The organism is Pseudomonas sp. BNK-7 (genome assembly GCF_048072025.1).
Lineage (GTDB): Bacteria > Pseudomonadota > Gammaproteobacteria > Pseudomonadales > Pseudomonadaceae > Aquipseudomonas > Aquipseudomonas danubii.
This window is the reverse complement of record NZ_CP182252.1, coordinates 4,093,685-4,324,370: the sequence shown is the minus strand read 5'-3', so window position 1 is coordinate 4,324,370 and position 230,686 is coordinate 4,093,685. Positions and strand designations below refer to the sequence as shown.

184 protein-coding genes and 4 pseudogenes (2 of these 188 cut by a window edge) are annotated in these 230,686 nt (G+C 63.6%); 86 read left to right on the top strand and 102 right to left on the bottom strand.

Annotation, left to right across the window (positions count from 1 at the left end; genetic code table 11):
* The 4 genes from ACMGF8_RS20050 to ACMGF8_RS20035 all read left to right on the top strand — a co-directional run.
* Positions 1-1,144, top strand: partial view of a flavin-containing monooxygenase gene (locus ACMGF8_RS20050; RefSeq protein ID WP_102865107.1) — the 3' portion only. It extends 425 nt beyond the left edge of the window; 1,144 of the gene's 1,569 nt are visible here — the last part of the coding sequence; its start codon lies off the left edge, out of view; its stop codon occupies positions 1,142-1,144.
* A complete protein-coding gene (locus tag ACMGF8_RS20045; protein ID WP_102865108.1) occupies positions 1,131-2,030 on the top strand; it encodes an SDR family NAD(P)-dependent oxidoreductase in 900 nt (299 codons plus the stop codon). Before ACMGF8_RS20050 ends, ACMGF8_RS20045 begins: the two co-directional genes overlap by 14 nt.
* 38 nt (positions 2,031-2,068) lie before the next feature.
* Positions 2,069-2,911, top strand: coding sequence for a metal-dependent hydrolase (locus tag ACMGF8_RS20040; protein WP_102865109.1), 843 nt, complete (start codon positions 2,069-2,071; stop codon positions 2,909-2,911).
* A gap of 112 nt (positions 2,912-3,023) precedes the next feature.
* On the top strand, positions 3,024-3,818 hold the full coding sequence (locus ACMGF8_RS20035; protein WP_115579993.1) for a type 1 glutamine amidotransferase domain-containing protein: 795 nt from the start codon (positions 3,024-3,026) through the stop codon (positions 3,816-3,818).
* A gap of 75 nt (positions 3,819-3,893) precedes the next feature.
* Here ACMGF8_RS20035 and ACMGF8_RS20030 read toward each other — a convergent pair whose 3' ends face one another.
* From ACMGF8_RS20030 to ACMGF8_RS20010, 5 genes are read right to left on the bottom strand one after another with little or no spacing between them, the layout of a single operon-like run.
* Positions 3,894-4,658 carry an ABC transporter permease gene (locus ACMGF8_RS20030; protein WP_102865111.1) on the bottom strand — a complete coding sequence of 255 codons (765 nt, stop codon included), beginning with the start codon at positions 4,656-4,658 and terminating at the stop codon, positions 3,894-3,896.
* Positions 4,658-5,857, bottom strand: coding sequence for an ABC transporter substrate-binding protein (locus ACMGF8_RS20025; RefSeq protein ID WP_115579992.1), 1,200 nt, complete (start codon positions 5,855-5,857; stop codon positions 4,658-4,660). The genes ACMGF8_RS20030 and ACMGF8_RS20025 overlap by 1 nt, the downstream gene beginning before the upstream one ends.
* Positions 5,823-6,662, bottom strand: coding sequence for an ABC transporter ATP-binding protein (locus ACMGF8_RS20020; RefSeq protein ID WP_115579991.1), 840 nt, complete (start codon positions 6,660-6,662; stop codon positions 5,823-5,825). Before ACMGF8_RS20020 ends, ACMGF8_RS20025 begins: the two co-directional genes overlap by 35 nt.
* Positions 6,659-7,726, bottom strand: a complete 1,068-nt coding sequence (locus ACMGF8_RS20015; protein WP_115579990.1) for an acyl-CoA dehydrogenase family protein — start codon at positions 7,724-7,726, stop codon at positions 6,659-6,661. The genes ACMGF8_RS20020 and ACMGF8_RS20015 overlap by 4 nt, the downstream gene beginning before the upstream one ends.
* Before the next feature lie 48 nt (positions 7,727-7,774).
* Positions 7,775-8,335, bottom strand: a complete 561-nt coding sequence (locus ACMGF8_RS20010) for a carboxymuconolactone decarboxylase family protein (protein ID WP_416757004.1) — start codon at positions 8,333-8,335, stop codon at positions 7,775-7,777.
* Between the two features lie 104 nt (positions 8,336-8,439).
* Here ACMGF8_RS20010 and ACMGF8_RS20005 point away from each other — a divergent pair, with 104 nt between their 5' ends.
* Positions 8,440-9,351 (top strand): AraC family transcriptional regulator, encoded by a 912-nt coding sequence (locus ACMGF8_RS20005; protein ID WP_102865116.1) that lies wholly within the window; start codon positions 8,440-8,442, stop codon positions 9,349-9,351.
* A gap of 17 nt (positions 9,352-9,368) precedes the next feature.
* On the opposite strand, the gene ACMGF8_RS20000 is transcribed toward ACMGF8_RS20005, so the two are convergent.
* The 5 genes from ACMGF8_RS20000 to ACMGF8_RS19980 are packed head-to-tail and all read right to left on the bottom strand — an operon-like array spanning position 9,369 to position 13,145.
* The gene (locus ACMGF8_RS20000; RefSeq protein ID WP_115579989.1) at positions 9,369-10,040 is read right to left on the bottom strand and encodes a methionine ABC transporter permease; all 672 of its coding nucleotides are present in this window, start codon (positions 10,038-10,040) and stop codon (positions 9,369-9,371) included.
* Positions 10,037-11,014 (bottom strand): methionine ABC transporter ATP-binding protein, encoded by a 978-nt coding sequence (locus ACMGF8_RS19995; protein ID WP_115579988.1) that lies wholly within the window; start codon positions 11,012-11,014, stop codon positions 10,037-10,039. The genes ACMGF8_RS20000 and ACMGF8_RS19995 overlap by 4 nt, the downstream gene beginning before the upstream one ends.
* Entirely contained in the window at positions 11,011-11,820 is an 810-nt protein-coding gene (locus tag ACMGF8_RS19990; protein WP_102865119.1) for a MetQ/NlpA family ABC transporter substrate-binding protein, read from the bottom strand. Before ACMGF8_RS19990 ends, ACMGF8_RS19995 begins: the two co-directional genes overlap by 4 nt.
* A 29-nt stretch (positions 11,821-11,849) precedes the next feature.
* Positions 11,850-12,887, bottom strand: a complete 1,038-nt coding sequence (locus tag ACMGF8_RS19985) for an isopenicillin N synthase family dioxygenase (protein WP_207167866.1) — start codon at positions 12,885-12,887, stop codon at positions 11,850-11,852.
* Between the two features lie 42 nt (positions 12,888-12,929).
* A complete protein-coding gene (locus ACMGF8_RS19980) occupies positions 12,930-13,145 on the bottom strand; it encodes a TOBE domain-containing protein (protein ID WP_102865121.1) in 216 nt (71 codons plus the stop codon).
* 224 nt (positions 13,146-13,369) lie between these two features.
* On the opposite strand from ACMGF8_RS19980, the gene ACMGF8_RS19975 reads away from it, so the two are divergent.
* The 6 genes from ACMGF8_RS19975 (at position 13,370) to ACMGF8_RS19950 (ending at position 22,918) form a co-directional block, all read left to right on the top strand.
* Complete coding sequence (locus ACMGF8_RS19975; RefSeq protein ID WP_102865122.1) at positions 13,370-14,191, top strand: aldo/keto reductase; 822 nt, start codon at positions 13,370-13,372, stop codon at positions 14,189-14,191.
* 204 nt (positions 14,192-14,395) lie between these two features.
* Entirely contained in the window at positions 14,396-17,230 is a 2,835-nt protein-coding gene (locus tag ACMGF8_RS19970; RefSeq protein ID WP_102865250.1) for an ATP-binding protein, read from the top strand.
* Positions 17,217-18,407, top strand: a complete 1,191-nt coding sequence (locus tag ACMGF8_RS19965; RefSeq protein ID WP_102865123.1) for an EAL domain-containing protein — start codon at positions 17,217-17,219, stop codon at positions 18,405-18,407. The genes ACMGF8_RS19970 and ACMGF8_RS19965 overlap by 14 nt, the downstream gene beginning before the upstream one ends.
* Before the next feature lie 109 nt (positions 18,408-18,516).
* Positions 18,517-21,756 (top strand): ATP-binding protein, encoded by a 3,240-nt coding sequence (locus tag ACMGF8_RS19960; RefSeq protein ID WP_416757003.1) that lies wholly within the window; start codon positions 18,517-18,519, stop codon positions 21,754-21,756.
* Positions 21,757-21,830: 74 nt separating this feature from the next.
* Positions 21,831-22,478: a response regulator gene (locus tag ACMGF8_RS19955; protein WP_102865251.1), complete on the top strand. Its 648-nt coding sequence runs from the start codon at positions 21,831-21,833 to the stop codon at positions 22,476-22,478.
* A 26-nt stretch (positions 22,479-22,504) separates the two neighbouring features.
* The gene (locus ACMGF8_RS19950; RefSeq protein WP_102865125.1) at positions 22,505-22,918 is read left to right on the top strand and encodes a TIGR03067 domain-containing protein; all 414 of its coding nucleotides are present in this window, start codon (positions 22,505-22,507) and stop codon (positions 22,916-22,918) included.
* A 53-nt stretch (positions 22,919-22,971) separates the two neighbouring features.
* Here ACMGF8_RS19950 and ACMGF8_RS19945 read toward each other — a convergent pair whose 3' ends face one another.
* Together ACMGF8_RS19945 and ACMGF8_RS19940 are read right to left on the bottom strand one after the other, a co-directional pair.
* Complete coding sequence (locus tag ACMGF8_RS19945) at positions 22,972-25,266, bottom strand: ATP-dependent DNA helicase (protein WP_416757002.1); 2,295 nt, start codon at positions 25,264-25,266, stop codon at positions 22,972-22,974.
* Positions 25,263-26,915: a VRR-NUC domain-containing protein gene (locus ACMGF8_RS19940; RefSeq protein WP_416757001.1), complete on the bottom strand. Its 1,653-nt coding sequence runs from the start codon at positions 26,913-26,915 to the stop codon at positions 25,263-25,265. Before ACMGF8_RS19940 ends, ACMGF8_RS19945 begins: the two co-directional genes overlap by 4 nt.
* A gap of 204 nt (positions 26,916-27,119) precedes the next feature.
* On the opposite strand from ACMGF8_RS19940, the gene ACMGF8_RS19935 reads away from it, so the two are divergent.
* Entirely contained in the window at positions 27,120-27,344 is a 225-nt protein-coding gene (locus tag ACMGF8_RS19935; protein ID WP_102865128.1) for a YgdI/YgdR family lipoprotein, read from the top strand.
* Between the two features lie 14 nt (positions 27,345-27,358).
* On the opposite strand, the gene ACMGF8_RS19930 is transcribed toward ACMGF8_RS19935, so the two are convergent.
* The 11 genes from ACMGF8_RS19930 to ACMGF8_RS19880 form a co-directional block, all read right to left on the bottom strand.
* Positions 27,359-27,739, bottom strand: a complete 381-nt coding sequence (locus ACMGF8_RS19930) for a hypothetical protein (protein ID WP_416757000.1) — start codon at positions 27,737-27,739, stop codon at positions 27,359-27,361.
* 169 nt (positions 27,740-27,908) lie between these two features.
* The gene (locus ACMGF8_RS19925; protein WP_102865130.1) at positions 27,909-29,762 is read right to left on the bottom strand and encodes a polyurethanase; all 1,854 of its coding nucleotides are present in this window, start codon (positions 29,760-29,762) and stop codon (positions 27,909-27,911) included.
* A 110-nt stretch (positions 29,763-29,872) separates the two neighbouring features.
* Positions 29,873-32,881, bottom strand: a complete 3,009-nt coding sequence (locus ACMGF8_RS19920) for an autotransporter domain-containing protein (protein WP_416760339.1) — start codon at positions 32,879-32,881, stop codon at positions 29,873-29,875.
* A 605-nt stretch (positions 32,882-33,486) separates the two neighbouring features.
* Entirely contained in the window at positions 33,487-35,172 is a 1,686-nt protein-coding gene (locus ACMGF8_RS19915) for a polyurethanase (RefSeq protein ID WP_416756999.1), read from the bottom strand.
* 48 nt (positions 35,173-35,220) lie between these two features.
* Positions 35,221-36,570, bottom strand: coding sequence for a TolC family outer membrane protein (locus ACMGF8_RS19910; RefSeq protein ID WP_416756998.1), 1,350 nt, complete (start codon positions 36,568-36,570; stop codon positions 35,221-35,223).
* Between the two features lie 14 nt (positions 36,571-36,584).
* Complete coding sequence (locus ACMGF8_RS19905) at positions 36,585-37,901, bottom strand: HlyD family type I secretion periplasmic adaptor subunit (RefSeq protein ID WP_416760337.1); 1,317 nt, start codon at positions 37,899-37,901, stop codon at positions 36,585-36,587.
* A gap of 14 nt (positions 37,902-37,915) precedes the next feature.
* Positions 37,916-39,709 carry a type I secretion system permease/ATPase gene (locus tag ACMGF8_RS19900; RefSeq protein WP_416756997.1) on the bottom strand — a complete coding sequence of 598 codons (1,794 nt, stop codon included), beginning with the start codon at positions 39,707-39,709 and terminating at the stop codon, positions 37,916-37,918.
* Positions 39,710-39,925: 216 nt separating this feature from the next.
* Positions 39,926-40,309, bottom strand: coding sequence for an AprI/Inh family metalloprotease inhibitor (locus tag ACMGF8_RS19895; protein WP_102865135.1), 384 nt, complete (start codon positions 40,307-40,309; stop codon positions 39,926-39,928).
* Between the two features lie 93 nt (positions 40,310-40,402).
* Complete coding sequence (locus ACMGF8_RS19890) at positions 40,403-41,851, bottom strand: serralysin family metalloprotease (RefSeq protein ID WP_115579979.1); 1,449 nt, start codon at positions 41,849-41,851, stop codon at positions 40,403-40,405.
* Between the two features lie 299 nt (positions 41,852-42,150).
* Positions 42,151-43,251 (bottom strand): P1 family peptidase, encoded by a 1,101-nt coding sequence (locus tag ACMGF8_RS19885; RefSeq protein ID WP_102865137.1) that lies wholly within the window; start codon positions 43,249-43,251, stop codon positions 42,151-42,153.
* Positions 43,252-43,260: 9 nt separating this feature from the next.
* The gene (locus ACMGF8_RS19880; RefSeq protein WP_102865138.1) at positions 43,261-44,625 is read right to left on the bottom strand and encodes an APC family permease; all 1,365 of its coding nucleotides are present in this window, start codon (positions 44,623-44,625) and stop codon (positions 43,261-43,263) included.
* Between the two features lie 205 nt (positions 44,626-44,830).
* Between ACMGF8_RS19880 and ACMGF8_RS19875 the strand changes: the two genes are divergently transcribed.
* Entirely contained in the window at positions 44,831-45,634 is an 804-nt protein-coding gene (locus ACMGF8_RS19875; RefSeq protein ID WP_102865139.1) for a helix-turn-helix transcriptional regulator, read from the top strand.
* Between the two features lie 199 nt (positions 45,635-45,833).
* On the opposite strand, the gene feaR is transcribed toward ACMGF8_RS19875, so the two are convergent.
* The 4 genes and pseudogenes from feaR to ACMGF8_RS19855 form a co-directional block, all read right to left on the bottom strand.
* Positions 45,834-46,772, bottom strand: a complete 939-nt coding sequence (feaR, locus tag ACMGF8_RS19870; protein WP_102865140.1) for a transcriptional regulator FeaR — start codon at positions 46,770-46,772, stop codon at positions 45,834-45,836.
* Positions 46,773-46,921: 149 nt separating this feature from the next.
* Positions 46,922-47,515, bottom strand: a complete 594-nt coding sequence (locus tag ACMGF8_RS19865; protein ID WP_115579976.1) for a DUF3156 family protein — start codon at positions 47,513-47,515, stop codon at positions 46,922-46,924.
* Positions 47,481-49,001 (bottom strand): APC family permease, encoded by a 1,521-nt coding sequence (locus ACMGF8_RS19860; RefSeq protein ID WP_102865142.1) that lies wholly within the window; start codon positions 48,999-49,001, stop codon positions 47,481-47,483. The genes ACMGF8_RS19865 and ACMGF8_RS19860 overlap by 35 nt, the downstream gene beginning before the upstream one ends.
* Positions 49,002-49,241: 240 nt before the next feature.
* A pseudogene (locus ACMGF8_RS19855) lies at positions 49,242-50,730 on the bottom strand (aldehyde dehydrogenase family protein).
* A 274-nt stretch (positions 50,731-51,004) separates the two neighbouring features.
* On the opposite strand from ACMGF8_RS19855, the gene ACMGF8_RS19850 reads away from it, so the two are divergent.
* The 5 genes from ACMGF8_RS19850 to ACMGF8_RS19830 all read left to right on the top strand — a co-directional run bounded on the left by ACMGF8_RS19850 (position 51,005) and on the right by ACMGF8_RS19830 (position 56,290).
* Positions 51,005-52,339: an aspartate aminotransferase family protein gene (locus tag ACMGF8_RS19850; protein ID WP_102865144.1), complete on the top strand. Its 1,335-nt coding sequence runs from the start codon at positions 51,005-51,007 to the stop codon at positions 52,337-52,339.
* Between the two features lie 168 nt (positions 52,340-52,507).
* A complete protein-coding gene (locus tag ACMGF8_RS19845) occupies positions 52,508-53,182 on the top strand; it encodes a helix-turn-helix transcriptional regulator (RefSeq protein WP_102865145.1) in 675 nt (224 codons plus the stop codon).
* A 90-nt stretch (positions 53,183-53,272) separates the two neighbouring features.
* A complete protein-coding gene (locus ACMGF8_RS19840) occupies positions 53,273-54,088 on the top strand; it encodes a molybdenum cofactor biosynthesis F family protein (RefSeq protein WP_102865146.1) in 816 nt (271 codons plus the stop codon).
* 61 nt (positions 54,089-54,149) lie between these two features.
* Entirely contained in the window at positions 54,150-55,532 is a 1,383-nt protein-coding gene (locus ACMGF8_RS19835) for an aspartate aminotransferase family protein (RefSeq protein ID WP_207167851.1), read from the top strand.
* Positions 55,529-56,290: an SDR family oxidoreductase gene (locus tag ACMGF8_RS19830; protein WP_102865148.1), complete on the top strand. Its 762-nt coding sequence runs from the start codon at positions 55,529-55,531 to the stop codon at positions 56,288-56,290. The genes ACMGF8_RS19835 and ACMGF8_RS19830 overlap by 4 nt, the downstream gene beginning before the upstream one ends.
* Before the next feature lie 91 nt (positions 56,291-56,381).
* On the opposite strand, the gene ACMGF8_RS19825 is transcribed toward ACMGF8_RS19830, so the two are convergent.
* From ACMGF8_RS19825 to ACMGF8_RS19795, 7 genes and pseudogenes are all read right to left on the bottom strand, one after another.
* Complete coding sequence (locus tag ACMGF8_RS19825; RefSeq protein WP_102865149.1) at positions 56,382-56,942, bottom strand: flavin reductase family protein; 561 nt, start codon at positions 56,940-56,942, stop codon at positions 56,382-56,384.
* A 24-nt stretch (positions 56,943-56,966) separates the two neighbouring features.
* The gene (locus ACMGF8_RS19820) at positions 56,967-58,202 is read right to left on the bottom strand and encodes a cation:proton antiporter (RefSeq protein WP_102865150.1); all 1,236 of its coding nucleotides are present in this window, start codon (positions 58,200-58,202) and stop codon (positions 56,967-56,969) included.
* A gap of 112 nt (positions 58,203-58,314) precedes the next feature.
* Entirely contained in the window at positions 58,315-59,406 is a 1,092-nt protein-coding gene (locus ACMGF8_RS19815) for a Rieske 2Fe-2S domain-containing protein (protein ID WP_102865152.1), read from the bottom strand.
* Positions 59,407-59,430: 24 nt separating this feature from the next.
* A complete protein-coding gene (locus tag ACMGF8_RS19810; RefSeq protein ID WP_102865153.1) occupies positions 59,431-61,134 on the bottom strand; it encodes an NAD(P)/FAD-dependent oxidoreductase in 1,704 nt (567 codons plus the stop codon).
* Between the two features lie 41 nt (positions 61,135-61,175).
* A complete protein-coding gene (locus ACMGF8_RS19805) occupies positions 61,176-62,261 on the bottom strand; it encodes a monodechloroaminopyrrolnitrin synthase PrnB family protein (RefSeq protein WP_102865154.1) in 1,086 nt (361 codons plus the stop codon).
* The gene (locus ACMGF8_RS19800) at positions 62,261-63,877 is read right to left on the bottom strand and encodes a tryptophan halogenase family protein (RefSeq protein ID WP_305949411.1); all 1,617 of its coding nucleotides are present in this window, start codon (positions 63,875-63,877) and stop codon (positions 62,261-62,263) included. Before ACMGF8_RS19800 ends, ACMGF8_RS19805 begins: the two co-directional genes overlap by 1 nt.
* Before the next feature lie 312 nt (positions 63,878-64,189).
* Positions 64,190-64,276, bottom strand: a pseudogene (locus ACMGF8_RS19795) (cupin); the annotation flags it as partial.
* Between the two features lie 35 nt (positions 64,277-64,311).
* On the opposite strand from ACMGF8_RS19795, the pseudogene ACMGF8_RS19790 reads away from it, so the two are divergent.
* Positions 64,312-64,476: pseudogene (locus ACMGF8_RS19790) on the top strand (SDR family oxidoreductase); the annotation flags it as partial.
* 98 nt (positions 64,477-64,574) lie between these two features.
* Here ACMGF8_RS19790 and ACMGF8_RS19785 read toward each other — a convergent pair.
* Genes ACMGF8_RS19785 through ACMGF8_RS19770 form a run of 4 tightly spaced genes read right to left on the bottom strand, consistent with a single transcriptional unit; the run spans position 64,575 to position 68,389 of the window.
* Positions 64,575-65,669 (bottom strand): polyamine ABC transporter substrate-binding protein, encoded by a 1,095-nt coding sequence (locus tag ACMGF8_RS19785; protein ID WP_416756996.1) that lies wholly within the window; start codon positions 65,667-65,669, stop codon positions 64,575-64,577.
* A 47-nt stretch (positions 65,670-65,716) separates the two neighbouring features.
* A complete protein-coding gene (locus ACMGF8_RS19780; RefSeq protein WP_102865158.1) occupies positions 65,717-66,058 on the bottom strand; it encodes a cupin domain-containing protein in 342 nt (113 codons plus the stop codon).
* 57 nt (positions 66,059-66,115) lie between these two features.
* Complete coding sequence (locus ACMGF8_RS19775) at positions 66,116-67,522, bottom strand: NAD(P)/FAD-dependent oxidoreductase (protein WP_416756995.1); 1,407 nt, start codon at positions 67,520-67,522, stop codon at positions 66,116-66,118.
* 51 nt (positions 67,523-67,573) lie between these two features.
* The gene (locus tag ACMGF8_RS19770; protein WP_416756994.1) at positions 67,574-68,389 is read right to left on the bottom strand and encodes a helix-turn-helix domain-containing protein; all 816 of its coding nucleotides are present in this window, start codon (positions 68,387-68,389) and stop codon (positions 67,574-67,576) included.
* A gap of 278 nt (positions 68,390-68,667) precedes the next feature.
* On the opposite strand from ACMGF8_RS19770, the gene ACMGF8_RS19765 reads away from it, so the two are divergent.
* Positions 68,668-68,937, top strand: coding sequence for a DUF1652 domain-containing protein (locus tag ACMGF8_RS19765; RefSeq protein WP_102865161.1), 270 nt, complete (start codon positions 68,668-68,670; stop codon positions 68,935-68,937).
* Between the two features lie 51 nt (positions 68,938-68,988).
* On the opposite strand, the gene ACMGF8_RS19760 is transcribed toward ACMGF8_RS19765, so the two are convergent.
* Positions 68,989-71,448, bottom strand: coding sequence for a UvrD-helicase domain-containing protein (locus tag ACMGF8_RS19760; RefSeq protein ID WP_416756993.1), 2,460 nt, complete (start codon positions 71,446-71,448; stop codon positions 68,989-68,991).
* Positions 71,449-71,722: 274 nt separating this feature from the next.
* Between ACMGF8_RS19760 and ACMGF8_RS19755 the strand changes: the two genes are divergently transcribed.
* A complete protein-coding gene (locus ACMGF8_RS19755; protein ID WP_102865163.1) occupies positions 71,723-72,418 on the top strand; it encodes a pirin family protein in 696 nt (231 codons plus the stop codon).
* A gap of 180 nt (positions 72,419-72,598) precedes the next feature.
* On the opposite strand, the gene pgm is transcribed toward ACMGF8_RS19755, so the two are convergent.
* On the bottom strand, positions 72,599-74,245 hold the full coding sequence (gene pgm, locus ACMGF8_RS19750) for a phosphoglucomutase (alpha-D-glucose-1,6-bisphosphate-dependent) (protein ID WP_102879466.1): 1,647 nt from the start codon (positions 74,243-74,245) through the stop codon (positions 72,599-72,601).
* Positions 74,246-74,500: 255 nt separating this feature from the next.
* Positions 74,501-75,523, bottom strand: a complete 1,023-nt coding sequence (locus tag ACMGF8_RS19745; protein WP_102865165.1) for a zinc-dependent alcohol dehydrogenase family protein — start codon at positions 75,521-75,523, stop codon at positions 74,501-74,503.
* 269 nt (positions 75,524-75,792) lie between these two features.
* Here ACMGF8_RS19745 and ACMGF8_RS19740 point away from each other — a divergent pair, with 269 nt between their 5' ends.
* Positions 75,793-76,707 carry a LysR family transcriptional regulator gene (locus ACMGF8_RS19740; protein WP_102865166.1) on the top strand — a complete coding sequence of 305 codons (915 nt, stop codon included), beginning with the start codon at positions 75,793-75,795 and terminating at the stop codon, positions 76,705-76,707.
* A 413-nt stretch (positions 76,708-77,120) separates the two neighbouring features.
* Here ACMGF8_RS19740 and ACMGF8_RS19735 read toward each other — a convergent pair whose 3' ends face one another.
* Together ACMGF8_RS19735 and ACMGF8_RS19730 are read right to left on the bottom strand one after the other, a co-directional pair.
* Positions 77,121-77,333, bottom strand: a complete 213-nt coding sequence (locus ACMGF8_RS19735) for a hypothetical protein (RefSeq protein ID WP_416756992.1) — start codon at positions 77,331-77,333, stop codon at positions 77,121-77,123.
* A 121-nt stretch (positions 77,334-77,454) separates the two neighbouring features.
* Positions 77,455-79,581 carry a TonB-dependent siderophore receptor gene (locus ACMGF8_RS19730; RefSeq protein WP_416756991.1) on the bottom strand — a complete coding sequence of 709 codons (2,127 nt, stop codon included), beginning with the start codon at positions 79,579-79,581 and terminating at the stop codon, positions 77,455-77,457.
* Positions 79,582-79,882: 301 nt separating this feature from the next.
* On the opposite strand from ACMGF8_RS19730, the gene ACMGF8_RS19725 reads away from it, so the two are divergent.
* From ACMGF8_RS19725 to ACMGF8_RS19715, 3 genes are all read left to right on the top strand, one after another.
* The gene (locus tag ACMGF8_RS19725; protein ID WP_207815099.1) at positions 79,883-80,773 is read left to right on the top strand and encodes an amidohydrolase family protein; all 891 of its coding nucleotides are present in this window, start codon (positions 79,883-79,885) and stop codon (positions 80,771-80,773) included.
* A gap of 47 nt (positions 80,774-80,820) precedes the next feature.
* The gene (locus ACMGF8_RS19720) at positions 80,821-82,050 is read left to right on the top strand and encodes an MFS transporter (protein WP_047304692.1); all 1,230 of its coding nucleotides are present in this window, start codon (positions 80,821-80,823) and stop codon (positions 82,048-82,050) included.
* Between the two features lie 98 nt (positions 82,051-82,148).
* Positions 82,149-83,759, top strand: coding sequence for an amidohydrolase family protein (locus ACMGF8_RS19715; protein WP_416756990.1), 1,611 nt, complete (start codon positions 82,149-82,151; stop codon positions 83,757-83,759).
* 103 nt (positions 83,760-83,862) lie between these two features.
* On the opposite strand, the gene ACMGF8_RS19710 is transcribed toward ACMGF8_RS19715, so the two are convergent.
* Positions 83,863-86,922, bottom strand: a complete 3,060-nt coding sequence (locus tag ACMGF8_RS19710; protein ID WP_416756989.1) for an FAD-binding and (Fe-S)-binding domain-containing protein — start codon at positions 86,920-86,922, stop codon at positions 83,863-83,865.
* Positions 86,923-87,081: 159 nt separating this feature from the next.
* Between ACMGF8_RS19710 and ACMGF8_RS19705 the strand changes: the two genes are divergently transcribed.
* Positions 87,082-87,975, top strand: a complete 894-nt coding sequence (locus ACMGF8_RS19705) for a LysR substrate-binding domain-containing protein (RefSeq protein WP_102865172.1) — start codon at positions 87,082-87,084, stop codon at positions 87,973-87,975.
* A gap of 203 nt (positions 87,976-88,178) precedes the next feature.
* On the opposite strand, the gene ACMGF8_RS19700 is transcribed toward ACMGF8_RS19705, so the two are convergent.
* The 4 genes from ACMGF8_RS19700 to ACMGF8_RS19685 all read right to left on the bottom strand — a co-directional run bounded on the left by ACMGF8_RS19700 (position 88,179) and on the right by ACMGF8_RS19685 (position 92,645).
* On the bottom strand, positions 88,179-88,550 hold the full coding sequence (locus tag ACMGF8_RS19700; protein ID WP_102865173.1) for a DUF4156 domain-containing protein: 372 nt from the start codon (positions 88,548-88,550) through the stop codon (positions 88,179-88,181).
* Between the two features lie 216 nt (positions 88,551-88,766).
* On the bottom strand, positions 88,767-89,765 hold the full coding sequence (locus tag ACMGF8_RS19695) for a LacI family DNA-binding transcriptional regulator (RefSeq protein WP_115582378.1): 999 nt from the start codon (positions 89,763-89,765) through the stop codon (positions 88,767-88,769).
* 101 nt (positions 89,766-89,866) lie between these two features.
* The gene (locus tag ACMGF8_RS19690) at positions 89,867-91,342 is read right to left on the bottom strand and encodes a glycoside hydrolase family 32 protein (protein WP_102865175.1); all 1,476 of its coding nucleotides are present in this window, start codon (positions 91,340-91,342) and stop codon (positions 89,867-89,869) included.
* A 13-nt stretch (positions 91,343-91,355) separates the two neighbouring features.
* Positions 91,356-92,645: an MFS transporter gene (locus ACMGF8_RS19685; protein ID WP_102865176.1), complete on the bottom strand. Its 1,290-nt coding sequence runs from the start codon at positions 92,643-92,645 to the stop codon at positions 91,356-91,358.
* A gap of 429 nt (positions 92,646-93,074) precedes the next feature.
* Here ACMGF8_RS19685 and mexE point away from each other — a divergent pair, with 429 nt between their 5' ends.
* The 7 genes from mexE (at position 93,075) to ACMGF8_RS19650 (ending at position 105,824) form a co-directional block, all read left to right on the top strand.
* Positions 93,075-94,322: a multidrug efflux RND transporter periplasmic adaptor subunit MexE gene (gene mexE, locus ACMGF8_RS19680; RefSeq protein WP_115582376.1), complete on the top strand. Its 1,248-nt coding sequence runs from the start codon at positions 93,075-93,077 to the stop codon at positions 94,320-94,322.
* A 15-nt stretch (positions 94,323-94,337) separates the two neighbouring features.
* Entirely contained in the window at positions 94,338-97,517 is a 3,180-nt protein-coding gene (locus ACMGF8_RS19675; protein ID WP_207167834.1) for an efflux RND transporter permease subunit, read from the top strand.
* A complete protein-coding gene (locus ACMGF8_RS19670) occupies positions 97,514-98,935 on the top strand; it encodes an efflux transporter outer membrane subunit (protein WP_416756988.1) in 1,422 nt (473 codons plus the stop codon). Before ACMGF8_RS19675 ends, ACMGF8_RS19670 begins: the two co-directional genes overlap by 4 nt.
* A gap of 1,099 nt (positions 98,936-100,034) precedes the next feature.
* Positions 100,035-100,934: a bestrophin family protein gene (locus tag ACMGF8_RS19665; RefSeq protein WP_416756987.1), complete on the top strand. Its 900-nt coding sequence runs from the start codon at positions 100,035-100,037 to the stop codon at positions 100,932-100,934.
* Positions 100,935-101,008: 74 nt separating this feature from the next.
* Complete coding sequence (locus tag ACMGF8_RS19660) at positions 101,009-102,064, top strand: tetratricopeptide repeat protein (protein WP_416756986.1); 1,056 nt, start codon at positions 101,009-101,011, stop codon at positions 102,062-102,064.
* 590 nt (positions 102,065-102,654) lie between these two features.
* Complete coding sequence (locus ACMGF8_RS19655) at positions 102,655-104,157, top strand: ATPase domain-containing protein (protein WP_102879594.1); 1,503 nt, start codon at positions 102,655-102,657, stop codon at positions 104,155-104,157.
* Positions 104,154-105,824 carry a response regulator gene (locus tag ACMGF8_RS19650; protein WP_416756985.1) on the top strand — a complete coding sequence of 557 codons (1,671 nt, stop codon included), beginning with the start codon at positions 104,154-104,156 and terminating at the stop codon, positions 105,822-105,824. Before ACMGF8_RS19655 ends, ACMGF8_RS19650 begins: the two co-directional genes overlap by 4 nt.
* Positions 105,825-105,832: 8 nt before the next feature.
* Here ACMGF8_RS19650 and ACMGF8_RS19645 read toward each other — a convergent pair whose 3' ends face one another.
* The 5 genes from ACMGF8_RS19645 to ACMGF8_RS19625 form a co-directional block, all read right to left on the bottom strand.
* Entirely contained in the window at positions 105,833-106,210 is a 378-nt protein-coding gene (locus ACMGF8_RS19645; RefSeq protein WP_011061530.1) for a response regulator, read from the bottom strand.
* A 78-nt stretch (positions 106,211-106,288) separates the two neighbouring features.
* Positions 106,289-107,485, bottom strand: coding sequence for a hybrid sensor histidine kinase/response regulator (locus ACMGF8_RS19640; protein WP_102865184.1), 1,197 nt, complete (start codon positions 107,483-107,485; stop codon positions 106,289-106,291).
* A complete protein-coding gene (locus ACMGF8_RS19635; RefSeq protein ID WP_416756984.1) occupies positions 107,479-108,084 on the bottom strand; it encodes a chemotaxis protein CheB in 606 nt (201 codons plus the stop codon). The genes ACMGF8_RS19640 and ACMGF8_RS19635 overlap by 7 nt, the downstream gene beginning before the upstream one ends.
* On the bottom strand, positions 108,081-108,896 hold the full coding sequence (locus ACMGF8_RS19630; RefSeq protein ID WP_016964143.1) for a CheR family methyltransferase: 816 nt from the start codon (positions 108,894-108,896) through the stop codon (positions 108,081-108,083). Before ACMGF8_RS19630 ends, ACMGF8_RS19635 begins: the two co-directional genes overlap by 4 nt.
* On the bottom strand, positions 108,896-112,390 hold the full coding sequence (locus ACMGF8_RS19625; protein ID WP_102865253.1) for a response regulator: 3,495 nt from the start codon (positions 112,388-112,390) through the stop codon (positions 108,896-108,898). The genes ACMGF8_RS19630 and ACMGF8_RS19625 overlap by 1 nt, the downstream gene beginning before the upstream one ends.
* A gap of 253 nt (positions 112,391-112,643) precedes the next feature.
* Here ACMGF8_RS19625 and ACMGF8_RS19620 point away from each other — a divergent pair, with 253 nt between their 5' ends.
* From ACMGF8_RS19620 to ACMGF8_RS19585, 8 genes are all read left to right on the top strand, one after another.
* Positions 112,644-113,003, top strand: coding sequence for a response regulator (locus ACMGF8_RS19620; RefSeq protein ID WP_102865187.1), 360 nt, complete (start codon positions 112,644-112,646; stop codon positions 113,001-113,003).
* 85 nt (positions 113,004-113,088) lie between these two features.
* Entirely contained in the window at positions 113,089-114,387 is a 1,299-nt protein-coding gene (locus ACMGF8_RS19615; protein WP_115582372.1) for a glycosyltransferase, read from the top strand.
* 177 nt (positions 114,388-114,564) lie between these two features.
* Positions 114,565-115,470 carry an AraC family transcriptional regulator gene (locus tag ACMGF8_RS19610; protein WP_102865190.1) on the top strand — a complete coding sequence of 302 codons (906 nt, stop codon included), beginning with the start codon at positions 114,565-114,567 and terminating at the stop codon, positions 115,468-115,470.
* A gap of 220 nt (positions 115,471-115,690) precedes the next feature.
* On the top strand, positions 115,691-116,539 hold the full coding sequence (gene efeU, locus ACMGF8_RS19605; RefSeq protein WP_115582371.1) for an iron uptake transporter permease EfeU: 849 nt from the start codon (positions 115,691-115,693) through the stop codon (positions 116,537-116,539).
* A 10-nt stretch (positions 116,540-116,549) separates the two neighbouring features.
* The gene (efeO, locus tag ACMGF8_RS19600; RefSeq protein WP_416756983.1) at positions 116,550-117,749 is read left to right on the top strand and encodes an iron uptake system protein EfeO; all 1,200 of its coding nucleotides are present in this window, start codon (positions 116,550-116,552) and stop codon (positions 117,747-117,749) included.
* Positions 117,750-117,764: 15 nt separating this feature from the next.
* The gene (efeB, locus tag ACMGF8_RS19595) at positions 117,765-119,078 is read left to right on the top strand and encodes an iron uptake transporter deferrochelatase/peroxidase subunit (RefSeq protein ID WP_115582369.1); all 1,314 of its coding nucleotides are present in this window, start codon (positions 117,765-117,767) and stop codon (positions 119,076-119,078) included.
* Positions 119,079-119,113: 35 nt separating this feature from the next.
* A complete protein-coding gene (efeO, locus tag ACMGF8_RS19590) occupies positions 119,114-119,938 on the top strand; it encodes an iron uptake system protein EfeO (protein WP_102865194.1) in 825 nt (274 codons plus the stop codon).
* Between the two features lie 235 nt (positions 119,939-120,173).
* Positions 120,174-121,373, top strand: coding sequence for an MFS transporter (locus ACMGF8_RS19585; RefSeq protein ID WP_102865195.1), 1,200 nt, complete (start codon positions 120,174-120,176; stop codon positions 121,371-121,373).
* Positions 121,374-121,479: 106 nt separating this feature from the next.
* Here the strand turns inward: ACMGF8_RS19585 and pssA are convergent, their stop codons facing one another.
* Positions 121,480-122,823, bottom strand: a complete 1,344-nt coding sequence (gene pssA / locus ACMGF8_RS19580; protein WP_102865196.1) for a CDP-diacylglycerol--serine O-phosphatidyltransferase — start codon at positions 122,821-122,823, stop codon at positions 121,480-121,482.
* A gap of 235 nt (positions 122,824-123,058) precedes the next feature.
* Here pssA and ACMGF8_RS19575 point away from each other — a divergent pair, with 235 nt between their 5' ends.
* Both ACMGF8_RS19575 and ACMGF8_RS19570 read left to right on the top strand, forming a co-directional pair.
* Positions 123,059-123,622: a TetR/AcrR family transcriptional regulator gene (locus ACMGF8_RS19575; protein ID WP_102865197.1), complete on the top strand. Its 564-nt coding sequence runs from the start codon at positions 123,059-123,061 to the stop codon at positions 123,620-123,622.
* A 58-nt stretch (positions 123,623-123,680) separates the two neighbouring features.
* On the top strand, positions 123,681-124,160 hold the full coding sequence (locus ACMGF8_RS19570; protein WP_016965720.1) for a DUF1348 family protein: 480 nt from the start codon (positions 123,681-123,683) through the stop codon (positions 124,158-124,160).
* Between the two features lie 96 nt (positions 124,161-124,256).
* On the opposite strand, the gene sfnG is transcribed toward ACMGF8_RS19570, so the two are convergent.
* Positions 124,257-125,351: a dimethylsulfone monooxygenase SfnG gene (gene sfnG / locus ACMGF8_RS19565; RefSeq protein WP_102865199.1), complete on the bottom strand. Its 1,095-nt coding sequence runs from the start codon at positions 125,349-125,351 to the stop codon at positions 124,257-124,259.
* Between the two features lie 376 nt (positions 125,352-125,727).
* Here sfnG and ACMGF8_RS19560 point away from each other — a divergent pair, with 376 nt between their 5' ends.
* Both ACMGF8_RS19560 and ACMGF8_RS19555 read left to right on the top strand, forming a co-directional pair.
* Positions 125,728-126,963: an acyl-CoA dehydrogenase family protein gene (locus tag ACMGF8_RS19560; RefSeq protein ID WP_102865200.1), complete on the top strand. Its 1,236-nt coding sequence runs from the start codon at positions 125,728-125,730 to the stop codon at positions 126,961-126,963.
* 321 nt (positions 126,964-127,284) lie between these two features.
* Positions 127,285-128,064, top strand: a complete 780-nt coding sequence (locus ACMGF8_RS19555; protein ID WP_011061548.1) for a TSUP family transporter — start codon at positions 127,285-127,287, stop codon at positions 128,062-128,064.
* Here the strand turns inward: ACMGF8_RS19555 and nudC are convergent.
* The 4 genes from nudC to ACMGF8_RS19535 form a co-directional block, all read right to left on the bottom strand.
* Positions 128,032-128,862, bottom strand: a complete 831-nt coding sequence (gene nudC / locus ACMGF8_RS19550; RefSeq protein ID WP_416756982.1) for an NAD(+) diphosphatase — start codon at positions 128,860-128,862, stop codon at positions 128,032-128,034. The genes ACMGF8_RS19555 and nudC overlap by 33 nt on opposite strands.
* Before the next feature lie 6 nt (positions 128,863-128,868).
* Positions 128,869-129,681, bottom strand: a complete 813-nt coding sequence (locus ACMGF8_RS19545) for a crotonase/enoyl-CoA hydratase family protein (RefSeq protein WP_102865202.1) — start codon at positions 129,679-129,681, stop codon at positions 128,869-128,871.
* 273 nt (positions 129,682-129,954) lie between these two features.
* Positions 129,955-131,259, bottom strand: a complete 1,305-nt coding sequence (locus ACMGF8_RS19540; protein ID WP_102865203.1) for an ATP-binding protein — start codon at positions 131,257-131,259, stop codon at positions 129,955-129,957.
* A 4-nt stretch (positions 131,260-131,263) separates the two neighbouring features.
* Positions 131,264-131,965: a response regulator transcription factor gene (locus tag ACMGF8_RS19535; protein ID WP_102865204.1), complete on the bottom strand. Its 702-nt coding sequence runs from the start codon at positions 131,963-131,965 to the stop codon at positions 131,264-131,266.
* A gap of 202 nt (positions 131,966-132,167) precedes the next feature.
* On the opposite strand from ACMGF8_RS19535, the gene ACMGF8_RS19530 reads away from it, so the two are divergent.
* Positions 132,168-133,322: an efflux RND transporter periplasmic adaptor subunit gene (locus tag ACMGF8_RS19530; RefSeq protein WP_250330211.1), complete on the top strand. Its 1,155-nt coding sequence runs from the start codon at positions 132,168-132,170 to the stop codon at positions 133,320-133,322.
* 10 nt (positions 133,323-133,332) lie between these two features.
* Positions 133,333-136,431: an efflux RND transporter permease subunit gene (locus ACMGF8_RS19525; RefSeq protein WP_102865206.1), complete on the top strand. Its 3,099-nt coding sequence runs from the start codon at positions 133,333-133,335 to the stop codon at positions 136,429-136,431.
* Positions 136,432-136,503: 72 nt separating this feature from the next.
* On the opposite strand, the gene ACMGF8_RS19520 is transcribed toward ACMGF8_RS19525, so the two are convergent.
* Together ACMGF8_RS19520 and ACMGF8_RS19515 are read right to left on the bottom strand one after the other, a co-directional pair.
* Positions 136,504-136,629, bottom strand: a complete 126-nt coding sequence (locus ACMGF8_RS19520) for a hypothetical protein (RefSeq protein ID WP_016965043.1) — start codon at positions 136,627-136,629, stop codon at positions 136,504-136,506.
* Between the two features lie 58 nt (positions 136,630-136,687).
* Positions 136,688-137,638, bottom strand: coding sequence for a LysR family transcriptional regulator (locus ACMGF8_RS19515; protein WP_102865207.1), 951 nt, complete (start codon positions 137,636-137,638; stop codon positions 136,688-136,690).
* Here ACMGF8_RS19515 and ACMGF8_RS19510 point away from each other — a divergent pair.
* Genes ACMGF8_RS19510 through ACMGF8_RS19500 form a run of 3 tightly spaced genes read left to right on the top strand, consistent with a single transcriptional unit; the run spans position 137,632 to position 140,093 of the window.
* Positions 137,632-138,834 (top strand): TauD/TfdA family dioxygenase, encoded by a 1,203-nt coding sequence (locus ACMGF8_RS19510; RefSeq protein ID WP_242553930.1) that lies wholly within the window; start codon positions 137,632-137,634, stop codon positions 138,832-138,834. The two genes, ACMGF8_RS19515 and ACMGF8_RS19510, sit on opposite strands and share 7 nt — an antisense overlap.
* Positions 138,835-138,838: 4 nt before the next feature.
* Entirely contained in the window at positions 138,839-139,597 is a 759-nt protein-coding gene (locus tag ACMGF8_RS19505; protein ID WP_102865209.1) for a sulfite exporter TauE/SafE family protein, read from the top strand.
* A 16-nt stretch (positions 139,598-139,613) separates the two neighbouring features.
* Positions 139,614-140,093: a YbaK/prolyl-tRNA synthetase associated domain-containing protein gene (locus tag ACMGF8_RS19500; protein ID WP_080963096.1), complete on the top strand. Its 480-nt coding sequence runs from the start codon at positions 139,614-139,616 to the stop codon at positions 140,091-140,093.
* A 178-nt stretch (positions 140,094-140,271) separates the two neighbouring features.
* On the opposite strand, the gene ACMGF8_RS19495 is transcribed toward ACMGF8_RS19500, so the two are convergent.
* From ACMGF8_RS19495 to ACMGF8_RS19475, 5 genes are all read right to left on the bottom strand, one after another.
* The gene (locus ACMGF8_RS19495) at positions 140,272-140,451 is read right to left on the bottom strand and encodes a hypothetical protein (protein ID WP_102865210.1); all 180 of its coding nucleotides are present in this window, start codon (positions 140,449-140,451) and stop codon (positions 140,272-140,274) included.
* A gap of 155 nt (positions 140,452-140,606) precedes the next feature.
* Positions 140,607-141,782, bottom strand: coding sequence for a lactonase family protein (locus ACMGF8_RS19490; RefSeq protein ID WP_416756981.1), 1,176 nt, complete (start codon positions 141,780-141,782; stop codon positions 140,607-140,609).
* Complete coding sequence (locus ACMGF8_RS19485) at positions 141,769-142,062, bottom strand: DUF5629 family protein (RefSeq protein ID WP_102865212.1); 294 nt, start codon at positions 142,060-142,062, stop codon at positions 141,769-141,771. Before ACMGF8_RS19485 ends, ACMGF8_RS19490 begins: the two co-directional genes overlap by 14 nt.
* Before the next feature lie 216 nt (positions 142,063-142,278).
* Complete coding sequence (locus ACMGF8_RS19480; RefSeq protein WP_207167811.1) at positions 142,279-144,654, bottom strand: efflux RND transporter permease subunit; 2,376 nt, start codon at positions 144,652-144,654, stop codon at positions 142,279-142,281.
* A 32-nt stretch (positions 144,655-144,686) separates the two neighbouring features.
* Positions 144,687-145,736 carry a WD40/YVTN/BNR-like repeat-containing protein gene (locus ACMGF8_RS19475; protein WP_102865214.1) on the bottom strand — a complete coding sequence of 350 codons (1,050 nt, stop codon included), beginning with the start codon at positions 145,734-145,736 and terminating at the stop codon, positions 144,687-144,689.
* Between the two features lie 433 nt (positions 145,737-146,169).
* Here ACMGF8_RS19475 and ACMGF8_RS19470 point away from each other — a divergent pair, with 433 nt between their 5' ends.
* Positions 146,170-147,801 carry a SulP family inorganic anion transporter gene (locus tag ACMGF8_RS19470; RefSeq protein ID WP_416756980.1) on the top strand — a complete coding sequence of 544 codons (1,632 nt, stop codon included), beginning with the start codon at positions 146,170-146,172 and terminating at the stop codon, positions 147,799-147,801.
* 150 nt (positions 147,802-147,951) lie between these two features.
* Here the strand turns inward: ACMGF8_RS19470 and pepN are convergent, their stop codons facing one another.
* The 6 genes from pepN to ACMGF8_RS19440 are packed head-to-tail and all read right to left on the bottom strand — an operon-like array spanning position 147,952 to position 154,452.
* Positions 147,952-150,609: an aminopeptidase N gene (pepN, locus tag ACMGF8_RS19465; protein WP_416756979.1), complete on the bottom strand. Its 2,658-nt coding sequence runs from the start codon at positions 150,607-150,609 to the stop codon at positions 147,952-147,954.
* Positions 150,610-150,621: 12 nt separating this feature from the next.
* Positions 150,622-151,452, bottom strand: a complete 831-nt coding sequence (locus tag ACMGF8_RS19460; RefSeq protein ID WP_102865217.1) for a DUF2797 domain-containing protein — start codon at positions 151,450-151,452, stop codon at positions 150,622-150,624.
* Positions 151,449-151,709 (bottom strand): YeaC family protein, encoded by a 261-nt coding sequence (locus ACMGF8_RS19455; protein ID WP_011061566.1) that lies wholly within the window; start codon positions 151,707-151,709, stop codon positions 151,449-151,451. The genes ACMGF8_RS19460 and ACMGF8_RS19455 overlap by 4 nt, the downstream gene beginning before the upstream one ends.
* A gap of 15 nt (positions 151,710-151,724) precedes the next feature.
* Complete coding sequence (locus ACMGF8_RS19450; RefSeq protein ID WP_102865218.1) at positions 151,725-152,594, bottom strand: rhomboid family intramembrane serine protease; 870 nt, start codon at positions 152,592-152,594, stop codon at positions 151,725-151,727.
* Positions 152,591-153,565, bottom strand: a complete 975-nt coding sequence (locus ACMGF8_RS19445; protein ID WP_416760335.1) for a metallophosphoesterase — start codon at positions 153,563-153,565, stop codon at positions 152,591-152,593. Before ACMGF8_RS19445 ends, ACMGF8_RS19450 begins: the two co-directional genes overlap by 4 nt.
* A complete protein-coding gene (locus ACMGF8_RS19440; RefSeq protein WP_007920913.1) occupies positions 153,562-154,452 on the bottom strand; it encodes an NAD(+) kinase in 891 nt (296 codons plus the stop codon). Before ACMGF8_RS19440 ends, ACMGF8_RS19445 begins: the two co-directional genes overlap by 4 nt.
* A 162-nt stretch (positions 154,453-154,614) precedes the next feature.
* Between ACMGF8_RS19440 and ACMGF8_RS19435 the strand changes: the two genes are divergently transcribed.
* Entirely contained in the window at positions 154,615-155,592 is a 978-nt protein-coding gene (locus tag ACMGF8_RS19435) for a DUF1853 family protein (RefSeq protein WP_180988627.1), read from the top strand.
* An 85-nt stretch (positions 155,593-155,677) separates the two neighbouring features.
* On the opposite strand, the gene ACMGF8_RS19430 is transcribed toward ACMGF8_RS19435, so the two are convergent.
* Together ACMGF8_RS19430 and ACMGF8_RS19425 are read right to left on the bottom strand one after the other, a co-directional pair.
* Entirely contained in the window at positions 155,678-156,964 is a 1,287-nt protein-coding gene (locus tag ACMGF8_RS19430; RefSeq protein WP_102865220.1) for an arsenic transporter, read from the bottom strand.
* 147 nt (positions 156,965-157,111) lie between these two features.
* A complete protein-coding gene (locus tag ACMGF8_RS19425) occupies positions 157,112-157,669 on the bottom strand; it encodes an NADPH-dependent FMN reductase (RefSeq protein WP_102865221.1) in 558 nt (185 codons plus the stop codon).
* Between the two features lie 215 nt (positions 157,670-157,884).
* Between ACMGF8_RS19425 and ACMGF8_RS19420 the strand changes: the two genes are divergently transcribed.
* Together ACMGF8_RS19420 and ACMGF8_RS19415 are read left to right on the top strand one after the other, a co-directional pair.
* Positions 157,885-158,121, top strand: coding sequence for a hypothetical protein (locus ACMGF8_RS19420; RefSeq protein ID WP_102865222.1), 237 nt, complete (start codon positions 157,885-157,887; stop codon positions 158,119-158,121).
* A 74-nt stretch (positions 158,122-158,195) separates the two neighbouring features.
* Positions 158,196-159,089, top strand: a complete 894-nt coding sequence (locus ACMGF8_RS19415) for a LysR family transcriptional regulator (RefSeq protein ID WP_102865223.1) — start codon at positions 158,196-158,198, stop codon at positions 159,087-159,089.
* 5 nt (positions 159,090-159,094) lie between these two features.
* Here the strand turns inward: ACMGF8_RS19415 and ACMGF8_RS19410 are convergent, their stop codons facing one another.
* The 3 genes from ACMGF8_RS19410 to dnaQ form a co-directional block, all read right to left on the bottom strand.
* Complete coding sequence (locus tag ACMGF8_RS19410; RefSeq protein ID WP_102865224.1) at positions 159,095-159,673, bottom strand: GNAT family N-acetyltransferase; 579 nt, start codon at positions 159,671-159,673, stop codon at positions 159,095-159,097.
* A 14-nt stretch (positions 159,674-159,687) separates the two neighbouring features.
* A complete protein-coding gene (locus ACMGF8_RS19405; RefSeq protein WP_102865225.1) occupies positions 159,688-161,943 on the bottom strand; it encodes an Orn/Lys/Arg decarboxylase N-terminal domain-containing protein in 2,256 nt (751 codons plus the stop codon).
* A gap of 442 nt (positions 161,944-162,385) precedes the next feature.
* Positions 162,386-163,135, bottom strand: a complete 750-nt coding sequence (gene dnaQ, locus ACMGF8_RS19400; protein ID WP_102865226.1) for a DNA polymerase III subunit epsilon — start codon at positions 163,133-163,135, stop codon at positions 162,386-162,388.
* A gap of 180 nt (positions 163,136-163,315) precedes the next feature.
* On the opposite strand from dnaQ, the gene ACMGF8_RS19395 reads away from it, so the two are divergent.
* Positions 163,316-163,639 carry a DUF2388 domain-containing protein gene (locus ACMGF8_RS19395; protein ID WP_102865227.1) on the top strand — a complete coding sequence of 108 codons (324 nt, stop codon included), beginning with the start codon at positions 163,316-163,318 and terminating at the stop codon, positions 163,637-163,639.
* Between the two features lie 5 nt (positions 163,640-163,644).
* Here ACMGF8_RS19395 and rnhA read toward each other — a convergent pair whose 3' ends face one another.
* Positions 163,645-164,094: a ribonuclease HI gene (rnhA, locus tag ACMGF8_RS19390; protein WP_102865228.1), complete on the bottom strand. Its 450-nt coding sequence runs from the start codon at positions 164,092-164,094 to the stop codon at positions 163,645-163,647.
* 108 nt (positions 164,095-164,202) lie between these two features.
* The gene (locus ACMGF8_RS19385; protein WP_102865229.1) at positions 164,203-164,961 is read right to left on the bottom strand and encodes a methyltransferase domain-containing protein; all 759 of its coding nucleotides are present in this window, start codon (positions 164,959-164,961) and stop codon (positions 164,203-164,205) included.
* A gap of 65 nt (positions 164,962-165,026) precedes the next feature.
* Here ACMGF8_RS19385 and gloB point away from each other — a divergent pair, with 65 nt between their 5' ends.
* From gloB to ACMGF8_RS19340, 9 genes are all read left to right on the top strand, one after another.
* Positions 165,027-165,794 carry a hydroxyacylglutathione hydrolase gene (gene gloB, locus ACMGF8_RS19380; RefSeq protein ID WP_416756978.1) on the top strand — a complete coding sequence of 256 codons (768 nt, stop codon included), beginning with the start codon at positions 165,027-165,029 and terminating at the stop codon, positions 165,792-165,794.
* A 99-nt stretch (positions 165,795-165,893) separates the two neighbouring features.
* Positions 165,894-167,321 carry a transglycosylase SLT domain-containing protein gene (locus tag ACMGF8_RS19375; protein ID WP_102865231.1) on the top strand — a complete coding sequence of 476 codons (1,428 nt, stop codon included), beginning with the start codon at positions 165,894-165,896 and terminating at the stop codon, positions 167,319-167,321.
* Positions 167,322-167,566: 245 nt separating this feature from the next.
* Positions 167,567-169,396: an extracellular solute-binding protein gene (locus tag ACMGF8_RS19370; RefSeq protein WP_102865232.1), complete on the top strand. Its 1,830-nt coding sequence runs from the start codon at positions 167,567-167,569 to the stop codon at positions 169,394-169,396.
* Positions 169,393-171,243 (top strand): extracellular solute-binding protein, encoded by a 1,851-nt coding sequence (locus ACMGF8_RS19365; RefSeq protein WP_102865233.1) that lies wholly within the window; start codon positions 169,393-169,395, stop codon positions 171,241-171,243. The genes ACMGF8_RS19370 and ACMGF8_RS19365 overlap by 4 nt, the downstream gene beginning before the upstream one ends.
* A 1-nt stretch (position 171,244) precedes the next feature.
* Positions 171,245-172,318, top strand: coding sequence for a microcin C ABC transporter permease YejB (locus tag ACMGF8_RS19360; protein ID WP_016964272.1), 1,074 nt, complete (start codon positions 171,245-171,247; stop codon positions 172,316-172,318).
* 1 nt (position 172,319) lies between these two features.
* Positions 172,320-173,339 carry an ABC transporter permease gene (locus ACMGF8_RS19355; protein ID WP_060843442.1) on the top strand — a complete coding sequence of 340 codons (1,020 nt, stop codon included), beginning with the start codon at positions 172,320-172,322 and terminating at the stop codon, positions 173,337-173,339.
* A 1-nt stretch (position 173,340) separates the two neighbouring features.
* The gene (locus ACMGF8_RS19350; protein WP_102865234.1) at positions 173,341-174,951 is read left to right on the top strand and encodes an ABC transporter ATP-binding protein; all 1,611 of its coding nucleotides are present in this window, start codon (positions 173,341-173,343) and stop codon (positions 174,949-174,951) included.
* A gap of 22 nt (positions 174,952-174,973) precedes the next feature.
* Positions 174,974-175,768: an enoyl-ACP reductase FabI gene (gene fabI / locus ACMGF8_RS19345; protein WP_060839053.1), complete on the top strand. Its 795-nt coding sequence runs from the start codon at positions 174,974-174,976 to the stop codon at positions 175,766-175,768.
* A gap of 113 nt (positions 175,769-175,881) precedes the next feature.
* On the top strand, positions 175,882-176,814 hold the full coding sequence (locus ACMGF8_RS19340) for a hypothetical protein (protein WP_416756977.1): 933 nt from the start codon (positions 175,882-175,884) through the stop codon (positions 176,812-176,814).
* A gap of 70 nt (positions 176,815-176,884) precedes the next feature.
* Here ACMGF8_RS19340 and ACMGF8_RS19335 read toward each other — a convergent pair whose 3' ends face one another.
* Both ACMGF8_RS19335 and ACMGF8_RS19330 read right to left on the bottom strand, forming a co-directional pair.
* Positions 176,885-177,853 carry a diguanylate cyclase gene (locus ACMGF8_RS19335; RefSeq protein WP_416756976.1) on the bottom strand — a complete coding sequence of 323 codons (969 nt, stop codon included), beginning with the start codon at positions 177,851-177,853 and terminating at the stop codon, positions 176,885-176,887.
* A 92-nt stretch (positions 177,854-177,945) separates the two neighbouring features.
* Positions 177,946-179,124: an NnrS family protein gene (locus ACMGF8_RS19330; RefSeq protein ID WP_416756975.1), complete on the bottom strand. Its 1,179-nt coding sequence runs from the start codon at positions 179,122-179,124 to the stop codon at positions 177,946-177,948.
* A gap of 275 nt (positions 179,125-179,399) precedes the next feature.
* Here ACMGF8_RS19330 and ACMGF8_RS19325 point away from each other — a divergent pair, with 275 nt between their 5' ends.
* Positions 179,400-181,847 (top strand): sulfite exporter TauE/SafE family protein, encoded by a 2,448-nt coding sequence (locus tag ACMGF8_RS19325; protein WP_416756974.1) that lies wholly within the window; start codon positions 179,400-179,402, stop codon positions 181,845-181,847.
* A gap of 9 nt (positions 181,848-181,856) precedes the next feature.
* Here the strand turns inward: ACMGF8_RS19325 and ACMGF8_RS19320 are convergent, their stop codons facing one another.
* The gene (locus tag ACMGF8_RS19320) at positions 181,857-183,944 is read right to left on the bottom strand and encodes an EAL domain-containing protein (protein ID WP_102865237.1); all 2,088 of its coding nucleotides are present in this window, start codon (positions 183,942-183,944) and stop codon (positions 181,857-181,859) included.
* A 331-nt stretch (positions 183,945-184,275) separates the two neighbouring features.
* Between ACMGF8_RS19320 and ACMGF8_RS19315 the strand changes: the two genes are divergently transcribed.
* The 5 genes from ACMGF8_RS19315 to ACMGF8_RS19295 all read left to right on the top strand — a co-directional run bounded on the left by ACMGF8_RS19315 (position 184,276) and on the right by ACMGF8_RS19295 (position 190,010).
* Positions 184,276-184,800, top strand: a complete 525-nt coding sequence (locus ACMGF8_RS19315) for a sigma-70 family RNA polymerase sigma factor (RefSeq protein ID WP_115582353.1) — start codon at positions 184,276-184,278, stop codon at positions 184,798-184,800.
* 6 nt (positions 184,801-184,806) lie between these two features.
* Entirely contained in the window at positions 184,807-185,784 is a 978-nt protein-coding gene (locus ACMGF8_RS19310) for a FecR domain-containing protein (RefSeq protein WP_416756973.1), read from the top strand.
* A gap of 115 nt (positions 185,785-185,899) precedes the next feature.
* The gene (locus ACMGF8_RS19305) at positions 185,900-188,380 is read left to right on the top strand and encodes a TonB-dependent siderophore receptor (RefSeq protein ID WP_416756972.1); all 2,481 of its coding nucleotides are present in this window, start codon (positions 185,900-185,902) and stop codon (positions 188,378-188,380) included.
* A gap of 83 nt (positions 188,381-188,463) precedes the next feature.
* Positions 188,464-188,967 (top strand): VOC family protein, encoded by a 504-nt coding sequence (locus ACMGF8_RS19300; RefSeq protein ID WP_060841934.1) that lies wholly within the window; start codon positions 188,464-188,466, stop codon positions 188,965-188,967.
* A gap of 209 nt (positions 188,968-189,176) precedes the next feature.
* On the top strand, positions 189,177-190,010 hold the full coding sequence (locus ACMGF8_RS19295; protein ID WP_102864572.1) for an AraC family transcriptional regulator: 834 nt from the start codon (positions 189,177-189,179) through the stop codon (positions 190,008-190,010).
* On the opposite strand, the gene ACMGF8_RS19290 is transcribed toward ACMGF8_RS19295, so the two are convergent.
* The 5 genes and pseudogenes from ACMGF8_RS19290 to ACMGF8_RS19270 all read right to left on the bottom strand — a co-directional run.
* Complete coding sequence (locus tag ACMGF8_RS19290) at positions 190,007-190,591, bottom strand: LysE family translocator (RefSeq protein ID WP_060839044.1); 585 nt, start codon at positions 190,589-190,591, stop codon at positions 190,007-190,009. The two genes, ACMGF8_RS19295 and ACMGF8_RS19290, sit on opposite strands and share 4 nt — an antisense overlap.
* A 92-nt stretch (positions 190,592-190,683) precedes the next feature.
* Positions 190,684-191,013: a DUF6388 family protein gene (locus tag ACMGF8_RS19285; protein ID WP_060839043.1), complete on the bottom strand. Its 330-nt coding sequence runs from the start codon at positions 191,011-191,013 to the stop codon at positions 190,684-190,686.
* A gap of 61 nt (positions 191,014-191,074) precedes the next feature.
* Positions 191,075-192,007 carry a chemotaxis protein CheV gene (locus ACMGF8_RS19280; RefSeq protein ID WP_115582350.1) on the bottom strand — a complete coding sequence of 311 codons (933 nt, stop codon included), beginning with the start codon at positions 192,005-192,007 and terminating at the stop codon, positions 191,075-191,077.
* Positions 192,008-192,075: 68 nt separating this feature from the next.
* A complete protein-coding gene (locus ACMGF8_RS19275; RefSeq protein WP_416760333.1) occupies positions 192,076-193,245 on the bottom strand; it encodes a methyl-accepting chemotaxis protein in 1,170 nt (389 codons plus the stop codon).
* A gap of 81 nt (positions 193,246-193,326) precedes the next feature.
* Positions 193,327-193,641, bottom strand: a pseudogene (locus tag ACMGF8_RS19270) (PAS domain-containing protein); the annotation flags it as partial.
* A gap of 464 nt (positions 193,642-194,105) precedes the next feature.
* On the opposite strand from ACMGF8_RS19270, the gene ACMGF8_RS19265 reads away from it, so the two are divergent.
* The 6 genes from ACMGF8_RS19265 (at position 194,106) to dapA (ending at position 198,559) form a co-directional block, all read left to right on the top strand.
* On the top strand, positions 194,106-194,579 hold the full coding sequence (locus ACMGF8_RS19265) for a GNAT family N-acetyltransferase (protein WP_115582349.1): 474 nt from the start codon (positions 194,106-194,108) through the stop codon (positions 194,577-194,579).
* A gap of 184 nt (positions 194,580-194,763) precedes the next feature.
* Positions 194,764-195,309, top strand: coding sequence for a GNAT family N-acetyltransferase (locus ACMGF8_RS19260; RefSeq protein WP_207167772.1), 546 nt, complete (start codon positions 194,764-194,766; stop codon positions 195,307-195,309).
* A 113-nt stretch (positions 195,310-195,422) separates the two neighbouring features.
* The gene (locus ACMGF8_RS19255; protein WP_102864566.1) at positions 195,423-195,962 is read left to right on the top strand and encodes a DUF3455 domain-containing protein; all 540 of its coding nucleotides are present in this window, start codon (positions 195,423-195,425) and stop codon (positions 195,960-195,962) included.
* Between the two features lie 107 nt (positions 195,963-196,069).
* Positions 196,070-196,627 carry a sigma-70 family RNA polymerase sigma factor gene (locus ACMGF8_RS19250; protein WP_416756971.1) on the top strand — a complete coding sequence of 186 codons (558 nt, stop codon included), beginning with the start codon at positions 196,070-196,072 and terminating at the stop codon, positions 196,625-196,627.
* Entirely contained in the window at positions 196,624-197,343 is a 720-nt protein-coding gene (locus ACMGF8_RS19245; protein WP_115582347.1) for an anti-sigma factor, read from the top strand. Before ACMGF8_RS19250 ends, ACMGF8_RS19245 begins: the two co-directional genes overlap by 4 nt.
* Before the next feature lie 352 nt (positions 197,344-197,695).
* Entirely contained in the window at positions 197,696-198,559 is an 864-nt protein-coding gene (dapA, locus tag ACMGF8_RS19240; protein ID WP_115582346.1) for a 4-hydroxy-tetrahydrodipicolinate synthase, read from the top strand.
* A gap of 179 nt (positions 198,560-198,738) precedes the next feature.
* On the opposite strand, the gene ACMGF8_RS19235 is transcribed toward dapA, so the two are convergent.
* Together ACMGF8_RS19235 and ACMGF8_RS19230 are read right to left on the bottom strand one after the other, a co-directional pair.
* The gene (locus ACMGF8_RS19235; protein WP_102864562.1) at positions 198,739-199,395 is read right to left on the bottom strand and encodes a ribonuclease T2 family protein; all 657 of its coding nucleotides are present in this window, start codon (positions 199,393-199,395) and stop codon (positions 198,739-198,741) included.
* A gap of 258 nt (positions 199,396-199,653) precedes the next feature.
* Positions 199,654-201,012 (bottom strand): HD domain-containing phosphohydrolase, encoded by a 1,359-nt coding sequence (locus tag ACMGF8_RS19230; protein WP_102864561.1) that lies wholly within the window; start codon positions 201,010-201,012, stop codon positions 199,654-199,656.
* A 184-nt stretch (positions 201,013-201,196) separates the two neighbouring features.
* Here ACMGF8_RS19230 and ACMGF8_RS19225 point away from each other — a divergent pair, with 184 nt between their 5' ends.
* From ACMGF8_RS19225 to ACMGF8_RS19210, 4 genes are read left to right on the top strand one after another with little or no spacing between them, the layout of a single operon-like run.
* The gene (locus ACMGF8_RS19225) at positions 201,197-203,122 is read left to right on the top strand and encodes a putative bifunctional diguanylate cyclase/phosphodiesterase (protein WP_207167765.1); all 1,926 of its coding nucleotides are present in this window, start codon (positions 201,197-201,199) and stop codon (positions 203,120-203,122) included.
* The gene (locus ACMGF8_RS19220) at positions 203,112-204,107 is read left to right on the top strand and encodes a cytochrome-c peroxidase (protein ID WP_180988605.1); all 996 of its coding nucleotides are present in this window, start codon (positions 203,112-203,114) and stop codon (positions 204,105-204,107) included. Before ACMGF8_RS19225 ends, ACMGF8_RS19220 begins: the two co-directional genes overlap by 11 nt.
* Positions 204,104-205,909, top strand: coding sequence for a DAHL domain-containing protein (locus tag ACMGF8_RS19215; RefSeq protein ID WP_207167762.1), 1,806 nt, complete (start codon positions 204,104-204,106; stop codon positions 205,907-205,909). The genes ACMGF8_RS19220 and ACMGF8_RS19215 overlap by 4 nt, the downstream gene beginning before the upstream one ends.
* On the top strand, positions 205,909-207,324 hold the full coding sequence (locus tag ACMGF8_RS19210) for an ATP-binding protein (protein ID WP_207167760.1): 1,416 nt from the start codon (positions 205,909-205,911) through the stop codon (positions 207,322-207,324). The genes ACMGF8_RS19215 and ACMGF8_RS19210 overlap by 1 nt, the downstream gene beginning before the upstream one ends.
* A 76-nt stretch (positions 207,325-207,400) precedes the next feature.
* Here ACMGF8_RS19210 and ACMGF8_RS19205 read toward each other — a convergent pair whose 3' ends face one another.
* The 7 genes from ACMGF8_RS19205 to ACMGF8_RS19175 all read right to left on the bottom strand — a co-directional run bounded on the left by ACMGF8_RS19205 (position 207,401) and on the right by ACMGF8_RS19175 (position 215,979).
* Positions 207,401-209,971: an EAL domain-containing protein gene (locus ACMGF8_RS19205; RefSeq protein WP_207167758.1), complete on the bottom strand. Its 2,571-nt coding sequence runs from the start codon at positions 209,969-209,971 to the stop codon at positions 207,401-207,403.
* Between the two features lie 237 nt (positions 209,972-210,208).
* A complete protein-coding gene (gene nudK / locus ACMGF8_RS19200) occupies positions 210,209-211,180 on the bottom strand; it encodes a GDP-mannose pyrophosphatase NudK (protein WP_207167754.1) in 972 nt (323 codons plus the stop codon).
* Positions 211,177-212,166: an SMI1/KNR4 family protein gene (locus ACMGF8_RS19195; protein ID WP_102864555.1), complete on the bottom strand. Its 990-nt coding sequence runs from the start codon at positions 212,164-212,166 to the stop codon at positions 211,177-211,179. The genes nudK and ACMGF8_RS19195 overlap by 4 nt, the downstream gene beginning before the upstream one ends.
* Positions 212,167-212,234: 68 nt before the next feature.
* Positions 212,235-212,546 (bottom strand): AzlD domain-containing protein, encoded by a 312-nt coding sequence (locus ACMGF8_RS19190; RefSeq protein WP_162884178.1) that lies wholly within the window; start codon positions 212,544-212,546, stop codon positions 212,235-212,237.
* Positions 212,546-213,244: an AzlC family ABC transporter permease gene (locus tag ACMGF8_RS19185; RefSeq protein ID WP_115582340.1), complete on the bottom strand. Its 699-nt coding sequence runs from the start codon at positions 213,242-213,244 to the stop codon at positions 212,546-212,548. Before ACMGF8_RS19185 ends, ACMGF8_RS19190 begins: the two co-directional genes overlap by 1 nt.
* 229 nt (positions 213,245-213,473) lie before the next feature.
* Complete coding sequence (fabV, locus tag ACMGF8_RS19180) at positions 213,474-214,670, bottom strand: enoyl-ACP reductase FabV (RefSeq protein ID WP_102864552.1); 1,197 nt, start codon at positions 214,668-214,670, stop codon at positions 213,474-213,476.
* Between the two features lie 277 nt (positions 214,671-214,947).
* Positions 214,948-215,979, bottom strand: coding sequence for a lysozyme inhibitor LprI family protein (locus ACMGF8_RS19175; RefSeq protein ID WP_115582338.1), 1,032 nt, complete (start codon positions 215,977-215,979; stop codon positions 214,948-214,950).
* A gap of 180 nt (positions 215,980-216,159) precedes the next feature.
* Here ACMGF8_RS19175 and ACMGF8_RS19170 point away from each other — a divergent pair, with 180 nt between their 5' ends.
* The 4 genes from ACMGF8_RS19170 (at position 216,160) to ACMGF8_RS19155 (ending at position 222,012) form a co-directional block, all read left to right on the top strand.
* Positions 216,160-218,682, top strand: a complete 2,523-nt coding sequence (locus ACMGF8_RS19170) for a hypothetical protein (RefSeq protein WP_416756970.1) — start codon at positions 216,160-216,162, stop codon at positions 218,680-218,682.
* On the top strand, positions 218,679-220,262 hold the full coding sequence (locus ACMGF8_RS19165; RefSeq protein ID WP_416756969.1) for a hypothetical protein: 1,584 nt from the start codon (positions 218,679-218,681) through the stop codon (positions 220,260-220,262). Before ACMGF8_RS19170 ends, ACMGF8_RS19165 begins: the two co-directional genes overlap by 4 nt.
* Before the next feature lie 74 nt (positions 220,263-220,336).
* Positions 220,337-221,077 carry a substrate-binding periplasmic protein gene (locus ACMGF8_RS19160; protein ID WP_102864548.1) on the top strand — a complete coding sequence of 247 codons (741 nt, stop codon included), beginning with the start codon at positions 220,337-220,339 and terminating at the stop codon, positions 221,075-221,077.
* A gap of 122 nt (positions 221,078-221,199) precedes the next feature.
* A complete protein-coding gene (locus ACMGF8_RS19155; RefSeq protein ID WP_416756968.1) occupies positions 221,200-222,012 on the top strand; it encodes a DeoR/GlpR family DNA-binding transcription regulator in 813 nt (270 codons plus the stop codon).
* Between the two features lie 354 nt (positions 222,013-222,366).
* Here the strand turns inward: ACMGF8_RS19155 and ACMGF8_RS19150 are convergent, their stop codons facing one another.
* The 6 genes from ACMGF8_RS19150 to ltnD form a co-directional block, all read right to left on the bottom strand.
* On the bottom strand, positions 222,367-223,434 hold the full coding sequence (locus tag ACMGF8_RS19150) for an alpha/beta fold hydrolase (protein ID WP_250330187.1): 1,068 nt from the start codon (positions 223,432-223,434) through the stop codon (positions 222,367-222,369).
* 416 nt (positions 223,435-223,850) lie between these two features.
* Complete coding sequence (otnI, locus tag ACMGF8_RS19145) at positions 223,851-224,648, bottom strand: 2-oxo-tetronate isomerase (RefSeq protein ID WP_416756967.1); 798 nt, start codon at positions 224,646-224,648, stop codon at positions 223,851-223,853.
* A gap of 21 nt (positions 224,649-224,669) precedes the next feature.
* Positions 224,670-226,133: an SLC13 family permease gene (locus ACMGF8_RS19140; protein WP_416756966.1), complete on the bottom strand. Its 1,464-nt coding sequence runs from the start codon at positions 226,131-226,133 to the stop codon at positions 224,670-224,672.
* Positions 226,134-226,310: 177 nt separating this feature from the next.
* A complete protein-coding gene (locus ACMGF8_RS19135; RefSeq protein ID WP_102864543.1) occupies positions 226,311-226,949 on the bottom strand; it encodes an aldolase in 639 nt (212 codons plus the stop codon).
* Positions 226,946-228,238, bottom strand: a complete 1,293-nt coding sequence (gene otnK, locus ACMGF8_RS19130; RefSeq protein WP_416756965.1) for a 3-oxo-tetronate kinase — start codon at positions 228,236-228,238, stop codon at positions 226,946-226,948. Before otnK ends, ACMGF8_RS19135 begins: the two co-directional genes overlap by 4 nt.
* Before the next feature lie 10 nt (positions 228,239-228,248).
* Complete coding sequence (ltnD, locus tag ACMGF8_RS19125; RefSeq protein ID WP_060843417.1) at positions 228,249-229,154, bottom strand: L-threonate dehydrogenase; 906 nt, start codon at positions 229,152-229,154, stop codon at positions 228,249-228,251.
* Positions 229,155-229,713: 559 nt separating this feature from the next.
* Here ltnD and ACMGF8_RS19120 point away from each other — a divergent pair.
* Positions 229,714-230,064 (top strand): hypothetical protein, encoded by a 351-nt coding sequence (locus ACMGF8_RS19120; protein ID WP_102864542.1) that lies wholly within the window; start codon positions 229,714-229,716, stop codon positions 230,062-230,064.
* 403 nt (positions 230,065-230,467) lie between these two features.
* Positions 230,468-230,686, top strand: the 5' portion of a protein-coding gene (locus tag ACMGF8_RS19115) for a hypothetical protein (RefSeq protein ID WP_102864541.1). 72 nt of this gene lie beyond the right edge of the window; 219 of the gene's 291 nt are visible here — the first part of the coding sequence; it begins with the start codon at positions 230,468-230,470; its stop codon lies off the right edge, out of view.

Below are 230,686 nucleotides of genomic sequence, written 5' to 3'. Positions count from 1 at the left end.
CATGGGCGGCCTTTCGCGTCCGGCGATCCCGCAGATTCCCGGCCTGGACACCTTCACCGGCAAGCGCTTTCACTCCCAGCAGTGGGACCATCGCTACTCCCTGCAAGGCAAGCGCGTGGCGGTGATAGGCACGGGTGCCAGTGCCATTCAGTTCGTCCCGAAAATCGCTCCCCGGGTGGCGCAGCTCAAGCTGTTCCAGCGCACCCCGCCGTGGATCATGCCCAAGCCCGACCGCCCGCTCAGCGCGGCGGAACGCTGGGCCTTCAAGCACCTGCCCTTCACCCAGCGGCTGGTGCGCTCGGCGCTGTACTGGGCCCTGGAAAGCCGGGTGATCGCCTTCGCCCGCAGGCCGAAACTGATGAGAGTGGTACAGCGCGTGGCCCTGCGGCACCTGCGCAAGCAAGTCGCCGATCCGCTCCTGCGCCAACGCCTGACGCCCGACTACACCATCGGCTGCAAGCGCATCCTGATTTCCAACGACTACTACCCGGCCCTCTCCCGAGGCAATGTGGGGGTCATCAGCGATGCCATCCAGCGCATCGACAGCGATGCCGTGATCACCGCCGACGGCACCCGCCACCCGGTGGACTGCATCATCTTCGGCACCGGTTTCCAGGCCACCGACCCGATTCCCCAGGGCCTGCTCTTCGGCCGTCGGGGCCAGGACCTGATGGATGCCTGGTCCGGGGGCGCCCATGCCTACCTCGGCACCTGCCTGCCGGGCTTTCCCAACTTGTTCATGATCGTCGGCCCCAACACCGGTCTTGGGCACAACTCGATGATCCTGATGATCGAGGCTCAGGTGGACTACATCCTCAAGGCCCTGGAACGGATGCGCCTGGACGGCATCGCCAGCCTGGAGGTCAAGCCCCAGGTCGAGAGCCAGTACAACCAGCGTCTGCAACAGCGCCTGGCCGGGGCCATCTGGTCCACCGGCGGTTGCCGCAGCTGGTACCTGGACCCCCGCAGCGGCCAGAACACCACCCTCTGGCCCGGCTCTACCTGGAGCTTCAGGAAGACCGTGCAGCACTTCCAGCTCCAGGACTACCTGACCACTCACCTGCTCCACCCCGGGACTGCCGCCACGCCGGCCGCAGCGCGCCCGTTGAACCTGCAAGAGGCCGCCATCGATGAAAAATTTTAACGGTAAAGTCGCGGCCATCACCGGCGCCGCATCCGGCATGGGTCGTGCCCTGGCCATTGCCCTGGCCCGCGAGGGTTGCCACCTGGCCCTGGCCGACAAGAACCCCCAGGGACTGGCCCAGACCGTGACCCAGGCCCGGGCCGCGACCTTGCTGCCATTGCGCATCAGCAGCCAGGAACTGGACGTCGGCGACCGCCAAGCGATGTTCGCCTGGGCCGCCGCCAGCGCCGCCGAACACGGGCAGATCAACCTGATCTTCAACAATGCCGGCGTGGCCCTGTCCAGCACCGTGGAAGGTTCGAGCCTGGCGGACCTGGAGTGGATCGTCGACGTCAATTTCTGGGGCGTGGTCCACGGCACCCAGGCCTTCCTGCCCTACCTCAAGCAATCCGGCGACGGCCACATCATCAACACCTCCAGCGTCTTCGGCCTGTTCTCCCAACCGGGCATGAGCGGCTACAACGCCACCAAGTTCGCCGTACGCGGCTTTACCGAATCCCTGCGCCAGGAGCTGGACCTGCAAGGCAACGGCGTCTCTGCCACTTGCGTGCACCCGGGCGGCATCCGTACCGATATTGCCCGCAGCAGCCGCATCAGCGACAACGTCAAGGGCTTCCTGATCGACAACGAACAGCAGGCCCGGGACGACTTCGAAAAGCTCTTCATCACCGGCGCCGAAACCGCCGCCAAGGTGATCTTGCACGGGGTGCGCAAAAACAAGCGCCGGGTGCTGATCGGGCGCGATGCGCACTTCCTCGATCTGCTGGTGCGTCTGCTGCCCGGCGCCTATCAGGCCCTGGTGGTGTGGATCAGCCGGCGCATGGCGCCCAAGCCGGGCCAGGAACGGCCGGCAGTCTACGAGGCCCAGGACGAGCGCGGCCTGTAGCGCCGCGTACCCATTTCATGTCTAGAGGAGCGCCAGCCATGCTGCCCATCCGCCGCGACATCCAGGTCGAACTGCCTGCCGAACGTGCCTGCGACTGGCACGAACAAGGCAGCCACGTGAGCCACTTCTTCAATGCCCTGTCCCTGCTGTTTCCTGCCGGCGAGCTGTTCTTCATGGACAGCGTGCGCCATTACCGCGAGCAGATTCACGACCCCGAGCTCAAGCGCGAGATCCAGGGGTTCATTGGCCAGGAAGCCATGCACAGCCGCGAGCACGTGCGCTACAACGACTTGCTGCAGGACGCCGGGCTGCCGGCCCATTTGCTGGATCGGCGGCTGCGGATGATCCTCGACTTCCAGAAAAAGCACTTTCCTGCGGCCTTCAACCTGGCCATCACTGTGGCCCTGGAACACTACACGGCGATCCTTGCCGACCTGCTGCTGCGCGACCCCAGCCGCTTCGGCGATTCGGTGGAAGGCTACCGGCAGATGTGGCTGTGGCACGCCCTGGAGGAAACCGAACACAAATCGGTGTCCTACGACGTCTTTAACAGCGTGCTCAAGCCCGGGCCCAAGCGCTACCTGATCCGCACCGGGACCATGCTCTTCACCACCCTGACCTTCTGGCTGGTGGTGTTCGACTTCCATGTGCGGATGCTCATCGCCGACCGCCGTCGCGGTGGCCACTGGCGCGGCCTGTGGCAGGTGATCAAGTACCTCTACGGTCCCAAGGGCGTGTTCCCACGCATCGCCCTGCCCTGGCTGCAATTCTTCAAGCCGGGCTTCCATCCCTGGGACCACGACAACCGCGAGCAGCTGCAACGCATCGACGGCCTGGTGCAAGAGATCGAACGCACCCGCGCCGCCGTGGCGGCCAAGTGACCGGCCAAGTGGGCAGCCGTGACACGCGGCAACAGCGGCGTGCCATGAGCGCCTGCACGCACGCCAGGGGCTGCTAACCTGCAGCGCACCCTTTGTGCTGCGAGCGCGCGCCATGATCCTGATCCTGCTGCCCCACGCCGACTACGACCCCACCGAAAGCAGCCTGCCCTGGCAGGCCGCCAGGGACGCGGGCTTTGACGCGCAATTCGCCACGCCCCTGGGGTTCCCGGCCTACGCCGACTCGCGCCTGGTGAGCCTGGGCTTCGGCCCACTCAATCCGCTGTTGATGACCCCCGCTGCCGACCTTGAGCACTACCACAGCATGACCCGCGACCCGGCGTTTCTCAGCCCCCTGAACTATGCCGACGTCGATCCGCAAGCCTTCGAGGGCCTACTGATTCCGGGCGGGCATGCCCGGGGCATGCGCAGCCTGCTGGAGTCCGCGGATGTGAGGCGAATCATCCTGGCGTTCTTCAAGGCCGACAAACCCGTGGCCGCGGTGTGTCACGGCCCACTCGCGCTGGCCCGCTGCATCGACCCCGACAGCGGGCGCTCGGTGCTCTACGGACGCAAGGTCACCGCCCTGCTCGCAGGCCCCATGGAACTGGCGGCCTGGATCGTCACCGCGCCGTGGCTGGGGCGCTATTACCGCACCTACGACCACAGCGTCGAGCACGAGATCAAGCAGGTACTGGCCAGCCCGGCGGATTTTCTTTCCGGGCCCTGGCTGCCGCGCCGGGATTCAGCGCAGCACCCCGAGCGCGGCTTTGTGGTGCGCGACCGCAACCTGCTGACCGCGCGTTGGCCGGGAGACTGTCACCGCTTTGCCGAGGAGTGGGTGAACCTGCTGCAAGAGGCCCGTCAGGCCCAGGTTCAGCCGGAGCAGAGCAGCGCTGACCCGGCTTGAAGGCGTGGCGACACGCACGACTGTCTCCATGACCTGTTCGCCGACAAGCCGGCGCCTGCGGGAAAGGGAGCCGGATCAGGCATGGGACCAGCGTCGGTGCAGGCCACGGGCCAGGGCGTCGAGGGCAAACCCCAGCACGCCAATCAACAGCACCATGGCCATCAGTTCCGAGTAGGCCAGGCGGTCCCGGGTGTCGAGGATGAAGTAGCCCAGGCCGGCGCTGACACCGAGCATTTCGCAAGGCACCAGGACGATCCAGAGGATGCCGATGGACAGTCGCACCCCGGTCAGGACATGCCCCACCACCCCGGGCAAGATCACCTTGCGCAAGGTTTCCCAGCGGGTGGCGCTGAGGCTGCGGCTCAGTTGCAGCCAGCGCGGGTCCAGTTGACGCACGCCGGCCGCGGTGTTCAGCAGGATCGGCCACAGGGCGGCAAACGCCAGGAGGAAGTAGATCGGTTGGTCCCCTACCCCCATCAGCATCACCACCACGGGCATCCAGGACAGCGGCGAGATCATCCGCAAGAACTGGAACGCCGGGGTGGTCGCCGCCTCCAGGTGCCGGTAGCTGCCCACCAGCAGACCCAGGGGCACACCGATCAGCAAGGCCAGGAGCAGCCCGACCAAGATGCGCTTGAGGCTCACCAGCACATGCTCATACAGCTCGCCGCGCCCCAGCAGTTCCACCAGGCTGGCGAAGGTCGCCTCGGGGGAGAAACGCGCCGCCAGGCCATTGCCGCCTCCCAGCAGGTGCACCCCCAGCCACCAGCCCAGCAGCAGGCTCAGCAGCCCCGCCAGGCCCAGGACCCAATGGCTCAGGGAGGAAGGTTGCTTGCCCATCAAAGACCAAACTCCTCGCTGCGTTCGAAGCTGTCCGCCAGGCCGAACGCCTTGAGCCCGCCCACTGCGGCGATGGCGTTGCGCACAAAGCGATCGTCCACCAGGTCCTGGGCGGTGTGCACCGGGTCGAGGTTGGCGAGAAAGCCCTTGTCGCCCTCGATCAGGGTGTCCTTGAGGCGCTTGACCAGTTCCTCGGTGTAACTGGGAAACGGATACGGCTGGAAGTCGATGCGCGACTCGTCCCAGTGGCTGTGCTGGATCGCACCGCTGGCCAGGTAGGCCTCGCGGTCGCTGGCCGCCGGCGCCAGCACTCGATTGAGGACCTGGGGCGCATGGGGCGTGTAGCGATTGCTGCCGTCCTTGGACAGCAACTGCGCAGCCTCCGCGCGGTTATCCCGGGTCCAGAGCTGAGCCTTGACGATGGCGTTGACCACTTTCTGCGACCACTCGGGGCGCTGGTTCAGGTCGTGCTCATGCATGAACACCACACAGCAGGCGTGATTGCGCCAGACGTCCCCGGTAAAGCGCTGCACCCGCCCCACCTTGAGCTCTTCGGCCAGGGCGTTGAAGGGCTCGGCGACGATGTAGCCGGCAATGCGCTGGCTGGCCAGGGCCGGCGGCATGTCCGATGGCGGCAGCACCAGCAGGTTGACCTCGTTGGCCCCCAGGGCGCTGCCAGCGGCCTTGCTCACCGGCACCAGGCCGTTGTCGCGAAACAGTTGCTGCACCACCACGTTGTGGATCGAGTACCAGAACGGAATCGCCACCGACTTTCCCGCCAATTGCTTGATCTCGGTAATGCCCGGGGCCACGGTCAGGCCGGAGCCGCCGACATGGTTCCAGGCCACCACCTTGGCCGGCACCCGGCTGCCATAGCGGGCCCAGACGGTCATCGGCGACAGCAGGTGAATGACATTGACCTGCCCGGAAATGAACGCCTCGATCACCTGCGCCCAGCTGCGCAGCAGCACCGGGCGTTCGGCCTTGATGCCCTCGGCCTCGAACAGGCCGTTGTTGTGGGCCACCAGCAAGGGCGTGGCGTCGGTGATCGGCAGGTAGCCGATGCGTACCGGCGCATCCGGCTCCTGGGCAGCGCGGGCGTGCAGGCTGTTGAGCAGCGGCAAGGCGCCGCCGGCGGTCAGCAGCGCGCTGAGTTTGAGGAAGTCACGACGCGTGTGAGTGAAGTCGTCCAGGCACATGGTCAATCTCCGACGGTGCAGGCAATGGGGAATTAAGGGGGTTGCGGCTCGCCCGCCGAAGGGTTTTGAGAATCTCGATACGCAAGGCGCCCAGCTCCTCGATCCGTTCGGCACGGGGCGCCGGCAGGTCGATGTGCCACTGGCCGAGGGTGCGCGCCGGGCTGTTACCCAGTAGCAGCACCCGATCGGACAACAGCAGGGCTTCGTCGATGTCGTGGGTGATCAGCAGCGCGGCCGTGCGGTGCTGGCCGATCACCTTGAGCAGCAGTTGCTGCATGTCGGCCCGGGTCACCTCGTCCAGGGCGCCGAAGGGTTCGTCCAACAGCAAGACTTGCGGCTGCCGGGCCAGGCAGCGGGCCAGGGCGGTGCGCTGGGCCATGCCGCCGGAAAGCTGGGCCGGGTACTGTCGACGGGCATGGTCCAGGCCAACGGCGGCGATGGCGTGGTCGATACGGGCCTGACGCTGCGTCTGGCTCAAGTGCGGCTGGCGGGCAAAATCCAGGCCGAAGGCGACGTTGTGCTCCAGGGTCAGCCAGGGCAACAGGCTGGGGTCCTGGAAGGCCACCGCGACCCGAGGATGGGGACCGCTGAGCACTTCTCCCAGCAGGCTGACCTGCCCCTTGTTGGGCTGCTGCAGGCCGGCCAGGACCCGCAACAGGCTGGACTTGCCGACACCGCTGGGGCCGAGGATGGACACCACCTCACCGGCTTGCAGTTGCAGCTCGAAGTCTTCCAGCACCACGTGCCAGCCCTCGGCCCCGGGATAGCCCAGGCTGATGTTCTGCGCATTCAACAACGGGCTCATGCTGCGTTACGCGCCTGGCGCTGCAGTTCGGCACGCAATTGCACCAGGCTTGGCGTGACGATGGGCACAAAGGCCGACTCGCGCCAGCGCCGGGCAAAGCCGCTGCCGAATTCATTCAGGTAGGCCTTGCCCCCACTGGCCTGCAACTCCAGTTGCACGGCGTTGGCAGTGGCCTCGGCCAAGGCGATGCGCACCCGGAACAGCGCTGCGGGCTGGGTCAGGAAACGCCCGTCGAGCAGACCCTCCTTGAGTTCGGCAACGGTCTGTTCCAGGTGCTGGCGCTGCTCATGCAACGGCTCCATGAGAATCGAGCGGGCACCCTGGACATGGCTTTGCACTTCGCTAAGAGCCCGGCGCGCCAGGCCGATGGCCAGGGCACATTGCAGACCGAGAAAGGCCGGGCGCACGGCTGGCAGGAAGACTCGGGCGTCCTCGTGCAGCAGCCAGTCTCGCGGAACCTGCACCTGACTCAAGTCCAGGGCCGCGGTGTTGCTCGATTGCAGGCCCATCAGTTGCAGGTCGTCGGAGCGCTGCAGCCCGGGCAAGGCATCGGGGAGTGCCAGGATAAAGGGCGCACCGCCCTCCTCGTGCTCGATGGCCGCCGCCACCACAAAACCGCTCTTGCGCAGGTTGGTGACCCAGTGCAGGCGGCCGTTGAGGCTCCAGCCCTGGCCCTGGTCCCGCGCCTTGACTTGCAGCGCCTCGATCCCGGACAGGAACTTCATGGCGTTGGACAGCCCGGTGGCCCCGGCCAGCTCGCCACTGAGCAACGAGGGCAGCAAGCGCTCGCGCAGCGCCTGGTTGGGACTGTGCAGCAGGTATTCGATAAAGGCCCGCTGGCCCCAGAACACGAAGGCGGCCGCCAGGGAGTGACTGGCCACCGCGGCCATGACTTCCAGGGCATCGGTCAGGTCGCCGCCGCTGCCTCCCAGTTCCTGGTCGATGCCGACCCGCAGCACGTCGGCCCCGGCCAGTCGAGCGAGTACCTGCTGAGGATCGCAGTGACCCTGGTCCAGCGCCTGGGCCTGGGCATCCAGCCATTCACTCAAGTGCGCACTGAGCATGTGGTTTTCTCCTTGAAGGGGGCGCCGTTGGATAACCGGCGCCTTGAATCATTGACCTTGGGCCGACCAGCGATACTGGGCCAGCTCGGGGTTCAGTTCGGTCCCGGCGAACACATTGGCAAAATTGCACAGGGTCGCCAGGCTGATGCCCAGGATCACTTCCAGGGCGTTGCCTTCGCTGTACCCTGCGGCCTTGAACCGGGCATAGCCCTGGTCGCTGACCTTGCCCCGGGTGGCGATCACTTCCCGGGCGAAGGCCGCCAGGGCTTCCAGACGGGCCTCGGGCAAGTTGCTCTGCTCACGCAGGGCGCTGACCACCGGGTCCGGGAGTTTGGCCTTGTTCAGGGCCACCGCGGTATGACCTGCGACACAGAAATCGCAGCCATGGGTGGTGGCGGCGATCAACTGCACCACCTCCCGCTCCGCCAGGCTCAGATCAGCCTTGGCGTTGAGGCCCGAGACCGTGACGTAGGTCTCCAGGGCGGCCGGGGCGTTGGCCAGGATGCCCAGCAGGTTGGGAATGTAGCCGGAATTTTTCAGGGCATTTTCAAGAAATGGCCGGGCGGCTTCTGGGGCGCTGTGCAAGGTGTGTAGAGTGACGCGGGACATGGAGTGGACTCCTGGTATGTAAGTGTGCGTCAAGTCTGTTGGTTATAAGAATTCCGATCCATATTCTAAAGTAGCGATTACTTGCTCCTGAGTGTTTCCCTTAGATGATTTCATCAAGCCCCTTGGTTGATTGGTTATTAGAAGGCCTGGAACTGGATGCCAGCCTGTTTCATGTCGGGCGTTACTGCGGTGGCTGGCACGCCAGCACTCAGGGGCTGGCCCGGGCCAGTTTTCACCTGATCGTCCAGGGCCATTGCTGGCTGCACATCGATGGCGTGCCCGAGGCGCTGCGCCTGGACGCCGGGGATGCGGTGTTTCTGCTACAGGACCTGGGCTATCGACTGTCCAGCGCCCAGCAGTCCGCAGTGGCGCAACAACTGCCGCGCATGGCCATGACGGCCCTGGATTCCAGCGCCCAGGATGGCGTGGGCCTGGTCTGCGGCTTCTTCCACTTCAAGTCGGGATTGTCTTCGCTGATCATCGACGGCTTGCCGGGCTGGCTGATCCTGCGGGCCGGCGATCCGTCCCTCAGCGCCGCCCGCGCACTGTTCCAACTGATTCTCGACGAGTGCCAGCGCACCCCGGCACCGTCCTCGGCCTTGCTGGAGCGCCTCAGCCACCTGCTGTTCCTCTATGTGCTGCGCCAACAGGTCAGCGACAACCAGGACCTGGGCGGCCTGGTGGCCCTGGCTCGGCACCCGGGATTCGCCCCGCTGCTGGAACAGTTGATCCAGCAGCCCGGCCAGCCCTGGCCCCTGGAAAGCATGGCGGCCCTGACCGGGCTGTCGCGTTCGGCGTTCTTCAAGCGTTTCAATGAACTGGCCGGGCAGTCCCCGGGACAGGTGCTGCTGGCCCTGCGCATGCGCCATGCCTGCCAGTTGCTCAAGGCCAACCAGACCGTGGAACAGGCGGCGGCGAGCGTGGGTTATCAATCCATCGCCGCCTTCACCCGGGCCTTCACCAAGGCCGTGGGCCTGCAGCCCGGGGCCTATCGCAAGCAGCATGAAGGGCGCTGAGTCGCACCGCACAGGGTTTAACGGCGGTGCGCCAGGGAGCGCACCAGCCTGTCGCCGGCGCTCTGTACTCCCTGCACCAGCAACACCAGGACCAGCACCGTGGCCACCATGATCTGGTTGTTGAAACGCTGATAGCCGTAGCGGATCGCCAGGTCGCCCAGGCCTCCGCCGCCGATGACCCCGGCCATGGAGGAGAAGCCGATCAGCATCACCAGGGTCAGGGTCAGCCCCGCCAGCAGTGCCGGCAAGGCCTCCGGCAGCAGCGCCTTGAAGATCACATGGCCGATATGCCCACCCATGGCCAGGATCGCTTCGATCCGTCCCTTGTCCACCTCATCCAGGGCGTTCTCGACGATCCGTGCAAAAAATGGAAAGGCACCGATGGTGATGGGCACCACCGCTGCGGTGCTGCCCAGGGTAGTGCCTACCACCAGCCGGGTCAGGGGAATCAAGGCGATCAGTAGCACCACAAAGGGCAAGGAACGTCCCAGGTTGACCAGGGTGCCCAGCAGGCGATTGATCCGCGGCATGGGGCGCAGGCCGCCCTTGCGGCTGACGAACAGCAGCACGCCCAGAGGCAGGCCGATCAGCACCGTGAACAGCGAGGCCAGGAGCACCATGTACAGGGTTTCGCCAGTGGCGCTTATCAGCAGTTGCGCCAGTTCCTGCCAATCAATAGTGCGGTTCACAGGCGTTCACTCCGGATGCCTCGCTGGGCCAGGGCCGTCAGCAGTTGCTGGAATTTTCCGTGGTCGGCACCGGCGGCAGCGATGCGCAGGCGCCCTACCCGCCGGCCGCCCACCGACTCGACCCCGCCGGCCAGCACCTTGAGTTCCAGCCCCTGCTGGCGACTCAGTTGCGCAAGCAGCGGCGCGGCACGCTGGTTGTCGAAAAATGTCAGCTCGGCCTCGGGCTGGCTGCCGTTGAACGGCAGGTTGTAGCCCGGCAGCAAGGCGCGACCCAGGGCCGATTGCGGGTCCGCAAGCAATTGGGCAATCGCACCGCACTCCAGCAACCGGCCCTGGGCCAGGGAAGCGGCATGGCTGCAGATGGATTTGACCACCTCCAATTCGTGGGTGATCAGCACGATGGTCAGCCCCAGCTCGCGGTTGATTTGCGCCAGCAGTTGCAGGATCGAGGCGGTGGTTTCCGGGTCCAGGGCGCTGGTGGCTTCATCCGAGAGCAGATAACGGGGACCGGCGGCCAGGGCTCGGGCAATGCCTACCCGCTGCTTCTGGCCACCGGACAGTTGGGAAGGAAAGGCCTGGGCCTTATCACTCAGCCCCACCAGATCCAACAGTTCCAGGACCCGGGCTTGTCGCTGCGGTTTGCCCAGGCCGGCGATTTCCAGGGGCACGGCGACGTTGTCCTGCACCGTGCGTGAATGCAGCAGGTTGAAGCCCTGGAAGATCATGCCGATGCCCTGGCGCTGCCTGCGCAGTTGGCCTTCGGATAGCGTGCCGAGGTCCTGGCCATCGATCAGGATGCGCCCGCTGCTGGGGCGCTCCAGCAGGTTCAGGCAACGCAGCAGGGTCGACTTGCCGGCACCGCTGCGGCCGAGAATGCCGTAGACCGCGCCGTCGGGAACCGTCAGTGACACCCGATCCAGGGCCGGCGGCTGGCCTTCGCCATAGACCTTGCTGACCTGCTCCACCTGGATCATGGCTGGCGGCCCGCGACCGGGATCACCGAGCCCTTGTAGGACTCGGTGATGTACTTGGCCACTTCAGGAGAACCCAGGTCCTTGGCCAACTGCCGAATGCGTGGGTCGTCCTGCAGTTGGGGGGTGGTCACCAGGATATTGGCGTAGGGGTTGTGTTCGGCCTGCTCCAGCCCCAAGGCATCCTTGGCTGGCACCAGGCCCGCTTCCAGGGCGTAGTTGCCGTTGATCACCGCCAGGTCGACATCTTCCAGGGCCCGGGGAATCTGCGGTGATTCGATTTCCAGAATCTTCAACTGCCTGGGGTTGTCGGCGATGTCCTTGGGGGTGGCCTGGTCACGGGCCGGATCGCTGAAGCCGGGCTTGAGGCGGATCAGCTGGTAACTCTGCAACAGGTACAGGGCGCGGCTCAGGTTGGTGACATTGTTGGGCACCGCCACTGTGCCGCCCTGTGGTACCTGATCGAAGCTCTTGTGCCGCTGGGAGTAGATGCCCAGGGGTTCGATGTGCACGCTGGCGGCCACCGCGAACGGCTGGCCCAGGGCCTGTTCCTGGGACTTGAGATAAGGCAGGTGCTGGAAGTAGTTGGCGTCCACATCGCCGTGGGCCAACAACTCATTGGAGTTCACGCCGTTGGGAATCTCGATGATCTGCAACGCCAGTTGCGGGTCGAGCTTTTGCACATAAGCGAGGATCTGCGCGTGGGGTACCGGGTCTGCCGCGACCCGCAACGGCTGTGCGGCAACCGCCGGCAGGAGGTGACCCAGGCTGGCCAGCAGCGCCAGGGCAAACAGGTTCTTGTTCAACATGGTTATGTCCTTGGGTCGGCGAATCGGGGTCAGGCACTCAGGGCCTTGGGGACCAGGGCATCGGGGTAGAAGCGCTGGGCGACATCGGGGTGGGAACGCAGGCGGCCCTTGAGGTAGTTCCAGCCCACTTCACGAAACAATGGATTGTCCGGATCGCTGGCCGGGCCCCGGGCTTCCTGCAACAGGGCTGCAGGCAAGGGGTACAGCGGCACGCGGGCGTCCAGTTGGGCGCCGAGGAAAAAGGCAATCGACAAGCGATCGCGGTCCGCCGGTGGCGAGAGCACCCGGTGCACCGTGGCCCGCAGGTAGCCGTGGGTGGCCAGTTCCAGTAGCTCGCCGATGTTTACCACCAGGGTGTTGTCCCTGGGGAGTGCGTCGATCCAGCGGCCCTCTTGCACTTCCACCTGCAGACCGGCCTGCTGGTCCTGCAGCAAAAAGCTGAGGAATCCGGAATCCTTGTGGGCGCCTACGCCCTGGTTGCTTTGTCCCGGGGCGCGTCCGGGATAGCGGATCAGCTTGATATGTTCATTGGGCCGCTCGCCGTACAAGGGATCGAAAGCATGCTCCGGCAATGACAGGGCCTGGGCAAAACCTCGCAGCAGGCGCAGCGACATGCCGGTCATTGCCTGCTGCCACTCCAACAACAGGGGCTTGAAGTGCGGCAACTGTGCCGGCCACTGATTGGGACCTTGCAGGCGGGCCCAGGGTGGACTTTGCGGGTCCAGCGGCAAGGCCTGGCGTTCGGCACCCAGGTCGAACTGCTCGCGCAGGTCCGGCTGGCCTCGGGTGATCTCCGAGGCCGCGCGGTTGTAGCCGCGAAAATGCGGCGAGTGGATCATGCCCACCGCCGCCTTGTCGGCGTCGGGCAAGGCAAAGAAGGCCCGGGCCTGATCCTGCACCCGACGCAGCAGGTCACTGTCGATGCCATGCCCGGTGAGGTAGAAGAACCCGACATCCCGCGCCGCCTGGCGCAGGCTCTGGAGAAAGGCCTGGCGCTGCTCCGGGCGCCCCTCCAACTGGCTCAGGTCGAGCACGGGTAACGCGGTGATATCCAGCGAGTGCGGCATGTTTCACTCCCCTGTGAATTGATGACGTCCGAGGCGCGTGTCTCAGAGCTTGGCGATGGACACTTCAGTGGACTTCACGAAGGCGATCACTTCACTGCCGATCTTCAGTTCCAGGTCGCGCACCGAGCGGGTGGTGATCACCGAGGTGACAATGCCCGAAGCGGTCTGCACGTCGATTTCCGAAACCACCTGGCCCTCGTGGATCTCCTTGATCACGCCTTTGAACTGGTTGCGTACGTTGATCGCTTGAATGGTCATGCTGAAAATTCCTCTGCTGGCACCGGACTCTGGAATTGAGCGGCTGGTGACAAACATGCACCTTTAGCCAAAGCCTTCAAAGGAATAAATAATTAGAATTTTATTCTTTTTAGGAATATATGATTTCCGCCCTCGCCCTGGGCTTGGCAGGCCTTGACCACCGCCCAAGGCTTTGTTTCCCTGTGCCCTCCCCATCCGACTCGCTACAGATCCCAGGAGGCAGCATGCGCACGCTCGAGCTCGCGGACACTCAGGTTCCGGTCATTGGCCAGGGCACTTGGCGCATGGGTGAGGATCGCCGGCAGCGCGATCAGGAAATCGCCGCGCTGCGCAGTGGAATCGAGCTGGGCATGACCCTGATCGACACCGCGGAGATGTACGGCGAAGGCGGCGCCGAGGAGGTGGTCGGCCAGGCCATTGCCGGGCGCCGCGATCAGGTGTTCCTGGTGAGCAAGGTGTATCCCCACAATGCCAGTCGCAAGGGCCTGCCTTTGGCCTGCGAACGCAGCCTGCAACGCCTGGGTACCGAGGTCATCGACCTGTATCTGCTGCACTGGCGCGGACAGTATCCGCTGGCGGAAACCGTCGAGGCCTTCGAACGGCTGCGCGAAGCGGGCAAGATTCGCCGCTGGGGGGTCTCCAACTTCGACGTGGCTGACCTGGAGGAACTGGATGCACCGGCCTGCGCCACCAATCAAGTGCTGTACAACCTGGAGTCGCGGGGTATCGAGTTCGACCTGTTGCCCGCCTGCCAGCAGCGACGGATGCCGCTTATGGCCTATTGCCCGATCGGCCAGGGTGGCGCCTTGCTGGCCGAACCGGTATTGCAGCAGATTGCCCGGAACCACGGGGTTACCTCAGCCCAGGTTGCCCTGGCCTGGTTGCTGCGCCAGGACCAGGTGCTGGTGATTCCCAAGGCAGTGCGCCCGGCGCACCTGCGGCTCAACGCCCAGGCCGGTGAACTGCAACTGGAACCCCAGGACCTGCAAGCCCTGGATCAAGTGTTTACTCCGCCCCGGCGTAAACAGCACCTGGAGATGGTCTGAAACCGCTGTAACGGAATAAGAAACTCTCGATTTCAGGAAAATTTACAAAAGACTAGTTGCAAGAAAATGGCTGAGAGGAAAGTTGCTGTTTCAGACGAACAACTAAGTTCCAGATAAACATAAACACCACAAAGCTACTTTGCACCCAGCTATTTAAGAATTGTCTGATCCCTGGTTGGCATGCCCCACAATTACAGTTGGCGGATGAGATTAAAAAGCTACCTGCATCAGATCAATCCCCTTTTTTCCAGTCCTGAAGCAGCCCGTCGGCTGCTTCGTGTCGTGGCGCTGATTTTTTTGATCGGCCTGCTGGGTGCCGTTTACAACTTCTTGCGTTCAAGTATCAGCAACGAGTTGTCACAACGGCGCAGCTACATGAGCAGCGCCATTGCCGAAGCCCAGACTTTCTTCACCAGCCGTGAAGCCCTGCTGGAAAGCCTGAGCCTGTCCGCCGTACACAAATCCCGGCAGAACGAGGCCTACGAGCCCAGTGCCGACGCGGCGGAGGAAATCCACTTGCATCTGGGTGGGCCACAGGGAAACCAATGGTCGATCTGGCTTACCCAGCGCATGCGCGACTATCTCAAAAGCAAACAGCTGAACCTGCTGTATGTCTCCGGCGGCGAGCCATCCCAAGTGCAACGGCTGTTCAGTACCCAGCCTGAATCGGCGTATCTGCCCGGACCGCTGCTGGCCAAATTGGCCACGCTGAAGTTCTCCGAAGTCCCGCCGGGTGAAGAGTTGTGGCTGATGGATCACTCCTCGGGCACTGCCCAGCTGTACATTTTCACCCGCCTTGACGAGCGCTACGCCAACTCTGGCTGGCTGGGTCTGGAGATGGACGGCAAGAGTGTCTCCGCGGCCCTCAGTGACCAGAGCGCCGGGGATTTCATGATGTTCAATTCCCAGGGCGGGCTGATTTTCAGCAGCACCCCCAGCGCACAACTGAGCGAGGACGTGCAGCAGGTCAAGGGCGGCAGCTTCTTTGGCTTTCTCGGCGGCCGCTGGTGGCCCGACCATCTGGTGATCCGCAAGCAACTGGGGTCATCGGACTGGCAACTGGTGTACTCCTTCGACCTGCACAATCTGCTCAAGAGTCTTTGGCCGCAATTGTTTGTAGCCTTGCTCATCAGCCTGTTCGGCATGGCACTGATCGGCTTCTTGACCCACTGGGTCGAGGTGCGCCTGATCGCTCCAGCGCTGGACCGGATCCAAGCCTTGATCGAAAGCGAAGCTTTCAGTCGCGACGTGATCCAGATCGCTCCGGTAGCCCTGTGCGTGCTGCGCCGCAGCGATGGCCGGGTGGTGCTGGAGAACACCCTGTCTCAGCAATGGCTGGGCAATGGCACCGAGCGCGATCAACTCTGTGCCGGCTGGATCGAACAGGCCTTCGATCCCAGCCGCCCCAATAGTTCGGATTACTTTGAAACCGCCGATGGCCGCCATCTCTATCTCAGCTCGGCACCGACCCGCTATAACGGCGAGGACGTGCTGTTCTGTGCCTTCAGCGATATCAGCGCACGCAAGCAGATCGAAGCGGCCCTGGAAGAAGCCAAACGCCTGGCCGATACCGCCAACGAAGCCAAGACGCTGTTCCTGGCCACCATGAGCCACGAGATCCGCACACCGCTGTACGGCGTGCTCGGCACCCTTGAGCTGCTCTCCCGAACCCACCTGGACAACCAGCAGAGGGATTACCTGCGGGCCATCGAAGGCTCCTCCGGTACTCTGCTGCAACTGATTTGCGACGTGCTGGATGTGTCCAAGATCGAGGCCGGGCAGTTGGCCCTGGAGCTCAGTGAGTTCTCCTCCCTGGATCTGGTGCACGAGATCATCCAGGGCTATGCCGCTGCCGCCCACGCCAAGGGACTGCAGTTCTATGCTTGCGTGGACCCGCAGTTGCCGGAAATTCTTCTTGGTGATGTCACACGGATCCGCCAGATCCTCAGCAACCTGCTGAACAACGCAGTCAAGTTTACCGACTCAGGACGTATCGTCCTGCGAGTCCGAGTGGACAGTCGTGACGGCGAACGCAGCAACATCCTCTGGCAGGTATCTGACACTGGCCGCGGCATCGCCCAGGACGACCAGGCGCTGATCTTCGAACCCTTCTACCAGACCGAAGGCAACACCAATGTCATCGCCGGCACGGGCCTGGGCCTGCCGATCTGCCAGCGCCTGACACAGTTGATGAACGGCAACATCCGCATGGTCAGCGAACTCGGACTGGGCAGCAGCTTTACCCTCACCCTGCCCCTGGAAGCCTGCCCCATGGTGTCCCACACCCCGCTGATCAGCCCGCTTTTGCCGGAGATGATCTATGTGGTGTCCCCGGTCCGCGAGCTGGCGGAATCCGTGGCCGGGTGGTTACGTCGCTGGGGCGCCCGGGCCCAGTTCAGCCTGCCCACTCAGTCGGATCGCAGCCGCGGCAACGTGCTGATCGAGCTGCACCCGGGGATCGTCGAACATCGCCTGGAGCCCGATTGGCAGGGCCCTCTGGTGCTCGCCAGTGGTGACGGCCACAACGAACCGCGGATCCGTGGCGGCAGCTGGCAGGTGAACACCAACAACCTGCGGGCGATCCACCAGGCGGTGAGCCAGGCACAGGGCGTCTGGGTGGCCCAGAGCGAGGAACATACCGACAGCCGCGAACTGAAAAAACTCAGCCTGCATGTGCTGGTGGCCGAAGACAACGTGATCAACCAGTTGATCCTCAAGGACCAGTTGGAGGAACTGGGCTGCAGCGTGGAACTGGCCTCGAACGGAGAAGATGCCTTGTCCATCTGGAGAAACGGGCACTTCGACGTGGTGTTGACTGATGTGAACATGCCGAAGCTCAACGGCTATGAACTGGCCAAGGAGCTTCGACGTCAAGGCTGTTCGATCCCGATCATCGGGGCGACGGCCAATGCAATGCGCGGAGAAGAAGAGCTCTGTCTTGCAGCCGGGATGAACCACTGCCTGGTCAAGCCCTTTGCACTAAGAGCGTTGTTCAACTATCTGGCGCCCTATGAAAGAGCCCCTCATGAAGTCCTGTAGCATTTTGATCGTCGAAGATCAGCCGTTTCAGTACATGTACCTGCAACACTTGTTCAACGAGCTGGGGCCTTACCAGCTGGAGGTCGCGAGCAACGGTTCCGAGGCTCTCGAACGTCTCAAGCAACGGCATTTCGATCTGGTACTGACAGATCTGCTGATGCCTGGCATGGACGGTGTGCAGTTCATCCAGGGTCTGGCCAAGCACCGCGTACGCCCGGCCCTGGCAATCATGAGTGCCTCTTCCCGGCGCATGTTGATGGGCGCCAGCCTGGTGGCTCGAAACCTGGGCCTGCGGGTCATAGGCTTGATTTCCAAACCCGTGAGCCTGGCGGCACTGCGCAACCTCACTGCGCAGCTACCGGAGCTGATCAGCAGCGAGCCGCCGCCAGCGATCTGGGTCGAGTGCAGTACCGAGACCCTGCAACACGCCCTGCGCAATTCGCAGATTCAAGCCTGGTTCCAGCCCAAGAAAGCTCTGAACAACGGCCGCATCGTCGCCGCCGAGGCGCTGGTGCGCTGGATGCACCCGCAACACGGCATGCTGTTGCCCTGCGACTTTCTACCGGAACTCACCGAGGCGGGACTCGAAGAGGAGCTGTTGTGGCTGATCCTCGAACAGGCTCTGGAAGCTCAGGTGCGCTGGCGGGAAGACGGCTATGACATTCCGGTGTCGATCAATCTGCCAACCCACCTGCTCAACAGCGCCGACCTGGCCGATCGACTGCATGACTTCGTGATCCAGCGCCAGGGCATACCCGGCAAGATCTGCTTCGAACTGATGGAGTGCTCCACTCCGGAACACATCAGCAACTTCTACGCCGGTGCCTGCCGCCTGCGCATCAAGGGTTTCGGCCTGTCCCAGGACGATTTCGGCAAGGGCTACAGCTCCTACATGAATCTGGTGTCGACGCCCTTTACCGAGCTGAAGATCGATCGGGCCCTGGTCCAGGGCTGCCACAACAACGAGGAAATCGCCCAGGCCCTGACCAGCATCATTGCGCTGGGCCGCCAACTGGGCCTGACAGTGGTCGCCGAGGGCGTGGAGAGCGCACAGGAACTGGCCCTGCTGCGCAAAATCGACTGCACCCAGGTGCAGGGCTTCCTGATTTCCCACGCGGTGTCCTCGCAACAGTTTCAACAGCTACTGGCCCAAGACGGACCAGCGACCCTGTACTAGCCGATGAGCCCTTTGCTCACCCACGCAACCTTCACTCATCGCTGACGGCCTTGCTTCAGAGAGAGGAATCTCGGAATCGAGGCCCTTATATGCATTTGGGAATTCAGTGATGAAATACCGCGACACCTTCCTGGAGAGTCTCAGTCGAAGCTCGATCCGGTTGAACAAGGGTCTGTTGATTCTCGCGGGCCTGGCGCTGCTGCTGTTCACCCTTCTCTACTGGGCCGCCCAACGCCTGATCAATGAACAGGACAGCACGGTAAAGCTGCATTTCACCGGACTGATGGAAAACATCCAGGAACAAGAGCTGTTCCTCCAGCGCCTGGCCAGCCACCCGTCCATACAGGCATTGCTGGCCGACGAACCCACTGCGCAGTATCTGCAGCAGCCCCTGCCCAGCGAGGAAAAAACCGCTTACGAAGGGCAACAAGCGCCCTATTCGACGCCTTTCAGCCTGAACTTCAATCACCAGCAACTGGCCTCCAGCGAGCTGCCCAAGGTGTTCGCCCTGGGCATGCACCTGTCGACGTTCTACGGTGCCTTCTGGTCCACCTCGCACTATCAAGCACCACGCACCTTCCTCTTCAACACCTTCGGTAACTTCGACATCAGCGTACCCGCAGCGCGGCACACCCGCGGCACTCCCTGGAACAGCGACATGCCCTACAGCAGCGTGGTGGATAGGGTCCTGCAGCACCTGGCGGTGAAGAACAACGACCTTCCGAACAATCAGGTCCACTGGGAGAAATACCATGTGCCGGCCTCGGCGCAGTTTTCCCCCAAGCTGCTGGCCTACATCAGCCTGCATGCAGGGCCGCAACAGTTGCGCACCCAGGGCACGCACGAGTCGATGGTGGTCGCCTCGCTGCTGAACCTGGACGACGTCAATAACATCGAACGCCTCATGAACTGGTCGATTTATGACGACTTCACCCTGATCGAACCTTCCGGCAGCGTCCTCACCGGCTCCCACGTCCGTGCCGACGCCCTGCATGAGGGCCTCAACTTCGGCTGGCAAGGAATGGCCTTCAAGGTGACGAGCCACACCCCGGCACTCTGGACCGGGATCTACAGCATCAGCTACAAGAGCTACTTCGGCTACGCCCTGTGGACCCTGGCCGGCCTGCTGACCCTGGCCCTGGGCGCCTTCTTCAGCGGCTGGGCCGCCAGTCGCTGGTATCGCAACAAGGTAGTGACGCCGGCGCAACTGGCGCACCAGAGCATTGCCGAGAGTGAAGCCTTCAGCCGGGTGGTACTCGACACCGCGCCCACGGGCCTGTGTGTGGTGCGTCGGGAAGACTTCAAAGTGCTGCTGGAAAATCGTCAGGCCGAACAATGGCAAGGCACGACAAAACTGCTGGCCCTGCTGCAGCAGGACCAGCGCTTGATGGACAACGACGAGACCAGCCTCGATGTCGACGGACGCCATTTGCAGATTGGCCTGGTCTCGACCCGCTACCAGGGCCAGGAGGTGCTGCTCTGCACCTTCAACGACGTCACCCAGCATGTCGAGGACGCCCAGGTACTGGAACAGGCCAGGCGTTCGGCGGACGCGGCCAACGAAGCCAAGACCCTGTTCCTCGCCACCATGAGCCACGAGATCCGTACCCCGCTCTATGGCATGCTCGGCACCCTTGAACTGCTGGGCCTGACCCAACTGGATCCGCGCCAGAGCGATTACCTGCAAACCATCCAGCGCTCCTCCAGCACCTTGTTCCAACTGATCAGCGACGTTCTCGACGTCTCCAAGATCGAATCCGGGCAGATGAGCATCGACCCGGAGGCGTTCTGCCCCCTGGACTTGGTGGAAGATGCCTTGCACGCCTACGCCGCCTTTGCCGAACGCCGCGGGCTGCTGTTCTACGCCTGCATCGACCCGAGCCTGCCGGACCTGATGCTGGGGGACGCCAACCGTATCCAGCAGATTCTCAGCAACCTGCTGAGCAATGCGATCAAGTTCACCGATTGCGGCCGGGTGGTACTGCGCGTCCGGGTACTGGAGCAGGACGCCCGCCAGGCCAGCATCGAATGGCAGGTCACCGATACCGGGATTGGCATCTCGCCCTTGCAGCAACCCCAGTTGTTCGACCCCTTCTATCAGGTCCGCGACGCTTCCAGCGAAGCCGGGGCCGGGCTGGGTCTGACGATCTGCCAGCGCCTGAGCGACATGATGGGCGGGCAGATGCAGGTCATCAGCGAGCCAGGGCTGGGCAGCAGCTTTTCCCTGCGCCTGACCCTGCAACGCCTGCCGGGGACCTTGTCGGGAGCCGAGCCACTGCCCGAAGGGCCGCCTGTGTATGTCCGCGCACCGGTGCCGGAACTGATGAAAAGCACATGCGACTGGCTCAACCGCCTGGGGGTCCAGGCCTATCCGCTGCCCACCAGTTGGGATGACAACCCCCAGAGCAGCGTCCTGATCGACATGCTGCCCCGGGACGCCCAGCCCACCTGGCCCGGCCCCTGCGTCAGTGCCAGTTCCAGCGGTCGTTGGCACGGCAGCAGCTTGCAGCCGGCGCACTGGGAGGTCGACGCCCACGACATCCGAGCCATCGCCCAGGCCGCAGCGCTGGCCCGCCTGGGACAGCCGCTGCATCTGGCACAGCGCGAAGCCGACACCTTGCAAGGCCTGAACCTGAACATCCTGGTGGCGGAAGACAACCCCATCAATCAGGCCATCATCAAGGAGCAGCTGGAGGCCTTGGGTTGCCAGGTAACCCTGGCGGCCAATGGTGAGCAAGCCCTGGAACAGTGGCTGCCGCACCGGTTCGACATCGCCTTGACCGACGTCAACATGCCGGTCATGAACGGCTACGACCTGGCCAGAGAGTTGCGTCTGAGGGAGCCGGAACTGCCGATCATCGGCGTCACTGCCAACGCCTTGCGCGAGGAAGGCCGCCGTTGCCTGGCTACCGGAATGAACAGCTGGATCGTCAAGCCCATGAGCCTGCAGACCCTGCGGGGGCAATTGTCGAAACTCTGCCAGGTGCCCGGCAAAAGCGCCCCGCTCGCTGCCAGACCTGGGTTGCGAAGCGAAAACCGGCCCGTGTCACCGCACCCCGTCAGAGACCGAATTCAGGTCTCGGAGCGGATGCGACCGCTGTTTCTCAGCACCATGCACGATGACCTGCAACGGCTGGCCAAAGCCCTGGAAACCGGCTCCGGCAAGGCGGCGGCCGAGCGTCTGCACAGTATTGCCGGGGCCATGGGGGCGGTGCAGGCCGGGGCGCTGGCCAGGGCCTGCGCCGAACTGGAGTGCCAATTACTGGAAAGCACCCTGAGCCCGACACTAGTAGCTCAAGTCAGGCAACTGATGCAGCACTTGTCGGAACTCCTGTTGCCCCTTGAATAATGAGTGGCAGGGTTTAATGTACCGTCAGTCTCATGTTTCTTTACTCATTTGCGTATTACACGGGTGTGTTTGCCATGGAAAAACTGAAAGTAGTCATTGCTGACGATCACCCTATTGTCTTGCTGGGCGTACGCGAGTTGATGGAGCGCGACGAACGTTTTGAAATCGTCGGTGAAGCGGTGTGTTCCAAAGGCCTGATCCAGCAATTGGAAGCCAAACAGGTGGACATCGTGATCACCGACTACAACATGCCTGGAGACTCACCCTACGGTGATGGCCTGAAGCTGGTGGAATACCTCAAGCGTAACTTTCCGCACCTGCAGATCCTGATCCTCACCATGATTTCCAACCAACTGATCCTCACCCGCCTGCACGAGTTGGGCGTGGTCGGGGTCATCCAGAAAAGCCAGCTGCACGAAGAGATCCAGACCGCCCTCAAGGCCATCGCGCAAAAAGGCGTCTACCGCAGTCTGGAGCCGGCTTCCAACTCGGTGATGGAATCCAATGTGGCGATCGATGAGCGCATCTCCACCCTGTCGCCCAAGGAGTTCGAAATCCTCCGCTTGTTCGTGTCCGGCAAAAGTGTCAGCGACATCGCCCGCAGCCAGAACCGCAGCTCCAAGACCATCAGTGCCCAGAAGATCTCCGCCATGCGCAAGCTGGAGGTACAGAGCGACCAGGACCTGCTGACCTACTGCATAGGCCGCAATATCTTCAACTGAACGCCCCCACAAGGAGTTGATCGACAATGGATACTGCATCCTCAGCCAGGAGCAACGACTCGCTGGAACTTCAGCGCCTGCAGGGAGCCTGGGAGCAAATCTCAATGGAGGACAGCGGCGTGCTGAATCCGCCGGACGAACACAGTGCGCCCGGGGCCCTGACCCTGATCGAAGGTGATCAGTTTCGCGTGCTGACGGTGGCGGGAGACGTGCTGCTGGCCGGAAGCTTCACCCTCGACAGCAGCACCACCCCCAAGTCGATCACTTGGATCGACTCCATCGGCGCGGATGCGGGCAAGCCCTTGCCCGCCAGCTATGAGCTGACTGAGGACGACTTCGTGTTCATCGCCGCCGATGAAGGTCAACCCCGGCCAACCCGCTTCAGCACCGGCCCGGGCCAGACCCTGCGGCGCTTCGTCCGGGTCCGCCAGGGCCAGTGACCCTCGCCCCCGGCGCACAAGCGCCGGTGGCAAGCGGCTTCAGCTCCGCGCTATCACCTCGAAATCTCACCAGCCGACGCCGGGTCTTGGGCGTCCACGGCCCACCAGCTCGGCAACAACTGCCGCACCCTGGGCTCGGCAAAGCGATCGTCGATCAACATCAACACGCCCCGATCGGCCTGGCTGCGAATCACCCGCCCTGCCGCCTGCACCACTTTCTGCAGTCCGGGATAGAGGTAGGTGTAGTCGTACCCGGAGCCAAACAGCCGGGCCATGCGTTGTTTCATCTGCTCGTTCAACGGGTTGAGCTGAGGCAGCCCGAGGGTGGCGACAAAGGCGCCGATAAGTTTTGAGCCCGGCAAGTCGATGCCCTCGCCGAAAGCCCCGCCGAGCACGGCGAACCCGATGCCCTGCCCCTCTGCACGAAACTGCTGGAGAAAGCCCAGGCGCGACGCTTCATCCATGCCCCTGGACTGCAACCACAGGGGAATCTGCGGGTGCTCGCGAGCCAACAGCTCGGCCACTTGCTGCAGGTAATCGAAGCTGCTGAAGAACGCCAGGTAGTTGCCCGGCCGCGCAGCGAACTGCTGGGCCAGCAGTTCGACGATGGGCGCCAGGGACGCCTGTCGATGCACATAGCGGGTGGAGATGCGGCTGACGATATGCACGTCCAGCTGCGCGGCGGCAAACGGCGACTCCACGTCCAGCCACACCGTGGTCTGGGGCAATCCCAGCAGGTCGCGGTAGTAATGCTGCGGGTTGAGGGTGGCGGAAAACAGCACGGTGCTGCGAGCCGCCGTCAGTCGCGGCCCGAGTAGCGGCGCCGGCACCACATTGCGCAGGCTCAGCCGCGACAGGCTGCGCCTGGCACTCAGGGAGCGCTTGCTGATATCGAAGATGAACTGCTGTTCATCGAACAACTCCGCCACCCGGGCAAATTGCAGCAGCTCGAAATACAGCCCCTGCAAACCAACGTCAAGGCCCTGAGGCTGCTCGTTGAAGTAGTCCCCCAGGGCAGCGACACACAAGGCCAGCGCCCTGAGCCAGGCCGTCGGGAGTTGGCCATAGGCCTGGTATGGCGCGAGCTGTTCCTTGTGCAAGGCGTTCCATTCGCGGTTGAGCCGTTGCAACGAACTTTTCAGCGCCTGGGGCGCAGTGCTGCGCACGCTGGCCAGCGTTTGTTGATCCAGGCTGGCGCTGTACATGCCACGCCCGCGCTCCACCAGGTTATGGGCCTCGTCCACCAGCACCGCCACTTGCCATTGATTGGCCTGGGCCAGGCCGAACAGCAAGGCGCTGAAATCGAAATAATAGTTGTAGTCGGCCACCACCAGATCGCTCCAGCGGGCCATCTCCTGACTCAGGTAGTAAGGACAGACCTGATGCGCCAGGGCCACCTCGCGCAGCGCCTGGCGATCCAGCATCGGTACCTGGCTGGCCGCCTGACGCGCCGCGGGCAGGCGCTGGTAGAACCCCTTGGCCAGCGGGCAGGACTCGCCGTGGCAAGCCTTGTCCAGGTGTTCGCAGGCCTTGTCCCGGGCCACCAGTTCCAGGACCCGCAACGGCAGCTGGGACTGGCTGGCGAACAACACCCGGGCCGCATCCAGCGCCAACTGCCGCCCCGGGGTCTTGGCGGTGAGAAACAGCAGCTTGTCCAGTTGCTGCGGGGCCATGGCCTTGAGCATGGGAAAGATCGTGCCCAGGGTCTTGCCGATGCCGGTGGGCGCCTGGGCCAGCAGGCAACGGCCGGTGCTGACCGCCTTGTACACCGATTCCGCCAGGTGCCGCTGGCCAGGGCGGAACTCGCCATGGGGAAAGACCAGGGCCCCAGTGGCCTGGTCCCGGGCCTTGCGGTGGCGCATTTCCTGCTGCGCCCACTCCAGGAACACCGCGCACTGTCGATTGAAGAACGCCTGCAATGCCTCGGCACTGTGCTCCTCCACCAGGGCGGTTTCCTGCTCGCTGAGGATGTCGAAATACACCAGCGAGACTCGGATACTCGGCAGCTGCAGGCTCTGGCACAACAGCCAGCCATAGACCTTGGCCTGGGCCCAGTGCAGTTGCCGGTGGTTGTCGGGTATGCGCGCCAGGTCGCCCCGATAGGTCTTGATCTCCTCCAGGAGGTTCTGCGCCGGGTCATAACCGTCCGCCCGGCCCTTGACCAGCAACTCGCCGTATTGACCCTCCAGGGCCACTTCGCTCTGGTAGCCGGGATTGCGCCGGGACGCCACGGTGCGGTGCCCGACTATTCCCTCCAGGGCGGTAGGCGATGGGGTGAAACGCAGATCCAGGTCGCCGCTCTTGGCGCTGAACTCGCACAGGGCCCGCACCGCAATGCGGTAGCTCACGTCGACAGGTCCTGCCATTGCACATAGCACACCGCCACCGGCATCCGGTGCTCCTGGCAGAAGTCCAGCCAGCGCAGCTGGTTGTCCTGCAGGCGGTCCCCCGGGCCCTTGACCTCGATCATCCGGTAGGTCCTGGCCTCGGGCCAGAACTGGATCAGGTCCGGCATACCGGCCCGGTTGGCCTTGATATCCAGCAACAGGCGCTCAAACCAGTGTTTCAGGTGCTCGGCCGGCAGGCAGTCGAGGGCCTGCTCCAGCAACTCCTCGGTCAAGGCCCCCCAGAACACGAAGGGCGACTGCAGGCCCCACTTGTCGACAAACCGCTGGCGGATGCTGTCCCGGTAGCGACCATCGTCCAGCTCCTCCAGGCAGGCCTGGAACAGATCGCTGCGCCGCTGATGAAAGTCCTCGCTCAGCAGATCCACCGGCCCGCGCTGGAACGGGTGGAAGAACGCCCCGGGCAAGGGGGCGAAGATCGCCGGCCAGCACAGCAACCCGAACAGCGAATTGATCAGGCTGTTTTCCACGTAGTGCACCGGCGCCTGGGGCTGCTGCAGATGGGCCTGGACATGCAGCTCCACCGCCAGGCCATCGGCGTCACGGGGCAGGCACAGATCCAGTCGCGCCACCTCGCGGCTGACCGTCCGGGGCGCCGGCGGGCCACCCAGCTTGCGCCGCAGCCGGGGCATGACTCGCAGCAGCTGCTGGGCCTCGGCAGCGCTCTGGGGCGCCGCCGCAGCCTGCTCGGCCAGCGCCAGCGCCGCCTGATACTCGGCACTGAGCTCCAGGACCCGGATCAACCGCAGGCGAGCACCGGGGTAGGCACATTGCTGGTAGATCTCCCGGGCCTGCCGCCAGTCCGTCAACCGCTCGCAATGCTGCCCCAGCTGGAACAACAGCTTGCCGCGGCGTTTCTCCAGCCAGGGGTTGGCGGTGCTGAAAGCCGCGATGCGCGCGAGCACCGCGTCCACCTCCTCCCCGGCCTCGAAGGCTTCCTGACACTGGTGCAGGTAGATGAAGCCGTCCACATCGTCACGGCTGCGCAAGCCACGGGCATCGGCACTGATCTCGACCTTTTCGTAGCTGTAGATCCCCAGGTCCGCCAGCACGAATTCCGACCAGTCCTGGTAGAGATTGCCGAAGAACATCAAGCGCAGGCGATCGCACAACGGCATGACCGTCAGGCTCAGCAGCCGGTCCGCCAGTGCCGGGCACCATTGGCCGAAAGCCCGGGGTTGCGGGTACAGCGCCTGCAGGGTCTCCAGCCACTGGTTCTTCTTGGCCTTGGCCACCAGCCCCTGGTCACTGAAGCACTGCAGGATCTCGGCCTTTTGCAGCAGGCCGAACAACTCGTCCAGGGCCAAGGGCGCCTGCTCATCGATCCAGCCCAACGCCAGCAACGGCTGCAGGGCCCGGGCGCTGTCGCCGATCTCCGGGTAACGCAACTTGCCGAGGCGAAAATGCCGCCCCTTGCGCATCACCATGCGCACCAGCAAGGCCTGGGATGGCTGGGGCAACTGCGCGAAATCGGTGATGAAACACTGCTCTTCATCGCGCAGCACATCGGCATAGCGCAGCTCCAGCCAGTTCAGGACTTGCTGGAAGTTGTGCAGGTAATAAAAGGGGTTCTCGAGGGGATTGGAAGTCACTGAACGAAGGCGCCACGGCTGGACTGATACTGGTTATGCGTACAGATAACAGCCGACGCCCCGGTCTGGCAAACACTATTGGATAAATGGCGGGAAGAAGATTTTTCCAGTGCCCAGGCGAACTTTCGTCGTCTTCACGACACCAAGGGGCCATGCTTATAGTGTCCGGCGCAACACGGATACCCCTACCGATAAGAGGTCTATATGAATGTGAAGAACCTGGGATTGCTCCTGGCCAGTGTCGCCGCCCTGGCCCTGACCGGCTGCGCCTCACCCACCGTGGTGACCTTGCAGAACGGTACCCAGTACCTGACCCGGGACCAGCCCAAGACCAAGACCGCTGATGGCTTCTACGAATTCCAGGACATTTCCGGCAAGACCATCCGGGTCAAGGCGGACGATGTCGCCACCGTTCGCCAGGAACAATGATTCAGCCGTGCACCTCAGTGCGACCAGGGAAAGGGTCCCTGCCCCGGCTCGCAGACAATCCCCAGGGGCTTGCCGCGCTTTGACAGCTCGTCACGCACTTGCTGGCAGCGCTGCCGCTCCCGGGCTTCGGCGTTATCGATACTGATGTTGCCCGTGCTCTCTGGCGCCTTGCCGTCCCCCAGACGGAAATTTGCAATGGGTTGCTCCGGCTGCAGATTGAAGCGACTGGGTGCCGGCTCCTCTTTCTCGGCTGGCGCCGGCTGGCCGGCCGGCAATTGATCCGGGGTGACTCCGTAACGTTTCAGAATCGAGCTCTGAGGCAGCTCTTCGGCCGATGCCATGAGCGCCCACAGGGCCAGCACCAGTCCGCCCGCACACCTCTTGCTATTACTCACTGTCAACACTCTCCTGCCTTTTCCTTGAATCGATTACTGCTCAATACCTTGGGTAACGCATGACCAGGCTTGGGTTTTACAAGTATTTGAGTCGCCAACCGACCGACAGGTCACGATTTTCTTGCCAAGTCAGCGCGGAGCCCGTTGCGAGCCCCACGCTGCAGGTCCATCAGGCGAGGGTGATGCCCGAGCCGTTGAGGTGCGCGAGGCTGACACCCACCAGGGTCACCGAGTCATGGCCGAAGGTCAGCACGGTGTCATTGCCGCTGCTACTGGCGTGGGCCCGATAGTCCTGGTCCGGCAGCACGCCGCTCACCCCCATGAACACCAGCTTGTCGCCACTCTGGTAGCCGAGGATGCGGTCCTGGCCGAAATGACCGGTGAACAGGAAGGTGTTGTTGCCCCCACCCGACTCCATCAGGTCATTGCCGGCGCCACCGACGAAGACATCGTTGCCCTTGCCGCCGATCAGGTGATCGTTGCCATCCAGGCCGAACAGCCAATCGCCGCCGGCATGGGCCTTGAGCAGGTTGTCGCCGCCGTCCCCCTTCACCGAAGACGCGTACTGGGTCAGTTGGCTGCCCACCTTCAACCCCTGGTCGGTGACCTGGTGGACCACATCATCCTTGAACAGGCCCCAGAGAAACCCCGGCTCCTTGCTCTGAATGGCGCCGATGTCGCGGGTCATGCTGATCCCGCCGCTGGCGTCGCGCACGTACAGGGTCCCGGCGCCGTCGCTGGCGAAGCTGTAGTCCTTCACCGAGTGCTGCAGGTCCAGGGTGTTGCTGCCCTTGCCGCCGAGGATGATGTTGTAGCCGCCGTCATCACGGAAGGTGTCGTTGCCGTCGCGGCCTTCCAGGTAGTCGTTGCCGCCCCCACCCTGGATCAGGTCGTTACCGTCGCTGCCGATGATGAAGGTGCTGCCCTTGTGGGTATCGGCGTTGCGGTTCAGATCCTGGACCCAGGTGCTACCCCGGGCCGGGTCCGACAGGTTGGCGACGACAATGGTGGAGTCCTTGCTGGTGAAGTCATAGAACTGCGACTGCAGCACCCGGGTCAGGCCATCGCCGTAGCCGGTGGGCAAGTGAGAAATCCAGGTGGGGATGTTGAGGATCGAGAACGGCAGCACGTTCCACAGGGTCGAGGCGTAATGGTCGTTGAAGTTGACGATGTTGTTGGTGGCCGAGTCCTGCTGGGCATCGTGCACCCCCAGGGACGACAGGTTGAAGTTGTAACCGTCCAGGGCGCGGAACACCGGGTCGTTTTCATAACCGATGTTCAACACCTTGTCGCTGCTGCTCTGGGTCGGTGAGGCATAGGCGATGTAGTTGGCATCCTTGTAGAACCCGGACCAGCGATCGGCACTCAGGTCCGCCAGGCTGTTGACCCCCAGCCCGCCCAGGCTGTGGCCACTGACCAGAATGTCCTTGCCCGACAGGCCATTGGCCTGGGCAAAAGCCGCCACATCGGCGAACAGTTTGCCGAAGGCCTCACCGGCGTAGTTCTTCGCATAGTCCTTGGGTCCCAGGGCGGCCAGCAGGTCACTGATGACGTCACCGATGGTGTCGCCGATCACCGATTCCCGAGGGCCGCTGGTGCCGCGAAAGGCGATGCCGATGGAACTCAGGTGGCCCTGGGCATCGTACTTGCCGAGGATCTCCACCTGGGCCGTGCCGTAGCCGTCCTTCTCGCCGAAGAATGTGCCCCGGGCATCCACCTTGCCGCTGTAGCCCAGTTGCTGGGCACTGAGGGTGGACCACCCGGCCTGGTGCAACGCGTCCTTGGCGGCCTGCTCCGAGTCCGGGTTCCAGGGAATACCGGGGATGACGCCCTGGGAATCGCTGCTGCCGATCAGCGCGGTGATCAGGGTCGCCGGCAGGCCCAGGCCGAAGCCATGGTGCTGGTAACCCACGGCGAAGCCGTTGTCGAGGTTGTGATAGGAATACAGCGTGATCGCCAGCGCATCGGAAAACAGCGCCTTGGAATCGGCTGCGGTGAAGTTCTTGTAGTCAAAGACACCCATGGTATTGCCTCTCTTTTGTTGGAATTGTCAGAGAAAGCTCAGGCCCTCGCAGGCCCCGTTTCCGGGTCTGGAGGACCTGTACAACACCTTGCACATCCGTTGCCTGGGTCTTAGAAAGTCCAGTCCAGGGTCAAGCCGACCCCATGGTTCCGGTCACGGCTGCCCAGCAACCCGTTGTAATCCAGATTGACCCGGGTCTGTCGACCCAGGGCAATGCCCGCCCGTGCACCGACGACCGCCGCATCGCGGTCCAGTGACAGGCTCTGCACCTTGTAGCTTTGTCCACCGTCGGCAAACGCCAGATGCTGGTCGGCGCCGGTGGCGCTCAGATTGTGCTGCCAGCCGAGGGTAGCGGACAGTTCCACAGTCTGCCCGGAAGACAACTGCAACTGCTTGCCGGCGCGCATGCCCAGGGTCGAGAGCCAAGCCTCGCGATTGTCGCTATCGCCCTTGAGTGCCGTGGCGCCGCCGTGTTCCTTGAAACGCTCGCTGTCCACCTGCACATAGGCCAGGCTGGCAAAGGGTTCCAGGGCCATGGGCTGCAGATCCAGGTGCCACGCCGCCTCGCCGAACAGCTGCAGGCTGCGGGCATCACGCTTGCTCTTCTGGCGATCGGCAACCTCGTCGTATTGCAGCTCGCGCCGAGTGGCGATGCGGTGCCAGCTGTAGGAACCGCCCAGGCTCAGGCGCAGTTGCGCAAGCTCGCGTCCGGCGTAGGCGCCCAGGTGGTAGCTGTCGATGCTGGCCGAAGAATGCCGGCCATCGCCCATGCTCAGCGAGCTGTCGCTGTAGCCGGTGAACACGCCCAGGCGGGTGCTCGGGTCCACTTGCCCGTCGACACCGGCCAGCAGGCCGCCGATGGAGCTGGTGTAGCCGGCTCGATCCTGGCCGCCGTCGGCCTTGCCCCAGGCGCCCAGGGTCTTGAGCCACAGCCCCTGCTCGCCGCCCTCGACGGTAGGCACCGCGCCCCCATCCTGCTGGCGTAGCCGCTCACCCATCGCGTCACGCAGGTAGCGGCTGTCATTGAGCAACTGGCTGCCAACGGCCGGATGAATTTCCCCGGACAGTTGCTCGAAGGCCTGTTGTGCACTGGCCGCGCTGGCGGCCAGCAGCAGGCTTTCATACACCGGGTTGCCCGCCCCCAGTTGCTCGGCAGCATCGGCCACCGAACGCTGGTTGGGGCTCAGGCCGATACTGCTGAACGAGGTGGCATTGCGCGCCACCGCCAGCTGTACACCGCCGGCGCTGTAATTGAGGTTGCCCCCCAGAAACAGCGAGTTGGACAGCACCGGGCCAAAGCTGCCCTGCACGCCATTGGCGGCCTGGAGGATATCCAGCTGCCGCCCCACCAGGCTCGGGACCCGCTGTGCATTGAGGGACAATCCCGGGTTTTCCAGCTCCAGAGCCAGGCTGGCCCCGCCGAGGGTTGCCTGACCGTCGCTGACAATCCGGTCGCTGCCGCTGGGGGACACCTCCACCGCGTAGGTCGAACCCGGGAGGAAGTTCACATCGGCGCTGACATGCAAGGTGCCGATGGAGTTGCCCGGAGCCACAATCGCGCCCGCGTTGGCGGTCAGTGCGCCCACGCGGCCCGTGCCACCGAGGATGCCACCAGCGTTCACCGTCACCGCCGACAGCAGCGAGCCGTTGACCGCCAGCCGCCCCTGATTGACCAGGGTCGGCCCGGCGTAGGTGTTGGCGCCGCTGAGCACCAGGGTGCCGACGCCCTGCTTGGTCAGGCCGCCGTGGCCACTGATGTCGTTGCTCCAGATATCCAGTACGCAGCTGATGTCATTGCAGCGCCGCTGGGTCGGCTTGCCGACATCCAGCAGCGCGCCATAGCCCGGCAGGTCAGCGACGAACTGGGTCGAACCGTAGCCGCCCTGGATACGGAACTCCTCAGGGATATCCGCTTCGGTCACCAGCATGCCGGGCCCGCGAATCCCCTTGCCCAGATCGATCATCCCCCAGCCGTACAAGGCATCAATGCCCGGGGCACCCAGGTCGGTGGCCGTGGTGCGCAGGACGCTGGCCACCTGTGCCGCGCTCATGTAGGGGAAACGCTCCATCAGCACCGCCGCGGCACCGGCCGCATGGGGCGCGGCCATGGAGGTGCCGTTCTTGTTGGCGTAGCCCAGGGTCATGTTCGCAAGGCTGGTGCCACCGATCACCGAGCTGTAGATCCGGGTGCCGGGGGCCGACACGCAAAAGCTCGCGGTGTAGCCGCAACGCGAGGAAAAGGTACTGATGACATAGGGATCGGCGCTGCTGGTGTCGGGGTTCTGCTGCAAGGCCGCCACGGTCAGCCAGTTGGGGGCAATCTGCGGCACGAAGTAGGCCAGCCCGGCGATAGCGTCGGGGTTGTTCAGGTTGTAATCGTTGCCGGCGGCAAAAATCGTCAGCACCCCGCTGCGGGCTGCGGCGATCGCCCCGTCGTAGGCGCCGCCCGGCAAGCTGCCCAGCAACGGCTGGATCTGCGCGAACTGCGCCCGGGCATCGTCCAGGGTGAAGTGCGGGAACGCCGGATCACGACCGCCCTTGCTGAAGTGCTCGGTAATGCCGATGCCCCAGCTGTTGTTGATGATCCGCGCGCCACTGGCCACCAGGCCGTCCCAGCCGGCCTTGTACACTGCGCCATCGTTACCGAGGATGATGCCGTCCTCCGGGCCGGGATCGCCGTTGTCGGCGCTGATGATCTGGGCGTCGAAGGCCACCCCGTGCATCGCCCCACCATCGCGGTTACCGGCGGCAATCCCGCCGACATGGGTGCCGTGGGACCCCAGCTTGCCGTCCGAGCCCACCGAAGGTCGGCCGTCATAGACAAAGGCATCGCCGGCCCGCACCGGAATATAGGGATCGGTGTATTGACGAGTGCCGCTGGTGACCAGGGTCAGCACCTTGCCCGGGCTGGCGAACTCCGGATGCTGGGCATACACCGGCTGGTCGAAGATCCCCAGCTTGACACCCTTGCCGCTGTAACCGGCGGCATAGGCACTGTCGGCATGAATCGCCCCCAGGCCCCAATCGGCCTTGAACTCGCTGCTGCGCCAGCTCGCGGCATCACCGCGGCGGCCGTTCTCCACATAGGGCGCCGCCTGGGCTGTGCCCATCAAGGCCATCCAACCCAACAGGGCCGGAGCCAGGGGCAACCACCCACGTTCCTGCCCAAGCACCGCGCCATCCTTGCGTTTGACTTGCTTCACTACGACCTTCCTTAGTTGTGTTGCGAAATGACCCTGACAGGCTCCCTGCCCGCCGCTCGAATGACGTCGTGGAAACGCCATTGCAGATTGACTCCGACACCCTTGTGTCGCTCACCAACACCCCAGGCGCGCCAACGCAGCCGCACAGGCGCACGGGACTGGGCAGCACCTGCTGGGCTTGCTGGTTGTTCAGATAAGGGAAAGGTGCCATGGCTGGCGCCAGAGCGCCGATGGCATGGGGGCGGGAACGCCCCACTGGCCGGTGTGCCGAACGGCGTTGGGCGGCCGTCAACGGCAGGCCTGCGGTAAACGCCAGGCACAGAGTGCCCGCCAGCCTGTTGAACTGATGACATCTGACATCCATGTTGATGACTTCTCGTTTTTTGTTGTTGTTCGATCGTCCATCCAGGACGGATCAGGGTGTTGCCGGCGACTTCAGGGGAGCCACCCCGATGCCCTCTGGGTTCAAGGTCCGCAAAGCCCGGGGGAGCGAATCCTGCGCTCCCCCGGCCGAGGCGGAATCAGGCGAACACGATGCCTGAACCGTTGAGCCCCTCCATACCGATGCCCACCAGGGTCACCGAGTAGTCGCCCACCTTGAGCAAGGTGTCGTTGCCGCTCTGGGACAGGTGCTGGCTGTAGTCGTAATGGGCATCGATGCCGGGCACACCCATGAACACCAGCTTGTCGTTGCTCTGGTAGCCGTGGATCAGGTCGAGGCCGAAGTTGCCGCTGAACAGGAACGTGTTGCTGCCACCTCCGCTGGAGTACATGACGTCGTTGCCGGCACCGCCGACAAAGGTCACGTTGGCCTTATCGCTGCTCAGCAGGTCGTCGCCGCCATGGCCGAACAGCCAATCGCCATTGACGCTGGCCACCAGCGCATTGCCATAGGCATCGCCATTGAGGGAGTGGTTGTAGGCGGTCCACTGGTTGCCGTTCTGCAAGCCGTCGGCGGTCACGCTATAGCTGACGTCCTTGCCGAGCAGTTGCCACCAGCTCCCGGCCTCGTGACTGACCAGGGCGCCGATATCCCGGGTCATGCTGATGCCGCCATAGGCATCGCGGATGTACAAAGTGCCGTCGCCGTCATTGGCAATGGAGAAGTTCTTCAGCGGCTGCTGCAGCTGCAAAACGTTATGACCCGAACCGCCATGGATGATGTTGTAGCCGCCGTCGTCGCGGAAACGGTCATCACCGGCCCCGCCATCGAGGTAATCGTTACCCTTGCCGCCGTGCAGCAGGTCGTTGCTCTGGGTGCCGATGATGAAGGTGCTGCCGCTGTGCTGGTCGGCGTAGAGATTCAGGTCCTTGACCCAGACCTGGTCGCGCTTGTCCTCGGACAGGTTGGAAACCACCACCGTCGAATCACGACGGGTCAGGTCATAGAAGTCCGAATTGATCACGCGGTTGAGCCCCGCGGCGTAGTCGACCGCGCTATGGGCCGACCAGGACCAGGGGTTGAGGATGCTCTGGGGCACCAGCTTGCCGGACAACGACGAATAGTGATCGGTAAAGCTGACGATATTGTTGGTGGCCGACTCCTGTGGCCTGTCATGGGTGCCCAGGGACGAGGCGTTGAAATGGGTGCCGTCCAGCGCGCGGAACACCGGGTCGTTTTCATAACCGATGTTCAGCACCTGCTGGCTGTCGGTGCTCTGGGTCGGCGAGGCAAAGGCCACATAGCTGGCGTCCTTGTAGAACCCGCCCCAATGCTCCGCGCTCATGGTCGCCAGGCTGTTGACCGCCAGGCCGCCGAGGCTGTGCCCGGTGACCAGCACATCATTGCCGCTCAAGCCCTGAGCGTTGGCGAAGGCGGCAACCTTGCCCAGCAGTTGGTCGAAAGCCAAGCGGCTGTAGTTGTCGGCAAAACCTGGAACAAAGGCCGCCTGCAGGTCGTTGATCCCGTCCGCCAGGCTATCAGTGCCACGAAAGCTGATGCCGAAGGACAGCAACTGCCCGGCGGCATCGTACTTGCCCAGGATTTCGACCTGAGCGTCGCCGACCGAAGACTGCTCGCCGGAAATGGTGCCCTGGGCGCTGATGTTGCCCTGGTAGCCCAGTTGCGAGGCGCTGATCGGTCGCCATGAGGTGCCCGGCAGGGCTTCACCGGTGGGCGATGAAGCATACAAGGCCAGCGTGATGGCATCGCTGTACTGGGCTTTGCCGGCACCGCCAAGGGCATTTTTGTAGTCGAAGATGCTCATTCCTTTCTCCTTGTTATTTCAGCGCCGGCAGGTCCGATCCCGGGCCGTCTACGGCGCTGTGCGCTGGCCAAAGGCTTCATCGACCCTGGCCAGATCTTCTTCTCGCAAGGTTCCTGCGTAGTAATGCAACTTGGTCCATGCCATCAGGTAGTCGTAACGAGCCTGGGCCAGGTCACGCCGGGTAGTGTAGAGCTGCTGCTCGGCATTGAGCGCATCGAGGTTGACCCGCTCGCCGCCCAGAATGCTCTGCTGGGTCGAAACCACCAGGGCCTCGGCCGAGGTCAGGGCTTTCTGGTAGGCCCGCAACTTGTTCACCCCCGATAGACAGGCATTGAATTGCCGGCGTAGTTCAATCAGCGTCTCGCGGGTCTTGCCGTCCAGTTCGTACTCGGCCTGCTCCATGGCGCGGCTGGCCTGGCGAGTGGAGGCCGACACCCCGCCACCGGCGTACAGCGGCAGGCTGACTTCGATGCCGATGGTGTTGGTGTCGTAGCGCTGGTTGTAGGTGTTGCCGCTTTCCGATTCGTTCTGCCGCACGCTGGCGTAAGCGCTGAGCTTGGGCAGGTGCCCGGCGCGGTTGCGCTCCACTTCATAACGCGCCACCTCGACCCGTTGCCGCTGGGAGGCCAGCACCGGGTTGTTGCTCAGGGCCATCTCATGCCAGGTGTCGTAATTGGCCGGGCTCAGGGCAAAGGACTGGAAGTTTTCCTGCAAGGGGTCGAGATCGCGCACGTCGAGGTCGGGCACGCCAATCAGCGCCCCCAGTTCACGCAAGGCCGCGTCCTGTTCGTCCCGGGCCTCGATCTCCTCGGCGGTGGCCAGCTCGTAGCGCGACTCGGCCTCGAGGATGTCGGTACGGGTGCCCTCGCCCTGCTCGAACATGTGCCGGTTCTGCTGGAACTGTTGCTCGAAGGCCTTCTTCTTGGCCAGGGCGATCTCGATCTGATCCTGGGCGAACAGGGCCTTGGTGTAGTAACTGAGCACCCGCACCAGCAACTCCTGGCTCTTGCCGCGAAAGTTCTCGTCGGCAAACAGGGCCTGAGCCACACCCTTGCGATAGTTGGCGTAGGCCTCGTAGTCGATCAGCGGCTGCTGCAGGGTCAGGGACGAGCCGTAGCTGTCGTAGTTGCGTTTTTCGCTGACGCTGCCGCGCACCGTGTCCAGGTAGGTGACCTTGGAGTTGTTGTGGCCCTTGTTGTAGCTGTAGCCCACCTTGGGCAGCAGACCGGCGCGGCCGATGGCGCGGTTTTCCAGGCCGGCATCGCGCTCCTTGATGGCGCCGAGGAACACCGGGTCATTGCGCAGCGCCTGTTCGTAGATCTGGAACGGACCCATGGCCTGGGCCCCCTGGCACACCAGCAAGGACAAGGCCGCGGCGAGAATGGAAAGCTTACTCATACGACGCGACATCCTTATTCTTCGGTCAATGCAGAGCTGGCCCGGTCGAGCAGAGGCTTGAACAGGTAATTGAGCAGTGAACGCTCGCCGGTGCGCACGAACATCTCCGCCGGCATCCCGGGCTTGATCACCAGGCCGTTGAGCTTCTCCATGGCCTGGTCGCTGACGCTGCTGCGCAGCACGTAGTACGGCATGCCGGTCTTCTCGTCGACCATCTGGTCGGCGGATATCAGGCTGACTTCCCCCGGCACCCGTGGCGTGCGGCTCTGGTTGAAGGCGGTGAACAGGATGTCCACCGGCAGATGGGGGCCGACCTTGTCCACCAGGTTGACTGGCAACCGCCCTTCCACTTCCAGGTGCGTGCCCTGGGGCACGATTTCCAGCAGGGTTTCACCCTGGCGCACCACGGCGCCTTCGGTGTGTACCCCCAGGTTGACCGCGATGCCGTCGGCAGTGGCGATGATTTCGCTGTGCTGCAAGTCGAAGCCGGCGGAGGTCAGTTGCTGCTCCAGGGTCTGGGTCTTGAGCTGGGCTTCGGCCAATTGGCTGCGGACCTCTTTCTGGTACTCCTCGCTGTGCTGTTGCAGCTTGAGCCGGGACTCGAGAATGCCCTGCTCGATGCGCCCGCTTTCACCGGTGTTCTGCGCCAGCTCCTGTTGCACCTGGGACAACTGGCGCTGGTACTCCAGCAAGCGGTTGCGCGGGATGTAGCCGTTGTCGGCCAAAGGCTGCAGGTTGCTCAGTTGCTGGCGCAGGGACTCGGCCTGGCTGGCCAGGTCGGTGCGCGCCCGGCGCATGCCCGCCAGTTGCGCGGTGGCGCCTTCGATATTGGCGCGGATGCCCGCCTGCTCGCGGGAGAACGCCTCACGGCGGCTGCTGAACAGCTGACGCTGGCCTTCCAGCACCAGGGCCAGGCGTGGGTCGTCGCTGTTGCTCAACTGCAGCGGGAAGTCCACCTGCTTGAGGTTGTCGCGCTCGCTGCGCCAGCGCGCCAGGCTGGCCATGGCCATGCGGTACTGGGCCTGCAGCGACTGCACGTCCGCCGCCACCTGGGTCTGATCCAGGCGAAACAACGGCTGGCCCTGCTTCACGCTTTGGCCTTCGCGCACCAGAATCCGGCTGACCACGCCGCTGCTCATGGACTGCACCGCTTTGCGCTTGCCGGACACCACCACCGTGCCTTGCACGGGAATCCCCTGATCCAGTGGAGCCAGCGCGGCCCAGATGAAAAAACTGCCGGCCCCCACCAGGGCCAGTATCCAGCCCATGCGCGCGAAAAAGCCCGCATCACGCTCAACCCGTTCCGGCGCGTAACCCTCTTCGATCATCATGTTGCTGTCCTTGCTCATGCGCCTTTGTTCCGTGTCGGGGCCTGATACTGGCGGCTCATGCTCAAGCCACCGGGTGCGGCTGCAGCGGCGGGTCTGGCCGGTTCCTGGGGTTGGAGTGACTGGGGCTGCTGGGCACCGGCCAACGCCTTGAGTACTTCCTGGCTGGGGCCAAAGGCCTGCAGGCGGCCTTCATTGAGTACCAGCAGCTTGTCGGCCAGGGCCAGCACCGACGAGCGATGGGTCACCAGAACCACGCTGGTCCCCCGGGCCTTGAGCTGGGCAATCGCCGCCGCCAGGGCGCTCTCGCCCACGGTGTCGAGGTTGGAGTTGGGCTCGTCGAGCACCACCAGGCTGGGATTGCCATACAGTGCCCGGGCCAGGGCCACCCGTTGCTTCTGGCCCCCGGACAGGCCGCTGCCGTCATCGCCAAGCACGGTGTCGTAGCCTTGAGGCAGGCGCAGGATCAACTTGTGCACTCCGGCCAGCTGCGCGGCCTGGACCACCTGCTCCGGGTCGGCCTGGCGAAAGCGTGCGATGTTCTCGGCGATGCTGCCGGTGAAGAGTTCGATGTCCTGGGGCAAATAGCCGATGTAGGGACCCAACTCATCGCGATTCCAGCGATGAATGTCGGCGCCGTCCAGGCGCACCGTGCCGGCCAGGGTCGGCCAGACGCCCACCAGTACCCGAGCCAGGGTCGACTTGCCGGAACCGGAGGCCCCCAGCACCCCGAGCACTTCACCGGCATTGATACTGAAGCTCACCTGCTGCAGGGTCGCCGCCCGACGTCCGGGAGGCCCGGCGCTGACCTGCTCGAAACTCACCTGGCCCTTGGGCGCCGGCAACGACATGGCACTGTCACTGGGTGGGAACTCGCGCAGCAGCGCGTCCAGCCGACCATAGGCCAGCTTGGCCGAACTCCATTGCTTCCACACCGCGATCAACTGGTCGATGGGACTCAGGACCCGGCCCATGAGGATCGACCCGGCGATCATCATCCCCGCGGTCATGTCGCCCTTGATCACCAGCAAGGCGCCCAGGCCCAGCACCAGGGATTGCAGGCACAGACGCAGGGTCTTGCTCAGGGAACTGATCACCGAACCTGTGTCGCTGGCCTCGTTCTGCAGGCCGAGAAAGCGCGAGTGCACGGCAAACCAGCGCTTGCGCAAGGCACCGAGCATGCCCATCGCCTGAATGGTCTCGGCATTGTGCAAATGGCTGGTGGCCAATTGAGTGGAGCGTTGCGAAAAACCGCTGGCCTCGGCCAGGGGTTTCTTGGTCATGGCTTCATTCAGGTACGCCAGGGCGATCAGCAACACCGCGCCCACCGTGGCGAACACGCCGAGCCAGACGTTGAAAGCATAGATAACCAGCAGGTAGATCGGAAACCAGGGGGCATCGAAGAAGGCGAACAACGCCGGCCCGGTGAGGAACTGGCGGATATGGGTCAAATCGCCCAGTGACTGGCCGGCATGGCCTTCGCCACGGGCCAGGTTGCGTTCGAATGCAGCCTGATACACCCGCAGGTTGAAGCGGCGCTCCAACTGGCTGCCGATGCGGATGACGATAAAGCTGCGCACCACTTCCAGCAGCCCGATAAACAGGAAAAAGCCCACCACCATCAGCGACAGCATCACCAGAGTGGTCTCATTCTGCGACGACAGCACCCGGTCGTAGACTTGCAACATATAGATGGAGGGCACCAGCATCAGCACATTAATCAACGCGGTGAAACAGCCGACACTGATCAGGATGCCCTTGTATTCGCCCAATGCCTTGAACAGTGGTGCAGGATGACTATTATTCAGCATCTTCAACATTTCCCTGAGCCGACCCTGCGCGCCGAACGCGAGCACCTCATATACGGCGCAACTAAAGATGTGTGCCCCTTAGTCTCAAAGTCTGCGGACACACCCAAACCAGACAACTGTAGTTAACAGTCATCCGGTTAAAAACCTGTCGATTAAAAGAGTGGAAAAACTAAAACCACAACCACCCAAGATTAAACGAACAGCCTGCTGCCTTAATTAGCCAGCACGCTGTAACACGATCAAACCGTCGCCTTTGAGGCGCGCTTCGTACAGGCCTTCTCTCTGTCGACTGAAAAAGATAATCCTTGAACCTTCCCGCCCCGTGATGGCAATACCGTCGGGCTCCGGAAACCAGCCCACCGCCGCCTCACCGATCCACTTCGACAGGCACTCGGCGCCGTCTCCCAGGGCTGCGTTTTGCAACAGGTCCAGGGCACAGGCGGCGCCAGGTTCGCTCTGTTGCTGCAACTGCCAGTGTCCAACCAGTTCCGAGGGGTCCGCCAAGCGCAGGCTGCTTGCCATGGTTATTGCTCCATAAAAGATCGTCAGCGTCGCCAGCAGCCAGGTGGCCGCCTTGCAACTCAAGGTGTGTGGGGTCATAGGGTGCTCCGTCCGCCCGGTAGACTCGCTCAGCCCCGGGGCCAATGCAAGAACGGAAGGCAGCGCATCGGCGCCGCCTTCCGCCTACTTCACTCAGGCCACGATGTCACTGACGGCTGCCTGGCCAACGGTGCTGACCAGGAAGTCCGCCACGCCCTGTCCGGAGAAGTCCACGGACAGGGTGCTGACGCCCCCGGAGGTAGTGAGGATGGCGTCACCCACCGCGCCGGTGAAGGCGTTGACGAAATGCAAGCCTGCACCCTTGGTGATACCGGTCAGATCGATCTTGTCCAGGCCGCTGACAAAATCCATGATCTGGTCGGCCGCGCCCGGCTTGGAGTCGGAACTGGCGCCGAACACGAAGGTGTCCGAACCCGAACCGCCCCAGAGCTTATCGGCGCCACCGCCACCGTAGATGATGTCGTTGCCGGCACCGCCCTTGAGCACGTTGGCAGCGTTGTTGCCGATCAGCAGATCGTTGCCCGAACCGCCGATGGCGTTCTCCACGGTCACGCCCTGAGCAATGGAGACGTTACCCACCATGCCGCCAACGTCGGAGAACGAGGCCTCATTGAGGTTGATCTTCTGGTTCTGAGTGAATCCGGAGAAGTCCAGGGTATCGTTGCCACCACCGTCCCACACCGAGAACACCAGCTTGTCGGCAGACGAACTGGCGCTGTAGAAGTCGCGCCCGGTGTTGGAGTTGAAGCCATAGGTGGTATCGCCGGCACGGGTGCCGTAGTTGGCCCCGTAGAGTTTCTGGATGGCTGCGATATCGTCCATCAGCGGACCGGACGAATAGGCCACGACCCCGCCCTTGCTGAAGTTCTGGCTGGTGTTGCTTTCACTCCAGTAGCTCATGATGCTGTAGCCACGCGTGTCCTGGCCGTAGCTGGCGTCCTTGTAGCTTGGGTTGCCTTCGCCTGCGTTGTAGTCGCCAGGGTGAGCCAGGCCCAGGGTGTGACCGATCTCATGGGTCAGGGTCTGACGGCCATAGTTGTTCAGGTCGGGATTCTTGTTCTGGGTGTAGCTGCTGTTGATCAGGTACCAGGAGGTACCGTCGTAACCGGCACCGGTGCCCGGCAGGTAGGCGAAGGCCGCCGCGCCGTCCTGGCCACCACTGTAGTTGCCGAAGGTCATGCGAGCGTCACCACCCGAGGCTTTCTCGGTAAACACGACATTGGCCACATCGGCCCAGGATTGCATGGCCAGCACTGCTTGGGCCTTCTGCTGGGCGCTGAACTGGCTGAACCCGGAGATACCGTGCTTGTACATGGTGCTCGAGGAAGCCGAGGTCAGGAAGGTATAGGACAGATCGATTTTGCCGTTACCGTTCAGGTCCTTGAACGCAGCGCCGTCACGCAGCAATTGCGTGGCGGCTTGATCGACTGAGAACGAAGGCTTGCCGTTAACCGTGAGATTGCCGCCACGATCGTATTGGTGGCTAAAGCTATTGATCTGGTTATACGCCGAACTTGCTGCGGCCAATGGCTCGAGTTGCTGTTCGGCAGATGCAATAGCGCTCTTTTTTATTGTCGACATAAACACACTTCCTTGTAATCAATGGAACAGTTTTTGTCAGATAGCGACAATCCCTGGCGAGATCGTCCTATCACTCGCCCTAAGCAGGCGAAAGCAAGCTGACACAGTTTGAAATCAGGCGTCCACTACTTTTTTGACGTCAAATTCCACTGTTCCGACAAACTCCCGCAAACAATGACCGTGCACTTAAAAGATTCTTTTCCAGCCGATTAGCGCTAGACATTGTCCGACAATCTACAATTTAATTATTAAATATCCATATAGAAAATTATGTCGATTGCGTCGCACTTCTTAGTCGGTTATTTCATGTTCCAACCAGTTAGTTCCAATGCTTGCCTCAATACTTGCGGGGTCAGCGCCGGTACTTGCACCCCGTCGGCACTGCTCATCGGCTCGGCTGCCAGCATGGCATTGATGATGGCCTCCTCCACCGCCTCGGCGGCTGCGCTGAACAGCGGCGAGATGTGATCGTTGTTGAGCATCGCCAGAGGCGCAGTGAACGCCAGGTCCTTGCGTCCATAATCCGCAGCGGGCAAGTCCCGGTTTCCCGTGGCAAAGGCCAGGAAGATATCGCCACTGGAATCTTCGGTGCCGCCACCGGTGCGGGCAATGCCGATGGAAGCACGCTGGGCCAGGCGCTGGCACTGATGGGGCAGCAGCGGCGCATCAGTGGCCAGGATCACCACGATCGAGCCCATGCCCGGGGTGCCGCGCTCGGCAAAAGGTGAGGCAATCCCTCCCAGATGACGCCCCACCGGGTAACCGTCCACCCGCAGCTCTTCACGCTTGCCGTGGTTGGCCTGGACCAGAGCGCCGACGGTGTAGCCGCCCTGCTCTGCCGCCAGCCGCCGGGAGGCGGTACCGATCCCGCCCTTGAACTCATGACAGATCATCCCGGTGCCGCCGCCTACCGCGCCTTCGGCCACCGGCCCGGACTCGGCGCTGGCCATGGCCTCGCGCACCTGTTGCGGCCCCACATGCTGCCCCCAGATGTCGTTCAGCAGGCCGTCGTAGGTTTCCATCACCACCGGCATGCACCAGTACACGGCGGTGTCCGCAAGGGCCTCGCGCTCCAGGGCGATCAGGGTGTCGCGCACCACGCCGACGCTGTGGGTATTGGTAATGGCCAGCGGCGTGGTCAGGGTGCCCGCCTCGCGAATCCACTCCAGCCCCGTGGCATCGCCATTGCCGTTGAGCACATGGCAACCGGCGAAACAGGGCTGTTGCCGCGCATGCCCGGCCCGGGGCTGGACCAGAGTGACCCCGGTGCGCACCTGCTTGCCGCCCACGCTGGCTTTCAGAGTGCTGTGCCCCACCCGTACCCCGGGTACGTCGGTGATCGCATTGAACGGACCTGGTGTCCCCAGACCCAGGCTGATGCCCAATTGACGTGCTCGCATAACCACTCCTTACAATTTCTGAAACGCCGGGCTGTACCGGCCATTGGTGCCATAGAGAATCACCGACAGTGCCAGCAGCCCGATAATCACCATGATGTCCCGCAGGGACGCCTCGAGGAACAGATTGATCAGCAGATACCCCGCGCCCATCACCGCCAGCAGCGCCGGTACTGGCCACAGGGGCATGCGATAGGGATGCTCGCGGTCGCGCAGCAGCACCCGGCTCATCAGCGCGCTGAGGGCAACGATCAGGTACACCAGCATGATCAGCAACACACTGAAGGACGTGAGGTCCGCCAGATTCGAGCTGAAACTGAGTACTGCCGAAGGAATCGCCAGGAACAACGTAGCCAGCCATGGCGAGTCCCAGCGTGGATGAATCCGCGTGAACAGGCGGTTGATGGTGGGCGTCCACAGGGCGTCGCGGCCGCTGCTGAACACCACCCGGCCGATCTGGATGACGATCGCGACAATGGCGTTGAACACCGACAGGAAGATCCCGCCACTGACCACCCTGGCGAGGGTTTCATTGCCATGGCTGGTGAGTAGGTAGCCGATGGGATCTGGGCTGGCCAGCATCGCGCTCAAGGACGGCGCGCCGATCAGCAGCGCGGTGAGCGGCACCAGTTCGATGATCACCACCAGCACCAGGGACCAGAGCACCGCCTTGTGCACGCCGCGCCCCTTGCACTTCATGTCTTCGGCCAGCAGTACCGCCGGCCCGTAGCCGTTGTAGGAAAACAGGCCGATGCCCACCGCACCGATCACCAGGGCCCAGGGCGCCATCTGCAATGCACCGTGATCGACGATCTGCGGTTGCAAAAGAATGCTCACCGGTTGCGTGGCGTTGCCAAAGCCCAGCCAGACAATCACCAGCAACGCCGCCACCTCCAGCAACAGGCAAGTGCCGGTGATCCAGGCATTGAGCTTGATGTTGAGGATGCCCAGCAGGTAGCTGCAGACCACTATCACCAGGGCTACGGTCTGGGAGTCGAAGTCGGTACCCAGGGCGTTGTTCAAATAGGTGGCGGCGCCAGTGGCCAGCACCGGAGGGATGAACAGCAGCATCACCAGCACCGTGAGGAAGGTGGCATAGCCGGCCATGCCGCCAAACACGCGCTTGGCATACACGTACTCACCGCCGGCACTGTTATGGGCCCGGCCCAGCTCGGCGTAACAGAAGGCAAACATCAGTGCCAGCAACCCGGCCATGACGAACGCCAGGAACACCCCGCTGCCGGCCTGGTGGATGGCAAAGGGCGCGATCACGAACACGGAACTGGCGGGGGTCACGCCGGAGACCGTGATAGCCACCACATCGAACACACTCAGGGTTGGTTTCAGCGCGCCGTCGGGCGCGGAGGGAGAGCTCATATCGTTATCCTCGTGTTTATTGTTGGTCTGAGGCAGAAACGAAATCCATCGGGCGGGTGCGCTCTGGGACGCACTGGCTGGGAGCTACTCTAGGCAGTCACATGACTGCGACCAATTCCCCTATTGGAGTACTCCCCTTGACGGCAACAGGCAAATCGACGAAACCCTTCTACGGCACTTTCGACGCATCAATGGAGCAAGGTCTTTGAGCAATCTGTTCAGGGAGGTCGGCATGCACGCCGGCCTGGGTCGCACCCTTACGCTGATCGGCAACCCGCGATTCTGGAAACAGCTGATCCTGCTGTTGCACCAGGCGACGCCGTTCGACAATGCCCTGGCGATCTTCTACCCGGTGGATGGCCCGCCCCGGGCCCTTGAGGAATATGACGCGGAGCCCAGCAGCAAACCGGCGTCGATGCTCACCTACCTCAATGGCCTGTACCTGCTGGACCCGTTCTTCCAGGCCTGTCGCGAGGGCTACCCCAGCGGCCTGTACCGCCTGGAAGAAGTGGCCCCGGACCACTTCCGCCAGAGCGAGTACTTTCTCAGCTACTTCCACGACAATGTCCTGGAAGATGAAGTGCAATTCATCCTGCAACTGCCCGATACCGGCACCCTGTCCCTGTCACTGGGCAACCAACGGGTCTTCAATCGCGAGGAAATCGGCCAGCTCACGACCTTCGCGGCCTGGGTGCTGCCACTGATGCAACAGCATTGGCAACACAGCCAGATACGTCCCCAGGCCCCGGTTGCAGAGGAAATGGCCAGCCAGATTCGCGATGCCCTGAGCCATTTCGGCAGCGCGGTGCTGTCGGATCGGGAGCTGGAGATCGCCCGACTGATCCTCCGGGGTTTTTCTTCCAAAGCCATGGCCGAGCGTTTGAAAATCTCGCCGGACACCATCAAGGTGCACCGCCGCCACCTTTACGCCAAGCTGGACATCTCCAGCCAGCCCGAGTTGTTTTCGTTGTTCATCCAATCCCTGGGGCATGATCTGGAAAATCCCTGACGCCCCTGTTCAGGCTGCTGTTCACGGTCTTTTCGCGGCCTTGCGTTCTTGCCTACCTGCTTGCCCGCTTGCCGTAGGAGCTGACTTGCCAGCGAAGGCGTCCTCAAGGACAACGCAAAACTCAAGGGCCTCTTCGCCGGCAAGCCGGCTCCTACGCAGCCAGCGTTGCCGTTTTGAGGGCTATGCGAAACTCCGGCGCCTACGCGTTCAGGGAGCGGGCGCGGAAGTCACGGGGCGACTGTTCGAAGTGCTTCTTGAACGTCCGGCTGAAATGCGCCGAATCGGTAAAGCCCCACTTGAAGGCGATATCGGTGATGGATTCGTTGCGCAGCTGCGGGTTGCTCAGGTCCGCCGCGCTGCGCTTGAGCCGGGAGCGCTGGATGAAGCGACACACGCTGTCGCCCTGCTCCTCAAACAGTCGGTACAGCTGGCGCACCGAAATATTCAACTGCCCGGCCAGGGATACCGGGGTCAGGCCCGGCTCATTGAGGGATTGATTGATCAGTTGCCGAGCCTGATCACGCAGACATTGACCATGCAGGTTGTCGTCAAAGCCATCCAGGGTGCTGGCCGTCTGACGCAGGGTCGGCCCAAGCAAGGCGATCAGGGCCTCTTGCAGGGCCTGACCCTCCTGCTGCGCCGCACACCCCTGCAGATCGCCGGCGCAGATCTGCTCCACCAGCAAACGCATCAGGCGACCACTGGCACAGTTTTGCGACAACTTGCCGAACTTGCGCTGCGGGGTCGGCAGATGCCGGTAAACCTCTTCCCGGCTGAGGTGGAACGAGGCGTGCTCGATCAGGCCGTGGGGCACGATTTCACAGGCACCGGCCGAATCCAGCAACGCCATGTCGCCGGGAGCCAGCTCAATGCTCTCACCATCCTGGCTCAGGCGAGCGTGGCCACTGCGCTGGATGATCAGGAAACAATGACGATCGTCCTCATGGTCGACCTTGGTGCTCTGGCGGGAGATCAGCCCGGCATTGGTGCGGATCTGCGCCACCTCCAGCCCGGCATAATCCTGCAAACCCACTTCACCGATAAACAAGGCGGGATTGCGCGCCGGGCGGGCGTCGAATCGACCGCAGACACCCTGCAGGGCACCTACCCAGGAACTGAAACTATGCGAAGCAAGCACTGTGCACCTCCATAAGCCGGTTCAGACCGCCTTTGTTGTTATGGCGATATCATTAACATGTTATCTATTTGCCAGGCAAGGAGCCTGACAGCATGGATAGTCTGTTATGGCTTAAGCAGGGTGTATGCCAGTACTAACGGTTATGTCGGTCAGAATTCTCGTAGAAGCTTGTACAACTCAGTGAAGCTGCCCAACAGCGCCGCCCGCTGTTGGGGACTCAAGCGGATGTAGCGCCTGAACCCCGGTAAACGATTGACCACCTCGCTGGCGCCAAAGTGCTCAAGGCGCACTTGCCAGCCCTGCTCATCCCGCCACAGCTCAAGGTGCTTGAAGTCCAGCGGCAGCAGCCGCTCCAGCAACGACTGATCACTGCACAGCTTCTGCAGCAAGGGCGCCCATTGCTCTGCCTCCCCCGCAAGCAATCGCGCGGCGACGCCCTGTCGACGAATCGCCCCGGTGTGGCGCAGGCCAATCCGCGCTTGCCCGGGACGCTCGCAGGGCACCTGCAGACGCCACTCACAGACCACGATATGCATCAGGAACTGCGCCTGGGGACGCTCCCGCACTTGGAACTCCAGAGCGCTTTGCGGGCAATGGAAAACCCCCAGCCCAGCAGAGCGAGGGGTGAAATCCAGGCCCGCCAGATCCCGCCGCACCTGACCCAGGGTGACCCCCGGGCGATAGCCCGAAGGTGCCCGGTGCCAGAATTCAAAGAGGTTTTGTCGCCAGCTTGAAAGATTCATCAGACAGGTTCTCCCGAGGGCTTGGGGTTTCATCCGGCGACAGGCTCAGTGCCTGTTCCAGCACCTCCTCCACCGGCACCGGACGAAACGGATTGACCTTCTGTACCAGCAAGGTCCAGACCAGCGCGTAGATAGCGGTCAGGCCCAACATGCTGCCGAAGGGCACATAGATATCCCGTGGATTCATCCCCGGGGGGGTGATGAACCACATGCCCAGGACAATTCCCACCGAGGACAGAATCTGCGGCAACGGAAACCATGGCGATTTATAAGCCCGCGGCAAATCCGGCCGGCGAATGCGCAACATCACCACCGACAAGGTGACCAGCAGGTAGGCGGTGCTCCAGGCACAAACCGCCGCCAGCACCAGGTGCATGATGCTGTCGGTGCTGCCACCCAGCCACCAGGCATGCAGGCAGGGAATCAGGACCGCCACGGCGATGCACAGCAGCGGTGTCTTGAAGCGTGGGTGCAGATAGGTGAAAACCTTGGGTAATGCCCCGTCCAGGGCCATGCCATAGAGAATTCGCGGCAGGCCGGCCATCAACGTGTTGATAGTCGCGGCACCGGCAAACAGCAGGCCGATCCCCAGCCAGATGCGGCCGAACGGCCCCATGATCTGCTCGGCGAAATGCGGGATGGCCATGGGCGTATCCAGCAAATGCACGCTGCCGTCCTCACTCAAGGCAATGTTTTCCACCTGGCGCTTCATGGCCGCGCCGTAGATGAACATGCACACCGCGACGCCTACCAGACCCAGGGCCATGGCCCGGGGAATGGTCCTGGCTGCCTTGCGTACATCCGGTGTCAGGGGGGTGACGAACTCGCAGCCGACGAACATGAACATGGCCATGCCCACCAGAGACAGGATGGTCGTCAGATCGGTCCCCACCCTGGAAGCACCGAACCAGCCATCAAGTTCCACTGCCGGAGCCTTGATGACCCCGAGCACGCCAAAGATGATCAGGGTGGTCCACATGCCGAAGGTCAGGATCACCTCGGCACGGCTGAAGGCGGTAATGCCCACGGCGTTGAGCAGGCCGAAGAACACTACCAACCCGACACCCACCAACCAGGCGCTGCCGCTCTGTTCCAGCAGGGTATTGAGGGATTCGAAATTCACCAGGGCCATGACGCCGCTGAGAATGGTTTCCGCCGTCCCGGCAAACACATGCACGATCAGGTAGGCGGACAAGGTCCCGGTGATAGCGAAGAAACGCCCCAGGCCACAGGCCAGGTAGTCATAGACCGAGCCATTGGTGGGCAACAGGCAGGCCGCTTCGGCGAAGGTGGTGGATTGCGCCAGCATCATCAGCAGGGCGATCACCATCGCCGCGGCGAACGCTCCACCACCGATACCGAATCCGGTGGTAGCCGTCAGGATCACCGGGCTGGCCATGATCAGGCCCACGGCACTGGCCAGCGCGGTGGGAAAGCCGACCACGCCCTGATCCAGGTGGTGCTTGAGTCTGTCGTTGAGCGACATGATGGTAAACCTCGAAAGCATGGGTTGATGATTGTTGTTCTAGGCATTTCAAGGGCACGCCCGGCAAGGGCGCAGAGCTTGGCTGTCTGACGCAGCTGAAATCATGTTCACGCCCTGTAGGCGCTGGCTTGCCAGCGAAGACGTCCATGAGAATGACGCCTGTCCTGGGGGCGTCTTCGCCGGCCAACCGGCTCCTACAGTCAACCGGCTGGCCGGCAAAGGCGTCTGCATGGGGCGTGCTCAATAAGCGATGCACACCGACTTGTTCTCGGTATAGGCCTCGATGGCCGCATGGCCCATCTCGCGGCCCATGCCCGATTGCTTGTAACCGCCGAAGGGCATCGAGGGGTCCAGCATGTTGTGGGTGTTGACCCAAACGGTGCCGGCCTTGATCTGGGGAATCAGTTGCATGACCTGACTCAGATCGTTGGACCAGATGCTCGCCCCCAGCCCGTACTGGTTGTCATTGGCCAGGGCCACCACTTCCTCCAGAGAATCGAAAGGCGTCGCGACCACCACCGGGCCGAAAATCTCCTCGCGCACCAGCGGCAGGTTGGCGTTGACGTTGGCCACCACCGTGGGACGGACATAAAAGCCCTGCTCACCATGGGCAACTCCGCCGCAGAGCACCTTGGCGCCCTCCTCGACCCCGCGCTGGACCATCTGCAGCACGCGCTTCTGCTGTTTGGCAGAAATCAGCGGATTGATCTGTGCCTGCTCGTCCAGCCCCGGGCCAATGCGCAAGGATTCGGCAATGGCCACCAGACGCTCCAGCACCTGGGTGTAGATCCCGCGCTGGACATACAACCGCGAGCCCGCCGTGCAGACCTGTCCCTGATTGAAGAAGATGGCCCCGGCCGCCCCGGCGGCAGCAGTCTGCGGGTCGCAGTCGTCGAGGACGATCACCGGCGACTTGCCACCCAGCTCCAGGGAAAAGCGCGTCATGTTGTCCACCGCCGCGTGGCCGATCAGCTTGCCGACCTGGGTCGAGCCGGTGAACGCCAGCTTGTCGATCCCCGGATGGGCAGCCAGCGCGGCACCGGCCTGGGCGCCACTGCCGGTCACCACGTTGACCACGCCGGGGGCGATCCCCGCTTCCAGGCAAAGCTGGCCAAGGCGCAGCGCGGTGAGCGGAGTCTCGTCGGCGGGCTTGAGTACCACGGTGCAGCCGCAAGCCAGGGCCGGGACGATTTTCCAGATGGCCATCAGCAACGGAAAATTCCACGGCACAATGGCTCCCACCACGCCCACCGGTTCCGGCACCGTATAAGCCCGGTACTGTGCCCCCGGGACCGCGGCGATGGACACATCCAGGCTCTTGCCTTCGATCTTGGTGGCCCAGCCGGCCATGTAGCGGGTGAACTCCGCCGCCGCCCCCACCTCCAGGGCCCGGGCCAGATGGATCGACTGGCCGTTGTTGAGAGTCTCCAACTGCGCCAGCTCCTCGCCATTGGCTTCCAGCAGATCCGCCAGCTTCAACAGCAGGCGCTCGCGATCGGCGGGACGCAACGCCTTCCAGTTGCCTTCGAAGGCCCGGCGCGGCGGCCCCCACCGCCAGATCCACATCGGCCTGGGCGGCGGCGGCAACCTGGGTCAACTGCTCGCCACTGGCGGGGTTGTACACCGGCATCCGTGCTCCGGAAAGCGCGGGCTGGCTGAGACCGTCAATCAGCAGGCCGTGCTGACTGTCTATGAATGCAGCGACACGTGGGTCGATGGCAACGCTCATCTTGATTCCTCGCAGGTGGACCTTGTTCGAGGTGGACTTTGAGCCCAAAGTCGGATGCCGTCTTGATCCTGGCTGCCGCAAAACTTGGCCCTGGCTGCCAACGCCAGCGGCGCCTGGGCTGGCAAGCCAGCCCCTGCCAATGGCCGGCAGCGAGACCCGCCAAGTCGCCACTGGCAGCCTGGGTCAAATGTCCTGGCACACAGAGGCAAGCCAGGAGCCCGCAAATGACGCACTAATAGCTCCACGCTGTCCGTGCGTTTTCAGGAGACTCAACGTGAGCCAAGCAAGCCGTTTCTGGCACCCCATGCTGCACCCCAACGAAATGAAGCAACGCGAACCGATCCGCATCGTCCGTGGCGATGGTTGCTATGTCTATGACGACAAGGGCCACCAGCTGGTGGATGGCGTCGCCGGGCTGTGGAACGTCAACGTCGGCCACAACCGCAAGGAAGTGAAAGCGGCCATCACCGCTCAGCTCGATGAGCTGGAGTATTTCCAGCTGTTCGACGGGGTCAGCCACCCTCGTGCCGAAGAACTGTCCCGGGTGCTGATGAACCTGCTGGAGCCCGAGGACATGTGCCGGGTGTCCTTCAGTTCCGGCGGTTCGGATGCCATCGAAAGCGCCCTGAAGCTGGCCCGCCAGTACTGGAAGCTCGAAGGCCAGGCCGACCGCACCAAGTTCATTTCCCTGCGCCAGGGCTACCACGGCACCCACTTCGGTGGCGCCTCGGTCAACGGCAACACGGTGTTCCGACGCAACTACGAGCCCCTGCTGCCCGGCTGCTACCACATCGATACGCCCTGGCTGTACCGCAACCCCTACAGCCAGGACCCGCAAGAGCTGGGCAAGATCTGCGCCGACCTGCTGGAACGGGAGATCCAGTTCCAGAGCCCGGACACCGTGGCCGCCTTCATTGCCGAGCCGATCCAGGGCGCCGGCGGCGTGATCGTGCCACCGGCCAACTACTGGCCGCTGATCCGCGAAGTCTGCGACAAGTACGGCGTCCTGCTGATCGCCGACGAGGTGGTCACCGGTTTCGGCCGCAGCGGTTCGATGTTCGGCAGCCGTCTGTGGGGCGTCAAACCCGACATCATGTGCCTGGCCAAGGGCATCACCTCGGGCTACATCCCCTTGGGCGCGACAGTGGTCAACCGGCGGATCGAGGCCGCCTTCGAGAAAAACGCCAACTTCACCGGCGCCATCATGCACGGCTACACCTACTCCGGGCACCCGGTGGCCTGCGCTGCTGCCCTGGCCTGCCTGGACATCGTGGTCAAGGAAGACCTGCCGGCCAACGCGGCGAAGATGGGCGACTACATGCTGGGCAAGCTGCGGCCCTTCGTCGAGCGCTTCGACACCGTCGGTGAAGTGCGGGGCCAGGGCTTGATGCTGGCCCTGGATCTGGTGGCGGACAAGAGCACCCGCGAACCCATCGACCCCATGAGCGGCTATGCCAATCAGGTGGCACAGATTGCCCGGGACAATGGCGTCATGGTGCGACCGGTGGGCACCAAGATCATTCTCTCGCCGCCCTTGGTGATCCAGCAGCCACAGGTGGATGCCATAGTCGATGCCCTCGCCGAGGGGTTGAGCAAGGCCCAGCGCTGATCGTTGCAACCGGCTGCGGTCAATCAAACAGCGACCGCAGCCTGTGCTGCATCCCTGCTTGCCAGGCACCCCGCTCGTGGTTTTCGCTCGCCCTGACACGGACCGCGCCACCCGTCGCAGCCCCCAACCACCCGAGCCACTGCCCAGCCGGCAGCCAGGAGCTATCCGATGATTGCGCCCACTTCCTTGCCCGGGGCCCATGAGCTGGGGCAACGCTGCATCGCCGCCTTTACCCGAGTGGTACCCGCCACCCTCTGCGCTTTCTACCGCATCGATCCGAACCTGCAGGCCCGGGACTTCTCGCTGTACCGCATGCCCGAGCAGATGCACCAGGCCTATTTGCAACGCTACCGCCACTACGACCCGTTGCAGCCACGCAACTGTGCCGCCGCCGGGCGCCCGGTGCTGTCGCTGCACATGGGCATGGCCCAGCAGGGCCGTCATGCAACCGAGGTCTACCAGGGATTCCTGCAACGCCACGGGGTACTGGATGTGGTGGAGATTCTCGCCTGTGACGGTGAACGCCCCATCGCCGGCCTGTCGCTGCTGCGGGACAACGCCCTGGGGCATTTCAGCGTCGACGAACTGGGCACCCTGCATGCCTTGCAGGGCCTGCTGGAAATCGCTGCCCTGGCGCCCTATTCCCAGGTCGACGAACGTCTGGCCAACCTCACTCCCAGGGAACGGGAGATCGCCTGGCTGCTGCGCGATGGTGCCGACAACAAGAGCATCGCCAGGCGCCTGGACCTGGGGCTGCCCACGGTCAAGACCCACCTGATCAACCTGTTTCGCAAGGTCGGGGTCGGCAATCGCACGGAGCTGGTGAGCACGCTGTTCTTGTAACGGAGCACCGGCTCAACCATCTGGTTGATGGGCAGCAGCGGCGCCCGGGCAGAACATGGGGTTCTCCTTTCCTGGACAAAGAGCCTTGCCATGAATCAGCAACCTGAGTGGATCACCGTCGGCGCCCTGGCGGACGGTTTTGCAGACGACAATCACATCCTTGCGGGGGTGGATGATCTGTCCGGTCGCACCTTGACCCTGCACTTCGACAACGGCTGGCAGATCGAACACCACTTCGCGCTCGACACGCTGCGCTGGAACAGCCTCGGCCAGAGCCCCAGTGACGACCTGCCCTATCGCGCCACCTCGATACGCCCCGGTATCTACCTGGTGGACTTCCTCAAGCGGGAGCAAGGCCAGCCCCATTCGGTGAGCCTGATTCTCGATCTTGAGCGCCAGTGCTTCACCGCCGTGATCGGCCAGATGCCGAGCCAGGCCGAATGCGGCGTCGACCTGTTCAGCCGGGCGCTGGCCGGCGGCGAGCTGACCTCGGTCAAGGCGCAGTTCCTCCATGGTGCAATCGATGCCTTGCCCACGGCCGAGACTGCGCGACATGCGCCCACCGCCGAACTGATCGGCCTGCGCAACCAGTATGTCTACAGCGCCAGCGAGGCCTACGAGCACATCTACCTGAATGCCAACTTCTATAGCTGGCAGTGCCTCAGGGGTGTCGAGCAAGGCCTGGCGGACACCGACCGCTGTCACTACTACAAGATCGCCGAGCAGCTGTACCTGTTTGTCTGGCGCGAGAAGATCGTCCCGACCCTGGGCCTGGTGCTGATCGACCTCAAGGCCGGGCGTAGCGACGGCAAGATATTCGGCTACCAGGGTGCAGACTTCAGCCATGCCGCCAACTTCCCGGTGGGCGCCCTGGCCCAGGTCCTCAACCGAACCCTGCACCCCTGATTCCACACCGCTGCAGGCTTGTCCGAGCGCCAGCCGGCAGCGCTTTTCACAGGATACTTCCATGACTCTGGGCCTTGATCTGCAACGCGTCGCCAGCTGCTATCAGTCCGAACTGCAGCTGTTTGTCGAGCAACACCCGCGCTCCGGCGCCTTCTATCAGGAAAACCTCAAGCACTGGCTGTACGGCGCGCCGTTGCACTGGATGCAGCAATGGCCCGGCGCCTACCCGATCATGGTGGCGGATGCCCATGGTGCGACCCTCACCGATTGCGACGGCCGCGAGTACGTGGACTTTGCCCTGGGCGACACCGGCGCCATGTTCGGCCATGCCCAGCCGGCGGTAGCCGCAGCCATTGCCGAACAGGCGCTGCATGGCTCGACGCTGATGCTGCCCACCGCCGACAGCCTGTGGGTCGGCAAGGAGCTGAGCCGGCGTTTTGGTCTGCCCTATTGGCAAGTCACCACTTCAGCCACCGATGCCAACCGCTTTGTCCTGCGCCTGTGCCGGATGATCACCGGACGGCAGAAGGTCCTGGTGTTCAACTGCAACTACCACGGCAGCGTCGACGAATCCCAGGTGGAATTCGACGCCCAGGGGCAGATGATTCCCCGAGACGGCGTGCACGCCAACGGCTTGCAGCACGCCTCCACCACCCGACTGGTGGAGTTCAACGACCTGCCGGCCCTGGAGGCGGCGCTGGCCCATGGCGACGTGGCCGCGGTGCTGACCGAACCCTTCATGACCAACGTCGGCATGGTGCCTCCGGCCCCGGGCTTCCATGACGGCTTGCGGCAGTTGACCCAGCGCTATGACGTACCGCTGATCATTGACGAAACCCATACCCTGTCCTGTGGACCGGGGGGCTATTGCGGCGAACAGGGCTTGCAGCCGGACTTCTTCGTCCTGGGAAAATCCATCGCCGGGGGCATTCCCACGGCCGTCTGGGGCTGCAGCCAGGCCATGGCCGAACGGATCTGGCGGGTACTGCCGCATTTCCAGCCGGGCCAGGCGATCAACCACTTCGGCTTCGGTGGAACCCTGGCCGGCAACGCCCTGCAAATGGCCGCCATGCGCGCCACCTTCAGCGAAGTGATGAACGATGAAAACTACGCACGCATGTTCCTGCTCGCGGAGCGCCTGCGAGCGGGCGTCGACAGCATCATCGGCAAGCACGGCTTGCCCTGGCATGTGACCCGCATCGGTGCCCGGGTCGAATACCTGTTCATGCAGCAGGCCCCGCGTAACGGTGGCGAAGCCCACCACGCCCGCCATGCTCTGATCGAGGCGTACCTGCACCTGTACCTGCTCAATCGCGGGGTGCTGTTGACCCCATTCCACAACATGGCCCTGGTGTGTCCGGCCACCCGCGAGGCGCAGGTCGACTTGCACAATCGGCTGCTGGACCAGTGCCTGGCCCAGGTCCTGCCAGGGGCCCAGCCATGAGCCAGGATGACCGCGGGCGCATCGCCCTGATCACCGGCTCGGGCCAGGGTATTGGCCGGGCGATCGCTCAGGTGTTCGCCGCCGGGGGCGCCAAGGTCATGCTGGCCACCCGCAGCGCTGCGTCAGGCGCCGAAACCCAACGCCTGATTCGTCAGGCCGGCGGAACAGCGGAGCTGCTGACCCTGGACCTCGGCACCCGGGCAGCCGCCGAACAGGCGGTAGCGGCGACCCTGGACGCCTTCGGCGGCCTGGACCTGCTGCTGCACAACGCCGGGATCTTTCCGATGCAGAAGCTGGCCGAGCTTGAGGAGCAGACCCTCGACAGCACCTTGGCGGTGAATCTGAAAAGCTGCTTCTGGCTGACCCAGGCAGCCTTGCCGGCGCTACGCCGGGCCCGATCACCGCGGATCGTCGTCACCTCATCGGTGACCGGCCCACGCACGGCAATTCCCGGACTGGCCCACTACGCGGCGTCCAAGGCAGGGGTCAATGGCTTCATTCGCGCTGCGGCACTGGAACTGGCGGAGTATGGAATCACCGTCAACGGCGTCGAGCCGGGGCTTATCGCCACCCAAGCCATGGACAACCTCGGCGACGCCGCGACCCTGTCCAGGGGCATTCCCCTCGGGCGCCTGGGAACGCCTGAGGACATTGCCTACGCCATGCTGTTCCTGGCCTCACCACAGGCCGGCTACATCACCGGCCAGACCCTGATAGTGGACGGCGGCGCCCTGCTCCCGGAAAACAGCCAGTTGTAGGCGCTGGGAAATTGCCCAAGATGAACTGTGGCACTACGCAATCCGGACGCAGATCAGTGCCACCCACCGCCAAAGGATCACACAAACCGGGCTATTCGAGCTTGATTGCACTTTCTGTTTCATTGCTCCCTAAACCCCGGTACTGGCCTGCATGGAAGACCAGCGGTTCTGCGCCGCTGTATCGGTATTGTTCGATCTCGCCAATGAAGATCAGGTGATCACCGCCCTCGTACTGAGTGACGTTACGGCACACCAGCACTGCCACCACATCGTCCAGCACCGGGGATCCCGCCTTGCCATAGGAATGAGCTACACCGGCGAACTTGTCAGCGGCTGCCCGTGCGAACTGCTCCGACAAGTGGTGCTGGTGCGCGCCCAGCACATTGATGGCGAAGTGACTCGCCGAGCAAAAAAACTTCAGGCTCGGTGCGGTGCGTGCCAGGCTCCAGAGCACCAGCGCCGGCGATAGCGAGAGTGAAGAGAACGAGTTGGCTGTCACACCGACGTTGCGGCCCTCAGCGGTGCGCGTGGTGATCACGGTCACACCGGTAGCAAACTGCCCCAGCAAGTTGCGCAGCTCGCGGACATCGTGAACATCGCAGCCCTCGGCATCGAGCAAATCCTGAGCCTTGGTTTCGGTGGCAGCATTCATGGTGATCTCTCCCCTCAAGCTGGCTCAGATGGCCTGTTGGCTCATTGCGCGCGATTGCACGCGCAGCGTGAATCGAATCAGCGGAGCGGTAAGCGCCGTCGTCACCAGCGCGAACACCACGAGGATCGTGTAGACCTTTGGTGGAAGGATCTGCATCTGCAGACCGATCGACAGGACGATTAGCTCCATCAAGCCGCGCGTATTCATCAACGAGCTCACCAGCATCGCATCGTGTGGCACAAGCCCGGTGGCACGCGCGCCCAGATAGCTGCCGCCGAACTTGCCGATGAATCCGCCCGCGAGGAATACACCGAACCACATCCAGGATGCCGCGTCATCGATCGTGCCGACCGAGGCATGCAGCCCCGCATAGGCGAAAAACACCGGCATCAGCACAAGCTTGACGAAGCCTTCGACGTTGTCGCGCCACTCCTTCGCGACGCCGGGCATGCGCCGCACGAACAGCGCCGCCGCAAGTGCGCCAAATGCGCTATGGAATCCGATCAGCGACGTCGCGAGTGCCGACGCTATTACGAAGCAAAGCAAAACGGCCAAGCGGTCGCGCGCCGCATGCGCAGTCAATGCGAGCCGCGCAAGCGCCGGTCGAACCACGAAGCGCACCAGGAGCGCGCACAGCACCAGATACACGAGCAGGCTGACGAGCATGCGCGCAAATGCCCAGCCAGGGCCGCTCGAGAGCGAGGCAATCGTTGCAAGCAGCATCCATCCGAGCGCATCCGTCAGCATCGCGGCAGACATTGCGTGCCGCGCGCCCACCATGGCGCTGAGCGCCAGGTCGTCGATGATGCGCGCCATCACCGGTACCGCTGATACCGCAAGCGCAACACCGCAGAAGAGTATGTAGGGCAGCGCCGGCACGTCGCTGGCAAGCGTATCTTTCGAGACGCTGGCGACGATCATGCCGATCGCGGCCGGCGCGATGAGCCCGCACGCCGCGATCGCGACAGGTATGCGCCAGCGCCTGCCGCGCAGCGTCTCCCTCAACTCCATATGCAGACCGATCTGAAACATCAGCAGTATCAGGCCGACTTCGCCGACTTGCGCCATGGCTGACAGCGTACGTGGGCCGAACAACAGGTCGTAGAAACTCGGTGCGATCACGCCGAACAGCGAAGGTCCCAACAGCAGGCCGGCCGCGATCTCGCCGACGACCGCGCACTGGCCGAGGCGTTCGGCAATGCGGCCGCAGACATTGCAGAGCGCGATCACCAGCACGAGTTGCAACAGCCAGATGGTCATGAGTACCTCGGAAAGAGCGACGCCGACGCGAAGCGGGTGGCCGCGACGCAGCTCGCCAGGTTCGCGAGCGCCTGGCGGAGCGACGCGGCCGATACCGGCTCGGCCTCATGCATCACCGCTCACCCGCGACGCGGTCGACCCAGCCCCGGTAGAACGCACGGTACTTGAGCACGAGCTTGTCGTACTTGCTGTACGCACCGCCGCCGTCCGGCTTCATCCCGTTCCAGATTTTGACGTCGTACCCCGCGGCCTGTCTGGTCTGCAGCCCAAACAGCACGAAGTCGGTCGCACGGCGCAGGGCGCCGCCCACCTTCTTGATCGAGATGAGCATGTGCATGACGTTCTTGCCGTCGCTCACCGGCGTCACACACTGGAGCAGCTTGTATTTGACGTCTCCGTCCAGGGCAACGGTCATGACGCACCCGCCGGGGTAGCCATCGAAGTGCAGGTTCATCTGCGACATGTTCAGGCCGAGCGCGCGCGACAGCATGCCGAGAGGGCCGAAGTAGCGGTTCACGGTGAAGTCGATCCCGGCACCGAACCACGCGCCCGCCCGGGCCAGCGACTCAACCTCCGGCCACCGGCGCCAGTCGTCGAAAAGCTTGAGCTCGAAGGCCGAGATCGGGAGCGCGTGCACGGGGGTCGCGTGCTGCGCATCGTAGAAGTTCTCGACGATCCGCAAGACCGCCGTCGTCGTCTCGAACGCGAAGTGCAAGTGCATAAAGTCGCCGTTGTCGACGTCGGCCGCGGCGATTTCGGGCAGCGGGTGCAGCGGCTGCGGGGAGCCGTACCAGACCCACACGTAGCCGTATCGCTCGGTGGTGACCAACGTCGGCTGGCGCGCCCCGCGCGGCACGGGCTCCAGCCGGCACACCGCCTGGCTGTGGCCGGGGATGTGAACGCACTTGCCCTGCTCGTCGTACCGCCAGTGGTGAAACGGGCATTGGATGCATCCGTCCTTGACCCGCCCGTCAGCCAGGTTCGCGCCCAGGTGCGAACAGTGGCGGTCCATCACCACTGCCCGCCCCGTCGCTCCGCGCCACGCCACGCACGGACGGCCGAAGAGCGTCAACTCCTTCGGCTTGCCCTTGAGGTCGTGCGAGCGCATTGCGACGTACCAGCTCGCGGCCACGCGCGTGGTCGCGTCGTACGCCCCCGGGGAATGCTTCTTGACGCTCGCTTGATCCAGTTGAATGTTGTTCATCGCTTTTGTGTCGTCCTCGGCCGACTACTTCTTCAGAACCAAGCCGATGCGGGTTGTGACGTACGCCTTGAGCAGCGCGAACATCGGGTTGTAGTCGAAGTACTTTTTCACCTCTGCCGGCGCACGGGTCTGCGTCCAGTACATCAGCTTCATCGCCGGCAGCAGGCTGTACTTCGAGTTGTTGAGCTGCGGCTTGTCCCCGGTGATGCAGTACCCGAAGCCGAACATCGGCTTGGCGAAGTCGCGTTCGTCGATGAGGGCGTGAATCCGCACCGCGGCCTCCTCGGCCGACTTGCGCCCGGCGCTAACGGCCTCGACCTCGGCCTTGGCGTCGTTGAACAACTGGTAGTACTGCTCCATGTCCGCGCACAGGTACCCGAGGTACGGGGGGTCGTTGTCGAGGTGATCGAGGTCGCCCTCGTCGCGCGACGCGCGGAACCTCGCGTGGGCTTGCACGAGCCGGAACTGCCCGAGGATTGTGCCGACCGCCCACAGCCTGTGGAACGCGTCCCATAGGCGAAAGTCCGAGAACGCCGTGTAGCAGCAGCTGACGAAGTCGTCGTTGTGGTCCAAAAGCTTTTGCTGCAGGCGCTCGATGTACTCGAAGCGCTCGGGGGAGAAGTCGTCGTCGCGTAGCGCCTTGATGAGACGCGCCGCAAGCGCGTGGATGGTCACCGCGGTGTTCTCGAGCCCCCGGGAGAAAAGCGGATCGATGAACCCGTTCGCGTGCAGCATCAGGCAGTAGCGGTCGCCGACGCAGGCGGTCGACGAGAACTGCAGGCGGTCGGTCTTGACCCAGTCGCGCACCGGCACGGCGTCCCGGAATTGAGCTCCGATACTCGGGAACCGCGCGAGGAACTCATCGAATTCTTGCTGCGCGCTGATGTCCGTTTTCGGGTAGACACGCGGATCGAGCTGCAGGCCGACGCTCACCAGGTTGTTGGTCGACCGCGGGTGGTTGTTGAACGGAATCACCCAGAGCCAGCCGCCTGTGAACATGTGGTGCAAGGTCCCCTCGTGCCAGCGCCAGCGCTGCCCCTTGACCTTGAAGATGTCGTCGAACGGCTTGACCCCGAGCATGTGCGTATAGAGGCTGCGCGAGTGCGTCTTGAAGCGACACGGTTCTTCGCGGAGCTTGAACTTGGTCGCGAGCGGCGCGCGCGGGCCTCCGCAGTCGATCATGTACCGGCCGGTGAACCGTTCGCCCTCGGCGGTGGTCACCGCGACGCCGTCTTTATCGGCGTGGTATTCGGTCACGCTGGTCTTCTGGCGAACCTTGCAGCCGTACTTAATGGCGGCTTGCAACAGGTAGGCGTCGACGTCTTGCCGGTAATAATGGCTCTCCGGCCCCCACGGCAGCTCGGGAATGACGCACTGCGTAAACTCCTTCGGGTCGTGCTCCTGGCCGGGCTTGTGGAACACGAAGCCGAAGTTGCGCTTGATGCCCGTGCTCGACGAGACGTAACGTTGCGTCGAGTAGAACGACGTGATGTGGCCCAGCTCCGGAATGCCGTAGCGATCAGCAATGATGCGGTTCATGAGCGACGTCTCGGGGATCGACGATTCGCCGATCGTAAACCGCGGGTGCGACGACTCCTCGATGATCAGCACGCGAAACTGTTGTTTGGCCAGGATGGCTCCCATCTGGGTTCCGGACATGCCGGAGCCGAGGATGATCACGTCGAAATGGTTGCTATCGCGCCCGTTCGCGGGGCTCTGCTGAGTCATGGGGCAAACTCTCCTTGTCAGATAGGACCTGGCCGTGCGCGTCAGGATTCGTCGAGCGCGGCGCGGATGCGGGACCGCGCGGCACACGTGAGCGTGAGTAGATCGCCGAGCATGCTGGGCGCGTACCCCCCGCTGCCCGTTGCGGGGCCGCTGCGCCCGACTTCGTACGCCCGCTCCGCCAATTTAAGGTGAGGCGCCCGGAAGCGCAGCAGGACCTTGAAGACCCGTTCGAGGGCTGTCAGCCCAGCCCGAACGGACTCGCCTCGTGCATCGACCGCTCGCGCCTCGGCGAGCACGCGATCAATGAGCGCCGGCCCCCCAGCGAACCGAGCGTAGACCGCCCTGTACGCGGGAAGCACGTAGGGCAGGTACGTCTCTTTGAATTCTCGATAAGCTTGGTCTTCCGATTGCGAGCCCCACAGGACGTGTTCCAGCACGAAGAGGGGCATTTCTACGGCTCCAGGGCCCAGGTAACTCTGGCCCCCGACTCGAATCGGTTCGTAGAAGGGGCGCAGCTCATCGTAGAAGACCTGCGGCGAGATGAAGCGGTACGCGTAGACGATCGATTCGACCATTTTCTCCAGATAGGCTGCTAGCTCGTCGCACCCTTGCGCGAACGCGGGCGACTGCAGGGGCACATCGGACAACTCGACGGTCACCGCGATGGCCGCCTCGAGGGCCGCCATCGAGATGCGCACGCTATCGAGCAGGTGCGCTTCGTCGCGGAGCCCTGTGTAGCTCCGCTGCGCATCGGCCGCCGCGGGGTTCCAGACCGTCACATGCAGGAGCGTCTCGCGCGGCGGCAGGTCGGTCGCGCGTGCCAAGTCGAGCAGCACCAGCTCAAGCCCGGGCACCACGTCAGTAGGCTCATGTCCGTGCCGCTTGAGCGACCCCAGGAAGAAACCGATGTCCCGCATCGCGGCGGCGGCTTCGACGAAGCCCCAGCCGGAGGGCACGCCGCGCACCGGAAGGAACTCGCGCAGCAGGCCGACGATGCCCGGCACGTCCTTGTTACGATTCAGGCCCGGCAGCTGCAGAACCAGCGAGCGCGCCTGTAGCGGATCGCAGGCCGCCACGGCGGCGTGCGTGGCCGCGAATGCGGATACCCGGTTCAAGGTGCGTTCCACTACAGGCCTTCCTTCGCCGCGAGTGTCGGCCCGCGCTGGTTGCGCGACTGCCCCGCATCGCCGTTACGCAGCGACCGCAGGTAGTCGTAGTTCGTCGGCAGGCTCGTGCGCAGACGCTCGGCCTCGCGCCGGATGCTGGCGAACATCGCCTCGGCCTTCTCGATCGACTCCGGTCGGTGCTGCAAGAGCGGCAGCGACCGGTCGGGCAGCATGCCTAAGCCGGCAAAGATGCAGTAGTAGTTGCCGTTCAACCAGAAGTTCTTGAATTCGTAGTCGAAGGTCTCGTAGTACGTGGAATCGTCGAACGACGTGGTGGTCAGCGGCAGTCCCGCCTTGTAGCGCTGAACCTTCTCTTTGATGGCATCCGAGAGCCGCAGCTCATGCCGGTTCGCGAGCCAGAACGGCGTGTCTTCGCGCGACGTGGTGAAATAGTGCGCCTGGACGAAGTCTCGACAGTCGTCGAACATGTAGACGATCTCGGCGTTGAATGCGTCGCTCAACCGCGGGTCGAACGAGGTGTCGGGGAAGTGCTTCACGAGTTGGTAAAGCGCGGCGTAGATGAAGTAGATTCCCGTCGATTCCAGGGGCTCCAGAAAACACGACGACAACCCGATCGAGACGCAGTTGTTGACCCACGCCCGCTTGTTGCGCCCGACTCGAAACTTGATCTGGTTGAGCGACTGATTGTCCGAGAGGCCCCAGAGGTTGAGGAAGTCGGCGGTGGCCTGGTCGCGCGAGGTGAACTTGCTCGAGAAGACGTAGCCGCTGCCGAACCGGCCCAGCATCGGAATCTTCCAGGTCCACCCCGAGTTCATGGCGATCGCGGAGGTGTACGGCTCGACCCCCTCGCGCACGTCGTCATTGGGCACGGCGCTGGCGACCGCGCTGTCGCACAGCAGATAGTCGGACATGTCGATGAAGGGCTCCTTCAGGGCCTGATTGATCAGGAGCCCCCGCATGCCGGAGCAGTCGATGAACAGGTCTCCCTCCAGCGTCCGACCTTCCTTGGTTAACAGGGTGGAGATGTAGCCGCGGTCGTTCAGGCGAACCTCCACGACTTCGTCGACCACACGGTTCACACCGCGTTCGACGGCCCAGCGCTTCAAGAAGTCGGCCACCAGGTGCGCGTCGAAGTGCCACGCGTGGGACATCTGGCGGGTGCCGTCGAGCAGGCACGGTGCCAGCTTGCCGTCAAGCGCCCCGGGCTGCGGATAGCACGCGTACTCCATCGGCTGCTGGAAGCCCTGTTCGCGCTTGCGCAGCCAGTAGTGGGTAAGCGGTACGCCGTCGCAGTTCGGCACGCTGCCGAACAAATGGTAGAAGTAATCGTCGCGCGAGTGGTCGGGAGGCTTTCTCCAATTCACGAACTTGATCGCGGCCTTGAACGCGCCGTTCACTTGGGGCATCCACTCCCGCTCCGGTATCCCGAGGAAGTCGAAGAACACCTTCTGCAAACTCGGGATGGTCGCCTCGCCCACGCCGATCCGGGGGATCGCCGCAGACTCGATGAGCGTGATGTTTACCTGCTGTTGGAGCGCCCGGACGAGGTACGAGGCGGCCATCCAGCCCGCAGTACCACCGCCCACGATGACGATATTCTTGATCGGCTTGTTCATAACACTCCTTGTTTCAAGGCGAACTGCCGACCATGAGGTAGAGGCCGCCAGTCTCCGTGCATCCGTGCAAGAGCCACATCAATGTGCTTGTTCGGGTTGACTCTAGCCGGCCGCAAAAGCGATGCAAATTCTGTTTCCGAATTAGCATTTCTAAAATGCAAAGGCGTTGGCTATAGAGGAAGGTGTTGCGGAGGTCCTTTGCGCCTAATCAGCCCGCCGCCAAGGGTGGTCTGACGTAGCGGTGTATTTTGGGCTGACTTCATCCACCGCCGATTTTGCAAGAGGCGAGCCGATCAAAGGCGTCGCGAGCACCCCGGGGGCGCATTCCCAGATCCCGGTTTCGACCCCGTCGCTGCGTTCGACGGCAGTCATCGATGTCACGGCCACGGGTATTCCCAGGGTACGGCGATCGGCGCCGCCCGCCATGACCTGATGACGCCGCGACCCTGTCCAGGGGCATTCCCCTCGGGCGCCTGGGAACGCCTGAGGACATTGCCTGCGCCATGCTGTTCCTGGCCTCGCCACAGGCCGGCTGCATCACCGGCCAGCCCCTGATAGTGGACGGCGGCGCCCTGCTCCCGGAAAACAGCCAGTTGTAGGCGCTGGCTTGCCAGCGAAGGCGTCCTCAAGGGCGGTGCTTGTCTCTGAGGCCTCTTCGCCGGCAAGTCGGCTCCTACACCGTCTGGGGTGATGGGGATCAGTTGCCGCTGCGGATCTTGTTCCACAAGCGGGTGCGGACCCGGTCGATGTCCAGCGGCATGGCTTCCAGGGCAAACAACTTGTCCATCATGGCCGGGCTCGGGTAAACCTTGGTGTCGTTCTTGATCGCTGGGTCGACCAGAGCATCGGCTTGCAGGTTGCCATTGGCGTAATGCACGTAGTTGCTGATGTTGGCCATTACGTCCGGGCGCAGCAGGTAGTTCATGAAGGCATACCCGGCCTTCTCATCCGGTGCGTCCACGGGCATGGCCACCATGTCGAACCAGATCGGCGAGCCTTCCTTGGGAATCGAATAGCCGATCTCCACCCCGTTCTTCGCTTCCCTGGCCCGGCTCTCCGCTTGCAGGATGTCCCCGGAGAACCCCACCGCTACGCAGATATTGCCGTTGGCCAGGTCGCTGGTGTACTTCGACGAATGGAAGTAGCTGACATAAGGCCGGACCTTCATCAGCAGCGCCTCGGCTTTCTTGTAGTCCGCCGGGTTCTTGCTGTGGTGTGGCAGCCCCAGGTAATTCAAGGCTGTGGGAATCAGTTCGGGGCCGTTGTCGAGAATCGCCACGCCGCACTTCTGCAGCTTCTGCATGTACTCGGGCTTGAAGATCAGGTCCCAGGAGTCCAGCGGTGCGTCATCCCCCAGCACTTCCTTGATCTTGGCCACGTTGTAGCCAATCCCGGTGCTGCCCCACAGGTACGGAAAACCGTGCTGGTTGCCCGGGTCATTGACCTCCAGCGCTTTGAGCAACGCCGGGTTGAGGTTCTTCCAGTTGGGCAACTGGCTCTTGTCGAGCTTCTTCAACGCCCCGCCCTGGATCTGCCGCGCCATGAAATGGTTGGAGGGGAACACCACGTCGTAACCGGATTTACCGGTCATCAGCTTGCCGTCCAGGGTCTCGTTGCTGTCGTAGACGTCATAGGTGAAACCTGTCCCGATTTCCTTCTGGAACTGCTTGGTGGTGTCCGGGGCAATGTAGTCCGACCAGTTGTAGATCTTGACCGTGTCGGCGGCCTGGGCCAGAGAAGCGCCCAGGAACAAGGGGCTGAGTAACAGCAAAGTGCAAGTCTTGTGGATCATGAGTCGATACCTGTGGCTGGTTTTGTTATTGGCAGGCAATCAAGGGATCAGAAAATCAAGACGTAGGTCTTGCGCACCGTTTCCTGGATATCCCAGATGCCGGTGCTGTTGGCCGGCAACATCAGTGCATCGCCGGCTTCTATGTGCAGGGGCTCGCCATGGTCGGGCGTGAAGGTGCAGCGGCCCTGGATGAAATGACAGAACTCCTGGGCGACGATCTGCCGCCGCCAGCGCCCCGGAGTACATTCCCAGATCCCGGTTTCGACCCCGTCGTTGCGTTCGACGGCAGTCACCGATGTCACGGCCACGGGCGTCCCCAGGGGCACGGCGACCGGCGCCGACTCGTCCAGGGTGACCGTGGCGGTGTGCTTGAATTGCGTGATGCTCATGGCTCTACCTTTGGTTGAAAAACCCGAACGGACATCGTTCGGTGCAAGAAACCCGACTCAGTGCATGAAACCTTCCATGAACCCGGCGACCCGGCTGGCCAGACGCCGTCGCCACGCAGGCGAAGCCGGGTTGGCCAGGGTCTGGTCTTCATGGACAAAGCTGCGAATGATCGCGTTGTAACCCAGCCAGCGGCAGGGTTCAGGCTCCCAGACCCGCAGGGCGTCGAGGCTGCTTTGCGCCAACACCCAGGGTTGGCGGACCAGCGGGCTGTCGTGCTGGAGAATCAGGTCGGCCAGGGTCCGGCCACCCAGATTGCTGGCGCCGACGCCCTCGCCGCCGTAGCCACCGGACAGGGCGATGCCCTTGCGCCGGTCACACAGCATATGCGGCATGAAGTGCCGGGACATGCCCAGGTTGCCGCCCCAGGAGTGGGTGATGCGCACATTCTTCAATTGCGGGAACAGCTCGCCGAACAGGTAGCGACGCAGCTCGACCTCGTCCCGACTCAGGTCGAAATCGTGGCGCAGCTTGCTGGCGAATTGATATCCACCCCGGGCACCAAACACCAGGCGGTTATCCATGGAGCGCTGACCGTAAGTGACCTGGCGACTGCTTTCGCTGAAGGCCTGGCCCTGGCTCAGCCCGATTTCGTCCCAGGTCGATTCCGGCAGGGGCTCGGTGGCCACCAGCAGGCTTTGCACCGGCAACTGATAACGACCCAGGGGCGGCAAGGTCACTGAGTACCCCTCCACCGCCGGCACTATCCAACGGCTGCGCACCGCGGCGTGGCGGGTCTGCAGGCTGCCGGCCTGCCAATGGGTCACCGGGCTGTTCTCGTAAATCTTTACCCCCAGGCGCTCCACCGCACGCGCCAGCCCGCGCACCAGCTTGGCCGGCTGGATGGTGGCGCAATGGGGGGCATAGATAGCGCCATAGGCGTTGGCCACCCGCAACTGCTGACCCAGTTGCTCGGGGTTCAGCCAGCGGTAATCGTCCTGGTTCAGGCCCTGGGCGTAGAGCTTGTCCAGGTACTGGCGCAGGCTGGTTTCCTGCTCGGGATAGCGGGCCGCGCAATACAGCACCCCGCCTTTGCGGTAATCGCAGTCGATGCCTTCGCGTTCGATGACGTTGGCCACTTCATCGGGAATGCCATGCAGCAGGTCGAAAGAGGCTCGACGCTGCTCCGGCGCCAGCCCTGCCAGCAGGCGGTCTTCTCCCAGCAGATTGCCCATCAGCCAGCCACCATTGCGGCCTGAGGCACCGAAACCTGCGGTCTGGGCCTCGATCACCGCCACCTTGAGCTGCGGCGCTTGGCGCTTGAGGTAATAGGCCGTCCACAGCCCGGTGTAACCGGCGCCGATGATCGCCACGTCCAGATCCAGGTCTTGCTCAAGGGACGGGCGCGGCAACAGCGGCTCGTCCAACTGGTCCATCCACAAACTGATACTGCGCCACGCTGGCATGCAAGCACTCCGCAATCCGAACTTCGAATGCGGCGATCCTAGTCCCTGTCTTCAGGGGCTGTCTTGCGCGCGTGCACGCAAAGAAATTTGCTTGGCATAAGCCTTGGGCGACTGCCCGGTGTGCTGGCGAAAACAGCTGTAGAACGCCGACAGGGAATTGAACCCGGCCGCAAAGGCCAGTTCGTCGACCCGTAGCGGCGGCGCGGCCTTGTCCAGGGCCGCCAGCACATGCTGCAGGCGCGCCTGGTTCACATAGCGGTAGAAGCTTTGGCCCAGCACCTGATTGAGCAGGTAGGAAATCTGATTGCGGCTGTAGCCGCACTCCCGGGCGACCCGCTGCAGGTCCAGTTGCGGATCGAGGTAAGGCTGCTGGCGGTGGAAGTACTGCTGCAAGTCCTCGGCCATGAAACTCAACTGGCGCGGCGACAGCCCCAGGCGGCTGACCGCCGGGCGCAGGCTGGCTGAAGAGCTGTTCGGCGCCGACTCACGCACCAGGGACGCATATTCATTGACCCGCCAGATCAGACCGTCGCGCACGGTAATCGCTTCACTGGAGCGGAACGACACCAGGCCCTGGCCACCCCGCAGGGTCACCTGATACTGGATAAAGGCCGTGTTGCCATCCAAGCGAATGCGATCACAGTGCTCCAGGGCCTCATCGGGGGCCCGGGGCATGCTCACACGCACGTATTCCCGCAGTTCGGCCAGGCCCAGGGTGCGATTCTGGAAAAAGTCGTTGTACTGGATTTGCGGATGGTAAAGCGCCATCACGCCATCAAGGTCGCGGTGCTTCCAGCACAGGTGATAACGCATCACGGTTTCACCGGTGGCCTGGGTTTGCAGAGGCCCGTCGTCAGGGGCAGTCATAAGGATCTCGAGCAGCCAAAAAACGCAGCTTGCCGAACTTCGGCAGAGGCATCAACGACCGTCCTTCAGCCAAGGACCCGGGTTCTCCAGCCCCATTTGGGCGAATACATGACATGCATCAAAAATCTGCGAGTGAACCGCCGGACGGTGGGCAAAAAAACTGCGAGCGGTCACAAGCCGGTGCTATTTTTAAACCCTTGACTGATCGGGCCATTGACGGCCCGATCGTTCCTACCGCGAGCACAAGGAAGCGCTCAATGAATCAAGGTGGGCCACCGATGAACAGAGTCTGGGCCAGTAAAGTCACCTTTCCCAACGCCTGCCAGCTGATGCGCTGGCATTTTCATCCCCTGGGCTTCGAGGCCAGCATGGATGCGCCAGGCAGCATGATCGCCCGGCTCTTCGACCGTGCCAGCGGCGAAACCATGATCGCCATCGCCGGCATTCCCTGTGCCACGGTGATGAGCGCCGCGGATGTCGAACGAATAATCGAGGCGGTGGAAGATGAACTGGAGGCCTTTGCTCCGTCCCTGACACTCAAGGCCTGACGCCAGGCCCCATCGACCGAAGCCCGCCTGACCGGCGGGCTTTTTTCGTCTTCATTGCCGCAGGTCGCGGAAATAAGGCTTGTCTCGGGGCACCCGATCCGAAGCCTTGGGCGCATTACCCGCCGCCGCCTCCTGGCGATCGACGTACCAGTAGCAGTGCTTGGCCGCCCGAGTGATCCCCACATAAGCCAGGCGCAGGATCTCGTCCTTTTGTGCGCTGTCGTAGGGTTCGGCGTCGCCATCCTTGCCCAGCCCGGCCATGCGATAGACCTGATTCTTGTAGGGCGAGCTGCTCAGGTGCTGGCAATCCCCCAGCAGGAACACCGCGTCCGCCTGCAAGCCCTTGGCACTGTGATAGGTGAGTTGCTTGAGCCGACGAGCCGCGGGCGGCAAGCTAGAATCAACATTAACTATTGGCGAAATATGCTCTTCTATCAATAACTTATCGCTAGCTTTTCGAAACAGAATCAAGATTGAATCACCCTGCCGATAGTGCTCTGCCAGGCGCTGGGCCAGGCCCTGATCGTCACGATCCAGTACCTGCACCGGCCATAGGTCCTTGGACTCGCCACTGGCCTTGGCCTTCTTCCCGGCAATCGCCGGGGCTGCGCGAACAATATGCTCCGCCGCATCGATCACATGCTGGTGACTGCGGTAGTTCTCGCTGAGCATGACTCGATTGGTGCCCGGGGACGGGAACTCCTTGTTGAACTCGATAAAGTACTTCGGCGAACTGCCGCGCCAGCCGTAGATCGATTGCCAGTCATCGCCCACGCACAGCAAGGAAGAATGCTGGGCTCCACGCCCCACGTGCAGGGCCGCGCCACGGCTGCGAATCTCCCTGAGACTGGCCTTGATCCAGGAAACGATCTGCGGCGAAACGTCTTGAAACTCGTCGATCATCAGATGCGACATCGGCCTCAGGCAACTGTCGCTGAGCAGCTTGAAGTTTTCCGGGGAGCGCTCGCTGAACAGGGCGAACATCCGGTTGTAGCTCATGATCGGCGGCGACTGATCCAGCAAGTGGTCTTCAAGGGCTCGCCAGAACAGGCTCAAGGCCTCGAAGAAGAACCGGTCCGGATCATCCTGGGCAAAGCTCATGTTGCCGACCGCATCGCCCACATCCAGTCCCAGGTTCTCGATAAAACCGGCGGCGGCAACAAAACAATCCAGCAACGGCGCCGAAGCCAGCTCGCCCTTGACCTTGTAGTCGAAGCCCGGGCCGGCACTGACCTCGGCAGAAAAGGCGCCCAAAGCTCGCTTGGATGATTCGTAACTATCCAACCAAATCAATGGCTTACGACAGAAAGCTTGAAACAGGGTGCGCTTTACCGCCCACTCCGCCCGCACCGTCAGCTTGGCTCCGGGTCGGCTGATCTGCGGGTTCTCCCGCGGGTCGAAGCCCAGTACCACCCAGGCATCCAGCTCAGCGGCATAGCCATGGCAATGGAAGGTCGAGCCGTTGATTTCAAAGCTCTGGCGCTGAGGCTCGATGCCCTTGATCGGCCAGGCCCCGGCACGAAACCACAGGTCTTCCAGCGTGTCGCAGAGCTCCTCATCACGCTTGGCTGCCAACTCGGTGACCGCCACGCGCTTCTGTACATCGGGGTGATCGCGCTCCAGCTCCTTGAGCTGCAAGGCGTGGCGCAACAAGGGCTTGAGCGCCAGGCGGAAGCGTTCGTCGCTGCGGTACAGCGCCTGGTAGCAGGCATTGAGGTGCTTGCGCTGGGCGTCGTTGATACGCAGGTCGAAGGGGTTGCTGTCCACCTCGTCTTCGGCACCCTGCACCCGCTCACTGAGGTTCTCGAAGGCCTGAAGGCGTTCGAACCCCGGCAGGCTGCGCACCATGGGCAAGATCCGCGAATGGAAGGTGCGCACCAGATCCCGGGCTTCCCGGGGGCTGAGCGCCCGGCCCCACAGGGCAAAGACCTGCACCAGCTTGTTGATGAAATCCTTGCGTGACTCCCGGGTGAAGGTCACTACGGTCATGGAGTCCAGCTCGAATCCCAGGTAGTGATTGAGCAAAAGCAGGCGCAATACCAAAGAAGTCGACTTGCCCGCCCCGGCCCCGGCAATCACTGCAGTGGCAGGCGTGTCGCTGAAAATCATCTTCCATTGGGCAGCGCTGGGCTGGGACTGCGGCGCCAGCAAACGAGCGACATCGGCCTTGAAGCGTTTTTTCAACTCGGCGCTCAGCGGCAGACGCCAGTCGTCGAACAGCCGGTCATCCACCCCTGGCGGCCGGTGCTCGGTGTTGCGACTGTCGCGAATCAGCAGCACCTGACGCCCTTCCTCCAGCCCTTCGAGCCGCCCTTCCTGGTAGCCGTATTCCACTCCTGCCGTGTGCCCGCTGCGAAAGCCGTCGGCCTGACCGTGCAGCCAGGACGCACGATGCTGAGCCCGCAGACGATTCAGGCCATGGCCGAAAAACCGCGCCGCCAAGCGCTTCAACAGGGGCATCTGAGCCAGGGGCAAAAGATCAGGTGGCAGATCGGGGCTGTGTTGCGACACGCGGACTCCAGGGGATGAGACTGAGCGGTAATGGTCGCCGGATTTTTTCACGGTATCCAGCGAATTGCTTGCGGGTCATTAACTTAAGCGATGAACCGAAGGTTTAACACCAGCTCTGCGACAAAAAAACCATCTAATTTTACGATTGGATTACGGCATTTTTTGCGCTTTTTATCGATCAATAGCTGATAGAAGATGCACGCCATCAACCAACGGTTATCGTTTTTTGGCCCGGGTCCAACGAGCCATTACGAGCCCTTTTGAGGAGACGATCATGCTTGAACTCAGACCTTTCAACTCCCTGGGTGGCGCTCACCACGGCTGGCTGGATGCCCATCACCACTTTTCCTTCGCCGAGTACCATGACCCCAAGCGCATGCACTGGGGCAACCTGCGGGTGTGGAACGATGACGTGATCGCTCCCGGCACTGGCTTCCCCCAGCATCCGCACCGGGACATGGAAATCATCACCTACGTTCGCGAAGGCGCCATCAGCCACCAGGACAACCTGGGCAACAAGGGACGCACCGAAGCCGGTGACGTGCAGGTGATGAGTGCGGGGACCGGGATCGCCCACAGCGAATACAACCTGGAAGCCACGCCGACCAAGATCTTCCAGATCTGGATCATTCCCAACCAGGCCGGCTCCGCGCCGTCTTGGGGCGCCAAGCCTTTTCCCAAGGGGTTGCGCGAAGGGTTCGTGACCCTGGCCAGCGGTAAGGAAGGCGATGAGGAAAGCTTGCGTATTCGCGCCGATGCGCGGCTGGTGGCGGCCAACCTGAAGGCTGGGGAAACCGCCGAGTATCACCTGGACGCAGGGCGTCGGGCTTATCTGGTACCAGCGACCGGGGTGATCGAGATCAACGGCTTGCGTGCCGAAGCTCGAGACGGTGTTGCAATCGAAGATGAGCGGGTGCTGCGGGTGAGCGCCGTGCAAGACAGCGAAATCGTGCTGGTAGACCTGGCTTGAAACGCAGCGGCAATTAAAAAGGGGCGACCATGCTGGTCGCCCCTTTTTTTGCCCGCTAGCCGGCTACACAGATCGTGCAATGAACAACGACCGCAGGCGCTGGCTTGCCAGCGAACGCATCCGCAAGACCTGTGTCCGTCTCAAGGACCTTTTCGCCGGAGAGCCGGCTCCTAACGTGAATCAGTTGCCGCTGATGGCGGTGTCCACCAGGGTCTGGGCTTCCTGCACCAGCTGCTTGAGGTGGTCGTCGCCGATGAAGCTTTCAGCGTAGATCTTGTAGATGTCCTCGGTGCCAGACGGGCGTGCGGCGAACCAGCCGTTCTCTGTCATGACTTTCAGGCCGCCAATGGCCTGATCGTTACCCGGGGCCTGGCTGAGGATCTGCTGGATCGGCTCGCCAGCCAACTGGGTCGAGGTCACTTGCTGCGGGGAGAGCTTGCTGAGCAAGGCTTTCTGCTGCGGATTGGCCTTGGCATCGACCCGCACCGAGAAAGGTTCGCCCAGCTCGTCGCACAGCGCGCGGTAAGCCTGGCTTGGATCACGGCCAGTGCGCGCGGTCATTTCAGCGGCCAGCAGCGACGGGATCAGGCCGTCCTTGTCGGTGCACCAGACGCCGCCGTCCTTGCGCAGGAAAGAGGCACCGGCACTTTCTTCACCACCAAAGCCCAGAGAGCCATCGAACAGGCCATCGGCAAACCACTTGAAGCCCACCGGCACTTCGTACAGGCGACGGCCCAGGCGTGCCGTCACCCGATCGATCAAGCCACTGCTGACCACGGTCTTGCCCACGGCGGCATCGGCCCGCCATTGCGGACGGTTCTGGAACAGATAGTCGATGGACACCGCCAGGTAGTTGTTGGGCGCCAGCAGGCCGCCGCTAGGGGTCACGATGCCGTGACGGTCGTGATCGGGGTCGCAGGCGAAGGCCACGTCAAAGCGCTCTTTCAGGCCGATCAGCCCTTGCATGGCGTAGCTGGAGGATGGGTCCATGCGAATCTGTCCGTCCCAGTCCACCGACATGAAACGGAAGGTGGCGTCCACCTGCTTGTTCACCACCTCCAGGTCAAGGCGGTAGTGCTCGGCGATCGCCGACCAGTAGCGCACCCCTGCTCCACCCAGCGGGTCCACGCCCAGGCGCAGCTTGGCGTTGCGGATCGCATCCAGGTCGATGACGTTGATCAGGTCGGCGACATAGGTGTTGAGGTAGTCGTGGCGATGGGTGGTGTCGGCCTTCAGCGCCTGCTCGTAGCTGATGCGCTTGACCCCGGCCAGCTTGGCCGCCAGCAGTTCGTTGGCCTTGGCTTCGATCCACTTGGTGATGTGGGTGTCGGCCGGGCCGCCATTGGTGGGGTTGTACTTGTAGCCACCGCTTTGTGGCGGGTTGTGGGAAGGCGTGATGACGATACCGTCCGCCAGGCCCGAGGTCCGGCCGCGGTTGTAGCAGAGAATGGCATGGGACACCGCCGGGGTCGGGGTGTACTCGTCACCGGCAGCGATCATCACGGTCACGCCGTTGGCCGCCAGGACTTCCAGGGCACTGGCCCCGGCCGGGGTCGACAGTGCGTGGGTATCGATGCCGACAAACAGCGGCCCGGTGATGCCCTGGGCTTCGCGGTACAGGCAGATGGCCTGGCTGATGGCCAGGACATGCCATTCATTGAAACTCAGATCGAACGAGCTGCCGCGGTGCCCGGAGGTGCCGAAAGCCACACGCTGGGTGGGCACCGATGCATCGGGCTGACCGGTGTAATACGCCGTAACCAGTCGCGGGATATCGACCAGCAACTCAACGGGTGCCGGCTTGCCCGCAAAAGGACTGAGAGTCATGCAAAACCTCTGAAAAAGGATGGTTCGGGAATGGAGCGCAGTTTACTGGCAGTTTGACCACCGCGCGACGAAATCTATCCCAGAACAACCCCGCCTTTCTCAGCTGACTGAAGCAGGCCTGGCTTACGCAGGAACTGGCTTGCCGGGGAAGACAGCCTCAAGGCTTGCACGAGGTTCAGGCCCCATTGGCCGACAAGCCGGCGCCGACAAAGATACAGATACAAAAACGCCAGGCTTGGCCTGGCGTTGGGGGAATCAGGCCGGTTCGACCTGCAGTGCGACCCGTTCGCGACATGGACATTCGTCCATGTAACGGTGCGCCTCGACAAACTCGCTGAAGGGGAAGACTCGGGTCTTCAAGGGCACCAGCACTCGATCCGCAGTCAGCTGGTTGATGTCGCGCAGCGCACGCTGCAACGCCACCTGATCCTGAATGATCCCCAGCTCCGGCTTGCCGGTGAAGTTGCCGATGCAGTGGACAAAGAACTGGATGTTCTTCTGGAACGCCGCGCAGGCCGGGAATGGAGTCTGGTTGCCGCCTTGCAGGCCGTACAACACCAGGCTGCCGCGAGGCGCCAGGACATCACCGAGCATCGACATCTGCGGGCCACCCAGACCGTCGAACACCACATCGACCCCGCGATTGTCGGTGAGCTTGTTGATCTGCATCAGCAGGTCCTGCTCTTCGGTAACAATCACCTTCTCGGCGCCGAGGGACAGCAGGTACTCACGCTCTTCAGCGGTCTTGGTAGCGGCAATCACCCGCACACCCAGGGCCTTGCCCAACTGCACAAAAGACGGGCCGGCACAGTGGCTGGCATCGGTGACCAGGGCGAACTGCCCGGGCTTGACCCGCGCAAGGTCAGCGTAGGCGAAATAGGCAATCAACAGCGGCGTGTAATGCACAGCGGCTTCGATAGGGCTAAGCACATCCGGATAACGGGTCAGGGCCGAGCGTGGCAGGACGATCTGCTCGCCATACACCGGGTAGTCATTGGGACTTTGCGCGGGAAAGCTGGCGACCTTGTCACCGACCGCAAGGTCGTCGACGCCCTCGCCTACCGCCGTGACCACACCGGCCATTTCATGCCCGAGGCCAGACGGCAGACGCGCATGGGACGACGCCAAGTTCTGCCGCCAGAGCACGTCGTACCAACTGATACCGATGGCTTCGACTCGTACCTGCACTTCGCCTGGCGCAGGCAACGAGGCCGCATGCTCTTCGCATTTGAGCACCTCGGCCGGTCCAAACTTGTGAAAACGAATCGTGCGGGACATCGCAAACCTCGTCAAATTAACCTCTAATGCCGCGAACTTTATCCGGGCTTTGAAAGCAAGACTATCAGTGCCTATTAATAGTCGACATGTCTGTCATTGATTCCGTGCCCTTGAAAATCGGGGCGGACAGCGTGCCGGGCCGCAGCCTGAGCACAAACAAACAACATTTAGCCGATGCAGAGTACCAGCCTTTACCCGTAAGATTCACGCCGGCCATTGTTCCGATATGGCCGCTCCCGTCAAGTTCGCTGACTCTGCCAGGACTCCAGATGAATCGTAATGACCTGCGTCGTGTCGACCTGAATCTATTGATTGTGTTCGAGACACTGATGCACGAACGCAGTGTGACTCGCGCCGCCGAGAAGCTGTTTCTCGGTCAGCCAGCCATCAGTGCCGCCCTGTCGCGGCTGCGCAACTTGTTCGACGACCCGCTATTTGTACGCACCGGCCGCAGCATGGAGCCGTCGGCCCGGGCCGTGGAAATCTTCGCCCTGCTCTCACCGGCCCTGGACTCGATCTCCACCGCCGTCAGCCGCGCCGCCGAGTTCGACCCGGCCACCAGCACCACAGTGTTCCGCATTGGCCTGTCCGACGACGCGGAGTTTGCCCTCCTGCCGATGCTGCTCAAGCGCCTGCGCGCCGAAGCCCCAGGCATCGTGCTGGTGGTGCGCCGGGCCAACTACCTTTTGATGCCGTCGCTGCTGGCCTCCGGTGAAATCTCCATCGGCGTCAGCTACACCGCCGACCTGCCGGCCAACGCCAAACGCAAAGTCCTGCGCCGCAGCCTGCCCAAACTGCTGCGTGCCGACACCGTTCCGGGCGCCCTCAGCCTGGACGACTTCTGCGCCCGCCCCCACGCCCTGGTGTCGTTCGCCGGGGACCTGAGCGGTTTTATCGATGAAGAACTGGAGAAGCTCGGACGCAAGCGCCATGTGGTACTCGCCGTGCCACAGTTCAACGGCCTGAGCACCCTGCTGGCCGGCACCGACATCCTCGCCACCGTTCCGGACTACACTGCCGAGGCCCTGACCGCCGCCGGCGGCGTACGCGCCGAAGACCCGCCCCTGCCGGTGCGCAGCTTCGAGCTGCACATGGCCTGGCGCGGTTCACAGGACAATGACCCGGGAGAGCGCTGGTTGCGTTCGCGGATTCAGATGTTCTTTGGCGATCCGGATAGCCTTTGAGATCGACCAGTGTCGCCTTCAACATCCACCGATTATTGGATGAGTGCTGCAATCCAAGGTCGTGGTGCCAGGGTTGTAGGCGCTGATGAAGAATTGACCCATCTGCCGAAAAATCGCTGACCCAAGCAGCCTTCAAGGCTACGGCCGTCTGTGCGCGGTATCTACCTATCCATGTTGGGGCAGTCTTGATCTCAGCAGGTGGGGCAATTCCGCATCAATGCCAACACTCGGCCCTCATGCAGAGAAGGCGGCGAGCACATCGCCTCCAGACGCCAGAACGATTCGATCAGTTGCTCGAGACTCATGACCTCGTCTGCGACGCTCAAGAGCAAGCCATTGTCGTGCAGGAAAACGGCACTGACATGACAGTTCATCGATTCGTCGCATTCATCCTTTGACCAGATTCGCTCGAATTAAAGCGTTACTCCTGCGGAATCGGGAGCCAGCAAGTTCTTTTCATGATTTTCCTCAGAGAACTTGACGACTTTCACGGCATTGTTACCGAAGCGCTCAATGGCCACTCCCAACGGCCCAAACCATTCTCTTAAAGAGACGCTGTCGGCAGGCAGTTGTGCCAAACCCTCCTTTTTCAGATGGGCGACAAGGAAATTGTACGGTCGACTCATTTCGAGGCTCTCTCGGTTTTGGCGTTGCTGTGTATCACCGGTACAAGGTCTTATTGCAAACAGGCAGGATTACCATCGTGTCAGCGGAACAAGCTCGGCCCGTACCAGCAAAACACACCCGCTACAAGGTGTAGGCAATGCCGACCTGCAGCGTTCGCGGAGCCCCCGGATAGGCGTAAACGTTGCCGAACGCGCCCTCTTCATAATCACGGTCAAACAGGTTTTTCAGGTCCAGATTCAGCCGCACCTTGTCATTGACCTTGTAGAAACCGAGCAAATCGACAACGGTGTAGCTGCCCATCGAAAACCCGGTATTGGTGGTTTGCCCGGCGCGCTCGTCGACGTACTTGAGTCCGCTCCCCAGGCCCAGGCCCTTGAGCATGCCGTCCTGGAACTCGTACATATTCAGCAGGCTGAAGCTGTTTTTCGGGATGTTCAGCAGCCGCGTGCCAGAGCGCAGCACGTTGTCCTTGGTGACTTCGGCATCGACATAGGCGTAGCCGCCGATCACGCGCCATTCGGGCGTCAGGTTGCCGGCAACGTTGACATCGAAACCACGGCTTCGCACTTCACCGGCGGCCACGCTGAAGGTCGAGTCAACAGGGTCGGTGGTCAAGACGTTGCGCTTTTCGATCTGATAGATCGCCGCGTCGACACTCAACTGCTGATCCAGTGCTTCCCACTTGAGACCCATTTCATAAGACTTGCCCTTCTCCGGCGCAAACCCGCCGCCGAGCCGGCTGGCGCCGGTGTTGGGCTTGAACGAGCGAGCGGTATCGGCGTAGAGCGCCAAGGTCTCGGTCAAGTCGTAGCTCACGCCAATGCGCGGTGTGACCGCGTTGTCACTGGCCTGCCAACTCTTGCCGCCGGGTACATAGGTTTCATAGTCATGTTCGAAGCGTTCGAAACGCGCCCCTGCCAGCACTTTCAGTTTGTCGGTCAGGGCCACTTGATCCTGCACGAACGCGGCATAAGTCTTGAGGTTTTCCTGGTCATGAGTCGGCGTGCGGGTCAGGGCCGGACGCGGCTGGCCGTACAGCGGATCGAAAAGGTCGATGGGGTACGCACCGACAGCACCACTGGAGCGTTGAATGATCGACTGATAGTCGTAGTCTTCGTACTCGATACCGGTGAGCAAAGTGTGCTGCAAACCGGCGGTATCGAAATGGCCGGTCAGGTTGAGCTGGGCATCCCGGTCGGTCCATTCCAGCTTGCGATAGTTGAAATTGCGCCCCAAGGTGCGGCCGTCAGCGGCAATACCGTTGGCCTCGACCGCGTTGCCCTTGAGCGAACCATCGAGCCACTGCACACCACCCCCCAGGGTCCAGTCGTCGTTGAGCAGGTGTTCGAAGCGCAGTTGCGCCATGTTGTTGTCGTTGTGCAGTTTGCCAACGTCTTTTTCACCGAAAAAACTGTCGCGAGAAGCGCTGCCAACCTGCTTCGCGTAACGGGTCATGCCTCGATCCAGAGGCGCGTTGTTACGCATGAAATCGCCTTCGAACATCAGCCTGGTCGCATCGCTGACCTGCCAGGTGAGCACCGGCGCAATGCCGTAGCGCTCGGTGTCGACATGATCGCGGAAGGTGTCGCCGCCCTCGCCCACCACGTTCAGTCGATAGGCCAGGCGCCCGTCTTCGTCGAGCGGCCCGGAAGCGTCCAACGTGCCGCGCCTCATGCCCTGGTCGTTCAGTTGACTGCCCAGGGTGACCGTGCGCTCGGGCAACGGCTGTTTGGAAACCACGTTGAAAGTACCGCCAGGATCACCCCGGCCATAAAGCATGGTTGCCGGGCCGCGCAGCACTTCAAGACGTTCAATGGTGTTGGCATCCGGCATGTTCGGATAGCCGCGATTGATGGGAAAACCGTTGCGGTAAAACTCGCCGGTGGTGAAGCCACGGACGGTAAACGTGGTCAGCCCCTGCCCACCAAAATTGTTCGCCCGCCCCACGCCCCCGGCGTAGTCCAGCGCGTCCTGCAAACGCGTGGCTCCAAGATCCTCCACTGCATCCTTGGCGACCACACTGATCGACTGCGGGGTTTCATGGATCGAGGTATCGGTCCGCGTGGCGCTGGCCGAGCGCGTTGCGCGATAACCCTGCACCGGACCATCTGCCCTTTCGTAAGTCGCGGTGCCGATGACATCGGCCGTGCCCAGCTCAAGGGTTGAGGGCTTTACCTGCGCTTGTTCAGCCCATGAGGTAGACGACAACGCTTGCAGCACGCAAATGGAAAGCAGGGTTCGGCGCATGGAGAGAAAAAACCTTTACGAATAGGCCAATACAAGGGGTGAAACCGCCAAAAAACTCCGGCGCATGCTATACAAAACCATTCGCAATTAATACAAATTCCCATTAGCACCCAAGGCCGCTATTCCCCCGCCGTAGCCATCACCGAAGCGCGTCGCGCGAAATCCCCACTGGCATCCATTGACAAGGCCAGGGCAAAAATTCAACATGCCAGTACTTGTTGGACAACCTACAACCAACAACCAACAAGTACAGCTCTGCAAGCGCCAAGGCGTGCGAAGAGCTGTCGAGGAGATGAAATCCATGCCTCACCCCAAATCCGCCACAGCTTGGCCGCCCTCCTGCGCCGCCCCGAGAGAAACGATCCAAGCCCCGAGCTTCGTGCTGCCGCCAGGTGCATGCGACACCCATGCGCATGTGATCTGCGCTGATTTTGAGCGCTATCCCCTGGTACCCGAGCGCAGTTACACCCCGCCTCCCGCACCTGAGGCGCTGTATCTGGACATGTTGCGGGCCACGGGGATGCAGCGCGGGGTTCTGGTGCAGCCGAGCGTCTACGGCATCGATAACCGCTACATGCTCGAGGTGTTGCAACGTCATCACGATCGACTGAGGGGCGTCGCGGTAGTCGATGAACGAATCAGCGATGACGAACTGGCGCACATGCACGCCTTGGGTGTGCGTGGAGTTCGCATCAACGTGCTGTTTCGCGGCGGCGTGAATCTGGACTTGATGGAGCGTCTTGCCAATCGAGTTGCCGACCTTGGCTGGCATCTGCAGTTTTTGATTGATGTCCGGCTGTTAAGCGAGCTGCAGGCACGGATAGCCAGGCTGCCCTGCCCCGTGGTGATCGATCACTTCGGACACTTCCCGGCCCGCCTGGGCGTCAAGGAGCCAGGGTTCGAGTTGCTGCTGAGAAACGTGGCGGAACACGGTTGGTGGGTCAAGTTGTCGGGCGCTTATCGCCTGAGTGAGCGGCATCCGGACTATGCCGATACGGATGCGTTGGCCCATGCCTTGCTGGGCGCCGCCCCCGAACGAATGGTTTGGGGCAGCGACTGGCCCCACGTAGCGCTCGAAAGCACGCCCGACACCGGTTCATTACTGGATCGCTTGTACTCATGGGCGCCCGATGAACGCCAGCGACAGAGCATCCTGGTCGATAACCCCGCCGTTCTGTACGACTTCAAATAACAAAAACAATAACCCAGCGGCACTAAGGTGCTGCACGGAGAACAATAATGAGCTGGTTTAGCGAACTTAATACCGTTGAAAAACGCACCTTCTACTCCGCATTGGGTGGCTGGGCGCTGGACGCCCTGGACTTCATGGTGTTCACCTTCGTCATCGCCTCCTTGATGACCCTCTGGCACATCGATAAGGGATCAGTAGGACTACTGAGCACCGTGACCTTGCTGTTTTCGTCCATTGGCGGATGGGGAGCGGGGATCCTGGCTGACCGCTACGGTCGGGTGCGGCTGCTGCAGATCAGCATTCTGTGGTTCTCGATCTGCACCGTACTGATCGGCTTCGCGCAAAACTTCGAACAACTGTTTGTCCTTCGTGCGCTGCAGGGCCTCGGGTTCGGCGGCGAATGGGCGGTGGGCTCGGTGCTGATCGGCGAAATGGTCCGAGCGGAACATCGCGGCAAGGCCGTGGGTATCGTGCAGAGCGGATGGGCCATTGGCTGGGGCGCGGCCGCGCTGCTCTACACAGTGGCCTTCAGCTACCTTCCCGAAGACCTTGCCTGGCGCTCGCTGTTCTGGATCGGCATCGCACCTGCACTCCTGGTGCTCTACATTCGTAAATACGTGCCAGAGCCCGAGGTGTTCCTGCAGAGCAAAAAGCACCAGAGCGAAACAGGCAACAGGGTGGCTTTCTGGCACATCTTCTCCCCCTCGCTGCTGCGTACCACCCTGTTGTCCGCGCTGCTGTGCATGGGAGTACAAGGTGGCTACTACGCGATCACCACATGGTTGCCGGCCTATCTGAAGCTGGAGAAGGGCCTGTCAGTCTTCGGCACCGGCAGCTACCTGCTGGTGGTCATCCTGGGGTCATTCTTCGGCTATGTCTGCGGTGCCTACCTGTCTGACCGGCTGGGGCGCCGCGCCAACTTCATCCTCTTCGCCGTCCTGTCGGCCATCAGCGTGATCTGCTACATGCAACTGAACCTGACCAATACCCAGATGCTGATTCTCGGTTTTCCCTTGGGATTCGCCGCATCCGGTATCTACAGCGGCATGGGGGCCTTTCTGACAGAACTTTATCCTTCGGCAGTGAGGGCCAACGGCCAGGCGTTCTCCTATAACTTCGGGCGCGCGGTGGGCGCACTGTTCCCGGGACTCGTCGGTTTCATCAGTGCCCAATACAGCCTGGGCACTGCGATTGCGATGTTCGCCGGAGGTGCCTACTGCCTGGTCCTGGTGGTGACCTGCTTCCTCCCGGAAACCAGGGGCAAGCAATTGCACTGAACCAGACATCATTTGTTAGAGTAACGCCCGCGTATCGTTCCTTACGCGGGCGTTCTATGTTTCAAGCTTTTGAAACCGACATTCGATGACTGAGAAAAATGACTATAAAAGCAATTGGCCGACGTGATCACTTCTCGGTTGAGATCTTTCGTTATCTGGAAAGTGAAATACGTGAAGGTCGACTCCGTCCCGGTGATCGCATCCCCACCGAAAGCCGCTTAGCCGAAGCCTTCGCCGTTAGCCGAAATGTCGTGCGTGAAGCCGTGGCGCGGCTCAATTCGGCTGGCCTCGTCATCAGTCGCCAAGGGCTTGGGGTGTTTGTTGCCACCGAAGCCAACCAGAGCAGCTTCCGCATCACTCAAGAGGAACTGACCGACAGCACCAAGCTGCGCCAGCTCTACGAACTGCGCCTGGACCTCGAAGTCGCCGCAGCCGCCATGGCCGCCCGACGTCGCTCACTCATTCAGTTGAACAAGATCGCGGCGGCGCTGGACACCCTGCGCGACGGCCTGCAAAACCCTCAGGACATGCTGGAGCACAGCCTGCAGTTCAAGCGGGCCATTGCCGACGCCACAGGCAATGACTACTTTCGCAACTTCATCATCTTTCTCTGCAGCCACGTCTACGAAGCGGCCTTGCTGGAGAACCGCCTGGTGCGTTCGAGCGACCTCGGCGAAACCCTGCTGGCCGAACACCAGGCGATCTTTGACGCCATCAAGCTCGGCGACCCCGACCTCGCCAGACGCGCCACCTGGCAACAGATCATCAACTCCGCCGAACGCAATGGGTTGCGGGGATTGCAAGGCTGGGAAATCACTCGCATGAGTTCGCTGGGCGAAACCTACGCCCCGCAATGCGCAGGCCCGGATCCCGAGCCGCGCAAACTGCAACGCACCTTGCCGGACGGGGCATGCGACTGCCACTTCCACGTCTTTGGTGACGAGCATGGGCAACCGTTCTCCCCTCACCGTTCCTACACGCCGCCCCCCGCTCCCCTGGAGGCCTTTGAGCACGTCCAGAAAACCCTGGGGTTGAGTCGCGCAGTCATCGTCCAACCCAGTGTCTACGGGGCGGACAACAGCACCACCCTGGCGGCGCTGAAGCAAGGGGGCAGCGCATTGCGCGGGGTTGTGGTGATCGATACCGACACCGATAGCCAAACCCTGCAGGCGATGCATCGCCTCGGGGTTCGCGGCGTGCGCGTCAACCTGATCTTTAAAAGTGGCGTCGAGGTATCGGATGTTGCGGCCCTGGCGGAAAAAGTCGCGCCCCTTGGCTGGCACCTTCAGTTGCTGATCGATATCACCGAATTCGCCGACTTGTACGAAACCGTGGCCAGCCTGCCCGTGCCAGTCGTCATCGACCACATGGGGCACATGCCCACCAGTTGCGGGCTGAACCACCCGGGATTCACCGACCTGCTGCGCCTGCTGCAAGAAGGCCGGGTGTGGGTCAAGCTTTCCGGCGCCTATCGCTTTACCGCGTCGAAGGACTTTCCTTACGACGACGTAACGCCCTACGCCCGGGCGTTGATCGAAGCCAATCCGAACCGGCTGCTGTGGGCAAGCGATTGGCCACATCCGTGCATACCGGTGCCGATGCCCAACGACGCCAGCCTGCTGGAGATGCTGTTCGACTGGGTAGAAAACGATGACGCGCTGATCAAGCAGATCCTGGTGGACAACCCGGCCCAGCTCTACGGCTTCTGAAGACGCCCAGCGAGCTGGTCGCACCAGTGCTCAACGAAAACATAAGCACCAGTCCACGCCGATACCCAGCCGCGGCGGTCAAACCGCACCATGCCCGCGCCGCTCAAGCGCCTGAGGTCTGGTCGGCGCCGCGCAGCAACTTCAGCAAGGCCTGGAGCGGGTGCTGGACGGTCTGTCCGTCCTTGCGCTTGACCTGGCTGCGGCACGAGTAGCCGTCCGCCAGCAGGCGCCCGGCCCCATTGAGACGGGCCACCAAGGGGCCCCAGGACTGACGGTAAATAACCTCCGAGGTCCCGGCGTTCTGGGTTTCGTGACCATAGGTTCCGGACATCCCACAGCAGCCGCTGGCTTGCACCTGCAACTTCAGGCCGACTCGGGCGAAGATCGTCTGCCACAGCGCCACGCTGCCAGGCTCGTTGGTTTTCTCGGTGCAGTGCGGCACAAAGTGGTAAGTCTCCTGGTCCGCGCCCAGCGCTGACGGCGCCAGTACCTGCGCCAGCCATTCCTGCGGCAGCAGCACGCTCGGAGCCTGATCCTGCCCCAGGGTCTTGGCGTACTCCTGCCGATAAACCAGGGTCATCGCCGGATCAAGACCCACCAATGGAATCTGATAGCGGTGCAGCTGGCGCAGCGTTCGGCCGTTGTAATGCGCAGCCTTTTCGAAGGCTTTCAAAAAGCCCTGGACCTGCAGCGGCTTGCCATTGGCCGCGAACGGCGCGATGTACACCTCAAACCCCAGCCTGGAAATCAGTTCGATCCAATCGGCCAGCAGCGGTGTTTCGAAGTAACGGGTAAAGGCGTCCTGCACGAGAATCACGCTGCGAGCCCGTTGCGCCTCGTCCATCCCCTCAAGCAGCGCAGGCGACGCCACGCGCACGTTCCACCGCCGGCAAACCTCATCAAAATCCAGCAGGCTCAGCAGCGGGCTGTCGATCATTCCGGCCACCCGCCGCAGAAACGCCCCCACCATCCGCGAGCCGATGATGCCGTTGTACAAACGCGGCACGCGGGCGAAGTGGGGAATGGTGTACTCAAGGGAACCGATGAGGTAATCCTTCAACGGGCGCAGATAGCGACTGTGATACAGCTGCAAAAACCGCGAGCGAAAGTCCGGCACATTGACTTTCACCGGGCACTGCCCCGCACAGGACTTGCAGGCGAGGCACCCGGCCATCGCCTCGTAGACCTCATGGGAAAAGTCTTTCTGGCCCAGCTTCCGTGCAAGCGTATTGACCGCACGCCTGGGCAGGCCGAGCAGCTCGGACCTGGACGAGAGAGCCACTTCCAGCACATCGACACCTTGCTGGCCCTGCAAGCGCAGCCACTCACGCACCAGCGACGCGCGCCCCTTGGGCGAGTGCAGTCTATTGCGGGTGCCTTTCCAGGACGGACACATGGCGTCATCGGGGTCGAAGTTGTAGCAGGCGCCGTTGCCATTGCAATGCACCGCGGCGTCGTAGTGCGACCAGACCCGCTCATCGATGGTGCGATCAAGCTCGCCCCGCAACCGGACCTCGTCCACCCGGGTCAACCGGGCGCCGGGCAGCGTCTTGGGCGTGGCGATCTTGCCCGGGTTGAGTTGGTTGTTCGGGTCAAAAGCCGCCTTGAGCTCCTGCAGGGCCGGATAGAGTTCGCCGAAGTAGTCGGGCACATATTGCGACCGCAACCCTTTACCGTGCTCGCCCCAGAGCAAGCCGCCGTGCTTTTGCGTGAGTTCGGCGACGGCGTCGGAAATGGGCCGGATCAGGGCCGCCTGAGCGGGGTCTTTCATGTCCAGGATCGGCCGCACATGCAGGACCCCGGCGTCCACGTGACCGAACATGCCATATTCCAGGCCATGGCCATCAAGCAACTCGCGGAACTGCGCAATGAAATCAGCCAGGTGCTCGGGAGGAACGGCGGTATCTTCCACGAACGGCTGGGGCCGGGCGGAGCCTTTGACGTTGCCCAGCAACCCCACGGCCCGCTTGCGCATCGCGTAGACCCGCTGCACTGCCTGGGCGCCGACGGCCAGGGTGTGCCCCAATCGCACCACGCGGGTGTCACGCTGCAGGTGCAGGACAAATTCATCCACGCGTTGCAGCAAGACCGCCTCGTCGTCGCCGCTGAATTCAACCAGGTTGATGCCCAGGGTCGCCACATCGGGGTCTTGGGGAAAGTATTCGGCGACGCCGTGCCAGACGATGTCGTTCATCGCCAGCCCGAGGACCTTGGAGTCCACCGTCTCGATGGACAGCGGCTTGAGCTGCATCAACGCCTTGGCGTCGCGCAGTGCGTCCATGAAGCCGGCATACCGCACATTGACCAGGATCGAATACTGGGGAATGGGCAGCACATTCAGCGTGGCTTCCACGATGAAACCCAGCGAGCCTTCGGAGCCGCACAGGACACTGTTCAGATTGAGTCGCTCGTTGGGCTCCTGCAGATGCGCCAGGTCGTACCCCGTCAGGCAACGGTTCAGCTTGGGAAAGGTGTGTTCGATCAGCTCGGCATATTGCTCCACGATCTGCGATGCACAGCGATGGATCGCGCCAACCTTGTCTTCGCGACGGGCCTGTGCCTGCCACTGGTCAGGGTCCAGAGGCACACTGTCGAGCCGCTCGCCACCAATGAGAATGGTCGACAGCGCCAGGACATGATCACGGGTCTTGCCATAGGTGCAGCTTCCCTGGCCACTTGCATCGGTGTTGATCATGCCGCCGATGGTGGCCCGGTTTGACGTCGACAGCTCGGGCGCAAAAAACAGTCCATGGGGTTTCAACGCCGCGTTGAGCTGGTCTTTGACCACGCCGCTTTGCACCCGCACCCAGCGCTCCTCGACGTTGATCTCAAGGATGCCGTTCATGTGGCGCGACAAGTCGACCACGATCCCGCTGGTCAACGATTGGCCATTGGTGCCGGTTCCTCCGCCCCGCGGCGTGAGTACCACCGAGCTGAATGGCGCCAGCGCCACGAGGCGGGCCAACAGCTGAACATCTTGCACATTGCGCGGAAACACCGCGGCTTGCGGCAGGCGCTGATAGATCGAGTTGTCGGTCGCCAGCACGGTCCTGAGCCCATGATCGCGAGCGATTTCTCCCTGGAAACCCTCCTGTTCCAGGCGAGCCAGGAACAACTCACAGGCTGGGTTTTTGACTTCATGGGGAGACAACCGGGCAATCATGCTGGAATTCCTACTGGCGATACCGCTAATCTGAGCATTCTCGTTATGTATGCTTACCCCCCGACAGCTGCTGCATGGCAAGGGGCGCACCCACGATTTTGTGGGGCCAAGACGTTTCACACAAACGTAAAACCTGCAGCTTTTGCATGAGCTTTATGAATGAACCCACGCCGACTGACCCCTTCAATGTCCCTGCTGGTCGCTTTCGAGGCCGCCGCCCGCCATTGCAGCTTCACCAAAGCTGCGGACGAACTGGCCCTGACCCAAAGCGCGGTCAGCCGGCAAGTGCAGGCCCTGGAATCGCAGCTGGAGATCTCGCTGTTCAAGCGCGAGGGCAGAAAAATCGAACTCACCGCCGCCGGCGCTCTGTACCAGCATGAACTCAGCGCCGCATTGGGGCGCATTCGCAGCGCCACCCTGCAGACCATTGCCTTCAAGGAAGAAGATGGTCCGTTGAACCTGGCGGTGCTTCCGACGTTCGGCTCAAAATGGCTGCTGCCGAAAATGCATGAGTTCTATGCCCGTCATCCCAGGAACCTGGTGCATATCCATTCAAGGATCATTCACGCCGACAACCCCTCCAGCGTGGGCGACATGCAGGCCATCATCTGTGCGGGAAAAGGGGACTGGCCGGGCTACGTGTCGCACCTGCTGCTGCAAGAAAAACTGATCGTCATCGCCAGCCCCAAGGCCCTGGCAGGCAACCCCGAGCTATCGCTGGACGAGCTCCCCCATCATTTGCTGCTGAACGTGGTGTCTCGCCCCAACGGCTGGTCTGATTGGTTCGACTTCAACAACCTGGATCACCAGAAAATGCGCACGGGCCCCAGCTTCGAGCTCACCGCCCACCTGATCCAGGCGGTGGCCGCAGGCATAGGTATCGGGCTGGTTCCCGATATCCTGGTGCAGGAGGAAATCGAGTCTGGAGCCGTGGTCAAGCTGTTCGGCCCCATGGACAGCGGTCGCAACTATTACCTGACCTGCGCCGCGCGCTACCAGCACTTTCCGGCGTTCAAGACATTCAGCGCCTGGTTGCTGTCCCTCCCCTCCTGAAGCGCCCGCTGCAAGCATCATCCTGCTGCGGGCTCGGCAGCAGAAATGGCCTAGCGCTCCGTTCAACACATCACCAGCGCATGACCATCGGCAGCAGCGGACGCAAATCCCGGCGCTGACCGCTCCCGAACCAATGCCGACATTCATAGCGCTGACAGCTCTGCCATTGGCGGGGCAAAGCTGTTCAGCGCTCAGCGGCAGACTCAGGACTCGGGGCAGCGATAGACATTGCCCGAAAGCGTCACGTTGGTTTGCTCCAGGCGATTATCCGAACCGGTCTGCCCTGCGCGTTGAGTGAGCAGGTAAACCCGGTTGCCCCCCAGCGCCGCGGCCTTGTTTTTCAGGTCGTTGCGGGCGCCGGTTTCGAGATTGGCGTTACCCGTGATACTGCCCAATAAAAAGTCGCCCTGACTGCCGGTGACATCACCAAGAAACTGGCATTCACGTCCCGGTTCGTTGTGGGTGATGCGCACATTGTTGGCCCCGGGTCCGGCTATTGAAGTGGGCGCGCAACCTGCCAGGACAAACAACGCGGCACACAGACCGATCCCCGTGAGCCTATGAGAGAGATACATCCGGATGATTCCTTTCGTGCATTTGGAGCGATACCCCGAGCGGAGAATCCTTCGGGGCGGTAGAGCGCGCAGTATCAAACTTTGCTGAAGCCGGAGTTGTATTAATCAGTGAATCTACAGTCAAAAAATGTAAAGACCGGTCGACGATTCGCCAGCTCCAGCGCCAGGATCATGAGCACCCGCCGGGTGTGCGCATGGTCCTGTCAGCCATGCCGTTCAGCAGGATTCGCGTTCTACCAGCGGGCACGCAACCCTGTGAATCGTCGGCTGTTCCCAGCGCTCGATGAGGTATTGCGCAGAACGCCGCCCCATTTCGTAATACGGCAACTGCACGGTACTGAGCGGCGGGTAGAACAGCTCGGCAACACCGATCATGTTGTCGTACCCCAGAACCGCCACGTCCTGCGGAATACGCAGACCGCGACTTAGCAAGTACTGGTAAGCCACCAAAGCGATGCGGTCGTTACCACAGATAAGAAGATCGAACGCTGGCGCTCCTTGCGACGCTTGCAATTGCGCCTCCAGCGCGGCGATCGTTTCCTGATAGGCGTCATCCTGGGACAGGCTGTATTGCGGAACATCGGCCACGGATATTCCAGCCTCAGTGAGGGCTCGACACAATCCAAGCTGGCGCTGCTCCCAGGCCAGGCTGGCTTGTGGCAGGTTGATGCACAACGGACTGCGGTAGCCACGCTTGAGCGCATGCCGCACAGCCTGATACTGGCCGTCGGCATCGTCAGGCACATAACAGGCCACCCCGGACTCCAGGCTCATGCAATTGCTCAGCACCAGCGGCAGGCTGCGCAACGCCGGGGGGATCTCGATGGTCCGCAGCTGCATGGCGCTGAAGATGATTCCGTCAGGCTGGTGGGACAGCATCAGGTCGATGGTCTGCTGGCTCGGCGGCACTTCGAACACGTTGAGGATGAAGACATTCCAGCCGTGTTCCCGGGCGGTGCGCTCCATGGACAGGAGCATTTCCACGGCGAAGGGCGTGGTGGCGGTATCCAGCGCGAAGACGCCAATGGTTTTGCTACGGGAAGCGCCGCCGCGGATCTGTCGGGCAGAAAGACTGGGGACATAACCCAGGGTCTCAACCGCTTGCAGAACCTTCGCCAGGGTTTCCTGATTGACTTTTTCCGGGGTATTGAGCGCCCTGGACACCGTCATCAAGGAAACCCCTGCGAGGTGCGCGACATCTTTAACTGAGGCCATTCGCAGGTGCCAATGCTTGTGTGGCCGGGCATCATGTCATGCTTGGCAAAAGCATGACAACACATCGCCAGACGTCGTGCGCCCATGGCCGATCAGCAGGGTCAGAGGCGCAGATCAGCCAGGTGCCAGACCGACGCATCGCCAAACCCAGCGCTGCCATTGACCGCAAACGCCATGACCGCCTGACTGTCCGGACGAGGATAGATCCGGCTGCTCAAGCTATAAGCGCCGTCATCGACAAACACCTCGATAGACGAACGATCAAGGAAAATCCGCAAGTCTATCCGCGTTTGTCCCTTGGCTATCGGCACGCTGCGCGCACCGCTCACCCCCACTCCCGAGTGTTGCCTGTCCAGCACCAGGCGGCGCGCCATCGCATCGAAATACACCAGGGTCCGCTCTTGCTGATCCTCACTGCAACGCAGCGCCAGCCCAAAGCGCTCAGCAGTGCTGCCAGCCAGGTCCAGGGACAGTTCGAACTCCAGTAACGTCCCTCGCTCATCGAGCAGGCAATTGCCGGATTCGACCACGCCGATTGCCAGTGTCCGTTGCGACTGGCGTAGCGCCTTCAGCTCGCGGGCCGGCCGCATGCGCAGCCGTTCGCCATTACGGCTCAGTTCACGAGGCAGCGACAGCGCACCACACCAGTGCTGCGCCTGACTCGGCATCGGGCTCTCCCACATGTCCATCCAGGCCCACAACAGGCGGCGTCCGTCCGGCGCCAGCAGGGTCTGCGCCGCATAAAAATCGTGACCATGATCCAGTTCACGCGGCTCACCGCACTCGCTGAAGTATCCACGGTCGTCCAGCAGGCCCATCCGATAGCTGTTCTGGAACTTGTTCCAGTTGTCATAACCGCTGGGCTTCAGGCCTTGAGGCGAATAGAGAAACACATCGTTGCCATCGAGTTCGAACAGGTCCGGACACTCCCACATGTAGCCGTCCGACTCGCGTCGCCCCTGCAGCGCGCACCTGAGGTACTTCCAGTGATGCAGATCGTCGGAGCAATAGAGCAGGAGCAGCGGGTCGTCGCCTTGGCGAGCGCCCAAGGCCATCCACCACTGCCCTGCTCGCCACCACACCTTGGGATCGCGAAAATGCATGATGCTCGGCTCAGGCGCCGCATCGATCACCGCCCCGTGCTTGCTGAACGAAACGCCATCGATGCTGCTGGCCAGGCACTGGACCTGACGAATGTGCCGCTCATCACCCGGCGCACCCAGCCAGGTATGCCCGGTGTAGATCAGGTACAGCCTGTCGTCCGCGACCACCGCAGATCCTGAAAAGCAGCCATCGCGGTCATAGGCGTCGCCAGGCGCCAGCGCGATGGGCAGATGCTCCCAGTGCACCAGGTCGCGGCTCTTGGCATGCCCCCAGTGCATCGGCCCCCACTTGGCCGAATAGGGATGATGTTGGTAGAACACATGGTATTCACCGCGAAAAAACACCAGGCCGTTCGGGTCATTCATCCATCCTGCCGGCGGCGCCAGGTGATAGGCCAGGCGATAGTCATCCTCCCGCTCGGGCAATTTTTTTTCGATAGCGCGATGCGCTTGCTCTAACAGTGCAGCGTGCATGGCCGGTTCCTGTCTAGGGTTCATAACGAAGGGCAGATTGAGCGATGGCAGGCAGCTCCGGCGAATCGCCAGGCCGGTCTTGAGCGGCGCCGCGCACGGGGTCCTTGCGCAACAAGGTCCATGACAGCAACAGGCAAACGCCGACCAGGCCTGCCATCAGCACGTAGACGCTGGAGAAACCGAGATGGTCGTAGCCGTAGCCCACCAGCGGGGATAGCAGCATGGCGGTCAATTGCTGGGCGAACTGGAATCCCACCAGGTAGATCGAGGCGGACAGCCGAGAGTCGAAGTTCAGCGATATGTATTTGAATATCGAGACCAGCAGGATGGGCACCTCCAAGGCGTGCAACATCTTGCAGGCAGCGATAGCCCAGGCCTGCGTTGCCATCCCGGAGCCAAGGATGCGCACAAACATGATGCTGCCGGCCAGGATCAGCCCGTATTTGGCGCCTGTGCGGCTGACCACCCAGGGTGCAAACAGCATCAAGACCGCCTCGACCAGCACCTGAGACGAGTTCAGGTAACCATAGGCGCGGGTGCCCTCCTCCGGGGTCGGGAAAAACGAGGAGAAATACACCGGAAACTGTTGCTCGTAGATCATGTAGATCCCGCACACCCCTGTCAGGTACAGGCTGAAAGCCCAGAATCGCGGGAGTGTCAGCAACTTCCAGAGATCGTTCAGGCGCACGGGGTGGGCAACGCTGCCCGCCTGCGCAGCCGGCGGGTTCAAACGGTCAAGGTCCAGGCGGGACAGGATCAGCAGGAACACGACGCCGGCGGCGCTGCTCATGTAAAACGCAATGTCAGGATCAATGTTGAACACCACGCCGACCACGCCGGTCGCGCTGGCCCAGCCCAACGATCCCCACATTCGGGTGGTTCCAAACTCGAACCCCGCATGACGTGACAAACGCTCGGTGTAGGACTCGATTACCCCCACGCCTGCCAGCATCGCCAGCGCCAGAAACGCCGCACCGACCAAGGCGCCGAGCACCACGTTCTGCGCCAACAGGCCGGCGTAGACATAAATGGCAAACGGGGCCGCGGCGCAGAGCAAGATGCCAATCCATACCAACAGTTTTTTGGACAGCCCGAGGCGGTCTTGAAGAGCGCCGTAGAAGGGCTGAACCAGCAACGCCGCAATGGCGTTGGCGGCGAAAATGAACCCGGTTTCCGTGCCATTCAAGCCAATGACTCGATGCAGCCAGATAGAGAACAGCGAATAGCTGGATGACCACGAAAAGAAGAAGAAAAACAATAAACCACTGATAAGCCAGTACTCGCGTTTGGCGGCAAGCTGCATGTGACGACCCTCTTGTTCTTATCTAGGTTAACGTTAACATTGCGACATATTACGCGTCTTCAAACCCTTCGCTGTCAAGTGGAGTCATCTGCAAAAAGCGCTCAACACGCCCCGCATGACCCGCAGAAGGTCCCTGCGCGACAGGCGCCTGCGAGCCGTTCAAACAATCTCTGCAATGCCCGAATACAAAGACAGGAGAGCCTGTTCGCCGACAGCTGCCCCCCTGCCCCGGCGGGCAATGTTGCGTATGCGACAACAATCAATTGCATACCAGGGGATTGATAGCACCCTAACGAAAGGCGCAGGCTAGAGGGCTCGCTTGGGGCTTATATCATTCCGAATGATAGTTACCTTCGCTTCATTCGATTCGTGAGATACCACCCTGCCGAGCATCATCCGCCCATCTCAAATTACCTTGGCGGATGAACCATGGACCAGTCAGTCAAACTCTTGCGTTACCCCTTAGCCGCCCTCGCCGTTCTGGTCATGAGTGCCTGCGGCAAAGCCCCGGAAACCGCCTCCGCCCCGCCCGCTGCCAAGGTCAGTGTGGCCAAGGTGCTGGAGCAGCCGGTCAACGAATGGGATGAGTTCACCGGACGCCTGGAAGCCCCGGAAACCGTGGAAATCCGGCCACGGGTCTCGGGCCAGATCGATCAGGTGGCGTTCACCGAAGGCGCCCTGGTGAAGAAAGGCGACCTGCTGTTCCAGATCGACCCGCGCCCCTTCCAGGCTGAAGTCCGCCGCCTCGAAGCCCAGCTGCAACAAGCCCGGGCCACCGCCACCCGCAGCGCCAACGAAGCCCAGCGCGGCCAGCGCCTGCTGACCAGCAACGCGATTTCCGCCGAGCTGGCCGACACCCGCAGCAGCGCCGCCCAGGAAGCCCGGGCCGGCGTCGATGCGATCCAGGCTCAACTGGACCTGGCCAAGCTCAACCTGAGCTTTACCCGGGTGGTGGCCCCCATCAGCGGTCGCGTCAGCCGCGCACAGATCACCGCCGGCAACCTGGTGACCGCCGATGTCACCGCGCTCACCAGCCTGGTGTCCACCGACAAGGTCTACGCCTACTTCGACGCCGACGAACGCGTGTACCTCAAGTACACCCAACTCGCCCGCCAGGGTCAGCGCGGCCAGACCACCCCGGTGTACCTGGGCCTGTCCAATGAAGAAGGCCACCCGCACCTGGGCCAGATGAACTTCGTCGACAACCAGGTCAACCCCAAGACCGGCACCATCCGCGGCCGCGCCGTGTTCGACAACCGTGACGGCAGCTACACCCCGGGCCTGTATGCGCGCCTGAAACTGGTGGGCAGCGGCACCTACTCGGCGATGCTGATCAACGACGAAGCCGTGGGCACCGACCTGGGCAAGAAGTTCGTGCTGGTGATGGACGCCGACAACAAGCCGGCCTACCGCGCCGTGGAGCTGGGGCCGAAGATCGAGGGCCTGCGCATCGTGCGCAACGGGCTGAGCAAGGACGACACCATCATCGTCAAGGGCTTGCAGCGGGCACGTCCCGGTGCCCCGGTCACGCCTGAAGTGATCCCCATGGCCAGCCAGGAAACCCTCGCCGCCCTGGCCCAACAACGCCAAGCACTGGAAGCCAGCAACCTGCCGCAGGTCACCCCTGCCAAGGCGGCTCCGGCTGTGAAACTCGCCGCTGCGACACCGCGCGGTTAAGGGACGACTCTCAAGATGAATTTTTCCCAGTTCTTCATTTCAAGGCCGATCTTCGCCGCGGTGCTGTCGCTGCTGATCCTGATCGCCGGCGCCATCTCGCTGTTCCAACTGCCCATCAGCGAATACCCGGAAGTGGTGCCACCCACCGTGGTGGTACGCGCCAACTTCCCCGGGGCCAACCCGAAAGTCATCGGTGAAACCGTGGCCGCGCCCCTGGAACAGGCGATCACCGGGGTCGAGAACATGCTCTACATGTCCTCGCAATCCACCGCCGACGGCAAGATCACCCTGACCATCACCTTCGCCCTGGGCACCGACCTGGACAACGCCCAGGTGCAGGTGCAGAACCGCGTGACCCGCACCCAGCCCAAGCTGCCGGAAGAAGTGACGCGCATCGGTATTACCGTGGACAAGGCCTCTCCGGACCTGACCATGGTGGTCCACCTGACCTCGCCGGACCAACGCTACGACATGCTCTACCTGTCCAACTACGCCCTGCTCAACATCAAGGATGAGCTGGCGCGCCTGGGCGGCGTGGGTGATGTACAGCTGTTCGGCATGGGCGACTACTCGCTGCGGGTCTGGCTCGATCCGAACAAGACCGCTTCGCGCAACCTGACCGCCACCGACGTGGTCACCGCGATCCGCGAACAGAACCGCCAGGTCGCCGCCGGTGCCCTGGGCGCTCCGCCTGCGCCCAGCGCCACCAGCTTCCAGCTGTCGGTCAACACCCAGGGCCGACTGGTCACCGAGGAAGAGTTCGAGAACATCATCATTCGCTCAGGCGAAGACGGTGAGATCACTCGCCTGAAAGACATCGCCCGCATCGAACTGGGGTCGAGCCAGTACGCCCTGCGCTCCCTGCTCAACAACCAGCCGGCAGTGGCGATCCCGATCTTCCAGCGCCCGGGCTCCAACGCCATCGAGATCTCCAACGAAGTGCGGGCCAAGATGGCCGAACTCAAGCAGAACTTCCCGCAGGGCATGGACTTCAGCATCGTCTACGACCCGACCATCTTCGTCCGCGGCTCCATCGAGGCGGTGGTGCACACCCTGTTCGAAGCGCTGATCCTGGTGGTGCTGGTGGTGATCCTGTTCCTGCAGACCTGGCGCGCCTCGATCATCCCGCTGGTGGCCGTACCGGTGTCGCTGATCGGCACCTTCGCGGTCATGCACCTGTTCGGCTTCTCCCTCAATGCCCTGTCGCTGTTCGGCCTGGTGCTGGCCATCGGTATCGTGGTGGACGACGCCATCGTGGTGGTGGAGAACGTCGAACGGAACATCGGCCTGGGACTGAACCCGGTGGAGGCCACCCAGCGCGCCATGCGCGAAGTGACCGGCCCGATCATCGCCACCGCCCTGGTGCTGTGCGCGGTGTTCGTACCGGCGGCCTTCATCAGCGGCCTGACCGGGCAGTTCTACAAGCAGTTCGCCCTGACCATCGCGATTTCCACGGTGATCTCGGCCTTCAACTCCCTGACCCTGTCGCCGGCCCTGGCCGCGGTACTGCTCAAGGAACACCATGCGCCCAAGGACCGCTTCTCGAAGATCCTCGACAAGCTGCTGGGGGGCTGGCTGTTCAAGCCGTTCAACCGCTTCTTCGACCGGGCCAGCCATGGCTACGTCGGCACCGTACGCCGGGTCATCCGCGGTAGCGGCATCGCCTTGTTCCTCTATGCCGGCCTGATGGTGCTGACCTGGTTCGGCTTCGCCCACACCCCGACCGGTTTCGTGCCGGCCCAGGACAAGCAATACCTGGTGGCCTTCGCCCAACTGCCGGACGCGGCGAGCCTGGACCGCACCGAAGACGTGATCAAGCGCATGTCCGACATCGCCCTCAAGCAGCCCGGCGTGGAAAGCGCGGTGGCCTTCCCCGGCCTGTCGATCAACGGCTTCACCAACAGCCCGAACAACGGCATCGTCTTCGTCACCTTGAAGCCCTTCGATGAGCGCAAGGACCCGAGCATGTCAGCCGGTGCCATCGCCGGTGCCCTGAACGGCAAATACGCCGATATCCAGGACGCCTACATGGCGATCTTCCCACCGCCGCCGGTACAGGGCCTGGGAACCATTGGCGGCTTCCGCCTGCAAGTGGAAGACCGCAGCGGGCTGGGTTACGACGAGCTGTATAAAGAAGTGCAGAACGTCATCACCAAGAGCCGCAGCGTGCCGGAACTGGCCGGGCTGTTCACCAGCTACCAGGTCAACGTGCCTCAGGTGGACGCGGCCATCGACCGGGAAAAGGCCAAGACCCACGGCGTGGCGATTTCCGACATCTTCGACACCCTGCAGATCTACCTGGGTTCGCTGTATGCCAACGACTTCAACCGCTTTGGCCGCACCTATCAGGTCAACGTCCAGGCCGAGCAGCAGTTCCGTCTCGAGCCCGAACAGATCGGCCAACTGAAAGTGCGCAACAACAAGGGCGAGATGATCCCCCTGGCGACCTTCATCAAGGTCAGCGACACCGCCGGTCCCGACCGCGTGATGCACTACAACGGCTTCGTCACCGCGGAAATCAACGGTGCGGCCGCCCCGGGCTACAGCTCCGGGCAGGCAGAAGCGGCGATCGAGAAACTGCTCAAGGAAGAACTGCCCAACGGCATGACCTACGAATGGACCGAGCTGACCTACCAGCAGATCCTCGCCGGTAACACCGCCCTGTTCGTCTTCCCGCTCTGCGTGCTGCTGGCCTTCCTGGTACTGGCCGCGCAATACGAGAGCTGGAGCCTGCCGCTGGCGGTGATCCTGATCGTGCCGATGACCCTGCTGTCGGCGATTACCGGGGTGATCATCTCCGGTGGCGACAACAACATCTTCACCCAGATCGGCCTGATCGTACTGGTGGGCCTGGCCTGCAAGAACGCGATCCTGATCGTCGAGTTCGCCAAGGACAAACAAGAGGAAGGCCTCGACCCGCTGGCGGCGGTACTGGAAGCCTGCCGCCTGCGTCTGCGGCCGATCCTGATGACCTCCTTCGCCTTCATCATGGGCGTGGTGCCCCTGGTGATCTCCAGCGGCGCCGGTGCGGAAATGCGTCATGCCATGGGCGTCGCCGTGTTCTCCGGGATGCTCGGGGTGACCTTCTTCGGCCTGCTGCTGACCCCAGTGTTCTATGTCCTGATCCGCAATTATGTGGAGCGCAACGAGGCCCGCAAAGCCGCCCGCGCCCTGCAACTGGAGACGCAACAATGAGTGCCAAAGTCTTCCTGCCGAGCCTGCTGGTGCTGGCCCTGAGTGCCTGCGCCGTCGGTCCGGACTACCAAAGCCCAACCACCGAGGCGGCGCACATCAGCGCCGCCACCGATGGCGCTGCGGGCCAGAAGAACTTCGACCGCGCACGCTTCGAAGGCATCTGGTGGCAACAGTTCGATGACCCGACCCTCAACCAGCTGGTGAGCAAATCGCTGCAGGGCAACCGTGAACTGCGGGTGGCCTTCGCCCGCCTGCGGGCCGCCCGGGCAATTCGCGATGACGCCAGCAATGACGCCATGCCCACCATCACCAGCCGCGCCAGCAGCGACCAAGCCAAGGGGCAGATTCCGGGGCAGACCACCAAGCGGGTCAAGAGCGAGCGCTACGACCTGGGCCTGGACATGGCCTGGGAGCTGGACCTGTTCGGCCGCATCCAGCGCAACCTGGAAGCCACCGACGCCGACCAGCAAGCCGCCGAGGCCGACCTGTATCAGTTGCAAGTGACCATGATCGCCGAGCTGGTGGACGCCTACGGCCAGCTGCGCGGCGCGCAACTGCGGGAAAAGATCGCCCTGGCCAACCTGGACAACCAGCAGGCCTCGCGCAAGATCACCGAAAGCCTGCGCGACGCCGGGGTCGGCGACCAGCTCGATGTGGTGCGCGCCGATGCCCGCCTGGCTTCGGTGGAAGCCAGCGTGCCGCAGTTGCAGGCCGAGCAGACCCGTCAGCGCAACCGCATCGCCACCCTGCTGGGTGAGCGTCCGGACCAGCTCAGCGTCGACCTCTCGCCGGCGCAACTACCGGCGATTGCCAAGGCCCTGCCGATTGGCGACCCGGGCGAGCTGCTGCAACGCCGGCCGGACATTCTCAGCGCCGAACGCCAGCTGGCGGCGGCCACCGCACGGATTGGCGTGGCCAAGGCCGACCTGTTTCCACGGGTCAGCCTCAGCGGCTTCCTCGGCTTCACCGCCGGACGCGGTTCACAGATCGGCTCCTCGGCGGCCAGTGCCTGGGCCCTGGGTCCGAGCATCACCTGGGCGGCCTTTGACCTGGGCAGCGTGCGGGCCCGCCTGCGGGGTGCCGACGCCAATGCCGACGGCGCCCTGGCCAGCTACGAGCAGCAAGTACTGCTGGCCCTGGAAGAATCGGAAAACGCCTTCAGCGATTACGGCAAGCGCCAGCAACGGCTGATCTCGCTGATCCGCCAGAGCGAGTCCAGCCGCGCCGCGGCGGACCTGGCCGAGATCCGCTACCGCGAAGGCACCGTGGACTTCCTGGTGCTGCTGGACGCCCAGCGTGAACGCCTGGCGGCCGAAGACGCCCAGGCCCAGGCCGAAGTCGACCTGTACCGCGGCATTGTCGCCATCTACAAGGCCCTGGGCGGTGGCTGGCAGCCAGCGACGGTGGCCAGCCGCTAAGGCATAGCAACGAGCTCCTTTGGTTGGCCGCAACCAACCAATGTTTAGCCCCGTGGATCATTCGGTCGCGGGGCTTTTTTTTGCCACGACATCGCCAAGCAAGGTCCTGCGGACCTTCGCGCAGCCTCGCCGCAGGCTCGACAGCGGCTACACAACTCCCTGTAGCCGCTGCCGCAGGCCGCTCAAGGCTCCGCGGGCAATCGTCAAGCAAGGTCCTGCGGACCTTTTCGCAGCCTCGCCGAGGGCTCGACAGCGGCTACACAGCTCCCTGTAGCCGCTGCCGCAGGCTGCGAACGGCCCGAAGGGACGCCAGGATCGCAAGGCCGCTCAAGACTCCGCGGGCAATCGTCAGGCAAGGTCCTGCGGACCTTTTCGCAGCCTCGCCGCAGGCTCGACAGCGGCTACACAACTCCCTGTAGCCGCTGCCGCAGGCTGCGAACGGCCCGAAGGGACGCCAGGATCGCAAAGCCGCTCAAGACTCCGCGGGCAATCGTCAGACAAGGTCCTGCGGACCTTTTCGCAGCCTCGCCGAGGGCTCGACAGCGGCTACACAGCTCCCTGTAGCCGCTGCCGCAGGCTGCGAACGGCCCGAAGGGACGCCAGGATCGCAAGGCCGCTCAAGACTCCGCGGGCAATCGTCAGGCAAGGTCCTGCGGACCTTTTCGCAGCCTCGCCGCAGGCTCGACAGCGGCTACACAACTCCCTGTAGCCGCTGCCGCAGGCTGCGAACGGCCCGAAGGGACGCCAGGATCGCAAAGCCGCTCAAGACTCCGCGGGCAATCGTCAGACAAGGTCCTGCGGACCTTTTCGCAGCCTCGCCGAGGGCTCGACAGCGGCTACACAGCTCCCTGTAGCCGCTGCCGCAGGCTGCGAACGGCCCGAAGGGACGCCAGGATCGCAAAGCCGCTCAAGACTCCGCGGGCAATCGTCAGGCAAGGTCCTGCGGACCTTTTCGCAGCCTCGCCGAGGGCTCGACAGCGGCTACAGGGTCGTTGGCCGATAGAGGCAATCGATCATTCGGTCGATCATTGCGATTGGACAGCCCTACAGCGCGCTCCTACTCTTCACTCGCCGAGTAATCGCCCTGGCCTCAGCCATCATGATCGTCCGCCCCAAGCCCAACCTGATCAGCATCCTCTTTGCCCTCAAGGGCTCGATCGCCAAGCGCATTGCCTTGCGCTGCGTGCTGATCACCCTGCTGGCGTCGGTCATCGTCCTGGTGGAAACCCTGCAGCCCACCTATTTCTCCAAGGTCAATGCCACGCCCTTCACCCTGCTGGGCCTGTCGCTGTCGATCTTCATGAGTTTTCGCAACAACGCCTGCTACGACCGCTGGTGGGAAGGCCGCAAGCAGTTGGGGCAGTTGATCATCGAGGTCCGTTCGCTGATCCGCGAAAGCCTGATCATCGACGCTCATCCCCAACGCGAGGGCCTGCTGCGCGACCTCTGCGGCTTCGCCCACAGCCTGATTGCCCGCCTGCGCCATGAAGACGAAGCCCGCGCCCTGCAACCCTGGGCCCAGGCCGACATCGACCCGCAGCACCCCAACCTCACCGATGCCCAGTTGCAACGCATCGGCCAGCGCTGCTCGCAGTGGGCGCAGCAGGGGCTGATCAGTGAATGGCGCTACACCCAGATGGAAACCCGCCTGGTCAGCCTGAGCCTGGTCCAGGCCGCCTGCGAACGCATCCAGAACACCCCGCTGCCCTTCCCCTACACCTTGCTGCTGCACCGCACCATCTACCTGTTCTGCATCCTCCTGCCATTTGCCATGGCCGAGCCCCTGGGCTGGCTGACGCCGATCTTCACCGCCATCGTCAGCTACACCTTCCTGGGCCTCGACGAAATCGGCAACGACCTCGAAGACCCCTTTGGCTACGACGACAACGATCTGCCGTGCAACGCTCTATTGCGCGGTTTGGAGCGTGAAGTCCTGGCCGCGCTGGGGCACCGGGACCTGCCGCCGCCACTGCACCCCCAGGAATACGTACTGACCTGATCCCGGGTTTGACTCAGGCCCATTCCTGACCGAAGCTTGCGCCTTCCAAAAGTCGCCAGCTTCCGGATTCCTGCATGCCCCTGCCCCGTCGCTATCTGCTGATCAGCCTGTTGCTCGTTATCGCCCTGGCCCTGGCCTGGACCTTTCTGCGCAGCAGCCCGCCAGCGGTTCCCGAGGCGATCAAGCATGGCTACGGCCCGGCCCTGGAGAAAGCCCGCAACGGCCAGCCGGGCGCAGCACGGGTGCTGTACCAGCAACTGGCGCGCCCCGACCTCAATGACCAGCAGCGCACCCGCCTGCTGGCGGTATTGCCCAACTACCCCAGCCCCCAGGCCCTGAAGCTGGCGGACGCCGACCTCTATCATCCCTCGCCCGAGGTGCGCAAAGCCGCGATCGAGAGCGTGCTGGGCCTGGTTCCCAGTGGCCAGCGCAGCCTGCTGATAGGCCCCTTGCTCGACGATCACGTGCAAAGCGTGCGCTTTGCCGCGGTAGACGCCCTGCTCGGCCTGAGCCCGGATGACCAGGGCCTGTACTTCGGCCCGCTGCAGCAGGTGATCGACGAATACACCCAGGTGCTCAAGACCCGGGGTGATGACGTCGAGGCCCAATACCAACTGGCCCGCCTGTACCTGCACAACGCCAACCTGAGCAAGGCCCAGCAGACCCTGGAACAGGCCCTGCGCCTGGCACCGGACAACCTGCAAGCGGTGGTGCTGCAGATCGAAGTGCTGGACAAGCAAGGCCAGAGCGACGCCGCCCGCCAGTTGCTGGCCAAGCAACTGCAGGCCCAGCAAGACTCCGCCTACCTGCAACATGCCCTGGGGCTCTGGCTGCTGCACCACGGCCAGGGCGAATTTGCCCTGCTGGGCCTGTCACGGGCGGTGGAACTGGAACCCAACAACGCCGCCTACCGCTACGACCTGGCCACCACCCTGCACAGCCAGCAGGAGCTGGAGGCGGCGCAGAAGCAACTGGAGGAAATCGTCCAGCGCCAGCCTTACAACCGCAAGGCGCGGGTGCTGCTGATCAACTATTGGAAAGAGAGCGGCCAGTTGCAGAACGTCCAGGTGTTGCTGGCCCAGCTGGAACAGCAGAACCCCGACGACCCGGCCCTGCAGCAGGGCCTGTAGCCGCTGCCGAGCCCGCGAGGCTGCGAAAAGGCCCGCAGGGCCTTGCCTGGCGATCCCCAGCCAAACCTTTACCGCCCTCAAGATCCTCGCGCCTGCTGCGTCGGAATACCGCCCAAGCCGTTCGCAGCCTGCGGCAGCGGCTACAAGAGCCCGCACAAAACCTGTAGCCGCTGCCGAGCCCGCGAGGCTGCGAAAAGGCCCGCAGGGCCTTGCCTGGCGATCCCCAACCAAACCTTTACCGCCCTCAAGATCCCCGCGTCTGCTGCGTCGGAATGCCGCCCAAGCCGTTCGCAGCCTGCGGCAGCGGCTACAAGAGCCCGCACAAAACCTGTAGCCGCTGCCGAGCCCGCGAGGCTGCGAAAAGGCCCGCAGGGCCTTGCCTGGCGATCCCCAGCCAAACCTTTGCCGCCCTCAAGATCCCCGCGCCTGCTGCGTCGGAATGCCGCCCAAGCCGTTCGCAGCCTGCGGCAGCGGCTACACAACAAAAGGTTGAACCGTGGCAACGGCAGACGGTCAAGTGATTTATCAGCGATATCAAGGCGTTCGTCGCCATCGCCGATCACCTGGACCCATATGTGCGAGGGCATTGTTTGTCGACCTCATCTGCGTTGCTCAGCGAAAAAGCCGCCACTGGCGTCGAAGGCCTGGACGATATTCTCTCTGGAGGATTATCACGCAGCCATGTATTCCTGCTGGAAGGCGAACCCGGCACCGGCAAGACCACCGTGGCCTTGCATTTTCTGCGTGCCGGCGCCCTGGCCGGTGAGCGCTGCCTGTACATCACCCTCTCGGAAACCGAGCGCGAACTGCGCCAGGGCGCCCAGTCCCACGGCTGGCAGCTGGACCACAACATCCACATCTTCGAGCTGACCCCACCGGAAAGCCTGCTCAACGCCGAGCACCAGCAAAGCCTGCTGTATTCCTCGGACCTGGAGCTGGGGGAAGCCACCCGGCAGATCTTCGACGTGGTGGAACGGGTCAAGCCGACGCGGGTGGTGCTCGACAGCCTCTCGGAAATCCGCCTGCTGGCCCAGAGTTCCCTGCGCTACCGGCGACAGATCCTGGCGATCAAGCACTACTTCGTGCGCTATGACGCCACCGTGCTGCTACTGGACGACCTGACCACCGAATCCCTGGACAAGACCGTGCACAGCGTGGCCCACGGGGTGATCCGCCTGGAAGAGCTGACCCCCAGCTACGGCGCCGAGCGCCGGCGCGTCCGGGTGGTGAAATACCGTGGCCAGAAGTACCGCGGCGGCTTCCATGATTTCACCATCATGGGCGACGGGGTCCATGTCTTCCCAAGGCTGGTGGCTGCCGAACACCGCGGCCGCAACGAGCGCCTGACCCTGACAAGCGGCATTGCGGAAATGGACGCGCTCCTGGGAGGCGGCATCGAAAGCGGTTCCAGCACCCTGATCCTCGGCCCCGCCGGTACCGGCAAATCGCTTATTTCGATGATCTTCGCCGCGGCCGCAGTAGCCCGGGGCGAGAAAGCCGCGCTGTTCATCTTCGACGAAGAGCTGGGGCTGCTGTTGGAACGCATGCGCAACATGGGCATCGACCTGGAGGCCCTGCAAGCCACAGGCAACCTGGTGATCGAGCAAGTGGACGCCGCAGAACTGTCCCCGGGGGAACTGTCCTACCGGGTCCGGCGCTGTGTCGACCAGCAACGGATCAAGACCGTGGTGATCGACAGCATCAACGGCTACCAGGCGGCCATGCCCGAGGAAAACGCCCTGGTGCTGCACATGCACGAACTGCTGCTGTACCTCAACCGCCAGGGCGCCGCGACCTTCATGACCGTGGCCCAGCATGGCCTGGTGGGCGACATGCAGGCCCCGGTGGACATCACCTACCTGGCGGACACCGTGGTCCTGCTGCGCTACTTCGAGGCCCTGGGCAAGGTGCGTCGGGCCATCTCCATCATCAAGAAACGCACCGGCAGCCACGAGTCCACCATCCGTGAGTACCGCATCGGCGCTCGCGGCTTGACCATCGGCGAACCCCTGGAAGCCTTCCAGGGCGTACTGCGAGGCGTGCCCACCTACCTGGGCGAAAGCAAACCGCTGCTGCGGGACGAGGGGCGATGACCCAGGACCTGGCATTTTCCGAACGCGCCCTGGTGCTCACACCCCACGGCCGTGACAGCCAGCTGGCGCAGATGATGCTCAACGAGGCGGGATTTCGCAGTCTGATCTGCCCGGACCTGCCGGCCCTGTGCGCAGAGCTGGAGCACGGCGCCGGGCTGGTGATCATCGCCGCCGAGGCTTTGCGCGGGGTCGACCTGGCCCCCCTGCTGCGCCATCTGCAACAACAACCGGCCTGGTCCGACCTGCCCATCGTGCTGCTGACCCAGCACGGCGGTCCGGAGCAGAACCCGGCCTCAGGCTTCAGCGTGCCCCTGGGCAACGTCAGTTTCCTCGAACGGCCCTTCCATCCGGCCACCCTGATCAGCCTGGTCAGCGCCGCCCTGCGCGGACGCCGTCGCCAATACGAAGCCCGGGACCGGCTGATCGACCTGAGCCAGAGCGAACTGCGCCTGCAATGCACCCTGGAAACCCTGGAACAGCAGGTGCAGGAGCGCACCGCGCAACTGCGGCACAACGAGGAAGCCCTGCGCCAGTCGCAAAAGATGGAAGCCGTGGGCCAGCTCACTGGCGGCATCGCCCATGACTTCAACAACATGCTCACCGGCATCATCGGCAGCCTGGAGCTGCTGCGCCGGCGCCTGGCCCGGGGCCGCACCGAAGACCTGGACCGACTGATCGACCTGGGGGTCACCTCGGCCAATCGCGCCGCCGGCCTGACCCATCGCCTGCTGGCCTTCTCCCGGCGCCAGTCGCTGGACTCCAAGCCAGTGGAAATGAATGCCCTGGTGACGTCCATGGGCGAACTGCTGCAACGCAGCCTCAGCGAAAGCATCCAGCTGGACATGCAACTGTGCCCGCAACTGTGGGTCGCCGAGGCCGACCCCAACCAGTTGGAAAGCGCCCTGCTCAATCTGGTCCTCAACGCCCGGGATGCCATGCCCAATGGCGGCCGGCTGCTGGTGGAAACCCTCAATCAGCACCTGGGCCCGGACTTCACCCAGGCCCACGACAACCTCGAACCCGGCGACTACGTGCTACTGAGAGTCAGCGACAACGGCTGCGGCATGCCCGACGCCATCATCCATCGGGTGTTCGACCCCTTCTTCACCACCAAGCCCATCGGCCAGGGCACCGGGCTCGGGCTGTCGATGATCTATGGCTTCAGCAAGCAGTCCCACGGCCACGTGTCCCTCAACAGCACCCTGGGCCGAGGCACCGAGGTCAGCCTGTACCTGCCGCGCTATCGGGGCAGTGCGCAGCTGGATGAACAGCCGCTGGAGCAACAGTCGGGCACCGCGCAGAACGGCGAGACGGTGCTGATCGTCGAGGATGATCCGGCGGTCCGGCTGCTGGTCAGCGCGGTACTCGGCGAGCTGGGCTACGCCTTTGTCGAAGCCGGCGACGCCCGCAGCGCCATGCCGATCCTCGATTCGGGGCAACGCATCGACCTATTGATCAGCGATGTGGGCTTGCCGGGCATGAACGGCCGGCAACTGGCGGAGATCGGGCGGCAGATCCGCCCGCAACTGAAAGTCCTGTTCATCACCGGCTACGCCGAGCACGCCGCCGCCCGGGGCGGCTTCCTCGACCCCGGCATGCAACTGATCACCAAGCCCTTCACCTTCGACCTGCTGACCGCCAAGGTGCAGGAGATGATCCGCGACTGAGGAGCGGCTCAAGCCAGCAGTTGCTGGATCTGCTCCTGCAGGCTGTTGAGGTCGAAGGGCTTGGCCAGGATCGGTGCCTTGCGGGTGATGGGGCTGCCGCATTCGAGGATTTCGTTGGGATAGCCGCTGATGAAAATCACCTTGAGGTCCGGACGCAGCTTCACCGCCGGTTCAGCGATCATTACCCCGGTAATGCCGCCAGGCAGCCGGTAGTCGGTGATCATCACATCCAGGTGCGGCTTGCTGGCCAGGATCTCGAACGCCTGCTCGCCATTTTCCGCTTGGAGTACCCGGTAGCCCAGGCCCGACAGATAGTCGGCCAGCAGCATCAGGATGACGGGTTCATCTTCGACGATCAGTACGACGTCTTGTGCATCTTCACTCATGGAAAACCTTTGCTCGATCAATTGCTGCCCCTTCGACCATTGGGTCACGCAGAGGTTGCGTGAGCATTACGCTTTTAGTCATTCGTCGGTCGCCGACAAGGGCAGGCTCACGCGAAACAGCGCGCCCTCGCCGATCCGGCTTTCAACACTGATGGTGCCGCCATGGGCAGTGACGATCTGCTCGGAAATAAACAGCCCAAGCCCAAGGCCCGCCGCCACGTGGCTGGCACTGACCCGCTCGAACTGCTGGAAAATTCGCTTCTGGTTCTCTTCGCTGATGCCAATCCCATGATCGCGCACCTCGACCCGGGCCTCGCCGTCCTGGGCATAGACCCGGACTTGGATGGGGCTCTTGGCGCCGTAGCGCAAGGCATTGGTCAGCAGATTGGAAATCACCTGTTCGATGCGGAATTCGTCCCAGTGGCCTTGCAACGGCTGCTCGGCTTCCAGGCTCAGGGACGATTGCGCAGCTTCCACCTGGGGCGCGAAGTTCTCCACCAATCCGCGTACCAACTGCGCCAGGTCAAACCGGGACGGGCGGATCGATAGCTTGCCAGTGCGAATCCGCGAGATGTCCAGCATGTCTTCGATCAGGCGGATCAGGCTTTTGATCTGGCGCTCGTCGCGATCCACCATGGCGTGCATCTTGTCCAGGCTGAAGGCGGCAGCGTTCTCCCGGGCCAGGTGCATCTTGCGCAGCTGGGTTTCCAGGATCAGGCCGTTGAGGGGCGTGCGCACTTCATGGGCGACGATGGACATGAAGTCATCGCGCATGCGCACCGCCTGCTCCAGCTCGTTCTGGGTGGCCTGAAGCTTGTTGAGCAACACCTCCTGCTCACGCCGGCTCTGCTCCAGGGCCTCGACCTGCTGCTTCATGGCCTTGCTCTGGCGGTACAGGTCGACGAACACATTGACCTTGCTCTTGACCGCGTGGATGTCCAGGGGCTTGTGCAGGAAGTCCACCGCCCCGCTCTCGTAGCCCTTGAAGGCGTAGTTGAGCTCGCGTCCGGCGGCACTGACGAAAACGATGGGAATGTGCTTGGTCTTCTCGGTGCCGCGCATCAACTCGGCCAGCTCGAAGCCATTCATGCCCGGCATCTGTACATCGAGGATGGCCATGGCGAACTCATGCTGGAGCAGCAGCGACAAGGCCTCGTCGGCCGACAGCGCCTTGTACACCAGGCGGTCCTCGCGCTTGATCAGCGCTTCCAGGGCCAGCAGGTTCTCCGGCAGATCGTCGACGATCAGCAGCTTGGCTTGAATAGTACTTAACATGCGATTCGTTCCAGCTCGGCAAGCAGACGGCTGATGCCGCGCAAAGGGAGAATGTAATCCGGTTGCTGCAGGGCCAGGGCTGCTTCCGGCATGGTGGGAACACTGGCTTCGCCGGGGTCCTGGACGATGGTCAGCCCGCCCTGGCGCTTGACCTCGACCAGGCCCTGGGCGCCGTCCTGATTGGCCCCGGTCAGCAGCACCGCCACGAGGTGCTCCCCGTAGGCATCAGCGGCGGACTCGAACAGGTAATCGATGGCCGGCCGCGAGTGATGCAAGCGCTCCTCCTGGCTCAGGGACAAGGTGCGGTCCTGCTCCACCGACAGGTGATAACCGGGTGCCGCGACGTACAAGGTGCCCGCAATGATCGCTTCCTTGTCGTCGGCCTCCTTCACCCTCAGCGCCAGGCGCCGGTCGAAGACGTCGGCCAATTGGCTGCGACGCTCGTCGGGCAGGTGCAGGACCACGATCACCGGCAGGCTGAAACTGGCGCTGAACTCATCGAACAGGCTCAACAAGGCCTCGACGCCCCCCGCGGAGGCGCCTACTACGACAGCCTCGATCCGAGGCCGGCGATGCGGCGCGACACTTTCCTGGCTCATGTCTTGCGGTAGATCCGTTCTTGTTTGACCAAGGGTTCGAAATGCTTGCCATAGGCGGAAAATTCCAGGGTTTCCTTGCTGCCCAGCACCAGGAAACCACGGTGGCAGAGCGACTCATGGAACAGCCCAAAGGCCCGATCCTGCAGCTTTTTATTGAAGTAAATCAATACGTTACGACACGAAATTAATTGAGTTTCCGAGAATACACTGTCGGTCGCCAGGCTGTGATCGGCAAAGGTCACGTTCTCGCGCAGGGTCTTGTCGAAGATCGCGTAGTCGTAGGCGGCGGTGTAGTAGTCGGCAAAGGAACGCTGGCCACCGGCCTGCTGGTAGTTGTGGGTGTAGGCCCGCACGTTCTCCAGGGAGAAGATGCCCTGCTTGGCCTTCTCCAGGGAGCTGGGGTTGATGTCGGTGGCGTAGATGATGGTGCGTTCCAGCAGCCCCTCTTCGCGCAGCAGGATGGCCATGGAGTAGACCTCTTCCCCGGTGCTGCAACCAGCGATCCAGATCTTGATCGACGGGTAGGTCTTGAGCAGCGGCACCACCTCCTGGCGGATCGCCAGGAAGTGCGACGGGTCGCGAAACATCTCGCTCACCGGAATGGTCAGGAACTGCAGCAATTGCATGAACGCCGTCGGGTCGTGCAACACCCGCTCCTGCAGCGCGGAAATGGTCTTGCACTCGAACTGACGCAGGGCATGGTTGACCCGGCGCTTGATCGAAGCACCGGAGTAGTCGCGGAAGTCGTAGCTGTATTTGAGATAAATAGCTTCGATCAGCAAACGCAGTTCGATCTCGGTATTGCGCTCCACTAAATTCTTTCCATCTTCGGTAGCCACACGCGGATAAGGGAAAACAGCCGGTCAAGGTCGATGGGCTTGGCCAGGTAGTCGTTGGAACCGGCCTGCAGGCAGCGCTCCTGGTCGTCCTTCATGGCCTTGGCGGTCACGGCGATGATCGGCAGCTTGCGCCAGCGCGGGTCCTTGCGGATCTGCACCGTGGCTTCGAAACCGTCCATCTCCGGCATCATCACGTCCATCAGCACCAGGTCGATATCTTCGACTTCATTGAGTCTGGCAATGGCCTCATGGCCGTTACGGCCGATCACCACCACCGCGCCCTTGTGTTCCAGGGCGCTGGTCAAGGCAAAGATGTTGCGCACGTCATCGTCCACCAGGAGGATCTTGCGCCCCTCGAAGACCTTGTCACGGCTGCGGGCGGTCTTGAGCATCTTCTGCCGCTCATGGGACAACTGGGATTCGACTTTGTGCAGAAACAACGTCACTTCATCCAGCAGGCGCTCCGGCGAGCGGGCGCCCTTGATGATGATCGAACGGGAATACTTGCGCAGCTCGGTCTCTTCATCCCGGGTCAGGTTGCGCCCGGTATAGACGATCACCGGCGGGAAGGAGCAGATGTCCTCGGTGGACATGCGCTTGAGCAGGTCGTTGCCAAGCATGTCCGGCAGCTTGAGGTCGATGACCATGCAGTCGTAGACATTCTCGCGCAGCAGGTCCAGGGCATCCTGGGCCAGGCCCACGGCGGTGATCTCGATATCGTCGTCGCCGATCAGCCGGGCAATGCTGTCGCGTTGCAGGTCGTCGTCCTCCACCAGCAGCACGCGCTTGACCTTCTGCGTCAGCTTGGCTTCCAGGCGGGCGAACACGTCCTTGAGTTCCTCGCGGGTGGTGGGTTTCACCGCGTAGCCCACGGCGCCCATGTGCATGGCCGCTTCCACCCGGTCTTCCACCGAGATCACGTGCACCGGGATGTGCCGGGTCTGGGCATGTTCCTTGAGGCGTTGGAGCACAGTCAGGCCGGAATGGTCGGGCAGGCGCATGTCCAGCAGGATGGCGTCCGGGATGTACTGCTCGGCCAGGCTGTAGCCCTCGTCGGCGCCATGGGCCACCAGGCAGTGGTAACCCAGTTCGTGGGCCAGATCGAAGAGGATATGCGCAAAATTCGGCTCATCTTCCACCACCAGGATGCAGCGGCTGCTGAATGGAGCCTTGTCCCGGTCATCGGCAAAGCGCGGGATCTCACTGCCAGGCCCTTCAGCCACCGGCAACGGCGCACTGGGTGCAACAGGCGCCGCCACCGGCATCATTGCAGGCGCTGGCGCCAGCACCGGTTCGGCCGCCTCGCTGTACTGCTCTGGCAGCACCAACGTGAAAATGCTGCCCTGCCCCGGCTCACTGCTGACGCTGATGGAGCCCCCCAGCAAGGTCGCCAGATCCCGGGAGATCGACAGCCCCAGGCCAGTGCCGCCATAACGCCGGTTGGTGGTGCCGTCGGCCTGGCGGAAGGCTTCGAAAATGCTTTCCTGCTGGTCCTGGGCGATGCCGATCCCCGAATCCTGCACGACAAAGGCGATACCGCCCCCCGGCTGAGCACCAACGCTCAGGCTGACCTGGCCCCTTTCGGTGAACTTGACCGCGTTGGACAGCAGGTTCTTGAGTATCTGTTCGACCCGCTGGCGATCCGTGAACAGCCTCTGTGGCGCCCCCGGTTGCAGCTCCACCTTGAAGGCCAGGCCCTTGTCCGCGGTCAACGGCTGGAACAGGCTGCGCAGGCCGTCCACCAGGCGCGGCACGCTGGCATTTTCCGGACGCACTTCGAGCTTGCCCGCCTCGACCTTGGAGATATCCAGGATGTCATTGATCAGGTTCAGCAGGTCGTTGCCGGCGGAATAGATCGACTCGGCGAACTTGACCTGCTCGGCAGTGAGGTTCTCCTGGGGGTTCTCCGCCAGCAACTTGGCCAGGATCAGCGAACTGTTGAGCGGTGTGCGCAGTTCGTGGGACATGTTGGCGAGGAATTCGGACTTGTACTTGCTGGAGCGCTGCAGTTCTTCGGCGCGCTCTTCAAGCTGGGTCTGCGCCTCGTTCAGCTCGCTGTTCTTGCGGTCCATGGCGTCGCGCTGCTCGGCGAGGATCTGCGCCTGCTCGGCCAACTGTTCGTTGGTCTGTTCCAGTTCCACCTGCTGCGTCTCCAGGTGCACCTGGGACTCCTTGAGAATCCGCGACTGCTCCTCCAACTCCTCGTTGGCGGTCTTCAACTCTTCCTGCTGCACCTGCAACTCTTCGTTGAGCTGCTGGGTTTCGGCCAGCACTTCCTGAAGGCGCTGGCGGTAGCGCGCAGCTTCGATGGAGGTGCCGATATTGCCGGCAATCAGCTCCAGCAACTCCACATCGCGATCGCTCAGCGCCCGCAGGAAGCCCAGCTCGATCACGCCATTGACCCGGTTGTCATCACGGGTCGGCACCACCAGCACGCTGCGCGGCGCGCCCTCACCCAGGCCGGAGCTGACCTTGAAGTAATCCGCCGGCACATCGTCCAGGCGGATCAGGCGCTTGTGCTGCGCGGCCTGGCCCACCAGGCCCTCATCGCCATACAGCGACTGCTCTTGCTGCTCCAGCTCCCGGGAAAATCCATAAGAAGCCACACGCTTGAGGCCGCCGTGATCTTCACGGACATACAGCGCCGCCACCGGTGTCCCCAGGTAATGGGCGCAGAACTGGAGGATATTGCGCCCCAGCAGGTTCAGGGTCAGTTGGCCGAGCATCTGTTCGGCCAGTTCGGTCTGGCCGTTGCGCAGCCAGGCCTGCTGTTCCAGGCGCCGGGCGCTGTTTTCCTGGGCCTCGAGGTTGTCGCTGTAGCTTTTGGACAGCGCCAGCAGATCCCGACGCCCGACATAGGCCAGCAAGCCGCTGATGCCCACCACGAACAACAGGTACAGGATCACGCTGAAAATGGTCGTGCGGCTGACGCTCTCATTGCGTTCCAGGCGCAACTGCTGCTCCATGACCACCGCATCCTCGTATTCCTTGCGGATCTCGTCGGTCAGGCGCTTGCCCCGCCCGGCCTGCACCGCGCCACGGTAGTCGCCGTTCTGCCGACGCAGCTCGATCATGCTCTGGGAGAAGTTGTTCCACTCCAGCTGCAGGGCTTCCAGGCGCTTGAGGCGGTCGACCTGCTGCGGGTTGTCGGCGACCAGATCACGCAGCCCATTGAGCTCGCTGAGGATGCGTGGCTTGGCCACTTCATAAGGGTCGAGGAAATGCTCATCGCCGGTGATCAGGAAACCGCGCATGCCGGTTTCCAGGTCGATGGTCAGACGCGCCGCCTCATTGAGATTGTTGATCACCCGGTCAGTGTGCTGCACCCACTGGATGACCGAGAGCAGATAGGTGATCAGGGACACGAAAAAAACCGCGCTGAGCACGCCTACACCGAGGGGCAGGCTGATGTTGCGGGTCAGCAGCTTGCGAAAACTCTGTTCATCAACCGATGACGGACGGATCATTTGATGGACCTTGGCGCAGGAAAAAAAACGAAGTTTGCCCCACATTCGGCCATCGCAGCTATTTTTTATAACCCACGGGTTCACAACTGCGATTGGACCTGCCCTGGGACAAGGGAAGCGGTTATTCTTGCCGGCGCTTGTACAACAGCCTTTTTCTGTACAGCTTCGGGAACTTGTGGCCAGTCGCCACTTACTGATGCACAGGGCCGCCTGTCGCAGCGCCCCGTACCACCCACTTCTTGAGAGAGTCCCTATGCCCGCCAGCGTCTCCACCATCCTAGTCGTCGAAGACGATGCCATCGTGCGCATGCTGATTGTCGATGTTCTCGAAGAGCTCGAATTCAGCGTCCTGGAGGCTGATGGCAGTGACGCCGCGCTGAGCCTGCTGGAAAACCCGCAACAGACCATCGACCTGCTGATGACCGATGTCGGCCTGCCCGGCATGAACGGCCGTGAACTGGCCGAACGCGCACGGCAATTGCGTCCGCACCTGCCGGTGCTGTTTGCCAGCGGCTATGCCGAGTCCATCGACGTGCCTGCCGGCATGTCGGTGATCGGCAAGCCCTTCTCTATCGATCAGTTGCGGGACAAGGTGCGCAGCATCCTCGGTTGAGCCCGGCAGCGGCCTGATCCGCCGCTGGCGCGCTGTGGTTTAATGGCGGCCTTTTTTTGCCCTTGCCTGCCAGGAATCGCCCCTCATGAGTCCCACCGCCGCAACCAAAGTCCTGATCATTGGTTACGTCTGGCCCGAACCCCGCTCCTCCGCCGCCGGCGGGCACATGATGCAGATCCTCCAGAGTTTCCTCGACCAGGGCTGGGAGCTGACCTTCAGCAGCCCGGCCAAGGAGGGCGAACACAAGGAGGACCTCGCGGCCCTGGGTATCCGCGAATGCCCGATCGAGCTCAACAACAGCAGTTTTGACCGCTTTGTCGCCGAACTGGCCCCGGACATCGTGCTGTTCGACCAGTTCATGATGGAGGAACAGTTCGGCTGGCGGGTCGAGCAACACTGCCCGAATGCCCTGCGGGTCCTGGAAACCTCGGATTTGCAATGCCTGCGCCATGCCCGGCATCAGCGCCTCAAGGATCAGCTCAAGGCCTGCGCCGACGAAGATGACTTCAGCGCTCTGTTCACCCAGGCCGCGGCGCAAGAGTTCCAGCACATGGCCGACACCGACCTGGCCAAGCGCGAGATCGCCGCCATCTACCGCTGCGACCTGAGCCTGATGATCTCCGAGGTGGAGATCGAACTGCTGGTGCAGCAGTTCCGCCTGCCACCGGCGCTGCTACACTGGTGCCCCTTGATGCTGGAACAACTGCCGCAGGACTTCCCGCCCTTCGAACAGCGGGCGCACTTCCTCAGCATCGGCAATTTCCGCCACGCGCCAAACTGGGACGCCGTGCTCTGGATGAAAAACCGCGTGTGGCCATTGATCCGCCAACAACTGCCCGGCGCCCAGTTGCACCTGTACGGCGCCTACACACCGCCCAAGGCGGCAGCCCTGCACAACCCGGCCCAGGGTTTTTACATCATGAACTGGGCGCAAGACGCGCTGCAGGTGATGAGTGCCGCGCGGATCTGCCTGGCCCCCCTGCGTTTTGGCGCCGGGATCAAGGGCAAGCTGCTGGACGCCATGCTCTGCGGCACGCCCAGCGTCACCACGCCGGTGGGCAGCGAATCCATGTCCCAGGATGGCCTGCCCTGGCCTGGCGCGGTGGCCGAATCGGCCAGCGCCCTGGCGGCCGCGGCCGTGCGCCTGTACCAGGACCAACAGTTGTGGGAACAGGCCCAGACCGATGGCCGGCGGTTGCTTGAGGCGCGCTACCGCCAGCAAGTCCACGGCCCGGCCCTGATCCAGCGCCTGCAAGACTGCCGCCAGCACCTGGAACAATTGCGCCGGGACAACTTCACCGGCGCCATGCTGCGACACCACCATCACAAGAGCACCCAATACATGGCGCAATGGATCGAAGCCAAGAACCGCCCTGCCCCATGACCTCCTCCTACGGGCGAGACACGCAAACTCCATGCAGGAGCCGGCTTGCCGGCGAAGAGGCCCACAAGCCCTGCATCGCCCTCAAGGACGCCTTCGCTGGCAAGCCAGCTCCTACTGGTGCGCGGGCGGGGCACAAGGCATTATCAGCGCGGCCAACAACAAGAACAGTCCCGCGCCATGAGTCGAACCGGCAAGATCAGCGACCCCTCCTACGAGTTGATGGACGACCATAACGGCCTGTCGATCATCTATCGCCAGCACGGCTTCCCCTGCCCCCTGGTGCGCTGGCACTTCCATAAGGAATACGAACTGCACCTGATCGTCGCCAGCTCCGGCAAGGTGTTCATAGGCGACTACATTGGCAACTTCTATCCGCAGACGCTGTTCCTGACCGGCCCCAACCTGCCCCACAACTGGATCAGCCAGGTGGCCGAGGACGAGGTCGTGGCCAAGCGCGACATGCTGGTGAACTTCACCGACGAGCTGTTCGACAGCGGCAGCCAGGTGTTCACCGAACTGAAGAACCTCAGCCCACTGCTGGAGCGGGCGCAATACGGTATCGAGTTCCGCTGCAAGCACACCATCGCCCAGGCCCTGCCCCTGATGCAGCGCATTGCCGATTCCAGCGGCATCACCCGCCTCGGCCACTTTTTCATCCTCATGGAACTGCTGGCGGCCTGCGACGACTATCAACTGCTGTCCGGCGCCACCCGCGTGCAACTGGCGGACGAACACAGTGTCGATCGCACCAACCGTGCCGTGGACTACATCTTTGCCCACTACGCCCGAGAGCTGCCCCTGGAGGAAGTGGCCCAGTACCTGGGGATGAAGCCCACCTACTTCTCCCGGGTGTTCAAACAGGCCACGGGGCGCTGCTTCATCGAGTTCGTCAATCGCCTGCGGATCAGCAAATCCTGCGAACTGCTGGCCGATGGCGACAAGCCGGTGACCGATGTGTGCTTCGAATCGGGATTCAACAACATCTCCAACTTCAATCGCCGCTTCCAGCAACTCAAGGGCATGACCCCTTCCCACTACCGCCGCCTGGCGGTGCAACGCCTGACCGAGCAGAACCTGGGCTGATCGCCCCGCCCCGTAGCAGTTGGCTTGCCAGCTAAGGCGGTCCAACGTCCTGCACAAGGCTCAGGGGCCTCTTCGCCGGCAAGCCGGCTCCTACAGAGCGCGAACACTGGTAAATAAATCTCGTTCAGGCTTCGTTCAGCAGTTGTCAATAATCTTCATTTGGCAATGAGTATCATTATGTTACAAGTTAGCTCCCTACCCATTGCCCCGCCGGTGCTGAATGCTTGTTCCATTTCTGATCATGCTGCGCGAAGGGATTGAAGCCGCGCTTATCGTTGGCATCATCGCCAGCTACCTGAAGCAGACCGGCCGTGGCCAGTGGATGCCCGCGGTGTGGATCGGAGTGTTTCTCGCCGCAGCCCTGGCCCTGCTGGTGGGCGGCGGCCTGGAACTGATGAGCGCCGAATTCCCGCAAAAGCAGCAGGAACTCTTCGAGGGCATCGTCGGCCTGGTGGCCGTAGGCATCCTCAGTTCCATGGTGTTCTGGATGCGCAAGGTGGCGCGCTCGATCAAGCACTCCCTGCAAGCGTCCCTGGACCAGGCCCTGGCTGGCTCCCGGCATCAGCTCATCGCGCTGATCGCCATGGTGTTCTTCGCCGTCGCCCGGGAAGGCCTGGAAACCGTGTTCTTCCTGTTGGCGGTGTTCCAGCAGAGCGAAGGCCCGGGCGCGCCGCTCGGCGCCCTGCTGGGGCTGATCATGGCAATCATCGTCGGTTTCCTGATCTATACCGGCAGCATGCGCCTGAACCTCGCCGCCTTCTTCCGCTGGACCGGGCTGTTCATCCTGGTGGTGGCCGCCGGCATCCTCGCCAACTCGGTGCAGGCCCTGCATGAAGCCGGAGTCTGGAACCACCTGCAGAGCGTGCTCTTCGATGTCAGCGCCAGCCTGCCCATGGATGGCCCTTTGGGCTCGGTGCTGGCCGGCATGTTCGGCTACCAGGACGCGCCCACCCTCAGCACCTTAGGCGCCTATGTGCTGTACCTGGGCGTGACCCTGGTGCTGTTCTTCCTGCCCGGCGGCGCCCCGGCCAAGGCGCCCGGCTCAGCATCTTCCGTTTCCAGTCAGTAAGGCTCCCTCAATGACCCAGCAAGCCTCTCCCCAGGCCTCGCCGCCCCGCGCCTTGCGCTGGGCGGTTGCCGGCTCGGTGATCGTCATGATCGCCGCCGGCGGGCTGTTCTATTACGCCTCGCAACGGGCCGCCAGCAAGCGCCAGGCCCACCAGGGCGAAATCACCGTGACCCTCCATCCCCACAGCTGTAAGCCCAACGCGCTGACGGTGCCGGCAGGCCACGCCAGCTTTCGTATCGTCAACCGCTCGGACCGCGCCGTGGAATGGGAAATCCTCGATGGCGTGCTGGTGGTCGAGGAGCGGGAGAACATCGCTCCGGGCCTGAGCCAGGTGATCAACGCCACCCTGCAACCGGGTGATTACGCCATCACGTGCGGGCTGCTGAGCAACCCGCGCGGCACCCTGCACGTGACCCCGACCGCGCAGTCCGAGGCCCAGGCCAAGGCCCGGCCTTCGATGGTGGCCTTTATCGGCCCGCTGGCGGAATTCCGGGTTTACCTGAGCACCCAGGGCGGTGCCCTGATCAAGGCGGTGAACGCTCTGCAACAGGCCATCGATGCCGGTGACCTGAAGCAGGCCCAAGCCCTGTACCTGCCGGCCCGCGCCGCCTACCAGCAACTGGCCCCGGCCGCCCAGCGCCTGGCCGAGCTGGACAACGCCATCAACGCCCGCGCCGACTATTTCGAACAGCGGGAACAGGACCCGGGCTTCAGCGGCTTCCACCGCCTGGAATACGGCCTGTTCCAGAAACGCGACCTGGCCGGCCTGGCTCCGGTCGCGAAGCAGCTGTCCAGCGACGTCTCGCGCCTCAAGGAGCAACTGCTGGCCCAAACCCTGCCGCCCGAAGAACTGGTGAGCATCGTCGCACGCAACCTGCGCAGCCTTGCCGACCTGCGGGCCAGCAGCGGCGAAGAAGAACGCTACAGCCACAGCGACCTCAACGGCTTTGCCGCCAACCTGGCGACCACCCGCAAGGTCATCGACCTGCTGCGCCCCTTGCTGGCCAAGTCCGCTGCCCGGTTGTTGCCCCAGGTCGACAACGCCGCGAACGCCCTGGACACCCGTCTCGCCAGCCTGCGCGACGGCTTCGGCTACCTGGACTACGACAAGGTCAGCGCCGCACAACGCAAAGAGATCGCCGACAAGGCCAAGGCCCTGGCCGACACTCTCGACGCCATCGATCCCGCACTCGGCCTCTCCGGCCTGTAACCAGACGAGTTTTCAATGAACGATTCCGATCCATCCAACCCGTGCTTTTGCGCCCAGCGCCGGCGTGTGCTGCTGGGCATGGGCGCCGCCGGCATGGCCCTGGCCGGCAGCAGCCTGAGTGGCCCGGCCATGGCCGCCGGCGCCGCAGCCCAGGTCACCCAGGCCCCCAGCAGCGACAGGACCCAGGACCGCCACGACTACCACGGCCAGCACCAGAGCGGCATCGTCACCCCGCGCCCGACCTCGGGCATGCTGGTGTCCTTCGATGTGCTGGCCAGCGACCGCGACGACCTGGAGCGACTGTTCCGTACCCTCGACGAGCGCATCGCCTTTCTCATGAGCGGCGGGCCGGTGGCCCAGGTCGACCCGAAACTGCCGCCCCTGGATTCCGGCATCCTCGGCCCGGTGGTGCCCCCGGACAACCTGACCATCACCGTGTCGGTGGGCGAATCGTTGTTCGACGAACGTTTTGGCCTGGCCGCCGCCAAACCCAAGCGCCTGATCCGCATGGTGGGTTTTCCCAACGATGCCCTGGAGCCGGCCTGCTGCCATGGCGACCTGAGCCTGCAGTTCTGCTCCAACACCGCCGACACCAATATCCACGCCCTGCGCGACATCGTGAAAAACCTCCCCGACCTGCTGCTGGTGCGCTGGAAGCAGGAAGGCAGCGTGCCGCCCCAGGCGCCGGCCAAGCCCGGGGAGCCGGCGCAAAGCGCGCGCAACTTCCTGGGCTTTCGCGACGGCTCGGCCAACCCCGACTCCAATGACCAGCAAGCCATGCAGCAGATCGTCTGGGTCCAGCCCGGCAGCGACGAACCGGCCTGGGCAACCCACGGCAGCTACCAGGCGGTACGGATCATCCGCAATTTTGTCGAGCGCTGGGACCGCACCCCACTGCAGGAGCAGGAAAGCATCATCGGCCGGATCAAGACCACGGGCGCGCCCATGGATGGCCAGAAGGAAACCCAGGTCCCCGACTACGCCCGTGACCCCCACGGCAAGCTGACCAAGCTCGATGCCCACATCCGCCTGGCCAACCCGCGCACCCCACAGACCCGGCAGAACCTGATCCTGCGCCGGCCGTTCAACTACTCCAATGGGGTCAACAAGAACGGTCAGCTGGACATGGGCCTGCTGTTCATCTGCTACCAGGCGGACCTGGAAAAAGGCTTTATCGCGGTCCAGACCCGCCTCAACGGCGAGCCTCTGGAGGAGTACCTCAAGCCTACCGGCGGCGGCTATTTCTTCAGCTTGCCAGGGGTCACCGGCGCCGGCGATTTCATCGGTCGCTCGTTGCTCGAAGCCACCCGACCGAACACCACCGCCTGAACCCCATGACACTTCAACCCCCACGGAAAAGTCCCATGAAAAAGTCGCCTCTCGCTGTGTTGCTGACCCTTGGCTTGCTCCACGCTCCACTGTCGGCGTTCGCCGCCGCTGCGCCCCTGGAGCTGGTGGGGCCGATCTCCGATTACAAGATCTACGTCACCGAGCAGCTCGATGAACTGGCCAGCCACACCCAGCAATTCACCGATGCGGTGAAACAGGGCGACCTGGCCAGCGCCAGGAAGCTCTACGCACCGACCCGGGTGTACTACGAGTCGATCGAGCCCATCGCCGAACTCTTCAGCGACCTCGATGCCGCCATCGACTCCCGGGTCGACGACCACGAGCAAGGCGTCAAGGCCGAAGACTTCACCGGCTTCCACCGCCTGGAATATTCGCTGTTCTCGGAAAACAGCACCGAAGGCCTGGGCGAGCTGGCCGACGGCCTGAACAAGAACGTCAAGGACCTGCAAACCCGCGTCGCCGGCCTGACCTTCCCACCGGAAAAGGTCGTGGGGGGTGCCGCCGCGCTGCTGGAGGAAGTGGCCGCGACCAAGATCTCCGGAGAAGAAGACCGCTACAGCCACACCGACCTCTACGACTTCCAGGGCAACATCGACGGCGCAAAGAAAATCGTCGACCTGTTCCGTGGGCAGATCGCGAAACAGGACCCGGCCTTTGTCGCCAAGGTGGACAAGAACTTCGCCACGGTGAACAAGATCCTCGCCAAGTACAACACCCCGGACGGCGGCTTCATGACCTACGACAAGGTCAAGGAAAACGACCGCAAGGCCCTGATCGGTCCGGTCAACACCCTGGCCGAAGACCTCTCCACCCTGCGCGGCAAACTGGGCCTGAACTGAGCCCACCCTCACTTGAGCCAGCTCATGCAGGAGTTGGCGGGTGCAGGAATTGGCTGGCCAGCCAAAGCGACGCCCAGAACAACACAGGCCCCAATGGCTTCTTCGTCCTGGTCACCCGCTTCACCGACCAGCCGGCGCCTCAAGGGTGCTGCCATCACCGACGCAGATAAGGCTGGGCGGTGGCCGGTTATCCCGATAACGTTCACGGCCCAACGGCTTTCATGGAAGACCCACTATGTCTCGCTCCACAGCAGCGGCCACGCCGCTGGCTGCCAAACCCTTCTCGCTGCTGCCGCTGATGGCCGCCTACATGGCCTGCACCATGTCGATGATGGCCTTCGTCTCGCTGATCGGCCCGATCTCCCGGGCCCTGCATCTGGAAACCTGGCATGCGGGCGCCGCCGTGACCGTTTCCGGGGTGATCTGGATGCTCCTGGCACGCCCCTGGGGCCAGGCCAGTGACCGCTTCGGCCGGCGTCGGGTGCTGCTGCTGGGCACGGCCGGCTTCACCCTCGCCTACTGGGCCCTGTGCCTGTTCATCGACCTGTCGCTGCAGTCGCTGCCCAGCGTCGCCATGGCCTTTCTCGGCCTGATGCTGGGCCGCGGGCTGATCGGCGCCTTTTATGCGGCGATCCCGGTGGGCGGCTTCGCCCTGATCGCCGATAACGTCGAACCCCAGCACCGCGCCCGTGCCATGGCCACCCTGGGCGCCGCCAACGCCGTGGGCTTGGTGGTGGGTCCTGCGGTGGCCGCCTTGCTGGCCCGCTACAGCCTCAGCCTGCCGTTCTACGCCATGGCGCTGCTGCCGTTACTGGCATTTGTGGTGCTGCGCTACCAGTTGCCACGCCAGGAACTGCACCTGGCCCAGGCCCCGACGCGGGTGCGCCTGGGCGACCCACGGCTGCGCCGGCCGATGGTGGTGGCCTTTGTCGCCATGCTCTGTGTGTCGATTGCCCAGATCACCGTCAGCTTCTACGCCCTGGACCGGCTGCGCATGAGCCCCGCCGATGCCGCCCAGACGGCCGGGGTGGCCCTGGCCATGGTCGGCGTAGCGCTGATCTGCGCGCAATTGGTGGTGCGCAAGCTGGAATGGCCGCCGCTGCGGATGATCCGCTACGGCGCCCTGCTGTCGGCGCTGGGCTATGCCGGCAGCATGCTGGTGGACAGCGCCTGGGGCCTGTGGCTGGCGTTCTTTGTCTCGGCGGCGGGCATGGGTGGGGTGTTTCCATCGTTCTCGGCGCTGGCGGCCAATGCCGTAGAGGCCTCGGAACAGGGCGCGACTGCTGGCAGCATCGGCGCGGCCCAGGGCCTGGGCGTGGTCATCGGCCCCATGGCCGGCAGCCTGATCTACGCCATCGAACCGCGCCTGCCCTACCTGCTGGCAGCGGTGTTGCTGGTACTGATCGCCATCTGGCCAACCCCCCGATCCCTGTAGCCGCTGCCGCAGGCTGCGAACGGCTCTGCAAGAGGCGTCATTCCTGGAAGCGCTGAAGGTCCTGCGGACCTTTGCGCAGCCTCGCAGGCTCGGCAGCGGCTACAGGCTAAAGCATGCGGTAGAGCAGGCGTTCGATGCGCACCCGGCTGACCCGACGCAGGAACTTGCCCACCGCCTCGGGGTAGTCCACCAGGCTGTCCAGGTACTGGAAGTGCTCGATGCGCCGGGTATGGCGGTAGATCTCGGCCTGTTCGGCACGACGCGCCTCCAGCAACTCGCCCTTGGGATCGTCCAGCAACAGGGCGTTCTCCAGGTCCAGGCGGAAGGCCCGGGGATTGAGGTTGTTACCGGTGAGCAAGGTGTAGCGCTCATCCACCCACAGGCCCTTGAGGTGGTAGGTGTTGTCGCCGTCACGCCACAGGTGCAGGTTGAGCAGGCCGCTGTCGATGACTTTCTGGTGGCGCTTGGCAAAGCGTCGCAGGCTGATCTCGTACAGGTAAGGCAGAGCCGCGATGACCTTGAACGGCTCGCTGGGCGGGATGTAGAAGTCGTTGGCGGTCTTGTCGCCGACAATGATGTCGATCTTTACCCCGCGCTCCAGGGCCCGATTGATTTCCCGGGTCACCACCAAGGGCAGGTTGAAATACGGGGTGCAGATGGTCAGTTGCTGGCGGGCCCCGGCGATCAGTTCGCAGATGATCCGGTTCAGCGGGTTGCCCTTGCCGACACCGAGCAACGGACTGACCGACAGCCCGCTCTTGTCCAGGCCACCAGCGGTGGTGTCGTAGGTGGCGTGCTTGAGTCGACTGCGCAGGTCGCCGATGTCGTTACGCAGACTGCGAGTGGTCGGCAGGTTCGGCAGGTCCAGGCGATGTACCGCCCGCGACGCCACCAGCCCGTGCTGCACCAGATGGTGCATGGAGTCGGCCAGGGCGCGGTTGTGCAGCAGGTGGTAACGGTCGAAGCGGTACTTGTCGAACTTGTGCAGGTACACGTTGTTCAGGCTGGCGCCGCTGTAGAGCACGCAATCGTCGATCACGAAGCCCTTGAGGTGCAGGACCCCGAACAGCTCCCGGGTCTGCACCGGCACGCCGTAGATCGGCACTTCGGTAGCGTGGGTACGGGTCATTTCCTGATACCAGGCCGAGTTGCCCGGCTGCTTGCCGGCGCCGATCAGGCCGCGCTGGGCCCGCAGCCAGTCCACCACCACCAGCACCTCGAGTTCCGGGCGCGCGGCCTTGGCGGCATGCAGGGCATCGAGGATTTCCTGACCGGCCTCATCCTGCTGCAGGTACAGCGCGACGATATAGATACGCCGCCGGGCCTGGGCAATTTGCTCGAGCAGAGTGCGACGAAATTGCGCAGCGCCAGTCAGAGTGGTGAAGGCTTCGGCAGCCAGGGGGAAGCTGCGCAGTTTGGGCAGCAAGGAACGTTTGAAAAGCGACGGCATAGGGCTCGCAGTGGCTCAAATCCAAAGAGCGCAAGAGCTTACACCATGGAACAGGCTGAGTCCCCTGCCAGCCCGTTCTGAAGTAACCGGCTTGCCGGCGCAAAGCATCTTGAGTCTTGCACAGCCCAGGAAATTACCTTGGCCAGCAAGCCTGCACCTGTGAGAAAGACCGCTGAATATAAAAGTTTGAACAACAGGATTGACCAAGGAGAACGATCGTTCTACTCTTTGCCCCATGAACGAAATCACTCCCTCTGAAACACGCGACATCATCCTCGACGTCACCGAGAAGCTGATCTACAAGAGCGGCATTGCCGCCACTGGCATGGATCTGTTGGTGAAGACCGCCGGGGTCTCGAGAAAGAGCGTCTATCGCTATTTCAGCAACAAGGACGAACTGGTGGTGGCCGCCCTGGAACGTCGCGACCAGCGCTGGATGCACTGGTACAGGACTGAAGTGGGCAAGGCCGAAGGCTCTGCACAGCGGCTGCTGGCGCTGTTCAGCGTACTCAGGGACTGGTTCGGGTCCGAAGGTTTCCGCGGCTGCGCCTTTATCAACACCAGCGGCGAGACCGGCGATCCCCAGGACCCGGTGCGCCAGGTGGCCAAACAACATAAACAGAAACTGCTCGATTACGTGACCGAGCTTTGCCAGGAACATGGCGTGCAACATCCCAAGGAACTGGCAGCGCAACTGCTGATCCTGATCGATGGCGCCATTACCGTTGCCCTTGTCATGGGCGATCACAGTGCTGCTGATAATGCGCAATGCATGGCGCGAAAGTTATTGGACCTCTGATTGTTTTAAACAAGAGCAACTGCTTTGTTTGAACAGCAACTTTTATTGGAGACAAGTCATGTCGTCTAACGCTCAAGTGCGCCCGCCCCTTCCACCTTTCACTCGCGAGTCGGCGATTGAAAAGATCCGTCTGGCCGAAGATGGCTGGAACTCCCGGGACCCGGAACGGGTATCCCTGGCGTATACCCTGGACACCCAATGGCGCAACCGCGCCGAGTTTGCCCACAACCGCGAAGAGGCCAAGGCCTTCCTCGCCCGCAAATGGGCCAAGGAACTGGATTACCGCCTGATCAAGGAACTCTGGGCCTTTACCGACAACCGCATCGCCGTGCGCTACGCCTATGAATGGCATGACGACTCGGGCAACTGGTTCCGCTCCTACGGCAATGAGAACTGGGAGTTCGACGAACAAGGGCTGATGGCCCGGCGTTTTGCCTGCGTCAACGACATGCCGATCAAGGCAACCGAGCGCAAATTCCACTGGCCCCTGGGCCGGCGCCCGGATGACCATCCAGGCCTCAGCGACCTGGGCCTGTAACCCCTCCCACACCACCTGGGAGCTGGCTTGCCAGTGAAGAAGTCTCCAGCCTTGCATCAGGCTGGTGAACCTCTTCGCCGGCAAGCAAGGCCGGGTTCACGCCGCGGCTTCTTGCTCCTTGAGCAGGGCCTGGGCTTCCAGCTCGCGCACCAACGGCAGTACGCGCTGGCCGAAATACTCAACTTCCTCCTGAAAATGCAGGAAGCCCGCCAGGACCAGATCCACCCCCACCGCCTTCAAGGCGACAATCCGCTGGGCAATCTGCTGCGGGGTGCCGATCAGGTTGGTCTTGAAGCCGTCGTTGTATTGCACCAGGTCCTCGAAGCTGGACTTGGCCCAGTTGCCCTCACCCTCCGGAGAGGCCTTGCCGGCCTGCTTGGCTGCATCGCCAAAGGCATTCACCGCCTCCGGATCGGCCTTGTCGATAATCTCCGCCAGCACCGCCCGGGCTTCTTCCTCGGTGTCCCGGGCGATCACAAAGGCATTCACCCCGACTTTCACCGAATGCTGGTTGGCGGCGGCCTTGGCACGAATATCGTCAACCTGGGCCTTGATGCCCTCGACGCTGTTGCCATTGGTGAAGTACCAGTCCGACACCCTCGCGGCCATGTCCCGGGCCGCCCGCGAACTGCCGCCCTGGAAGATTTCCGGTTGCCCCAGGGGCTTGGGTTTGAGGCTGTAATTGTCGAAGCGATAGAAGTCCCCCTTGAAGGTGAAGTGGTCCTGGCTCCAGATCCCGCGCAGGGAACGGATGAACTCCTCGGAGCGGCGATAACGCTCATCGTGTTCGAGCCAGTGCTCGCCGATGGCCTGGAACTCGCCCTTGAACCAGCCGCTGACAATGTTCACCGCGATGCGGCCGTTGGTCAGTTGATCGATGGTCGCCAGTTGCTTGGCCGCCAGGGCCGGTTGCCAGGGCCCGGGCAGGATCGCCGCGATCACCTTGAGCTTGTCGGTTGCCGCCAACAGCGCATGGCTGAAGGCCACCGACTCATGCTGATATTCGGCGCCGTAGCCGGCGGTGAAACGGATCTGCGTCAGGGCATATTCAAAGCCCGCCGCTTCGGCGATCTGCGCCAGCTTGCGGTTGTAGTCGATGCCCCAGTGGGTGCGCTGTTCGATCTTGCTCACCACCAGCCCGCCACTGACATTAGGCACCCAATAAGCAAATTTGACGGCTTGCTGACTCATGGTTCGGTCCTCGGGACTGATTAAGGTGCAAGGACCAGAGCAGCAAGCGTGCCAGCGCCCGACAGCGCCGGCGCAAGCCTTGTTCCGGAGCCCGGGCAAGGCACAGCCTCGCGGCGCAGGGCCAGGCCCGCAGCGGCTTGCCAGGGTTGCAGGGGCGACTTCGTTGCCCCTGCAAGTACCACTTGCAACAGCTGCGACAGGCCATCCAAAAAACCCGCAATCAACCGATTTGTTGATCAACTGTTGCCCGGACAACAGTTGCCGGATGCTCGTCCCCGCCCGCGCCCAGGCAAACCGGCACTGGGGATTCCGGCATGCTGTGTGCAATCAGCTTCGACACCTACCGTTTTTTACTGCCTGCCCCAGGAGCCACACCATGACCGAACATCAGGTAATCAATCCGCTGTCCGTAGGCGTCGACTACGAAGCCCTGGCCGAGCGCTTCCGGCCAATCTTCCAGAAGATCGCCGCCGGTGCCGTGGAGCGCGAGCACAGCCGTACCTTGCCTTATGAACCTATCCAATGGCTCAAGGAGGCCGGCTTCGGCGCGCTACGGGTGCCGGTGGAGTACGGTGGCGGCGGCGCCTCCCTGCCCCAGCTGTTTCAACTGCTGATCGAGCTGGCCGAGGCCGATGCCAATGTGCCCCAGGCCCTGCGCGGGCACTTCGCCTTTGCCGAGGATCGCCTCAATGCGCCCCCTGGCCCGGCCCGGGACCTGTGGTTCAAGCGTTTTGTCGAGGGCGATATCGTCGGCTGCGCCTGGACTGAAATCGGCGCGGTGGAGATTGGCCAGGTGATCACCAAGGTGACGCCGGACGGCGACAAATGGCGCCTCAATGGCGAAAAGTTCTACAGCACCGGCAGCATTTTCTCCGACTGGATCGATGTCTACGCCCAGCGCAGCGATACCGGCGCCGATGTGATTGCCGCCGTAAGGACTCGCCAGAGCGGTATCCAGCAGAGCGATGACTGGGACGGTTTCGGCCAGCGCACCACCGGCAGTGGCACCTCGCGCTTTACCGACGCCGAAGTGGAGGCCGAGAACCTCATCGACTTCGCCACCCGCTTCAAATACCAGACCGCCTTCTATCAGCTGGTGCTGCTGGCGACCCTGTCCGGGATCGGCCGCGCTGCACTGCGCGATGTGGCTCACGAAGTGCGGGTGCGCAAGCGCATCTACAGCCATGGCAACGCACCGCAGGTCAGCGCCGACGCCCAGGTGCAGCAGGTGGTGGGCGAGATTGCAGCCCTGGTGTATGCCGCCGAGGCGGCGACAGTCCGGGCAGCGGCACCGGCGCAACGAGCGTACCTGGCGCGCTTTGCCGGGGATCAGGTGAAGGAACGTGAAGCCAATGTGGCCGCGGAAATCGAATCGGCCACGGCCCAGGTGGTGGTGAGCGAACTGATCCAGCGCGCCACCAGCGAACTGTTCAATGCCCTGGGGGCTTCGGACATTCGCCAGGGCAAGGCCCTGGATCGGCATTGGCGCAATGCGCGGACCGTGTCGTCCCATAACCCGGTGATCTACAAGGCACGGATTGTCGGTGACTGGCGTATCAACGGCAGCGAACCGCCCTTTGTCTGGCAGATCGGCAACGGCCCGCAACGCTGACCCTTCCCTGCACCGTCCGTAGGAGCTGGCTTGCCAGCGAAGGCGCCCTCCGGTCGTGCACAAGGCTCAAGGGCTCATTCGCCGGCAAGCCGGCTCCTACGCTTTCCGGGCCCTGCGCCGTCCGTAGGAGCTGGCTTGCCAGTGAGGGCGCCCTCCGATCGTGCGCAAGACTCAAGGGCTCACTCGCCGGCAAGCCGGCGCCTGGGATAGGGGTACCAGACCAAGGTCGAGGCGGTCGCGCAGCGGGCAGGGTTGCAGGTAAGATGGCGACCTTTCGCGCAGCCCCCTTTTGCGCTTCCCGCCGAACAATAAGCCGAATCCATGCCCTTCGAACTCAGCGTAGACCTGACCACCCTCGCCATTCTCGCCCTCGTAGCGTTCATCGCCGGTTTCATCGACGCCATCGCTGGCGGCGGCGGGCTGCTCACCACGCCGGCCCTGCTGACGGCCGGGCTGCCGCCGCACTTGGTCCTGGGTACCAACAAGCTCAGTTCGACCTTCGGTTCCGCCACCGCCAGCTTCACCTTCTATCGCCGCAAGCTGTTCCACCCCCGGCAATGGACCCACGCTATTGTTGGTACCTTGGTGGGGGCGCTGACCGGGGCCATCGTCGCCCATTACCTGCCGGCCGAGTGGCTGAACAAGATGCTGCCGGTGATCGTCTTCGCCTGTGGCCTGTACCTGCTGTTCGGCGGCACGCCCAAGGCGCCGCTGGACAGCGACGCGCCCATCAAGAAGAAGTGGCAATCGAGCCAGGGCTTCAGCCTGGGCTTCTATGACGGCGTGGCTGGGCCCGGCACCGGGGCGTTCTGGACCGTGAGCAGCCTGCTGCTCTACCCCATCGACCTGGTCAAGGCCAGCGGCGTGGCCCGCAGCATGAACTTCGTCAGCAACATCGCAGCGCTGTCGGTGTTCGTGTTCTCCGGGCAGGTGGACTGGATCATCGGCCTGTGCATGGGCCTGTCGGTGATGGTCGGGGCGTTCTTCGGCGCACGCACCGCCATCAGCGGTGGTGCCAAGTTCATTCGCCCGGTGTTCATCACCGTGGTCCTGGGGTTGACCGTGCGCCTAGCCTGGCAGCACTGGTTCAGCGTGGCCTAGACGGCGCGCCACATAGAGGTCGATCAGGTAGCGGGCAATCGAGCGCGAGGCCGGCAACGGCGGTAGCGCGTGCACGCTGAACCACTGGGCATCCTCGATCTCGTCTTCCTGGGGGATGATCTCGCCAGCGGCGTATTCGGCATGGAAGCCCAGCATCATCGAATGCGGGAACGGCCAGCACTGACTGCCCACGTACTGGATGTTCCTGACCTCGATACTCACCTCTTCGCGCACTTCGCGGATCAGGCAATCCTCCGCCGACTCACCGGGCTCGGCAAAGCCGGCCAGGGTGCTGTAGACACCCGTAACGAAACGCGGAGAACGGGCCAGAAGAATCTCGTCGCCCCGGGTGATCAGCACGATCATGCTCGGTGAAATGCGCGGATAGGCCCGCAGATCGCAGGGCTCGCAATACATTGCCCGCTCCCCCGGCACTTGCCGCGTGGCCCGGCCGCAACTGCCGCAAAAGCGATGTTCCCGGGCCCAGGTGCCGATCTGTGCGGCGTAGCCCAGGACCTTGTACAGGGTGTGATCGCCCTCCAGCATGAAGGCTCGCAGGCTTTTCCAGCGACAGCCCGGCACCTCGGCGCGGCCACTGAGTTCCAGCAGGTACACCGGCTCGCCATCGAGGTGGCCGATGCCGTGTTCCGCCAGCAGCGGCAGGTCCTGGCCCTTGAGCCAGTGCCGCGGAAACAGCGCGCCGTTGTCGTCATGGAGAAAGCCTTCCGGGCCGCGGGCCACGGCCCAGCCGCCAGGAAGGTCGGTGTCGAGTACTGCGGTGGTCCAGCGTGCAATCATCGTCAATCAATCCAGAAATTCGGGTTTCTGTTTGCTCATGTGGGCGGCAATGGCCACACGCAAGTCGTTGGACTGCAACATGGCGGCGTTCCAGGTGGCGACATATTCCAGGCCGTCATCGATCCGGTGGTCACGCATGTAGCTGAGCATTTCCTTGGTGCCGCTGACCGCGATCGGCGATTTGGCGGCAATCTCCCGGGCAATCTCCATGACCCCGTCCAGCAGGCTGGCGGCATCGCTGTAGGTGCGGTTGACCAGGCCGATGCTGCGCGCTTCCTCGGCACCGAAGGTGCGCCCAGTGTAGGCCAGCTCGCGCAGCATGCCGTCGCCGATGATACGTGGCAAACGTTGCAATGTGCCGACATCCGCCGCCATGCCGATATCGATTTCCTTGATGGAGAACTGGGCATCGTCAGCGGCATAGCGCATGTCGCAGGCGCTGATCAGGTCGATGGCGCCTCCCAGGCAATAACCCTGGATGGCCGCCAGCACTGGCTTGCGGCAGTTGTCCACGGCGGTGAAGGAGGATTGCAACTGGAGAATCTTGCGCCTTAGCAGACGGGCGTTGCGGCCCACGTCCTTGCCCAGTTCGTTGGCCACGCCGGCCAGCAGCATCAGGTCTATACCTGAGGAAAAATGCTTGCCGGCGCCACTGAGCACCACCACCCGCACCGCATCGGTGTCATCGATCCAGCGGAAGATCTCGACGATCTCGCTCCAGAACGCGGCGTTCATGGCATTGATCTTTTCCGGGCGATTGATCTGCACATGGGCGATGTTGTCAGCGAGTTCGACGCGAAAGGCTTGGTATTCGGACATGGCAGTGATCCTTTACTGGGCGGAAAATGAGGGCCGAACTATAGCAAGTGGCGGCGGCGCACCGTAAGGCAGCGCATTGGCCAAAAACGGGACTGGCCGCAGGCTGGCGCGCGTCCTTGAAGGCACGCCGGTTTGTGTAGCCGCTGCCGCAGGCTGCGAACGGGCCCTGAGGGCACGCTGGAGCAGACGCCGCGTTGTTGCAGCTTTGCGCCGACTGCGTCGGCGTTCGCAGCCGCGCAGGTTCGGCAGCGGCTAAAAGGCCGTGGGCGCCGTTCAGCGGGTGGTCGGGGGCGGCAGGCTCAGGCGAAAACGCGCGCCACCCAGGGGCGAGGCTTCCACGGTCAGGGTGCCGTCCTGGGCTTCCAGGGCCCGGCGGCTGATGGCCAGGCCCAGGCCGAATCCGCCGGTGGCGCGGTCGCGGCTGCGGTCCAGGCGGTAGAAGGGTTCGAATACCCGCTCGCGCTCGTCGTCAGGAATGCCGATGCCGTCGTCGTCGACCCAGATTTCACACCCCTCGTCGCTGACCAGCACGCCCACCTGAATGCGTTTCTCACAGTAACGGGTGGCATTGCGCAGCAGGTTCTGCAGGGCCCGGGCAGTCAGCCGCGGGTCCAGGGTGAAACGCTCCAGGGTGCCGTGCAGCAGGACATCGATGACGATGTCCGATTCCAGTTCATCGTCGACGCTGCCGAGGATGCTGTCGATGAACTCGTCCAGCGACACCTCGACCTGCTCCGGCAGGCAGGCCGGATTCTGCAGGCGGCTGTAGGACAGCAGCTCCAGCACCAGTTCATCCAGTTCACGAATATGCGCCACCAGCCCTTGCAGACGCTCGCGGCTGGCGGCAGGCAGATCGTCGGAGAGCACCAGGGCCAGGCCGAAATCCAGTCGGGTCAAAGGCGTGCGCAACTCGTGGGACACCGCATTGAGCAAGTCCCGCTGCTGGTTCAGGAGTTGCTCGATGTCCCCGGCCATGGTGTCGAAGACATGGGCCAGGCTGCCGATGTTGGAGCTGCCGGGCAGTTGCGTGCGTTCACTCAAGTGGCCCTTGCCGAAGCGCTCGGCGGTGCGCTTCAAGCGTTCCAGATCGCGCCAGTGGGGCCTGACCCAAAGCAGCAGGCAGGCCAGCAGCACCGCGACGATCAGCACGTTGATGCTCCAGTACAGCAGGTTGACGTCCAGAGGGTCCGGCGGCACCACCAGCTTCACCGCCAGTTGGTCATCCAGCGGCGACACTGCCAGTGTGCGCCAGCCCCAGTCTCCCAGGCGCACGACCTTCTCGCCGCGTTCCAGGCGCTCACGCTCGTAAAGGCTGAAGTCCGGATCGTCGATACGCACCAGAGCCACCTGCAGCGGGTGGAACTCTTCGTCCATTTCCTCGGCCAGGGTCGGCCACTGGGACGCAGGCAGGGCGCGAAACTGCTTGACGATCAAGCTCTGCAGCCCCCGGGACTGATCCAGGTTGTAGTCCAGGAAACGCTCGTGGAAGACCTTGATCACCAGGTCGGGAATCAGGTAGATCGCTGCGCTGAAGGCGACGATGGTGATCAGGTACAGCCGGATCAGGATGCGCAGCATGGACTCAGCATTCCCACTCGGAACGGCTGAACAGATAGCCCTTGCCCCAGACGGTCTTGATCTTGCGCGCCTCGCCGGCATGGTCGTCGAACTTGCGTCGCAGCTTGGAGATGGCCACGTCCACCGAGCGATCGGTGCCGTTGAACTCGATGCCCCGCAGGCGCTGGAGGATCTGGTCGCGACTGAGCACTTCACCGGCATGTCGGGCCAGCACCACCAGCAGGTTGTACTCACCGCTGGACAGTTCCACCAACTGCTCGCGCCAGGTCACGGTGCGCTCGGAGAGGTCGATGCACAGGTTGCCCATGAGGATCTGGTCGCTGGCGGTCTGGGGCTCACTCAGGCTGCTGCGGCGCAACAAGGTACGCACCCGTGCCAACAGCACTCGCGGTTCGCAAGGTTTTGTCACATAGTCGTCGGCGCCCATTTCCAGACCCAGGACCTGATCATGGCTATCATCGCGCGCGGTCAGCATCAGGATCGGCAAAGTCGCCGAGTCGGCGCGCAACAAACGGCAGACCTGCAAACCGTCCAGCCCCGGCAACATCAGGTCGAGGATCACCAGGTCCGGCGGATTGGTCTTGGCCCGCTCCCGCACCTGATCGCCACGACTGATCACACTGACTTGATAGCCATTGCGCTCCAGATAACTGGCAATCAGTTCCGAGAGGGCGGAGTCGTCTTCGACGAGAAGAATATTGGGCATGAGCTGAGGTCTTTATTGAAGAAATACAGAGTACCGGCGTTTCTTATAGAGCACCGGCTACAACCAGCGAGGCGCCAAGGATATACAACAGCGGCAGCCCGGGCGCGCCCGCTTCACACTTTTTCACACAGCACCTACACAGCTTCACAGCGGGCCTTGACCCATGCCCTTAGCATGCCGAGGTCATTATTGGGGTATCAGCATGTCGAATAAACTCTTCGCGCCACTCTGCCTGTTGGTTCTGGCAGGGGCGCTGAGCGCCTGCGGCCAAACCGAAGGCGAACAGACACCACCGACCGCCACGGTGCGGATCGAGACGATCCAGAGCCAGGCCCTGTCCATCACCAGCGAACTGAGCGGGCGCATTGCCGCACCGCGGATCGCCGAAGTCCGTGCCCGAGTGGCCGGGGTGGTGCTGCAACGGACCTTCCACGAGGGTTCCGACGTCAAGCAGGGTGACGTGCTGTTTCGCATTGACCCGGCGCCCTTCCAGGCCGACCTGGACAGCGCCCGGGCCAACCTGCGCAAGGCCGAGGCCAGCGCCTTCCAGGCGCGCCTGCAGGAACAGCGCTTTGCCAAGCTGATCGCCGACCAGGCCATCAGCGGCCAGGAATACGACAACGCCCGGGCGACCCGGCGCCAGGCCGATGCCGAAGTCGCGGCCAATCAGGCCGCAGTCAAACGTGCCAGGCTCAATCTGGACTTCGCCACCGTTACCGCGCCGATTTCCGGTCGCGTCGGCCGCGCCCTGGTGACCGAAGGCGCCCTGGTGGGCCAGAACGAAACCACGCCTCTGGCGCTGATCCAGCAACTGGACCCGATCCACGCCGACCTGACCCAATCCACCCGTGAGCTCAATGATCTGCGCCGGGCCTTGCGGGCCGGGCACTTGCAACAGGTGGGCAAGGACCAGGCCAAGGCCACCCTGATCCAGGACGACGGCAGCCTCTATCCGTTGCCGGGCAAACTGCTGTTCGCCGACATCAGCGTCGACCCGAGCACCGGGCAGATCATCCTGCGTAGCGAGTTCCCCAACCCGGACCTCGATCTCTTGCCCGGCAGCTTCGTGCGCGTGCGCCTGGAGCAGGCCGTCAACCAGCAGGGCATCAGCGTGCCGCAACGGGCCATCCAGCGTGACAGCGCCGGCGTCGCCCAAGTGTTGCTGGTGAATGCCGAGAACCGTGTGGTGCAACACCCGGTGCAACTGGGCGGGGTACAGAAAGACCGCTGGATCGTCACCGAAGGGCTCAAGCCCGGTGACCGCATCATCGTCGAAGGCTTGCAGCACGCCCGTCCCGGCGAGCTGGTGCAGATCGACGACACGCCCCTTCCGCTCGCTCAGAATCCTGGCCAGTAGGTAGTACGACATGCCGCAATTCTTTATTGACCGCCCGGTATTCGCCTGGGTGGTCGCCTTCTTCATCCTGTTGGGTGGCGCCCTGGCGATTCCCCAACTGCCGGTGGCCCAGTACCCCAACGTGGCGCCGCCGCAGATCGAGATCTACGCGGTCTATCCCGGCGCCTCGGCACAGACCCTGGACGAATCGGTGGTCAGCCTGATCGAGCAGGAGCTCAATGGCGCCGATCACCTGCTGTACTTCTCCTCCCAGAGCAGCCTGGGCAGCGCCACCATCACCGCCACCTTCCAGCCCGGCACCAATCCGGAGCTGGCCCAGGTCGATGTGCAGAACCGCCTCAAGGCGGTGGAACCGCGTCTGCCCCAGGCCGTGACCCAGCAAGGCCTGCAGGTGGAGAAAGTCTCCGCCGGCTTCCTGTTGCTGATCACCCTGACCTCCAATGACGGGCGCCTCAACGATGTGGCCCTCAGCGACTACCTGGCGCGCAACGTGATGAACGAGATCCGTCGCGTGGACGGGGTTGGCAAGGCCCAGCTGTACGGCGCCGAACGGGCCATGCGCATCTGGGTCGACCCGCAGAAACTGATCGGTTTCAACCTGACCCCGGCGGACGTCAATGCTGCGGTCGCGGCGCAGAACGCCCAGGTGCCGGCCGGCAGCATCGGCGACCTGCCCAACCCCTCCAGCCAGGAAATCACCGCGACCATTCTGGTCAAGGGCCAGTTGACCACCCCCGAGGAGTTCGCCGACATTGTCCTGCGGGCCAATCCCGACGGCTCTACGGTGCGCATCGGCGATGTCGCGCGGGTGGAAGTCGGCAGCCAGGAATACCAGTTCGGCACACGCCTGAACGGCAAGCCCTCCACCGCTGTTGGCGTGCAGCTGTCCCCCGGGGCCAACGCGCTGAATACCGCGACCCTGATCCGCGCCAAGATGGACGAACTGTCGCGCTACTTCCCCACCGGGGTGGAATACAAGATCCCCTATGACACCTCGCCCTTCGTCAAGGTCTCGATCACCAAAGTGATCTACACCCTGATGGAAGCCATGGCCCTGGTGTTCCTGGTGATGTTCCTGTTCCTGCAGAACATCCGCTACACCCTGATCCCGACCCTGGTGGTGCCGGTGGCGCTGATGGGCACCTTCGCCACCATGCTGGCCCTGGGGTTCTCCATCAACGTGCTGACCATGTTCGGCATGGTGCTGGCCATCGGTATCCTGGTGGACGATGCCATCGTGGTGGTGGAGAACGTCGAGCGGATCATGGCCACCGAGGGCCTGTCGCCCAAGGAAGCCACGCGCAAGGCCATGAAGCAGATCACCGGGGCCATCATCGGCATCACCCTGGTGCTGGTGGCGGTGTTCATTCCCATGGCCTTCATGCCGGGTTCGGTGGGGGTGATCTACCAGCAGTTCTCCCTGTCCATGGCCACCTCGATCCTGTTCTCGGCCTTCCTTGCCCTGACCCTGACCCCGGCCCTCTGCGCCACCCTGCTCAAGCCCATCGCCGCCGGCGAGCACCATGAGCGCAAGGGCTTCTTCGGCTGGTTCAACCGGCGCTTCGAACGCCTGAGCAACCGCTACGAGGGCGGCGTGAGCTACGCCCTCAAGCGCACCGGCCGCTACCTGCTGATCTACGTCGCGCTGCTGGCGATCATGGCGCTGCTGTTCAGCCGCCTGCCCTCCTCGTTCCTCCCGGTGGAAGACCAGGGCTACACCATCACCGACATCCAGCTGCCGCCCGGGGCCAGCCAGAACCGCACGATCAAGGTGGTGGAACAGATCGAGGCGCATAACGCCGGCGAACCGGGGGTGGGCGACAGCACCATCATCCTCGGCTTCAGCTTCTCCGGTAGCGGACAGAACGCGGCCCTGGCCTTCACCACCCTCAAGGACTGGTCGCAACGGGGCAGCGACGACTCGGCCATGGCCATTGCCGACCGCGCCAACGGCGCCCTGAGTGCGATCAAGGACGCCGTGGTGTACGCCGTGCTGCCGCCGCCGATCGACGGCCTGGGCACCTCCAGTGGCTTCGAATTCCGTCTGCAGGACCGTGGCGGCGTCGGCCACGCCGCGCTGATGCAGGCCCGGACCGAGCTGCTGGCTGCCACGGAAAAGAGCCCGATCCTGGCCAACGTCCGCGAAAGTGCCCTGGCCGAAGCGCCCCAGGTGCAACTGGAAGTCGACCGCAAGCAGGCCAACGCCCTGGGCGTGTCCTTCGCCGATATCGGCAACCTGCTGTCCACGGCCCTGGGCTCGGCCTATATCAACGACTTCCCCAACCAGGGGCGCATGCAGCGGGTGGTGGTCCAGGCCGAAGGCGATCAACGCAGCCAGGTCGAGGACCTGCTGCGGATGAACGTGCGCAACAGCGCCGGCAAGATGGTGCCGCTGTCTGCTTTCGTCCGCGCCACCTGGACCCTGGGGCCGGCCCAGCTGACCCGCTACAACGGCTACCCGGCGATTGCCATTTCCGGCGAACCGGCTCCGGGCCACAGCACCGGTGAAGCCATGCAGGAAGTCGAGCGACTGGTGAGCCAGTTGCCCGCCGGCCTGGGCCTGGAGTGGACCGGTCTGTCGCTGCAGGAACGCCTCTCGGGCAGTCAGGCGCCGCTGTTGCTGGGCCTGTCGCTGCTGATCGTGTTCCTGTGCCTGGCGGCGCTCTACGAGAGCTGGTCGATTCCGACCTCGGTGCTGCTGGTGGTGCCCCTGGGGGTGCTGGGGGCGGTGCTGGCGGTGAGCTTGCGCGGGATGCCCAACGACGTGTTCTTCAAGGTCGGCCTGATCACCATCATTGGCCTGTCGGCGAAGAACGCGATCCTGATCATCGAGTTCGCCAAGAGCCTGTACGACGAAGGCCACGACCTGATCGACGCCACGGTGCAGGCAGCACGCCTGCGTCTGCGGCCGATCGTCATGACCTCCCTGGCCTTCATCCTCGGCGTGGTGCCCCTAGCCATTGCCACCGGCGCCAGTTCCGCCAGCCAGCAGGCCATCGGCACCGGGGTGATCGGCGGCATGATCACCGCGACCCTGGCGGTGATCTTCGTCCCGGTGTTCTTCGTGGTGGTCATGAAACTGGTAAAACGCGGTTCGTCCAAGGACTGAACCCAGACAAACGGGTCCCGATTCCGGGACCCGTTCCTTGCCTGATTGCCACGCTCAATCCAACCTCGAACGTCAGTCCTGCAACAGGCTGGTCAAACGCTCGCGAGAGGTCTCTGGCTCGCCTTCCACAGGCTGGGCAGAAGACAGGATGGGGGTGGAATAGAGCAACAGCAGAACCACAGCCAGACGCGTCAGCATGCTTTCGATCCTTGCTCGGGAAAGAGTCAATAATTCAGCGTCAAATTTAAACACATGGCTATGTGCCACTGCCAAGCATAATTTGTGCTGAGCCGCGTTTACATTCGAGGCTTTCACCTAAGTCGCGGATCATCTCCAGCAATGCCTTCACCCGCAGCGGCAAATTTCCGGCCGGGTACACCGCGTGCATCTGTGGGCTCTCACCGCTGCTGGAGGTGAGTTTGTACTCAGGACAAACCCGGATCAGGCGCCCCGCTGCCACTTCGGGCTCCGCCATCCAATCCGCCAAGCGGGCGATCCCGACGCCCGCCAGGGCTGCCTGGAATACCGCCAGACCGGAGCTGAAACGAAATTTGGGATGAACCCGAAAGCTGATGGCCTGCTCCTCACTGCGAAAATTCCACTCCTTGAGAATCCGTGGCGCCGTATGCAGGATCAGCGAATGCGCCTCCAGTGCCTCGATGGACTCGGGCATGCCGTTGCGCTCCAGGTAGCCGGGGCTGGCGTACAGATAACGTGAGTAACTCCAGAGCGCAAAGCCGATCAGGTCGCTGGATTGTGGAAACGCGCCGCGAATCGAGAAGTCCAGCTTGCTCTTGGCCGGATCGATGATCTCATCGGTGAAAATCACATCGATATTAACGTCTGGATAACGCTCGCAGTATTGCGCGATCAGCCGGGGCAATACCCCTTGTCCGAGAAACTCGGGGGCGGAAAAACGGATCCAGCCGGAGGCCAGGCCGCTGAGACCGGACAGGTCTTCATCCACCTCACGTTGCAGGTCGAGCATTTTGTACGCGTGGGGCAACAGGCATTCACCCGCTTCGGTCAAGCTCACGGCATTGGACGAGCGATTGAACAACTTGAGCCCCACACTTTCCTCCAGGGCTTGAACGGCACGGGTCAGCGCGCTGGGGGAGCGCCCCAGCGTCCGTGCCGCGGCGACGAAGCTGCGCTTGCGAGCCACGGTCGCGAAGGCTTCAAGTTCCCCCAACATATTCAATGCCACTGTCCACCTCATTGCATTTTTCACAACGCGGCATTGCAACACAAAAAAAGGCCCTTCCGTTAACCTTCCCGCTCAACCCACAAGGATGGGGCAAACAGGAGCGCAAGGACGTGTCAAAGCTGGATGAAGTAATCGGTAAAGCCGCAGCTTGTGTTGATGAAGTCACTCATGAATGGCTGGCAGAAAAATCAGTGACTTCGATCCGACGGGAGATACCGCAAATTCATCTGTCGCTCGAAGAACAACGCACACTTCAGGCCGGTCTGGCAGCGTTGGACGTGACCGATAGCGCCTCGGGTATCCGCCACATGCCGGCCCTGGGGCGGCTGCTGGAAAGTGCCCTGTGCCCGGAGAAAATCCAGCAGCTACGCAATTTTCCACAGGCCCGTGACGTGGCGATGATCGTCAGGGGGCTGCCGCTGGACCCGCAACTGCCGGCCACGCCCTATGACCTGGAGCCGGGTATCGAGAACGTATCGACGCTGGCCGGGGCTATCTTGTCCGTGCTGCAAACCCTGCAAACCCGCCCAGTGGCCTACGAGGGTGAAAGCGACGACACCGTATTCCGTCACGTTTCGCCCAAGCACAAGCGAGAGACCGAAAAGAGTTCCTATGGCTCGCGCGCTGACCTGGGCATGCACGTCGACAACCCTCACCTGCCTTTGACCTGCGAACCCGTCTCGCAGTTGTCGGCCTGTCCGGAGTACCTGTCCCTGACCGGCCTGCGCTGCGAGCTCGATGTGCCGACGCGCATCGTCGCCATTGACGAGGTGCTGGCCATTCTGCCGGCCTGTGTCGAAGAGGAATTGTTACGACCGAACTTCACTGTTCGCCGACCGGCCTCCTTCGGCAAACAGGGGAATGTGCTGGAAAACGTCCCCTTGCTGTACAGAAGCGCAACCGATGGCCTGTATTGCCGCTACAACAAAGCGAGTGTCGAAGCGACCTGCGCCAATGCGCAGTTTGCCCTCCAACTGTTCGCCGCCGCCGCCAATCATCCCGATGTCGTGCACCACATACTGCTGCAACCAGGGGACATGCTGATCTTCAAGAACCAGCAAACCCTGCATGCCCGAGATGGTTTTACCCCCCGTTACGACGGCCGTGATCGCTGGATGTTGCGGGTCTTCGGGGTCAATGATCCGGCACGCGTAGTGCCGCTGGCCCCTCATCAACCCTACATAGGCAGAGCCTGATTTCATGGTCGATATTGTCATCCTTTGCGTGTTCGCCTTCGCCGCCGGCCTGATCGATGCGGCGGTGGGCGGCGGCGGACTGATCCAGATTCCCGCGCTATTCAACGTGCTTCCCACCGCTCAACCGGCGGCGCTGCTGGGTACCAACAAGGTCGCGGCCGCCTGCGGCACTGCCTTTGCGGCCCGATCCTTCGTGCGCAAGGTGGTGATCAACTGGGGGCTTGTGATCCCCGCCGCCTGCGCGGCCTTTGTCATGGCCTTCTTCGGAGCCGCCACGGTGTCGTTCGTACCTCAGTCGATGATCCGGCCGGCGGTGCTGGTGTTGATTGTACTGATGGCGATCTACACCTTCTGGAAGAAAGATTTCGGCGCCCTGCACAAACCCATGCGCATCGGTACCAAGGAAAAACTGCTGGCGATCGTCATCGGCGGCGCCATCGGTTTCTATGATGGCCTGTTCGGTCCCGGCACTGGCAGCTTCCTGATCTTCCTGTTTATCCGCTGCTTCGCCTTCGACTTTCTGCATGCCTCGGCATCGGCCAAGCTGGTGAACATCGCGACCAACGTAGCGGCACTCATGTTCTTCATCCCAACGGGTAACGTGCTCTACCTGATCGCCATCCCCATGGCGGCATTCAACATCCTGGGCGCGCTCACTGGCACCTGGCTGGCCGTTCATAAGGGCGTGCCCTTTGTCCGGGCGCTATTCCTGGTGTTGCTGGTGATTCTGATCAGCAAACTGTCCTACGACATGCTCCTGTAAACCAGAGGAAAACTACATGCATCCGATGTTCGATCGCCTCGTGGCACTACTCGATGCCCGCTCAGCCTCCTACCGGGTGTTGATGCACGATGCCGAGGGCCAGTCGGCGCGCGTCGCCGAAATCCGTGGCACCGAGCCCGGCCAAGGCGCGAAGGCCATGCTTTGCTCCCTCAAGGGGCAGCCCGGACCCTATGCCCTGGTGATACTGCCGGGCGACCAGAAGCTGGACATGAAGAAAGTCGGAGCGGCCCTGGGCGGGAAAAAAGCCGAGCTGGTGAAGGCCGAAACCGCCATGGAACTGACCGGGTGCCGGATCGGCGCCATCCCTCCTTTTGTTTTCGATGAGCGGATTCAATTGATCGTCGATCCGGCCTTGACCACAGGCTATGCAGAAATAGCCTTCAACGCGGGGCGGCTGGATGCGTCGATGGTGCTTGATACGCAGGATTATCTGGCGATTGCCATGCCTCGATTGCTGGACATCAGCCAGGCCTGAACAAACCTTCCCCTTGCGCCCTCCTCTATGACATGCAGCAGACCTTGTCGATCGCAAGGTCGGCAAGCCATGCCGGCTTGGGCGCAAATCGTGTGGGGAACTCAGTGGCTACGGGACTACCTAGATATCGCGCTGGACATGCCAGGTGGCTAGCCAGCGCAGGCGTAACGCTAGCCGATCAGCCGTGGCTCTTGTGATCCAGGGCGGCGTAGAAGTTGGCGCTTTGTTGCAGGTACTTCTGGGTGTAGGTGTTGGTGGAGGATGTCTTGCGGCTGATTTCCACGTTGGCGCTGGCTGGCAGGGCCACGCTGGCGGAAATGGCGGAGGCGGCGATCACGGAGAAGAGATTGAAATTCATCGGTATAACCCTCGGATTCAGTTGGCTTGCTTGCCCGTGTGGGCTGTAGAGCAAACTTACTCCCGAGGGTTGGCGGGAAAAAATGCTTTGCGGCAGTAGCTATTATCAGCGTGATTGATAGAAGCAGTCAGGCCCCGTAACACGGGGCCTGCGGCTTATTGACGCACCAGGAACTTGATGTCGCTGGGGGCTTCGAAGGGCAGTTTCTGCACCGTCTTGCCGAGGAAACCGGTCTTGGCGTCACGTTCGATCACCACGATTTCATTGCTTTTCTGGTTGCCGATCAGCACGTAGCGATTGCTCGGATCGAGGCTGAACTCCCGCGGGTGATCGCCTTCCACGGAACGTCGCTGGATCTCCTTGAGCTGGCCATTGCTCGGGTCGATGGCGAACACCAGCAACTGGTTGGCCGTGCCACGGTTACTGACATACAGGTACTGGCCGTCCTTGGAGGCATGCAGGGCCGCCGCGGCCTTTTTCTCCTTGGAGCCATTGGCCGCCAGATCCAGCAACTGACGCTGGGTCAGCTTGCCGTCCTGATAGTCAAAGATCGCCACCTGGGCGCTCATCTCCAGGGTCAGGTAGGCACGCTTGCCATCGGCACTGAACAGCAAGTGGCGCGGGCCGCTGCCTGGGGGCAACTGGACAAAGGCCGGTTCGGCGGGCGTCAGCGGGTGCTCCGGATTGGCCTTGGGGTCATAGCGGTAGACAAAGATCTTGTCTGCCCCCAGGTCGTTGGCGAACACGAACCGGCCGTCCGGGGACGACACCGACGAATGCACGTGGGCCGACTGTTGGCGCTCGGGATCGACCCGGCTGCCCGGATGGCTGGTGAGCTGCACCACCGGCGACAGATGGCCGTCGGCGCTGACCGGCACCACCGCCAGGCTGCCGCCCGGGTCCACGTCCACCGAATAGTTGCTGACGAACAGGTAGTTGCCGTCGGCGCTCAGGCTGGAGTGAGTGGGCTCGTTGCCCTGGCTCTGCACCTGGTTGATCAGGTTCAGTTGATGGGTCTTGGGCGCCAGGCTGTAGCTGCTGACACGACCGATGGGGTCAACCTGCCCCGGGCTGTTTTCATTCACCACAAAGACGAATTTCTGGTCCTTGGACAGGGTCAGCCAGGACGGGTTGGAGCTCTTCACCACCTGCAACGGCTTGGCATCGATCCGCCCGGTCCCCTCGTTGAAACGCAGGCGATACAGGCCCTGGCTCTGCCCTTGGGTGTAGGAACCCACCAGCAGTTCCTGGGTCTGTGCCGGCGCGGCCTGGACCGCCATGGCACCAACGCTGCCGGCCATCAACAGCGGCCAGAAATTACGCATCTTCATGCTCACTCTCCTCTTCGTCGCGGGCACTGAACGCGCTCATGCACACCAGGCGGTGCTCGCCGGAATCAGCGACCAGGGTCCAGCTCTGCAGCGCCTGATCAAAAGTCGCGGCCTGCACCTGGGCCAGGGTAAAGCTCCAGCGCTTGGCGGCACGGCCATCCATGCACTCGATCAGCAGGCGCTGCTCGTCGAGGGTGAAGTCGAAGGCGTGCAGGCCGTCGATTTCCAGCATGTCGCAGGCTTCAAGGGCGGTGAGCAAGGTGTCGGTAGCAGCGGTCATAGCAATCAATCATCAATTGGAAAGGCGCAATCATAGCTGATCGGCGCCCAAGGATCGGGCCCGTATTGCGCCCAGTCATCACTCGCCGCCGGTGTGGCCTGCGGGCACTGTCGAAGGGGTCTGGCCATGCCCTGCGGCGCCAGCCTGTTCATGCCCTGGGAGCTGGCATGAAAAAGCCGCACCCGAGGGCGCGGCTTGGTGTTCAAAACGCCTGGATCAGTGAGCGAACAGCGAGTTGCCCTTCTGCCCCGCCAGCTTCTCCGGCTTGATCAGGAACCGCGCCAGGGCCGGCAGCAGCCACAGGGCACCGAACATGTTCCACAGCAGCATGAAGGTCAGCATCAGGCCCATGTCGGCCTGGAACTTGATCGCCGAGAAGATCCAGGTGCACACGCCGATGGCCAGGCACAGGCCGGTGAACAGCACCGCCTTGCCGGTGGAACGCAGGGTCTGGTAGTAGGCCTCCTGCAACGGCAGTCCAGCACGCAGGAAGCTTTCCAGACGGCTGTAGATATAGATGCCGTAGTCGACCCCGATGCCCACCCCCAGCGCCACCACCGGCAAGGTCGCGACCTTGACGCCGATGCCCATGAAGGCCATCAACGCGTTGCCCAGCACCGAGGTCAGCACCAGCGGCAGGACGATGCACAGGGTCGCCGCCCAGGAGCGGAAGGTGATCATGCACATGCCGGCCACACAGATGTACACCAGGATCAGGATGGTCAGCTCGGATTCCTTGATCACCTCGTTGGTGGCCGCCTCGATCCCGGCGTTGCCGGCGGCGAGGATGAACTCCAGGCCATCCTTGTTGTGCTGCGCGGCGAATTCCTGCACCGCATGCACCGCGCGGTCCAGGGTCGCGGCCTTGTGGTCATTGAGGAACACCAGCACCGGCGCCAGGGAGCAGTTGTTGTTGTACAGGCCATCGGCCCGGGCAATGGAGTTGTTGAGCACATCGGGGTTGCGCGACAGGGTTTCCCATTTCAGGTTGCCCTCGTTCATGCCCTTGATCATCTGCTTGGACACGGTCACCAGGGAGATCGCCGACTGCACGCCCTCGGTGTTCTGCATCTTCCACATCAACTCATCGATGGGGGCCATGGCTTCATAGCGCGAACAGCCTTCGGACGCGGTCTTGACCATCACCACCAGCACGTCGGAGCTGGTGGAGTAGTTGCTGATGATGAAGTTGTTGTCCTTGTTGTAGCGCGAGTCGGGACGCAGCTCCGGCGCGCCCTGGTCGAGGTCGCCGATCTTCAGGTTCTGGCTGTACCAGAGGCCGCCGCCAAAGGCCAGCAGGGCCAGGCCAATGGAGATCGGCGCCACTTTGGGGCTGGCAAAATTCGACAGCAGGCGCCAGAACGGATGCTCGCGGGAGGCATCCTTCTTGCTGCGTTCGATGGCGCGCTTGCTGATGCCGACGTAGGAAATCGCCACTGGCAGCAGGATCAGGTTGGTGAACACGATCACCGCCACACCGATGGAGGCACCGATGGCCAGCTCGCGGATCACCCCGATATCGATGATCAGCAACGTGATGAAGCCCACGGCGTCGGCGAGAATGGCGATCATCCCTGGCAGGAACAGTTGGCGGAAGGTCCGCCGCGCCGCGGTCAGGGCGTTGTCGGCGTCACTGGACTGCAGGGCGATACCGTTGATCTTCTGCACCCCGTGGGAGATGCCGATGGCGAAAATCAGGAACGGCACCAGCATCGAGTACGGGTCCAGGCCAAAGCCGAAGGCATGCATCAGCCCCAACTGCCAGACCACCGCCACCAGAGTAGTGATCAGCACCGCGATGGTGCTGCGGATGCACCAGGTGAACCAGTACAGCAGCACCAGGGTGATGATGAAGGCCACGCCGAAGAACATCACCACCATGATCAGGCCATCGATCAGGTCGCCGACCTTCTTGGCGAAGCCGACAATGTGGATCTTCACATTGGGGTTCTGCGCTTCGAACTTGTCGCGGATCTTTTCTTCCAGCTGATGGGAGAACTTCTGGTAGTCCAGGGCCAGCAGCTTGCCCTGGTCCTGAGGGTCCGGGTAGGACTCCAGCAACGGGATGTCGACGATGCTGGATTTGAAATCGTTGGCCACCAGGCGCCCGACCTGGCCGGACTTGAGGACGTTGTTGCGCAACTGGTCGAGGCTTTCGGGCGAGCCGTTATAGCTCTGGGGAATCACCTCGCCACCGGCGAAACCCTCTTCGGTCACCTCGGTCCAGCGCACGCTGGGGCTCCACAGCGACTTGAGCCCGGAGCGGTCGACGCCAGAGATGTAGAACACCTCGTCGTTGATCTGCCGCAGGGTCTCCATGTACTCCTGGGTGAAGATGTCGCCGTCGCGGGCTGCCACCGAGATACGCACGGTGTTGCCCAGGTTGGCCAGGTCGTTGCGGTGCTCCATCATCCGCTCGATGAACGGGTGCTTGAGCGGGATCATCTTTTCGAAACTGGTGGAAGGCCGAATCAGGGTCGCCTGCCAGAACAGAAAAGCGCTGACCAAGAGGCAAATGAAGATCACTGCCGGGCGGTTGTTGAAAATCAGGCGTTCGAGAAAGTTCGCCTTGTCCTGGTGATGACTGCTCATGGAATTCCCCACCTTCTTATTATGTGCCCGGCTTATTTGCCGACGTCAGCGCCGGTTGCCGCAGAGATCCGCACCCCGCCCTGCCCGGCCAGGATCAGCTTGCCATTGCCGGCAGCGGTCACCGCCGACAGCGAGAGGCGGTCCGCACGGTTGAATACGCTGAAGGTCTGGCCGTGGTCGGTACTGCGGATCACGCTGCCGCCGTTGCCGACGATCACCAGCGAGCCGTCGTCCAGCAAGGTAGCACCCGACAGGCCGAACTCCAGGGCGCCACGGGCAGCGTTCAACTCCACCTGCTCCCAGGTGTTGCCGAAATCCGTGGAACGATAGAGATTGCCCCGCAGGCCGAACACCAGCAGGGTCGCCGGCTGGCCGGTAGCGATCACGCCGAACAGCGAGCCTTCATAGGGACCTTCGAGGCGTTCCCAGGTCTGCCCGTCATCGGCGGAGCGGAACAGGCTGCCCTGCTCGCCGACGATGAACAGTCCGGAATCCTTGACCTGGGCAATGGCGTTGAGGTGGAACTGGTCTTCGTTGTCCAGGCGATCGCTGACGTCTTCCCAGTGCTGGCCACCGTCGGTGGTTTCCAGCAAGGCGCCATAGGCACCGACGGCGTAGCCGTTGCGGGTGTCCTTGAACCAGACATCGAGCAAGGGCGCTTCACGCTTGAGGTCCTGGAACTGCCGACTCCAGGTGACACCGCCATCGGTGCTGGCCAGGACCTGGGCATCGTGGCCCACCGCCCAGCCGTGCTGGTCATCGACAAAATACACCGCGGTCAGCAGTTGCCGGGTGGGCACCTTGGCCTGCACCCAGGACGCTCCCTGATCGTCGGAATAGAGAATGTGCCCGCGATCGCCCACGGCCACCAGGCGCTTGCCGGCGTGGACCACATCGAGCATCAGGCTTTTCGCCGCCTTGGGCGATTCGATGGAATAGACAGTATCCGCTGCGGTGGCAGCGGCCAGGACCGGTGTCGACAGCGTCACGACACCCAACAGCGAGAGCGCTGTAGCCAGCAATGCGAACGTGCGCAGCGCCGGCGGGCGGCCAACAACTACACCCATGACAGGCTCACTCATAGACCATTCCCCCATTATTATTGTCAGGTCATTTGACCTCTCAGGGCGCCTTCAGGGGTTTTCGATGCCTGGACCGACCGTGAAGATCGTCCTGAAACCTGCACTCTAGAGCCCCTTCAGCTGCGGGCTATCCTATCGGGCTTTGGAAAGGTCTGACAATCAACGCCACGTTATCTTTTGTTAATCACCGCGTCTGGCCAGGCCCCTGAATGCTCGGGCATTCGCTGGGCTGATCGATGCTCCTCTGCAGCAGGCGAGGAAGCGTTGATACCGGTACGAAAAGCTTGTCAATCTAGCTGAGGTTTGCGCGACCTGTCGGCGTGTAGCGCCGGTACACGACCAAAGGCTGATCCAGGGCATAAGCCGCTGCTACCCAGTGTTGACTATGATGAGCTGCGTGGGTGGCGAGCCCGATGACCTTCAGGAGTGACGCATGATTGCCATACGCGAGGCGTGGAAGGCTGGCTTGCTCGGCCCCCGGCACTGGGCTCGCAACCTGGTGGCCGGGGTGATTGTCGGCGTGGTGGCGCTGCCCCTGGCCATGGCGTTTGCCATCGCCTCCGGGGTCAAGCCGGAACAGGGCATCTACACCGCCATCGTCGGTGGCCTGCTGGTGTCGCTGTTCGGCGGCAGTCGCTTGCAGATCGCCGGCCCCACCGGGGCCTTTATCGTGATTCTCGCCGGGGTCACCGCCAAATACGGGGTCGACGGCCTGCAACTGGCGACCATGATGGCCGGGATCATCCTGTTCCTGCTGGGCATCAGCCGCCTGGGCGCCCTGATCAAATTCATCCCCGACCCAGTGATTCTCGGCTTCACCGCCGGGATCGGGGTGATCATCTGGGTCAGCCAGTGGAAAGACTTTTTCGGCCTGCCCGCCGTCCAGGGCGAACACTTCCACCAGAAGCTCTGGCACCTGCTGCAAGCCCTTCCCGAACTGCATCTGGCCACCACCCTGCTGGCCTTGCTCAGCCTGACGCTGCTGTTGTGGGTACCCAAGATCCCCACGCTCAAGCGCCTGCCGGCGCCGCTGGTGGCCATGGTCCTGGCCACCGCCTTGCAGTCACTGTTCCAGTTCCAGGGCGTGGCCACCATCGGCAGTGCCTTTGGCGGCATTCCCCAGGGCTTGCCGACCCTGCAACTGCCCGAGATCAGCCTGCCACGGATACTCGACCTGATAGGACCGGCCTTCGCCATCGCCATGCTCGGAGCCATCGAATCGCTGTTGTCGGCGGTGGTGGCCGACGGCATGGCTGGCACCCGCCACGACTCCAATCAGGAACTGATCGGCCAGGGCATCGCCAACCTGGCCACGCCGCTGTTTGGCGGGTTCGCCGCCACGGGTGCCATTGCTCGCACCGCCACCAACATCCGCAACGGCGGCAGCAGCCCGCTGGCCGGCATCACCCACGCCGTGGTGCTGGTGCTGATCATCCTGTTTCTCGCGCCGCTGGCGGCCAATATCCCGTTGTGCGCCCTGGCGGCGATCCTGTTCGTGGTGGCCTACAACATGAGTGAGCTGCACCACTTCAAGCGCATGGTGCAGCGCGCGCCCCGGGCGGATGTGGCAATCCTGCTGTGCACCTTTGTGCTGACGGTGTTCAGTGATCTGGTGATTGCGGTGAACATCGGGGTGATCCTGGCGATGCTGCATTTTCTGCGGCGCATGGCCTCCTCGGTGGAGGTGCAGCAGGTGGTGGGGGAGGATCTGGAGAACGAATTGCGCGGCAAAGGACGCGGGCACCTGCCTGCTGGGGTGCTGATCTATACCATCGAAGGCCCCCTGTTCTTTGGCGCTGCCGAAACCTTTGAACGGGCCCTGGCCCAGACCCATAGCGATCCCAGGCTGCTGATCATCCGCCTCAAGCATGTGCCGTTCATGGATATCACTGGGCTGCAGACCCTGGAGGAAGTGATAGGTCAGCTGCACAAGCGCGGGATCGTGGTGAAACTGTGCGAAGCCAACCTGAAGGTGCATGCCAAGCTTGAGCGCGTGGGCATCCTGCACGCCATTGGCGCGCAGAACTATCACCGCGACTTGAGCAGCGCACTGCCCCCCCTGTAGCCGCTGCCGCAGGCTGCGAACGGTCTGGGCGGCACTGCGTCCGATCTCAAGACCGGCAGAGGTGTGACAGCGATCGCCAAGCAAGGTCCTGCGGACCTTGGCGCAGCTTCGCAGGCTCAGCAGCGGCTACAGGTGTAGCCGCTGCCGCCGTCAGGCGAGGCTTTTGCTGACCACTTCGAACACGTCGCTGGAGAGATCGCCGGAGGCACGGATGCGCTCCAGTTCGCCCTTCATCAGCGCCTGGCGGGCGCTGTCGTATTTGCGCCAGCGAGTCAGTGGTGCCAGTTGCCGCGAGGCAATCTGCGGGTTGAAGCCGTTGAGCTGGATCACCAGATCCGCCAGGAAGCGATAACCCGAACCATCCGCCGCATGGAAGTTGATCAGGTTCTGCCCGGCAAAGGCCCCCACCAACGCCCGCACCTTGTTCGGGTTCTTGAGATTGAACGCCGGGTGCTGCATCAGCGCCTTGACCCGCTCCAGGCCGCCCGGCAACGGGCTGCCGGCCTGGACGCTGAACCACTGGTCCATGACCAGGGCGTTGTCCTTGAAGTTCTCGGCGAACACTGCCAGAGCCTGGGTCTTCTCGGCCTCGAACGGCGAGTTGACCAGCACCGCCAGGGCGGTGAGGCGCTCGGTCATGTTGTCGGCGCTGTCGAACTGCTCGATGGCCGCCGCCAGCACTTCGGGCTTGTGGGTGAGCATCAGGTATGACAGGGCAATGTTCTGCAGTGCGCGACGGGCGAAATGCTCGGACTCGGCCACGTAGGCCGTGGCCTTGGACACTGACCGGTTGGTCTGGTAACGCTTCCACAACGCATCGAACAGGCTGTCAGCCAGTTGCTGGCGAGCAAACTCGCGCGCTGCATGGATCGCCTCGACATCCGCCACTTCGCTGATCTCGGTCAGATAGGCCTCGCCCGGCAGGGACAGCATTTCCGCGACCATGGCCTGGTCCAGGCTGTCATCCGCCAGCACGGTGCCCAGGGCGGTCACCAGACGCTCGTCCATCACCAGCGCCTGCCCCTGCTGATGCTGGGCAATCAGTTCTTGCAGCACTTGCACGGCCAACTGCTGGCCGGCGTCCCAACGGTTGAAACCGTCGCTGTCGTGCTGCATGAGGAACATCAGCTGGTCGCGGTTGTAGGGGAAGCTCAGCTTCACCGGCGCCGAGAAGCCGCGCAGCAGCGAAGGCAGCGGCTGTTCGGTGATGTCGACGAAGGTGAAGGTCTGCTCGGCCTCGGTCACCGAGATCACCCGGGAAGTTCCCTGGGCGGCGTTTTCGCCGGACAGGCGCAGGGCCATGCCCGCCCCTTTCGAGTCCAGCAGGCCCAGCTCCACCGGGATCACGAACGGCAGTTTCTCCACCTTGTCCGGGGTCTGCGGGCAGCTCTGGCGGAAGGTCAGGCTGTAGGTCTTGGCGGCGGCGTCGTAGGACTCGCTGACCGCCAGCCGTGGCGTACCAGCCTGGCTGTACCAGCGTTTGAACTGGGTCAGATCGACGCCATTGGCATCTTCCATGGCCTTGACGAAGTCGTCACAGGTCACGGCCTGACCGTCATGGCGCTCGAAGTACAGGTCACTGCCCTTACGGAAACCTTCAGCCCCGAGCAAGGTGTGGATCATGCCCACCACTTCCGAACCCTTTTCGTACACGGTCAGGGTGTAGAAGTTGGAAATCTCGATAAAGCTTTCCGGGCGCACGGCATGGGCCATGGGGCCGGCGTCTTCGGCGAACTGGTGGGTGCGCAGGTAGGCCACGTCCTGAATGCGCTTGACGGTGCGCGAGTTCATGTCCGAGGAGAAACCGGCATCGCGGAACACCGTGAAGCCTTCCTTGAGCGAGAGCTGGAACCAGTCGCGGCAGGTCACGCGGTTGCCCGACCAGTTGTGGAAGTATTCGTGGGCAACGATGGCCTCGACCCGCTGGTGGGCGGCGTCGGTGGCGGTTTCGGCACGGGCCAGCACGGCGCTGGAGTTGAAGATGTTCAGGCCCTTGTTTTCCATGGCGCCCATGTTGAAGTCGTTGACCGCAACGATCATGAAGATGTCCAGGTCGTATTCACGGCCGTAGGTCTCTTCGTCCCAGCGCATGGACTTTTTCAGGCTGTTCATGGCGTGCTGGCACTTGTCGATGTTTTCCGGCTCGACATAGATGCGCAGCGCCACATCGCGGCCGCTCTGGGTGCGGAAGCTGTCTTCCACGCACCACAGGTCGCCGGCCACCAGGGCGAACAGGTAGGCGGGTTTCATGAACGGGTCTTCCCAGGTCGCCCAGTGCCGGCCGTCTTCACCGGGGCCGCTGGCAATCGGGTTACCGTTGGACAGCAGCACCGGGTAGCGGTGCTGCTCGGCCACCACGGTGGTGGTGAACTTGCTCATCACATCCGGGCGGTCGAGGTAATAGGTGATCTTGCGAAAGCCCTCGGCTTCGCACTGGGTGCAGAACATGCCACTGGACTTGTACAGGCCTTCCAGGGCGGTATTGCTTTCCGGGTGGATCTTCACGCTGGTGTCCAGGGTGAAGCTGGCGCTGGTGGGGTGCAGGGTCAGGTGGCTGTCGTCCAGCTGGTAGTCGTCAGCACTCAGCGGCTGATCGGCGAGGCTCACCGATAGCAGCTCCAGCTGCTGGCCATCCAGCACCAGCGGCGGCAGCCCGGCGCCACGGGCCGGATTGCGACGCATCACCAGCTGCGCATGGACCAGGCTGTGGTCCTCGAACAACTCGAAGGTCAGGTGGGTCTCGTCGATCAGGTACTCGGGGGCCTGATAGTCCTTCAGGTAGATCATCTTCGGTTGATCGGTGCGCATGGCGAATTCCTTCTACTGATGCACGGCGAGCTGGTAGGCCGTGTACTTACGAATGTTGATCACGCCGGTGTCGAAGATCAGGTACTGGCCCTTGATCCCCAGCAGCGTGCCTTCGGCAATCGGGTTCTTGTCCAGGTTGAAGCTGACGATCTTGGCCGGGTACTGCTCGACCGGGTAACGGATTTCCAGGGGCTCGATATCGGTCACCGGCTGAATCGCCTGCAGGCCGAAACGCTCCTGCAGGGCCAACAGGCCCTCGGCGCAGGATTCAAACAGTTGCTCGCGCACCGCCACCAGGTCCACCGCCTGGGCATCGCCCTTGAGCAAGGCACGCCAGTTGGTCTTGTCCGCCACCTGGGAGCGCAACAGATCCTCGACGAAGCCCGATTGCTGGCGGGTCGCCACGCGCATGATCGGCAGCGCCTGGCTGGCGCCCTGGTCGAGCCAGCGGGTCGGCAACTGGGTGGCGCGGGTGATGCCGACCTTGATCCCCGAGGAGTTGGCCAAATAGACCACGTGATCGGTCATGCAGAACTGCTCGCCCCAGGACGGCTCGCGGCAGGTGCCGGCGTCGTAGTGGCAACGTTCCGGACTCATGATGCAGATATCGCACTGGGCCAACTTGGTCATGCACGGATAGCAGTAACCCTGGCTGAAACTGGTCTTGGTCTTGCGCCCGCAGTGGGTGCAGTGGATCGCCCCCAGGTATTCCAGGCGCACCCGGGTACCGATCAGGGGGTTGACTGGCACCTCGCTGTCACCCAGGCGAAAAGCGTACTGAACATTCGGCCCGTCCAGGCGTGCCGACATTTTGCTGATGGAGCCGCGGCCAATCTCGATCAATGGATGGCATCCGACTTGAACAGGATGTTCGGCACCGGCGCCGACTTCGAAGCGCATTCCTGCGGGCCCATGTAGCCGGTGCGCTGGTCCTCGGGCAGGTTCTGCATTTCCCAGGCGATCATCGCCTGCAGAGACAGCTCGCGCTGCTCGGCGGTGAGTTTGCGGCCATCGGACCATTTACCGATCTCTACCGCCAGCTTCAGGCTCTGGTAGATCTCGGGGGTGATGTTTTCGATCATTTCGACAAAGGACGACATACAAGACTCCAGCGTTCAAAGGGCCAGTTTACGGCGACTGTACAAGCCGCCCAACAAACCAGTAAGGCAACCGACGAGCAGCCCGCCGACGTGGGCGGCGTTGGCGATTTCGCCGAAACCGATCATCGACACCAGCCCGGACAGGCACAGCAGCAACCACACCAGCATCATCACCAGCACGCCCCGGGGCAGGCGGTAGATGGGGTTGGGGGACAGCAATTGGTAGATCCAGCAATGCCCGAGCAGACCGTAGAGCACCCCGGACAGGCCGCCGAACAGGGTCGGGCCACTGAAATAGTATTGGGCGTAGTTGGACACCAGGCTGAACAGCAGGGTCAAGCCCAGCAGGTTGATGCTGCCCTGGCGCAACTCGATACGCCGCCCCAGCTCCCAGTACCACATGCCGTTCATGGCGATGTGCAGGATGCCGAAGTGGATCAGCATCGGCGTCACCAGGCGCCACCACTGCCCCGCCGCCAGGCTGTCGGCCAGGGAACTGAACTGGATGTAGTCGCCGACCACGCGGAACTCGAGGAAGGTAAACCAGCCGAGGGTTTGCAGGTTGTCCCCCAGCAGGGTGATGCCGCACACCGCCAGGCTCAGCAGCAGGATCAGCGCGGTCATCGGGCTGCGGCGCAACTGCTCCCCCAGGCCGACGCGGGCCGGGGTGGCCGCCTGCGGAATATCCAGTTGCTGCTCGGGATCGCCCTGGGGAAAGCGCTGGTACAGGCCCCGCACATCCTCACTGATGGATTCCGGCACCCAGAGCACCTGCTCGCCGGCCTCCTCACTGACCCGGTGCGGCACCTGCATGCGCTGCAGCAGCTTGACGAAGCCACTCAGATCCGTGGCCAGGGGCAGACGCAAAACCGCTACCGCGCTCATCGCAACACCTCGGGCCGCTCGACGTCGACCCAGACAAATTTATTCGGGTCCAGGCGGGTTTCCTGGTCCAGGCGATACGCGGCGAGCTTGCCGTAGAGCACCGCGCTGTAATCCAGGCACGCCAGGTTGGGCCGGATCGGCGCCGGCTTGCCGCTGCGCCAGTAGTGGCCGACGAACAGCATCGGTTCGTCGGCGCCGTAGCGCAGCAGGCTGTTTTTCTCGGCCGGGGACAACGGCGTGCGCGCCACCGGATCGGGCAAGGCATCGGGCTGGAAGACGATGTCGCCGTAGGTCTGCGGGTCGTCTTCCCAGAACTTGGTGCGGAAGAACGCCCGGGTCAGGCCGTCGCCACTGGTCATGGTCAGGCCGTGGGGCAGGCGCATGTCGGTGCCGCGCAGCAGGCGATCGAAGGCGGTGCTGGCAAAACTGTCGGGCAGCGCCGAGGCCTGGAGGAACTCGCGGTCGATGCAGCCGTTGGGGTACTGCTGGCGCAGCGGGGCGATCAGGCCCGCATCCCAGCAGGCGTGCACCACGCGAAAGCGCCCGGCGTCGACGAACAGCGGCAGTTCATAGAACCACTCGAGGAAGTCGTGCCAGTCGCCCGGGTGGTGTTCGAACTGGGTCAGGGTCTCGTGGATCAGCCGGGCATGGCGCGGCGTGTGTTCACGCACGAACTGCTTGCCACTGCCGGCCGCCGCCGGAGTGCTCCAGCCCAGGGCGTTGAACTCATGGTTGCCCATGATGCACAGCGCCTGACCAGCTTCGACCATGTCGTGGACGATATGCAGGGATTCACGGATTCGCGGGCCGCGGTCGATGATGTCACCGAGGAACACCGCCATGCGCGACGGATGCCGCCAGACGCCGCCCTGCTTGTGGTACCCGAGCCGATCCAGCAAGTGCTCCAGGGTCAGGGCGCAACCGTGCACGTCACCGATCAGGTCGTAGCTACGCGCGGGATCGAGCATCAGTCGCCTCCACCGCCCAGTCGGCTGCCCCAGCCGAGTTTGGTCCGACAGACCTCGTAGTAGTTGTGGTCCAGCGGATGGATCAGGCGCAGCTTCTGCGCCTTCTTGCTGACCGTGATGGTGTCGCCCGGGGCACAGGTGAAGTGGTTCTGCCCGTCACAGGAGACTTGCGGATAGATCTGCATATCTTTGGACACGACGATTTTCAGCTCACTGTTGCCATCGACCACGATCGGCCTTCCAGACAAGGTATGGGGGTACATCGGCACAATCACAATGGCATCCAGCTTGGGGTGCATGATCGGACCGCCGGCGGACAGCGCGTAGGCCGTGGAACCGGTAGGAGTGGCGACGATCAGGCCGTCGGCCTTCTGGCTGCAGACGAACTGGCCGTCGATGTAGATCTCGAACTCGATCATCCGCGTCGACTTGCCCGGGTGCAGCACCACGTCGTTGAGCGCATCGCCCTGGCCAATGGCCTCGGCGTGACGGCGGACTTCGGCCTGCAGCAGGAAGCGGTTTTCCACCAGGTAGTGGCCGTCGAGCACCTCGGCGACCTTGACTTCCAGCTCATCGGGGCGGATGTCGGTGAGAAAGCCCAGGCTGCCGCGGTTGATCCCCAGCACCGGAATATTGTGCCGGGCCAGGGCCCGGGCGGCGCCCAGCAGGCTGCCGTCGCCGCCGACCACGATGACCATGTCGCAGACCTCGCCCAACAGCTTGCGCGAGGAGGTCTGCAGACCGTGGCCCGGCAGCACTTCGGCGATGGTGTCTTCAAGGATCACGTGCAGGTGGCGCGCCAGCAGAAACTTCTTCAGTCGGCGAACTGTGTCCAGCACCTGGGAACTGCCCAGGCGACCGATAATGCCGATATTGCGAAACTGCTCCATGGGGCTCCTGCGGAATTCGGGTACGGGCGAAACGGAGGATTATGGGCGAAACCCGGCGTTAGACAAAATCCTTTCAGCCACTGGCGCTTAGGAGCGGGCGATGCAACTGCGAGTGGCACGCATTTATCGCGAACGCCACAGGTTTGCGTCTATGCTCGCAAGATGCTCCTGTTCCCGGATTTGCTCAGCCTCCCCCGCCAGTTGCGTCAACCTGAAGTCCGCGACCTCGCCTGGGTCATCCTCGCGCCGCCGATGCTCAGCCATACGCCCTGGCCACAGCGCCACCCCCTGGCCGGCAGCGACTGGGTGCTGGCGCCACAACTGCTGGCCCACTGGCTGCGATGCCAGGATCTGGACAGCCGCGCCTTGCGCCATTGGCTGAATCAGGGGCGGACCCGGCGCCTGGGCCTGTACTACGAACGCCTCTGGCAATTTGCCGTGCAGCATGCACCGGGGGTGGAACTGCTGGCGGCCAACCTGCCGATCCGCCGTGAGGGGCACACCCTCGGTGAACTGGACATGCTGCTGCGCGACCGCGAAGGCGTGCATCACCTGGAGCTGGCGATCAAGCTGTACCTGGGCCCGCAGCACGGCAACGGCCGCGACAGCGCGCAATGGCTTGGCCCGGGCTGCCACGACCGCCTGGACCGCAAGCTGGCGCACCTGGACGAGCACCAACTGCCGATTTCCGCCCGCGCCGAAAGCCGCGAAGCCTTGGCGGCGCTGGACATCCAGCAGTTCAGCGCCCACCTGTGGCTGGGGGGCTACCTGCTCTATCCCTGGCCGGGCCACGCCGAACCGCCTCAAGGCGCTCACCCGCAGCACCTGCGAGGGCGCTGGCTGCACCAGCGGGACTGGCCCGCCTTCATCGCCCAGAGCGCACCCGGGCGTTGGCAGCCCCTGCCCCGCCACGCCTGGCTGGCTCCGGCTCACTATCCGGCCGAACAGGCCTGGACGGCCGGGCAACTGCAGCAATGGCTTGCAGAACTGGACGCCCAGGCCCCGGCGCAACTGCTGGTACGGCTGGTGGAAACAGCCGAAGGGGGCTGGGAAGAAGCCGAACGCCTGTTCCTGGTGGCCGACCTCTGGCCCAACGTCCCCGCAACCCAGCCCCTTGCGCCCAGAGCCCAACCTGCGTAGGCGCTGGCGTGCCAGCGAAAGTCCTCCCCCGCCGGGCACACATCTCCCGCCCCCTTCGCCGGCAAGCCGGCTCGGTGGGGTTTCGCTATGCCAGGGAAAGCCGCAACGCCAGGGCCGCCAGGGTCACCAGCAGCACCGGCAGTGTCAGCACGATGCCGACCCGGAAGTAATAACCCCAGCCAATATGGATGCCCTTGCGTTCAAGCACATGCAGCCAAAGCAATGTGGCCAGGCTGCCGATGGGGGTGATTTTCGGCCCCAGGTCGCTGCCAATGACATTGGCGTAGATCATCGCTTCCTTGACCACTCCGGTGGCCTGACTGGCATCGATGGACAAGGCAGCGATCAGCACCGTGGGCAAATTGTTCATCACCGATGACAGCCCCGCCGTCAGCAATCCGGTGCCCAGCGCCGCCCCCCAGACGCCACCAACGGCAAAGCCGTCGAGCCAGCCCGCCAGGTACCCGGTCAGCCCGGCATTGCGCAAGCCATAAACCACCAGATACATGCCCAAGGAGAAAATCACGATCTGCCATGGCGCTTCCTTGAGCACTTTGCGGGTGGAGATCTTGTGCCCACGCGCCGCGATCACCAGCAGCAAGGTGGCGCATACCGCGGAAATGGCGCTGATGGGAATCCCCAGCGGCTCCAGGGCAAAACAGCCCAGCAGCAGGATCAGCAGCACCCACCAGCCGGCGATGAAGGTCGCCCGGTCATGGATGGCGCTGCTGGGTTCGGCCAACTGGCGCGGATCGTATTCTTCGGGGATGTCCCGGCGGAAAAACCACAGCAGCACCGCCAGGGTCGCCGCGACGCTCACCAGATTGACCGGCAGCATCACCGCCGCATAACGGTTGAAACCTATCTCGAAGAAGTCCGCCGAGACGATGTTCACCAGGTTCGACACCACCAGCGGCAAGCTTGCAGTGTCGGCGATGAAGCCGGCCCCCATGACGAAAGCCAGGGTCGTGGCGGCAGAAAAGCGCAAGGCCAGCAGCATGGAAATGACGATGGGCGTGAGGATCAGCGCCGCGCCGTCGTTGGCAAACAGTGCCGACACCAGGGCTCCCAACAGCACCATGAAGGCGAACAGCCGTCGCCCCCTGCCCCGCCCCCAGCGCGCCACATGCAGGGCCGCCCAGGCGAAGAACCCGGCCTCGTCCAGCAGCAGGCTGATGATGATCAGCGCAACGAAGGTGCCGGTGGCGTTCCAGATGATCTGCCACACCACCGGGATGTCGGCCAGTTGCACCACGCCGCACAACAGGGCCAGGAGCGCGCCGAACACCGCGCTCCAACCGACGCCCAGGCCTTTGGGCTGCCAGATCACCAGGGTAATGGTCAGCAAGAAAATCGATACTGCAATCAACATGACTAAGACATCTTGAATAAAGAGGGGGCTAGCGCAGGAGCTGGCTTGCCAGCGACCGTGCACCTGAGGCTGATACAAGCCCCAGGAGCCCGTTCGCCGGCAAGCCGGCGCCTACCACAGCAGGAGAATGTGGGTGACAGACAGCACTCAAGCCTTCTTGTGCTGCTCGACCCATTGGCCGTAGGCGGTGATGAAGTTCTGCAGGAACGGCCGGGTCGCTTCCGACAGCTTGCCCGCTTCGTCGAACGCCGAGCCGGCGCCGCCCAGGTAGGCTTCAGGCTGCTGCATGCACGGCACATTGAGGAATACCAGGGATTGGCGCAGGTGGTGGTTGGCACCGAAGCCGCCGATGGCCCCGGGGGAAACGCTGATCACCGCTCCGGGCTTGCCGCTCCAGGCACTTTTGCCATAGGGACGCGAACCGACGTCGATGGCGTTCTTCAGGGCTGCCGGTACCGAGCGGTTGTACTCCGGGGTGACGAACAGTACCGCATCGGCAGCGCCGATCTGTTCGCGAAAGCGGGTGTAGGCCGCGGGAGGCGTCACGTCGATGTCTTCGTTGTACAGCGCCAGATCGCCAATCTCGACGATGCTCAACTGCAGGTTCGCCGGCGCCAGCTCGGCCAGCGCCAGGGCTACCTTGCGATTCAGGGATTGTTTTCTCAGACTGCCGACCAGCACTGCGACTTTGTAGACATTGCTCATTGCATTCCAACCCTTGGCTTGAAGAAGGTGTTAGTTATAGATGAGCCTGGGGGTCGCCTGCTACCCCACACAAACCATTTCCCTGCATAAGCTCCAAGACCTGGGAGGCCGTGCGCTGCGACGGCGGATTATTTTTTCCGGCCGGCAAAACTTACCTTGCACACGTCGGGTCTACAGCACCGAATTTGCGTGTTTTATCTCCAGAGGCTCTAAAGATGGCAGCAGTACTTGTCGGACAATTCCATGCAAGAGATGCCGAGGGACGGGTGTATTCAGTGCACGAGTTCCAGGAATCCATGCCCGCAGAGGGCGACCAGGCCAGCTCGGAGCCCGTTACCACCTACCGCCTGGCCATTGGCGACCGGGTCAAGAAGCTCGATGACAATCAATTCCTGCTGGTGCAATCGGACGTCACCATCGTGCGGGAGCCGGAAACCTATGTCAGTGAGTGATCATGCCCGCCGGCCCGGACTTGGGGTAGGATTCAACGCCTGACTCCCTAACCGGCTGGACATGGACTTCAAGCATGCGTTTACGTCATATCGAAGTGATTCAGGCGCTCCTGCAAACCGCCCACCTGGGCACCGCCGCCGAGCTGCTGCAACTCTCGGTGGCTGAAGTCGAAGCCCTGCTACGCGATGCCGAAAGCCAATTGGGGTTCATGCTGTTCGCCAGCGTGCGCGGGCGCTTGCAGGCCACTCGCGAAGCCCGGGAATTGCAACCGGCAATCAACCGGGTGTACGACGCTTTCGAACCGGTACAACGCCTGGCTGACAGCCTGAGGTTTCATCAGGCACCGCCTTTGCGCATCGTCGGCACGCCCCCTCTGGTCCAGCAACTGCTGCCTCAATGCATCGCGGCCCTGCGCCGGCGCTTCGCCGATACGCCCTGCAGCCTCCTCAGCCAGAGCACCCGCGACATGGTCCACAGCCTGCTGCTGCACGACTGTGACCTGGGCCTGAGCCTGCATGACCCCGAACACCCGGACATCCACAGCCAGGCCCTGGCTCAGGGCAAGCTGTTTTTGCTGGCGCCCCATGGCTGGCTGCAACCCAAACAGAAATACGTGGCCCTGCAGGAGCTGGCGGGCCAGGCCATGGTGGGCCTGGAGGGCCAGGACCCGCTGAGCGTGATACTCACCAGCAAGCTGCAGAATCTGCGGCCAAGCCCGGTAATCCAGACCCGGGTACAGACCTACCAGATGATGCGCAGCCTGGTGGAGGCCGGTGAGGGCCTGGCTATCGTCGACCCGTTCACCGCCGTGGGTGCCCGTGGCGCCGGGCTCGATGCCTGCCCCTTGTCACCCCCCATCAGTGTCACGCTGTACGCCTTGCGCCGCAGTTCCGGCGAGGACTCGCCCCTGCTCGGCGCCCTGCTGGAACTGCTGACCGAGCAGGCCGAAACGCTGCTGGCCGGCTAGGACCGTTACGCCTGAGGCTCATCGGCAAACAGCCGGTACCAGAAAATCGCCACCTCGCTGGTATTCGGATCGATGCCGCGATAACGCAGGTGATCCACCCCGCCCACCACGTAGCCGCAACGCTCATACAGGCGACAGGCGCCGAGGTTGTTGTTCTGGGTTTCCAGCATCACCCCCGGCAACTGCTTCTTGCGACTCCAGAACTGCGCCACCTCCAGCAGCCCCTTGGCGACGCCGTGCCGTCGGGCCGGCGCATGCACCGCCAACTCGTCGATATGCCCGTAACCGTTCCAATTGGTGCTGACCACCACGTGCCCCACGGGCTGATCGTCCAGGTAGGCCATGAAGATCTCGCTGTCCGCGGCGTTGCGGTAACTGCTGAATTCCTCGGGATCGATGCCATAGCACTTGCGGTAAGGCACGATCCTGCGCAGCGGCCAGTCCGCCACCGGCATGCCCCGCTCAGCCTCGGCGTAGGCACTGACTTCGAAGCTGAAGTCGCTGCCCCAGACGTAGGCGGCGAAGCCCTCGTCGGCCACACGGATCGCCAGTCCCGGATACTTGGGATTCACCACAGGTTGCATAGCAGGAAAACTCCTCATGCTTTGACGCAATCGACGGTGTACTGCCGGCCATGGCCCTGGTCGTCATGCTGCAGGCCATGCACATCGGCGACGAACCCCGGGAAACTGCTGTCGAAAGCTCGGGCAAAGGCCAGGTAGTCGATGATCGAGCGGGTCGCTTCGGTAAATCGCTCACCGGGCATGATCAGCGGAATACCCGGCGGGTATGGCACCAGCATCACCGCGGCGATACGCCCCTGCAGTTGATCGATGGACACCGCCTCGACTTCGCCGCGCACCAGTTGGTCGTAGGCATCGGCAGGCTTCATCGCCACCTCCGGCAGCACGGTGTACATGCGCTTGAGGTGCTTGGCCGTGGCGTTGCTGCGGTAGCAGGCATGCAACTGGTCGCACAGATCCTGCAAGCCCATGCCCTGATAGCGCTGCGGGTCCTGCCCGGCCACGCTGGGCAGGCAACTGGCCAGGCTGACATTGGCGTCGTAGTTGCGCTTGAACTCCAGCAGCTCGGTGAGCAGCGTGCTCCACTTGCCCTTGGTGATGCCCATGGAGAACAGCACCAGGAACGAATAGAGCCCGGTCTTTTCCACCACCAGCCCGCGCTCCCAAAGGAACTTGCTGACCACAGCCGCGGGAATTCCGTGCTCGCTCAAGGCCCCGCCAGCGGTAAGCCCAGGCATCACCAGGGTCACCTTGATCGGATCGAGCAGCACATAGTCGTCGGTGACGCCGGCAAAACCGTGCCACTCGCCTTCGGGCTCCAGCAACCAGTCGCCGGTGCGCACCTGATCGATGCCTTCGACCCGTTCCGGCTGCCAGATCGAGAACCACCAGTCATCGGCGGCGATATTCTGCCGCAGATTGGCCAGGGCCCGGCGGAAGCTCAGGGCTTCATCGAACATTTCCTGCAGCAGCGAGCGCCCCGCCGGCCCTTCCATCATCGCCGAGGCCACATCCAGCGAGGCAATGATGCTGTACTGCGGCGACGTCGAGATGTGCATCATGAAGGCTTCGTTGAAGCGGTCCCGATCCAGTTGTCGGGCGCCGCCATCCTGCACATGGATCATCGACGCCTGACTGAAAGCCGCCAGCAGCTTGTGGGTGGAATGGGTGGTGAACACCAGGGGACTGTCAGCGGAGCGCGAGGTGCCCATGCCGTAACGCCCGGCGAAGAATTCGTGGAAGGCCGCGTAGGCATACCAGGCCTCGTCGAAATGCAGCACCTCGACACTGTTGCCCAGGCTTTGCTTGATCAGCTCGGCGTTGTAGCACAGGCCGTCATAGGTGGAGTTGGTGACCACCGCCAGCTTGACCTTGGGCGGCCGGCCACGGGTCAGCGGACTGGCGTCGATCTTGGCCTGGATCGACTCGGGGCTGAACTCGCTCAAGGGAATCGGCCCGATGATCCCCAACTCATTACGTTCAGGACACAGGTACAGGGGGATGGCCCCGGTCATGATGATCGAGTGCAACACCGATTTATGGCAGTTGCGATCCACCAGCACCAGGTCATCGCGCCCCACCATGGAATGCCAGACGATCTTGTTGGCGGTGGAGGTGCCATTGATCACGAAGAAGGTGTGGTCGGCACCGAAATTGCGCGCTGCCCGCGCCTCGGCTTCCGCCAGGGGCCCGGTGTGGTCCAGCAGCGAGCCCAGCTCCGGCACTGACACCGACAGGTCCGAACGCAGGGTGTTCTCCCCGAAGAACTGGTGAAACGCCTGGCCCACCGGGCTCTTGCGATAGGCCACGCCACCGCCGTGCCCCGGGGTGTGCCAGGAATAGTTGGAATCGGCGGTGTGCTGCACCAGGGCCTTGAAGAACGGCGGCAGCAGGCCGTCGAGATAATTGCGCGCGGCCCGGGCCACTTGCCGGGCCAGGAACGGCACCGTGTCCTCGAACAGATAGAGAATGCCCCGCAGTTGGTTGAGCTCGCTCATGGCATCGGCGGGGGCGTTTTCCAGGGTCATCTGCTCCCCGAGGGCGAAGATCGGCAACAAGGGTGCGCGTACCCGGGCCAGGCGGATCAGCTCCACCATGTTTTGCAGAAGATGGGTGTTTTCCCCGGCGCCCTCGGCAGCGATCAACATGCACGCCAGGCCGTGATGGGTAGAAGCCACCAGTCGCCCTTCGGCGTAGTTGACCGCGGAAAAGATGCTGAACCCGTCCTTCTCCAGCTCCCGGGCGATGCCCCGCACCCGGTCTCCCGCCACCGTGTCGGACTTGATATCGCGGTGCACGATCAGGATCGGAAACTGCAGGTCTTTATACATGGGGCAGGCTGTCCTGAGGCGGCGGGTAGGTCCCGCCAATGGACTCAGGGTAGAAGCTCCTGGCGTCGCCTGTCACCCCGAGCACAGACTGGATGTAACAAAAGGTCGCACAGGCACAATTGCCGGCCCACGCCCCACACACCTGTAGCCGCTGCTGAGCCATGGCGAAGCTGCGTGAAGGCCCACAGGGCCTTGCTTGGCGATCTCCCGACAAACCTCTGTCGCCTTCGGAGCCGTTCGCAGCCTGCGGCAGCGGCTACAACACTCTCGGCTCGGCATTACCCTGTAGCCGCTGCCGAGCCACGGCGAGGCTGCGAAAAGGTCCGCAGGACCTTGCTTGACGATCTCCCGCCAAATCTCCAGCGCCCTCAAGAGCGCCGCATCTCCTAAGGAGCCGTTCGCAGCCTGCGGCAGTGGCTACAGGGCCACGGACGACAACGGCTTAGTGTTGGTTTTCGAGCAACTGGGTCCACAGGGCCGGGGCGCCGGCAGACTTGGCGATGATCTCCAGGCGCGTCTGGTGCTCGGCCAACTCGGCTTCGCTGGCGCGGATGATCCGCCCCCGCGGCCGCTCGGCCGGCAAGCGGCGGATCTCCGAGGCCCGGCCCGCACCTTCGCCAGAGCCGTTGCCATCCGAGGCATTGCCCGCCAGGGACAGGCTGGTCTGGCCACCGGTCATGGTCAGGTAGACGTCGGCCAGGATCTCCGAGTCGAGCAAGGCGCCGTGCAATTCACGGCCGGAGTTGTCGACACCGTAGCGCTTGCACAGGGCGTCGAGGCTGTTGCGCTGCCCCGGGTGCCGCTCACGGGCCATCATCAGGGTGTCGAGGATGGTGCAGTGCTGGGTGATGTCTGCCCGCTCGTGCTGCCCCATCAAGGCGAATTCGTTGTTGATGAAACCAACGTCGAACGCCGCGTTGTGGATGATCAGCTGCGCGCCCTTGATAAAGTCGAAGAACTCATCGGCGACTTCGGCGAAACGCGGCTTGCCCACCAGGAACTCGTTGGTGATGCCGTGAACGCCGATGGCGCCCTCATCACTCTCGCGATCCGGTTGCAGGTAAACGTGGAAATGCCGCCCGGTCAGGCGCCGACCGATCAACTCGACGCAACCGATTTCAATGATCCGGTGACCGTCGGTCACCGGCATACCGGTGGTTTCGGTATCGAGTACAACAGATCTGTTGGCCATCAGTGGTCCGTTCTCAATCTGGCAAAGGGCGGGATTTTAGCATGCCCAGCCCATGGACTGTGCGCGCCCCGGTCACGCCGCTGCCGCGCACTTTTTAACAGTTATTAGCAAAGCTGCTGAGGTGGGCCGAAGGCTCGCCTGCTAGGGTGCCGCCGATCTTCCCCACGGACTTCCCCAGCCATGACGACACTCCGGCGCTACCTGCCAATCCTGCTGCTGGCCGGTCTGTTCAACAACCCCGGCCAGGCCACCAGCCTGGTGATCAGCACCGACTTGAGCATGAGCGGGCTGCTGACCAGCAGCGAAGGCACCGCCGGGATCAGCAGCTCGTTCAAGGACGACAAGATCGTCCTGCAAGCCCGCAGCGATGCCGCGGCCTTTATCGCCAGCAACGGGACGATTCGCGGCGTACAGCTGGAGTCGGCGCTGCAGAGGATTCGCCAGGTGCTGCACAACCCGCCCTACAGCGATACCCAACTGGCTGCGGCGATCCTCACCCTGTAACGCCATCAGCCCTTGTAGCCGCGAACCTCGTCCACACCCCGGTTGGCCAACTGGTCGGCACGCTCGTTACCGTGATGGCCAGTGTGGCCACGCACCCATTTCCAGGTGACGTTGTGGCGGTTGACCTGCTCATCCAGTTGCTGCCACAGGTCGGCGTTCTTCACCGGCTCCTTGGCGGCGGTCTTCCAGCCGCGCTTCTTCCAGTTGGCCATCCACTCGTTGATGCCCTTCATCACGTACTGCGAGTCGGTGACCAGCAACACGTCGCACTGGCGCTTGAGCTCTTCCAGGCCGCGAATCGCCGCCATCAGTTCCATGCGGTTATTGGTGGTGTTGGCTTCGCCGCCCCAGAGTTCCTTCTCGACCCCCTTGCACACCAACAAAGCGCCCCAGCCACCAGGGCCGGGATTGCCCTTGCAGGCACCGTCGGTAAAGATTTCTACGCTATCGCTCATCCACGCCTTCCATCAGAAAATTGCCAGTGGCCTGCCGATTGCGGTCGACAGCGCCCAGGGCCGAGGTCACTCGGCCGGTCTATATAAAAAGAAGGTTGCTGCAGGTCGTCAGGGTTCGCTGTTACGGCGATTGACCTTGGCCATGGGCAGTGGCAACAGCTTGCCCATGGGTTCGCGTCGCACCTGGCGCACCGGGCGCAGGCCGACGGCGATCTTGCGCGCCACCAGCAGGTAAAAGCCGCCGCCGGCCAGTTGCCACTGCCCGGCCTTGCGCTCCCAGCCCGCCAATCGTGCCTGCCATGCCTGCGAGGCAAGCGGCGGACGATAGCACCCGAAGCGGCGTTTCTCCAGCGCGAACCCCAGCAGGTTGAGCCAGTCGCCCACCCGCGACGACGAGATGCAGCGAGCCTGGCGCAAGGCGTCATGGGCGAAGACGTGGCGCAGGCCCCAGGTGCTCCAGGGGTTGATACCGATAATCAGCAAGTGGCCGCCGGGCCTTACGCTGCTGGCCGCCTCGCGCAGCAGGCCGTGGGGCGACAGGCAGAAATCCAGACCGTGTTGCAGCACCACCACATCGGCGGCATGTTCGCTCAGGGGCCAGGCCTGTTCCTCACAGACGATCTCGACCCCGGGCAACGGCGCGCCCAGGCGTACGTTGCGTTGCACCTGGGGCGCCGCCGGCGGGGTCTGCGCCGAGGGCCCGTAATGCACCAGGTAACCGCCGAAGAAACGCCCCAGCTCTTCTTCAAGCATGCGTCGCTCTTCATCCAGCAGAAACTGCCCCAGAGGACCGGACAACCAGTCCCGGGCCGCACTGATCAGGGCCAGCCAGTCGGGATCTGCCTGAGCGAAGGCTTTATCGGTCATTGCATTCTCCAACACGCCAAGAAGTTCTAAGATGCGCCATTGTTTTCCGCTTGGCGAATCCAAAGATGATACAGATCAGTGCCCTGCCCGCCTTCACCGACAACTACATCTGGTTGTTACAAGATCATCGCAGCCAGCGCTGCGCCGTCGTCGATCCCGGGGATGCGGCGCCGGTACTGGCCTGGCTGGAACAGCACCCGGGCTGGAGCCTGAGCGACATCCTGGTGACCCACCATCACCACGATCATGTCGGCGGTGTCGAGCACCTGAAACAGCACAGTGGCGCCACGGTCTACGGCCCGGCACAAGAAAAGATCCCCGGACGCGACGTGGCCCTGAACGACAACGACCACGCCAACATCCTCGGCTGGGACTTCGAGGTGTTTGCCGTACCGGGCCATACCCTGGGGCATATTGCCTACTACCATCACGGCCTGCTGTTCTGTGGCGACACCCTGTTCGCCGCCGGTTGCGGGCGCCTGTTCGAAGGCACCCCAGAGCAGATGCACCATTCCCTCAGCCGCCTCGCCGCGCTGCCGGACGACACCCTGATCTACTGCACCCACGAATACACCCTGAGCAACCTGCGCTTCGCCCAGGCAGTGGAACCCACCAACCCGGACATTGCCCAGCGCCTGGAAAAGGTCGCGCAGATGCGCGAGCAAGGGCGCATGACCCTGCCATCAACCCTGGCCCTGGAAAAACTGACCAACCCGTTTTTACGTACCGGTGAAACATCCGTTAAACAAAAAGCGGACGAACGGAATGGCCAGGATAACCCGTCCCAGAGTGCGGTCTTTGCGGCCCTGAGGGCCTGGAAAGATAAGTTCTAAGCCGGCCAACTGTTGGCACAAAAATTCTGAATGGTTGACCGCACCCCAGGTGCTTTCTAGAATCGCCCGACATTTTTGCCCGGAACTTACTTCCAGCCAATGTCGTCATCTATTCGTTATTCCATCAGTTCAGACGCATTGACGCGCTTGGCCCAGGCCATCGCGGTAGCTGTGTCAGCGACTCTTGCGGGCTGCCAAAGCACCGGTCATGCCCCGCAGAGCGACGCGACACACACTCAGAATTTCAACGCCCGCATCAAGCAGAAACCCATCTGGCTGAGCAACCAGCCAAGCCCGCAAGTCCCCCAGGATGTCTGGGAACGCATGCGCCAGGGGTTCCAACTGCAAGAAGGCCAGGGCGTCAACCCGCGTATTGAACAACAGCGCCTGTGGTTCGCCAGTAACCCTTCCTTCCTGGAAAACGCCGGCGAGCGCGGCAGCCTCTATATCCACTACATCGTCGAACGTCTCGAAGAGCGCAACATGCCGCTGGAACTGGCGCTGTTGCCAGTCATCGAAAGCGCCTACAACCCGCTGGCCTATTCCCGGGCCGATGCGGTGGGACTCTGGCAGTTCGTCCCGGCCACCGGTCGCTACTTCAACCTGCGCCAGACCCGCTTCTACGATGGCCGACGCGACATCACCGCGTCGACCACCGCGGCTCTGGACTACCTGACCCGCCTGCACGACATGTTCAACGGCGACTGGCTGCTGGCACTGGCCGCCTACAACGCCGGCGAAGGCACGGTCAGCCGGGCCATTGAGCGTAACGAGAAGCTCGGCCTGCCCACCGACTACTGGAACCTGCCGCTGCCGACGGAAACCCAGGCCTATGTACCCAAGCTGCTGGCCCTGTCCCAGGTGGTGCTGGCCCCGCAAGCCTACGGCGTCAATCTCAACCCGATCGCCAACGAACCCTACTTCCAGGTGGTGGAAATCAACCAGCGCATGGACCTGTCCAAGGTCGCGGCGGTGGCCAACATTGACGAGGACGAGCTGTTCCAGCTCAACCCGGCGTTCAAGCAGCGCACCACCGTCGACGGTCCCCAGCACCTGCTGGTGCCAACGTCCAAGGCACAGCTGCTGACCACCAGCCTGTCCACCATGAAACCCGAAGAGCTGATCAGCAAACGCTCCCTCAAGCCGGTCTTCGACCGCGACGAAGGCCGCGACTCGCTGCGGCCCAAGCGCATCTATCGGGTCAAGAACGGCGACAACCTGACCCTGATCGCCAAGGCCAACAAGGTGGATGTGCAGGACCTGCAACGCTGGAACAAGCTCAGTGGCAAGAACCTCAAGGTCGGCCAGACCCTGGTGATGCAGGACACCCGCAAGAGCGCCGGCAAGAAAACCAGCGTGGCCAGCAGCAAGCAGAAATCGACCCGCTACAAGGTCAAGCAAGGCGACTCGCTGTACATCGTGGCCAAGCGTTTCAATGTTGAAATGCAGCACCTCAAGCGCTGGAACCCGCGCGCAGCCCAGGCTCTCAAGCCGGGCCAGATGCTCACGGTCTACCTGCCGCACTGACAGGGCAACCCGGCTCGTTGTAGCGAGGCAGTGGGCTTGCGCTCCAGTGCGCAGCACCGGCAAGCCCTGAAAGCTGGGGGTATCTGAAGTCACGCGGCGCCTGGATCAAGGGGCGCTGCGCGCCCCAACGGGAACCAACCCCCTGGCTACACCAGCCGCAGAAAAAGCGCGCTTTTTCCTGCTGATACAAGCTGTTACTGTACGGAGCACAAAGCCCAAGCCGCCTGGATCGGATCTCTGACTCGATGCGTCCCCTCCTTCTGTTCTTCATCAGTCTGGCCTTGAGCTTTCCCGCAAGCGCAACGATCACTGAAAGTCATGGTTATGCGCAGTTTGGCACGCTCAAGTACCCGGCCAAGTTCACCCACTTCGACTGGGTCAATCCCGTGGCGCCCAAAGGCGGCACCTTGCGGGTCATGGCCTTTGGCACCTTCGACACCCTCAATCCCTATACCTTCAAGGGCATCAGCCCGGTCGCCACGCCGAACTTCCTGCAATACGGCGTCAACGAGCTCAATGAGCCGTTGATGGTGGGCACCGGCCTCTATGCGCCCTCCGGCGATGAACCCACTTCCAGCTACGGCCTGATCGCCCGCTCCGTGGAATACAGCGAGGATCGCAGTTGGGTGGTGTTCAACCTGCGCCCCGAGGCACGCTTTCACGACGGCCAGCCGATCACCGCCTATGACGTGGCGTTTTCCTACCGCCTGCTGCTCAAGGAAGGCCACCCGCAGTACCGCACCAACCTGCAGGAGGTGCAGCGGGTGGATATCCTCGGCCCGCAACGCATCCGCTTCGTCTTCAAGCGCGCCGGCAACCCGCTGCTGATCCTGCGCCTGGGGGAGTTGCCGGTCCTGCCCCAGCACTACTGGAAAGACCGCGACTTCAAGGCCACCACCTTCACCCCGCCCCTGGGCAGCGGCCCCTATCGCATCACCCAGGTCCAGCCCGGACGCCAACTGGTGTTCGAACGGGTCCAGGACTACTGGGGCAAGGACTTGCCGGTTAAGCGCGGCTTCAACAACTTCGACCGGGTCGAGGTGGAGTTCTACCGCGACAGCGACGTCGCCTTCGAAGCCTTCAAGGCCGGCGAGTTCGACATCTACATCGAGCACCAGGCCAAGAACTGGGCCAACGGCTACAACTTCCCCGCGGTCAATCGCGGCGAGGTGATCAAGGCCCAGGTGGCGCACCAGATCCCCACCCAGACCCAGGGCCTGTTCATGAACACCCGCCGCGGAACTTTCGCCGATGTGCGGGTGCGTGAGGCCCTGGGCCTGATGTTCGACTTCCAATGGACCAACCGCACCCTGTTCAGCGGCGCCTACCAGCGCGCCCTGAGCTACTACCCCAACAGTGAATTCTCCGCCACGGGCCTGCCGGTGGGGCACGAATGGCTGCTGCTCTCGCCCTACCGCGAGCAACTGCCCCCCAATCTCTTCACCCAGGCCTTCAGCCTGCCCCGCACCGAGGGCCGCGGCATCCCCCGGGAGACCCTGCGCCGCGCCCTGGGGCTACTGGCCGACGCCGGCTGGAAGCTCAACGGCCAGCGCCTGCAGAACAGCGCGGGGCAGCCGCTGCGTTTCGAGCTGATGCTGGTCAATCCCAACCTGGAGCGCATTCTCCAGCCCTATGTGGAGAACCTGGCCAGCATCGGCATCGACGCGCGCCTGCGTACCGTGGACCGGGCGCAATACAAGCAGCGCCTGGACCAGTTCGACTACGACATGATCCTCATGACCCTCAACCAGACCCTGAGCCCGGGCCTGGAGCAATGGCAGTACTTCCACTCCAGCCAGGTCTCGGTCAAGGGCAGCAAGAACTATGCAGGCATCAACAACCCCATAGTCGATCACCTGCTGGAGCAACTGCTGGCCGCCCAGAGCCGCGACGAGCAACTGGCCGCCGGCCGCGCCCTGGACCGGGTGCTGCTGTGGCAGCACTACATGATTCCCAACTGGTACCTCAACTATCACCGACTGGCCTACCGTAACCGGTTCGCCTTGGTCACCACGCCGCCCTACAACCTGGGCTTGAACGCCTGGTGGCTGAAGTCCCTGGAGAGTCCCCAATGATGCCTCTGCGTGCCCTGCTCCTGCGCACCAGCGGCCTGTTGTTCGGCGTCATCGCCTGCTGTGCCCAGGCTGCGCCGCAACATGCCCTGACCCTGTACAACGAAGCGCCGAAATACCCGGCGAACTTCCAGCACTTCGACTTCGTCAACCCCGATGCGCCCAAGGGTGGCACCTTCCGCATGGCCGGTTTCGGCAGCTTCGACAGCCTCAACCCCTTCATCAGCAAAGGCGTGCCCGAGCAGAACATCGGCCTGATCTACGACACCCTGATGGCCCAGAGCCTGGACGAGCCCTTCACCGAGTACGGGCTGGTGGCGGGCAAGATCGAGAAAGCCCCGGACAACAGCTGGGTGCGTTTCTACCTGCGCCCGGAAGCGCGTTTCAATGACGGCCAGCCGATTCGTGCCGAGGATGTGGTGTTCAGCTTCCAGACCCTGATGAGCGCCGGCTCGCCGCTGTACCGCGGCTACTACGCCGACGTCGACCAGGTGATCGCCGAAGACCCGCTGCGGGTGCTGTTCAAGTTCAAGCACAGCAACAACCGTGAACTGCCGCTGATCCTCGGCCAGCTGACGGTCCTGCCCAAGCACTGGTGGGAAAGCCGCGACTTTGCCAAGAGCAACCTGGAAGTGCCCCTGGGCAGCGGCCCCTACCGGGTGACCGCGGTCAAGGCCGGACGCTCGATTCGCTACGAGCGGGTCAAGGACTACTGGGGCCGCGACCTGCCGGTGAACCGCGGTTTCTACAACTTCGACGTGATCACCAGCGATTACTACCGCGACAACACCGTAGCCCTGGAAGCCCTCAAGGCCGGCCAGTTCGACTACTGGCTGGAGATGAGCGCGAAGAACTGGGCCAACGCCTACAACACCCCGGCCGTGGCCCAGGGCCGCTTGATCAAGGAACAGATCGCCAACGGCAACCCCACCGGCATGCAGGGCTTTGTCTTCAACACCCGCCGGCCAATGTTCCAGGACGTGCGGGTACGCCACGCCCTGAGCCTGCTGCTGGATTTTGAATGGAGCAACAAGCAGCTGTTCAACGGCGCCTACACCCGCACCCGCAGCTACTTCGAGAACTCGGAGATGGCCGCCACCGGCCTGCCGGGCCCTGACGAGTTGGCCATCCTCGAACCCTTGCGCGGCAAGATTCCCGAGCAGGTGTTCAACGAAGCCTTTGCGCCGTCACAGTGCGACGGCAGCGGCATGATCCGCGCCCAGCAGCGCCAGGCCTACCAACTGCTGCAGGAAGCCGGCTGGCGCATCGTCGACGACAAGATGGTGGACGCCCAGGGCAAACCGGTGGTGATCGAGTTCCTCCTGGCCCAGACCGAGTTCGAGCGGGTGCTGCTGCCGTTCAAGCGCAACCTGGCCGACCTGGGCATCGACCTGGTGATCCGCCGGGTCGACGTGTCCCAGTACATCACCCGGGTGCGCTCGCGGGACTTCGACATGATCGTCGGCAGCTTTCCCCAGTCCAACTCCCCGGGCAACGAGCAGCGCGAGTTCTGGATGTCCTCCAGCGCCGACAAGCCCGGCAGCCGCAACTACATCGGCCTCAAGGACCCGGCCATCGACAGCCTGGTGGAAAGCCTGATCAACGCCGATTCGCGCGCCAGCCTGGTGGCCCACGCCCGGGCCCTGGACCGGGTCCTGCAATGGGGCTACTACGTGATCCCCAACTGGCACATCAAGACCTGGCGCGTGGCCTACTGGGACCACATCGGCCACCCGCAAGTCGCGCCCAAGTACGACATCGGCATCAACACCTGGTGGATCAAGCCCGATGCCAAGCCCGCCGTAGAACCGGCCCCGGACCAGGCGGCCGCGGCCGACAGGGAGCAATGACATGCTGGCCTATATCGTTCGCCGACTGCTGCTGATCATCCCCACCCTGCTGGGCATCCTGCTGATCAACTTCGTGATCATCCAGGCCGCCCCCGGCGGCCCGGTGGAGCAGATGATCGCCAAGCTCGAAGGCTTCGACGGCGCCACCAGCCGCATCGCCGGCGGCGGCGCCGAAGTCTCGGTGGCCGGCTCCAGCTACCGCGGCGCCCAGGGCCTGGACCCGGCGCTGATCAAGGAAATCGAGCACATGTACGGCTTCGACAAGTCGGCGCCGGAACGCCTGTGGATCATGATCAAGAACTACGCCACCCTGGACTTCGGCAACAGCTTCTTCCGTGACGCCAAGGTGGTGGACCTGATCAAGGAAAAGATGCCGGTGTCCATCTCCCTCGGGTTGTGGAGCACCCTGATCATGTACCTGGTGTCGATCCCCCTGGGGATCGCCAAGGCCACCCGCCACGGCAGCCACTTCGATGTCTGGACCAGCTCGGCGATCATCGTCGGCTACGCGATCCCGGCCTTCCTGTTCGCCATCCTGCTGATCGTGGTGTTCGCCGGCGGCAGCTATTTCAACTGGTTCCCGTTGCGCGGCCTGACCTCCAACGACTTCGACCAGCTGAGCTGGGGGCGCAAGATCCTCGATTACTTCTGGCACCTGGCGCTGCCGGTCACCGCCCTGGTGATCGGCCACTTCGCCACCATGACCCTGCTGACCAAGAACAGCTTCCTCGACGAGATCAACAAGCAGTACGTGGTCACCGCCAAGGCCAAGGGCCTGACCCAGCGCCGGGTGCTCTACGGCCACGTGTTCCGCAACGCCATGCTGCTGGTGATCGCCGGCTTCCCCTCGGCCTTCATCGGCATCTTCTTCACCGGCTCCCTGCTGGTGGAGGTGATTTTCTCCCTCGACGGCCTGGGCCTGATGAGCTTCGAGGCGGCGATCAACCGCGACTACCCGGTGGTGTTCGGCACCCTGTTCATCTTCACCCTGCTGGGGCTGGTGGTGAAACTGATCGGCGACCTGACCTACACCCTGGTGGACCCACGCATCGACTTCGACAGCCGGGAGCATTGAGATGAACCTGTCCCCCCTCAATCGCCGGCGCTTCGAACGCTTCAAGGCCAACAAGCGCGGCTGGTGGTCGCTGTGGCTGTTTTTGGTGCTGTTCATCCTCAGCCTGGGCGCCGAGCTGATAGCCAACGACAAGCCGCTGGTGGTGCACTACGAAGGCGGCTGGTACTTCCCGGCCCTCAAGCGCTACCCGGAAACCACCTTCGGCGGCGAATTCCCCCTGGAAGCCAACTACAAGAGCCCGTACATCCGCGAGCTTTTGGCACAGAAGGACGCCTGGGTGCTCTGGGCGCCGATTCCCTACAGCTACCAGAGCATCAACTACGACCTGCGGGTGCCGGCCCCGGCGCCGCCCTCGGCGGACAACCTGCTGGGCACCGACGACCAGGGCCGCGATGTGCTGGCCCGGGTCATCTACGGCTTTCGCATCTCGGTGCTGTTCGCCCTGACCCTGACCATCCTGAGTTCCATCATCGGGGTCATCGCCGGCGCCCTGCAGGGCTTCTACGGCGGCTGGGTGGACCTGGCCGGGCAGCGCTTCCTGGAAATCTGGTCCGGGCTGCCGGTGCTCTACCTGCTGATCATCCTCGCCAGTTTCGTGCAACCGAACTTCTGGTGGCTGCTGGGGATCATGCTGCTGTTTTCCTGGATGAGCCTGGTGGACGTGGTGCGCGCCGAGTTCCTGCGCGGGCGCAACCTGGAATACGTGCGCGCGGCCCGGGCCCTGGGCATGCAGAACGGCGCCATCATGTTCCGCCACATCCTGCCCAACGCCATGGTCTCCACCATGACCTTCATGCCCTTCATCCTCACCGGGGCCATCGGCACCCTCACCGCCCTGGACTTCCTCGGCTTCGGCCTGCCGCCGGGGGCGCCGTCCCTGGGCGAGCTGGTGGCCCAGGGCAAGTCCAACCTGCAGGCGCCGTGGCTGGGCATCAGTGCCTTTGCCGTGCTGGCGATCATGCTCAGCCTGCTGGTGTTTATCGGCGAATCCGCCCGCGATGCCTTCGACCCGAGGAAATGACATGACCCAGGACACTCTGATCGAAGTCCGCGACCTGGCGGTGGAATTCGTCGCCGGCGCCCAGTGCCAGCGCGTGGTGGAAGGCATCAGCTTCGACATCAAGCGCGGCGAAACCCTGGCCCTGGTAGGGGAAAGCGGCTCCGGCAAATCGGTGACCGCCCACTCGATCCTGCGCCTGTTGCCCTACCCCCTGGCCCAGCACCCGTCCGGCAGCATCCAGTACGCCGGGCACGACCTGCTGACCCTGAAGGAAAAGACCATTCGCCACATTCGCGGCAACCGCATCGCCATGATCTTCCAGGAGCCCATGACGTCGCTGAACCCGCTGCACAGCATCGAGAAGCAGATCAACGAGGTGCTGGGCATCCACAAAGGCCTGACCGGCAAGGTCGCCAGCAGGCGCACCCTGGAACTGCTGGAACTGGTGGGCATTCCCGAGCCACACAAGCGCCTCAAGGCCCTGCCCCACGAACTGTCCGGCGGCCAGCGGCAACGGGTGATGATCGCCATGGCCCTGGCCAACGAGCCGGAGCTGCTGATCGCCGACGAGCCGACCACCGCCCTCGACGTCACCGTGCAGTTGAAGATCCTCGAACTGCTCAAGGAACTGCAGGCGCGCCTGGGCATGGCCTTGCTGCTGATCAGCCACGATCTGAACCTGGTGCGGCGCATTGCCCATCGGGTCTGTGTCATGCAGAAAGGCCGCATCGTCGAGCAGGCGTCCTGCGAGGAGCTGTTCCGCGCGCCGCAGCACCCCTACACCCGGGAACTGCTGGCCGCAGAGCCCAGCGGCCTGCCGGCGAGCAATGAAGTCGGCCCGCCGTTGCTGCAAGTGGACAACCTCAAGGTCTGGTTCCCGATCAAGAAGGGCCTGCTGCGCCGCACCGTGGATCACGTCAAGGCGGTGGACGGCATCCACTTCAGCCTGCCCCAGGGCCAGACCCTGGGCATCGTCGGCGAGAGCGGCTCGGGCAAGTCGACCCTGGGCCTGGCGATCCTGCGCCTGATCGCCAGCCAGGGCGGCATTCGTTTCGAAGGCCAGCAGCTCGACGCCCTGAGCCAGCAACAGGTACGGCCGCTGCGGCGGGAAATGCAGGTGGTGTTCCAGGACCCCTTCGGCAGCCTCAGCCCGCGCATGAGCGTGAGCCAGATCGTGGGCGAAGGCCTGCGCATCCACAAGATCGGCAGCGAACAGGAGCAGGAACAGGCGATCATCGAAGCGCTCAAGGAAGTGGGCCTGGACCCGGACACCCGGCACCGCTACCCCCACGAATTCTCCGGTGGCCAGCGTCAGCGCATCGCCATCGCCCGGGCCCTGGTGCTCAAGCCGCGGCTGATCCTGCTGGACGAGCCGACCTCGGCCCTGGACCGCACCGTGCAGCGCCAGGTGGTGGAGCTGCTGCGCAACCTGCAACGCAAGTACAACCTGACCTACCTGTTCATCAGCCACGACCTGGCGGTGGTCAAGGCCCTGAGCCACCAGTTGATGGTGATCAAGCACGGCCAGGTGGTGGAACAAGGGGACGCCCAGGCAATCTTCGGCGCCCCGCAACACCCTTACACACAGCAACTGCTGGAAGCCGCCTTCCTGGCTCCGGCACACACCCAATAACCTGCAACAGGAGTAGCCACTTATGGGTTTTCTCGCTGGGAAGCGTGTCCTGATCGTCGGTGTCGCCAGCAAGCTGTCGATCGCCTCCGGCATTGCCGCCGCCATGCACCGTGAAGGCGCCGAGCTGGCCTTCACCTATCAGAACGAAAAACTCAAGGGCCGGGTCGAGGAGTTCGCCGCCGGCTGGGGCTCCAGCGCCGAGCTGTGCTTTCCCTGTGATGTGGCCAGCGACGAGCAGATCGCCCAGGTGTTCAGCGAGCTGGGCAAGCACTGGGACGGCCTGGACTGCATCGTCCACTCCGTGGGCTTCGCCCCCGGCGATCAGCTCGAAGGCGACTTCACCGACGCCACCACCCGCGAAGGCTTTCGCATCGCCCACGACATCAGCGCCTACAGCTTCGTGGCCCTGGCCAAGGCCGGCCGCGACATGATGAAGGGCCGCAACGGCAGCCTGTTGACCCTGTCCTACCTGGGCGCCGAGCGCACCATGCCCAACTACAACGTGATGGGCATGGCCAAGGCCTCGCTGGAAGCCGGCGTGCGCTACCTGGCCGGTTCCCTGGGCCCGGAAGGCACCCGGGTCAACGCGGTCTCCGCCGGGCCGATCCGCACCCTGGCCGCCTCGGGCATCAAGAACTTCCGCAAGATGCTGGCGGCCAACGAAGCCCAGACCCCGCTGCGGCGCAACGTCACCATCGAGGAAGTCGGCAACGCCGGGGCCTTCCTCTGCTCGGACCTGGCCTCGGGCATCAGCGGCGAGATCATGTACGTCGACGGCGGCTTCAACACCACCGCCATGGGCAACCTCGACGAATGACTCCCGGCTGTGGCGAGGGCCCTCAGGCCCTCGTCGCAGCGCCGCGACACCAGCTGATCACCGATCCAGGCTCACCGGCCGCAGTGCAGATACCTGCCCCTCACGGATGCCCGATGCAAAGAACCCCATGGAAAACCCGGCCGTCTGCTCGCCCGCTGAAACCGCCCGGCATCAAGCTGCCGTGCCTGCTGCTGGTGATCTTTCTCGCCGGCTGCGACAAGCCTCAAGACACCCAGCCCAATCGCCTGACCGACACAGTCGCCAGCCTGCACATCCCGTTGACCGCAACGGTTGACGAGGTCATTGCAAACAGCCCGGTACGCTTTGGCGCCGACTGCCTGGAGGCGGTCGACATGTGCTGGTATGAAGCCGATCGCCAAGGCGCGCTCCTTGACCTGAGCCTTTCCCAGCCCGAGGGCACGCTGGAGCTGGATCAGGTGTCCGGGCTGAGCATGACCGTGGATGGCCAGGTCTCGAACCACATCCAGGCATTGAACATCCACCTGCGCGGCCTGCCGGACAACAGCACGCACAAGCAGAACAAGGACCTGATCTATCGCCTCATCGAGAACTTGAAGAGCGCCGGCTGGCAAACCTACTACTTCCCTTCAGACCCGCGGATACCCGGCGCCCAATGGCACAAGCTCGACGGGCAGGAGAGCCTCCTGGGCATGACCCCGCTCAGCCATCCCCTGTTCGATACCAAGCGTGAAATGAGCCTGGAAGAATGGCTCGGCATCGGCACCTTCTATGACTGGTATCTCTACCAGGGCAACTTCATCGCCCATGTCCGGGCCCTGCGCTACGACTCGAAAAGCGCGCCCCTGGAAACCGCTGTCTACCTGATCAGCGTCAACCTGATGTCCCTGGACTGGTTCTGGGCGAGTCATTTTGCCGAGCACCAGCGAGCACACTGGAAAACCCTGCTCCCGGCTCAATTGCAAGCCCTGCAGCAACGGCGCTCGCAAGCGGAAACCCGCGCCAGGGCCGCCGGGGTGACCCTCGAGGAAGGCTATGCGCCACCGGCCATCGAGCGCAGTCCGTAGCGGCCGGCCAGCGGGCCAGCGCCTTGGGTTGCAGCCCCGCTCCACGCCGCGGGCCTTGCCGGCAGCAGATTCAGTGGCTGCGCTTGCCGGCCTGCTTGTGCAGGTACATGGCCTGGTCGGCATCGGCCAGCAGCGCTTCGATACCGGCGTGGCGCTCGGGGTCGTATTCGATCTGGCCGACGCTGAAGCGGATGTCGTAGCCGCGTTTCAGGGAAGCGTTGCGCTCATCGAGGATCTCCCGCAGGCGCGCCATGATCGCCGACGTTTCGACACTGCTGGCCCCCGTCAGCAGGGCCACGAACTCATCGCCGCCCAGGCGGCCGATCACATCACTCTCGCGAAAGGCAATGCGCAGCACATCGGCAAAGGTCTTCAAGGCCCCGTCCCCTTCGGCATGGCCGTAGCTGTCGTTGATCCGCTTGAACTCGTTGAGATCGAAAAACAGCAGGGTCGCCGACTTGTCCAGACGCGTGCACGCCGCCAGGGCATGTCGGGCCAGGGCTTCGAAGCCGCGCCGATTGGACAGCAGGGTCATCTCGTCCATGCTGGCCATCTGCACGGCCGCCAGTTCCTGCTCGGCCATGCGGGCCAGGTCTCGCAGCAGGGCACGCTCTTCGTCGTCCAGGTCCCGGGGCCGGGTATCGATCAGGCACAGGGTGCCCAGCTTGCTGCCATTGGGCACGCTCAGGGGACAACCGGCGTAGAAACGGATCCGCGGTTCGCCGGTGACCAGTGGGTTGTCCTGGAAACGTTCGTCGCACTCGGCGTCGCGGACCATGAAGATCTGGTCATCCAGGATCGCGTGGCCGCAAAACGAAATGTCCCGGGAGGTCTGGCTGGCCTCCAACCCCGCGGCGGACTTGAACCACTGGCGATCGCTGTCCACCAGGCTGATCAGGGCAATGGGCACATTGAACAGGCGCTTGGCCAGTCGGGTCACCCGGTCGAAACGCTCCTCCGGCAAGGTGTCGAGCACATTCAGTTCGCGCAGGGTCTGGACTCGCCGGGCCTCATCACTGGGTTTGCTGGGATACAACATCGCGGACTCCATTCGCGGCTAAGACCGCAAGCGTAGTCCAGTTTCACCGCCAGCCCCTGGCGAGGCGGCTGGCGGTCCTCGATCGCGGCCTGTCACAGCCGCGCGGTCAACAGAATCCGCGCGTAGCCGCCGACGAACAGGGCAAAGGCCAAGGCGCCCAGCAGCGCCGAAATCCCCAGGCCCAGGGCGCTGAACGGCACCAGCAGCACCCGGCATAGGGCCGCCAGGAACAGCAAGGCAAAGGCCCCGACCATGGCCCGGGTCACCTGCAGCGGCCGGCCGCTATGGCCCAGGCTGACCCGGGCGATCATGCCCAGCACCAGCCCGCCGAGGCCGCCTAGCGCCAGGGCGTGGGTCACCAGACTTTGCGACGACAGACCGCCCAGGTGCCACAGCGCCATGCCCAGGGTGGCCAGCGCCAGCCACAGGTAGCCCAGGTACAGCGACCACAGCAGCGGCAGCCGCCACAGCCCCGGCTGGTGCCAGTGCCACAGGCGCCACAGATGCAGGACTGCCAGCACTGCGAACAACGCTGCCAGCCAGGGCCGTGGCGCGTCACCACCGCCCAGGGCCATGGAGATTGCCGCCAGCAGGCTGCCCAGCAGCAACACCCGGGTGGGCCAGGGCGAAGCCGGTGGCGCCGGCGGCCGATTGAGCCCGCGCTGGATGAAGAACGGAATGACCCGACCGCCGATCACCGTCATCAGGGCCGCCACCAGCCACAGCGCCCCCAGCTCGCCGTGGCGCTGCCAGAGCTCCTGCGCCGCCAGCAGGCCCAGCAGGGTCTGCCCCTGAAACAGCGTCAACAGGCCCAGGATCAGCACCATGGGGTAGTTGTCGCGCTTGCCCGCACGCCACAGCTCATGCCCCACCACCGCAGCCAGCGCCGGCATGAAGGCCAGTTGCAGCACCAGGAACAACGGCAGCGGCAGCGCCAGCCACCAGGCCAGCCGCGCCAGCAGCCAGAGCAGCCACAACAGGATCAACGGCGTGCGACTCAGTGCCGGGCGCCCGGTCCAGTTGGCCACCGCCGTCAGCAGAAATCCGGCGATGATCGCCACGGCGAAGCCGAACAGCATCTCGTGCCGATGCCACGCCAGCATGCCGCCCAGCGGCTGGCGGCCGCTCCAGCCGCCGTGCAGCCACAGGCCCCAGCCCACCAGGGCGAGGCAGGCAAACGCCGCTCCGGCGAGGAAAAACGGCCGGAAGCCCAGGCTCCACAGCGGCTGCGCGGCCCATTGCCGCCAACGTTCAGGCAGCGACACAGGCATCCCTCCCCAGGCTCGGGACAGGCAACGGCGAATTGCAGCGACGAATCATGCGCGGAACTCCTTGGCCAATCAGCGATGCATCAGCCCCATCAGGTTTCATGCCAAGACCGCCGCCCGGCAAAACCGCGGCCGCCAGCCGAACCGAGTCTTTATGACCCGAAAAAATCAGGTCATAACGACCACGCAACAGGTCAATCCGACTCGGTTTTGCGAGCTGCGTTTTTCCGCCCAAGGGCGTAGATTGGCAGCCCTTACCATCCCCCTACGCCACAAGGATGTCCCCGGTGCCCTCCCGTCCCAGCGCCCCGTCCGAAAAAAGCCTGTCGCGCCTGTTGCTGGAACTGCTCTGGCAGTTGAGCGCCCTGCTGATCCCGATCTTCCTGGTCACCGTGCTGCCGCCGCCCCTGGCCCTGGCCGTGGTGCTGGGCTGCGCCGCCGGCATGGCCCTGGCGGCTCGCCTGGGCTGGCCCCGCACCGGCCGCGCCATGGCCAGGCTGATGATCAGCGCGGTGTTCGGCCTGGGCTTCAGCCTGGGGCGGGCATTGCCGGCGTACTGGGACATCGCCGCGGCCTTCGCCAGCATCCTGGTTGGCATGGGCACCATCAGCCACCTGGAGCGCCGCCTGGGCCTGGTCCAGGCCCCCGCGGCCAGCACCAGCGCCTGGGGCGGCAGCGAACCGCAGAGCACCCCGGAAGGCCTGCCGATCCGGGTGTTCAACCAGGGCGAGATCGCCATGGGCGGCCCCACCTATTGCGATTACCTGTTTCCGGACGGCGTGTTGCTGCAAGGACTGGGGTCGTCGGCGCGCTTCTCCAGCGATGGACGCTACTTCGCGGCGCCCTTGCCATCGCGGCAACGCTGGGGCCTGGCGATCCTCGATCGCTCGCTGCGCCGGCTGTACCGCTGCGACCACAGCGAATTCTGGGAGCTGGACGCCTTCAGCGAAGAGCGCCTGAGCGGGCGGCACAGCCCCCTGGTGGACAACGGCTCGCGCCATGCCAGCCTGACCACGCTGCTGGAGGGCGCCGAAGCGATCGACCTGCTGGCGGTGGCCGATCTGTGGCTGGAGCCCGGTGCCTGGGTCGACAGCCTGGCCCGGCAGAGCTTCGAGGAACAGTCCCCGGACGGACGTCACCGGCTCCAGGCGCGGATGCTCCTGCCCCGTTGCTTGCGAGACTTGCCCCAACCCCTGGAACCCCTGCGGGCACCGCCTTACCAACTGAGCCTGGACGGCCAGCCCACTGGCCTGCTGATCGGCGCCGACAGCCCCCGCTGCTGGAGCCGCGACAGCCGCTCCCTGGCCTGCAGCGCCCGCGAGGAACAACAACCCGATCTGGCCGCGACCTGGCTGTGGCAGGCAGACCACGGCTGGCGCCCGCTGCCGGCGCCCTGGGTCGCCAGCCCGGCGGACCCCTCCTTTTACCCCGGCCCCCTGCTGGAGCTGGATAGCCACTACCTGTGCCACGCGGCCTACCTGGACTGCGCCGAAGCCGACCGGGGCCGCTACGGCTATCGCCTGCACAGCATCCACAGCGACACCGAGACCGGCGTCGGCCACGACCCCGAAGGTTGCCTGCAGGTCGCGCCGCTGCCCCTGGTGCGGACCCGAGTGCGCCAGCCCCGGGACCGCGGCGGCCAGCGCGGTGACAGCCAGATCGAGTCGGAGCCGCTGCTGGACGGCCAGCGGGCGCTATTCAGCTGGCTGGCCGACGATGAACACGGCCTGGGCGCCTACGCCTGCCGGATCGGCGACTGGCAACTGCCCGGGCGCTGGCGGCTGGACCATCGGGTTTCCGACTGCCGGCGCTACCTGGCCCTGCTGCCTGTTGCCCGGCTTCCCCTGGTCAGCGACCGGGCGGTGGTGGCCGACCTGCAACAGCGACGCCTGCTGCACAGCCCGCCGCTGCTGGCGGCGCGCCTGCTGGACCTGCGCCATGGCCAGTTGAGCCTGGCGGTGATCGTCGGCCGCCTCGACCAGGACCTGCCAAGCAGCCCCCTGCAACGCTTCAATCAGCCCGCGCCGGCACCCGACGACGCTGCCGCGTTCTGCGCCGAGCAAGACGGCTCCCAGCTGTGCTACCAACGCCAGCGCTTGCAGATCACCGAGCAGCAGCAGCTGCTGCCGCTGCCCGACTGGCGCCTGGTGGACCGGCCCCAGGCCGCGGTGGCTGAAGGCGACTTCATCCAGCCGGCCCCCGACGGCCGGGATGCCGCGTGGCTGTTCGGCAGCGAAACCGAATACGCCGACAGCTGGCTGCGGGAAGGCAGCCCGCGCCTGGGCGGCCACTTGCTCACCGCCAGCGGCTGCGCCCTGACGGACCTGGCACCGTCGCTGATCTGGTCCGCCGATGGCCGTTACCTGGCCCTGACCCGGCTGCGCCTCGACGTCGAGGACGGCCACCGCGCCTGGCAGCTGTTGCTGCTGGACGTGCACCAGCGCAGCCTGCGCATCGCACCGCAATGGCTGCGCCACCGGCCGCTGTTGCGGCACTTCGACCACCAGGACCTGGAGTTGCGCCTGTTCGAACGGGATTGGCAGGCCGCGGACGACGCCGATCCGGGCCGCAGCCTGCGCCTGCCCCTGGCCGAGCTGCTCGCCCTGCCCGCCCAGGCCCTGGAGCCCCATCAGGGCCTGTGGCTGCTCGCCGCCGACGCGCACCTGGCCGGCGCCTGGCAGGCCCTGGCGCGCCCGGAACATCCGGCGTTTGGTCCCGCAGCCTGAAGCGGCGCCTCAATCCTCGCGGGCGGCCAGGGCGCTGCGCGCCCGCTGGCTGACAAAACCGGGGATCTGCTCCCCGGGCAGGGACTTGCTGTAGTACCAGCCCTGGATGATCAGCTCCGAGCTCGATTGCAGGAAGTCCAGTTGCTCCCGGGTTTCCACCCCTTCCACCACCACCTTGAGCTTGAGCGTCTCGCAAAAGCGCAGCAGACCGTTGAGCACTTGGGCACCCTTGGGCTCGCGCTGGGCCAGGACGAAGCTGCGGTCGATCTTGATCCCGTCCACCGGAAACTGGTGCAGGTAGCTCAAGGCCGAGAAGCCGGTGCCGAAGTCGTCGATATAGACCCGCGCGCCCAGGGCATGCAATTTGCCGATCCATTGCTGGGTCAGCAGCGCATCCCCCACCAGAGCGTCCTCGGTGATTTCCACCGACACCTGGCCATGGGCCCGGGCCAGAATCTCCAGCAGGCGCCGGCCATGTTCCGCCGAGGCCAGGGTGGCGCTGGAGATATTGATGGTGATGGGCAACTCGAACCCGATCTTGCTCCAGGCCAGGTGCTGGCGCACCGCCTGGGACGCTACCCAGAAATCCACCTCGGGCATCAGCCCGGCCTGCCCCAGCCATTGCAGCAGCTCCCAGGGCGACTTGACCTGCCCCTGGGCATCCCGGGCACGGATCAGCGCCTCGCACCCCGTACACAGACCACTGCCCTTGGCCACCTGGGGCTGATACTCCAGGTGGAAGTCGTAGCCGCTCAACTGCTGAATCCGCGCCAGTTGCAAGGACTGTTGGGCCGCCTGTTTGTAGGCCGCCACCATCGGGTCCAGCTCCAACAGCCGGCCCCGCTCCTCAAGGCTATGGAAGGTGGCGTCGAAGGCCTTCAGGTACACCTGCTCGCTGCCTTCACCCTGGCGCTGGATGCTGCGCACATAAGGCGTGTAGATCAGCGTACCGACGCCCAGCAGCACCAGTTGCAGGAGCACCGCGCCCCAATCGCCCTGGGTACTCAGGTAGGCATTGAGCAGCACCGGTGAGGTAAAGGGCACACTGACCAGCGCCGGGCTCACCCAGCCCTGCTGCACCACCAGCAGGGCCAGGCAGGCATTGACCATGGGCACCAGCATGAAGGGCACCAGCAGGCGCGGGTTGAGAATGATCGGCAGGCCGAACAGCAGCAGTTCGTTGACGTTGAACAGCGACAGCGCCAGGCTCGCCAGCGCCAGCAGGCGCATGGAACGGCTCTTGGAAAAACCGAGGATCGCCAGCACCAGGGCCAGGGAGCCGCCGGAACCGCCGATGAAGGCGAAACAGCCCAGCAAGCCACTGTTGAGGGCATAGCGCAGGGGCTGCCCGGCAGCGTGATCGGCGGCATTGAGGGCCACCGCCTGATCCATCACCTCCATCAACGGCTGCATGGCGTAGGTGCCGTGAATGCCGAAGAACCACAGCAGGGAGTTGGTCGTGGTCAAAAGGATCGCGTTGAAGTAGGGATAGTCCAGGCTGTCGATGTCGATCGGGCCTTGCACGTAGGCAAAGTCGTGGACCTGCAACAGCGACTGCAGCACCGCCACCAGCACCAGGGACGTCAGCACCCCCGGCAGCACCATATTGATGGTGCCCTTGAGGTTGTGCCCCACCAGCCCCTCGTCCACCAGCCGTGTCCAGCGTCGGCGATGCAGCCAGGCCATGACCGGGACATTGACCAGAGGCGAGGCAATGGCAATGAACAGCACGAAGGTCGCCGACGCCAGCGGATAGTCCCGCAGCAGATAGATGGCGATCACCACATGGGACAGACAGAGAAAGGCCACCGGCAGTTGGGGCAAGCGGTACTGGATCGCCAGCATGTAGCCGATGGACGCCGCCACCAGCAAGGGGATGATCGAACTGATGCGCTTGTGCAGCCCGGCCAGCAAGTCCACCAGGGTACTGGGAGCCCCCAGGGCCTGGGCGCATTGGGCCAGTATCAGGAATACCGCCGAAACCAGCAGACAGGGCAACAGCCAGAGCAGCCCCTCACGTATCGAACGCAAGGACTCGGCGCCCGCCAGGAGCGCCAGGCGGTGGGTGAAAAACAGCTTGAACCTCGGTTGCCGCATCAACCTCTCCCCTCTGCCACTGCATGCCCGCCCCCCGCAGACGGCCCCCGCCACGGCCGCCCGGCGTCTGGCGGCGCCGTGGGGCAAACAGGGGGTGCAGGCGAAGATACCACTGTAGAAACCCTGGTCGGCAAGCACTCGCTGGCACTGCCTTGAGTGTTTTATCGCCCCGGCGGCGCCAGACTTGACCCCGACGCCGCGCCTCCGGCCCGGCTGCACCCCGGTATAACGGCGAATCAATATCATTTGCAGCGTATCAGGGGTTTTGCTTTAATCGCGAGCAATTCCCATTTGCAACGCCACCCGCCACCGGACCACGCCCTTGCCTTCCATGCCGCCCGCCAGCCCCGCTCTGGTCCACAACCTCTATGACGCCCATCACCCCTGGCTCTATGAACTGTTGCGGCGCCGCCTGAACCACGCCTGGGATGCCGCCGATCTGGCCCACGAAATCTTCGTCCGGGTACTCAAGCGCCCGCCGCAGCTGGACGGCGAGGTGCAGCAGCGCTCCTACCTGGCCACCATCGCCCGGGGCCTGTGCATCGATCACTGGCGCCGCCGCCAGCTGGAACAGGCCTGGCTGCAGGCCCTGGCGGCGCGGCCCCAGGCGCTGCAACCGTCCCCGGAGCAACGGGCGATCATCGTCGAGACCCTCTACGAAGTGGACGCCATGCTCGGCCGCCTGCCGCAACGGGTGCGCGAGGCCTTTCTCCTGGCGCAGTTGCATGGCCGTCCCTACAAGGCCATTGCCGAAGAACTGGGGGTCTCGGAGCGCATGGTGAAGAAATACCTGGCCCAGGCCCTGGTGCATTGCGCGCTGCTGGAGGCCGAACTCGACGGCCTGCTGATCGAGTAGAGCCCCATGAGCGAACACGGCGCCCAGCGCTTGAGCCATGCCAGCCTGCAACAGGCCGCCCATTGGTACGTGCAGCTCCAGGACGAAGCCGTCAGCGACGAACAACGCCACCATTGGCAGGCCTGGCTCGAACAGCACCCGGAACACCGTCGGGCCTGGGGCTACGTCGAGCGGGTCAGCCAGTGCCTGCTGCCGTTGCAGGAGGCCGGCGCCCAGCAAGCCGCCGGCCAGGCCCTGCGCGGTGGCCGGCGAGCGCCACTGGGGCGGCGCCAGGTGCTCGGCGCCTTGCTGTTGCTCGGCCTGGGCTGGGGCACCTGGCGCGGCACGCCGCTGCCCCAGGCACTGGGTCGCTGGCGAGCCGACTACGCCACCGGCACCGGGGAGATCCGCGAGGTCCGGCTCAGCGACGGCACCCACCTCTGGCTCAGTGCCCTGAGCGCGCTGGATGTGCGCTACAGCGCTCGGGAGCGACTGTTGCACCTGCACCAGGGCGAAATCCTCATCGACACCGCCAGGGATCCGCAGCGACCGCTGCGGGTGGACACCGAACACGGACGGCTGCAGGCCCTAGGCACGCGCTTCAGCGTGCGCCGGGAGGGCGCCCGCACCCTGCTCAACGTCTACGCCGGCGCGGTGCAAGTGCACAGCGCCAAGAGCGGCCGGCAGCAGCGGGTCGACGCCGGCCAGCAGCTGGCCTTCGACGCCGTCGCGCTGGGTCCGCTGCAAGGCGCCAGCGCCGCTCGCGAAGCCTGGAGTCGCGGGCTGCTGCTGGCCGACAACCTGCCCCTGGCGCAACTGCTCGAAGAGTTGGGGCGCTATCGCCCGGGGCATCTGGGCTGCGACCCGGCCCTGGGTCGCTTGCCGGTCATGGGCGCCTTCCCCTTGCATGATTCCGACCAGGCCCTGGCCCTGCTGGAAGCCGCCCTGCCGGTGCGGGTCCAGCGCCTGACCGCCTGGTGGGTGACCCTTGAGCCTCGGGCCTGAACCCCGCGCCTGAACATCCGGCGAACATTTTTTTTAAGGTTGCGGTTCCCTTTTGCCTGTCTGGTTCGGTTAACCGGGTAACAGCACTCACATTGCCGATCCACAAGGGAACCCCATGCCAACCCCCAACCGTCCCCGCTTGCGCCCGTCCCTGCGTCCCCTGACCCTGTGCAGCGCCCTGCTGTGCCTGCCCGCACCCTGGGTCCAGGCCACCGAAAACCCCGCCAGCCAGCAGGCGGACAGCCAGCGCCGGAGCTACGACATCGGCCCCGGCCCACTGGTCAGCGTGCTCAATCGCTTCGCCGAACAGAGCGCGGTCTTTGTCGCCGGGCACAACGACCTCGCCGCCGGCAAGCAGAGCCCGGGGCTGCGGGGCCGCTACAGCGTCGAACAAGCCCTGCAGCAGCTGCTCAAGGACAGCGGCCTGCAAGCCCAGGCCGTCAGCGGCGGGTATGTGCTGCAAGCGCTGCCGACCGCCAGCGGCCCGTTGCAGCTGGGCACCACTCAGGTGTCCGCCCAGGGCCTGGGCAGCGTCACCGAGGACAGCCGCAGCTACACCACCGGGGCCAGCGCCTCGGCCACCGGCCTCAACCTGTCACTGCGGGAAACCCCGCAATCGGTGACGGTGATCACCCGCCAGCAACTGGACGACCAGGGCAGCAACAGCATCGCCGATGCCCTGCGCCGGGCCCCGGGGGTCAGCGTGCAGAACTACGACAGCGAACGCTGGGAGTTTTCCAGCCGCGGCCTGCCGATCACCAACTTCCAGTACGACGGGGTCAACGTCACCTACGACGGGGTCTACGACTACGGCACCACCAGCACCGACATGACGACCTTCGACCGGGTGGAAATCATCAAGGGCGCCACCGGCCTGATGACCGGCTCCGGCGACCCCTCGGCCACCGTCAACCTGATCCGCAAGCGGCCGACCAAGGACTTCAAGGCCTCGGTCACCGGTACCCTCGGCTCCTGGGACAACTACCGCAGCGAAGGCGATATCTCCGGGCCACTGACCGAGACCGGCAACCTGCGCGGGCGCTTCGTCGGCGTCTACCAGGACCGCAGCTCGTACCTGGACCACTACCAGAACAGCAAGGACATCGCCTACGGCGTGCTGGAGGCCGACCTGACCCCCGACACCCTGCTGACGGTGGGCCTGGACCAGCAGAACACCCGTTCCCGAGGCGCCACCTGGACCGGCTTCCCGATGTACTTCAGCAACGGCTCGCGCACACACTTTTCCCGCTCGTTCAACCCGGCCACCGACTGGAGCCGTCGCGACTTCAAGAACCAGACCCTGTTCACCTCCCTGGAACAGCAACTGGCCCATGACTGGACCCTCAAGGTCAGCTACGACCACCTGCGCCGCGAGCACGACACCCTGCTGGGCTCGGCCAGCGGCGGCAACCCGGACCAGGCCAGCGGCGACGGCATGTTCATGTACATGGGCAAGTTCAAGGGCGAGCAGACCCAGGACAACCTCGACATCAACCTGCACGGCCCCTTCAGCCTGCTGGGCCGCGAACACGAGCTGATCGCCGGCTTCATGCTGATGAACGCCAAGCAGGACATCCCGGTCCACGGTTCGGTGTACCCGCCGGTGGGCGGCAGCATCTATCAGTGGCGCGGCGAATTCGCCAAGCCGGACATCCCGCAGATCGGCGACAACGACATCCTCCAGCGCCAGACCGGTGCCTACCTGGCCACCCGGCTCAAGCCCAGCGACGACCTGGCGGTGATCCTCGGCACCCGGGTCAGCGACTTCAAGGGCATCGACAACACCCGCTACTTTGAGCCCGGCCGCGCCGACGCGCGCCAGCGCTACCAGCAGACCGGAGTGGTCACGCCCTATGCCGGGCTGGTCTATGACCTCAACGACCGCTACTCGCTGTACACCAGCTACACCAGCATCTATCAGCCGCAGATGAGCAAGGACGCCGACGGCAGGATCCTCGACCCGGTGCAGGGCGACAGCTACGAAGCCGGGATCAAGGCCGAATACCTGGACGGCCGGGTCAATGCCAGCTTCGCGGTGTTTCATGTGCAGCAGGACAATGTCGCGCAACTGGTGGACGGCTGGGGCACCGACGCCGTCTACCGCCCGACCAAGGGCGCGACCACCAAGGGCTTCGAGGTCGAGGTGGCCGGCGAGCTGCTGGACGGCTGGAACCTGTCCGCCGGCTACAGCTACAACCACACCCGCGACGCCAATCACGACTACGTCTACGGCTCGGTCCTGCAAACCACCGAGCCGCAGCAGGTGGCGCGGCTGTTCAGCAGCTACCGCCTGCCCGGCGCCTGGGACCGCCTGACCCTGGGCGGCGGGGTCAACTGGCAGAGCCAATTCTTCGGCAAGGTCTACCAGCCCGACCCCAGCGACGCGGTCAACGGCGGGCATGACTCGCGCATCACCCAGGACGGCTACTTCCTGGTGGACGCCATGGCCCGCTACCAGTTCAGCCAGCACCTGAGCTCGACCCTGAACGTGAAGAACCTCTTCGACAAGCAGTACTACACCGGCATCGGCAACTTCGGCACCGGTTTCTACGGCGAGCCACGCAGCCTGCAACTGGCGACCCGCTGGGACTTCTGAGCGCGCCGATCCACGGTCGCGCTGCGCGGCAGCGGGTTGACTACGCTTGAGCCAGCGTGATCAACCCGCAGAGGACCGACACCATGCCACGTATCCAGACCATCACTCCGTGCCTGTGGTTCGACCACCAGGCACACGAGGCGGCACAGTTCTACTGCTCGGTCTTCGAACAGTCACACATCACCCACATCAGCCACTACGGCAAGGCCGGCTTCGACATTCACGGACGCCCCGAGGGCTCGGTGATGAGCGTGGCGTTCGAACTCGACGGCCAGGGTTTCACCGCCCTCAACGGTGGCCCGCTGTTCTGCTTCAACGAAGCCATCTCCCTGCAAGTGCATTGCCGCAGCCAGGCCGAGCTGGATCACTACTGGAACGCCCTGGGTTTTGGCGGCCCGCCACAGGCGCAGCGCTGCGGCTGGCTCAAGGACCGCTTCGGGTTGTCCTGGCAGATCGTGCCGCAGTGCCTCACGCCGATGATCTGCGACCCCGACCCGGCCCGTTCGCAACGGGTGATGCAGGCCCTGCTGGGGATGAAAAAACTCGATATCGCGACGCTGCAACGCGCCTTCGACGGCCAGAGCTAGGCTCTGTACGAAAAGTTTTGAGACGAAGGTCAGGCAAGGCGAAAACGGTCGAGGAACGGCCGGGGTCGCGTTCGACTTTACGGGGTGTAAATGAGCATTCCGATCGGACTCGCGCACGAGACCGTTTTCAACGCAGCATCACCGAGTATCAAGGCTTTTCGTACAAAGCCTTATACAATCGCGCCAGCTTTCGCAGACGGACAACCTCAATGAAGCCTGCCCTCACCGCCGACCAGGAACCGCAGTTCTGGCGCGACCCTGCCCTGCCGTTCATCGAAGCCCGCTCCATCGCCGATGGCCGCAAGGTCTGCTACAGCCGCCATGCCCACCAACAGTTCTCCATCGGCAGCATCACCGCGGGTGTCAGCACCTACCTCAGCGGCCACTCGCAGTGGCGGGTCAGCCGCGGCACCGTGGTGCTGATGAACCCGGGGGTGGTGCACGCCTGCAACCCGATCGACGATCAGCCCTGGTCCTATCGCATGCTGTATGTCGACACGCCCTGGCTGACCGCCCTGCAGCAGGACCTGGGCTTTTGCGCCGAGCTGGGCTTTCGGCCGTTTCGCGAGACTCACAGCCGCGACCCGCAGCTGTTCGCCGAGCTGGAGCAGCTGTACCGGACCCTGGTGGCCGCCGAGGCCGAGCCCCTGCTCAAGCACAGCGCCGTGGTGAGCTTTTTCAGCGACCTGCAGCAGCGCCTGAACCCCGCCGAGGCGCCGCCCCGGGGCGACAACCGCAAACTGCAGGAAGCCGCCGACTACATCCGCCGGCATTGCACCCAGGCCCTGAGCCTGGACGACCTGTGCCAGGCGGCGCAGCTGTCACCGTCCTACCTGATCCGCGCTTTCAAGCAGCAGTTCGGCATGCCGCCCCACGCCTACCTGGTGAACCAGCGGGTACAGTTCGCCCAGGCCCGCCTGCGCAGCGGCGCGCCGATCGCCGAGGTGGCGCTGGAGGCCGGCTTTGCCGATCAGGCGCATTTCCAGCGCGCCTTCAAACAACACCTGGCGGCCACTCCCGGCCAGTACCGCGGCCAGCGCTAGAACAGCAGATAAGCCGCGCTGGCAGCCAGCAACGCCGCCATGCTGCGGTTGAACAGACGCACCCCCGGCGGATGACTCAGGTAGTGGCGCAGGCAGCTGCCGACATAGGCCCAGCAGGCAATCGACAGGTAGCAGATCACCAGGTACACCGCGGTAAACAGCCACACCTGGCGCAGCTCGCCGTCGGCGGCAAAGGCCCCCATGCCGGCCACGCAGGCCAGCCACGCCTTGGGGTTGAGCCACTGCATCAGCGCGCCATACCAGGCCGAAGGCGCCCGCGCCTGGTCCTGGGTGTCGAGCCGGCCATCGTCGCTGGCCAGTTTCCAGGCCATGAACAGCAGGAAGGCCACGCCAAACAGGCGAATGCCCTGGGTCAGGATCGGCCACTGGCGCAGCAGTTCGTGCAGCCCCAGGCCGATCAGCACCAGCAGCCCGACGAAGCCCAAGGTGGCTCCGGTCACATGGCGCATGCTGCTGCGCAAGCCAAAACGCGCGCCGCTGCTGAGGGCGACGATGTTTACCGGCCCCGGAGTGATGGAAGCGGCCAGGGCAAAGGCCGCCATGGAAAACACCAGGCTCATGTCTTGTTTCTCCAATCTGGGTCGGATTGACCGCCGCCCAGATTAGGGAGCCAGGATCGCAGCGTATTGAAGAAAACTGCCCTCGTCGGCCTCTAGCAGTGCAAGTGATTGAGCTGGCAATACTGGTCCCACTCCATGTCCACCATCTCGGCGATTTCCCGATGTGCCTCGAGGGTCATCCGCTTCAGTTCCTGGGGCGTGCGGGCAATGAACGACAGCGCCAGCTCCCAGTTGCCCATGCCGCGCAAGCGGGCTTCTTCGTCAAACAGCCGACTGGCGTGCTGGATCTGCAACTCGCTCAAGTCCCCGGGTTGCCAGGGGCGTCCCGAGGATGGCCCAAGCCCCAGCTGGGCCGCGAGTTCCGGACGTTCGGCGAGGTAACGCAGCAAGGCTTGCTGATAGTCGAGTTCAGACATTTGCATGACGCTCACTCCCATCATGAAATCAATCCCGGGCACTGCCTCACTGCCCCGGGGGGCCGGCTCACGCCGGCGTCAGGCTGGCGATCCGGTCCACCACCCGCCCGGCCAGATCGTCGGGGCGGAACTTGGCGAGAAAATCATCGGCACCGACCTTCTTCACCATGGCCTGGTTGAAGGCCCCGGACAGCGAGGTATGGAGCACGATATAGAGTTGCCTCATGCGCGGGTCGTTGCGCACCTCGGCGGTGAGGGTGTAGCCGTCCATTTCCGGCATTTCGATATCGGAGATCATCATCAGGAACTCCTCGTCCGGGCGCTTGCCCGCGTCGAGCAGGGCCTGCAGGTACTCCAGCGCCTCGCGGCCGTCCTTCAACGACACCACTTGCACCCCGACGCTCTCCAGGCAGCGGGTCACCTGCTTGCGTGCCACCGCCGAGTCGTCCACCGTCAGCACCCGCCAATGGGCCGCAGCGACCTGGGTCTGCGCCGTGATCACCCCCTGGGAGATGTCCTCGCAGACCGGCGACACCTCGGCCAGGACCTTCTCCACGTCGATGATCTCCACCATGCGCTCGCCGACCCGGGTCACCGCCGTCAGGTAGTTGTCCAGGCCGCTGCCTTTGGGTGGCGGGTGAATTTCCTCCCAGTTCAGGTTGACGATGTGCTCCACCGCACTGACCAGGAAACCCTGGGTCTTGTTGTTGTACTCGGTAATGATCACGTAAGCGTTGTCGATATCCTCGACTCCGGGCAAGCCGGTGGCCAGTGCCAGGTCAAGTATCGGAATGGATACACCGCGAACATTGGCCACGCCACACACCACCGAATGTGACATAGGCAGTACATTCAACTTGGGGCACTTGAGAACTTCTCTGACTTTAAAGACGTTGATGCCGTACAACTGTGACTCATTAAATCGAAACAACAATAGTTCCAGACGATTCTGCCCGGCCAACTGAGTACGGCTATTCACCGTTTCCATCACACTGGACATACGACCCCCTGCCCTGATCTAGTTGATCAATCGGCGATTAAATGAAAGTTGCTGACGGCCATTGCCGTTCAACTATTGAAACGGGTCACCAAGGCGTTCAGTTCGTGAGCGGTGGACTCCAGATCGCCGCCCACGGTGGACGAATGCACGGCAATCTCGGCGTTCTGATCCGAAACCCGGGCAATCTTGGTGATCTGCTCGGAGATTTCCTCAGCGACATGGGCCTGCTGCTCCGAAGCGGCGGCCATTTGCTGGCTCATCTGGTGAATGCGTTCCACCGCCGAGTTGATGCCATTCAGGGCTTCCTGGGTGCTGATCACCTGGGCTACGCCGGAACGCGCTTCGACACTGCCCTGGCGCGCCACTTCCACCGCCTGGGTGGCCACTTCCTGCAGGGTGACGATGATGCGCTGGATGCTCTGGGTCGACTCCTGGGTCTTGGAGGCCAGGGCCCGGACCTCGTCGGCCACCACCGCGAAACCGCGGCCCTGCTCACCGGCCCGGGCGGCCTCGATCGCCGCGTTGAGGGCCAGCAGATTGGTTTGCTCGGCAATGGAGCGGATCATGTTGGCCGCCTGCTGGATCGACTGGGTTTCCGCGGCCAGGCCCTCCACGGACTGGCTGACCGCGTCCACGGTGTCCGCCAGCTTCTCGATCACCACCCGGGTTTTCTGGGCTTCCTCGGAGCCCACCTGGGTCAGGTTGTTGACCTGATCGGCGGCCGAGGCGGTGTCGTGGATATGCACCGACACCTCGGAAATCGACGAGGCCATCTGGTTCATCGCGGTGGCCGCCATGTCCGCTTCGTCGCGCTGCTTGCCCAGGGCGGTTTCCGCCTGCTTGGACAGACTCTGGCTGGTAGAGGCCAGGGACGCCGCCTGGTTGGCATAGTCGCCAAGCCGGCTGAGGGCGGTGCGGATTTTCGCCGATTCGCTGATCAGGATCATCTGCAACTGGGCCACCGGGCCGTGTTCGTCGGTGTAGGTACGGGCGATCAGCTCGCTGTCGAAACTGCCCAGGGACACCGAGCTGATGCGTTGCAACATCTGCCGCGCGCGATAGAAGGCATACCCCTGTACCGCGAAATAACCGGGAACCGCCGCCCCCAGTGCCGCCCAGGGGCCACCCAGCCAATAGGCCCCGGCCGTAGCCGCGAGGGCCAGCAGCGGCGGCAAGGCAAAGCCGCAAACCCTGGCCACCCGGTAGCTCCAGGGCAAGGCCAGGTTGTCGCTACGCATGCGTTGATACAGTGCGCCGGCGCGTTCCACCTGTTCGCGCTCGGGCTTGACCCGCACCGACTCGTAGCCGGCGATCACGCCCTTGCTGAAGATCGGCGTGACGTAGGCGTTGACCCAGTAGTGGTCACCGTTGCTGCTGCGGTTCTTGACGATGCCCATCCAGCTCTTGCCGTCCTTGAGGTAGGACCACATGTGCGCGAACACCGCTTCGGGCATGTCCGGATGGCGCACGATATTGTGCGGGCTGCCGATCAGTTCTTCGCGGCTGAAACCGCTGACCGCGACAAACTCGTCATTGCAGTAAGTGATCTTGCCGTGAACATCGGTGGCGGAAATCAGCCGCTGTTCGGCGGGAAACACCAGCTCGCGCTGGGTCACAGGAAGATTGTTTCTCATTCTGAAATGCCTCGCAGGAAAGTATTCAATTGCTATTCACTATCAAACAACAACTTCCGCATCCTGCGATGACCTGAAGACATCCTCTGCTTACCCGCAGAACTTTCCAGAGCCAAGTCAATTATTGCAAATGGCCACTATCGATCCAGTCGACTTAAGTCTAGATTCGAGCCTTAATCAGGGTGTGAAAACTTCATCAAGCAATCCCACTTGAACGAGCCGAATTAAAGACTTTTATGACTTACATCAACATTCACCTAAACATAGGAAGCTAGCTTTCTAATTATTGAGAAGCATTATTTCCAAAATACTCAGCGCCGCTGCAAACTCCATCTTCCGCACATGGAAAACAAACTCGTCAAAGCCTTCCCGCGCGCATTGATCAGTGGCAGATTCCCTTTAACCCCCCATTTTTCACCACCACCCGTTGTGCCTCGGACCGATCGGGGCTGGAGTCGCCCTTGATGGACCATCTTGAACTGCGCCCGGCCGCTCGCGACGACTGGCCCTGCCTGGAAAACCTCATGCAGTTCTATCTCTATGAGCTCAGTCAGTGGCTGCCACTCAAATTCGCAGCCCAGGGGCTGTACGCCATCCAGGCCCTGGACGATTACTGGCGCCACCCGGCCACCCATCCCTGGCTGATCCTGGTGGCGGGGGAGCTGACCGGCTTTGCCGTCGTCGACCAGCAACGCTGCGACAGCGATGCGCGGTACAACCTCGGCTACCTGTTCATCGCCCGACGGCTGCGCCGCCTGGGCGTCGGCCGGCAGGTGACGCAACAACTGTTCGAGCACTACAAGGGGCCCTGGCAGGTGATGCACTTCAGCGCCAACCTGCCCGCCCGGGATTTCTGGCAGGCCATGCTGCCGGGGCAAACCCCGACACCGATCATCGCCCAGGGCTATCCCGCCAGCCTCTACCGTTGGCCAGACTGACGCAGCAGCGGCGGCAAGCGGTTCGTTGCGCAGGCTGGGCCCTGCTCGCGGCTTCAACCAGTGCGCCCTGACGACAATGGCAAAGTCCGGGGCGATCACCTACCTTCTCCGGGACCACCCGCACAGGCCTGACCACCACCTGCCACCCGGCGCTCCATCTCATCTGAAGCAAAGAGCCTCGCCCATGTTGTCGTCCACCACCCGCACCACACGCCTGCTGTTACGTCCACCGACCCTGGCCGACCTGCCGCAGGCCTGCGCCATCCACGGCGACCCGCAGACCCACCGCTTCAACCCCAGCGGCCCGGACAGCGCCGAAGCCACCAGCGACCGGCTGCACAGCTGGATTGCCCATTGGCAGCAGTACGGCTTTGGCTACTGGGCCATCGCCCGGCTGGACGTTCCGCAACAGATCATCGGCTTTGGCGGGCTCATGCGGGCGCACTTCGGGCAGGAGGCCGGGCTGAACCTGTACTTTCGCTTCACCCCCCAAGCCTGGGGCCAGGGTTTCGCCAACGAGATGGCCCAGGCGGCCCTGCAACTGGCCTTCGGCGAACTGCTGGCGCCCCGGGTCACCGGCTTGGTGCGGCCCGACAACCTGCCGTCCAGGCGGGCCCTGGAACGCCTGGGGATGACGCTGGACGGCGAGCTGGAGGACTTTCCCGGGCAGCCACCGAGCCTGCTGTACCGGCTCAACGCCCAGGATCACCGGATGACCCGCAGCGGATGATATGCCGCTGCGCTGACTATTTTTTCTCGGCGCTGCATCCAGATACGTCGCTCAGGGGTAGTACCCATAGCAGTCCTGAAAACTGCCGAACCGATCCCCAATGGAGAGCCACCATGCACGCCAAACAACGTCTTCTCTGCCTCAGCGCAACCTTGACCATCGCCTGCCTGGGCGCCCTGCCTGTGGCCCAGGCGCAGAGCGCATTGCCCGACAGCATCAAGGTGCCGGAGGGCCACAAAGTTGCCCTGGAAACCGTGGGCACCGGTGAAATCACCTACGAGTGCCGGGACAAGGCCAATGCACCGGGCGAGACCGAATGGGTCTTCGTCGGCCCCAAGGCGGTGCTCAGCGATCGCAGCGGCAAAGTGCTGGGTGACTACTTCGGCCCACCAGCCACCTGGCAGGCCAAGGACGGTTCGAAGATCACCGGGACCCAGGTCGCCGTGGCGCCGTCCAGCGCCGGCAACCTGCCCTATCAACTGGTCAAGGCCAATCCGGCCGAAGGCAAGGGGCTGATGAGCGGCGTCAGTTACATTCAGCGAGTGGCCCTCAAGGGTGGCGTGGCCCCCAGCAGCGCGTGCACCGCCGCTAACAAGGGCACCCGTGAAACAGTGAAGTACCAGGCGGACTACATCTTCTGGGCGGCCCGCTGATTCGCCGCCCAAGATGCAAGGCCAGGCATAGGCAACTGGTCTACGCTGCTGACAGCCACTGCACCGCTTGGGTGGCGGTGGCTGTCATCTGTCGCAGGTAAATGCCCTTGTCTCTACCCGAACCCCTGTTTGACCACGCAGGCTGCATCGCCGCTTGTGCCCGAGGTGAGCGCCAGGCTCTGGAAGCCCTTTATCACGAGGAAGGGCCGCGCTTGCTCGGCGTCGCCAAACGCCTGGTACGCGACACGGCCCTGGCCGAAGACATCCTGCACGACGCCTTTATCCGAATCTGGCAAGGCGCAAGCAGTTTCGACCCGGAACGAGGCAGTGCCCGCGGCTGGATGTTCAGCATCACCCGGCATCTGGCGCTGAATTTCCTGCGCCGCCATGGCCGTGAGGTGCCTATTGAAGAACCTTATGCAGACCACCTGGACACCCTTGACGGGCTGGCCATGAACACAGAGGCGGTCACCGCGCTGGCTGATGCCGGACGTCTTCAGCATTGCCTGGGGCAACTGCCCTCACAGCGCCGCGAGTGTCTCCTGCTGGCCTATCTGGACGGCTATTCACACATGGAGATTGCCGCCAGAATGACCACCCCGCTGGGGACGGTCAAAGCCTGGATCAAGCGCAGTCTCAGTGCTTTACGGGAGTGCCTGGGATGAATATCGGTCCACGGGACGACAGCGATCCCACGCTCCAGGCCCTGGCCAGTGAATATGTCCTGGGCACCCTGGACGCCGAACAACGGCGCCTGCTCGAACAGCGCCTGCCCCATGACCCCGCCCTGCGCAGCGCCGTGCAAAGCTGGGAACAGCGCCTGCATCCCCTCACCGCTTTGGCCGATCCCGTCACGCCGTCGCCCTGGCTTTGGCGACGTATAGAACGCAGCCTGGAGCAACTGGCTGAACCGGAGCCGGTCTCGGCCGTAAATAGCGCCAGGCGCTTCAACCCTCTGGCGCTGTGGCGCGGATTGGCCGCTGCCGGCCTGGCCGCCAGTGTCCTGTTGGCCAGCCTGCTGATGCTGCGCCCCGATGCCCCTCCCAGTTACCTGGTGGTGCTGGTAGCCCCTCAGGACAAATCACCCGGCTGGGTGGTGCAAGCCAATGACACCCGGGAGTTGCAGTTGATTCCACTGGGCAGCATCGAGGTTCCGGCGGACAAGGCCCTGGAGTTCTGGACCAAGGCCGACGACTGGAAGGGCCCGGTGTCTCTTGGGCTGGTCAAGCCCGGCCAGCCGTTGCGTGTGCCGCTTGATCACCTGCCACCCCTGCAAACCAATCAATTGTTCGAGCTGACCCTGGAAGATCGCCAAGGCTCGGCGGTGGGCAGGCCTACCGGCCCCGTGCAGTTCATCGGCCGCGCCGTCAAGACTTTGTGACCAGGGGAGAACCCGCCTTGACCCGGCGTGGCAGCGGCCAATCAACCGAGCCCTGTTCGAGGATTGACAAACCCCGCACCGGCTTTTAAAACTGTGCGCCTGATTTCAGAGTCTGCCTCAGCCATGTCCCAAGCCCTTACCCTCGATTCTCGCGCCATTGGCCTGCTGGCCAAGGCCGGAGCCTGGGTGGCTTGCAACTCTAAATCGAAGAAACAGTCGCTCATGTGACCGGGGCGCTGTGTCCCGTCAGATGAGCTGACAGGACATCAAGCGCTACGGACACCCGCCCCCTGCTTAACGCCCTTCTACTCTTCTGACGACGACCCGACGGTCAACCATCAGGAGAACACGCATGTCATCGTTTCAAGGAATCTGGGTCCCCATCGTCACGCCCTTTCACAATGGCGCCATCGACTTTGCCGCCCTGCGGCGCCTGAGCGCCCATCTGCTGGAAAGCGGCGTGGCCGGGCTGGTAGTCTGCGGCACCACCGGTGAAGCCGCGGCCCTGGACAAGGACGAACAACTGGCGGTACTCGACGCCGTGCTCGAACAGGCCCCCGCCGGGCGAGTCATCATGGGCCTGGCAGGCAACAACCTGAAATCGCTGCTGAACCTGCAAACGGAAATCCTCAAGCGCCCGGTGGCGGCCCTGCTGGTGCCTGCGCCCTATTACATCCGCCCCTCCCAGGCGGCCCTGGAAAGCTTCTTCCACAGCGTCGCCGATGCCTCCAGCGTGCCGCTGATCGTCTACGACATTCCCTATCGCACCGGGGTCAACCTGGACAAGGACACCCTGCTCAACATCGTGCGTCATCCGCGGATTGCCGCCGTCAAGGACTGTGGCGGCAACCTGGACAAGACCCTGGCGCTGCTGGCCAGCGGCACGGTAGAGGTGCTGTGCGGCGAGGACCTGCAACTGTTCAGCGCCCTGTGCCTGGGGGCTAGCGGAGCCATTGCGGCGGCGGCGCACATTCGTCCGGAGTTGTTCGTGCAGTTGCAGCGCCAGGTCCGCGACCAGCAGCTGGATGCGGCGCGGACCACCTTCCGGCAACTGGTGCCGCTGATTCAGGCGCTGTTCGCCGAGCCCAACCCGGCCCCCGTGAAAGCCTTGCTGGCCCATCAGGGACTGATCGAGCCACACCTGCGGGCACCGATGCACGATTGCAGCGCCGCCACCGCCGTACACCTGCAGAACCTGTTGGCCGACCTGCCCTGATACGGAACATCGGAATTGACGTGCCTGTGGCCCGTAGGAGCTGGCGTGCCAGCGAAAGCGTCCTCAAGCCCGGTGCAAGGTTCGAGGACCGCTTCGCCGGCAAGCCGGCTCCTACGGCAGCGGGGGCACGACAATCTCGATGCCCCGTCGGCGCCGTTCGAGGCGGTGCGCAGACGCTTTCAGCGGATCGGCGGGATACGGATCTGGCCGGCGCGGCACTGGTTTTTCACACCTTTGCCGCACGGGCCAAAGTCCAGGTCCTTGGTCAGGCAGACCCGGACTTCGGAAAGCTCGGGGCCGCTGCAGAGAATGGCGATGCCGTTTTCGGCGATCCCCGGGTTGCTCTGGCGAAACTGCTGGGCAATCTGCGTGGCTTCAAAGTAACGCACCGCGGTCGAAGGCTGCAGCGCTTGCGGTATCTGCACCGTCGCCAGGGCCTTGTCCGTCGCATCCAGGTACCCCATGCCCCCCAGGCCACTGCAGGTGCCGTGCTTGGTCCATTCGTGGTTCATCAGTTTGGCGGTGGGAAACAGGGTCAGGCCCTTGGCCCGCTCCTCCTGCGTCAGCGGGGTCAAGGGTGGGCAGGACTGGGGCCAGCCGCCCTTGGCGTATTGCGGCCACAGGCCGTGGAGGACAAACCCATAGCCCTTGCCCGAGCACTGTTCGTTCTCCGGATGCATCAGGCAAAAGGTCGGTGACCAGGACAAAGCCAGCAGGTAGTAGTCAAAAGCCCCCGCCACCGACTCGCGCTGCTGTTTGGGCTGACGTGCGTCGCTGATGCCCACCATCCCCAGGGTCAGCACCAGGGCCGCCATCAGGGCAAAAAACTTTCTCATCGTTACCTCTCCTAGGGAAATCGGATCGTCCTGGCCCCGCCATCGGGTTACTGCGGCAGGCACACAGCTTCACTTTCTTGGCATGCCGGGGTTGCAGGAACATGACATTCGCCGCGCCGTGCCCCGGCAAAGCCGGTCAGGCGCGACGAACGCCGAGCGAACGTCGGCCGAGGCGCCAGCGGGACACTGCGCCAGGGCCTGGGGCGGCGCGCGGTGCGAAAGATGACGGAACAACCGGGCACAGATCAAGAGCGGCGATCAGTGCCCGATGTCCAGAGACGGCCCTGGGGCTTCAGGCACGCTGACAAAAATGCTGTAGTGCCCCCCTTCCATGGCCTCAAAGGCGATCAGCTTCTGCACCAGCGGCTCGCTGATCACCTTGCCGGCATTGAGCAGCAGCATGCCGTTGTCGGCATTGAGGTTGCGCCGCAGGACCATCCCCGCCTGCAGATCACGGGTGCCCAGCACCCGGACCGTCGGATCATCGACGGTCACGTCATTGAGGTAGGCCGCACAGACCCGAACAAAGCCTTCCACCATGTTCGGGTCATACAGACGGCCGGCGTACTTGCGAATGAACAGCAAAGCCTCGTCGCTGTTCATGCGCCGCTCCAGAATCAACCCGCACTGCAACTCGATGAAGTCCACCACCAGCTTCAGCAGCCGGGCGCCCCAGGGAATCGCCTCGCCCCGCAGATGCTGGGGAAAGCCGCTGCCATCCCAGCGTTCCTGATGATGGAGGATCAGCCGCGCCGCATCCTGCATCGGCTCCAGCGTCATCAGCAGCGACTCGCTCTGGGAGGGATAGGCCCGATAGCGCTCCTGATCGGCGTGCCGCAACAGCTCCGCCGGAGCGGCCAGCATGGCATCGCTCCAGCTCAGCTTGCCGATGTTGTACAAGGCGGCGGCCATGGTCAGGTCACGGCTGGCGGTTTCGTCCAGGCCATAGCTTGCACAGCAGGCGCGCACCAGTTCGATGATCTTGCGGTTGGTCTGCTTGTCCGCCGGCAGGCGCAGGTTGGCCAGCAGCGAGAACACCTCGGTGCCGGTCACATAGCTGTGCTTGAGCTCTTCATAGGCCAGGTCCAGCATGTCGGCGGTCTGTTGCAGCTCGGCGGTCCGGGACGCCACGCGCTTTTCCAGTTCGGCGTTGCTCACCTTGAGCTGGCGGTTCTGCTCCAGCACCAGTTGCTGCAGGCGCTTGAGCTCGCGCTCGGCGTGCTGGTATTCCAGGGTCTGGCGCAGGATCAGCAGCAGCTCTTCGTCGTTCCAGGGTTTGCTCAGGTACTGGTGGATCTGCCCTTCGTTGACGGCCTTGACGATGGTGCTCAGGTCGGCGTAGCCGGTGAGCAGAATCCTGCGGGTGGCCGGGTAGCCCTCGCGCACCCGGGCCAGCAGGGTGGCGCCGTCCATGTCGGGCATGCGCGCATCGCTCATCACCAGGTCAACGGGACGCTGGGCCAGGATTTCCAGGGCCCTGGCACCGCTGTCGGCCAGCAGCACTTCATAGGGCTGGCTGCGTAGCAGGCGCCGCAGGCTGTTGAGGATCGATTCTTCGTCATCCACCAGCAACAGGCTTGGACGCTGTCCTGGTTCGGTGGGCGGCAACGCTTCCATGGTGAGTCCCCCTGTCCTGCATCTCGTTCCCCGGCCAGCGCCCAGCGGCGCTACAGCCCAGACAATCCTAGCTATTTTTTTGATGTTCACCCGGGAATATCCGCCAAAAAATCCTCTCACGGTGCATGTTCCAGTGACTATGCTCACAGCGTTGGACGCACGCTCAGGACGCTAGGGAAAGTCAATGAACACTGGCTGCGACGCACAGACAAATTCGCAAGACCCCTCGGATACGCCGCCATCTGCGCGAGTCAACCGACGGGTGCTGATTGTGGATGACAGCCTCTCCATCCATGAGGACTTCCACAAAATCCTCATGCCCTCGCAGAACCTGGCCCTGAGCCAGGTCGAAGACCAGTTGTTCGGCAGCGTCAGCCCTCGCCCGCTTCAGGTGTTCAGCCTGGATTCGGCGTTCCAGGGTCGCGAGGCCCTGGCCATGGTCGAGTCGGCCCTGGCCCGTGACACGCCCTATGCCATGGCCTTCATCGACATGCGCATGCCGCCGGGCTGGGACGGCCTGGAAACCATCGAGCAATTGTGGAAGGTCGACCCGGATCTGCAGATCGCGCTGTGTACCGCCTATTCGGACTATTCCTGGGAAACCATGGCCGAGCGCCTGGCCTTTGGCGACCAGTTGCTGATCCTGAAAAAGCCCTTCGACAGCCTGGAAATCCGCCAGATGGCCAGTGCCCTGACCTGGAAGTGGCAGATGACCCAGGATGCGCGGCACAAGCTCGACGATCTGCAGCGCACCATCGAGGAACGGGTCGCGGAGCTGCTCAAGGTCTCCCACCTGCTGCACTACGATACCCTCACCGGGTTGCCCTCCAGCGCCTTGCTCGGCGATCGCCTGGGCCAGGCCATGGCCCGGGCCCGGCGTTATGGGCAACAGCTGGCGGTGATGTTCCTCGGGCTGGACCGTTTCAAGCGGATCAACAATGCCCTGGGCTACCCGGCAGGCGACGAGTTGCTCAAGAGGATCGCCCACAGCCTGCAGCACAGCATGCGCGAGTCGGACTCGGTGTTCCGCTACGGCTCCGACGAATTCGTGGTGCTGCTCCATGATCAGGAGCCGCCGCCCCAGGTTCGTAGCGTCGCCGAAAAGCTCCTGGCGACGGTGAGCCAGCCCCACGATGTGGCCGGGCACGACCTGCGGGTCACCGCCAGCCTGGGGATCAGCCTCTACCCCGAGGATGGCCAGGATGCCCTGAGCCTGATCAAGAAGGCCGAGATGGCCATGCGCAACAGCAAGGAGCAGTCACCGGGGGGCTACGGTTTCTTTACCGAGGACATGACCCACCGCGCCCGGGAACGCCAACACCTGGAATCGGGCATCCGCCAGGCCCTGGAGCGCCAGGAGTTGAGTTTGCATTACCAGCCCAAGATCCACCTGGCCTCGGGCCAGGTGGTGGGCGCCGAGGCGCTGATTCGCTGGTTCAGCCCGCAACAGGGCTGGATCAGCCCCGCCCAGTTCATTCCAGTGGCCGAGGACAGTGGCCTGATCAACCGGATCAGTCAGTGGGTCGTGGGCGAAGCTACCCGCCAGTCCCGTGCCTGGCAGCAGGCGGGACTGGCGCCGATCCGCCTGTCGGTCAACCTCTCGGCCAACGACTTCAGGCAACCGCAGCTGCTCCAGCAGTTGCAGCACGCACTGCGGGACAGTGCCCTGGACCCGACCCTGCTGGAACTGGAAATCACCGAAGGGGTACTGATGCAGAACGTCGAAGCCACCCTCGCCACCCTGCAAGCCATCAAGGCCCTGGGGGTGCGCCTGGCGGTAGACGATTTCGGCACCGGCTATTCCAGCCTCAGCTACCTGCGCAAGTTCCCGGTGGACGTGCTGAAGATCGACCAGTCCTTCATCCATGGCCTGAGTCACGAGCCCAAGGACGCCGCCCTGGTCAGCGCGATTATCCAACTGGGGCGCAGCCTGAACCTGAGCATCATCGCCGAAGGGGTGGAAACCCAGGAGCAACTGGCGTTCCTCAAGCAACAGGGCTGCGAGGAAGGCCAGGGCTTTTACTTCAGCAAGGCCCTGCCGGCCGACAGTTTTGCCCGCCTGCTGCGGGCCCAGGCGTCCCAGCAGCAGGTAGTCGACCATGATCGCTGAACAGCAGCCCAGGCAACGCCGACGCCGCTCGCACAGCCTCATCGGCCTGCTGCTCTGGGCGATGGCCGCTGTCGCCCCGCCGGCCTTCCCGGCACCGCTGGACGAACCGCTCAAGCCCCTGCCCGCAGTACCCGCCCTCGATCCCCAGCGGGTGGAGCTGGGCCGCCGGCTGTTCAACGAGCCGCGCCTGTCCCTGGACAACAGCCTCTCTTGCGCCAGCTGTCATCGGCTGGACCAGGGTGGGGCCGACGCGCAGGTCAAGTCCCTGGGCATCAAGGGCCAGCTTTCCCAGGTCAACACCCCCAGCGTGTTCAATGCTGCGCTGAACTTTCGCCAGTTCTGGGACGGTCGCGTCGAGACCCTCCAGGCGCAGATCGACAACGTGGTGCAAAGCCCCACCGAGATGGGCAACAACTGGCCCAACCTGCTGCGCACCCTGAATGACGACGCCAGCTACCGCCAGGCCTTCGGCGCGCTGTACCCGGACGCCATCACCGCCGCCAACGTGCAGGACGCCCTGGCCAGTTATGAACGGACGCTGCTCAGTGCCGGCTCGCGCTTCGACCAGTACCTGCAAGGCAACACCGAGATCCTCAGCCGGGAGGAGAAGTACGGCTACCAGCGGTTCAAGGACTACGGCTGCATCGCCTGCCATCAAGGGGTCAATATCGGCGGCAACATGTTCCAGAAGTTCGGCGTGATGAATGACTACTTTGCCGACCGGGGCAACCCCACCGACGCCGATCTGGGGCGTTTCCTGATCACCGGCGACGAGCAGGACCGCAACGTGTTCAAGGTCCCCAGCCTGCGCAATGTGGCGGTCACCGCCCCCTACTTCCACGACGGCTCGGCCACGACCCTGGAACAGGCCGTGGAGGTGATGTTCAAGTACCAGTTGGGCCGTACCCCCAACCCCCAGGACACCCGCCTGATCGTCAAGTTTCTCCAGACCCTCACCGGGCAATGGCAGGGCAAGCCGCTATGAAGTTGCGTCGCCGCTGGCCCTCCATGCTCCTGACCCTGGTGGCCCTGGGCCTGGTCCTGGCGCTGGCGTTGCTCTACTTCAAGACCATGATCGGCCAATCCCCGAACTTCGCCCTGTCCCGGGACCTGATCGGCCAGATCAAGCAATTGAACGCCCAATGGGAAACCGAAGTGCTCAAGGCGCGCATCGCCATTACCCACGACTACGATCCGCTGGTGCAGCCGGTGCAGCAGATCAACCAGCTGTGGCAGCGCTTGGATCAGCTCTCGCAACAGGGTCACAGCGCCCCGGCGGCCTGGCAGGCCAGTCACCAGGCGTTCCTCAATGCCTTCCAGGAAAAAGCCGACCTGGTGGAACGGTTCAAATCCCACAACGCGGTGCTGCGCAACTCACTGGCATTCCTGCCCTACGCCGAGGACGACATCCAGCGCCGGCTGGCCGACCTCGATGATCAGCAGCGACTGGCGCTGCAGAATTTTGCCATCGACACCTACGACCTGCTGCTCAGCAGCCTGGAGTTCGCCCAGATCTCCAGCAGCGACAAAGCCGCGGACATCCTGGTAGGGCTGAACAAACTGACGGTCAACAAGGAACGCCTGCCCACCGCCATGCACGAACCGGTGGACATCCTCAGCAAGCACGTCGCCGTGGTCCTGCGCGAGCAGCCGGTGGTCAATGAACTGCTGGAGCGGCTCACCTCGGTCCCGGTGGCCGAACGCCTGGACGACATCACCCGCCTGCTCAACAACGACCAGCTCCAGGCCGACCTGCAGGACCAGAAGTCCCACCAGTATCTGCTGGCATTCTCGGTGCTGCTGGTGCTGTTGATCCTCTATCTGGCGATCCGCCTGATCAGCAGCTTTGCCGTCATCCGTCGGGTCAACACCGCCCTGCAGAGCGCCAACGAACACCTGGAGCAGCGGGTCGAGGAACGCACCCGGGAACTCAAGGAGGCCCAGAGCGAGTTGCTGGACGCCGCGCGCCAGGCCGGCATGGCGGAAATCGCCACCAATGTCCTGCACAACGTCGGCAACGTGCTCAACAGCGTGAACATCTCCAGCGAGATGCTCAGCCGCACCCTACGCTCCAGCAAGGCTCAGGGCCTGGGCAAGGCGATGGAACTGATCAATCAGCATCAACACGATCTGGGGCATTTTTTCAGTGAGGACGAAAAAGGCAAGCTGCTCCCCGGCTACCTCAACCAACTGGTACAAGCCATTGCCAGCGAGCAACAGGGCATGAGCGGCGAACTGGCCCAGCTTGGGCGCAGCGTCGACCACATCAAGGAAATCGTCGCCACCCAGCAGTCCTACGCCGGGGCCTCGCGGCTGATCGAGCCGTTGCAGGTCGGCGAACTGATCGATGACGCCTTGCGCATGAACTCCGGCGCCCTGGCCCGGCATCAGGTCACGGTGGTCAAGGACTACACCCAGGTGCCACCGGTCCTGGGCGACAAGCACCGCCTGCTGCTGATCCTGATCAACCTGATCAGCAACGCCAAGTACGCCATGTCCGATCTCGACGAACACTCCCGGACCCTGACCCTGAGTGCCCATGTGATCGACAACCGGACCTTGCGCATTCAAGTCCGCGACCGCGGCGAAGGCATTGCCGCCGAGAACCTGACGCGAATCTTTGCCCACGGTTTCACCACCCGCAAGGAAGGGCACGGCTTCGGCCTGCACAGTTGCGCCCTGGCCGCCATGGAAATGGACGGGCAGCTCAGCGTGCACAGTGACGGGCCGGGGCTGGGAGCGACCTTTACCCTGGACATACCGCTGATCAGCGTTGAGGGCCACTGATGGACGATCTGAGCAACCGGCGAATTCTGCTGATCGACGACACCCCGTCGATCCACGACGACTTTCGCAAAATCCTCACCCCGCCTGCGGCGGACGCCAACAGCCTGGACGACCTGGAAGCGCAGTTGTTCGGCGCCCAGGCCAAGCCCCGGCAACAGCCCTTTGAACTGGACTCGGCCTACGGCGGCCAGGAAGGCTTGAACAAGGTCTGCCAGGCCCTGGAGCAGCAGCGCCCCTATGCCCTGGCCTTCGTCGACATGCGCATGCCCCAGGGCTGGGACGGAGCCCAGACCATCGAGCGCCTCTGGCAAGAGGACCCGCGCCTGCAGGTGGTGGTGTGCACCGCCTATTCCGACTACTCCTGGGAGGACCTGCTGGAGCGACTGCACGGCCACAACCGCCTGCTGATCCTGAAGAAGCCCTTCGACAACATCGAAGTCCAGCAGATGGCCAGCACCCTCACCAGCAAATGGGAGATGACCGCCCGTGCCCTGCTGCAGATGCACCATCTCGAAGATCTGGTGGAGCAGCGCACCGAGGACCTGAGACAGGCCGGCGCGGCCCTGCAACAGGAAATCGACGAGCGCAAGCAACTGGAAAACCAGCTGGTGCAATCGGAGAAACTGGCCTCCCTCGGGCAACTGGCGGCCGGGGTCGCCCACGAGATCAACAACCCCATCGGCTTCGTCGCCTCCAATCTCGGCAGCCTGGCGGGCTACCTGGAACAGATCAGCCAGCTGCTCACGGCCTATCGCCAGAGTGAAGAGGCCATCGCCGCGCCGGAGCTGCGCAAGCGCCTGCAAAGCCTGCGCGAAAGCATCGACCTGGACTTTCTCCAGGAGGACATCCCGTTGCTGATCAAGGAGTCCAAGGACGGCATTGGCCGGGTCGAGCAGATCGTCAGGGACCTGAAGAATTTCTCCCGGGTCGACAGCGACCAGCATTGGCAAATGGCGGACCTGCAGCAGGGCATCGACTCGACCCTGAACATCGTCGCCAGCGAACTCAAGTACAAGGCCGACCTGATCAAGCACTACCAGCCGCTGCCAGAGATCGAGTGCCTGCCCTCCCAGCTCAATCAGGTGGTGATGAACCTGGTGATCAATGCCGCCCAGGCCATAGGCCCCGAGCGCGGCACCATCACCCTGAGCAACGGCGTGGCAGGCGAGCGGGTCTGGCTGGAAGTCAGCGACAGTGGCTGCGGCATCGACGAGCAGCACCTGCAGAAGATCTTCGACCCCTTTTTCACCACCAAGCCGGTGGGCCAGGGCACAGGGCTGGGCCTGTCGCTGTCCTACGGGATCGTCAAGAAACACGGCGGGCAAATCAGCGTCCGCAGCCAGTTGGGGGTGGGCAGCACCTTTCGGGTGGAACTGCCGATCCGTCAGGGCCCCCATCGTCCGGACCCGGCCTGAACCGGGCGCGCCCTCCCCGTCCCTGGCGCTGATTGCGAGCGTGGCACAACGGCCAGCGAGCGCTGCAAGACCCGCCTTAAGTGGTAGAGCGGCTGGCCTGGGACAGCTCGGTGCACAGCCTCACCCAGGCGTCGCTGTCCAGAGGCGGACTCAGGTGCGGCCCCTGGGCCTGATCGCACTGAATGTCCTGCAGCGCCTGGTACTGCTCCGGGCTTTCCACACCTTCGGCAATCACTGTCAGACTCAAGGCATGCCCCAGGTCGACGATGGCCTGGACAATCGAATGCCCGGCCTGATTGCCGCCCAGTCCCGCCACCAGGCTGCTGTCGATCTTCAGGCCGTCCAGGGGAAAGGTCCGCAGGTACTGCAGCGCCGAGTAGCCGCTGCCGAAATCGTCCATCAGCAGTTGCACCCCAAGGGCCTTGAGCCCCTGCATGATCTCCAGCACCTGGCGACCGTCGTCCAGCAGCGCCTTGTCGGTCATTTCCAGCACCAGCCGCGAGGGCGCCAGCCCGCTCTGGCCCAGGACGGTCCTGATCCTGGCCACCAGTTGCCCACGCTGGAACTCGGCGGCCGACAGGTTGACCGCCAGCAGCAGGCGTTCGGGCCAGGCCCGGGCCGCGCGGCAGGCGGCGTGCAGCACCCAATTGCTCAAGGGCAGGATCAGCCCGGTGTCCTCGGCGATCGGTGAGAACACCTCGGGCCCCAGCAGCCCACGCTGGGGATGCTGCCAGCGCACCACCGCCTCGGCGCCCACCAGCTGTCCGTCCGCCAGCCGATAGCGTGGCTGGAACTGCAGCAGCAACTGATCCTGCTCGATGGCGTGGCGCAGGTCGCGCTCCAGGCCGCGGCGTTCGATGATCCGCACATTCATGTCGCTGGCATAGAACCGCCAGGTACTGCGCCCCGCCGCCTTGGCCTCATACAGGGCGATGTCGGCAAAACGCAGCAGCTCCTCCGCCAGGCTGGCATCCACCGGCGCCCGGGCAATGCCGATGCTGGCACTGATGAAGACTTCATGCTCGGCAATGTAGAAAGGCTCTTCGATCCGCTCGATCAGGCGCCGGCACAGGCCTTCGATCTCGGGTTGGGCAACCTGCCCCGGGACCACCAGGACAAACTCGTCGCCCCCGACCCGGGCCACCAGATCCTCGCCCCGCAGGCATTGGGCCAGACGCTGGGACACCTCATGCAGCACCTGGTCGCCCGCCGCATGCCCCAGCAGATCGTTCACCGGCTTGAAGCGATCGAGGTCGACGCTGAGCATCAACAAGGGCTCCTGCAGGGTCGGCAGGGCCAACAGCTTGCCTTCGAGAAACTCCTGCATGCGCGTACGGTTGGCCAGTCCGGTGAGGGCATCGTGCTGGGACAGGTACTCGATCCGCCGCCTTGCGGCGACCTCCTCGGTAATGTCGCTGGCGGTGCCCCGATAACCACCGGCGGCCATGGCTCGCACCGAAAGGCGGCAGATCCGCGGCTGCCGGTGGCCATCCAGATAAGCGCATTGCAGGATCGCCTGGGAGCGCCGCTCCGGGGCCGCCAGCCAGTTGAGCAGCGACCCCTGCTCGGAGCTCAGCAGCTCGTTCATCGGCCGCCCCAGCGCGGACTCCCGAGAGAGTCCGGTGACCACCTCGAAACGCTCGGACAGGTAGGTAAAACACAAGTGCCGGTCCACTTCCCAGATCCAGTCGGACGCTGCTTCGGCGACGTCGCGAAAGCGTTCTTCACTGGCCAGCAAGGCGCTACGACTGACCCGCAGGGCCTGGACCTGATCGTCCATGACCCGAGCCGCCGCGCCGGCCCGGCGCAACAGGAAGCCGGCCATGATGCCCGCCAGCAGGCCCGCCAACAGCAGCAACGGCATCACCAGTACCAGCAACTGATGCCCGGGGCGGGTCGGTTGCCATTGCAGGACTCCGGCGCCGTCGGGCAGGGTCAGGGACGGCAGTGCGGCGGCCGGCACGGGGCCGGCCACCTGCAACTGTTCGATGCCCAGTCCCTGCCCCAGCGCCAACAATCGCGACGGTTCCAGGCGCGCAACGAAAATCAGCACCGACTGAGGCCCGCTGTCGGCACGCACTTGCGGGTCGTTGCCTGGGTTCAACAGGTCGGCCACCACCAGCGCCGGGGTCCCGGCGATGGCATGGTAACGGCTGATGGCCTTGCCGCCGGCTTGCGAACGTACCTCCTCCACCAGGGGCGCCAGCTGTTCCCCCAGCCAGTCCCGGGCATCCATCGACGCCAATCGCCCAGCCACCAGGGAATACACGGTGCGGCCTGTCGGACCGATCACGAACACGCCGTCAAAACCCAGATCGTAGTACAGGGTCGGACCGAAGTTCTGCCGGGTGTAGGCCCAGTCGAGGTCGACCCGCAGGTGCAGGTGCTGGTAGGCGTCACCCCACAGGGCATAGTCCTTGAGCGTGGTGCGGGCATTGCTGTCCAGAGACTGCAGGGCCTTTTCGATATCCAGGCGATTGTGCTGTTCGGCGGAAAGGTTCTGGTCGAGGGCGATGTACACCAGCAGCACACCGGTGAAGAGGAACAGCGCCAGCAGCAGCCCCGAGCACCCCAGCAAGGTGGCACGAGTCAGCGCCTGATTGGAGGTGCTGCGTCCTTGAGATGGGTCCTGACCGAGGTTTTCCATAATGCTCCAGGCGCCATGGCGACAAACTGACCGCTGAGGCCCTGCCCCACACAGTCCTTGACGAAGCTCGCGCTTGCCTATTGACGATAGACAGTGTTTTCCCGCGGGGCCTGGAAATGCCGGGTGCACGAAGGCTGCGGCTGTGCTGAGGGGGTTCTTGAAAGGTGGGGTGCAGGCGCTGACGGCCAGCGCAGGCGATCGATCCGCCCCCGCGCTGCACTGAATCAGTCGTCGGGATCAGCGGTCGGAATCAGCCCGGAGCGCGCCCGGCGTCACAGCCGGCAATTGCTCAACCCGGTGATAGACACTCAGGCCCAGGCGCTCGGCGACCCGCATCATGGCGTCGCAGCCCGCCGAGGCCGCGCCGATGCGCAGCACGGCATCACAGCGCTCCAGCAGGCGTTCGGCATAGGCGTGGAACTGCGCGTTGTAGATCTCATCGCCCACCGCCAGGGACCCCGCCAACCGGGTCATGGGCAACGCCACCCACTCCCCCAGCACCGGAAAATGTCCGGCCGCCAGCACCTGGGCGGCGCACTGCTCCATGGCCGCGACATTGCGTGCCAGCACCGCCGGATCGTCGCCGCTGCCAGAGCGGTACGGACCGGCCACCAGCACCATCAGGCTGCGCGGCTTGAGCACATGCAGCTGCAGGTATTGCAGGAGCATGATGGTCTTGCCGTCGATGATTTCGCCGCTGTCGATCATGCCCAGGGCCTGGTCGATGTCCAGCTCCAGGACCTCGATGTCCTCGCCTTCGTGCTCCAGTCCGCCGCCTTCATCGATGCGGTCCTCGGCCTGGTAATGACCGATGAAGAAATGCACCCGCTCGGTCACCGAACCCGGGCTCATGAAGGCTTCGAAAACCTTCTGCACCTCGCCTACCCGGCAACCGGTTTCCTCCTGTGCTTCCTGACGGATGCGCACCTCCGGGCTGGCGTTGTCCAGCAGGCCGGCAGCGGTCTCGATCAGGTAGCCGTGGTGGTCGTTGACGAAGGCCGGCATGCGGAACTGCCGGGTCAGCAGCACCGTGCGCCGCTTGAGGTTGTACAGCAGGATGGTCGCGCCATTGCCCCGGTCATAGACCTCACGGTCCTGGGCCTGCCAGCTGCCGTCGCGGCGACGCAGCTCGAAGCTGTACTTCTTCAGCACATACCAATTATCAGAAAGGGTCCGTTCGGCGGTGATGCGAATCGATGCCTCGCTCATGGCTGCTCCTGAGAGTCTGGGCTGAGGGGGCGAAACCCCGAGAGTTGTTCCAGCAACTGCGCGCGATAGGCTGGCGTCAAGACCAACCCGCCCGCCGCCTGGCGCATTTGGCCGCCGGCCAGCCGTGCCCGAAACCAGTCGTGGATGAAGTCCGGGGCATAGCCACCGGTGCCGAAGCCCTTGGCGAAGGCGATCATGTCGCAGTAGACCTGCAGGTACGACTCTTTGTCGTTGACCGGATAGCAGTTGCGGTACAGCCAGAACAGCAGGTCATACAGCAGTTGCGACAGCGGATCGGCGTGCAGCGCGAAGTAGCGTTTTTCATGGACGATGCGCAAGGCGATCTGGCGGATCAGCGGCCCCAGGTCGGGCACTTCGTGGAACTGTTCGAGCAACTCCTCCAGCAGCGCTGAAAACGGCGCGCTGGCGACCTTGTCCAGATCGTCCAGGTAATCCTGCTCCGAGGTGTCGTAGACCTCGGGGGACACCAGAGCGCGGATAAAGGCCTCGAAATTCGGCGCCAGCACGGTCACTGCATAGTCGCGTTCCTGATCCACGTGCACCACCCGCGGCTCGCCCTCGGGGCCGCATTCGCGGTAGTCCAGAGCCACCATGTCGTGCCCGGCAGACGGGCAATTGCAGATGTACACCCCGAGGTCCGGGTAACCCCATTTCTCGATTTTGAAACGACTGCCCAGGCTGCCGCCCAACGAATAGGCGGCGTCGCGGCCAATGCTCAGGAAGCTGTCGATCGCGCAGTGGTCCTCAGCCCAGGAGGTACCTTGTTCGGTGGGGAAACAGCACAGGTGCGGGCGCCCGCCGTTGTAGCGATTCATGAACGCCACATAGGACGGCGGCAGGCGATAGCCCAGCTCGGCTTGCAGCTCGGCGATCATGGCGGCGCTGGCTGGTGCCTGGTTGATCTTGCAGTGGGTGGCCCGGTCCCAGAACGCGTCCAGGTCGATATCGTGGGGGAAGTCGCTCATCCGATGCATCCGTTGCGGTTTAAAGGTCGGCCTGCGCCGAAAACGGCACAGGCTAGCGCAAATGGCCCTCAGAGCCACCAGCGCAGAAAGAAAAAGAACCCCATGCTCAGCAACATGCTGACCAGGGTGTTGCGGGTGTAGATCACCAGCGCAATGGCCACCAGCGAGCTCAGCAGGTAGGGATTGTCCCAGTGCAGGTTCAACTGGTGATCGGGCATGAACACGATCGGCCCGCAGATGGCGGTGAGCATGCCCGGCACCGCAAAGCCGAGGAACTGCCGGGCATTGCTGCTCAGGCGCAGCGGCAGGCGCGGTTCGAGAAACACGTAGCGATTGAGAAAGACCAACAGGCCCATGCCGAAGATGACTGCCCAGACCATCATGCTTGCCCCCGATACAGTTTGTTGCAGACAAAACCCGCAGCCATCCCCGCCAGGCCCGCCAGGACCAGCGCCGAGCCCCACTGCCAGTAGCTGAACAGCACCGAGCACAGCAGCGACACTGCGACACAGACCACGGTGGGCACATTGCGCACCAGCGGCGTGATCAGGGCGATGAAGGTGGCGGCGATGGAAAAGTCCAGGCCCAGGTGCTCCAGGCCCGGAATGCTCTTGCCCAGCACGATGCCCAGCAGGGTGAACAGGTTCCAGGCCACATAAAAGGTCAGGCCCACGCCCAGGGCGTACCAGCGGTCGAACTGCTGCTTGTCGTGGGCGCTGGTCAAGGCGAACAGCTCATCGGTGAGCAGAAAGCCCAGGCCCACCCGCCAGCGCCCGGGCAAGGGCGAGATCACCGAGCGCAGGCTCATGCCGTAGAGCAAGTGCTGGGACGTGAGCAGCAAGGTGGTCAGCAGGATCGAGAAGATCCCTGCCCCGCCCTTGAGCATGCCGATGGCCACCAGTTGCGCGGCGCCGGCAAAGACGATGCTCGACAAGCCCTGGCCCTGCAGCGGCGTGAGATTGGCTTCGATGGCCATGGAACCGGCCAGCAGCCCCCAAGGCGCGGTGGCCAGGGACAGCGGCATGATGGCGATGGCGCCGCGGATAAAGGCGGCACGAGGTAAGAGAACGCTGGACATGACACCCTGCACACAGATAACGGACGCTGACTGTGCCATCTGCCGGCGCCCCCTGGCTTGAACAATCTTGCGCAATTGCACCACCACCCTAGGAGCTGGCTTGCCAGCGAAGGCGTCGCCAAGACCCGCACAAGGCATGCACCGGCAAGCCGGCTCCTCGATGAAATACGGGGGCAGAAACGACAACGCCCCTCACGAAGGAGGGGCGCTGGCTGACGCTAGACGCGGATTACAGCTGGATCAGGTTGCTGATCTTCACGTCCGGATCGACGTCGGCTTCGTAGTCGACCCCTTCGATCTCGAAACCGAACAGGCGCAGGAACTCTTGCTTGTAACCGACGAAATCGGTCATTTCGTAGAGGTTCTCGCTGGTGACCTGGTCCCACAGCTGCTTGACCCGATCCTGGACTTCGGGTTGCAGTTCCTTGTAGTCGGCACGCAGGCGGCCTTCCTGGTCGATCACCGGCTCGCTGTTGTACAGGCTGTCCTTGTACAGGCCGTAGACCTGCTCGATGCAACCTTCGTGGCTGCCCTGCTCCTTCATCACCTTGAACAGCAGCGACAGGTACAGCGGCATGATCGGGATCGCCGAGCTGGCCTGGGTGACCACGGCCTTGAGCACCGACACCCGAGCGTCGCCGCCCAGGTCGGCCAGTTGCTGGCGCATGCCGATGACTTTCTGGTCCAGGTCCTTCTTGGCTTCGCCAATCGAACCGTTCCAGTAGATGTCGTGGGTCAGCTTCTCGCCCAGGTAGGTGAAGGCGGTGGTTTTCGCGCCTTCGGCCAGGACACCGGCGTCGTGCAGGGCGTCGATCCACATCTGCCAGTCTTCGCCGCCCATCACCGCCACGGTGCCGTCGATCTCTTCCTGGGTCGCCGGTTGCAGGGTGGTTTCCTTGACGATTTCCTTGTCGGTGTCGACACCGCGCAGGGTCACGGACTTGCCCAGGGGCTTGAGGGTCGAACTCAGCACTTCACCGGTCTTGGGGTGGGTGCGACGCGGCGCCGCCAGGCTGTAGACCACCAGGTCGATCTTGCCCAGGTCGCGCTTGATGGTTTCGATGGTCTCGGCCTTGACCGCGTCGGAGAAGGCGTCACCGTTGATGCTCTTGGCGTACAGGCCCTTTTCTTCGGCGAACTTGTGGAACGCCGCGGTGTTGTACCAGCCGGCGGTGCCCAGCTTGCCGTCAACGCTGCCGCGCTCGAAGAACACCCCCAGGGTGTTGGCGCCGCAACCGAAGGCGGCGGTGATCCGCGCGGCCAGGCCGTAACCGGTGGATGCGCCGAGGACCAGCACGTTCTTCGGCCCTGCGTCGATGGCGCCCTGCTGGGTGACGTAATCGATCTGCTGCTTGACGTTGGCTTCGCAACCCACCGGATGGGTCGTCACACAGATAAAGCCGCGAACGCGGGGTTTGATGACCATTTACAATCTCCCAATTTCAATGTGCCAGGCGCCGGTAACGGCGGCGGCAGTGTCACTTGCTAAGGTCGTAGACGCTCACAATGGCTTCGCGTCACCAACTGATGGAATTTGCCCGGCAGGCCAAGGCCTGGCGTCCCTGTGCCGGCACCCTCGGGGCGATATCCAGGCGGCCCGGGCCGAGACTCTAGCAGTTGCACCGGCCGGCTTGTGCATCCACCCGGCGAAATTTCTGCGGCCACATTCATCAACAGATGATGAAGTCCGGCCGGCCTGTGCTTCAGGGCATCCTGTCCAGCGGCAGTTGCTGGCCCTGGCCGCGCGCCTCGTACCAGCGCTGTACCACGTCCGGCAGGCGCTGCTTCCACGCAGGCTCGGTGGTGTAGTAGCGCACCCGCACTTCATCGGCGGGGCCCACCACCGCCAGCAGCGCGACCCACAACTCACCCTTGGCACCGCGCACGAAAATCGCCGCATTGGTGCTAGCCAGCCCCTGCAGCCACATATCGGTGACCTCGGCGCCCGGAAGCTCGGCCGAGGTGTCCTGGGAGAACGCCGAGCCGCTGTCGAGCAGGGTCTGGTAATCCTGTTGCAGCAGCTTGCGGGCGCGCAGATCTTCCTCCTCGGTACGCACCAGCGCGGTGGACAGCAAATCGTACGGGTTCTCCAGGATTTGCCGGGAGGCCACATAGAGCCCGTCGTAATACACCCCCGAACCGGCGCCGCAGGCATAGGCATCGCCCTCCTGGGTCACCTGCAACAGGCCGTTGCGCGGGGTGAAGCGCAGCTTGCAGCCCTCGACGCCGTAGCGGGCTTCACCGTCCTTGAGCTGCAGCTTGCCCGCCAGCGCACCGGAATTGGCGCCGCCCATGGCCGACAGGTCGAAGCTCAGACGATCCTCGCCGCTGCGCCGGATCACCAGCTCACCGCCGTAGAACGGGCTGACCGAGACCCGCTGCCAGGTGCCCTGCCAACTGAACGGGATGTTCACATAGCGCAGCACCGTCAGCCGGCTCAGGTATTGGCTGCGCAGACAGCCCAGGTCGGCCTGGCACTGGTCGCGCTGCTTGAGCCATTCACGCTGGCCCAGGCGCAGCGCCTTGGGGTCCTTGGCCTCGGCCAGGGTCGCCGTCCAGGCCTTGCCCAGCCGGCTGTCCAGCCCGGCGGTATAGGGGTCGGCGCAGATGGCCTTCTCACTGGCACTGGCGGCCTTGGCGCAGTCGAAGCTGCTGGCCTGGGTCGCGGTGGCACAGGCCAGGACAGCGAGCAGCAGGCCACTGGCCCGCAGTGGACGTACAAGGGAGGCGGACATGGTTCGATTCCATTCAAAAAGGGCTTTGCAAGAATACCTGCGTCGACTTCTTACTCACGCCGCATTCATGAAAAAAATCCCTCTGCCCCCGCCTTCCCGGCCCCATGACCACCCATGCAAGCACTGTGACATCACCGACACTTGCAACAGCGCTGCGTTGCCCGATAATCAGCCACCGACTTGAGCCTCGCCCCATGGACTGGAGAACACGATGGCATCCCCCCCACCCCCTCAGGCCCGAACGGACCGTCGCCACTGCACTTCATCGAAAACGGCCCGTGGAAAGAGGCACTGTTCACCACCTATGCCCTGAGCCTGACCTACTTCGAAAGCTACGTGCTGCCTCGACTGCGCGAAGCCGGCTGTGAAAAAGTCACCCTGCTGGTGGATATCCAGGGTTACCGCGCCTCAATGATGGAATTGCGGGCGCGGCATGTGGGCAAGGATTACGCCTTGATTCCGGTACGGGTCAAAGACGGCATTTTCCACCCGAAGATCACCTACCTGCGCGGCGAGGACCAGGACCTGCTGATGGTCGGTAGCGGCAACCTGACCTTTGGCGGCCACGGCGGCAATGTCGAGGTACTGGAAGTCCTCAGCGCCGGGGAGCAGCCGGGGGCTTTCGCCGACTTCGCCGACTTCCTGGAAAATCTCTGCACCCGGCCGCACCTGCAGATCGCCGACGACAGCGCCCTCTTGCCCTTCATTCAACGGGCCCGGGCCCTCAGCCGGCAGTTTCATGATCAGGCGCCACCGCAGCCGGTGGAACTGCTGCATTCCCTGGACACCGCCATCACCGAGCAATTGATCGAGCGCGCCGCAGGCCGGCGCTGGCACAGCCTGCTGCTGCTTTCGCCCTTCCACAGCCGTGATGGACAGTCCCTGGGCCATCTGCTCAAGACCTTGGGCATCCCTCGGCTCACCGTTGGGGTTCCAGGCAACGGCGTCTGCTCCTTTCCCCTGGAGCAGACCAGAGACTGGCCAGTCGAGATCGACTGGGTGACGCCCAAGGTCGAACACAACCAGCGACGGCTGCACGCCAAGTGGCTGGAGTTGCGCGGCGCCGGCAGCTGGACCCTGACCGGCAGCGTGAATGCCACCCGGACCTCCATGGACAGCACCGACAACGTGGAAGTGGCGGTACTGCGCAAGCTCGACAGCGCCACGGATGAGTGCTGGGAGCCCGTCGAAGCACCGCGCTATGAAGCGGACGCCTTCGAGCGCCAGGACCAGGAGGCGACCCTGTGCGTCTATGCACGCCTCAACGAAGAACAGCAGTTGGAAGGCCGGCTGATCGGTCAGCAAGCGCTGGCCGGAGAATGGCTGGCGACCCTGGAGTGCGCCGAAGAAGTCCTCGAAACGGCGCCACTGCAACTGACCGCGCAAGGCGGCTTCGTATGGCCGCTGCAGCGGACCCTGGACACCAGACTGGACGAGGGGCTGCAACTGCGCTTGGAGCGCGCGACACAAAGTGCCCGAGGCTGGGTCTGCATTGACGCCTACCTGAGCATGCCCCTGCCGATTCGCAGCCTGTGCGGGGCTCTGGGCCGACTGCTGGGGGGCAACCAGGCCCAGGGCGACCTGCAGATCCTGCTCAACTGCCTGGTGCTGCACGCGCAACAACTGCCCGAAGAGCCCGATGCACCGCTACGCACTAAGCCCGCCACGACGCCCGTCAACCCGCCAGGCGGCACTGAGCCGCCTGCGCTACAGCCGCCCCAGCGCCCTCGCCACTGGCTGCCGAGCGTGGCCAAAGCCGCTACCGGCCGCGATGGCAGTTGGGCGTTGCTCCAGGCCATCGCAGGCTTGCTGCACCACGCCAACCCCGGGCAAGGACCCGTGGGGCACGGTGATGCGGCACCTATCATCGAACGGGACGATGGTCGAGAGGACAGCGACTTCGATCCGGCGTCGGACCCCAACCTCGAATCGCTGCCCTCTCCCAACCTGATCAACGAGTTCAACCAGACCCTGCAGAGTCTGGTCAACCTCAAGGGCCTGAGCAGCCGCAAGAAAGCCCAGCTGCTGTATGTCTGGTGCCATGTCGCCCTGGACTTCTATTTGCGTCGCCTGCACCTGCCGGTCAATGCCCGGGATTTTGCCCAGCGCTGGCTCAACTGCGTCGACCATGCGCAACTGGCTGCCGAAGATCGCCCACTGGTGGACGAAGCGGTCTACGGCCTGGCCGCCACCCTGGCGCTGCCGGGCAGGCTGACCTCTGCCGCAACCCTGGGGACGCTGGACGCCACCACCCTGCATGAGTACCTGGAACGCTACGGCCAGGGGCCCGTGGACTTCGTCCAGGCCCGGCACCTGGCACAACGCTGGTTCAACCAGGAACCTGCGCAACGGCTGGTGGACCACGGGGTGGCCGAGGCCCTGGCGGCCCTGGATGCGGTGCAACACACCCGTACCTTGCGGGCGTTGCTCAGCCACTACATCGAAGATCGTCAACAGGCCCGCCAGCAACGCCTGCCGGCGGATCGTTTCACTGCGCAAGAGATCACCGCGCTGCAACACATCCACTCCCCCAACAGCTCCCGGCCGGGTTACTACCGGGTCAACCACCGCACCATCCGCAGTTGCCCTAACACCCGCCAGTGCTACGCCCCGGTGGAGCGCGAAGCCCTTGCTCGCCTGAAACAACGTCGCATCAACCAATGCCAGTATTGCCAGGCCCTGATGGTGTCACTCGAACCATGAACCCATTGCCACAACGTGCCTTTTTCGTCTCCCCCTCCGTGCGTGAGAGCGGCGGCGTGGATTACCTCGGACTGCGACAGGCCAACCTGGAACTGATGGACCAGTTCATGCCCGGGATCAACAACGGTACCCAATGGATTCGTCCGTATTCAGTGATGTGCTGGGCGGTATGGATCTTCAATCAGCACAACCAGACCTACTCGGGCGAACTGCCCGCGGGTCAGCGCTTCCAACGCTTCAGGGAAAAGATCGAGGTGCTGTTCGGCTGGAGTCATCAGTTGGTCGGTGACGGTGCCTACATGGCCGGCAATCGCCAGTACAGCCCGCCCGGCAACGGCCCTTTCACCCTGGACTTCAAGACCTGGCATCGCGGCCCCAGCTGGTTCGATGCGGTGCAGTACGGCCCCTCGTTCAAGCCTGACACCGGCCTGGGCCTGGCCTGGCCGCAACCCGACGGCACCTACGGCGTCACCGAAGCGGGTGAAGCACTGGCCCGGGCCCTGGATAAAGGTTTGCGTACGCTGGCGCTCTATCCGTGGCTGATCTGCGTCGAAGACCTGCAGGGCAGTGCCAAGCAGGCCGGCGCCGTGCATCTGAAGTGGGATCGCAATTGGCCAACCCGCCAGGAAGCACGGATTTTTCGCGACGAGTTCTACCCACCGGCGGGAACGGCGAAAAACCCCAGGGCCAGCCACCGCGAGTGTTCCATCAACCTGATCCGCGCCACGTTGCAGGTGCTGGGCAGCGAAACCAGCCTGCCGGTGCTGCGCCGGGCCATGGCGCTGCTGCCCCTGTCCGACTTCCCGGCCGAGCAGGTGACCGGACTGGCCCCGACCCAGGCACTGTGGCGAGTCCTGCAATTGCGCCAGGCCCAGCGCCTGGCCTTTGAAAGCCTGTTCGGCTGGATGGAATTGCATATCGCCCAGGGCCTGCACAGCAGTGAGGCACTGCGCGACCGACTGCTGTCCCTGGACTGCATCCCACTGCGGGCCGAGAGCTCGGTGCAAGCGGTCCTGGAACATTACCGGGCCTTGTCCCCGCAGGCCGCGAACTTGCTGGAGGCGGGGCTGCAAGTGGCCGAGCTGGATCTGTTCGAGCGCATCGACCGTCTGCTGGGATACATCGACAACCACGACGAGCAAGCCGCCGGCGAGGCCTTGCAGTTGCTGTTTCTGGTGGCGGCCATCACCCAGGACCTCAGCGCCTGCCCCCGGCACAGCGCCTATCTGGACCAGGGGGGCCAGGCGCGGCTGTCATTGCAGTACTGGGCTCGCTCACTGCAGCGCAAACAACAGATCAGCCTGTCGGAACTGGTCCTCAACCTGATCGAGAACAACCTGCTGAGCCAGCACTTCGGCATCGCTGCCATCCGCATGACCGAGGCCAAGCCAAGGCTGCGCATCAGCCTCGAGGACCAAGGCCTGGTGTCCCTGCTGTCCGGTACCGACAAGGCCTGGCAACCCGGACTGACCGAAGACCGGCTGTATTCAACCCTGGCCTTGATGACGGAAAGCCGGCTGCTGCAGTGTCGTCAGTGTGACGAGACCAACGCCCGGGTCTATCAGCGTGCCGACCCATGACGCCTTGTTTTTTCTGGCGACGCCTCGTAGGGGCTCGTACTAAGCTCTGCTCTTCTGTCTATTCAAGGAACACGATGAACTGGGTACTGGGGACCATGCTGTCGCTGTTGAGCCTCACCGCTCACGCTGGCGAGTTGCGCATGCTGACCGACAACCACCCGCCGCTGCACTTTCAGCAGGGCGAGCACATGACGGGCTTCGCTGTGGAGGTGGTGCAAGCCCTGGCGCAACGCACCGGTGATCCGGTGCAGGTGCAGCAACGGCCGATGTTGCGCGCCTTGCGCGATGCCAGCGAGGCCGAAGACACCGCGGTGTTTACCATTTTGCGCACGGCCGAGCGCGAGTCGCGCTATCAGTGGGTGGGGCCGCTGATGCAGACCGAAACCGCGCTGTACGCCCGCACTGGCGACCACAGCGCAGTCACCGACCTGCACCAGACCCGGGGACAGATTGCCGTACCGCGCAAGTGGCTGGTCTACCGCTACCTCAAGCAACAGGGGCTGGACAATCTGTGGGGTGTGGACAGCCCGCAGGTCATGATTCGCCTGCTGCGACTGGGACGGGTGCAATACCTGGTGGCCGACACCATGAGCATCAGCACCTTCGCCGCCGAAGAAGGCATGCCCTTCGATCAGTTGAGCTACCAGATGCCGCTGATGCGCCAGGACGCCTACATCGCCTTTTCCCCCAAGGTCGACGCCGCCCGGGTCGCCCGCTGGCAGCGGGCGCTGGAGGCGATGAAACGCGATGGCAGCCTGCAACGGCTCAAACAGCGCTGGCATATCGACCGCACTGCCTGCTCAAGCGACTGCTGACGACGGCCTCAAGATAGAATTTGCTGACTTGTGAACGGCAGTAAATCTCGTCCGCGGCGGCGAGTTTCGCTACTATGACGAGCCCATTTCTGTCGTTGCCGACCCGCCAATCCGGAGCCCCAATGCCCAGTCCCAAGGACCTCGCCACTGACAGCAACGCCCCGATGATTCCGGAACAGCGCCGCGAGCAGATCCTGCGCCAGTTGCGCAAGCATCAGGTACTCAGCGTGCATCAGCTGATGGAGATGTTCGACTGCTCGCACATGACGGTGCGCCGGGATATCGCCCTGCTGGAACAGGAAGGCCGCGCCCATTCGGTGACCGGTGGCGTGCGCATCGCCAGTCAGTTGCACAGCGAGCCCAGCCATCAATCCAAGGCCGTGGTGGAATTGCCGCAGAAGCAGGCCATGGCCAAGCTCGCGGCGGGCCTGTTGCACGCGGACATGACGGTGTACCTGGATGCCGGCACCAGCACCCTGGAGATCGTGCCCTACATCAAGGCGCTGTCGGGGATGACCGTGATCACCAACGATTTCGGCGTGGCCCAGGCATTGATGGAGGCGCCCCAGGTCACGGTGATTCACACCGGTGGCCAGTTGGATCACTCCAACCATTCCTGTGTCGGCGGGCTGGCGGTGGCCACCCTGCGTCAGGTGGTGACGGACATCGCCTTTATCTCCACCAGTTCCTGGGACCTGCGCCGGGGCATCACCACGCCCTCGGCATTGAAGGTCGAGGTCAAGCAGGTGGCGATGCAGTCGGCGACCCAGGCGGTGCTGGTGGCCAGCAGCTCCAAGTACGGCACCTTCGGCATGTACAAGATCGCCGACCTGGAGCAGTTCGACATCATCATCAGCGACGCGGCCCTGGCCCCCGCAGCGGCGGACGGCATTCGCAAGCACGGTGTGGAATTGCTGCTGCCGGCACAATCCTGAGCCAGCGATAGCCCCCAACACCTGCAATCCGTGGCCAGGGAACTTGCTCCCACTCATCTGCGCAGCAGACGCAATGCCTGATGCCCCTCAATCCCCGAAAGGTCGCGCCGTCCGGGTTTGGGGCGGCGGCGCCACCCGGCATGAGCAGGCTCCCTCGCCACAAAGAGTGAACAGCCCTCCCTAGGCTTTGTACGAAAAGCCTTGATACGCGGTGATGCTGCGTGGAAAACGGTCTCGTGCGCGAGTCCGATCGGAAGGCTCATCTACACCCCGTAAAGTCGAACGCGCCCCCCGACCGTTCCTCGAGCGTTTTCGCCTTGCCTGACCTTCGTCTCAACACTGTTGGGACAGAGCCTAGTGGGCTCTCTCGGTGTCGGCCATGAACTGCCCCAGCTCACGAGCATAGAACCGGGCCATGCCGGTGGTGCCGTGCCCGCGAGTTTCGGCGCTGGCGGGAATCAACAGCAGGCGAGCATCTTTCACTTGCTTGAGCGCCGCTTGCAGGGTGCCGGTTTCCGGTGGGTTGCGCTCATCGTCCGCGGCGTTGATCACCAGTACCGGCGCCTGGATCTTGCTCAACCCCGGCGCGGCGTTGTAGTCCGCCGAAGACTGCCACTGGTAGATGAAGTCGTTGGCATCGGCGGTCTGTGGCGCCTTGAGGCGTTCATCCACCAACTGGTCGGCCTGGGCCCGGGTCGGCGCCAGGGCCTGATAGGCCAGGGTGCCGCCGCTGGTGCCAGTGGCGAACAACGCATTGGCCAGACGCAGAGACGGCGGCTGGACCCGGTAATTGCCGTTGTCCCAGGCTGGGTCCTGCTTGATCGACTCCACCAGCAGCCGGCGCATCATCCAGTTGCGCGAGGACATTTCCCCGGGCTGGGAGGCCATGGGCACCAGCGCGTCCATCATCTGCGGCCATTGCTGGCCCCAGAGCCAGGTCTGCATGCCGCCCATGGAATTGCCGATGATCAGGCGCAGGTGCTTGACCCCCAGCCCCTCGGTGACCAAGCGGTACTGGGCCTGGACCATGTCGTCGTAGTTGTACTGGGGAAACCGCGCGCGCAGGCCATCGGAAGGCTTGCTCGACTGGCCGACGCCAATGCCGTCGGTGGCGATGATGTAATACTTGCTCGCGTCCAGAGGTTGCCCCGGGCCGAACAGCTCGCCGCCAAAATCCTTGCTCAGCAGGTCGCTGGCCGGCCGATAGGTGCCGTGCAGATAGAGGATCGCCGGGTGCTTGGGGTTGCCCAGGGTGATGTAGTGCAGTTTCAGGTTGGCCAGCTGTTCGCCGTTGTGGAAAGTGAACTGCGGAGCGACCCAATCGCCCTCGGTGGCCGGCGGCAGGCTCGCGGCCGCGGCCAGGGACATACCGCCCAGGGACAGAATCAGGCCGAACGCGGCCCGGCAGACAAGACGCTGCATGAAAAAACTCCTGTGTTTATCGCTACGAATCATCGCAAGCCGTTCGTGGCCTGCGTACCCTCTGTAGCCGCTGCCGCAGGCTGCGCAAGGCACCGCAGGGGCCTCGGCGGCCGCGGAATCGCTGCGAGCCTACGGCTCGTTCGCAGCCTTCGGCAGCGGCTACATAAAACGATGCGCGAAGGCCTGCAGGGGCCTCGGCGGCCGGGGAATCGCTGCGAGCCTGCGGCTCGTTCGCAGCCTCCGGCAGCGGCTACATAAAGCGATGCGCGAAGGCCCGCAGGGGCCTCGGCGGTCGCGGAATCGCTGAGAGCCTGCGGCTCGTTCGCAGCCTTCGGCAGCGGCTACATAAAGCGATGCCCGCAGGGCCTTGCGCGACGTTCCCCAGATACCTTTTCCTGCGCAACCTGCAGTAGCGGCTACACCGCCGAGCCTTGGCGCGCCTGCCAGTCGCGCAGCCATTGCAGGCCGGCGGAGGTGTCGCCACGCGGGCGGTATTCGCAACCGACCCAGCCGTCATAGCCGAGCTCGTCCATCAATTGGAACAGGTAGGGATAGTTCAGCTCGCCAAGGTCCGGCTCGTGACGATCCGGAACCCCGGCGATCTGGATATGGCCGATGCCCGGCAGATCCCGCCGCAGTTTTACCGCCAGGTCGCCTTCGACGATCTGGCAGTGGTAGCAGTCGAACTGCACCTTGAGGTTGGCCGCACCCACTTCCTTGCAGAGGGCCTGGGCCTGGTCCTGGCGATTGAGGAAGAACCCCGGCATGTCCCGGGTGTTGATCGGCTCCAGCAGCACGGTGACCCCGACCTTGGCCGCCTGGGTCGCGGCGTGGGCCAGGTTCTCCAGGTACACCGCGTGATGGCGGGCCCGGTCCTGTTCCGACGGCAGCAGGCCGGCCATCACGTGGATCCGTGAATTGCCCAGCACCGCGGCGTACTCCAGGGCCTTGTCGAAGCCCTGGCGGAACTCCTGCTCGCGTCCGGGCAGGGAGACGATGCCACGCTCCCCCGCCGCCCAGTCACCGGGCGGCGCGTTGAACAGGGCCTGCTGCAGGCCATGATCGTCCAGGTGCTGCTTGAGCACCTGGGGGCTGTAGTCGTAGGGAAACAGGTACTCCACGGCCGTGAAGCCGTCTGCCGCTGCGGCGGCGAAACGTTCAAGAAAGGCATGTTCCGGGTAGAGCATGCTGAGGTTGGCAGCAAAACGAGGCATGGGAACTCCTGGGACAAAGGGTCAGACAAACGGCCAGATCAGCAGGGTAATACAGAACCCCAAGGTGCCGAGCAAAGTGGTAATCACGGTCCAGGTACGCAGGCCATCGGCGACGTTGAGCCCGGCCAGCTTGGTGAAGATCCAGTACCCGGCGTCATTGATGTGGGACATGGCCAGCCCGCCACCACCCATGGCCAGGCACAGCAGGGCCATGTGGTTGGGGCTCAGGTCGAGGGTGGCGATCAGCGGCGCGATGATGCCCGCCGTGGTCACCAGGGCCACGGTGGTGGAGCCCTGCACGGCGCGCAGCAGCATGGTCAGCAAGAAGCCCAGGGCCAGGACCGGCAGGCCGGTGGTGCGCAGCAGGTCGGAGACCACGGCACCGATCCCGGTGTCCACCAGGACCTTGCCGAACACCCCGCCGGCCCCGGCAATCAGGATCACCATGGCCACCCCGGGCAAGGCCGAGCCGATCACGTCGGAGACCTGGCTGCGGCTCCAGCCGCGGCGCGAACCCAACAGCCAGGCACAGAGCAAGGTGTCCAGCAGCAACGCCACCAGCGGCGCACCGAGCACGGTCAAGACCCCGCGCAGGGTGGATTCCAGAGGCAGCAAGGACGTGGCCAGGGTGCCCAGCAGGATCAACACGATAGGCAGCAGGATCAGGCTGACGATCAGGCCGAAACCCGGTGGCGGCGCCGGCGGCAGTTTCGCCGCCAGAGTGCCGGTGGATTCCTCCAGGCCCATATGGGCCACGGCTGCCAGTGCTTGCGGGCTGGCCGATTGCTCGGCGCCACTGTTCCAGGCTGCCAGGTCTTCGTTGGTGACGTGAGGACCGTAGACTTCAGCACGGATATCGTCGGTCATCGGGAAGTTGCGCCGGGTCATGCGCCCCGCCACGCGGTAGCCGACATAGCACAGCAGCGCGGTCAGCGGCAGGCCGAACATCAGCACCCGGCCCAGGTCCGCCCCCAGCTGGCTGGCCGCCGCCACCGCGCCCGGATGGGGCGGCAGGAAGGCATGCACGGTGAGCAGCGCGGCGCACATCGGCAAGGCGAACACCAGCAGCGGCTTGCGCGCACTGCGGGCCACGCCGTAGGCCAGGGGCATGAGGATGATCACCCCGACCTCGAAAAACACCGGCACGCCGATGATGAAGCCGGCGATGGTCAGGGCCAGGGGCGTGCGGCGGTTGCCGAAGCGCTCGATCAGGGTCTTGGCCAGGGCCTCGGCACCGCCGGACAGTTCGATGATGCGGCCGATCATGGCGCCCAGGGCAATGATGATGGCGATGTGGCCAAGGGTCTTGCCCATGCCGCCTTCGATGGTGGCCACCAGTTCCGCCGGTTTCACCCCGGCCACCAGCGCCACCAGGATGCTCACCAGCATCAGCGCGACAAAGGGCTGGAACTTGTACTTGAGCACCAGAAACAGCAACAGGGCGATACCGGCCCCGGCGGTGATCATCAGAATCAGCGGGCTCATTGGGCAAGCCCTCCACCCAGTGGTTGGCAGGTGTTGCAGGTGACGCTGGAACCCGTAAAGCCAATGCAGTCATTCATCTCGGGAAGTCCTGTTGTTATTGTTTTTTACCGGCAAGCCGCTCCCCACGAGAGCCCGATGGCGCTCCCGGGGGCGCTTGCCGTGAAGCGTTGTCAGTGATTACCAGGCGGTGCCGAAAGCGTCCCGCAGTTCGTCCAGGGCGTGTTGATCCAGAGGCTCAGGACGCGGCTGGCTCATGAGCCACAGGCGCGCGGTTTCCTCCAGCTCCTCCAGGGCATAGCTGGCCTTGGACACGCTGCTTTCCCAGACCACCGGGCCCAGGCGTTCGAGCATCACCCCGCGCACCCGGTTGGCCAGTTGCGCCACCTGCTCGGCGACCTTGGGCGAACCCGGACGCTGGTAGCCGATCAGTGGAATGTGCCCGACCTTCATCACCTGATACGGGGTCAGCGGCGGCAGGATGTCGTCGTCGCTCCAGACCCCGGCCAGGGTCAATGCCACCAGATGGGTGGAATGGGTGTGCACCACCCCGCCCACCCCCGGATTGCGGTCATACACCTGGCGATGCAGGGCCAGGGTCTTGGACGGCTTGTCGCCGCTGACCCACTCCCCCGCCAGGTTGACCTTGGCGATGGCCGCCGGATCGAGGCGCCCCAGGCAGACATCGGTGGGGGTGATCAGCCAGCCATCGTCGAGCCGCGCGCTGATGTTGCCGGCGCTGCCCACGGTGTAGCCGCGCTGATAGAGGCTGCGGCCGACGTCGCAGATTTCTTCGCGCAGAGCGTTTTCCCGGCTCATGGCTGACCTCCGGCCAGTTGGCCCAGGGCCTTGCTGAAAAAGTCGCGACCGCCGAAGTTGCCGGACTTCAGGGCCAGGGCCAGGGGCTCGCCGCCGCTGCTGACCGTGGCCGGCACTCCGGGGTCGATCTGTGCACCGATCTGCAGCAGACGCACGCCCAGGGCCTTGACCACCGCTCCGGAGGTTTCGCCGCCGGCCACCACGAAGCGGCGCACGCCGTTATCCCGCAGGCCCCGGGCGATCTCGCCCAGGGCGTTCTCCACCAGGGCCCCGGCGCGCTCGACGCCCAATTGCCGCTGCACCGCCTTGACCTGCTCGGGGGTGCTGGTGGCGTAGATCAGCACGGTGTCCTGCTGGGCCTGGACAAAAGCCAGGGCCTGGGCCACCACCGGTTCACCGGCCGCCAGGGCCAGGGGGTCGATGCGTAGGGCTGGGCGCTCGGCTTCCAGCCAGGCGTCGACCTGGGCATTGGTCGCTGCCGAGGCACTGCCGGCCAGCACCACTTCGCCACCGGCCACCGGCGGCAGGCTCGCGGCGTCCAGGTCCCGCAGCTTGCCGGCGCGGCGGAAGTTCTCCGGCAGGCCCAGGGCCAGCCCGGAACCGCCGGTCAACAGTGGCAGGTCGGCGCAGGCGGCGCCGAGGGTGTAGAGGTCGGCATCGGACAGCGCATCGGCAATCGCCATGGCGACGCCCTTTTGCCGCAGTTCAGCGATCTTCGCCCGCACCGCGTCCACGCCCTGGGCCACGCTGTCGTAACGCAGCAGGCCCACCGGCAGCACAGTCTGCGCTTGCAGCACCCGCACCAGGTTGGCGTCGGTCATCGGCGTCAGCGGGTGATGCTGCATGCCCGATTCATTGAGCAACTGGTCCTGGACAAACAGATGGCCACGGAAAATCGTCCGGCCGTTCTCCGGAAACGCCGGACAAGCCAGGGTGAAATCGCTGCCCAGGGCCTTGAGCAAGGCCTCGCTGACCTGACCGATATTGCCCGCCGCGGTGGAGTCGAAGGTCGAGCAGTACTTGAAGAAGATCTGTTCGCAGCCCTGCTCGCGCAGCCAGTGCAGGGCCGCCAGGGATTCGGCCACCGCCTCGCCCACCGGCGTGGTGCGGGACTTCAGGGCGATCACCACGGCGTCGGCGTCCAGGCCGGCGGCCACTTCGGCGCTGGGAATGCCAATGCTCTGCACCGTGCGCATGCCGCCGCGCACCAGCATGTTGGCCAGGTCGGTGGCGCCGGTGAAGTCATCGGCGATGCAACCCAGCAACGGGCGTGGAGTGGAAGTCGTCATCACAGGCTCCTCAAACGGCATCGGGCTTGGCCACGGGCAGCTCGATGCCCGGGAAGATCTTGATCACCGCCGAGTCATCCTCGCGGCCGAAACCGGCGCTGGAGGCCTGCATGAACATCTGGTGCGCGGTGGCCGACAGCGGCAGCGGGAACTTGCTGGCCCGAGCGGTATCCAGCACCAGGCCCAGGTCCTTGACGAAGATGTCCACTGCGGACAACGGCGTGTAGTCGGCCTTGAGGATATGCGGCACGCGGTTCTCGAACATCCACGAGTTGCCGGCGCTGTGGGTGATCACCTCGTACAGGGCATCGGCGTCCACCCCTTCGCGCAGGCCCAGGGCCATGGCTTCGGCGGAGGCGGCAATGTGCACCCCGGCCAGCAACTGGTTGATGATCTTGACCTTGGAGCCCAGGCCATGGGCATCCCCCAGGCGGTAGACCTTGCCGGCCATGCCAGCGAGGATCGCCTCGGCCTTGGCGTAAGCGCCGGCCGGGCCGGAGGTCATCATGGTCATCTCGCCGGCGGCGGCCTTGGCCGCGCCCCCGGAAATCGGTGCATCCAGATAGAGCAAGCCCAGGGCCTCCAGGCGCTGGCCCAGGTCCACGGCGTAGGTCGGGGCCACAGTGGCGCAACCGATCACCAGGCTGCCGGGGCGCAATGCCGCCACCGCCCCGCCCTCGCCGAACAGCACGCTTTCAGTCTGCTCGGCATTGACCACCACGGTGATGATCACCTCGCACTGCTCCGCCAGCTGGGCGGCCGAGGCACAGGCCACGCCGCCTTCAGCGGCGAACTGCTCGGTGACCGCGGCACGCACATCGCAGGCGTGCACCTTGAAACCGCTGCGCAACAGCGAACGGGCGATGCCCAGGCCCATGGCGCCAAGACCGATGACACCGACATTGTTGTTATTCATGGGGGACTCCAGAAATAGACCAGGACTGTGCCGCGCCGGACAGGCGCCGGGCAAGAACCGGGCAGGACAGGGAAATCCGGATTGCAGGTCCGGCAAATGCAACACAGAGAGCGGCAACAGGCGCAGCGCCAGACGGCAAGCCCGGAAGGTGCATGGCACCGTGAACCGGTGCCGAGAGAGGCAGGAGCGAAGCGATCATCATGGCCATCCTGTTGCTGTTGTTATCAGGTTGAGCGTTGGCTGTGAACGATCATCCACCAATGAACGGATTATGTGAAGATATTTTTCAATCTAACATTTTTTAACATCGCTTTTTCCTGCCCGCTGCCTCCGGTCCGCGCCCGCCACTGGTCGGAACATCGAGGTCCAGTCGCCATCCCCTGCTACAACCTTTCACAGCCCTGATCTGGATCAGCATTGAGCGCGAGATCCTGACCGAGGCTCAGGACATGAAGCGTGCTGACTGGCGGTAGCACCCTTCATCGCAACCCCGTTGACGCCCCCACTGACCAGGGGCTCAATGGTCCGTCTCGTTATGCTTGGATAAGGATGATTCAACATGGCAAATATTGAAGTTTTATCGGGCGATTTTCTGCAGGGCGCCGGCGAGTACCGCCACGGCACCTTCAGGCTCAAGACAGTGCTCAACAGCGCCGGTGTCGAGATCAAGGCATCGGCCTTCAAGAGCCTGGAAATCGCCACTGAAAGCCCCGTCGCCAACAAGGACGCCTTCGGTTATGGCGTGGCCGGCGCCATGCTGCTGGGGCCGGTAGGCGCGATTGCCGGTTACCTGATGGCGGGCACGGAAAACGAAGTGACCTTCATCGGCACCTTAAAGGATGGACGGCAACTGATGGCCGCCACCGACAGCAACACTTACAAGGATATCTCCCGGCACTTGCTGAACTGATAATCCGCGAAGTTATATTCAGTGCTCATGACGCCCCATCGGTCATGGGCACTTTTTATTTGTATCCCTTATATGTTTCCCACTCTCGACGCCTGCACTCATCCCTCAAGCTGAACCTCACCTGAAACTTCATCATCGAACAACGATTCAGGGCAATTTAACCTTGACTCGATGAACCCTCCTGAGTAAATTGCGCGGGCCGGGAAATCCGGCCTTTTTTCAACTCACTAAAGAAGCCAATGGACACAGTATCTAGACGCTGTCTGGTCACTGCCGCTGCGCAGCGCCAGGCACCCCTGAACAATGACGGGACTCGACTCCGCGGTCGGGTGAGCTGCGCTAGGGCTTGACGCTCCAACGTAACTTGCCTCCCCGGAACCAGTCCGGTCACGAGGCACAAGTTATGCACTTCACATCTTCTGTAATGCCCGGCGTACGCGCCTTTGCCGCCACCATGCGGGTCAAGCTGTGCCGTGAGCCCAAGGCTCTGGCACGCTCGCCGTTCTCCTCATCCTCACCTTGCGCCGCCACCGCCCTGCGGGCCAATTGGCGCGTCTGCCCGATGACCGGCCAGCTCCAGCAACGCTGGAGCCTGGACGACAGCCAGGACCCGCAGAGTCGG

Bases quoted from the DNA above. Each gene is read 5' to 3' on its own strand.
- ACMGF8_RS19190 (WP_162884178.1), bottom strand. From the start codon at position 212,546: ATGGTCTGGGCAGTCATCTTCGGCATGGGCCTGTTGGTCTTTCTCAAT.
- ACMGF8_RS19585 (WP_102865195.1), top strand. From the start codon at position 120,174: ATGTCTCGCTCCACAGCAGCGGCCACGCCGCTGGCTGCCAAACCCTTC.
- ACMGF8_RS19195 (WP_102864555.1), bottom strand. From the start codon at position 212,166: ATGAGCGACTTCCCCCACGATATCGACCTGGACGCGTTCTGGGACCGG.
- ACMGF8_RS19780 (WP_102865158.1), bottom strand. From the start codon at position 66,058: ATGAGCATCACGCAATTCAAGCACACCGCCACGGTCACCCTGGACGAG.
- ACMGF8_RS19260 (WP_207167772.1), top strand. From the start codon at position 194,764: ATGTTGTCGTCCACCACCCGCACCACACGCCTGCTGTTACGTCCACCG.
- ACMGF8_RS19755 (WP_102865163.1), top strand. From the start codon at position 71,723: ATGCTTGAACTCAGACCTTTCAACTCCCTGGGTGGCGCTCACCACGGC.
- ACMGF8_RS19800 (WP_305949411.1), bottom strand. From the start codon at position 63,877: ATGAACAAGCCGATCAAGAATATCGTCATCGTGGGCGGTGGTACTGCG.
- ACMGF8_RS19995 (WP_115579988.1), bottom strand. From the start codon at position 11,014: ATGATCCAGGTGGAGCAGGTCAGCAAGGTCTATGGCGAAGGCCAGCCG.
- ACMGF8_RS19640 (WP_102865184.1), bottom strand. From the start codon at position 107,485: ATGTTAAGTACTATTCAAGCCAAGCTGCTGATCGTCGACGATCTGCCG.
- ACMGF8_RS19670 (WP_416756988.1), top strand. From the start codon at position 97,514: ATGAGTGCCAAAGTCTTCCTGCCGAGCCTGCTGGTGCTGGCCCTGAGT.
- ACMGF8_RS19140 (WP_416756966.1), bottom strand. From the start codon at position 226,133: ATGAGCCCGCTGATTCTGATGATCACCGCCGGGGCCGGTATCGCCCTG.
- gloB (WP_416756978.1), top strand. From the start codon at position 165,027: ATGATACAGATCAGTGCCCTGCCCGCCTTCACCGACAACTACATCTGG.
- ACMGF8_RS20040 (WP_102865109.1), top strand. From the start codon at position 2,069: ATGCTGCCCATCCGCCGCGACATCCAGGTCGAACTGCCTGCCGAACGT.
- ACMGF8_RS19365 (WP_102865233.1), top strand. From the start codon at position 169,393: ATGATGCCTCTGCGTGCCCTGCTCCTGCGCACCAGCGGCCTGTTGTTC.
- ACMGF8_RS19355 (WP_060843442.1), top strand. From the start codon at position 172,320: ATGAACCTGTCCCCCCTCAATCGCCGGCGCTTCGAACGCTTCAAGGCC.
- ACMGF8_RS19560 (WP_102865200.1), top strand. From the start codon at position 125,728: ATGACCGAACATCAGGTAATCAATCCGCTGTCCGTAGGCGTCGACTAC.
- sfnG (WP_102865199.1), bottom strand. From the start codon at position 125,351: ATGAGTCAGCAAGCCGTCAAATTTGCTTATTGGGTGCCTAATGTCAGT.
- ACMGF8_RS19660 (WP_416756986.1), top strand. From the start codon at position 101,009: ATGCCCCTGCCCCGTCGCTATCTGCTGATCAGCCTGTTGCTCGTTATC.
- ACMGF8_RS19160 (WP_102864548.1), top strand. From the start codon at position 220,337: ATGAACTGGGTACTGGGGACCATGCTGTCGCTGTTGAGCCTCACCGCT.
- ACMGF8_RS19965 (WP_102865123.1), top strand. From the start codon at position 17,217: ATGAAGTCCTGTAGCATTTTGATCGTCGAAGATCAGCCGTTTCAGTAC.
- ACMGF8_RS19275 (WP_416760333.1), bottom strand. From the start codon at position 193,245: ATGCGTAGCGACAACCTGGCCTTGCCCTGGAGCTACCGGGTGGCCAGG.
- ACMGF8_RS19385 (WP_102865229.1), bottom strand. From the start codon at position 164,961: ATGACCGATAAAGCCTTCGCTCAGGCAGATCCCGACTGGCTGGCCCTG.
- dnaQ (WP_102865226.1), bottom strand. From the start codon at position 163,135: ATGGCCAACAGATCTGTTGTACTCGATACCGAAACCACCGGTATGCCG.
- ACMGF8_RS19615 (WP_115582372.1), top strand. From the start codon at position 113,089: ATGAGTCCCACCGCCGCAACCAAAGTCCTGATCATTGGTTACGTCTGG.
- efeB (WP_115582369.1), top strand. From the start codon at position 117,765: ATGAACGATTCCGATCCATCCAACCCGTGCTTTTGCGCCCAGCGCCGG.
- ACMGF8_RS19745 (WP_102865165.1), bottom strand. From the start codon at position 75,523: ATGTCCCGCACGATTCGTTTTCACAAGTTTGGACCGGCCGAGGTGCTC.
- ACMGF8_RS19720 (WP_047304692.1), top strand. From the start codon at position 80,821: ATGAGCTGGTTTAGCGAACTTAATACCGTTGAAAAACGCACCTTCTAC.
- ACMGF8_RS19725 (WP_207815099.1), top strand. From the start codon at position 79,883: ATGCCTCACCCCAAATCCGCCACAGCTTGGCCGCCCTCCTGCGCCGCC.
- ACMGF8_RS19710 (WP_416756989.1), bottom strand. From the start codon at position 86,922: ATGATTGCCCGGTTGTCTCCCCATGAAGTCAAAAACCCAGCCTGTGAG.
- ACMGF8_RS19290 (WP_060839044.1), bottom strand. From the start codon at position 190,591: ATGAGCCTGGTGTTTTCCATGGCGGCCTTTGCCCTGGCCGCTTCCATC.
- nudC (WP_416756982.1), bottom strand. From the start codon at position 128,862: ATGATTGCACGCTGGACCACCGCAGTACTCGACACCGACCTTCCTGGC.
- ACMGF8_RS20025 (WP_115579992.1), bottom strand. From the start codon at position 5,857: ATGTGCCTGGACGACTTCACTCACACGCGTCGTGACTTCCTCAAACTC.
- ltnD (WP_060843417.1), bottom strand. From the start codon at position 229,154: ATGAATAACAACAATGTCGGTGTCATCGGTCTTGGCGCCATGGGCCTG.
- ACMGF8_RS19950 (WP_102865125.1), top strand. From the start codon at position 22,505: ATGGATACTGCATCCTCAGCCAGGAGCAACGACTCGCTGGAACTTCAG.
- ACMGF8_RS20005 (WP_102865116.1), top strand. From the start codon at position 8,440: ATGATTTCATCAAGCCCCTTGGTTGATTGGTTATTAGAAGGCCTGGAA.
- fabI (WP_060839053.1), top strand. From the start codon at position 174,974: ATGGGTTTTCTCGCTGGGAAGCGTGTCCTGATCGTCGGTGTCGCCAGC.
- ACMGF8_RS19635 (WP_416756984.1), bottom strand. From the start codon at position 108,084: ATGAGCCAGGAAAGTGTCGCGCCGCATCGCCGGCCTCGGATCGAGGCT.
- ACMGF8_RS19255 (WP_102864566.1), top strand. From the start codon at position 195,423: ATGCACGCCAAACAACGTCTTCTCTGCCTCAGCGCAACCTTGACCATC.
- ACMGF8_RS19990 (WP_102865119.1), bottom strand. From the start codon at position 11,820: ATGTTGAACAAGAACCTGTTTGCCCTGGCGCTGCTGGCCAGCCTGGGT.
- ACMGF8_RS19535 (WP_102865204.1), bottom strand. From the start codon at position 131,965: ATGCCCAATATTCTTCTCGTCGAAGACGACTCCGCCCTCTCGGAACTG.
- ACMGF8_RS19915 (WP_416756999.1), bottom strand. From the start codon at position 35,172: ATGAGCATCTTCGACTACAAAAATGCCCTTGGCGGTGCCGGCAAAGCC.
- ACMGF8_RS19135 (WP_102864543.1), bottom strand. From the start codon at position 226,949: ATGAGCCGGGAAAACGCTCTGCGCGAAGAAATCTGCGACGTCGGCCGC.
- ACMGF8_RS19470 (WP_416756980.1), top strand. From the start codon at position 146,170: ATGATTGCCATACGCGAGGCGTGGAAGGCTGGCTTGCTCGGCCCCCGG.
- ACMGF8_RS19495 (WP_102865210.1), bottom strand. From the start codon at position 140,451: ATGAATTTCAATCTCTTCTCCGTGATCGCCGCCTCCGCCATTTCCGCC.
- efeU (WP_115582371.1), top strand. From the start codon at position 115,691: ATGCTTGTTCCATTTCTGATCATGCTGCGCGAAGGGATTGAAGCCGCG.
- ACMGF8_RS19665 (WP_416756987.1), top strand. From the start codon at position 100,035: ATGATCGTCCGCCCCAAGCCCAACCTGATCAGCATCCTCTTTGCCCTC.
- ACMGF8_RS19370 (WP_102865232.1), top strand. From the start codon at position 167,567: ATGCGTCCCCTCCTTCTGTTCTTCATCAGTCTGGCCTTGAGCTTTCCC.
- ACMGF8_RS19980 (WP_102865121.1), bottom strand. From the start codon at position 13,145: ATGACCATTCAAGCGATCAACGTACGCAACCAGTTCAAAGGCGTGATC.
- ACMGF8_RS19845 (WP_102865145.1), top strand. From the start codon at position 52,508: ATGATTGCGCCCACTTCCTTGCCCGGGGCCCATGAGCTGGGGCAACGC.
- ACMGF8_RS19225 (WP_207167765.1), top strand. From the start codon at position 201,197: ATGAACACTGGCTGCGACGCACAGACAAATTCGCAAGACCCCTCGGAT.
- rnhA (WP_102865228.1), bottom strand. From the start codon at position 164,094: ATGAGCGATAGCGTAGAAATCTTTACCGACGGTGCCTGCAAGGGCAAT.
- ACMGF8_RS19210 (WP_207167760.1), top strand. From the start codon at position 205,909: ATGGACGATCTGAGCAACCGGCGAATTCTGCTGATCGACGACACCCCG.
- ACMGF8_RS19880 (WP_102865138.1), bottom strand. From the start codon at position 44,625: ATGAGCTCTCCCTCCGCGCCCGACGGCGCGCTGAAACCAACCCTGAGT.
- ACMGF8_RS20035 (WP_115579993.1), top strand. From the start codon at position 3,024: ATGATCCTGATCCTGCTGCCCCACGCCGACTACGACCCCACCGAAAGC.
- otnI (WP_416756967.1), bottom strand. From the start codon at position 224,648: ATGCCTCGTTTTGCTGCCAACCTCAGCATGCTCTACCCGGAACATGCC.
- ACMGF8_RS19350 (WP_102865234.1), top strand. From the start codon at position 173,341: ATGACCCAGGACACTCTGATCGAAGTCCGCGACCTGGCGGTGGAATTC.
- ACMGF8_RS19320 (WP_102865237.1), bottom strand. From the start codon at position 183,944: ATGCGGCAACCGAGGTTCAAGCTGTTTTTCACCCACCGCCTGGCGCTC.
- ACMGF8_RS19840 (WP_102865146.1), top strand. From the start codon at position 53,273: ATGAATCAGCAACCTGAGTGGATCACCGTCGGCGCCCTGGCGGACGGT.
- ACMGF8_RS19475 (WP_102865214.1), bottom strand. From the start codon at position 145,736: ATGAGTGAGCCTGTCATGGGTGTAGTTGTTGGCCGCCCGCCGGCGCTG.
- ACMGF8_RS19825 (WP_102865149.1), bottom strand. From the start codon at position 56,942: ATGAATGCTGCCACCGAAACCAAGGCTCAGGATTTGCTCGATGCCGAG.
- ACMGF8_RS19955 (WP_102865251.1), top strand. From the start codon at position 21,831: ATGGAAAAACTGAAAGTAGTCATTGCTGACGATCACCCTATTGTCTTG.
- ACMGF8_RS19675 (WP_207167834.1), top strand. From the start codon at position 94,338: ATGAATTTTTCCCAGTTCTTCATTTCAAGGCCGATCTTCGCCGCGGTG.
- ACMGF8_RS19695 (WP_115582378.1), bottom strand. From the start codon at position 89,765: ATGGCCTCAGTTAAAGATGTCGCGCACCTCGCAGGGGTTTCCTTGATG.
- ACMGF8_RS19775 (WP_416756995.1), bottom strand. From the start codon at position 67,522: ATGCCAGCGTGGCGCAGTATCAGTTTGTGGATGGACCAGTTGGACGAG.
- ACMGF8_RS19730 (WP_416756991.1), bottom strand. From the start codon at position 79,581: ATGCGCCGAACCCTGCTTTCCATTTGCGTGCTGCAAGCGTTGTCGTCT.
- ACMGF8_RS19280 (WP_115582350.1), bottom strand. From the start codon at position 192,007: ATGTCCAGTGTGATGGAAACGGTGAATAGCCGTACTCAGTTGGCCGGG.
- ACMGF8_RS19205 (WP_207167758.1), bottom strand. From the start codon at position 209,971: ATGGAAAACCTCGGTCAGGACCCATCTCAAGGACGCAGCACCTCCAAT.
- ACMGF8_RS19520 (WP_016965043.1), bottom strand. From the start codon at position 136,629: ATGCTGACGCGTCTGGCTGTGGTTCTGCTGTTGCTCTATTCCACCCCC.
- ACMGF8_RS19310 (WP_416756973.1), top strand. From the start codon at position 184,807: ATGAGCGAACACGGCGCCCAGCGCTTGAGCCATGCCAGCCTGCAACAG.
- ACMGF8_RS19820 (WP_102865150.1), bottom strand. From the start codon at position 58,202: ATGACCATCTGGCTGTTGCAACTCGTGCTGGTGATCGCGCTCTGCAAT.
- ACMGF8_RS19575 (WP_102865197.1), top strand. From the start codon at position 123,059: ATGAACGAAATCACTCCCTCTGAAACACGCGACATCATCCTCGACGTC.
- ACMGF8_RS19295 (WP_102864572.1), top strand. From the start codon at position 189,177: ATGAAGCCTGCCCTCACCGCCGACCAGGAACCGCAGTTCTGGCGCGAC.
- ACMGF8_RS19285 (WP_060839043.1), bottom strand. From the start codon at position 191,013: ATGCAAATGTCTGAACTCGACTATCAGCAAGCCTTGCTGCGTTACCTC.
- ACMGF8_RS19785 (WP_416756996.1), bottom strand. From the start codon at position 65,669: ATGATCCACAAGACTTGCACTTTGCTGTTACTCAGCCCCTTGTTCCTG.
- ACMGF8_RS19610 (WP_102865190.1), top strand. From the start codon at position 114,565: ATGAGTCGAACCGGCAAGATCAGCGACCCCTCCTACGAGTTGATGGAC.
- ACMGF8_RS19835 (WP_207167851.1), top strand. From the start codon at position 54,150: ATGACTCTGGGCCTTGATCTGCAACGCGTCGCCAGCTGCTATCAGTCC.
- ACMGF8_RS19375 (WP_102865231.1), top strand. From the start codon at position 165,894: ATGTCGTCATCTATTCGTTATTCCATCAGTTCAGACGCATTGACGCGC.
- otnK (WP_416756965.1), bottom strand. From the start codon at position 228,238: ATGACGACTTCCACTCCACGCCCGTTGCTGGGTTGCATCGCCGATGAC.
- ACMGF8_RS19335 (WP_416756976.1), bottom strand. From the start codon at position 177,853: ATGTTGTATCCCAGCAAACCCAGTGATGAGGCCCGGCGAGTCCAGACC.
- ACMGF8_RS20015 (WP_115579990.1), bottom strand. From the start codon at position 7,726: ATGCTCAGTGCGCACTTGAGTGAATGGCTGGATGCCCAGGCCCAGGCG.
- ACMGF8_RS20010 (WP_416757004.1), bottom strand. From the start codon at position 8,335: ATGTCCCGCGTCACTCTACACACCTTGCACAGCGCCCCAGAAGCCGCC.
- ACMGF8_RS19815 (WP_102865152.1), bottom strand. From the start codon at position 59,406: ATGAACAACATTCAACTGGATCAAGCGAGCGTCAAGAAGCATTCCCCG.
- ACMGF8_RS19485 (WP_102865212.1), bottom strand. From the start codon at position 142,062: ATGACCGCTGCTACCGACACCTTGCTCACCGCCCTTGAAGCCTGCGAC.
- ACMGF8_RS19480 (WP_207167811.1), bottom strand. From the start codon at position 144,654: ATGAGCAGTCATCACCAGGACAAGGCGAACTTTCTCGAACGCCTGATT.
- ACMGF8_RS19715 (WP_416756990.1), top strand. From the start codon at position 82,149: ATGACTATAAAAGCAATTGGCCGACGTGATCACTTCTCGGTTGAGATC.
- ACMGF8_RS19155 (WP_416756968.1), top strand. From the start codon at position 221,200: ATGCCCAGTCCCAAGGACCTCGCCACTGACAGCAACGCCCCGATGATT.
- ACMGF8_RS19690 (WP_102865175.1), bottom strand. From the start codon at position 91,342: ATGCACGCTGCACTGTTAGAGCAAGCGCATCGCGCTATCGAAAAAAAA.
- ACMGF8_RS19220 (WP_180988605.1), top strand. From the start codon at position 203,112: ATGATCGCTGAACAGCAGCCCAGGCAACGCCGACGCCGCTCGCACAGC.
- ACMGF8_RS19420 (WP_102865222.1), top strand. From the start codon at position 157,885: ATGGCAGCAGTACTTGTCGGACAATTCCATGCAAGAGATGCCGAGGGA.
- ACMGF8_RS19325 (WP_416756974.1), top strand. From the start codon at position 179,400: ATGTCCCCGGTGCCCTCCCGTCCCAGCGCCCCGTCCGAAAAAAGCCTG.
- pssA (WP_102865196.1), bottom strand. From the start codon at position 122,823: ATGCCGTCGCTTTTCAAACGTTCCTTGCTGCCCAAACTGCGCAGCTTC.
- ACMGF8_RS19685 (WP_102865176.1), bottom strand. From the start codon at position 92,645: ATGCAGCTTGCCGCCAAACGCGAGTACTGGCTTATCAGTGGTTTATTG.
- ACMGF8_RS19885 (WP_102865137.1), bottom strand. From the start codon at position 43,251: ATGCGAGCACGTCAATTGGGCATCAGCCTGGGTCTGGGGACACCAGGT.
- ACMGF8_RS19360 (WP_016964272.1), top strand. From the start codon at position 171,245: ATGCTGGCCTATATCGTTCGCCGACTGCTGCTGATCATCCCCACCCTG.
- ACMGF8_RS19435 (WP_180988627.1), top strand. From the start codon at position 154,615: ATGCTCCTGTTCCCGGATTTGCTCAGCCTCCCCCGCCAGTTGCGTCAA.
- ACMGF8_RS19650 (WP_416756985.1), top strand. From the start codon at position 104,154: ATGACCCAGGACCTGGCATTTTCCGAACGCGCCCTGGTGCTCACACCC.
- ACMGF8_RS19405 (WP_102865225.1), bottom strand. From the start codon at position 161,943: ATGTATAAAGACCTGCAGTTTCCGATCCTGATCGTGCACCGCGATATC.
- ACMGF8_RS19540 (WP_102865203.1), bottom strand. From the start codon at position 131,259: ATGCTGCGCATCCTGATCCGGCTGTACCTGATCACCATCGTCGCCTTC.
- ACMGF8_RS19910 (WP_416756998.1), bottom strand. From the start codon at position 36,570: ATGAGTAAGCTTTCCATTCTCGCCGCGGCCTTGTCCTTGCTGGTGTGC.
- mexE (WP_115582376.1), top strand. From the start codon at position 93,075: ATGGACCAGTCAGTCAAACTCTTGCGTTACCCCTTAGCCGCCCTCGCC.
- ACMGF8_RS19455 (WP_011061566.1), bottom strand. From the start codon at position 151,709: ATGTCGTCCTTTGTCGAAATGATCGAAAACATCACCCCCGAGATCTAC.
- ACMGF8_RS19890 (WP_115579979.1), bottom strand. From the start codon at position 41,851: ATGTCGACAATAAAAAAGAGCGCTATTGCATCTGCCGAACAGCAACTC.
- ACMGF8_RS19265 (WP_115582349.1), top strand. From the start codon at position 194,106: ATGGACCATCTTGAACTGCGCCCGGCCGCTCGCGACGACTGGCCCTGC.
- ACMGF8_RS19410 (WP_102865224.1), bottom strand. From the start codon at position 159,673: ATGCAACCTGTGGTGAATCCCAAGTATCCGGGACTGGCGATCCGTGTG.
- ACMGF8_RS19625 (WP_102865253.1), bottom strand. From the start codon at position 112,390: ATGATCCGTCCGTCATCGGTTGATGAACAGAGTTTTCGCAAGCTGCTG.
- ACMGF8_RS19895 (WP_102865135.1), bottom strand. From the start codon at position 40,309: ATGACCCCACACACCTTGAGTTGCAAGGCGGCCACCTGGCTGCTGGCG.
- ACMGF8_RS19740 (WP_102865166.1), top strand. From the start codon at position 75,793: ATGAATCGTAATGACCTGCGTCGTGTCGACCTGAATCTATTGATTGTG.
- ACMGF8_RS19450 (WP_102865218.1), bottom strand. From the start codon at position 152,594: ATGAGCGCGGTAGCGGTTTTGCGTCTGCCCCTGGCCACGGATCTGAGT.
- ACMGF8_RS19770 (WP_416756994.1), bottom strand. From the start codon at position 68,389: ATGACTGCCCCTGACGACGGGCCTCTGCAAACCCAGGCCACCGGTGAA.
- ACMGF8_RS19490 (WP_416756981.1), bottom strand. From the start codon at position 141,782: ATGAAGATGCGTAATTTCTGGCCGCTGTTGATGGCCGGCAGCGTTGGT.
- ACMGF8_RS19300 (WP_060841934.1), top strand. From the start codon at position 188,464: ATGCCACGTATCCAGACCATCACTCCGTGCCTGTGGTTCGACCACCAG.
- ACMGF8_RS19235 (WP_102864562.1), bottom strand. From the start codon at position 199,395: ATGAGAAAGTTTTTTGCCCTGATGGCGGCCCTGGTGCTGACCCTGGGG.
- ACMGF8_RS19645 (WP_011061530.1), bottom strand. From the start codon at position 106,210: ATGAGTGAAGATGCACAAGACGTCGTACTGATCGTCGAAGATGAACCC.
- ACMGF8_RS19865 (WP_115579976.1), bottom strand. From the start codon at position 47,515: ATGAATCTTTCAAGCTGGCGACAAAACCTCTTTGAATTCTGGCACCGG.
- ACMGF8_RS19705 (WP_102865172.1), top strand. From the start codon at position 87,082: ATGAACCCACGCCGACTGACCCCTTCAATGTCCCTGCTGGTCGCTTTC.
- nudK (WP_207167754.1), bottom strand. From the start codon at position 211,180: ATGAGCGAGGCATCGATTCGCATCACCGCCGAACGGACCCTTTCTGAT.
- dapA (WP_115582346.1), top strand. From the start codon at position 197,696: ATGTCATCGTTTCAAGGAATCTGGGTCCCCATCGTCACGCCCTTTCAC.
- ACMGF8_RS20020 (WP_115579991.1), bottom strand. From the start codon at position 6,662: ATGAGCCCGTTGTTGAATGCGCAGAACATCAGCCTGGGCTATCCCGGG.
- ACMGF8_RS19500 (WP_080963096.1), top strand. From the start codon at position 139,614: ATGCATCCGATGTTCGATCGCCTCGTGGCACTACTCGATGCCCGCTCA.
- ACMGF8_RS19525 (WP_102865206.1), top strand. From the start codon at position 133,333: ATGCCGCAATTCTTTATTGACCGCCCGGTATTCGCCTGGGTGGTCGCC.
- ACMGF8_RS20030 (WP_102865111.1), bottom strand. From the start codon at position 4,658: ATGGGCAAGCAACCTTCCTCCCTGAGCCATTGGGTCCTGGGCCTGGCG.
- ACMGF8_RS19415 (WP_102865223.1), top strand. From the start codon at position 158,196: ATGCGTTTACGTCATATCGAAGTGATTCAGGCGCTCCTGCAAACCGCC.
- ACMGF8_RS19165 (WP_416756969.1), top strand. From the start codon at position 218,679: ATGAACCCATTGCCACAACGTGCCTTTTTCGTCTCCCCCTCCGTGCGT.
- ACMGF8_RS19905 (WP_416760337.1), bottom strand. From the start codon at position 37,901: ATGATGATCGAAGAGGGTTACGCGCCGGAACGGGTTGAGCGTGATGCG.
- ACMGF8_RS19430 (WP_102865220.1), bottom strand. From the start codon at position 156,964: ATGTTGATTGCAGTATCGATTTTCTTGCTGACCATTACCCTGGTGATC.
- ACMGF8_RS19510 (WP_242553930.1), top strand. From the start codon at position 137,632: ATGCCACTGTCCACCTCATTGCATTTTTCACAACGCGGCATTGCAACA.
- efeO (WP_102865194.1), top strand. From the start codon at position 119,114: ATGAAAAAGTCGCCTCTCGCTGTGTTGCTGACCCTTGGCTTGCTCCAC.
- ACMGF8_RS19765 (WP_102865161.1), top strand. From the start codon at position 68,668: ATGAACAGAGTCTGGGCCAGTAAAGTCACCTTTCCCAACGCCTGCCAG.
- ACMGF8_RS19810 (WP_102865153.1), bottom strand. From the start codon at position 61,134: ATGACTCAGCAGAGCCCCGCGAACGGGCGCGATAGCAACCATTTCGAC.
- ACMGF8_RS19425 (WP_102865221.1), bottom strand. From the start codon at position 157,669: ATGAGCAATGTCTACAAAGTCGCAGTGCTGGTCGGCAGTCTGAGAAAA.
- ACMGF8_RS19330 (WP_416756975.1), bottom strand. From the start codon at position 179,124: ATGCCTGTGTCGCTGCCTGAACGTTGGCGGCAATGGGCCGCGCAGCCG.
- ACMGF8_RS19175 (WP_115582338.1), bottom strand. From the start codon at position 215,979: ATGTCCGCCTCCCTTGTACGTCCACTGCGGGCCAGTGGCCTGCTGCTC.
- ACMGF8_RS19215 (WP_207167762.1), top strand. From the start codon at position 204,104: ATGAAGTTGCGTCGCCGCTGGCCCTCCATGCTCCTGACCCTGGTGGCC.
- ACMGF8_RS19555 (WP_011061548.1), top strand. From the start codon at position 127,285: ATGCCCTTCGAACTCAGCGTAGACCTGACCACCCTCGCCATTCTCGCC.
- ACMGF8_RS19935 (WP_102865128.1), top strand. From the start codon at position 27,120: ATGAATGTGAAGAACCTGGGATTGCTCCTGGCCAGTGTCGCCGCCCTG.
- ACMGF8_RS19245 (WP_115582347.1), top strand. From the start codon at position 196,624: ATGAATATCGGTCCACGGGACGACAGCGATCCCACGCTCCAGGCCCTG.
- ACMGF8_RS19440 (WP_007920913.1), bottom strand. From the start codon at position 154,452: ATGGAGCAGTTTCGCAATATCGGCATTATCGGTCGCCTGGGCAGTTCC.
- efeO (WP_416756983.1), top strand. From the start codon at position 116,550: ATGACCCAGCAAGCCTCTCCCCAGGCCTCGCCGCCCCGCGCCTTGCGC.
- fabV (WP_102864552.1), bottom strand. From the start codon at position 214,670: ATGGTCATCAAACCCCGCGTTCGCGGCTTTATCTGTGTGACGACCCAT.
- ACMGF8_RS19305 (WP_416756972.1), top strand. From the start codon at position 185,900: ATGCCAACCCCCAACCGTCCCCGCTTGCGCCCGTCCCTGCGTCCCCTG.
- pgm (WP_102879466.1), bottom strand. From the start codon at position 74,245: ATGACTCTCAGTCCTTTTGCGGGCAAGCCGGCACCCGTTGAGTTGCTG.
- ACMGF8_RS19900 (WP_416756997.1), bottom strand. From the start codon at position 39,709: ATGCTGAATAATAGTCATCCTGCACCACTGTTCAAGGCATTGGGCGAA.
- ACMGF8_RS19545 (WP_102865202.1), bottom strand. From the start codon at position 129,681: ATGTCCGAATACCAAGCCTTTCGCGTCGAACTCGCTGACAACATCGCC.
- ACMGF8_RS19505 (WP_102865209.1), top strand. From the start codon at position 138,839: ATGGTCGATATTGTCATCCTTTGCGTGTTCGCCTTCGCCGCCGGCCTG.
- ACMGF8_RS20045 (WP_102865108.1), top strand. From the start codon at position 1,131: ATGAAAAATTTTAACGGTAAAGTCGCGGCCATCACCGGCGCCGCATCC.
- ACMGF8_RS19920 (WP_416760339.1), bottom strand. From the start codon at position 32,881: ATGGCCTTGATGGGCACAGCCCAGGCGGCGCCCTATGTGGAGAACGGC.
- ACMGF8_RS19395 (WP_102865227.1), top strand. From the start codon at position 163,316: ATGACGACACTCCGGCGCTACCTGCCAATCCTGCTGCTGGCCGGTCTG.
- ACMGF8_RS19830 (WP_102865148.1), top strand. From the start codon at position 55,529: ATGAGCCAGGATGACCGCGGGCGCATCGCCCTGATCACCGGCTCGGGC.
- ACMGF8_RS19120 (WP_102864542.1), top strand. From the start codon at position 229,714: ATGGCAAATATTGAAGTTTTATCGGGCGATTTTCTGCAGGGCGCCGGC.
- ACMGF8_RS19315 (WP_115582353.1), top strand. From the start codon at position 184,276: ATGCCGCCCGCCAGCCCCGCTCTGGTCCACAACCTCTATGACGCCCAT.
- ACMGF8_RS19960 (WP_416757003.1), top strand. From the start codon at position 18,517: ATGAAATACCGCGACACCTTCCTGGAGAGTCTCAGTCGAAGCTCGATC.
- ACMGF8_RS19150 (WP_250330187.1), bottom strand. From the start codon at position 223,434: ATGCAGCGTCTTGTCTGCCGGGCCGCGTTCGGCCTGATTCTGTCCCTG.
- ACMGF8_RS19570 (WP_016965720.1), top strand. From the start codon at position 123,681: ATGTCGTCTAACGCTCAAGTGCGCCCGCCCCTTCCACCTTTCACTCGC.
- ACMGF8_RS19735 (WP_416756992.1), bottom strand. From the start codon at position 77,333: ATGAGTCGACCGTACAATTTCCTTGTCGCCCATCTGAAAAAGGAGGGT.
- ACMGF8_RS19985 (WP_207167866.1), bottom strand. From the start codon at position 12,887: ATGCCGCACTCGCTGGATATCACCGCGTTACCCGTGCTCGACCTGAGC.
- pepN (WP_416756979.1), bottom strand. From the start codon at position 150,609: ATGCGCACCGATCAACCGAAGATGATCTACCTGAAGGACTATCAGGCC.
- ACMGF8_RS19925 (WP_102865130.1), bottom strand. From the start codon at position 29,762: ATGGGTGTCTTTGACTACAAGAACTTCACCGCAGCCGATTCCAAGGCG.
- ACMGF8_RS19340 (WP_416756977.1), top strand. From the start codon at position 175,882: ATGCAAAGAACCCCATGGAAAACCCGGCCGTCTGCTCGCCCGCTGAAA.
- ACMGF8_RS19230 (WP_102864561.1), bottom strand. From the start codon at position 201,012: ATGGAAGCGTTGCCGCCCACCGAACCAGGACAGCGTCCAAGCCTGTTG.
- ACMGF8_RS19620 (WP_102865187.1), top strand. From the start codon at position 112,644: ATGCCCGCCAGCGTCTCCACCATCCTAGTCGTCGAAGACGATGCCATC.
- ACMGF8_RS19860 (WP_102865142.1), bottom strand. From the start codon at position 49,001: ATGTCGCTCAACGACAGACTCAAGCACCACCTGGATCAGGGCGTGGTC.
- ACMGF8_RS19530 (WP_250330211.1), top strand. From the start codon at position 132,168: ATGTCGAATAAACTCTTCGCGCCACTCTGCCTGTTGGTTCTGGCAGGG.
- ACMGF8_RS19975 (WP_102865122.1), top strand. From the start codon at position 13,370: ATGCGCACGCTCGAGCTCGCGGACACTCAGGTTCCGGTCATTGGCCAG.
- ACMGF8_RS19970 (WP_102865250.1), top strand. From the start codon at position 14,396: ATGAGATTAAAAAGCTACCTGCATCAGATCAATCCCCTTTTTTCCAGT.
- ACMGF8_RS19700 (WP_102865173.1), bottom strand. From the start codon at position 88,550: ATGTATCTCTCTCATAGGCTCACGGGGATCGGTCTGTGTGCCGCGTTG.
- ACMGF8_RS19185 (WP_115582340.1), bottom strand. From the start codon at position 213,244: ATGTCCAGCGTTCTCTTACCTCGTGCCGCCTTTATCCGCGGCGCCATC.